Below are 225,581 nucleotides of genomic sequence, written 5' to 3'. Positions count from 1 at the left end.
CGCTTCGGCGGGACGGCCCGGCTTGACGATGTGGGCGACATAGAAGTCGCCCTTCTTCGGGTCGCGGTGGACATGCGCCTGTTCGATCGAAGACAGGCCGGCGCCGCGCAGGAATCCTTCGATCGCCTTCTCGTTGGCGTCGGTGCGCGGGCCCTTGCGCTCCTCGCGGATGTCGGCCGAGCGGGCGTTGAGGCCACGAATGTCGAGCGTCAGCCGGCGCGGCGTCCAGTATTCGCGCGCCCCTTCGTAGGTCAGGCCGGCCTCGACCAGCGCGTCGGTGACGAGCTTTTTCAGGTCGCCGGCCGCCTTGCGCTGCATGCGGGCGGGAATTTCCTCGGAACGGAGCTCAAGCAGAAGATCGGGCATGGGCTGGATGCTTTTCTTGCGGATCGTTGGACTGCGGCGGACTTAGCAAGCCCGGCAGGAAAAGTCATCCGTGCATTGGCGGAAAAGTCGCGGCCCGGCCGTCACCTGCACGGCGATGTGACGGGTAGCACAGGCCGGCACGGACGGCAGGCCTCACCAGCCGCCACCGCCGCCGCCGCCGCCCCCGCCGCCGGAGAAGCCGCCGCCGGAGCCGCCGGAAAAGCCGGACGAGGAGCTTTTCGGCGGGGGCGGCAGCGAAGCGGTGATGGTATCGGCCATGGAGCCGGCGAAGCCGCCCATGCGCTCGCCGAAGCCGCCCGGGCCGCTGCCGCTGTACCAGGCGGGGTGATAGCCGGCAGCGACCGCGGCGCCGGCCGCAGCGGTGGCGAGCCAGCGCTCGAATGTCTGCGACCAGGGCTTTTCGACCCCGAGCGCCACCGCATAGGGCAGCAGCGTCTCGTAGTGGCGCGGCGACATTTCCGGCGCGCCGGCGAGATTCAGGCGCTCCCTCTCGGCCAGCGTCAGGTACTGGCGCAGCCCGTCGATGCCGTCCATCATCCTGCGGCCGATGGGCGTCGGCGCGCCCATGAGGAAAAAGAACAGCAGGTTGAGCAGGACGATGCCGCCGACCGCGGCGAGGATGGGAAGCTGCCCGGTCTCGAGGCCGGCCGCGACCAGCCCGGCCAAGACCGCGCCGAAAATGCTGAGGAAGACGAACCCGAAGAAGGCGATCACCACAGCCGCCATGATGCGCTGGCCCAGGCTCCTGGCGCCGCGCAGCGACTTGCCGAAAGAGACGGCGAAGACCGAGAGGAAGAAGGCGGCCGCGGCCGGGGTCAACACCAGGGCGATGCCGTCCTCGGTGAGGTTGCCGAAGGCGAGCAGCAGCACCAGGCAGAGCGCCGACAGCACGACGCCGGCGACGACGTAACCCCGGTTGGCGCGATAGTACTTGTCGCGGTGCTCCGATTCCATCGCGTTGCGGAAGCGGGTGCCGAGCGACTGCACCTTCGTGCCATTGGCCTTGTCGATGGTGAGGCTGTCGCCGGCCGTGGCGAGGGACTTGAGCAGGGCACGCTCGCCGGTCGGCAGCGTTTCCCCCAACGGCTTTTCGGTACGGGTGACGACGATGGCCTGCCGGAGGTCATCGAGCGTGACGTAGCCCTTGACCGCAAGGTTGAGGAGCGCGGCCGAGAGCGCGGTCCAGCCAGCACCGCCGAAACCCTTGTTGTCGATATAGTTGACCAGCGCCGGCGAGGCCTTCTCCGGCGCGTCCCAGCGCGGGACCAGGACGCCGCGCGGCGGATCGCGCCCGGCGGCGAGCCATGCACGCAGGTAGTACAGCCCGACCAGCACCAGGCCGGCGAGGCCGATCAGCGCGCCGGCGTTGTCCCGCAGGAACCACCGCCAGTCCTGCGCCGCGCTCGGCCGGTCGATGCTGCCCGCCTGCATCTTCACGCCGATCGTCAGCCCCTCATGCGGACCGAGACCGCGCGTGGTCGCAAAGGTCGCCCGGTTGCCGGAGGCCCCGGCGCGGGCGGCCTTGCCGGTATCGCCATGGGCGCCGGTGAAGAAGGTGAGATCCTCAGCGCTGACGCCCTCCGGAAGCGTCACGGTCGCGCTGGCGCGCCCAATCGGGAACGCCCATTCGGTGCCGCTGACGTTCCAGAACAGCTCGTCATGCGTCTCGAAGAAGCGGATCTGGCGGTCGGTGCGGTAGGTCAGTTCGTAGCTGTGCGGCCCGGGCGCGAGCAGCACGTCGGCGGAGCCGAAATAGATGCGGATGGCGCCGCTCTCCCGCTCGGTGTGATAGGGCTCGGCCGCACCGTCGCGCCGGACCGCGACGATCTCAAAGCCGACCTGACGCACCCGGCCGCCAGCGTCGACGAAGGTGAGCGGGATGTCGCGATAGATCCCCCGGCGGATGCGGTTCCCCTCGGCGTTCACCGCGATCGTCTCGGTGACGGTCAGTTCCCCGTCCTTCGCCACGACGATGTCGGCATGGAACGAGGAAATGGTCTCCGCCGCCCGACCGGCGCCGGCCGCAAGCAGCGTGACGAGAAGCAGAAGAAGGGCCGGAACCCGTTCCATCGCCCGCCCCGACCCTAGAATTTCACGCTCGGCACGGCGCGGTCGGCGGGGTTGTCGATCTCGAAATAAGGTGCCTTGTCGAAGGAGAACACCTTCGCGACCAGGTTCGAAGGAAAGCTCTCGACCTTGACATTGAGATCGCGCGTCGCGCCGTTGTAGTAGCGGCGCGCCATCTGGATCTCGCTCTCGATCGTCTCGAGCGACTGCTGCAATTCACTGAAGTTCTCGTTCGCCTTGAGGTCCGGATAGGCCTCGGCCAGCGCCATCAGCTTGCCGAGCGCCTGACCGAGCAAGCCCTCGGCCGCCGCCCGCCCCTCGACGTCGCCGGCCGGGACGGCCTGCGCCCTGTTGCGCAGTTCCACCACCTGTTCCAGCGTCTCGCGCTCGTGCCTGGCATAGCCCTTCACGGTCTCGATCAGGTTGGGAATCAGGTCGGCTCGGCGCTTGAGCTGCACATCGATGCCCGACCAGGCCTCTTCCTTGACCTGGCGGGCCTTCACCAGGCTGTTGTAGAGGATGACCGCGTACAGGGCGACCGCCGCGGTGATTAGGAGACCGATCATCATTTCCTCCGGTTCGCGGGCAGGACGGCCCGTCGGCGGCGACAGTAGCATTGTCGGAGGCGGAGGGAAGCCCCCGCGGCCGTTCGCCGAAGGGTTGCGACAGGCCGAGCGGCGAGCGCCGAGACCGCCGTTCGGTGCCGGGAGGACGAGGCTCTCGCCCGGCCTGTATCCCAGGGAACCGAAAAAAAGCGCGGCCGCGGTCATTAAAGGCTCATCGACACCCGAAAGCGAAAGCCCCGAAAGTGAAACCGCTCGCCACCGCCATCATCGTCACCGGCTTCACCGCCCTGTTCCTTGCCTACGCCATGGGCGTGCCGACGGAACGCCCGACGGGGGTGCGCAGGGCGCTGCAGACCATTGCCGGCGAGTTTTCGACCATCATCCTGATGACGCGGTCGCGCACGAACTTCGTCCGTCGCTGCACGCAGGCCACGCCGTGCTTCGGCCCGGTCGCAGCCTAGCCCGGCCTGTCCGCAGCCGTCACCGCGCGTGCTACGCCGCGCTGCGGTCCCAGTTCACGCCGCCGGCGTCGGTCAGGAGGAAGGCCTCGCCGCAGGCCTTTGCCAGCGCGCGCACCCTGAGGATGTAGCTCTGGCGCTCGGTGACGGAGATCACGCCGCGGGCGTCGAGCAGGTTGAAGACGTGGCTGGCCTTGATGCACTGGTCATAGGCGGGCAGCACGCACTTGTGGTAGCCGCCCGGCTCGCTTGGCGCACCGGCGGCCAGGATCGCCCCGCACTCCTTCTCCGCATCGTCGAAGTGGCGATGCAGCATCGCCGTGTCGGCGATCTCGAAATTGTGGCGCGAATATTCCTGCTCGGCCTGCAGGAAGACGTCACCGTAGCTGATCCTGTCGGCGCCGTCGCGGCCGTTGAAGTTCAGGTCGTAGACGTTGTCGACGCCCTGCACATACATGGCCAGGCGCTCGAGGCCGTAGGTCAGCTCGCCGGAGACCGGCGCGCACTCGATGCCGCAGACCTGCTGGAAGTAGGTGAACTGCGACACTTCCATGCCGTCGCACCAGCACTCCCAGCCGAGCCCCCAGGCGCCGAGCGTCGGGCTTTCCCAGTCATCCTCGGCGAAGCGCACATCGTGCAGCAGCGGGTCCAGCCCGATCGCGGCGAGCGAACCGAGATAGAGTTCCTGCAGGTTCGACGGGTTCGGCTTGAGGATCACCTGATACTGATAATAGTGCTGGAGCCGGTTCGGGTTCTCGCCGTAACGGCCGTCGGACGGACGGCGCGACGGCTGCACATAGGCCGCCCGCCAAGGCCGCGGACCGAGCGCACGCAGTGTGGTCGCCGGGTGGAAGGTGCCGGCGCCGACCTCCATGTCGTAGGGCTGCAGCACCGCGCACCCCTTGTCCGCCCAGTAGTTGTGAAGCGTCAGGATCAGCCCCTGGAAGGAGCGCGTCGGGTGCATGTGGTCAGGCAGGGCAGCGGTCATCGGTCCGGTCCGGATGGGTCTGTGGATCGGGCGGACAGGTGCCACGCCACGCCGGCAGGGTCAAGGGTTGGCGGCCGGTTTTGCCGCCCGCCTTCCGTCAGTGCCGTTCGAGCGAGCGGAACAGCCCGGAGCCGGCCGGCTGGGTGGTGACGGTCGCCCGGCTCGGCGCCAGCTCCGGCACGCGCCGCAACAAGGTGCGCGAGAGCGGTGACAGCCGCGCCCGATACCAGCCGGCAAGCGATTTCAGGTCATCGCGCAGGGACGCCTCCGCCCGCCAGCCGAGCGCGGCGATGGCTTCGGTGGAGACCGAAGGGCGGCTGCGGACGGCGGGACGGCTGCTGCCGAAGTCGATGCCGGCAACCGGGTCGGTGACGGCGTCGAACACCATGCGCGCGACATCCAGCACCGAGTGATTGTCCGGCCCGGCAATGTTGTAGACACCGTTGCTTGCGCCGTGGCTGACGACCGCCCGCAGGGCGGCGCAGAAGTCCGAGATCGCGACAAAGGAGCGGCGCTGGCTGCCGTCGCCGTGGATCGACAGCGGCCTGCCGACCGCGGCCAGCTCGAGAAAGCGCGGCAGCAGCTTCTCGGCGTTCTGGCGGGTGCCGAAGATGTTGACGGGACGCAGCACGCGGACGTCGAGGTCATAGGCCTGGCGCAGGCCCGACAGCAGCATCTCGGCCGCCGCCTTGGAGGCGGCGAGCGGGTTGTCCGGATGCATTGCCGCCGCCTCGGTTGGCGACGTTGCCTCGCCATAGACCTCCGCGGTACTGACATGGACCATCAGCGGCACCCGGCGCCGGGCCATCGCCTCGGCCAGGACCTGGGTCCCGAGCGCGTTGGCGACACTGAAGCGCTCGGGCGCGAGGAAGGAGCGCTCGACATGGCTCTCTCCGGCCGCGTGGACGACCAGATCGGCCCCGCGCAGCATGTCCGTGACGAGGTCGAGATTGCCGACATCGCCCTGGCGCAGCGTCACCCGGCCGGTCCGCATCGCGCCGTCGAGGTTGCCCATGTCGGCCGCATAGGTAAAGGCGTCCAGCACGCGGACCTGCGCCGTCGGGCAGGCGACCAGCAGATCGTCCACGACGTGCGAGCCGACGAAGCCGGCGCCGCCGGTGACAACGATCGTGCGGATATTGGCGAGGTCGAGCGAAGCCATGGTGCAGCCTTCCCTGATCGGTGACACGTTCGGGAGGAGACATCGGGGCTTTCGCCGTGCAAGGCAATGCGCGCAGGCGGCCGGTCCGGCCTTTATGGCGCGTTAACCTTACGCAAGCTGGTTAACGGCCCGGCCCGGGCCAAAGATGTGCCGCGCCGTCCGGAAACGGGACGGGCAAGGCCGGATCACTCGTCGCGGCGCAGGCGGTATTCCCCGGTCTCGGGGTCCTTCACCAGTGTGCCGACCGCGCCGGTCTCGCGCTCCTTCTCGGCGGCGCGACGCTGGCGGGAAAGCCGCTCGGCATCGGCCACGAACTTGCGGTAGCCGAGCCAGGCGACCGCAACGATAATCAGCAGGAATATGAGCTGCGGCATCTTTCCTCCCTGTCGTCAGCGGCCGTAGCGCGCCCACAGTGCCTTTTCTTCCGCGATCTCGACCAGGGTCTCCACTCCGGCCGCGCCCGCTTCGGCCGTGGCGCCCGGCAGGAGCGCAGCGCCCACGCCGGGCACCTTGCGACCGAGGAAGCCGCGGGCCGGCGTGATCAGTTGCAGCCGCGCATCGGGGCCGTAGCGGCGCCGGATCTCGCCGCGCATGTCCGACAAGCCGTCGATCAGGCCGAGAGCAAGACTGCGCTGGCCGGTCCAGAACAGGCCGGAGAACAGATCCGGGTCGCTGGAAAGGCGCGCGCCGCGGCGGTCCTTGACCATGCCGATGAAGATATCATGGATCTCGACCTGCAACGACTTCAGGTACTCGATGTCGGATTCGCGCTCCGGCTTGAACGGGTCGAGGATAACCTTGTTCTCGCCGGCGGTGTAGACGCGGCGCTCGACACCGATCTTCCGCAGCAGTTCCGGAAAGCCGAAGCCGCCGGAAACCACGCCGATGGAACCGACGATCGAGGTCGGATCGGCGAAGATCTCGTCGCCGGCGAGCGCGATCATGTAGCCCCCGGACGCGGCGACATCCTCGACGAAGACGAGCACCTGCTTCTTCTTCTCGGCCGCAAGGTCCCGGATGCGCTGGAAGATCAGCCGCGATTGCACGGGCGAGCCGCCCGGCGAATTGACGGCGACGGCGACGGCGGGGGCGTCCTTTACCGCAAAGGCCTTGTCGAGCACGGGCGCGACGCTGGCGAGGTTGAGAGCCGGGCGGAACGGTCCGCCGCCGGCCATGATCGCCCCCTGCAACCGCACGACCGGGATGGTGACGCCCTCCCTGCGGAACCGCTTCGGCATCAACTTCCCGAAAATACCGGCCATGTTGCTCTTAACACTCCAATCCAGGTTTCAGCGCCAGATGTATGCACGCAGCGGAAAAACGCAATGCTCCGGCGGCAAATTCGGGGCGCGCGACGCCGCCACACGCAAGGGAAGCTGCCTGCCCCCGAGTCAGGGCTTTCCCTGGAGTCAGGCGGACGGGCCGCGACGCGCCCCCAGCCGGGGATAGGCGGCGCGGCCGTTGTTGAGATCGTCGACGCGGGCGGAAAAGCGATGGCTGTCGTCCTCGTGCATGATCAGCGGCGCGCGCAGCGTCAGGCGCGCCCGCGATCCCTTGATCGCGGTCACCAGGATCCGCACTGCGCTCTCGCCCGGCCGCGGGTGCAGGGGCGTGACTTCAAGGCCGCCGAAGCGACGGCCGCAGGCGTCGATGATCAGGGCGATCGATTCCGGCCGCGCGATCAGGGAAAGCTGTCCGCCGGGTCTCATGATGGCACCGGCCGTGCGGGTCCATTGCTCGAACAGCCCGGCGGCCATGGCGTGCGCCTCGGCCTTGAGCGGGTGCGGCGTGCGGCGGTCGCTGGCGTCGTTGAACGGCGGATTCATGATCACGTGGTCCTGCACCTCGTCCGCAAGACCGGCATCGAGGCGGGCCCGGCCGGTCAGGGTGACGTCCGCCTCGATGATCTCGACCCGTCGCGCCAGGTCGCCGTTCTCCGCCAGCGCCAGGCTCTTGCGCGCATAGGCCGCCATGATCGGCGAGCGCTCCACCAGCAGCACCCGCGCGCCCTCGATGCGGGCGGCCACGGCCAGTCCCGCCGCGCCGGCGCCGGCGCCGAGGTCGGCGACCCGCAGCGCCCCCTCGCCGGCCACCAGCGCTGCCAGCAGCATCGCGTCCATGCCGGAGCGATGGCCGCCGCCCTTCGGCTGAACGAGATGGAAGCGGCCGCGATGGAAGGCGTCGACCGTGTCGGTCGCGGCGCTGCCCGGCGCGGTCAAGGCCGCAACTCCGCGCCGAGCCCGGCATCGGTCAGGATGCGCCGCGCCTGGTCCTCGCGATCGGCCTCCACCAGCAGGCGGCGCGGCAGCATGCCGAGCGATCCCTCGAGGATGCTCATGCCCTGGTCGGCGATGAGGCAATGGATGCCGGCATCCTTCATCAGGCTCTCGGCGAAAGAGAGCAGGACGGCGTCGTTGGTGCGGATCAGTTCGATCATTCGTTTTCCAGCTATTATTTGATCAGGCGGGTCAATTCGCCTCTTGCTCCCGCAAGCCCCCCTTTCTATTGTCCCGCGACGGAATTGAACAGGAGTCCAGGCATTTGGGCGTGGTGATATCGCTTGACGAAGGTAAAAACAAACTGGCGTCGGTAAAGCCGCTGGTGGACCTGACAAAGGCCGACATGGAGCGCGTCAACCAGCTGATCCTGTCGAAGGCCGGTTCCGACGTGCAGATGATTCCGGAAGTCGCCAACCACCTGATCTCCTCGGGCGGCAAGCGCCTGCGGCCGATGCTGACGCTCGCTGCCGCCGCAATGTTCGGATACGAGGGCGACCATCACGTCAAGCTCGCAACCAGCGTCGAGTTCATGCACACCGCAACGCTGCTGCATGACGACGTCGTCGACGAGAGCGACCTGCGCCGCGGCAAGTCGACGGCGCGGATGATCTGGGGCAACCAGGCAAGCGTGCTCGTCGGCGACTTCCTGCTCGGCCAGGCCTTCAAGATGATGGTCGAGGTCGGCTCGCTCGAAGCGCTGGACGTGCTCTCCTCCGCGGCGACCGTGATCGCCGAGGGCGAGGTCCTGCAGCTCTCGGTCGCCAAGAACATGGAGACGACCGAGGACGATTACCTCGAAGTCATCCGCGCCAAGACCGCGGCGCTGTTTGCCGCCGCCGCCGAGGTCGGGCCGATCGTCGCCAATGCCGGCCGGTCGGAGCGCAATGCGCTGAGATCCTACGGCATGAACCTCGGGCTCGCCTTCCAGCTGGTCGACGACGCGCTCGACTATGGCGGCAAGGCCGCCGATCTCGGCAAGAACGTCGGCGACGACTTCCGCGAGGGCAAGATCACCCTGCCGGTGATCCTCGCCTGGCGGCGCGGGACGGCCGAGGACCGCGCCTTCTGGCGCCAGGCGATCGAGGGCGGCGAAAGCGGCGATGCCAACCTCGATCGGGCGATGGCGCTGATCACCCGGTACGGCGGCCTGTCGGACACGATTGCGCGGGCGCAGCACTACGGCACGATTGCCCGGGACGCGCTCGCCCCGCTGCCTGAAAGCCCGTGGAAGGCGGCCTTGCTGGAAGTCATCGACTTCTGCATTTCGCGCGTCAGCTGATCTCGCGGCCTATCGGTGAGCGCGCAGGAAATTCTTGCCGCTCCGTGCCAAAAAAGCCATTCTCTCACGTCATGGGTCCGGCTGTTCCGGACCGAACCAGATGGGCCGGCGGCCGCGCCCGTCGCCCAGAAATGAAAGGCATCTGCATGCGGCATTCCCTGATCGCCCGGCTTCTTTCGGGCGCCGCCATCGTCGCCGGACTCGCCTTTGCGGGTCTTCCGGCCGCCTTTGCCGAAGAAGCTCCGGCCACGACGAGCGAGGAGGAAAGCTTCGACCCGCAGAGCGTGGGCAGCTTCTCCGGCGCCTATCTGGCCGCCCGCACCGCCGATGTCGACAAGGACTACGATACCGCCATCGCGCTCTACCGCATCGTGCTGCAATACGACCCGACCAACATCGAGGTCAAAGAGCGGCTGATGATCACGCTTCTGATGAACGGCCAGTTCGACGAGGGCGCCAAGCTGGCCGAGGCGCTGAAGGGCGACGCCGCCGTCGAGCGCATCACGACGGTCGTGCGCGGCGTGGATGCAATCCGCAAGCGCGAATACCGCACCGCGGCGAAGATCCTCGTCTACGACGGCCCCAACGATCTCGACCGGATGATGAACGGGTTGCTGCTCGCCTGGGCGAAGTTCGGCGACGGCAAGACGAAGGAGGCACTCGCCACCATTTCCGACATGAGGGGGCCCGACTGGTTCGGCATCTTCAAGAACTACCACGCCGGCGCGATCGCTGCGGCGGCCGGCGACAAGAGCACCGCACGCCGGCGGCTGAACGACGCCATCCTCGACCGCGACGGCGGAAGCGCGGCCCCCGACACGTTCATGCGCTCGGTGATGGCGCTCGCGCGGCTGGAAGCCCGCGACGGCAACAAGCAGAAGGCGCTGGACGCGATCTCCGTGGGCGAGAACATGATCTCGAACTACGCGCCGCTGAAGGCGCTGCGCGAGAGCATCGAGAACGGCGAGAAGCAGGAACAGCAAGTGCGCACCGCCGCCCAGGGGGCGGCCGCGGTGCTGTTTTCGATCGGCGGCGCGCTGAACCGCGAAGGCGCGGAAGACATTGTTTCGCTCTACCTGCAGATCTCGCGCGCGCTCGATCCGGACAGCGCCGACACGCTGGTGCTGCTCGGCGGCCTTGCCGAGAACCTCGCCAAGCCGGAGCTGGCAATCGAGTTTTACCGCCAGGTTCCGAAAGATTCCCCGATGCGCCGCATTTCCGAGCTGCAGCTCGGCCTGCAGCTGGCCGATCTCGGCAAGGTGGACGAAGCAAAGGCGCACCTGAAAGCGCTGATCGATGCCGACCCGAAGGACCTGCGCAGCTACCTCGCCTATGGCAGCGTCCTCTCCGACGCCAAGGAATACGCGGAAATGGGCGAGGTCTACGACCGCGCCGTGTCGGTGATCGGCAACGTGCCGAACCGGACGCACTGGACGATCTTTTTCCAGCGCGGCATCGCCTACGAGCGCCAGAAGAAATGGGAGCAGGCCGAGCCGAACTTCCGCAAGGCGCTGGAACTCAACCCGGACCAGCCGCAGGTGCTGAACTATCTCGGCTACTCCTGGGTCGACATGAACATCAACCTCGACGAGGGGATGGAGATGATCCGCAAGGCGGTCAGCGTGAAGCCGGACGACGGCTACATCGTCGACTCGCTGGGTTGGGCCTACTATCGCCTCGGACAATACGAGGACGCGGTGGCCGAACTGGAACGCGCCGCCGAGCTGCGCGCCGGCGACCCCACCATCAACGACCACCTCGGCGATGCCTATTGGCGCGTCGGCCGCAAGCTCGAGGCGACGTTCCAGTGGAACCGAGCGCTCGGGCTGAAGCCCGAGGAGGCCGACATCCCGAAGATCATGGAAAAGATCGAGAAGGGATTGCCCGAACTGACCAGCCAGCCGGCCGCCGCCGAGGCCGACGAGGACGGGGAGCCGGCCAAGACCGCGCCGCTGGAGGCCACCGGGCTCGACAAGAAGTCCTGATCGGGCGATGGCGTCGGACCACGGCATCGATGCCTTCGCAGCGAGCGAAGCCGCACCCGCCAAGATCAACCTGGCATTGCATGTCGTCGGTCAGCGCGCCGACGGCTACCATCTGCTCGACATGCTCGTCACCTTCACCCGGTTCGGCGACCGGATCGGCATGGCGTCGGCGTCAGCCGATGCGTTCACGCTGTCGGGCCGGTTTGCCGGGCAGTTGCGTGGCGAAGCGCCCGAGCACAATCTGGTGCTCAGGGCGCGCGACCGCCTTCGCGCAGCGCTCGAGCGCAGCGGCGTCGCAGCGCCGCCCGTCCACCTGCACCTGGAGAAGAACCTGCCGATCGCCTCCGGAATCGGCGGCGGCTCGGCCGATGCGGCTGCGACGCTGCGGGGGCTGCTGCGGCACTGGCGGGCCACGCTCGCGGCGGACGAGCTGGCCAGGCTGGCGCTGCAACTCGGCGCCGACGTGCCGATGTGCCTTACGGCCCGGCCGCTCGTTGCCGGCGGCATCGGCGAACGGATCGCCCCGGTCGACGATCTGCCCTCGTTCGCGATGGTGCTGGTCAATCCGCTCGTCGCCGTTTCGACGCCGGAGATCTTCCGGCGGCTTGCCGACAAGGCCAACCCACCGCTCGACCGGCCAGCGGCCGGCGCCCCCGCACGCAGCTGGCTTGCGGCGATGACGGCGATGCGCAACGATCTCGAAACGCCGGCACGCGCGCTTTGCCCGGAGATCGATGCGGTGATGGCGGCGCTGGCGCAGACGGGCGCCGGGCTGGCGCGGATGTCGGGTTCCGGCGCCACCTGCTTCGGCCTGTTCGCGACCCCAGATGCGGCGCAGCGCGCCGCCGCTGTCCTGCAGGCGGCGCAGCCGGACTGGTTCGTCGTCGCCACCGAGAGCTTCGAAGGAAGGCAGACCCATGGCACGGATTGACGAAAGCCGCCCCTTCATCCCGCTATCGATCGCGGTCCTGACGGTATCGGACACGCGCACCATGGCCGACGACCGCTCGGGCGACACCCTGGTCGAGCGGCTGGAGAAGGCCGGACACCGGCTCGGCGGCCGCGCCATCGTGCCGGACGACAAGGCCGCGATCCGCGCGCAGGTCGAGGCCTGGACCAGGGCACCGGAGATCGACGTCGTGATCACGACCGGCGGGACCGGCTTTACCGGCCGGGACGTGACGCCGGAGGCGCTGGAGCCGCTGTTCGAAAAGAGGATGGACGGGTTTTCCGAGGTGTTCCACCGCCTGTCCTACGACAAGATCGGCACGTCGACGATCCAGTCGCGCGCCACGGGCGGTGTCGCCAACGCGACCTTCATCTTCGTGCTGCCCGGGTCGCCCGGCGCGTGCCGCGACGCCTGGGACGGAATCCTTGCGGCCCAGCTCGACTACCGACACCTGCCCTGCAACTTCGTCGAGATCATGCCGCGCCTGGACGAGCACCTGAAGCGCACGTGACCGGATTGCGGCCGCTCGGGCCGGCACGGGTCGCGATGCAACCGCCGGGACGATCAGGCCCCGACCGCATCGCGCATGGCGCGGATCGCCCAGGCGGGCACGACCTCGGCCGCCAGTTGCCGCGCCGCCGCGCCGGCGGCGATTTCCTCCAGCCCGACGCCGGATCGCGCGAGCGTGCTTGCCTGCTGCCTGGAGAGCAAGAGCCCATGCTCAAGCGGTGCGCGCCGCTTCAGCAGCCGCTGGTGCAAGGGCCGGCGATGGTTGCGCGAGCCGGCGAAACGCGCCGGGCCGCGGTTCGTCGCGACATATTCGGCGACGACCTCGATCCAGCCGCTGAGCGGGCGCGCTCCGGGTTCCAGCAGCAGCAGCCACTCGCCACGCGCCGACATTAGGACGTCCGGCATGTCCCAATTCGGCAGGAACGTGCAGCCGGCGGCGTCGGCGACCGTCGAGGAGCCGTCGTCCGAGCCGTGATCAAGCACGATCACGTCCCGCACCAGCCCCTCGACGGCGCCAGCGACGAGGGCGGACAGGGTCTGCGCCAGTTCGGGCTCGTTGTTTCGGCATTCCATGATGACCGTCAGCATGACGGAGCAATACCGCATTGCAGCACGCAATGCCACTGGCCGCCTGACAAAACCGCGCTTGCAGCAGCGCGCCGCGCCGCCCTACCCGCCCGTTCGGTATCGGCTGGCCCGCCGCCCCCGGTTCGGACAAACGCGGATGGCTTCAATTTTGTTCTTGTATTGTTCTCTTTCGACTGCTAGGAATAAAGTCATTGGAGGGACGAGATTCCCTCGCCGGAGAACCCCGATGACCGAACTGTCCAGTCTCAGGCAGGGTGCACTCGCGCCCGCCAACACGGCCGACATGGCCGATGCCCTGATGGCGCAAACGGGCCTGCGCATCGAGGTGGACCGTCGCCGCGGACGCGGGGCCGGATTGAACTTCTCCGGCCGTTTCGAGCCGCAGGCGCGCGAGAGCTTCGACGACGGGTGGCAGTCGCTGGAGGAGCTTGCGCCGTTCAAGACCGAGGTGCAGGTGGAAAGGCCGCGCAGCGTCATTACCCGCAACGACTCGCCCGACATCCCGTTCGACCGCTCGATCAACCCCTACCGCGGCTGCGAGCACGGCTGCATCTATTGCTTCGCCCGTCCCTCGCACGCCTTCATGGGGCTGTCCGCCGGACTGGACTTCGAGTCGAAGCTCTTCGCCAAGCCGGATGCGCCGAGGCTGCTCGAGCGAGAACTGTCCAAGCCGGGATACCGCCCGCGCCCGATCGCCATCGGCACGAACACCGATCCCTACCAGCCGATCGAGAGGGAATGGGGCATCATGCGCCAGATCCTCGAGGTGCTCGAGGCGGCAAGCCATCCGGTCTCGATCGTCACCAAGTCGGCACTGATCACGCGCGACGTCGACATCCTGTCGCGCATGGCGGCGCGCGGGCTCGCCTGGGTCGGCCTGTCGGTGACGACGCTCGACCGCAAGCTGGCCCGGGCGATGGAGCCGCGGGCGGCGACGCCGGCACGCCGGCTCGAGGCCATGCGCACGCTGTCGGAGGCGGGCGTCCCGGTCAGCGTCATGGCCGCACCTGTCATTCCCGGGCTCAACGATCACGAGATCGAACGGATCCTCGATTCCGGCAAGGCCGCCGGCGCGCAGGAGGCGAGCTACGTGCTGCTGCGCCTGCCGCTCGAGGTCAGCCCACTGTTTCGTGACTGGCTGCTGCGCGAATATCCGGACCGCTACCGCCATGTGATGTCGCTGGTCCGCTCGATGCGCGGCGGCAAGGACTATGACGCCGAGTTCGGCAAGCGGATGAAGGGCGCCGGCCCCTATGCCTGGCAGATCGCCCGGCGCTTCGAACTGGCGGCAAAACGGCTGAAGCTGAACCGCACGCGGCGCAGCCTCTCGACCGACCTGTTCGTCCCGCCGTCCGGCAGCGGCGTGCAGCTGTCGCTGCTTTAGGCGCAGGCGCAACGCCTGGGCCGGAGACGGAAACTGACATGTGGCCGGGAAACACCGGCCCGCCCATTCGACATTGCCCGTCCCCCTCGCAATGTCGTTTTCCCCCGGTGCCGCCTCGCCGGGGGACTTGCAGGGAATCGGTCGGTCGTGCGACGGTCGCCGCATGCCACGCCGCGCGACCACCGATTCCCCCCTTCTCTTCGACCTCCCGGCCGGGCCGGATTTCCTGATGGAACTCGCCGCCCGCAAGGCCGGACAATGGCCGGTCGCCGGCGCGGACGAGGCCGGGCGCGGCCCGCTGGCCGGTCCCGTCGTCGCGGCGGCCGTGATCCTGGACCCGGACCGGATTCCGGACGGCCTGCACGATTCGAAGCAGCTGACCGCCGCAAGGCGGGAGACCTTGTTCGCCCAGATCATCGAAACGGCCATGGTCTCCGTCGCCTCCAGCAGCGCCCGCCGCATCGACCGCACCGACATCCGCAAGGCGAGCCTGGACGCAATGCGCCGCGCCGTCTGCGCCCTGCCGACACGGCCAGGGCTGGTCCTCACCGACGGGCTCGACGTGCCGCCCGGGCTCGCCTGCGAGGGCCGCGCCGTCGTCAAGGGCGACGCCCGCGTGCTGTCGATCGCCGCGGCCTCGATCGTCGCGAAGGTGGTGCGGGACCGGATGATGGCCCGAGCCGAGCACAGCTTCCCCGGTTACGGCTTTTCCACCCACGCCGGCTACGCCACCGAGCGCCATCGCGACGCAATCGGCGAAATCGGCCCTTGCGCCATGCACCGCATGAGTTTCCGGCCGTTCCGGCAGGACACGGCAGGCGAGACGGCCGAAGCCGATTTCGACGGCCTCTGAGCACAGGCACCCGGCCCGGCGATGCCCGGCGCCCCTGAAACCGCGCATGAAAAAGGCCGGATCGCTCCGGCCTTCAACTCTTCTTCCGACGGATGACGGCCCTCAGTTCAGGCGGGCCTTCACTTCCGACAGAGCCTGGTCGAACAGAGACTTGCTGGTGGCCGCGTCGGACTTGGCTTCCACCACGCGCTCGGCGGCGCTGATGGCAAGGTCCACCGCAGCCGAGCGCACCGCGTTGATCGCGTCCGCCTCGGCCTGCTTGATCTTCTGCTCGGACAACGCCGTGCGGCGGGTCACGTATTCTTCCGTCTTCTGCTTGGCCTCGGCCATCAGCGCCTCGGCCTCGCGCTCGGCGACCGCCAGGATCGACGCCGCCTCGGCCTCGGCTTCCTTGCGCTTGCGCTGGTATTCGGCCAGCAGCGCCTGGGCCTCCTCGCGCAGGCGCTTGGCCTCGGTCAATTCGTTGGTAATCTTCTCGGCCCGCTGGTCGAGCGACTTGCCCATGATACCGGGAACCTTGAGATAGACGATCAGCGCCAGGAACAGGACGAGACCGACAAAGGCGTAGAATGTTGCGTCAAATGCCATGGTCCGCTTTCCTTACTTCGCTGCCGCCTTGACCGCGGCGGCAATCTCGGCCTTGGTCGCCTTGCCGCCGATCAGGTGCTCGACAACCGCCGATGCCGTATCCTCGGCGATCGCGCCGACATCGGCGAGCGCCTTCTGCTTGATCTCGGCAATGCGGGTCTCGGCCGCCGCGATCTTGGATGTCAGCGAGTCCTCGATCTTGCGGCGCTCCGCCTCGGCCTTCGCCTTGGCGGCGTCGCGGGCCTCGTTGGCGATGACGTTGCCCTTGGCGCGGGCCTCCGCCAGTTCCTTCTCATAGGTCGCAACCGCCGTGTCGGCCTCGGTCTTGAGGCGTGCGGCCTCGTCGAGGTCCTGGGCGATGCGGTCGTGGCGCGTCTCGAGGATCGAACCGATGCGCGGCACGATGACCTTGGACATCACCAGATAGAACAGGCCGAAGGTGATCGCCAGCCACAGGAGCTGGGAGGGGAAGGTCGAGGCGTCGAACGGCGGAAAGACGCCGCTGCCATGCTCTTCGCCGTGCGGCACACCGGTTTCGGTGTGCATCTCGCCGGCCGGAGCCGCCTGATGCGTGTCACCCGCCGGAGCGGTGCCGTGCGTATCCGTCTCGGCCTGAGCGATCTTGAATGGGATGGACTCGGCCTTGGCCGCGGTCGCAGACATGCTCACCTCCAGGTGCACTCAAATAGTAAGCGGACCACGGCCCGCCAGGGGCCGTGGTCCGGTCTTCGAGCCGTGATTAGACGGCGAAGAGCAGCAGCAGGGCGATGAGCAGCGAGAAGATGCCCAGAGCTTCGGTAACGGCGAAGCCGAAGACGAGGCGGCCGAACTGGCCGTCAGCAGCGGACGGGTTGCGCAGGGCGCCCGACAGGTAGTTGCCGAAGATGTTGCCGAGGCCGAGGGCCGTGCCGGCCATGCCAAAGCACGCGAGACCTGCGCCAATGAACTTTGCTGCTTCCGCTTCCATGATGAACTCCTTCGAATGGGTTGTTGCGGCTTTGACTGGTGCGGATCGCACCAACGACTTTCTCCTCAGTGGCTGCCCGGATGGATGGCGTCGTTGAGGTACATGCACGTCAGTACCGCAAAGACATAGGCCTGCAGGAATGCCACGAGGAACTCGAGACCGGTCAGGGCGACCGTCATGATGAGGGGCAGAACGGCGCCGCCGACACCCAGCGCGCCAAGGGCTCCGAGCGAGGCGACGAAGCCTGCGAACACCTTGAGCGTGATGTGGCCCGCCAGCATGTTGGCGAAGAGACGGACGGAGAGGCTGATCGGCCGCGACAGGAACGAGATGATCTCGATCGCGACGACGAGCGGCAGCAGCGCACCGGGAACGCCATGCGGCACGAAGAGCTTCAGGAAGCCCAGGCCGTGCTTGTAGAAACCGTAGAGGATGACCGTGCCGATCACGAGAACCGCCAGCGCGAAGGTGACGATGATCTGGCTGGTGACGGTGAAGAAGTACGGCATCATGCCGAGCAGGTTCGCCGTCAGGATGAACATGAACAGCGAAAACACCATCGGGAAGAACTTCATGCCGCTGCTGCCGGCGCCCTCGCGCAGCATCGAGGCGATGAACTCGTAGGACATTTCCGAGACCGACTGCATGCGGCTCGGAATGATGCCGCGCTGCGAGGTGGTCATGTAGAGGAACCCGGCGGCGACCGCGGCCGAGGCGACCATGAACAACGACGCATTGGTGAAGGAGAAGTCGATTCCGCCAATCTCGATCGGAACAATCTTGTTGACCAGGAACTGATGGGTCGGATCGTTTGCCACCGCTAATCTCTCTCGTTTACCGCCCGCAGGACGGATATTCCTCTCGTCCGGACGGCAGTCAGGCGCCGTCCTCGTCATTCTTGTCGCCGGCATCCCTGCCGGCCATCCTGTCGACCGGGTGTGGCGATGCCACCAAACCCGCCGACCGCATCACGTTCAGCACGCCGGCGCCGAAGCCGAGCAGCAGGAGCACGATCATGCCCCACGGCGCCGTACCGGCGAACCGGTCCACAAGGTAGCCGAGGATCGCACCGACGATGACCGCGGCGACGAACTCGCTGGAGAGCTTCATCGCCACCGCATAGCCCTTGCGGCTTTCGGCGGCCTTCTCCTCTGCGACGTCGTCCGCCCTGTCGTCCGCCCGCTTCTTCGCCAGCTCGGCGCTGAAGCGCTGCATCCGCTCGTCCAGACTTTCCTTGCGGCTGCCCTTCATGGCACTTTCCTTCCGTTTCCGCCGGCGCTCTCACGCCCAATTGCGGACATATTCACGGCTAGGTTTAAGCCAGCTTGGGACCCGTTTGAAGTCGGGCGCAACATAGTTTTAGGGGCTTGCATAGTCAAGGCGGGGGCAGGCTTTGACCGCAGCGAAATTTTCTTCATAAAAACAATTGGTTATGCCACCCACAGCGATTCAGGTCGCTTGCAGTGGGGGAATCGCCCCGGGGGGCGCGCGCTCTTGCCGCGCCCCTGCGTCCGCGACCGGCGTCAGATCCAGCCGCCACCATAGGTGCGGTAGAAGACATGCTTGCCGATCTTCGCCACCCGCTTCATCGTCGGGCCCCACTTCGGCTTCACATAGGTGGCGTGGTAGTGGGTCGACGACCCGACCTCCGCCTGCCAGATCTTGCCGGCGGTGACCGCCATCGCCACCTCCTTGGCCGTCTTGTAGTGCCACGGCGCCAGGACCAGGTCGGGAATGCCGTCGCAGGTGAAGGAGAACTGGCAGCCCGTACGAAGGTTCTGGCCCTGGTAGACGACGGCGCAGACCGTGTCGGGATAGGCCGGATTGCGGACGCGGTTGAGGATGACCTGGGCGACGGCTGCCTGGCCCTTCAGCGATTCGCCGCGCGCTTCGAAGTAGATGCCGGCAGTCAGGCACTTCTGCTCGGCGGCAGAGAAGACGCCCGACGGCAGCGCGGTCGCGGCCCAGGCGTGGTCTTCCGGCGCGATCTCCGGAACGAACCGGCCGCCATTGGCATCCCGGTTCGTCAGGATCGAATCGAACGGCGAGACGCGGGCGTAGTCCGGTTCAGGCGGGGCATAGGCGGTCGCAAGCACGTCGGCCCGGTCGTTGGTGACCAGGCCCGCCAGCATCGACGGCACGCCGGGATCCGCCTTCATCGGCCTCTTGCGATAGAAGGCGGTCGCGATCTCGATCTCCTTGCCCCTGATCTCGGGCTTCGAGAAGCGCATGCGCTCGGCGCCATCGAAGTGTTGCAGCAAGAGCGACGCCTGCCGGTCGAGCACGGATCCGGCGGAAAAGGCCTTTGGCGGCGTCACCGGCGTCACCGCGACGATGCGTCGCTTCTTCTGCCCGCGGGTCACCCGGTCCTCGTCGGGCACGCCCCCCTGCCCCTTCTCGGCATTGACGACCGAGCCTTCCGACCCGCCGGGCAGTTCGAGGCCGGCGCCGGACGCCAGCGCCCCGGTCGTGATCGGATCGGCGAAGGCGACGTCGACCGCATGGATCGAGCCTGCCGGCGACGGGGTCATCACCACCTGCTGGCTCGCCCCCTTGCGGTTCACACCGGCAATGAAGGTCGCCAGATCGGCGTGGCCGACCGCGGCGGGAAAGGCGGCATAGAGGGCGAGCCCCACCGTTGCGGGAGCCATCCAGTCGCGGCGGGCAAGGGCCGTCTTGACGATACGAACGCAACGCATACGCAAGCACACTCCGAGGGCCGAGCGGCATCGACGTCCGGCGGGCCGGGACGCGGATCCGATCGCGATCACTGTTGCTGAAGCCGGCCCGGGATGCGGGCGCTGTCGGCTTGTTTCTCCGAACGAAGATGAAGAATTAACCTTGATGGACGGTTAACGGCGTCCGCATCCGCCGACGTGTGCCACACTGCGCCTGCTTCGGGCCGGAGCCCCCGCCTAGATGACCACCTGGGAGCCGAGCTCGACGACCCGGTTGGTCGGCAGGCGGAAGTAGTCGGACGGATCGATCGCCGCGTTGGCCATGGCGATGAAAAGCCGGTCCTGCCAGTAGGGCATGCCGGAATGGCGATCGGGCACCAGCTTGCGCCGGCCGAGATAGAACGAGGTCGACATGATGTCGAACTTCACGCCGGACTTGCGGAACTGGCCCAGCGCCTGCGAGACGTTCTGCGTCTCCATGAAGCCGAACCGGATCTGGATGCGGGCGAAGCGGTCCGACAGGCGCTCCAGGCTGCAACGTTCGGACGGCGGCACCTTCGGCGTGTTGGTCGAGGTGATGGTCAGGATGTAGTTCTGTTCGTGCAGCACGTGGTTGTGCTTGATGTTGTGAAGCAGCGCAGCGGGTGCGGACCCGGGATCGCTGGTCAGGAAGATGGCGGTGCCGCCGACGCGTACCGGGGCGTGTTCGCTCTTCTTCTCGATCGACCTGACGAAAGCCTCCAGCGGCACCTCGATGTGTCGCGTCTTTTCGCGCAGCAGCTTCGAGCCGCGCACCCAGGTCCACATCAGCAGCATGCAGACAGCGGCGATGAGGATCGGAACGTAGCCGCCGTCGTGGATCTTCAACAGGTTGGAGCTGAAGAACACCAGTTCGAGCAGGAACAGCGGCAGCAGCACCAGTGCCGCGACCGGCGTCCGCCAGCGCCAGCAGATGCGCAGGAACTCGAAGGCGAGTACGGTCGTCACCAGCATCGCCCCGCTGACGGAGATGCCGTAGGCCGTGGCAAGGCTCTCAGACGTGCCGAAGGTGAGCACCAGCACCATCACGCCGAACAGCAGGATCGCGTTCACCGCCGGCAGATAGATCTGGCCGGTCTGGGTGGCGGAGGTGTGGAAGATCTCCATCCGCGGCAGGAAGCCGAGATGGATCGCCTGCCGCGCGATCGAGAATGCCCCGGTGATGACCGCCTGGCTGGCGATGATGGTGGCCGCAGTCGCCAGGATGATCGCCGGCAGCAGCGCCCACTGCGGGAACAGCAGATAGAATGGATTGGCAACCGCCTCGGGATGCTTCAGCACCAGTGCGCCCTGCCCCAGATAGTTCAGGGTGAGCGCAGGAAAGACGAGGGCAAACCAGGCGAGCTGGATCGGCTTGCGGCCGAAATGACCGAGGTCGGCATAGAGAGCTTCGGCTCCCGTCACCGTCAGGAACACCGCACCGAGGACGATGAAGCCGACATAGCCGTCGGTGTAGAGGAATTCGAGCGCATAAAGCGGGTTGAACGCCATCAGGATGCTGGTGTCGTCGCTGACGTGCGCCGCGCCGGCGACGCCCATGACGACGAACCAGAGCGCCGTGATCGGGCCGAAGAGGTTGGAGACCGCGGCCGTTCCCCAGGACTGCATCGCAAATAGGCAGACGAGAATGACCACCGAGATGGGCACCACATATTCCGAGAGTTCCGGGGTGACGAGCTTCAGCCCCTCCACCGCCGACAGCACCGACAGCGCGGGCGTGATCATGGCATCGCCGATGAAGAGCGCGGCGCCGGCCAGCCCCATGAAGAAGAGGATGGCCGCGTGCCCATTCGCGGTCTTCATCAGCAACGCCAGCAGCGACAGCGTCCCGCCTTCGCCGTCGTTGTCGGCGCGCAACAGAAACAGGACGTATTTGAGCGTGACGATGATGGTCAGGGTCCAGATCATCAACGAGATCAGGCCGACGACCTCCACCCAGGTGACGCCGTCATGCGCGATCGGACGAAGCGCTTCGCGGAAGGCGTAGAGCGGGCTGGTACCGATGTCGCCGTAGACGACGCCGATCGAACCAAGGGTGAGGAGCAGGAGCGCGCGTGCGCGGCTCTGCCCGGCGGGGGCGTCTGCATGCGTTTGTGCCATGGAGTACGAACAGGCCTAGAGCCAGCCTTTCCAGCGGAAAAAGAAGAAGGGAACCACGGCCGAGAGGACCATCACGCCGAGCACCAGCGGATAGGCGTAGGACACGTGCAGTTCGGGCATGAACTGGAAGTTCATCCCGTAGATCGAGGCGATCAGGGTCGGCGGCAGGAGCACGACCGACGCGATGGAAAAGATCTTGATGATCTGGTTCTGCTCGAGGTTGATCAGGCCAAGCGAGGCGTCCAGCAGGAACGAGACGTTGCTCGATATGAAGCCCGCATGCTCGGACAACGACTGGATGTCGCGCGAGATGGTCCGGCACAGTTCCCGGCTTTCCCGGTCCGACTGCAGCACCGGCGCGGCATAGAGGAAGGTGGAGAGCCGCGCCAGCGACATCAGGCTGTCGCGCGTCTTCGCCACCAGGCGGTGCAGGGCCGAAACGGCGACAAGGCGGTCCTCGAGATAGCGCGGCGGCCGTCGGTTGAGGTGGCGCTTGTTGCCGAACACCTCCAGCGACAGCTTGTCCGCCTGCGCGACCGACGTCTCAAGGATCTCGGCGGTCCGGTCGACGATCGTCTCCAGCAGGCGCGTGATCATCGCCGTGCCGGACGGACAACCACCGCTGATGCGGGGCATGGCGGTCTTGAACAGTTCGAACGCGCGCGGCTCGGCGTAACGGATCGTCAACAGGCAATGATCGGTCAGGATGAAGGCAATGTCGGTTAATCCCGGCTCGCTGTCGGCCTTCCAGACCAGCGAGGCCGTCATGTAGACGGTGCCCTTGTCGACGTAGAGGCGGCTGGACGGCTCGATGTCCTTGAGTTCGTCGCGGGTCGGAACGTCGATGCCGAGCAGCTTCTCGACGAAGGCATCCTCGTGATGGGAAGGCGAGACCAGGTCGACCCAGACGATATCCGCCGGCATCGCTGCGGCATCCGCGAGCATCGCGGCCGTCAGCGGCAGCGCTTCCCCGTTGGAACGATAGACCGTTATCACCTGCTGGAGGCTCCGAGGAGGATCAACGCAAACCTTGCCATGCGACGACCGCTTCGCATGCGGGCGGCAGAGCGGAAGCGCATATTGCGCGGCGCCGTGCCGAAATCAAGCCCCGCCTCGGTGCGCGCCGCGGACCGGCTCAGTCGAAGACGATCGCCGGTGCCGCGCGCCCGCCTGCGGCCTGCTGCGCCTTCAGCCCGTCCCAGACGCGGGTGGCGATCTCACGGTAGGTCCTGGCCGCGGCGCCGTCCGGATTGGACACCACCACCGGCGTTCCCGCATCGGAGGTCTCGCGAATGTCCATCGTCAGCGGCACCTCGCCGAGGAACGGCACGCCGATCTTCTCCGCCTCGCGGCGGGCGCCGCCATGGCCAAAGATGTCGTAGCGATGGCCGGTATCGGGGGCGACGAAGTAGCTCATGTTCTCGATCACGCCGAGCACCGGCACTTCGACCTTCCTGAACATGTTGAGGCCCTTGCGGGCGTCGATGAGGGCCAGGTCCTGCGGCGTGGAGACGATCACGGCGCCGGCCAGCGGCACCTGCTGCGCCATCGTCAGCTGGGCGTCGCCGGTGCCGGGCGGCATGTCGACGACGAGCACGTCGAGCTCGCCCCAGGCGACCTCGCGCAGCATCTGCATCAGGGCCGACTGGATCATCGGGCCGCGCCAGATCATCGCCACGTCTTCGTCGACGAGAAAGCCCATCGACATCACCTTGATGCCGTAGTTCTCCATCGGCCGGATGATGCGGTTCTCGATCTGTTGCGGGCGACCGGAAATCTTCAAGAGACGCGGCATCGACGGGCCGTAGATGTCGGCATCGAGAATGCCGACGCGAAGGCCGTTGGCCTTCAGCGCGAGCGCCAGGTTGACCGAGGTGGTCGATTTTCCGACGCCACCCTTGCCCGAGGCGACGGCGATGATGGCGCCGACGCCGGGAACGCCCGTCTTGGTGCGCTGCGCGGGCTGGCCCGGTCCGCCATGGGCATGGCCGTGTCCATGGCCATGGCCATGGCCACCCTGCGGCTGCGGCGCGGGCCGCGTCACCGGCGCCGTCCCGCTACCGGCCTTCTTGTCCGCCGTGAGCGCGACCATTGCGGCCTTGACGCCGGGAATGTCGCGCACGACGCGCTCGGCGGCGGCGCGCATGGGATCAAGCTCCTTGGCCCGGTCCGCCGGAACGGTGATCGAGAAATAGACCTTGCCATCGGAAATGAAGACGTCGGACACGAGACCAAGGTCGACGATGTTGCCTTCCATGTCCGGTCCGCGAACCGCCTTGAGCTTCTCCAGTACCAGGTCTTTCGATACGTCCGTCATGCAGGCCTCGCCACGATCATCTGGCGCGTTGATAGCGCATTCGCGTCCGAAGCGGAATGATGTTCTGCGCCATTGGCGTCGTGGCCGCGTGCCTGCGTCGACGGGACGCGGCAGCGCCCGGCGCCTCAGGAAATCAGGCCGCGGCGAATGGCCTTGACGACGGCCTGGGTGCGGTTCACCGCCTCCAGCTTGCGGGTCACCTGATTGAGGTAGTGGTTGATCGTGTGCTCCGACAGCCCGAGAATATCGGCGATCTCAAGGCTCGTCTTGCCGGCCGCCGTCCAGCTGAGGCACTCGATCTCGCGCTCCGTCAGCACCACCTGGCCGGTCTTCCACACGGCGCCGATCTCGGCCAGCCGGTTGAACACCTGGATCGAGATCATCTGCAGCTGGAGCCGGCTGTCGAAGCTCAGCTCCGGGCTCTCGCCGATCCACACGACGGCGCCGCGATTGCCGACGGCATCGTGCACGGGGAAGAAATGCCCGACCAGCATGCCGTGACGCCGCATGAGGTCGTGCAGTTCCGCCAGCTCCGTCTCGTTTGCAGCCTCGCCGATCCAGCGAGTAAGTTCATAGGAATAGGGGATCGTCGTAGTTCGCAGCTTGCGAATTCCGGCGCTGCGGCGAACCATGCCGAGCGCATCGTACCGGCTCAGCAGTTCGGAGGGCCAGTTGCTGACAATGGAGCTGGCCGCGAGCTTGTCGGATTCGAACCCAGGAAGCGAAAAGGCGATGAAGTAGCCGAGTGAGAACGCCTCACCCGTTCGTCGCATGTAGCGCACGACATCGAACTGGGTCTCGAGGGCCGCGATCTCCGCGCTGGCATCCTGGCCGTAGCGTTCGTGGCGCCCCGTGTCTTCCACCGTCATGTCGTTCCGCATCCATGTACTCCGCAACCCGCAGGCCGCCGTTTGCGCCTGCGGCATTCAGGACCGGCACGCACCCCGCCCCCGGTCAATTCAAGAGCCCCGCCCGCATTGCCTTGGCGACCGCCTGGACGCGATTGACGGCGTCCAGCTTGCGGGTGGCCCGGTTCAGGTAGTGGTTGACGGTGTATTCGGACAGTCCGAGGATCTCCGACATCTCCACGCTGGTCTTGCCGGCCGACGCCCAGGACAGGCACTCGATCTCGCGCCGGGACAGCGCAACGCCGGCCTGGCCGTCCAGGCGAAACTCCAGGACCTTGGTGAAGGCGAGATTGGCGATGGCGTTGAGTTCCGCCATCTCCCGGAAAGCCAAGGGGGGCCGGTCGCCGCCAAACCCCAGCGCGCCGCGGCGGCCATGGGGGTTGTGGGCCGGGAAATACGCCCCACGCGGCAGGCCGTGCCGAGCGAACAGGCTGACGACGATCTGCGCCTTGCCGTCGCGCCTGTTCTTGGTGGCGTTGGCGATGTCGTAGGTAAACGGATTGGTGCTGTCGCGCAGGCGCTGGATCACCGGGCTGCCCAGGATCAGCCCGGCCTGGTCGTATCCCGTCAGCAATTCGGCGGGCCAGGTCGTCAACAGCACATGGGGCGAAATCTCGGTCGACGTGCCGGAGGGCACGTTAATCAGCATGTAACTGGAAAAACCATGCGCCTCGGTCAATTCCGACAGGAGTGCCGACACCTCGGCCTCGGACCTAACCTCGTCAAACCGGCGCGTCCAATATGGTGATGTCCGCGGTGAGGACACGAGAAGCTGTTCGGTCATGCCGCGCTTCTTTGCTGCATACGATGGCGTACCAGGCAAGGCTTGGCACTACTCGACACGACATTCCTCCGCATTCCACTTTCCCGAACATTGCCGGCGCATCATCGGCCAAGGACGAAGCACCCAGAAATGTTCAGCCGAAGCGGAAGCTAAACATCGGCCTCGCCTCCGTCCAGCGCGTTCTTCTAATTTACGGTAAATAATGTCTGTACAAAGGGGCGCTACGCGGTGCCCCGGCTACTTCCGCGGCCCGAGACGGGCAGCAATTTCCTCCATGATCGCGACCGCAGCCTTTCGCACCATGGGCGCCCAGGCGCTCAGCATCGCCTCGTCGACCCGGTAGGCCGGCGCCGTCACGGAGACGCCCCCGACGATCGTGTGCTGCGCATCGGCGATCGCTGCGGCGACGCAGCGAATGCCCGGCTCGTGCTCCTCGCGGTCGAAGGCGTGCCCGGCCGCACGGACGTGCGCCAATTCCGCCCGCAACGCCGCGCAGTCGGTGAGCGTGTACGGCGTGAAGCGCTGGAACGACATCTTGCCGACCAGTTCGTCGAGGCGCGGCTCGGGCAGCACCGACAGCGCCGCCTTGCCGATCCCGGTGCAATAGGCCGGGGAGGCCTTGCCGATCTGCGAGGTCATGCGCACCGCCTGCCGGCTCTCCACCTTGTCGAGATAGATGATCTCCGCACCCCGCAGCACGCCGAGATGGACGGTTTCGCCGGTAAGCTCGTGCAACACCTTCAGATGCGGCTCTGCCAACCGGCGCAGATCGCTGCGCGTCCAGGCACCGGAAGCCAGCTTCAACAGGCGTAGCCCTGGCTCGTAGCAGTGATCGGCGTTGAGCTCGAGCAGGCCCTCCTCGACGAGATGACTGAGTTGCCGGTGCAGCGTGCCACGCGGCTGCCCGGCGCGCTCAAGAATCTCGGTGAAGCGGAGCGGCCGATCGGCCAGCACCACCAGCTCCAGCACCGCAACGGCCTTCCCCAGCGTCCCGGTTGCCGGACCGCTGGCACCCGCATCATTCTTCCTTGCCATGTTCCGCCTCCAGCCGTTTGCTTGACAAGCGCCTCGCGCTGGCCATAATTCCACATAATCAAATTAAGTTCCATATAATGGAATTTTTCACCCTGCAACTCGAAGACTTGGGGAGGCGAGCTTCCATGGCGAGCGACACCGCGTCCTATCCGGATCTGCGCGGCCGCGGCGTGCTGATTTCCGGGGGCGGTTCGGGCATCGGGGCGATGCTCGTGGAGGCCTTCGCGGGCCAGGGCGCACGTGTCGCCTTCTTCGACATTGCCGAGCGGGAGAGCGCCGAACTGGTCGACCGCCTCTCCGCCACCTCGGCTCATGCGCCGCTTTTCTTCAAGGTCGACCTCCGCGACATCGGGGCCTACCGAGCGGCGCTCGATGCCGCCGTCGCAGCGGTCGGGCCTGTCACCGTGCTGGTCAACAACGCCGCCCGCGACGATCGGCACGAGCTTGCCGACATCTCGCCGGAGCACTGGGACGAGAGCCAGTCGGTCAACCTGCGACACTGCTTTTTCGCCGTTCAGGCGGTGGCGCCGTCGATGCGCGCGGCCGGCGGCGGCTCGGTCATCAACTTTTCCTCGATCGCCTTCATGCTCAACATGGGCGACCTTCCGGCCTATGCCACCGCCAAGGCCGGCCTCATCGGCCTGACCAAGTCGCTCGCCGGCAAGCTCGGCCCCGACAACATCCGTGTCAACGCGATCCTGCCAGGGATGGTGCTGACGCCGCGGCAATTGCAGCTGTGGATCGACGACGCCGCGATCGAACGGATGCTGGCGAAGCAATGCCTGAAGCGCGCGCTGACGCCGCAGGACATGGCCGGTCCATGTCTGTATCTGGCTTCGGAAGCCTCGCGCGGAATGACCGCGCAGACCATGATCATCGACGCAGGAGTACTCTGATGATGAAGCCGGCCTATGGCGCCGTCGACTGGGGCACGTCCAGCTTCCGGCTCTGGCTCATCGGCGCCGACGGCAGCGCCCTTGCCGAACGCCGCAGCGGCGAGGGCATGACGACGGCCGCGACGACCGGTTTTGCCCGCGTGCTATCGGGCCATCTCGAGGCCGTTTCGGCGCCGGCGGACCTGCCCGTAGTCGTCTGCGGCATGGCCGGCGCCCGGCAGGGTTGGGTCGAGGCCGGCTACCTCGACGTGCCCGCGGCGCTGGCCGCCATCCCCGCCGCCGCCGTGCGCGTTCCGGAGAGCGACGCCGACATCCGCATCCTGCCGGGACTGGCCCAGCGCGACGTAGCGCGCCCGGACGTGATGCGCGGCGAGGAGACCCAGTTGCTCGGCGCGGTCGCAGCCCTGGGCGACAGGGATTGCCTCGTCTGCATGCCCGGCACCCACAGCAAATGGGTGCATGTCGCCGCCGGAACGGTCAACCGCTTCTCGACCTTCATGACCGGCGAACTGTTCGCAGCGATCGCAACCCATACGGTCCTCAGCCATTCGATCGGCGGCGGCGGCGCGGTCAACGGCCGCAGCGACGCGTTCCGCCATGCGGTCGCCGACGTCCTCCGCGCGCCGGCGATCGCCACCAACCTGCTTTTCGGCGCCCGCTCGGGGATGCTGCTGCACGGCCTTGACCCCACCGACGCGAAGGCACGCCTGTCCGGCATTCTGATCGGCCTCGAGATCGCCGGCGCGCTCGATGCCGTCGGACGGGACACCCCGGTGGCGCTCGTCGCCTCCGGCGGGCTCGGAGCGCTGTACGAGAGCGCGCTGGAAACGGCCGGCGTCACCGCCACGGTCATCGATGCCGACGCGGGCGTCCGCTCGGGCCTTGCCGTTGCCGCCAGGGCCCTCTGGGCTATCTGATCTCCCTGCTTCATATTCGTACCTGCCGTAAGAAAGGCCAGCACATGAGCCGTATTCCCTTTCCCGCGATGAGATATCCGCTGATCGCGATCCTGCGCGGACTGAGGCCCGAGGAGACCGAGGGCGTCGTCGGGGCGCTGATCGAAGCGGGTTTCACCGCAATCGAAATTCCGCTGAACTCGCCCGATCCGTTCCGTTCGATCGAGACCGCGGTGAAGATGGCGCCGGAGGGCTGCCTGATCGGCGCCGGCACGGTGCTGACCACGGACCAGGTCGAGCGGCTCGAGGACGTCGGCGGGCGCCTGATGGTCAGTCCGAACGTCGAGCCGGCGGTGATCTCGCTTGCCGCCTCCTGCGGGATGGTGACGATGCCGGGCGTGTTCACCCCGACCGAGGCGCTGGCCGCCGCCCGCGCCGGCGCGACCGGCCTGAAGTTCTTCCCCGCCAGCGTGCTCGGGCCGTCCGGCATCAACGCGATCCGCGCCGTGCTACCCGCCGACCTCGAGATCGCCGCCGTCGGCGGCGTCTCGGAGGCGAACTTTGCCGACTATGCCCGGATCGGCATCAGGAGCTTCGGCCTCGGATCGAGCCTCTACAAGCCCGGGATGAGCGCTTCCGAGGTTGCAGCGCGGGCACGCGCCACGCTCACAGCCTATGACCGCGCCTATGGAGCCGGACAATGATCGAGACGACCCCCTTTGCCGGCAGGGCGCTCTGCCAGGAGCGATTCGAACTCGGTGAGGGACCGAGCTACGACCCCATCACCGACACCGCCTGGTGGTTCGACATCAAGGGGCGCACGCTGCACGAACTGCAGCTGGGCTCCGAGACCAAGCGCGTGCACGAACTGCCGTTCATGGGCAGCGTGATCGCCGCCATCGATCCGGAGCGGCAGTTGATCGCCGCCGATGCGGGCCTCTTCATCCGCCAGACCGGCACGGGGCGTCTCGAGCCGTTCGTCGCGATCGAAGACAAGCACGGCAACCGCTCCAACGACGGCCGGGTGCACCGGAGCGGCGCCCTGTGGATCGGAACGATGGGCCGCAGCGCCGAAAGCGGCGCCGGCGCCATCTATCACGTCGCCGCAACGACGGTGACGCGCCTTTTCGCCAACGTGTCGATCCCGAACGGCATCTGCTTCTCGCCGGACGGCACCGTTGCCTATTTCGCCGACTCCGCCGTCAACAAGCTCATGCGGGTGGCGGTCGATCCGGGTACCGGGCTGCCGACCGGTGCGCCGGAGATGCTCAGCGACCAGTCCGCGTATGGCGGCGGCATCGACGGATCGGTTTGCGATGCCGACGGGCTGATCTGGAATGCGCGATGGGGGGCGGCGGCGATCGACGTCTATACCCCCGACGGCACCAGGATTCGCCGCCATGAAACGCCCGCGTTGCAGCCGAGCTGCCCTGCCTTCATCGGGCCGGAAGCCGATCGTCTGCTCGTCACCTCCGCCTGGGAAGGAATGGACGAAACGGCTCGCACGGCCGATCCGCACGGCGGCACGACCTTCGAGCTGGGCATTGTCGTCAAGGGGCGGCACGAGCCTCCGTTCCGGCTCTGAGCCTAGACCTGGCTCCTTCCCCGGCTCCGGAAGTCATCGTCCGGAGCCGTCTTCGTTTGAGACGTCGGCGCGTGCGTTTTTCCGGGAACCAATCTTGGTTGCACGAGTTCTGCATGCATCGGCGCGGCCGAAGAACGAGACTGGTTCCGCCGCTCCTAGACGCAACGAGACGAAAGGGTTTCAAGATGACCAACAAGCTTCTCACTTCCGTTGCCGCCGGTGCGATTCTGCTTGGGGCGGCCATGGCGCCCGCCTATGCCCAGGACACCACCCAGCCGCAGGCCGGCCAGACCGAAAGCCCGGCTGTGGTTCCGGACACCCAGACCCCGTCCACGGACACCCAGATGACGACCGAACCGCTCGAGGGTGCCGAGACGGAGACCCAGAAGCCGATGGACGACACCGCCACCGCGCCGGCCGATGATCCGGCCGCCAGCATGGCCGAGGCGGACAACACCTATCTGTCCGAGCAATCGGAAAACCAGATCAGCGCCAACACCTATATCGGACAGCCCGTCTACAACTCGGCCGACGAAAGCATCGGCACGATCAACGACCTGATCATGGAGAAGGACGGCGGGATCACCGCTGCGGTGATCGGCGTCGGCGGCTTCCTCGGCATCGGCGAGAAATGGGTGGCCGTGCCGTTCGAAAACGTCGCCGTCACCCGCATACCCGACAGCGCAGAAGTCAAGCTGACGACGTCCGAAACCTCCGAGAGCCTGCAGGCCGCGCCGGAGTTCAAGACCCTGTCGCAGCAGATGGCCGAACGCAACGCCGTCGACACCACCCCGACCGCTTCGACGACCACCGAGCCGGCTCCTGTTACGGAACCCGCACCGGCTCCGGCTCCGGCCGAATAACAGGCCAGAGCCCGAAAAGCCCGGCAGCGCCAGCTGCCGGGTTTTTCGCGGGATCGATGGTCAAAACAACACACCGTAGCGCAGGGCGTCATAGATACCGGCGTGGATGTTGCGGCTGTGGACCGCATCCCCGATGCGGATCAGATCGAACCGCCCCTCCGGATTGCGCGTCGCAATCGGGTTTTCCTGACGAATCAGCGCCTTGTAGTCGACTGCGCCGAGGTTGCGCGAGAGCGGCTTCAGTTCGAAATAAAGCTCGGCCATCGGCATCGTCCCGTGCTCGACCACGACCTGCGCCACCCGCCGCTCGATCCGCGCTGTCGGCGAGAAGTCCGAGCCCAGCGTCGCCACCAGCCCGTTGCCGTCCCGCCGCACCGCCTTGAGCCGCGTGTTGATCGTCACGCGCACATGGTTGTCCGCAAGCGCCGCCGCATAGGGCACGTGGTTCATGCCGCCGATCTCCGGGGCGAAGAAGCGCTCCGGCGAAACGACTTCAAGCTCGACGCCGGCATTGGCGATCAGTTCCGCCGCCGTCATGCCGGAATGGGCGCCGTTGTCGTCATAGAGCAGCACCGGCCCCTCGGGCCTGACGGTGCCGGCAATGATGTCCCAGCTCGACACCACGAGGTTGTCGCCACTCTCCAGCTCCGGGTTCTGTGCGATGCCCCCGGTCGCGACGACGACCAGATCGGGCCGGCGCTCGAGCACGTCCGCAGCGTCGGCAAAGACGTTGTAGTGGACCACCACGCCGAGGCGCTCGAGTTCGGCCAGCCGCCAGTCGACGATGCCGATCAGTTCCTTGCGGCGCGGATTGCGGGCGGCGAGCAGGATCTGGCCGCCGGCGGCGCCGGTCGCCTCCAGCACCTCCACCGCATGCCCGCGCTCGGCCAGCACGCGCGCGGCCTCGAGGCCCGCCGGCCCGGCCCCGACGACAACCGCCCTGCGCACCGGGCCCACCGTGCGCTGGATCACATGCGGCACGATCGCCTCGCGCCCCGTAGCCGCATTATGGATGCACAGCGCGCCGCCACCCTCGTAAATTCGGTCGAGGCAGTAGGTCGCGCCGACGCAGGGGCGGATCTGCGCCTCCCTGCCCTCCTCGATCTTCCTGACAATGTGCGGGTCGGCGATGTGGGCGCGGGTCATGCCGACCATGTCGAGCTTGCCCTCGGCGATCGCGTGCCGCGCGGTGGCGACATCGGCGATGCGGGCGGCATGGAACACCGGGAACCGCGTCGCCGCGCGCACCTCGCCGGCGAAGTCGAGATGGGGCGAGGCGGCCATGCCCTGGATCGGGATGACCCTGGTCAGGTGCGCGTCATGGTCGATATGGCCCCTGATGATGTTGAGGAAGTCGATCCTGCCGGAACCGGCGAGGCGCCTTGCGATCTCGACCCCCTCCTCCTTTGACAGGCCGATGTCCCAGCCCTCGTCGGCGACCATGCGGACCCCGACGATGAAGTCCGGGCCGACGGCCTTGCGCACGGCGTCGATCACCAGGGTGGAAAAGCGCATGCGGTTGTCGAGCGAGCCGCCGAACGCGTCCTCGCGGCGATTGGTGGCCGGCGACCAGAAGCCGTCCATCAGGTGGCCATAGGCCTCGATCTCGATGCCGTCGAGCCCGGCGGCCTGCATGCGTTCGGCGGCGGCCGCGTAATCGCCGACGATGCGCTCGATGTCCCAGTCCTCGATCTCCTTGGGGAAGGCGCGGTGGGCGGCCTCGCGCACCGGCGAGGCGGACAGCACCGGCAGCCAGTCGCCCTTGTTCCAGCCGGTGCGGCGGCCGAGATGGGTGAGCTGGATCATCACCGCGCAGTCGTGCTCGTGACAATCGTCTGCGACCCTCTTCAGCCAGGGTACGATCTCGTCGGAATAGGCGAAGAGGTTGCCGAAGGCCGGCGGCGAGTCCTGCGAGACGATCGCCGAGCCCGCCGTCATCGTCAGTGCGATGCCGCCCTTCGCCTTTTCCAGGTGGTAGAGGCGGTAGCGATCCTTCGGCATGCCGTCCTCGGAATAGGCCGGCTCGTGCGCCGTCGACATGATCCGGTTCTTCAGCGTCAGATGCTTCAGCCGGTAGGGCTGCAGCAGCGGGTCCTTCGAAAGCGTCATTCCAGTGTCCTTGGCGGGCTGTCAGTACCAGGCGTCGGCCATCGCCGCCTTCTTGCGGCGCACATAGTCACAGAGCGCCTCGTCGACCGCCACGTCCAGCGGCGGCGCCTCGTATTCGGCCAGCGTCTTCTTCCACAGACGGTTCGCGCGGGTGGCGATGTCGGTCGAGCCGCCCTCCTCGCTCCACTTCTCGAACGGCTCGTTGTCCGATAGCGCGGAGTCCCAGAACGCGGTCTGGTAGTTGCGCATGGTGTGGTCGCAGCCAAGGAAGTGGCTGCCCGGCCCCACCTCCAGGAACGCATCCATCGCCAGGCTGTTGTCGTCGACCGTGATGCCGGCGAGGTAGGAGTGCAGCGCGCCGCAAAGGTCGGCATCCATCACGAATTTTTCGTAAGACATCGCCAGCAGACCGTCGAGAAAGCCGGCCGAATGCAGCACGAAGTTGGCGCCGCAGTGAACCGCCGACAGCATCGACATCAGTCCCTCCTGCATCGCCTGGCCGTCGGGCAACTTGGAATTGGAGAAGTTGCCGGCGCAGCGTAGCGGCAGGTTCAGGCGGCGGGCGAGCTGACCGATCACCATCGAGCCGATGGCCGGCTCCGGCGTACCGAAGGTTGGCGAGCCGGAGCGCAGCGACATGGAAGAGAGGAAGTTGCCGAAGATCACCGGTGCGCCCTTGCGCTCCAGCTGCGTCAGCGCGCATCCGGCCAGCGTCTCGGCATAGGCCTGGGCGATGGCCCCGGCATTCGTCACCGGCCCCATGGCGCCGCCGAGAATGAACGGCACGATCACCGCGGCCTGGTTGGCGCGGGCATAGGCCCGCAGCGAGCGCGTCATCGTGCCGTCCCAGACGAGCGGCGAATTGACGTTGACGTTGCCGAGAATGACGCAGTTCCCGTCGACGAAGTCGGCACCGAACAGGATCCTGGCCATGTCGACCGAGTCCTCGGCCCGCTCCTCGGCGGTGATCGAGCCCATGAAGGCGCGGTCGGAGTACTTGATGTGGCTGTAGACCATGTCGAGGTGGCGCTTGTTCACCGGCACGTCGACCGGTTCGCAGATGGTGCCGCCGGAATGATGCAGCCAGGGGCTCGACTGGGCCAGCTTGATGAGGTTGCGAAAGTCTTCGAGCGTGCCGTAGCGGCGCCCGTTGTCGAGGTCCATGACGAAGGGCGAGCCGTAGGCCGGCGCGAAGATGACGTTCCTGCCGCCGATCTCGACATTGTTGGCCGGGTTGCGGGCATGCTGGGTGAATTGCGCCGGCGCGCTCGAAACGATCTCCCGCAGCATGCCCGGCTCGAAGCGCACGCGCAGCCCGTCGACACGGCCACCGGCGCGCCTCCAGTGTTCGATTGCGACGGGATCGTCGCGAAACTCGATGCCGATCTCGGCGAGGATGCGTTCGGCCGTATGCTCGATCCGCTGCAGGTTCTCCTCGGACAGGACGTCGTATGTCGGGATGTTGCGGACGATGTAGGGGACGCCCTTCACCGTCGCCGCGTGATCCCGGCGCTGAGGGCGCACGCCCCGCGCGCGCCGTGTCGTATTTCCAGCTGCAAGCGTCGCAACCATGCCGTCCTCCATAATTGGAGAGGAGGCTAATCTGTAATGACGCCCCTGTGACGCTGGAAAAAACTTGGAGGTGATATAAGGTCTGCTTATGGAAACGCTGCGCCGCCTGCTTCCCTCCGCCGCAAGCCTGATCGTCTTCGAGGCCGCTGGCCGCCATCAGAACTTCACCCACGCCGCCCGGGAGCTCGGCATGACGCAGGCGGCGGTCTCCTATGCCATTCGCGGACTGGAGGAGCAGCTCGGCGTGCCGTTGTTCCATCGCGTCCATCGCGCCGTCGCGCTGACCGATGCCGGCGAGCGGTTTCACACCGAGGTCTCGCTCGGCCTGTGGCGAATCCAGAAGTCGGCGGAGAGCATCCGGGCCAAGGGGCGCGAGGTGAACGTGACACTCGCCGCCTCCACCGCCTTCGCCTCGATGTGGATGCTGCCAAGGCTGGCGAAGCTGCGCGAGGACCTGCCGGAAATCGACCTCCGGATCCAGACCAGCGTACGCGACCTCGACCTCGAGGAGGAACCGATTCCGCTCGGCATCCGCGGCGGCGACCCGGCCAAGTGGCCGCGCTACCATGCCGCCCTGCTCGCGCCCGAGGTGATCGCGCCCGTGGCCAGCTCCGCCTTCATCGAGGCGCATGGCATGCCGATGACACCGCAGGATCTGCTGAAGCTGCCGCTGATCCATCTGGAGGAACCGGTGCGGGAGGCGTGCGACTGGCCGCAATGGTTCGCCAGCGCCGGGCTGCGTTATCCGGCGCAATCGCGGCGGCTTGCCATCAACGACTACGTGCTGGTGATCCAGGCCGTGCTGGCCGGAGAGGGAATCGGGCTCGGCTGGCGGCACCTGACGGCGCCGCAGATGCGTTCCGGCGCGCTCGTGGCCGTCGGCGGGCACGTGCTTGAGACGGGCCTTGCCTTCTACGTCGTCTGGCCGCGCTCGCGCGAGCTCAACAGCCAGGCGCAGCGGGTGCGCGACTGGCTGCTTGCGGAAGGCCGGCGGGGCCTGATGCCGCCGGAACCGCGCGCCGGCGTCAGCGGCGCATGATCGGCTTCACTTCCTCGTGGAAGAAGCGGAAATAGGAGGAGATCTGCGCCAGCGCGTTGGTGCTGAGCTTGTACTGCAGTCCGACACGGCCGTTGTTGTACCAGCGCACCGTGCCGGTGAGCCGCCCCAGTTCCTCGCTCTCGATGGTGACGATCTGACCGGACATGAGCCGGATCGGCTTTTCCATGTCGAGCGCCATGCCGGTGGGCGAGAGGTCGACCACGCGCGCCCGGCTCGATTCGTGCATCACCTTGACCGTCGCAAAGATACGAACCTTGGAGCGGTCGTTGGTCCGTACCGGCATATCCTTGATGTTCTGCATTGCTCTGCCCTGCAATCTGATGGTGTATCCCGTTACGTTAGGCCGGCCAAGTTGATTTCTGCCTAAGGCGTTTGGTCAACGCGCGGTAAACGCGACCGGGGCGGGGTCAGGCCAGGAGCGCCTCGGATTCCACGTGCAGGTAGCGTTCGCTGAGGAAGCGCATGGTCGCGACCGCGTCGGCAGGCTTGCCGTAGAAATAGCCCTGCCCCATGCCGCAGCCCAGCGCCTTCAGTTTCAGCGCCTCCGAAAAATCCTCGATGCCTTCGGCCACGACCTGCAGGTCGAGCCCGTCGCACATGGCGACGATCGCCTTGATGATGTGCTCGGAGACCCGGTCGTCCGAGATCCGCGACACGAAGGCACGGTCGATCTTCACCTTGTCGAAGGTGAAGTCGCGCAGGCGCCCGAGGCTGGACTGACCGGTGCCGAAATCGTCGAGCGAGACGCGAACGCCGGCGGCGCGCAGCTCGGCGACGATCTTCTGGGCCGTCGCGGCGTCGGTCATCACCGCGGTCTCGGTGATCTCCAGCTCAAGCCGGCGGGGATCGAGGCCGACGCGGTTGAGGATCGCCAGCGTCGTCAGGCTGGTCTTCGGGTCCATCAGCTGGGCAGAGGATAGGTTGAAGGACAGGAACAGCTCCTTCGGCCAGCCGAGCGCCGCCTCGGCCGCCTTGCGCAGCAGGGTCTCGGACAAGGCGTCGATGAAGCCGCGCTCCTCGGCCAGCGGCACGAACAGGGCCGGGGACACATAGCCGAGATCGGCATCGCACCAGCGCGCCAGCGCCTCGAAGCCGACGACAGTGTCGTCCTTCAGGCTGACGATCGGCTGGAAATGAACGTCGACCTCGTTGGCCATGATCGCATTGCGCAGCGCCTGCTCAAGATGGGTGGCGCGCTTCATTTCCTGGGCGATCTCCTGCGAGTAGACCGTGATCTGCCCGCGACCGCGACGCTTGGCGCGGTAGAGCGCGGTGTCTGCGCTCTTGATCAGCTCGGCAAAGTCCTCGCCGGCGAAGGGATAGATCGCAAGGCCGAAGGAGGCGGAAAGCCGGACGTTGCGGTCGCCGAGGTCGAACGGCGCAGACAGCACTTCGCGCAGCATGTGCCCCATCTTCTCCGCGCCCTTGCGCTCGAACACGAGCGGGAACAGAAAGGCGAACTCGTCGCCGCCGTGGCGCGTCACCGTCGCCCCGTCGGGGATGCAGGCCCTGAGGCGATGAGCAACCTGGCAAAGAATCTCGTCGCCCGCCTGCGGGCCGAACAGATCGTTGATCGGCTTGAAGCCGTCGAGGTTGGCGATGCCGACGGCGAAAGGGGCCGGATCGTCGGCCCGCTCGAGCACGAGCTGGCGCACCTTGTCGCGCAGGCGGTAGGCATTGCCGAGACCCGTCAACGGGTCCGTGTACGCCATGGCATGCAAATCGCTCTGGGAAACAACCGTATCCGTCAATTCACCCGACTTCATTCTCAACTTCCCGACAAGGATCTGCCTCCGAGAGCGATCGCAGGATGCAGCAGGAGAATTAACAAAGGCATAGCAACCGGTTTCACTGCTCGCGGAAATGCATCCCCAATTGTCGGGAGTTGACAGCGATCGGACCGCCTCAGGCGGCGTCCCTGCCCTGCTTGCCACCCACGTGCTTGTGGTAGATCGCCTCAATCATGTCGGGGCTGACCGGCTTGGTGATGTAGTCGTCCATGCCGGCGTCGAGGCAATTCTGCATGTCGACGTTGAGGGCCTGGGCCGTGACGGCGACGATCGGCGTCCTCGTGCCGAGCGCCTTCTCGGCTTCCCGGATCTCGATGGTGGCGTCGAGGCCGTCCTTGATCGGCATCGAGATGTCCATCAGCACCAGCCGCGGCTGGTGCTTGCGCCACAGCATGACCGCCTCCTCGCCGTTCTCGGCAATCCGGTGCGAGACCCCCATGCCTTCGAGAATCTGGGAAAAGACGAACTGGTTGATCTGGTTGTCCTCGGCGACGAGCACTTCGATGTCGCCGCGGGTGGCGGGGGCCATCTCCTCCAGGTCGGTCGCGATGTGCCAGTCGTCGAAAAGCGTGGTCGGAGCAACGGGGTCGGCAGGTTCCTGCTCGACCAGCACCGGCGCCTGCGGCTCCAGCAGCGCCCGGAACAGATCGGCAGCGATGCGGTCATGTCCGGCTACCCTGGTCGGCAGGCCGGCGCGGCCGACAACCTCGCCCCCATCGAGCGAAGCGTCTGCCAGTACGAGGTCAATCGTGATGCCACTGGTCGTGGCGACGGCAACGAAGGCGTCGAACTCTGCGAGCGAGCGAACCGCACAACAATCGGCCCCGCGCCGCTGCAGCTCGGCCAGCAGTATGTCTTCCAACCTGGCAACGGCCGTTACGACCAGAATGCGCTTTCCGGCCAGATCGGTGCCGTCATCCAGATGCCATTGCTGCAACAGGAGCCGCCGCTCGGCCTCGCGGACCGGATCGAAGCAGTTCTCGGCATCGCGGAAGCGGGTCGACGGCCGCAGCGCAAGACGCCTCGCCGCCACGTCGCCGCGCTGATCGGCAATGTCGGTGACATCGTCCAGCACCGTGGCGACCATGGGGTTTCCAGCCGGGCCGATCCTGTACTTGCGGGTCACCACGTAGAGATGACTGCCGTCAGCCCGCACGATGTGCTCTTCCGCCCGAAACGGCACGCCGGTCTCAAGCACCTTGCGGTCGCTGGCCTCGAGCCGTGCCGCGTTCTCCGCATCGGCGAGGTCCCAGACGGTCCGGCCCAGGATCGCCTCGCCTTCCAGCTCGTAGATGGCCCGGAAGGCCTTGTTGACGGCGACATAGATCAGGTTCTGGTCCTTGATCGCCAAAGGATGCGGCAGCGTGTCGAGGGCCAGCTCGGTGAGCGCCACGCGCTCGAGGTCCGAGCGCCATTGCTCTTCCTGCTTGCGCTGGTCCGTCACGTCGGTCAAGGTCGAGACGTTGTAGCCCGTAGGCAGGCGGCGCTTTCGGAAGCGAACCCAGCGATCCTTGCCGAGCCGTTCAACCGAGTCGAACTGTTCGCGCCAGTGGGCCGAGATGCGGCCGGATATCCATTCCTCACGATTGACCGCGCCGTGGCGGTGATCCGTCGGCAGACCGTAGCGAATGCCGGAATCGAAGATGGCGCCGAGGATGTCGCGCAGGCGCGTGCCTGGCTGCAGGAGCTTGGGGCAGATCGGCAGAAAACGGAGAACCTGACGGCTGGCAAAGACAAGGCAGTCGTTCCTGTCGTAGACGAAAACGCCAACGCCCAGGATGTCGCATGTCGCGTCGAACATTGCCGACTGGATGTTTGCGTCGAGCGACGCATCCCCGTTCATGCTACGCAGACCCCGCCCCCGCACATGCCCCCGAGGAAGGGATCACGCGCTGATCAATTGTGCCACGCGCCCTCGCACCCACTCCGGCGCAGCGCGGCAGCTTCTGTTCTTTCATGCTGATCGGGCTGAAACGCCTCGGACGCGCAAGGATCAGCGGCCAGCGACGCTGATGTGGTCCGCCGGGTCGCCCCGGCCGGCTTGTGCTCATACAAGCGAGGGCCACGTTGGCAGCATTTTATTAAAGGCCGATTAAACGCCCGCGGCGGCTCGACTTTTCGCGCCGCGCCGCCGGCGCGTGAGGCGGGCAAAACCAACATTTGCTCTTCCCACCGCGATGCGAATCCCGGAAAATACGGCATGACGATACGCCAGCTCTCCGAAACCCTGATCAACCAGATCGCCGCGGGCGAAGTCATCGAGCGGCCGGCGAGCGCCGCCAAGGAACTGATCGAGAACGCCATCGATGCCGGCGCCACGCGGATCGAAATCGCCACGGCCGGCGGCGGCAAGACGCTCCTGCGCGTCACCGACAATGGCGGCGGGATGTCGCCAGCCGACCTTGCGATGGCCGTGCGGCGCCACTGCACGTCCAAGATCAGCGACAGCCTCGGCGACGTGCGCACGCTCGGCTTCCGAGGCGAGGCGCTGCCTTCGATCGGCTCGGTGGCGAAACTGACGATCCAGAGCCGCACCGCCGAGGCACCGGAGGGATCGGTGATCGCGGTGACCGGCGGCAAGGTCGATGCGGTGCGGCCGACGCCGGCCAACCGCGGCACCGTGGTCGAGGTGCGCGACCTGTTCTTCGCCACGCCGGCGCGGCTGAAGTTCATGAAAAGCGAAAAGGCCGAGGCGGCGGCGATCACCGAGGTGGTGCGGCGCATGGCGATCGCCTTTCCGGCAATCCGGTTCGCCCTGTCCGGCCCCGACCGCACGACGCTCGAGCTCGCCGCGACCGGGCCGGACCGGCTCGCCCGCATCGCTCAGGTGCTCGGCAAGGACTTCCGCGACAACGCGATCGAACTCGACGCCGAGCGCGAGGGGGTGCGGCTGACGGGCTTCGCCGGAGTTCCGACCTTCAACCGCGGCAACAGCCTGCATCAGTTCGCCTTCGTCAACGGCCGCCCGGTGCAGGACAAGCTGATCTGGTCGGCGCTGCGCGGCGCCTATGCGGAGACAGTGCCGAGCGGCCGCTTTCCGGTCGCCGTGCTGGAGATCGGCATCGATCCCGAACTGGTCGACGTCAACGTCCATCCGGCCAAGTCGGACGTGCGCTTTCGCGATCCGGGCCTTGTGCGCGGCCTGATCATCGGCGCGATCCGGCAGGGCCTCAGCCGCGAGGGCGACCGGGCGGCGACGACCGGCGCCACCGGGCTGATGCGCGCCTTCCGGCCCGAGGCGCCGCGGACGCAGGGCGGCTGGAGCCCGTCCGCCTCGCCGTACCGCCCCTTCGAGCCGCTTCCGAACGGCCTTTCGGACAAGCCCCAGGCGGGGTTCGACATGGGGATCGAGCCGTCGGCGCGGGCGGAGCCCATGACCGCCAGCCCCCCGGCCGAAACGGAGACGGCCCGCCATCCGCTCGGCGCCGCCCGGGCACAGCTGCACGAGAACTACATCGTCGCGCAGACGGAGGACGGCCTCGTCATCGTCGACCAGCACGCCGCGCACGAACGGCTCGTGTTCGAGGCGATGCGCAACGCGCTGCATGCGCGGCCGGTGCCTGCGCAGGCGCTGCTCATTCCCGAGGTCGTCGACCTGCCGGAGGACGACTGCGACCGGCTCGTCGCCCACGCCGACGCCTTCGCCCGGCTGGGGCTCGGGATCGAGCGTTTCGGTCCCGGCGCGGTCGCGGTGCGGGAGACGCCGGCCATGCTCGGCGAGATGGACGCAGCCGGGCTGGTGCGCCAACTGGCCGACGAACTGGCCGAATGGGACACCGCCAGCGGGCTTGCGGCCCGGCTCGACTATCTTGCCGCGACCATGGCCTGCCACGGATCGGTGCGTTCGGGCCGGCGCATGCGCCCCGAGGAAATGAACGCACTGTTGCGACAGATGGAGGCGACGCCTGGCTCCGGCCAGTGCAATCACGGCCGACCGACCTATATCGAACTGAAGCTGGCCGACATCGAACGGCTGTTCGGCCGAAGCTGAAAATGCTGGCAATCGCCGACCTGCCACGTTATGGCACAGGAAGCGCCGGGGCCTTTGGCCGCGTAACCGGCAGCCAGGCCGGAGCGGACAGGTCATGAGCGGCGCGCGACGCCCGCCCCGATGCGGGCCGCGCAGGCGACAGGAGATGCGGACGATGAACCGATTCGAAGGAAGTGCAGGCCGTGAGGCCAAGATCCGTTACCTCGACGGCGACTTCCAGATCCTGATGCCGGGCGCCTTCGTGGTTTGCGCCGTGACCGGCGAGCAAATCCCGCTGGATGAGCTGCGGTACTGGAGCGTCGCCCGCCAGGAGGCCTATGTCGACGCCGCCGCCTCGCTGGAGGCGGAACGGCGCGCGGGCGCCCTTCCCACGCTGCAGGACTGAAGACCGTCTCTCAGGCGCCGATCCGGCGCTTGCGGGCGGACACAAGCGCCGCGTCGATGATCTTGTCCGGGACCTTCGGGTCGTCGAAGCGGATCTCCACCTCGATCACGCGGCTCCTCTGCCGCAGTTCCTCCGATTGCCCGTGTCCGCCGACCAGACGCACGCTGTCCTTCGCCGTCGTCACGATGGTGTAGTCGCGCGCATCGGCATGGTCGATGATGTCGGTCACCTCGTCGTCGGAGAGGTGGTGATGGTCGGGAAAACTGCGGGTGGCGTACAAAGAGGCGCCGGTGCTTTCGACGGTGCGGAAGAACTTGTCATTGTCGGCAAGCCCCGACCAGGCCAGCACCGGCACGCCGCGCAGGGCTTCCACGTCAACGGTCGCAAGCGTGGCCGTATGGACAGCCTTGCCCGCACGCGCCGCGCGCCGGACCAGCGCGTCGGCGGCGTTGCCGTCGCCGACCACCAGCAACGCCGACGCCTGGCGCAGTTGCTCGGCGAGCGGGGCACGCACCGGGCCGCTCGGCACAAGGTAACCGTTGCCGATGCCGCGCCGCGAATCGATGACGACCAGCGCGTAGTCGAACACCATCCGGGCGCTCTGGAAGCCGTCGTCCATGATGATGAGATCGGCCCCCTCCTCCACCAGCCGCAGGGCCCCGCCCACCCGGCGGCGCGAGATTACCGTCAGCGCCTCGCGCGCAAGCAGGAGCGGCTCGTCGCCGACGTCGCGGGCACGGTGCCTTTCCGGATCGACGACGGTGATGACGTCGAGCGAACCGCCATAGCCGCGGCTGAGGAAGCCCGGCCGCAGGCCGCGCGCCGTGGCGGCGCGGGCGAGTGCAATCGCCGTGGGCGTCTTTCCGGCGCCGCCGACGGTGAAGTTGCCGACGCAGACAACCGGGACCGGAACGGTGGCCCGATGCGCGCGCCGCATGCGCGCGCCGGCGATCGCCCCGTAGAGCCGCGAGACCGGCCACAGCGCATAGGCGCGCCAATCCGGCTTCGTCCACCAGAAAGGTGGCGCCTCAGATACCATTTCGTCCCCCGATCCGATCCGCCTTGCGGCGGCAAGCCCCTGACGTCATGTCCGTGCAATCCAGCCGTCGCGGCAGCCCACCCCGACGCCTTCCAAAGAACCGCAAAAGCCGGCGCGATTTCGATCGCAGTCCTGGACGACAGCGACGCCGCCCCGGCCTTCGCGCCTACAATGCCTTGAAAATCAAGGAATGCAACGGCCTCAGGCGGCCGAGCGCCGCGGCGCACCGTCATCGGGCAACAGCGCCGGCAGTTCGGTGATGTCGTTGAGGCAGTAGTCCGAGGCGGACGCCAGCGACTCCTTCGAGCCGGTTCCGGTCAGCACCGCGACCGTCAGCCCCGCCCCGGCGCTGCGGCCCATGTGCAGGTCATGATTGTTGTCGCCGACGACGGCGACCTCGTGCGGCTGCAGCCCGGTGGCGGCACAGAAGCCCAGCACCATGCCCGGCTCGGGCTTGACGCCGTGGCCGCTGTCATAGCCGGCGACGAAATGGAGGTACTGCTCGAATCCGAAACGGCGCGCCGTCTCGCGAATGGATTGCTCATTGTCGCTCGAGGCGACGCCGAGGCGGTAACCCTTGGCGTGCAGCGCGGCGAAGAAGGCGCCGAGGTCCGTGACCGCCACCGCCAGCGCGGCCGACCGGGCGAAGAGGCCGTCGAACACGGACGAAAGCTCGGCCACCGTCATCGGCGCGCCGGCGGCGACCATGCCGGCGGCGATCTCGACGGTGTTGCCGGCCGCCAGCAGCGTGTCGGGCGCCACATGACCGGTATCGGGGTCCATGCCGCCGGCGACGAGCAAACGGCGGGCGAGGTCCTCGTCGCCCATCGCCGCGATGCGGGCTAGCTCGTAGTTCACCGGAACCCAGCTCTTGGCGTAGTCCAGCAGCGTACCGTCCTTGTCGAACAGGATGCCGCAGATCGTGCGTGTCTTGTCCATGGCGTCTCCGATCATCGGGCCTCGCGCGGATGCAGCCGCGCCTTCACCGTCAGCGGGTTCAGGTAGGGCTCCAGGCCGCGCACCGTTTCGGTGAGCGCGCCGCGCATGTCCTCCACCGTGTCCCGGCCGGCGGCGATCATCTTGCGGCGCACGTCGTCGTTGAGCAGAAGATAGCCGACGGCCTTGGCCAGCATCTCCACGTCCCGCACCATCTTGGCGCTGCCGCTCTTGGCCAGCCGCTGGTAGCTCTCGCGGAAATTCTGCACGTTGGGTCCGGACAGGATCGCGCAGCCGAGCATGGCGGGTTCGAGCGGGTTCTGCCCGCCCTCGCCGAACAGCGAGCGACCGACGAAGGACACTTCCGTCAGGCGCAGGTAGAGGCCCATCTCGCCGATGGTGTCCCCCAGGAAGATATCGGTTTCGGCGGTGATCGCGTCATTGCGCGTCCGCCGCGCCACCTTCAGCCCCTTGGCGACAAGCGCCTCTTCGATCGCGTCGGCACGCTCGGGGTGGCGCGGCACGACGATCGTGAGCAGCCCGGTGCGCTCCTTCAGCGCCCGGTGAACGGCGCCGGCGGCCAGTTCCTCGCCCTCGAAGGTGGAGATCGCCGCCCAGGTCCTGCGGCCGGCAATCTGGCCGCGATAGGCAGCGAGTACGGCCGGGTCGTGCGGCGGCGCGTCGGTGTCGACCTTGAGATTGCCCGACACCAGCACCGGCAGCGCGCCGAGCGTGCGGAAGCGTTCGGCGTCCAGTTCGGACTGGGCGACGACGAGGGCGAATTTCTCGAACAGCGCGTCGGCAATGGCCGGACGCTTCTTCCAGCGCGCAAAGGAGCGGTCGGACATCCGCCCGTTTACCAGGACCTGGGCGACATGCCGTGCGCCGAGCTCGACGATGGTCATCGGCCAGATCTCGGACTCCACCATGATCGCCAGGTCGGGGTGCCAGTAATCGAGATAACGGCCGATGACCGGCTTGAGGTCGAGCGGAACGTACTGATGGATCACGGTATCGCCAAGCCGCTCCCGGGCGACGCGGGCGGAGGTGACCGTCCCGGTCGTGAGGACGACGTTGATGCCGCGCCGGCGTATTTCCCGGATCAGCGGCGACACCGCATTGGTCTCGCCCACACTCGCCGCATGCACCCAGACCAGCGGCCCGGCCGGCCGGTCGACGCTGGCCCGTCCAAAGCGCTCGCGCCGCCGCCCCCGCTCCTCCTTGCCCTTCGCGGCACGAATGGCGAGATACGGCTGCATGACCGGATAGAGCCCGAGACCGATCCAGCGATAGGCGGACAGCGCCAGGCGCGCAAGCGGGCTGCTCATCGGCGCTTACCGCCCGCTTTGATCCGTCCGAAAGGGTGCATGCATGTTCCGGTCATTGTGTGCCCGCGGCATCAAGACCAGCCGCAAGGCGAAAAGAAGGCATCACGGGTTCTCGGGATCGAGCAGCTTGTGCATGTGGACGATGAAGTAGCGCATATGGGCGTTGTCGACGGTCTGCTGCGCCTTGGCCTTCCAGGCGGCCAGGGCGCTGGCGTAGTCGGGAAAGATCCCGACGACGTCGAGCTTGTCGAGGTCGCGGAACTGAACGCCCTTCAAGGTCGTCAGCTCGCCGCCGAAAACGAGGTGCAGGCGCTGCCTGGAGTCGATCTCACTCATCTTGCTCTCTATCAATTGTGATATTTTTCAATGCGGATTTGCGGCATCCGGGCGAAAAGGTCAATGGCCGCCAAGTTGCCGTGAGGCGCTTATCAACCTTCCAAGCCAGCCGGTCCCGGCTGCGCAGAGGACGCCATGACTGACCTCGGCGCGGTTGTAGGTCAAGGCCGCGCCCTCCAGCGTCGCGATCCCGCCGCCCGCATTGGCGAGGATCAGGTCGGCGGCGGCGAGGTCCCAGTCGTGCGAATTGACCTTGACCAGCGTGCCGTCGATGCGGCCGTCGGCGGCCATCGCCAGGCGATAGGCCAGCGAGGGCACATGCGGGACCCGCGTCACCTCGCCAAGGCCGGAGCGGTCAAGGCGGGAAACCATGTCCTCGGCTGCCGCCAGCCGCAGCGGACGGTCGGCTCCGGGCTGCGACACGCGCACGGCAACCCCGTTCTTCAGGGTCGGCCCGCCGGCAGCGGTCGCAAACACCTCGCCGAGCGCGGGCGCCACCAGCACGCCGGCGACCGGCCGTCCCCGGTGCACGACCGCGGCGCTGACGCACCACAGGTCCTTGCCGGCGATGAAGGCGCGGGTGCCGTCGATCGGATCGATCACGAACAGCGTCTCGCAAGACAGTCGGGCGGAATCGTCGTCGGTTTCCTCCGACAACCAGCCGTAATTCGGACGGGCTGCCAGCAGGGTCGACTTCAGGACGTCGTTGGCGGCGAGGTCCGCGGCACTGACCGGGGAGCGTCCCTCGTTCTTCCACCAGACATCAGGCGCGTTGCGAAAGTAGCCCATCGCCCGCGCGCCGGCGGCCTGCGCGGCTGCGAGCAGCAGATCGAGATCGTCCCGCCAACGGGACTGGCTGCTTCCGACCAGCATGTCTTCTTCCATTTCTGCCGGACCCGGCACGGTCCGCGGCCTACCTGCCGGCGATCGTCATGCCTTCGATCGCGAGTGTCGGCGCTGCGACGCCGAACTTCCGGTCGATGTCGCTGGCCGGCGTCATCCGCAGGAACATGTCGCCCAGGTTCGAGGCGATCGTCACCTCCGAGACCGGATAGGCGAGTTCGCCATTCTCGATCCAGAAGCCGGAGGCGCCGCGGCTGTACTCACCCGTCACCATGTTGACGCCGTGCCCGATCAACTCGGTCACGTAAAGCCCGGTCCCGACCGAACGGATGAGTTCCTCGGGCGCGATGTCGCCCGGCTCGAGCGCGAGGTTGGTGCTGGCGGGATTGACGGCGGTGCCGCCGCGCACGCCGCGACCGTTGGTTTGGAGACCCAGTTCGCGCGCCGTGGAGGTCGACAGGAACCAGTGCTTGAGCACCCCGTCCTCGATCATGACGAGGCGCTCGCCGGTGACGCCCTCGCCGTCGAATGGCCGCGAGGAGGGCCCGCGGACGATCAGCGGATCGTCGGTGACGCAAAGGCCGGCCTTCAGCACCTGCTTGCCCATCTTGTCGCGCAGGAAGCTCGTCTTGCGCGCGACGGCCGCGCCGTTGATCGCCCCGGCGATGTGGCCGGCGATGCCCCGCGCCATGCGCGGGTCGAAGACGACCGTGACGTTCTTCGCCGTCGGCACCTGGCGCGGATTGACGCGCCTGACCGCGCGCTCGCCGGCCGTGCGACCGATGTCGGAGGCGTCCCGCAACTCGGCGAAGTAGAGGCGGCTGTCATAGTCGTAGTCGCGCTCCATGCCCGTGCCTTCGCCGGCGATTACGCTGACGGAGCGGCCGAAGCGGCTGGCACTGTAGGCGCCGGAAAAACCGTGCGACGTGGCGAGTACCAGTCCGCCCATGCCGGCAGACGCGCCCGCGCCGCTGGAATTGGTCACGCCGGCGACCTCAAGGGCGGCCGCCTCCATCGCCAGCGCCGCCTCGGCCAGGCTGTCGGAAGAGACCTCGGCCGGGTCGAACAGTTCGAGGTCGGGCCAGGACTTGGCGAGGTCGTCCGGCTCGACGAGCGTGGCGAAGGGGTCCTCCGGCGAGGCCTTGGCCATCGCCACGGCGCGCTCCGCCAGCAGCTCCAGATCGAAACCCGGATTGGCCGAAACGCTGGCCACACGCTTGCCGATGAACACACGCAGGGAGAAATCGTCGCTCTCCGAGGCCTCGGTCGCCTCGACCTTGCCGAGCCGCGCCGACACCGACCGGGAGCGGCCACGCACCACCACCGCATCGGCGGCATCCGCACCCGCCCGCCTGGCACGGTCGATGAGCTCCTCGGCTCGGGCAAGAAGGCTTTCGGAATCGATCGTTTCAGACATGATGTAGCCTTTCATTCCTGCCCCATTTATTGTGCAGTGGCTAAGGCATCAAGGGCTGGCAGGCTGATTCTTGCCGCCCCCCGATCTCGCATTTTCAAAGGAACCCGCTCGCATGGCCGACACGCATGCCCTATTCGCCGAAGCGCTGCTTCTCCTCGGGGGGGCGGTTCTGGCTGCGCCGATCTTCAAGAAGCTCGGACTGGGCACCATTTTGGGCTACCTTGCGGCGGGCGTCGTGATCGGACCGATCCTGCACTACATCCACGACGGGGAGGAAATCCTCGGCGTCGCCGAACTCGGCATCGTCTTCCTGCTGTTCATCATCGGGCTCGAGTTGCAGCCGTCGCGGCTGTGGCAGATGCGGCGCGAGATCTTCGGCCTCGGCACGGCCCAGGTCGTCACCACCGGCCTGGCACTGAGCGCGATCGCCCTGGTCGCCGGGGTCGAGAGCTGGCGGGCCTCGCTGATCATCGGCTTCGGCCTCGCCCTGTCCTCCACGGCCTTCGCATTGCAGATCCTCGACGAAAAGGGCGATACCAACACCCGCTACGGCCAGCGCGCGTTCTCGCTGCTGCTGTTCCAGGATCTCGCCATCGTCCCGCTGCTGGCGCTGATCCCGCTTCTTGCCACCCAGGGCCCGGAGGACCCCACGTCCGCGTTCCAGGACTTCGTCGTCGCGGTCGCGGCCATCCTCGGCATGACGGTGTTCGGCCGCTACGTGCTGAACCCGCTGTTCCAGGTGATCGCACGGACCGGCGCGCGTGAGGCGATGATCGCCGCGGCGCTGTTCGTCGTGCTCGGATCGGCCACGCTGCTGCAATTTGCCGGGCTGTCGATGGCCATGGGCGCCTTCCTCGCCGGCGTCCTGCTGTCGGAATCCTCCTACCGCCATGAACTCGAGGCCGATATCGAGCCGTTCCGCGGCATCCTTCTGGCGCTGTTCTTCATGGCGGTCGGGCTGTCGCTCGACATCGACGTGGTGTTCCAGAACTACCAGATCATCCTCGTCGCCGTGCCGGCGCTGATGCTGGTCAAGGCGGTCGTGATCTACCTGATCTGCCGCATGGGACACTCCCCGCACAACGACGCCATCCGGGTCTCGCTGCTGTTGCTGCAGGGCGGGGAGTTCGGGTTCGTGATGTTCACTGCCGCCTCCGCCGCCGGCGTCTTCTCCTCCGGCATCGCCTCGCTGCTGATCGTCGTCGTCACCGTCTCGATGGCCCTGACGCCGATCGCCTCGCTGCTGTCCGGCGTCCTGATCAAGGAGGACACGCGCGAGGAGATGGATGAGGACTTCGAGGGCGCGGGATCGGACGTGCTGATGGTCGGCTTTTCCCGTTTCGGCCAGATCGCCGCGCAGATCCTGCTGGCGAGCGGCCGCGACGTGACGATCATCGACTATTCGGCCGACCGTATCCGCCAGGCCGCGAGCTTCGGCTTCCGCATCTATTTCGGCGATGGCACGCGCAAGGAAGTGCTGCGCGCCGCCGGCATCGAGCGGGCCAAGATCGTCGCCGTCTGCACGCACAAGGCCGAGATCACCGACCGGATCGTCGACCTGGTGCAGTCGGAATATCCGAACGCGCGCGTGTTCGCGCGGTCCTATGACCGCATCCATACGTTGTCGCTGCGGGCGCGCGGGGTCGACCTGGAGGTGCGCGAAACCTTCGAATCCGGCCTGCTGTTCGGCCGGGAGACGCTGGAGGCGCTCGGCGTCAGCGACGAGGAGGCGCTCGCGATCAGCAACGACATCCGCCGCCGTGACGAGGAACGCCTGATCCTGCAGGCGTCGGAGGGGCTGACGGCCGGGCGGCACATGCTGCATTCGCGCCCGATGCGGCCGGAACCGCTGATCAAGCCCAAGCATACCGAAAGGGTGTCGGACGACGACGAGGTCCTCGCCGGCCTGAAGGAAGCGACGGGCGATTGACGGCGGCTACGCTCGGTTTCCGGAAAGGCGCGCGATCTGAACCTCGAGCGCGCGTCGGAGTTCGTCGCGCAAGGGCGTCGATCGATCGAGGATTTCCTTCGCCTTCAGGAAATCGAGGACGCGGAAGCGCCCGACCTCTGGCTGGAGGTAGATGTCGGGCCGGCCCTGCTTCAGCTTGAGCGCGATCATCGACCGCATCGTGAGCTGGCTCGCGCCGTACAGGCTGTCGATCGGGCTGGGGATCGCGCCTTCATCGCCGGTGGGTTTGCCGATCACGTCGATTCCGATGGTGATGTCCGCCGTGCCCTCCAGATGATCGAACGGGACCGGATTGCTCAGGCCGCCGTCGATCAGGACCCGTCCCCCGATCCTGACCGGCAGGAACAGGGCCGGCAGCGCGGCGGACGCGGCAAGCGCCGGGAACAGCGGCCCCGTCTCCTGGACGCGCTCGCGCTGCTCGTAAAAGTCGGAGGTGATGACTTTCAGCGGAATGGCAAGGTCCTCGAACCGTTCGGGCATGCGCGGATGCAGAAAGGCGCGCAGCAGGCGTTCGAGGTCGAATTGGCCGATGCGCAGACCGCGTGACCAGGCGTCCGCCAGCGTCGCGGGGCGCAGGCCCCAGATGCGGCTGAGCGCCTCGGCCGGCCGGCCGACCGCGGCGAGGGTGTGATCGCGGATTTCAAGACCGCTGAGACCGGAGGCCATCGCCGCCCCCATGATCGCGCCGATGGAGGATCCGGCAATCAGTTGCGGGCGGATTCCGAACTCGTCCAGAACCTCGATGACGTGGATATGGGCCAGGCCGCGCGCACCGCCGCCACCGAGCGCCAGGGACACGGTCGGCACCGCCTCTCCCGCGCCGCGCTGGCGTTCCTCCGATTTCGGTGTATCGGCAAGCATCGAACCTCCTTCGTCCGCCTGCTGCTAGGCCGGCGTGTAGCGGTAGAAATGCATCCGCGTCCCGCCGAAGGTGCGAACCTCCAGCAGTTCGTAGCCGTCGACGGGTTCCGGCGTGATGTCGGCACGCTCCTCTAGGATCGCGAGTGCGCCCGGCATGAGCCAGCCGCCCTTGGCCGCCGCCAGCAGCGCCCTTTCGCCGAGGCCACGACCATAGGGCGGGTCGGCAAACAGCAGATCGAACGGCTCCATCGTGCCGACGAGGCCGAGCGCGGTGGCGTCACGGCGAAAGATCTTGGCCTTGCCCTGCAAGCCGAAGGTCTCGATGTTGCTGTGCAACACACCGCGCCCCTCGACGCTCTGCTCGACGAACAGGGCGGCCCGCGCCCCGCGGGAGATGGCCTCGAGGCCGACCGCGCCGGTGCCGGCGAACAGGTCGAGCACGCGGGCGCCTTCCAGATGCGCCGCGTAGCCGTGGCTCAGGATGTTGAACAGGCTCTCGCGCGTGCGGTCCGTGGTCGGGCGGATGTCATCGCCCTTCGGCGTGGCGAGCGCGCGGCCGCGGAAGACGCCCCCGACGATCCGCACGACGCGTCAGTTCCCCCGGCCGCGCGGCTTGCCGCCGGCGGGCTTGCCGCCAGGACGGCCGCCGGAAGGCTTGCCGAAAGCGGGCTTGCCGCCGCCAAAGGACTTTCCGCCGGACTTGCCGCCAAAGGACTTGCCGCCAAAGGACTTGCCGCCGGGCTTGCCGCTCCGGCCGGCCGGCTTTTCGCCGCCGCGATCCCCAAAGGGCCTGTCGCCGAACGGCTTGCCGCGGGGTCGGCGCTCGTCGCGGGCCGGCCGTTCGACGAAATCGCCAGATCCGCGTTCCTCGCCACCAGACCGCTTGCGGCCAAAGCCCTCCCGGTCATCGCGCGATCGGGTTTCCGGCTCGGCGGCACGGATCCAGTCCCCGCCCTCCTCGGCGCCGAGCACGCGTGGCTTGCGAGCGCGTTCCGGACCGGAATCGCGAGCGGCCTTCTTGCGGTCGGGGTCGTACTTGCTGGTCGTGCGCGTCGCCTCGCCATCGCGGGTGCGACCATAGCGCTTGGTCTTGGGCGCGCCGTCCGGCCGGGCGCGCGGCGTCCGCTTCACGGCCTCCTCGGTCTCCTCGGCCTTCTTCTCGGCCACGGGGCGGGCGCCAGGCGCCATCCAGACGTTCGACTTGCGCGCGCGGTTGCCCGGCTCGCGCTTCGGCCGATCGCCGAAGCGGTCGTCGTCGCGGCCGCGACCGCGCCTGTCCTCGCGCTTGTCGTCAAGGCGCTCGTCCCGCCTAGTGTCGAGGCGTGCACGCGCCTTCTCGCGCCGGTCGCCGCCCTTGTCTCGGAAGGGTGTTTCCGCGCGCTCATCGCGGTCGCCCCGTGCCGGCCGCGCCGGTGCCTCGTCGCGCTCTTCGTGCTGGTGCTCGAACAGCGGCGCGTCGAAGTTCGCCTTGGCATCCTCGATCAGGCGCGGGCCAAGCTGGTCGCGCAGCGTGCGCCCGCGGATTTCCTGGGCGTGCCCCTCCGGCAGCTCGCCGAGCTGGAACGGACCATAGGATATGCGGATCAGCCGGTTCACATCCAGGCCGAGCGCGCCGAGCACGTTCTTGATTTCGCGGTTCTTGCCTTCCCGGAGGCCCATGGTGATCCAGACGTTGGAGCCCTGCACCTTGTCGAGGGTGGCGTCGATGCCGCCGTAGAGCACCCCGTCGACGGCGATGCCGTCCTTCAGCTTGTCGAGTGCCTCCTGGTCAACCTTGCCGTGGGCACGCACGCGGTAGCGGCGCAGCCAGCCCGTGGCCGGCAGCTCGAGCACGCGGGCAAGGCCGCCGTCATTGGTCAATAGCAGCAGCCCTTCGGTATTGATGTCGAGGCGTCCGATCGACATGACCCGCGGCAGGTCGTCCGGCAGATGTTCGAACACCGTCGGGCGGCCTTCCGGGTCGGCGTTGGTCGTCACCAGGCCGGCCGGCTTGTGATACAGCCAGAGCCGGGTGCGCTCGATGCCGCGGATCAGCTCGCCGTCGACCTCGATCTGGTCGGCGAAGGTCACGTTGACGACGGGCGTGTCGAGCACTGCGCCGTTCACCTTGACCCGGCCATCCATGATCATGCGCTCGACATCGCGACGCGAGGCGACGCCGGCACGCGCCAGCAGCTTGGAGACGCGCTCCGGCTCCATCGCCGTGCCGTGGCTGGCAGCAGCAGCGGGTCGCGGCTTGGCCGCGGACGCCGGACCCGCGCCCTTCTTGGCGCCGGCCGATCTGGCCGGGCCGCGCTCGCCCTTGGCCGCGGCAGCGGGCTTCGCGCCGGCGAAGGGCTTCTTGCCGCCGGCCTTGCCAGCGCCGTCGGGCTTGCGATCCCGGCCGAAGGGCTTCGCGCCCGGCCGTTTTGGCTTGTCTCTGGATGTCATATGTTGTTTGCCTAGCGTTTTGGCGTGTCGTATCAGGTCAGGCGACCGGGGTTAAGAGGAATTCTGAGCAGCGATGACGAATAGGTTCATGGACCTCGCACTGGCGGAGGCGCGCAAGGCGGCCGAACGCGGCGAGGTGCCGATCGGCGCCGTGCTCGTCCACCACGGCAAGGTCATTGCGCGCGCCGGCAACCGCACCCGCACCGATCGGGACGCCACGGCCCATGCGGAGATCCTGGCAATCCGGAAAGGCGCCGAAATCCTCGGCAACGAGCGCCTCAACGAGGCCGATCTGTACGTGACGCTCGAGCCGTGCACGATGTGCGCCGCCGCCATCTCCTTCGCCCGGCTGCGACGCCTCTACTATGGCGCCGAGGACCCGAAGGGCGGCGGCGTCGACAGCGGCGTGCGGTTCTACGCCCAGCCGACCTGCCATCATGCGCCGGAGGTCTATTCCGGCATCGGCGAGCAGGAGGCCGCGACGATCCTGAAGGAGTTCTTTGCCGAACGGCGCTGAAACGTCAGCTCTCTGCGAAGGCCTTCAGCTTGTCGCCCGCCAGCCGGTAGCGGATCCATTCGGACTTCGGCTCGGCACCGATCGACTCGTAGACCCTGATCGCCGGCGCGTTCCAGTCGAGCACGTTCCATTCGAAACGGCCGTAACCTTCGGCCACGGCAATCTGCGCGAGATGCCGCAACAGCATGCGCCCTACGCCGCCGCCGCGGTGTTCGGGCACGACGTAGAGATCCTCGAGCGACAGGACGTTGCGGGCCTGCCACGTCGAAAAGCTGACGAACCATACCGCAAAACCGACCGGCTCGCCCGCGTCGGTCTCGCAGATCACGGCCTTGGTCACCGATTTCGGGCCAAACATCGTTTCGGCCAGCGTCTCGACCGTCGCCACCACCTTGTGAACCGCCTTCTCGTACTCGGCAAGCTCGGTAATGAAGCGCAGGATCACCGGCGCGTCGGCGACGGACGCGTTGCGAATGCGGTAGCTCATCGGATCAGAACGGCCACCACTTCTTCGTGCCCGTGTTGGCGATCTCCGCCTCCTTCTTGCGGCGGCTCGCCTTCTTCTTCTCCGGCTCGCCAAGATCGTTCATGGCTTCCTCGGGGATCGCGCGATACTCGAGCGGCGGGTCGCTGAGATAGCGCCGCTTGTCGGAGTAGAGGCCCTGCTGCAGCTTGCGTGCCTCACGGTACTGCTCGAGCTGCTCGTTGGTCGAGAGGCTGCGCGCGGTCGTATTCTGGCTGGCGAGCGGCGAGTTGTAGGCGATGTTGCGCTCGTTCTCGGTCGCCTCCTGCTTCAGGCGGGCGCGCATGTCCTCGGGGCTTTCGACCCATTGCGGGTTGTCGGCCGTCGAGGCGAGCGACTTCTGCGGCTCGACGAGCTGCTTGTCCTCCTTCGGCAGCACCAGCCCGCCGCGGGGCTGGTAGGCGATCTTCTTGTCGCCGTTCGGCGGCCGCAGCATGACGGCGTTGCCGAGGTCGTCCATCAACTGCTCGCCGCTGGTCTTGTCGGTTCCATAGGTCGGGCCGCCGATGCATCCCGAAAGAATGGCGCAGGCGCCAAGCAGTGCCGCCACGCTGGCGCCCAGTCGATGTTGTCGCGTCATTCCCATGCAAACCTTTCCAGCAGAGCCGGTGCACACCGTCGAGGACGATCATCAAACCTGTGCGTTGGCCGAAAAATCCGACGATTTTCGGGCAGAAATACCGGATGAACGGCAAAAGTGCAATTCATCCGGTATATCGGCGTGCTTGTGCACAACCTTTCGCCCCCGATCGGCCTCAGGCGGCCGCGCGGAAGCCGATCTCCCGCAGCGCCGCCGCATCACGGGCGGAGACGTCCGGATAGTCCGGATCGGCGCCGACATCGGTGGTGATGCGCCAGGAGCGTGCGCACTTCGTGCCAACGGCGAGCTTCGGCTCGACGGCCACACCGGCGACGTCCGCCAGGCGGAACGCTCCGGCCGGGCCCTCGCCCGCAACCACCGTGATGGCGGAGGTGATGCAGATCTCGGCGAAATCCGTGCCCTCGATCGCGGCGATCAGCGCCGGGTCGTTGACGTGGACGACCGGGGCCGCCTCCAGCGACGAGCCGATCCGCTTCTCCCGGCGCTCGATCTCCAGCGCGCCGGTCACGACCATGCGGAGCTCGCGGATCTTCTCCCACTTCGCCTCGAGCGCGTCGTTGCGCCACTCGGCCGGGATCTGCGGGAACTGCTCGAGATGCACCGAAACGGCCTCGGGCCGGCGCGACAGCCAGGCCTCCTCGGTGGTGAACGGCAGCATCGGCGCAAGCCACAGGACGAGGCAGTCGAACAGCTTGCGGATCACCGCCAGCGCGGCGCGGCGGCGCAGGCTGGAGGGCGCGTCGCAGTAGAGAGCGTCCTTGCGCACGTCGAAGTAGAAGGCCGACAGATCGACATTGGCGAAGTCGATCAGCGCACGCGCGATCTTCTTGAAGTCGAAGGCGTCATAGCCCTGGCGCACCAACTGGTCGAGCTCCGCGAGCCGGTGCAGCATCAGCTTCTCCAGCTCCGGCATGTCGGCAAAGGCGATCTCCTCGCCCTTGTCGTGGGCGAGCGTGCCGAGCATCCAGCGGATGGTGTTGCGCAGCTTGCGATAGGCGTCGATGTTGGTCTGGATGATGGTCTTGCCGAGGCGCTGGTCTTCCCAATAGTCGGTGGTCATCACCCACAGGCGCAGGATATCGGCGCCGGCGTCCTTCATCACGTCCTGCGGGGCGACGACGTTGCCCTTGGACTTGGACATCTTCTCGCCCTTCTCGTCCATCGTGAATCCGTGGGTGACGACGGCGTTGTAGGGCGCGCGGCCGCGGGTCGCGCAGCTTTCGAGCAGCGAGGAATGGAACCAGCCGCGGTGCTGGTCGGAGCCTTCCAGATAGACGTCGGCCGGCCACTTCAGGTCGGGGCGATCCTCCAGCGTAAAGGTGTGGGTCGATCCGGAATCGAACCAGACGTCGAGGATGTCCATGACCTGGTGCCACTTCGCATGGTTATGGTCGCTGCCGAGGAAGCGCTCCTTGGCGCCTTCGGCGAACCAGGCGTCGGCCCCTTCCCGCTCGAACGCCTCGAGGATGCGGGCGTTGACCGCATCGTCCAGCAGCACGTTGCCGTCGTCGTCGGCGAAGATCGCGATCGGCACGCCCCAGGCGCGCTGGCGCGACAGCACCCAGTCCGGACGGCCCTCGATCATGGCACGCAGTCGGTTCTGGCCGGCGGCGGGAACGAAGCGGGTATCGTCGATCGCCGACAGCGCGCGCGCGCGCAGCGTCGTGCCGTCGCCGAAGTCCTTGTCCATGTAGACGAACCACTGCGGCGTGTTGCGGAAGATGACCGGCTTCTTGGAGCGCCAGGAATGCGGGTAGGAGTGCTTCAGGCGGCCGCGTGCGAACAGCGCGTGGCGGGCAATCAGCGCCTTGATGACGCGGTCGTTGGCATCGCCCTTCTTGCCCTTGTCGTCGATGACGCGCCCTGCCCCGCCTTCCGCGTCCGGGCCGAAGCCGGGCGCGTCGGCGGTGAAGTAGCCGGCGTCGTCGACGGTGAAGGGGATCGCCGACGAGATGCCGCGCGCCTCGAGCGCACGTGCCGAATCCATCCAGGCGTCGAAGTCGTCGCGGCCGTGGCCGGGGGCGGTGTGGACGAAGCCCGTGCCGGCGTCGTCGGTGACGTGGTCGCCGTCCAGCAGCGGCACCTTGAAGTCGTAGCCGCCGCCGAGCCCGTGCAGCGGATGGGCGCAGGTGATCGCCGCAAGTTCATCGGCCTCGATGTCGCCGACGAAATTGAAGGTCACCTTGGCCTTGGCTGCGGACTCATCGGCAAGACGCTTGGCGAAGATCAGCCGTTCACCCGGCTGCGGGCCGAAGTCGTTCTCGGCGGTGGCAACCTCGTAGAGCGCGTAGGCGTAGCGCGACGAATAGGCGATCGCGCGGTTGCCCGGAATCGTCCAGGGAGTGGTGGTCCAGATCACGACGTGGGCGCCGGACAGCGCGTCCGGCCCTTCCCGAACCGGGAACTTCACCCAGATCATGTCGCTCTCGACGTCCGCATATTCGACCTCGGCCTCGGCCAGCGCGGTACGCTCGACCACCGACCACATGATCGGCTTGGAGCCGCGGTAGAGCTGGCCGCTCCTGGCGATCTTCATCAATTCGCCGGCGATGCGGGCCTCGGCGTGGAAGGCCATCGTGGTGTAGGGATTATCGAAGTCGCCCTCGATGCCGAGACGCTTGAACTCCTCGGTCTGGACCGCGATCCAGTCGGCGGCGAAGTCGCGGCACTCCTTGCGGAACTCGTTGACCGGCACCTCGTCCTTGTTCTTGCCCTTCTCGCGATACTTCTCCTCGATCTTCCACTCGATCGGCAGACCGTGGCAGTCCCAGCCGGGCACGTAGTTGGCATCGAAGCCGCGCATCTGGAACGAGCGGTTGATGGCGTCCTTCAGGATCTTGTTGAGGGCATGGCCGATATGGATATTGCCGTTGGCATAGGGCGGCCCGTCATGCAGGACGAACTTCTCGCGGCCGGCGGCGGAGGCCCGCAGCTTCTTGTAAAGGCCCATCTTCTGCCAGCGGGCGACCGTCTCCGGCTCCTTCTGCGGCAGGCCGGCGCGCATCGGGAAGTCCGTCTGCGGCAAATAGAGGGTCGAGGAATAGTCGATCTTTTCGGACGTATCGGTCATGGCTATCGCTTCATCGCGCGCATTGTCGCGCCAAAAGAGGGAATCTGTCTGTCGGTGACGGCGGGGCGTGGCTTGAAACGCCCGAAATCCCGGACTTCCGGCCTCGCTCAGAGCGCGCGGAAGGCCGGGCCACTAATTCGCAGATCGATGGTCAGCCGTACGAACATCATGACCGGCGGTATTACGGCGTTTTGACCGGCTTGAAAAGGTGCCGCGCGCATGGTCGGCACGTTTTCTTGACCTGCTAGAAACAGAGTTGGCGGTCGATGGCGCCGATCGGACGCACGCCCGACAGGAGCGCGCGCGCCTCCTCCTCGTCGCGTTTCATCTGCACCACCAGTGCCTCGAGCCCGTCGAAGCGCAGCTCGTCGCGCAGGTGTTCGAAGAAGGAAACCGAGCAGGTCTCGCCGTAGATCGTGTCGGAAAAGTCGAAGATGAAGGTTTCAAGCAGCGGCGCCCCGTTGCTGTCCACGGTCGGGCGCCGGCCGAAGCTTGCGACCCCGTCGAACAGGGCGCCATCAGCGCGGCGGAAGCGGACCGCGTAAATGCCGGTGCTCAGCGCCGCCTCGGGCGGGAGCTGCATGTTGGCGGTCGGAAAGCCGAGCGTGCGGCCGAGCTGCTTGCCGGCGATGATCTCGGTCTCGACGGTGTAATGATAGCCGAGCAGACCGGCGGCCTCGGTGACGGCGCCACCGGCCAATAGATCGCGGATGCGGCTGGACGAGATCACGTCGGCGTTCTCGTCGCGGTAGGCGTCGACGAGCGTCACGCCGAAGCCGTTTTCCTCGCCGGCGGCGATCATGAAGGCGGGACCGCCTTCCCTGCCCTTGCCGAAATGGAAGTCGAAGCCGGTGACGACATGGCCGGCATGGAGCCAGTCGAGCAGCACCTGCTGGACAAACTCCGCCGCCGTCATCTGCGAGAACTGCCGGTTGAAGGGATATTCGATCACCGCCGCAAACCCCATCCCTTCCAGGATGCGGGCCTTCAATGGCGCCGGCGTCAGGCGGAACACGGGTTGGTCGGGTCGGAACACCGTGCGCGGATGCGGCTCGAAGGTCAGCACCAGCGCCGGCACATTCTGCGACCGCGCAATGTCGAGCGCGCGCTGCAGCACGGACTGATGGCCACGGTGGACGCCATCGAAATTGCCGATCGCGACGACGCCGCCGCGGAGATGCTGGGGCAACGGCTCCTTCGTCTCGTTTCGATGGAATACGGTCATGGCCCTTTTTTCCCGTATCGTTACTGCAGGCGCGGCATCCACCACTTCGGCGTGGCACTTTCGCGCTTCAGGAAGGCTTTCAGCTTCGCCTCGTCGGTTACTCCGTTCACCACATATTCCTGCGCATGGATGCCGCCGGAAATGTAGAGCACGTCGAGCCCGTAGCCCTCGGCACCGCGCACATCGGTCGGCATGCCGTCGCCGATGGCGATGACGCGCGCGAGATCGATCGCGCCGCGAACGTCGCGCGCCTCCTCGAGCGTCTTCTCGTAGATCGGCCGGTGCGGCTTGCCGGCGATCAGCGTCGAGCCGCCCATCTCGCCATAAAGCTTGGCAAGCGCGCCCGCGCAGGGGATCAGCCTGTGGCCGCGCTCGACGACGAGGTCGGGATTGGCGCAGATGAAGGGCAGATGCCGCGCAGCCAGCCGCTCCAGTTCCGGGCGGTAGTCCTCCGGCGTCTCCTTCTCGTCATTGCGCAAACCGGCGCAGACGACGATGCCGGCCTGCTCGGCCGAAACGGCCTCGACGCCCAGCCCGTCCAGCAACGGCACGTCCTTGCGCGCGCCGATGAAATAGACCTTCTCCGGTCCCGAGGCGATCAGCGCGCGGGTGACGTCGCCGGACGTAACGATGCGGTCGTAGGCCTCGTCAAGCACGCCCAGGCCCCGGATCTGGACCCTCACGCCGGGATGCGGCCGCGGAGAATTGGTGATCAGGACGACCGTGAGGCCGGCCGCCCGCGCCTGCGCGAGCGCCTCCGAGGCCGCGGCAAAGGCCTCCACGCCATTGTGCAGCACGCCCCAGACGTCGCAAAGGACGACGTCGTACTGGTCGGTGATCTCGCTGAAGGACTGAATGCGCTTGGCCATGCTCGTTTCCCGATCCTGAGGGGCCCGGCTGACATCGCAAAGCCCGACGGAGAAAACAAGAGCCCCCCGGCAATTTTGCCGCGCGGCCCCTAGATCGGCAGGCGCAGCGCGAAACCGACGATCGCACAGGCCAGGAGCGTCTGGACGATCCCGAACCCGAGGCGCAACAGCATGACCGTCGCCGCCGCCGTCAGAAGCACGGCCAACGGGTCGATCGAGGCAAGGGTCGGCATCGCCATCGAGATCGGACCGGCCTCGAGCGTCCCGACCTCGCGGAAGAGCACGTGCAGGCCGAACCAGATCGCGAGGTTGAGGATGACGCCGACGACGGCGGCCGAGATGGCCGAGAGCGCGCCGGAAAGGGCCGCGTGCTGCCGCAACCGCTCGACATGGGGCGCGCCGAGAAAGATCCAGAGGAAGCAGGGAACGAAGGTCACCCAGGTCGTCAGCCCTGCGCCGAGCAGCCCGGCCGTGAGCGGGTCGAGCCCGGCGCCGTCGCGGGCGGCGGCCAGAAAGCCGACGAAGGAGAGCACGAGCACCAGCGGCCCGGGCGTCGTCTCGGCCAGCGCCAGGCCGTCGAGCATCTCGCCGGGCCTCAGCCAGTGATAGGTGTCGACCGCTTGCTGGGCGACATAGGCCAACACCGCGTAGGCCCCGCCGAAGGTCACAACCGCCATCTTCGAAAAGAAGACGCCAATGGCGGCAAAAGCGCCGGGTCCCTCGGGAAGCAGCGGAACGAGGGCAAAGGGCGCCGCCCACAGGGCGATGCCGACAACGGCGATCGCCATCGTCCGGCCGAGGCCGCGGCGCCGATCGGAGACGGTTTCGCCGATGACCGAGGGCTTGTCCGGCGCGTGCGCCCTGTGACCTGGCGGCGGCTGCAGCAGGCCGGGTGCGGTTCGCGCGACAAGATAGCCGGTCATGCCCGCCGCGGCGATGACCAGCGGAAACGGCAGCGCCAGGAAAAACAGGCACGCGAAGGCGAGCGCCGCCAGCAGGCGGGCGAGCGGCGTCTTCAGTGCGCGGCGGGCCACGCGCAGCAGCGCCTCGATCACGATCGCCAGCACCGCCGCCTTGAGGCCGAAGAACAAGGTTTGCAGCCAGTCGGTGCGCTGGAACAGAGCGTAGGCCGCCGAAAGCGCGCAGATGACGACGAAGCCCGGCAGGACGAACAGCGTTCCCGCGACGATGCCACCGCGCGTGCCGTGCAGCAGCCAGCCGACATAGGTGGCGAGCTGCTGCGCTTCCGGTCCGGGCAGCAGCATGCAGTAGTTGAGGGCGTGCAGGAAGCGGCTTTCGGAAATCCATCGGCGGTCTTCGACCAGTTCCTTGTGCATCAGCGCGATCTGGCCGGCCGGGCCGCCAAAGCTCAAGAGCCCGACCCGGGCCCAGACCCTTGCCGCCTCGCCGAAGGACGGATGCGGCGGCGCATCCGCCTCAAGGTCGGCATCGATGGGCTTATCCACGGTCGCGGCCATCCTTCCTGCGGGGGGTATGGGAGACCCAGTCGTGCTTCTCGTCGGCCGCATCGCGCGCCCAGCGGTACAAGGCGTCATAGACGAGCATCCCGGCCTCGAGCTGCTCCAGATCGTCGGCGAACATGCGCGACAGGCCGAGCGAGACGGCCAGAAGGCCCGCGGCCTGCGGCTCCAGATCCGGGCGATTGGTGTCGGCGCCGCGCACGATCCGCGCGAGTTGCTTCAGCGCCGGAAAATCGAGACCGAATTCCTCGACCATGACGTCGAAGCTGCACAGTTCGCCGCGATGGCTCCAGTCCACGCCCTCGATGTCGAAGGGCGTCGCGCCGAAGCGATCGGCGACGGCCTGCACCTCGGATGGCGCGACGAAGAGGAAGCGCGCCTGCGGATCGACGAACCGCCGGATCAGCCACGGACAGGCGATGCGGTCGATCTTGGGCCGCGACCGGGTCACCCAAAGCGTTCCGCCGGTCGCACTTCGCTGCGGCAGGCTTTTGACCGGAACGAGCGGTAGCGCCGCCTCCTGCCATGCGACGAAGCCACCCTCCAGGACCTCTGCCTGCGCGCCCTGGCAGCGCAGCATCGCGGCGACGCCCTCGCTGAGCTTCAGCCCCTTCTGGCAGACGACCACCACCCAACGACCGCGGTAGTCGGACGACCAGGCCGAAACAGCGGCATGGTCCCTGCGGACAGCGGCGGGCAGCAGCAAGGGCGCGGCGGCGAAGTCGTCGTCATCGCGAACGTCGACCAGCACCGGCGCTCGCGGCGTGCCGACCAGACGAGAAAGCTTCTCGGGGGAAATTCCGTTGTAGGAAGCCATGATACGTCCCTCTATGTGACAGTAAAGGACGCGAATTTCGGCATGGCGCCTCGTGGGGTATCGCAAACCCCATGGCATTGTTAAAGCCAATCAGTCCGTCCAAGTCAACAACGATCGGCTTGTTCGATTTTTTTCCCGAACCCATCCTTGACTCGTGCTCGCCCGACGCCTATCTCGGCTCCGCTAGCACTCTCCATTTGCGAGTGCTAACAAAAAAATCCACCGGGTCGGTTCCGATCCGAGACATGTCATTTGATCGAGGGATTAGACAATGGCAACCACCAATTTCCGCCCGCTCCACGATCGCGTCGTCGTCCGTCGCGTCGAGTCCGAGGAAAAGACCAAGGGCGGCATCATCATTCCGGACACCGCCAAGGAAAAGCCGCAGGAAGGCGAAATCGTCGCCGTCGGCTCGGGTGCCCGCGATGAAAGCGGCAAGCTGGTCGCACTCGACGTCAAGGTCGGCGACCGCGTCCTGTTCGGCAAGTGGTCGGGCACCGAGGTCAAGCTCGAGGGCGAAGAGCTTCTGATCATGAAGGAAGCCGACATCATGGGCATCATCGGCTGATCGCCGATCTTCCCACCGCGAACTTCCCCTAACTTCAAGCCGGGCAATCCGGCATTTCGAAACCAGGAGTTTTGAAAATGGCAGCCAAAGAAGTCAAATTCGGCCGCACCGCGCGCGAAAAGATGCTGCGTGGCGTCGACATCCTCGCGGATGCAGTCAAGGTCACCCTCGGCCCGAAGGGCCGCAACGTCGTCATCGACAAGTCCTTCGGCGCGCCGCGCATCACCAAGGACGGCGTGTCGGTCGCCAAGGAAATCGAACTGGAAGACAAGTTCGAGAACATGGGCGCCCAGATGGTCCGCGAAGTCGCTTCGAAGACCAACGACATCGCCGGTGACGGCACCACCACCGCAACCGTGCTCGCCCAGGCGATCGTTCGCGAAGGCGCCAAGGCCGTTGCCGCCGGCATGAACCCGATGGACCTGAAGCGCGGCATCGACCTCGCCGTCACCGAAGTCGTCAAGGATCTCCAGGCCAAGGCCAAGAAGATCAACACCTCGGAAGAAGTTGCCCAGGTCGGCACGATCTCGGCCAACGGCGAGCGCCAGATCGGCCTCGACATTGCCGAAGCCATGCAGAAGGTCGGCAATGAAGGCGTGATCACCGTCGAGGAAGCCAAGACCGCCGAGACCGAGCTCGAGGTCGTCGAAGGCATGCAGTTCGACCGTGGCTACCTGTCGCCCTACTTCGTGACCAACCCGGAAAAGATGGTCGCCGAACTCGAAGACGCATTCATCCTGCTGCACGAGAAGAAGCTCTCCAACCTGCAGGCCATGCTTCCGGTTCTCGAAGCCGTCGTCCAGACCGGCAAGCCGCTCCTCATCATCGCTGAGGACGTCGAGGGCGAAGCCCTGGCAACTCTCGTCGTCAACAAGCTGCGCGGCGGCCTCAAGATCGCTGCCGTCAAGGCTCCGGGCTTCGGCGACCGCCGCAAGGCGATGCTCGAAGACCTCGCCATCCTGACCGGCGGTACCGTGATCTCCGAAGACCTCGGCATCAAGCTCGAAACCGTCACGCTCGACATGCTCGGCCGTGCGAAGAAGGTCTCGATCACGAAGGAAAACACCACGATCGTCGACGGCGCCGGCAAGAAGTCGGAAATCGAAGGTCGCGTTGCCCAGATCAAGGCCCAGATCGAGGAAACCACCTCCGACTACGACCGCGAGAAGCTGCAGGAACGCCTGGCCAAGCTCGCCGGCGGCGTCGCCGTCATCCGCGTCGGCGGTGCGACGGAAGTCGAAGTGAAGGAAAAGAAGGACCGCATCGACGACGCGCTCAACGCCACCCGCGCTGCCGTCCAGGAAGGCATCGTTGCCGGCGGTGGCGTCGCGCTGCTGCGTTCCGGCTCCAAGATCAGCGTCAAGGGCGAGAACGACGACCAGGACGCCGGCATCAACATCGTTCGTCGCGCTCTGCAGGCTCCGGCCCGCCAGATCGTCGAGAACGCTGGTGATGAAGCCTCCATCGTCGTCGGCAAGATCCTCGAGAAGAACGAGGACAACTTCGGCTACAACGCCCAGACCGGCGAATATGGCGACATGATCGGCATGGGCATCGTCGACCCGGTCAAGGTCGTTCGCACGGCTCTGCAGGACGCCGCTTCGGTTGCCGGCCTGCTCGTCACCACCGAAGCCATGATCGCCGAGCTGCCGAAGAAGGACGCACCGGCAATGCCGGGCGGCATGGGCGGCATGGGCATGGACGGCATGATGTAATCAGGCGCCAGCCTGATCCGTCACCCAGCAATACGGGGCGGCCTTCGGGCCGCCCTTTTTCTTTGGCCGGGGCCGGGGAGCTCTACGCGCCGGATGCCAGACAATGGCGAGAACCGCCCCGGACGCGAACACACGCCATGCGCGCACGACGCTGGCGCGGGCCGGATCAGCCAGGGCAGAGCGCCTGGCCGCCTCGCGTTAACTGTTCGTTGAATATGTGCTTCCAAATCACAGAGATAGAATCATAATACAGATGCCGGCCAGGCCATTGTGCGAGGCGGTGGACGACCGTGGGCGCCCCCTTGACCGGAACCCGCGGTTGTCGAAGTAATGACAGCGATCCGCGAAGCCCGCACCTTCGCCGGTCGCAGCGAGTGCATTGGGGAATGCCAGCAGTGCAATGCGTGGCATGAGGGTGGAGTCGGACCTGCCGGCTGGGGATATCGTGTTCAAAATTGCCAAGACTGCATTTGCTTCGCCGTTCGTGCCCGGCTCGGTGTCGTTCGACCCTTCCGACAACGAACTTCTCACCCAGTATTGCGTGACTGAGCGCTGGACCGGCGACCTGTCGAACGGGCTGCTGCGGCTGGGCGAGAAGGCCACCCGGATGCACCGGCTCGACGAGCGCAATTGCGGCCTGCTGAACCTCGTCCGGTGCTACGATCCGCTCGACCGCAACCGCGTGCTCGAGCTCTTCGAGCAGGCGGCCACGGCCTCTTCGTCCTTCTGCTTCTCGACGACCATCGAAATCGAGGGGGCGTCGCGCCAGCCGGTCTTCTGCGTCGGTGAGTCGACCGGTCTGGAGCAACGCTATGCCGGCACGATCCTCGGGGTATTTGTCTTCCCCCGCTTCCAGATCGAGCGCCCCGGCCAGGTGCACGTCCCGCAGTAGTCCGAACGCCCGGCTGCGAGCCGGAGCGGCGCAAGGCCGGCTATGCGGCCTTGACTGCGTCGCCGGCCCGCGGCTGCGGGCGGCCGAGGAAATAGCCCTGCGCCTCGTTGCAGCCCTCGGCGCGCAGGATCGCGAGCTGGTCGCCCGTCTCCACGCCTTCCGCCAGCACCGGCACCTCCAGCGTCTGGCCGAGCGCCACGATCGCGCGCAGGATCGCCTTTGCCTGCGGGCTTTCCTCCACCTCGTTCATGAAGCTGCGGTCGAGCTTGATCTTGTCGAAGGGGAAGGACCGGAGCGTCTCGAGCGAGGAATAACCGGTGCCGAAGTCGTCGATGGCGATGGTGACGCCGAGCGCCTTGATCTGACGCAAGGTCCGCAGGGCGCGCTCCTTGTCGCCGATAATCGTCGACTCGGTGATCTCGAGTTCCAGCCGGCGCGGGGCAAGGCCGGTCTCCGACAGCACCCGGCTGACCAGATCGGCGACGTCGGCATTGCCGAGTTGCACCGGCGAAAGGTTGACGGCGATCTTGTGCGGGACCTCCCAGCTCGCCGCCTCGCGGCAGGCCTCACGCAGGACCCATTCCCCGATGGGAAGAATGGCGCCGCATTCCTCTGCGACCGGAATGAACTCCGATGGCGAGATCATGCCCTTCTCCGGGTGGCTCCAGCGCAGCAGCACCTCATAGCCGGTGACGCGGCCCGAGCCGACGGCCTTCTGCACCTGGTAGTGCAGCAGCAATTCGCCGCGTCCGGGAGCCTGCCACAGGTCCTTCGCCATCAGGCGCCGGTTGCGCGCGACCTCGTCCATCGAGACCTCATAGAAGCAGACCGTCTGGGTCAGCGCCTCCTTGGCCCGGTACATGGCAAGGTCGGCATTGTTGAGAAGCGCCTCCAGATTGTCCGCGTCCTGCGGATAGATGGCCACGCCCAGGCTGGCGCCCGGCTTCAGCTCGTAGTCGTCGATGGTAATGTCCTCCTGGAAGCAGCGCTCCAGGCGACGGATGAAATCGTCGAGTTCGGCCACGTCGTCAAAGCGCTTGAAGGCCGCGAACTCGTCACCGCCGAAGCGCGCCACCGTCTCGCCCGCACCGAGGCAGTCCCTCATCCGCTGCGACAGCGTGGTGAGCACCTGATCGCCCACGGCGTGGCCGCGCGTGTCGTTGATCTCCTTGAACTTGTCGAGATCGATGCCGATCGCGGCCACCTTGCCGGAAGACCGGGCGGCGAGGTCGATCACCGCTCCCAGGCTGTCGTTGAAGCTCGCCCGGTTCGGCAATCCGGTCAGGCCGTCGTGCCGGGCCATGAAGGCAATCTGCTCCTCGTTGCGCAGGCGCTCGGATATGTCGTCGTAGGTCGCAACCCAGCCACCTTCGGGCAAGGTTCGATAGCGGATCTGGAGCGACACACCGCTGGAAAGCTTCTCCACGATCGCGCCGCTCTGCTGGATCGTTGCACGGTGGCGGGCGTAGATATCCGACGCCATCGGCAGCCAGACCTCCGGATTCTGATAGGCCTTGGCCAGCGCCCGGTCGATGAGTTCGCGGAAGCTGAGACCGGGGCGCACACGCTCGCCGGGAAAGTCGAACAGCTCGGCGAAGCGTCTGTTGGAGAGGACGAGCCGCTCATCACGATCGAACAGGCACAGTCCCTGGGACATGTTCTCCAGCGCAAGGTCGAGGTTCTTGCTGACCTCGGCGATGCGCTCGGCGTCGGCCTTTTCCTTCGTCACGTCCTTCGTGATCTTGGTATAGCCGATCAGCGCGCCGGCTTCGTCGTGGATCGGGTCGATGACGACATGCGCCCAGAAATAGGTCCCGTCCTTCCGGTAGCGGCGTCCTTCGGCTTCGTGCTTGCCGTTGTCCCGGGCGAGGCGCAGGGCCTTTTCCGGCAGCCCCGCCTGGCGCTCCTGCGCGCTGTAGAAGCGGGAGAAGTGCTCGCCGACAATCTCTTGCGCCTTGTAGCCCTTGGTGCGCTCGGCGCCCTCGTTCCAGTTGGCGACGATGCCGTTCGGATCGAGCGTGTAGATCGCGTAGTCGGACACGCCCTGGACGAACATGGCGAACTGGCGCATGCCTTCGGCCACCGTCGTCTCTGCCTGCTTGGCGAAGATGGCGGCCGTCAGCCCGGTGAGCAGCAGCGAAAGGGCGACGACGGCGATCAGCGGCGCCATCAGCGCGGCCGACAGCATCGAACCATCGTTGACCTGCATCGGCCCCGGCACGACCGTGACGGCGCCCATGCCTATGAAATGGAGCGAGACCACGCCGAGCGCCATGGCCGCCGTCGCCATCACGCGCGAGGAGCCGCCGTGGCGCGTGCACAGAACCAGAGCAAGTCCGCTGAAGAACACTCCGCTCGCCACCGATATCGCCACCAGCATCGGGTCCCAGGCGATCTCGCCCGGCAGTTCGAGTGCGGCCATGCCGATGTAGTGCATGGTGGCGATGCCTGCGCCGACGATGAGCCCGCCTGCGGCCGCCGCAGCCGATCCCGCCACATAGGTCGCAAGCCCCGCACCGATCGTCGTGACGACGATGGCGACAATCAGCGAGATGAGGGTCAGGTGCATGCCGAAGCCCATGACCACGCCGGGGTCGTAGGCCAGCATCGCGATGAAATGCGTCGCCCAGATGCCGAACCCGCTGGAAGCGCCGGCCGCGCCGAGCCAAAGCGTGCGTGCCCTGCCCGACGCCGCCCGCGCCCGCTGGATCAGCGAAACGGCCACGAAGCAGGACAGGAAGCAGATCAATGCGGCAAGAAGAACCAACCGCAGATCGTGCTCTACGGTGATGCAGGAAAGAACGCGAAGCATGTGAAATCCGGCAGAGTGAGCTTTCGCGAGCACTCAGCGGGACAAAGCTGAAGAATGCATGAACCGCGCTGGCAGGTGGGGCGCCTGATGCAAACAAATTTAAACGTCGTGCCTAACAACTCCTGAACGGCACGTGGGCGCCAGGCGGGCGACCAGCCCGCTGGCATTTCACAGCGTCAGGCTTTTCAGGTCCAGCGCCGGGTCCTCGAGCTGGGACCGTTCGGGATGGCGGCCGAGTTCGAGCAGCTTCTTGCCGACCACATAGGCCTTGGCGTCATTGACCGCGTCGACGGCGATGAACCGGCCGTTCCGGAAGTACCAGACCGAGACGCTGCCCTCGCGCGCGCCCGGCCGCACCAGCGTATCGTCATAGCCCAGGCAGAAGCCGGCGATCTGCAGCTTGACGTCGTACTGGTCCGACCAGAACCACGGCTTCGGCGCGTAGGGCTGGTCGCCGCCGGCGATCACCGCGGCCGCCGCCTCGGCCTGGTCGACGGCGTTCTGGACCGACTCCAGCCGCACGCGGCTGCCCTCGTAGGGCAGATTGGCGCAGTCGCCGACCGCGAAGATCAACGGATCGGAGGTGCGGGCGAATTCGTCGACGACGATGCCGTTGGCAACGTCGAGCCCGGCCTCGCGCGCAAGCCGGTCGTTGGGCGCGACCCCGATGCCGACGATCACGATGTCGGCGGGAAGGACGAGGCCATCGGACAATTCGGCGCCGGTGACGCGGCCGTCCTCGCCGATCAGCCGGACGAGGCCGGTCTTCTCGCGGATGTCGACGCCGCGGGCGAGATGGATGGCCTTGAGGATCGTCGACGTCGCCGGGGCGGCGACGCGCTGCAGGATGCGGTCGGCCACCTCGACGACGGTGACATCGAGTCCCCGGCCCCGCGCGACCGCGGCCGCCTCCAGGCCGATGTAGCCGCCGCCGACGATCAGCGCCTTGCGCCCCTCGGTCATCTCCTCGCCGAGCCGGTCGGCGTCGAGATAGTCGCGAACCGTGTAGACGCCCTTCAGGTCGCCGCCGATCTCCGCCGGCAGGCGGCGCGGCGCAGCGCCGGTCGCCAGCGCCAGGTAGGCGTAGGCGAGCGTGGAGCCGTCATCGAGCGTGACTGTCCTGGCATCGCGGTCGATGGCCGTTACCGCGGTCGACAGCCTGAGGTCGACGTCATTTTCGCCATACCAGGTCTCGGGACGGAAATGCAGGCGGCCAAGATCGGCTTCGCCGAGCAGGTACTTCTTTGACAGAGGCGGGCGCTGGTAGGGCGGGCTTGCTTCCGCGCTGACGATCGTTACCGGGCGCATGTCCTTCAAGGCACGCAGTTTCGCAACCAGGGCGAAGGCGGCCTGGCCGCCTCCCACGACTACCAATCTGTCCGTCACGATGTCCCTTCCCGCTCTATTGTTTTTTCCAGAGGTAGCGCGAGGCGGCGGCCGTCGTCAACGCGCCAGCACGCCGCCGGATCGCGCCTTTGCGTCACTCCTTGGCCGGAACGGTCAGCCCGGCTTGCGACGCCGGCCGGTCGAGGCATCGCTCAAGCCATGCCAGGACGGCGGGAAAGTCGTCATAACCGATGACGTCGCGACCGCCATAGAACACGTCGGCGCCGCGAACCCAGGGAAACAGCGCAATATCGGCAATGGTGTAGGTGTCGCCCATGATCCAGCGCCGTTCCTTCAGCCGACCGTCCAGCACGCCGAGCAGGCGCCTGGCCTCATCGCGGTAGCGCTCCTTCGGATAGGCGTTGTTGGCGACCTTGTCGGCAGCGAACTTGTGGAAATGGCCGAACTGGCCGAACATCGGACCGACGCCGCCCATCTGGAACATCACCCAGCCTAGCGTCTCGTAGCGGCCCGCGGCGTCGGCCGGAACCAGCCTGCCGGTCTTCTCGGCCAGATACCAGAGGATCGCGCCGGACTCGAACAGCCCGATCGGCTTGCCGTCCGGTCCGTCCGGATCAATCAGCGCCGGGATGCGGCCGTTGGGATTGAGCGACACGAATTCCGGCGACTTCTGCTCGTTGGCTCCGAAGTCGATCCGGTGCGCCTCATAGCGAAGCCCCAGTTCCTCGAGCGCGATCGACACCTTCACGCCGTTCGGCGTCGGCAACGAGTAAAGCTGGATGATGTCGGGGTGTGTGGCGGGCCATTTCTGGGTAATCGGGAAGGCGGAAAGATCAGTCACGAACAACTCCTCGTGGTGCGGGACTGCTTAGATAGGAAGGCGGCTGCGTCACCGCCACCCCGACCGCAACAATGCCGGCCTAGACGGCCTGCCGCACGGCCCGGATGATCTCCGCCACCACCGGATCGCCGTCGTGGCTCGCCTTGCGCGCCCGCACCAGACAGGCCTCTGACCTCAGGATCACGCCATCGGAGAGGATCTTCAGGTGATTGGCGCGCAACGTCGAGCCGGTGGAGGTGATGTCGACGATGATGTCGGCCGAGCCCGATGCGGGCGCACCCTCCGTGGCACCGAGGCTCTCGACGATGCGATAGAGCTGGATGCCGTGATTGCCGGAGAAGAACTGCTGCGTCAGCCGCCAGTACTTGGTCGCGATCGTGAGGCGGCGGCCGTGGCGGGCGCGGAAGTCGGCCGCCACGTCGCCGAGGTCGGCCATAGTGTCGACGTCGAGCCAGATCTCCGGCACGGCGACGACGACGTCGGCGTGGCCGAAGCCGAGGCGGGCGCAGAACTCGACGCGCGCGTCGGCCTCCGCCAGCCCTTCGCGCACCAGGTCCTCGCCGGTGACGCCGAAATCCACCGTGCCGTTGCCGATCTCGCGGGAGATCTCGGAGGCGGATAGGAAGGCGATTTCGATGTCGTCGCGCCCCTCGACCCGGCCGCGATAGGAGCGATCGTTGCCGACCGGAACGATCTGGTAGCCGGCACGGAGGAACACCTCGGAGGCATCTTCCTTCATCCGGCCCTTGGAAGGCAGCGCGATGGTGATCGTCATGCGGATGCCCCTTCTGCGATCGCATGCTCGATCCGGTCGAGCCAGAGCGAGAAGCCGACGGCCGGGATGAAGGTCTGCGCCCCGAGAAGCGTCATCAACCGGTCGAAGCGGCCGCCGCCGGCCAGGACCGCCGGGCTCCCGCTGGCGGTGACCTCGAAAACGAGGCCGGTGTAGTAGTCGAGCGGGCGCCCAAAGGCGCTGCGGTAGGCGAGCGCGGCTGCGTCGACGCCGGCGTCGGCAAGCGCCCGGGCGCGGATGTCGAAGCGCTCGAGCGCGTCGTCGATGGCAAGGCCGGCGGTGCGGGCAAAGTCGAACAGGACCGCGGGAGCCTGCGCGAACGGAACCTCGATCGCAAGGAAGGCGCGCAGCGTCTCCAGCGTGCCGGGGTCGAGCCGGGTGCTCGCCAGCGCCATCTTCTCCCGTAGCCGCCGGGCGATCTCGGCCGGGTTGCGGCTCGCATTCGTGGAATAGCCGGTCGCCTGCATGGTCGCGTCGATATGGGCGGTGAGCTTCGCCTCGTCGTCGAGCAGGCCGAGGATCGCCAGCCGCTCGACCTCGGCGCCAAACACGCCCGTTGCGGCCGGCTCGGCCAGTGCCGCCAGGAGGTCGCGCAACTGTTGCTGGTTGCCGAAGGCATGGATCAGCCGCTTCTGCCAGCCGCCGGGCAATCCGCAGGCAGCAATCACCGCCTCGAACACAGCCTGGTCGCCCAGCACCACGCTGAGCGGGCGTCCCGGCAGCCTGCGGCCGAGCACGAACAGCGCGTCATGGACGGCACGCGCGTCGGCGCGAGCCACGTCCCGTTCCCCCAGATCCTCGATGCCGGCCTGGTAGAACTCGCTCGCGCCCTCGCGCCGCTGGCGGAAGACCTCGCCAAGATAGGCGTAGCGCCGCGGCGTGCCGGTCGCGCTTTCGATGTGGCGCAGGCAGACGGGGATGGTGAATTCCGGCCGCAGGCACAGGCTCTGCCCGGTCTCGCTCTCCGTCATGAAAATGCGGCGGCGCAGGTCCTCGCCGGCCATGTCGAGGAACGGCCCGGCCGGCTGGATCACCGGCGTGTCGACGCGCTCGGTGCCGAGGCTCTCGAAGTCGGCCAGCAGGCCGGGCGCAAACGAAGGGAGGTTGATCAACGGCATCGGATGGCTCCCGTCAGCCCCTGGCCGACCGTCTCCGGTCGTCGGCCTGATGCGCCAGGATCTCGCGCACCCGCTGGACCAGGTCCTCCTCGGATACCGTGACCTGCGCCACCCGCGCCTCGCGCCAGGTGACGTTGTCCTCGATCTCGCCGGACAGCCGCTTGCCCTCGATCAGGTCCTTGATCTGCACCACGCCGAGCACGCGCTCGTCGCCGCCCTGGATGATGGCGACCGGGCAGCTACGGCGGTCCGCATATTTCAGCTGGTTGCCGAACTTCTTCCAGTTGCCCTGGTACATCTCGGCACGGATGCCGGCAGCGCGCAGCGCCTGGGTGAAACGCTGGTATCGGCCCATGCTGTCGACGTCGCCGTCCATGACGGTGACGAGCACCGGCGCCACGACCTCGTCCTGGCCGAGCTTGCCGAGGTTCTTCAGCGCCGTCATCAGCCGCGAGACGCCGATGGAGAAGCCGGTCGCCGGAACCGGCTGGCCCATGAAGCGCGAGACGAGCCCGTCATAGCGGCCGCCGCCGCCGACCGAGCCGAACACCACCTTCTCGCCCTTCTCGTTGGTGACGGCGAACTGCAGTTCGGCCTCGAACACGGGGCCGGTGTAATATTCCAGGCCGCGCACGACCGACGGGTCGATTTTGATGCGGTCGCTGTCGTAGCCGGCAGACGCGACCAGGTGGCCGATCTGGTTCAGTTCGTCGACGCCCTCCGGACCCCTGGCGGAGCCGGCCACCAGCGTCGCCAGACGGTCGGCGCTCTCCGCATAGTCCTTGATGCCAACGAAGAAGAGGACCTTCTCGATCTGCTCGGGGTTCAGCCCCGCGCCTTTGGTGAAGTCTCCGGATTCGTCCCTGCGGCCCTCGCCGAGCAGCAGGCGGACGCCCTCGGGGCCGAACTTGTCGAGCTTGTCGATGGCGCGCAGCACGGTCAGGCGGGCATTGACCTTGTCGTCGCCGCCAAGTCCGATGGCCTCGAGCACGCCGTCGAGCACCTTGCGGTTGTTGACGCGGATGACGTAGTCGCCGCGCTTGATCCCGAGCGCCTCCATCGTGTCCGCCATCATCATGCACATCTCGGCGTCCGCCTGGACGCCCGCGGTGCCGACGGTGTCGGCGTCGAACTGCATGAACTGGCGGAACCGCCCCGGGCCCGGCTTCTCGTTTCGGAAGACGTAGCCGGCGCGATAGGTGCGATAGGGAAGCTGGATCTCCTGGAAGTTCTCGGCGACGTGGCGGGCGAGCGGGGCCGTCAGGTCGTAGCGCAGGCTCATCCACTGGTCGTCGTCGTCCTGCAGCGAGAACACGCCCTCGTTCGGCCGGTCGCTGTCGGGCAGGAACTTGCCGAGCGCATCGGTGTATTCGAACAGGGGCGTCTCGACCGGATCGAAGCCGTAGCGCTCGTAGACTTCCCTGATCTTCGCGGTCATCTCCTCCACGGCCCGGATATCGGCGGCGGACCGGTCCACGAAGCCGCGCGGCAGGCGGGCCTTGAGTTTCTGTGGCTTCTTCTGTTTTTCGCTCATGGGGACGCCCGGACTGCTGATGTCGCTCGTGCCGGCTTCCCTAGCGGATTGAACCCGGTGCGGCAAGGGCGACGGCCGAGGCCGGGCCGCGGCCCTGCCGTTCTGCCGCACCAAAAATTAGCGCCGGCGCTGACGGGAGGGCTTTTCCGCCGCCGGCAGGCCACCTACATCGCTCGGCATGAGAGCGTTGTTCCTGATCCTGGCCGTGATCGCCGCCCCATTCGCAGGCTGGGCGCCCGTGATGGCGGCCTCGCTTCATACCGCGGCCAGTGCGCCATCGTACATCGAACACGCGACCGGCAACGACCGGGCGGCTCACCACGGGCCGGACGGGGCTACCGTCCATCCGCCGCCGTGCCCGCCGAAATCCCGCGGTCGAGAGCGCCGTCCAGCGTCGCCGTCCGGCACCTGCGGGCCGCCGCCACGCTCGACGGCGGGTGCGTAACGCCGCCAGACCCCCCGCCCAGGGATGAAGCGTCCTGAAGCCAGCCAACAACGCGGAGCGCCGCTCCGCCGAACCACTTCAGACAGGACACGACATGAACACCAGGACCTTCATTGCAGGCGCCACCCTCGCGCTCGTCCTCGCCCTGCCGGCCGCCGCCGAGAACCACGCGGCCCATGGGCCGGCCTCCCACTCCTCCACACAGACCGTCGCGCCGAAGGGCGACCAGGGCGCGTCGAGCAAGGCCTTTGCCGACGCCAATGCGAAGATGCATGCCGACATGGACATTCCGTTCACCGGCAATGCCGACGTCGATTTTGCCCGTGGCATGATCGCCCATCACCAGGGTGCGATCGACATGGCCCGGATCGAGCTCGAATTCGGCACCGACCCCGCCATGCGAGAACTGGCAGAAGCGGTAATCGCCGCGCAGGAAAGCGAGAGCGCCTTCATGAAGGCCTGGCTGGAGAAAAACGCCAAGTAAAGAACGGATCCCGGTGGCATCCCACCGGGATCCGCTCGCTGTGGTCCGCCGTTATTTACTTGGCCGCACGCATGGGTGCTGCACCGGCCGCAGTAGAGGCCTCAACCAGGGACGCAGCGATGACCTTCGCCAGCGTCAGGCTTTGCTGCCGGATTTCGATATTGTTGCCCGTCTTGACCGACCGGATCAGGTCGAACCCCTCGCGCAAGACGATTTCCTGCGCCTTGCTGCAGGCCCAGGCTTCGAGCATTTCCCCGTTATGCGTCATTTCTTCCCCGTAGGCTAAGACACTCAGCACTAAACGGTGCACCCTGGCAAAAACGCCGCACGCCCCAAGTTGAATCAGTCATCTGATTGCCCCGCAACCAAAACGATACATGATTCGCGAAAATTTACACCAGAAATCGACGGCGTGGCGGCGACAAAGACATTACCGCACAAGGTTATGCGCATGCTTCTTCCTGCCGGCTGGCCATTCGTCCTCACGTTGCGGCAACGGCGCGGAACGAGCGGTCCAGGCCACGCCGCAGCCGGTCCACCTCCGGCTGGCAGAAGCATCCGGCGAGATGGTCATTGACCAGACCCATCGCCTGCATGAAGGCATAGACGGTGGTCGGGCCGACGAATGTCCAGCCGCGCTTCTTCAGGTCCTTGGAGATGCGCGTGGAGGTCGGTGTGCTCGGATTGGCCATCAACGTCGCGAAATCCATCACCTCGGGCCGCTCGCCGGGCGCCGGTTCCTGGCTCCAGAAATAGCGCGCCAGCGACCCGAACTCCTGGCGCAACTCCTGTGCGCGGCGGGCATTGTTGATGGTGGAGACGATCTTGCCGCGATGGCGCACGATGCCGGGATCGGCAAGGCAGCGGATGATGTCCTCGTCGCCGAACGTCGCCACCCTGTCGAAATCGAAGCCGGCGAAGGCGGCGCGAAAGTTCTCGCGCTTGCGCAGTATCGTCAGCCACGACAGGCCGGACTGGAATCCCTCGAGGCAGATCTTCTCGAACAGGCGAACGTCGTCGGTGACGGGTCGCCCCCACTCCGCGTCGTGGTAACGGCGATAATCCTCGAGATTGCCGTGCCAGGCGCAGCGGCGCAGGCCGTCCTCGCCGATGATGATCCCCTTCTCCGTCATTCCGAGCCTCCGCGTTTCCTTTTTGTTCGCTTTACCATTCATCAACCAGATTCGGAAAGGCGGCAATAACCCTACCCGAAGCTTTCGCCGTTCGCTCGCCCTTTAATGAACGGCAATTTACCATTCGCTTTCCGTGCGGTGCGAGCATTGCCGCCGAGTGCGCCCCTCGGGTGCGCGCGAACCGTGTGTCAGCCGCCGCCCCGCCGGGGCGACGGATCCGTGTTGTCCGGCGAGAGGTAAAGAGTACGCCCGATGTTGAGAAAAACCCTGCTAGTTGCCGCGAGCCTGCTGGTCGCGGTTCCGGCCGCCCAGGCCAATGACCGCTACGGCTCCCGCCCGCCGGTCGTCGTCAGCCCCGACCTGACGGCCCCCTGGCTGATGCAACTGACCGGCCGCGACGTTCGCCCGGCGGTATCCGCACAGAAGAGCACCGCCCGCCGGTGGCAACCCTTGTTCGGCCGGAAGCCGCCGGCTTCCGGGGTGCAACAGGCCGCCGTGACCGGTGCCAGGCCAGCCCGGACCGCGATCGACCCGATGTTCCTGCCACAGGTCGTCGCCTACGAGACGGCCCACAAGGCCGGCACGGTCGTGATCGACACCGACAACCGCTTCCTCTACCTCGTGCTGGGCGACGGCAAGGCACGGCGCTACGGCGTCGGCGTCGGCAAGCCCGGGTTCGAGTGGGCCGGCACGCACAGGGTCACGGCCAAGCGCGAGTGGCCAAGCTGGACGCCGCCGAAGGAGATGATCCAGCGCGAGGCGGCCAAAGGCCACTACCTTCCATCCTTCATGGAAGGCGGGCCGGAGAACCCGCTCGGTTCGCGCGCACTCTATCTCGGTTCGACCCTCTATCGCATCCACGGCACCAATGCCCCCTGGACGATCGGCTACGGCGTTTCCTCCGGCTGCATCCGCATGCGCAACGAGGACGTCGTCGACCTCTACGAGCGCGTCGGCCTCGGCACGAAGGTGATCGTGATCTGATCGCTCCACCAGGGGCGAAAGCCTCCGAACGGCGGCCTTGCGCCGCCGTTCCTGTGCGCCATCGGCAACACCGGTCCGCCATTGCATTACCATTTCCTTAATCACCCGCCGGACGGCGCTTGAATTGCGGCCAGACTTCGCTAGCGTCGCCCGCGAAGTGGGACCGACAAGGAAATACGACATGAGAAGATCCGTTCACGCGCTGCTGGCGGCGGGCATCGCGCTTGCTTCCGTACTGCCGGCAGCCACCGCGAACGCTTTCACGACCGGCGCACCGGACACCCGGTCCGGCGATACCGTTCGCATCGCGCAGCAGAAGTCGGTGGCGCCGAAATACCATCGCCGCATGGTGCGACTGGTGACGGACGAAAAGCCAGGCACGATCATCGTCGACACCAACAACAAGTACCTCTATCTCGTCGAAGACAAGAAGCGGGCGGTCCGCTACGGCATCGGCGTCGGGCGCGAGGGCTTCGGCTGGTCGGGCGTCGTCAAGGTCGGCCGCAAGGCCGAGTGGCCGGGCTGGACGCCGCCGCCGGAAATGATCGCCCGCGAACGCAAGAAGGGCCGGATCCTGCCCGCCTATCAGGAAGGCGGCATCGACAATCCGCTCGGCGCGCGCGCGCTCTACCTCTATTCCAAGGCCGGCCACGACACCGCCTTTCGCATCCACGGCACCAACGAGCCCTGGTCGATCGGCCTGAACATGTCGTCCGGCTGCATCCGCATGATGAACAAGGACGTGGAGCACCTCTACGAGCGCGCCTCGATCGGCGCCAAGGTGATCGTCGTCGGCCCCGGCGACCGCCAGGGCAAGGTCAGCTACGACGACCGCGGCGTCGACGTGCTGCGCACGCTGTTCGGCAACTTCGGCGGCTGAACAGCCGCGGCTTGAACCGATCGGCGCGCGGCCGGGAACCGTCTGCGCGCCATATTTTTTTCGGCCGAAGCGACGGCCAGAGCTAGTCGTCGGCCAGCGCCGCCGGCTTTTTTCCGCCATAGGCCCAGTCCAGCAGTTCGACCGTGTGCAGGATCGGCACGTCCGTACCGGTAGCGATCTGGGTGATGCAACCAATGTTGCCGGTGGCGATCACATCGGGCTTCGTCGCCTCGAGGTTGCGGACCTTGCGCGCCTTCAGCGTGGCGGAAATCTCCGGCTGCAGGATGTTGTAGGTTCCGGCCGAGCCGCAGCACAAATGCCCCTCGGCCGGATCGCGCACGGTGAATCCGGCATTCTTCAGCAGCGTCTTCGGCAGCGCGGTGATCTTCTGCCCGTGCTGCATCGAGCAGGCCGAATGGTAGGTGACGTTGACGCGCTTGATCTCCTGTCGCGGCAGGTCGAGCGTGGCGAGATACTCCGTCACGTCCTTGGCGAGCGCCGAGACGCGCGCCGCCCGTTCCGCATAGGCCGGGTCCAGCCGCAGCATGAAGCCGTAGTCCTTGATCGTCGTGCCGCAGCCGGAGGCGGTGATGATGATGGCGTCGAGGCCGCCGCGCTCAACCTCGCCCAGCCATACGTCGACGTTGCGGCGGGCCGCCTCCAGCGCCTGCTCCTCGCGACCCATGTGGTGGACGAGCGCGCCGCAGCAGACCTCGCCGGCCGGCGCCACCACCTCGACCCCGAGGCGGGTGAGGAGGCCGATGGTCGCCGCGTTGATCTCCGGCTTCAGCACCGGCTGGGCGCAACCGGACAGGATCGCGACCCGGCCGCGCCGGGCTCCCGCCGCCGCATGGACGCCCGGGGCCGCGCTCGCCGAGGGCTTCGGCACGCGGCGCGGCGCCAGTTCGAGCATGGCGGCGAAGGGCTCCAGCCCCTTCATCCGCTTCAGCAGACCGGCGAAGGGACGGCCGAGCGCCGCTGCGCGCAGCGCCAGCCGGAAGCGCTGCGGATGCGGCAGCACGGCGGCGAGCAGGCTGCGCGTCATCCGGTTCCAGAACGGGCGGCGATAGGTGTTTTCGATGTGCACCCTGGCATGGTCGACCAGGTGCATGTAGTCGACGCCGGAGGGGCAGGTCGTCGTGCAGGCAAGGCACGAGAGGCAGCGGTCGATATGGGTGACCACCTGCTCGTCCGCGGGCCGGCCGTTTTCCAGCATGTCCTTGATCAGGTAGATGCGCCCGCGCGGGCTGTCGAGCTCGTTACCGAGCGTCACGTAGGTCGGGCAGGTGGCGGTACAGAAGCCGCAATGGACGCATTTGCGCAGGATCTTTTCGGAGGCTGCGACATGCGGATCGGCGAGCTGTTCGGCGGTAAAGTTCGTTTGCATCAGCTGGCGGCCCCGACCCCGACATTCCCCGCGAAGATCCCGGCCGGATCGAAGCTTGCCCGGATCCGCGCGCTCAGCGCCTCGACCGCCTCGGCCTGCGGCTGCAGGACCGGCGTCGCGGCCATCTTGGCATGCGAAGCCCGCATCAGCGTCGCATGGCCGCCGCCGAGCGCCTTGATGTAGCGGCGGACCAGTTCGGCCTCGGGATCCGCTTCCATCCGCAACCAGACGAGACCGCCCTGCCAGTCGTATAAGGCATCGACCCCGGTCTCGAGCCGGAGCGCGGCGACCAGTTGATGGCCGACCGTGGGGGCGACGGAGACGCGCCAGAGCGGCCGCGCGGTGCCGTCGGCATAGGGATGGACGTCGCGTATCTCGCGCCAGAGCTGCTGGCTGGCCTCCTCGTCCAACGCCGACACCGCACCGAACCGGGCCATCGCCGCCGCCAGCTTTTCGGCGCGGACCGCGACGGACGCGGCCAGGCCCTCGAGGCGCAGCACGGTTGCCGCGCCCACGGGCAGCCGCCCGGAGAGAAAGCGGCCGCCCACGCTCTCGGGCAAATGCGCCGCACCGGAGACCTCCACCGACAGCGACATCGCCGTCGCCATGGCCGCCGCCGCCTCCGCGTCGTTCAAGCCGGAGACGACGATCGTTGCGGCCGTTTCGGGCAGCGGCAGCAGCCGGAACGTCACCTCTGTCAGCAAGGCCAGCGTGCCGCGCGAGCCGGCGAGAAGCTTGGTCAGGTCGAGCCCGGTGACGTTCTTCATCACGCGCCCGCCCGCCTTGACGATTTCGCCCGCGCCATTGACGAAGCGGACGCCGAGCAGGCTATCGCGGGCGGCGCCGGCGACGAAGCGGCGCGGGCCTGAGGCATTGGTGGCAAAGGCGCCGCCGATGGTCGGCACGCCGCCGGTGCCGAGCGCCGGCCGGAGGTCGAGCGGCTCGAAGGACAGCATCTGGCGCCGTTCGGCCAGCGCCGCGGCGATTTCCTCCAGCGGCGTGCCGGCCCTGGCCGTCATCGTCATCTCGGCCGGGTTGTAGGTGACGATGCCGGACAATCCGGCCGACGACAGGACGTCGCGCCCGGGGGCCGCAGCCGCCAGCGTGCGGGTGCCGCCGCCGCGGATCTCAAGCGGGCTGGCGGCGGCCACGGCGGCGCGGACGATCCGGGAGGCGGCCTCCTCGGACAAGGGGTCGTGAATGACGCTCATGCGGCCGGTCGCCCTTCCAGCGGGAATACTTTCGAGGGATTGAGGATCCACTGCGGATCGAAGGCAGCCCGTACCGCCATCTGCTGGGCAAGGTCGGCCTCGGCGTACTGGTGCCGCATCAGGTCGCGCTTCTCGATGCCGACGCCGTGCTCGCCGGTCAGGCAGCCGCCGGCATCAACGCAGAGTCTCAGGATCTCGTTGCCGGCCTCTTCGGCGCGCGCGGCATCGTCCGGATCGTTGGCGTTGAACAGGATCAGCGGATGCATGTTGCCGTCGCCGGCGTGGAACACGTTCGCAACCCGCAAGCCGTGGCGGGCGACGATCTCCGCCGTCCCGCGCAGCACGTTCGACAATTGGCTGAGCGGCACGGTGCCGTCCATGCAGATGTAGTCGGCGATGCGGCCGGTGGCGCCGAAGGCGGACTTGCGGCCCTTCCAGATCAGCGCCGCCTGGGTGGCGGACTGGCTTTCCTGGACCACCCTGACGCCGTGGCGCCCGGCGATCTCGATGATCCGCTGCAGCATGTCGTCCATCTCGGCCTCGGAACCCTCGACCTCGACGATCAGCAGCGCCTCGACGTCCATCGGATAGCCGGCCTGCGCGAAGGCTTCGCAGATGGTGATCGCCGGCTTGTCCATGAACTCGATCGCGACCGGGATGATGCCGGCGCCGATGACGTCGGCGACGCAGGCACCCGCCTCTTCCGAACTGTCGAAGCCGAACAGCACCGGCCGTGCGCCTTCCGGTCTGGCGATCAGCCGCACGGTCGCCTCGGTGACGACGCCGAGCTGCCCTTCGGAGCCGCAGACGAGGCCGAGCAGGTCGAGGCCCGGCGCGTCTAGCGCCTTGCCGCCCAGTTCGATCACCGTTCCGTCGACGAGGACCAGCTTCACCCCGAGCAGGTTGTTGGTCGTCACCCCGTATTTCAGGCAGTGGGCGCCACCGGAGTTCATGCCGATGTTGCCGCCGATCGTGCAGGCGAGCTGGGAACTGGGATCGGGCGCATAAAAGTAGCCGTCGCCGGAAACGGCATCGGAAATCGCAAGATTGGTGACGCCGGCCTGGACGGTGGCGGTGCGGTTGGCCAGGTCGACCTCGAGGATGCGCGACATCTTCGACAGCCCCAGTACGACCGCGTCCTCCTGCGGGATCGCGCCGCCAGAGAGCGAGGTGCCGGCGCCGCGCGGCACGACCGGGATGCCGTAGCGGTGACAGTATTTCATCACCGCCGCGACCTGGGCCGTGGTCTCCGGCAGCGCCACCGCGAGCGGAACGCGGCGATAGGAGACGAAGGCGTCGGTCTCGAAGGGTACCAGTTCACGCGGCTCGTGCACCAGGCAACCTTCCGGCAGCAGATCCTTCAGATCGCCGACGATCTCGCGCCGCCGCGACAGCACCGCCGCCTTCGGCGGCAGGAAGCCGATCTGCTCCATGAAACGCCCTCCCGTCCAATTGGTATTTTTTGTTTACCACTTTGCGGGGAGGCAGGCAAATGCTAAGCACTTTTTCCACTAGGGCGAGAATGGAACGCATTTGTGACGAATCTGGGCGACCTCGAAATCTTCTCGCGCGTGGTGACGACCGGAAGCATGTCGGCGGCGGGACGTACGCTCGGGCTCGCGCCCGCCGCGGTGTCCAAGCGGATCAAGCGGCTGGAGGAACGGCTCGGCACGCGTCTCTTGCAGCGCACGACGCGGCAGGTCTCGCTGACCGAGGCCGGACACGGCTTTCACGAGCGCATCCTAGGGATTCTCGCCGGCATCGAGGAGGCCGAAGCGTTCGTCTCCGGTCGCGCCGGCGCAATGAAGGGGACGTTGCGCATCTCCGCCCCGACCTCGTTCGGCCGCATGCACATCGCGCCGCACCTCAAGGCGTTCATGGACGGCAATCCGGACCTGCTGGTCAACCTGGTGCTGACGGACGAATTTTCCGACATCGTCGGCGAGGGCTTCGACCTGGCGATCCGGATCGGCGAGCTGCCGGACTCCTCGATGGTCGCCCGCCGGCTTGCTCCAGTGCGCCGCGTGCTGGCCGCCGCGCCCACCTATATCGAACGCCACGGCCGGCCGCGCTCGCTGGCCGACCTTGCCGACCATGTCTGCATCCCGCCGCACAGCCAGGACATCTGGCGGCTGGAGGGACCGGAGGGCGCCGTGGCCTACCGGCCACAGGGACGGCTGATCACCAACTCGAGCGAAGTGGTGCGCGAGGCGGTGATCTCCGGCATGGGGATCGCGCTGCGCTCGACCTGGGACATCGGCCCGGAACTGCGCGACGGGCGGCTGGTCCAGGTGCTGCCGCAATACGAGGGATCGCGCAACGTCGTGCTCTCGGCAATCTACGCCAGCCGGCAATACCTGCCGGCCAAGGTGCGCGTCTTCATCGACTACCTGGCCACGCTCTACGGCCCGACGCCCTACTGGGAACACGGTCAGGCGCCGGGCTGACCGCCCCCGCCCGACAGGTATTTGCCCGGCGCTATTGCGCATCCTCGCCGGCGTGCCTGCGCCGGATCGCCCGCACCAGCAGCCACATGCCGAGCACGACCACCGGCACCGACAGACCCGTCAGCGTCTCCGGCTTGACCGGCAGGCCAAGGCTGTTCGCGGACTTGGCCAGGTAGCCGAACAGGCCGACGACATAGTAGGAGATCGCCGCGACCGAGAGGCCCTCGACGGTCTGCTGCAGCCGGAGTTGCAACCTTGCGCGACGGTCCATCGAATTGAGCAGCGTCGAGTTCAGTTGCTCCAGCTCGACGTCGATCCAGCTGCGCAGAAGCGCGGTAGCGCGGGCGAGCTTGCGTGACAGGTTCGCCTGCCGCTCCTCGATCGACTGGCAGGTCCGCATCGCAGGAGCCAGCCGGCGCTCGAGGAAGAAGCCGAGCGTCTCGTAGCCGGAGATGGCTGTCTCGGCGAGCGTTCGGATGCGCTCCTGCACGATGCCGTAATAGGCACGGCTGGCGCCGAAGCGGTAAAGGCTAAGCGCGGCATTGGCCTCCAGTTCGGCGGCCAGGCGGGTGATCTCGGACAGCATCGAGTCCGCCTCGGCGCGCGCGTGCAATTTCATACGCTGGGTGACGGCGGTGAGGCCGTCCTCGATCCGCCGGATCTCGGGCGAAAGCGACTGGGCGAGCGGCAGCCCGATCATCGCCAGCGTCCGGTAGGTCTCGATGTCGAGCAGGCGCTGCACCAGCGCCCCGCGCCCGGCCTCGGTCAGGCCGCGGTCGATAACCAGGATCGGCGTCAGGCCGTCGCCGTTCTGGCGAAAGTCGGTGACGATGATCGCCTGCCGGTCCTTGACCTCGCTGTAGCAGAGGCTGGTCGGGTCGAAGGTGCGGATCGCCTCCTGCGTCTGTTCGGTGTCCGGCCGCAGCTCAAGGCGGATTCCGGAAATGAGCGTGCCTGGCGGGGAGAAGCTGTCGCCGAACGGATGCACCGGCACGACGTCGCCGAAACGTTCCGGCACCGGACAGTCCCAGAAATAGGTGGAGAATTCGGTGTGTCGCTCCCAGCGCAGCGTCCCCTGCCCCCAACTCATGGCGTGATGGCTGGCATCGCGCGCTGGCGGTGAAATGCCGCGCGAGCGCGACAGCTCGGACAGAACGGCGTGGTCGACCGCCGAACCGCCCTCGGTCAGGAAGGCAAGCTGAAAGATGACCCGCGGCGACGGCACCAGCGCGTATGGTCGGGCGTGAATCTCCCCCAACGCCTGCGCGCGCTGCGTCGCCGGCGGGAAAGCAAAGCTTCCATTGCTCATGCCTGCATCGTCCCCTCTAGATGCACTCACTGGTCCTTCTTAGCAAAACACAACTGCCGAGCAAAAATGACGCATTGACGCAGCCCGGCCGTCGCTGGACAAGTTTATTGACCAGTGGCGGGGCGCTGCTATCCTTCGCGTCATGGAAAGCACGCCCGCCCATCCCCCCTTCGACCTGTTTGCCCGGGTCAGCCACAGCCGCACGGCGGACGAGGTGGTGCGCCAGATCGAATTGCTGCTGCTTGAAGGCATCCTGCGCGACGGCGACCGGCTGCCGGGAGAACGGGAACTGTCGAAGCGGCTGGACGTGTCGCGGCCGATCCTGCGCGAGGCGCTCAAGGAGCTGGAGGCGCGCGGACTGCTCGTCAGCCATCACGGCGGCGGCACCTACGTTGCCGACATCATCGGCCAGGTGTTCTCGAAGCCGGTCGTCGATCTGATCGCCCGCCACCAGCGCGCGACGATCGACTACCTCGAATACCGCCGGGCCCTCGAAGGCATCACGGCCGAACTCGCCGCCGAACGCGCGACGGACTACGACCGGCAGGTGCTGGCCGGCATCCTTCAGGAAATGCGCAGGGCCCACCAGAGCGGTCGCTTCGAGGACGAGCTTGCCGCCGACGTCGACCTGCACAACGCCATCGGCGAGGCGGCGCACAACATCATCCTGCTGCACACCCTCCGGGCCTGTTACCGGTTGCTGGAACAGGGAATCTTCTTCCACCGCCATCTGGTGTTTGCCTCCGACCGCGCGCGCGGCCAGCTGCTGGAACAGCACGAGGCGATCGGCGCGGCGATCATCGGCGGAGAGCCCGGCGTTGCAAAGGCCGCGGCCCAGGCCCATATAGACTATATCTTCGAGGCCATCCGGGAGGCGGAGCGCACCGGCGAATGGCAGCGGATATCACAGTTGCGGATGCAGCAGCGCAACGCCCTGGGCAAAAGCGAATAGCGCCGCCGCCCTTTTACCCAATTTATCCTTCATTGCCGGGCTCCGCGGCGGTACTGACGTTTACAGAGAACCAAATGCGCTCATACTGACGGGATCAGGCGCTCGCGAATCAGCACGAAAGCTCGCAAGGCGACGCGGAAAGGACATGAGAACCAAATTGAACATATTCAATCGCATCGCCCATGATGTGCAATTGATGTTCCGTCGCCCTGCGCGCATCCAGTATGCCGCCCTGTGCTATCGATTCCGGAAGAAAAATGGCGGCCTGCAGGTTCTGGTCGCGACCAGCCGCGACACCGGGCGGTGGATCATCCCCAAGGGCTGGCCGATGGAGGGCAAGGCGGCCCACGCCGTTGCCGAACGCGAAGCCTACGAGGAGGCCGGCGTCAGGGGCAAGGTGCACAAGGAACCGGTCGGTTACTACATGTACGACAAGGGACTGTCCCAGGGCCTGTCGGTGCCGTGCAAGGTGCAGGTCTATTCGCTCCAAACCGACGAACTGTGCAAGAACTACCCGGAGAAAGGCCAACGGCGGACGGAATGGGTGTCCTGCAGCGAGGCCGCCGCCCGCGTGGACGAACCCATGCTGAAGCAGTTGATCCTCGACTTCGAACGGGACTGGGCCGCGGCGAACCGGCCTGCCCCGGCGAAGCACCATGTTCCCACGGTAAAAAATGCTCGCGCCTGACCGTGTGGCCGTATTGCTCTCGTCGCACTGAGCCAGTAGTGCCACGGTGACGCTGGAGCACCCGATGGACAATACCCCCGCACGGCTGGGAAAACCGACCCTCGACAAGGATCTCGACAAGCTGACGCGCATCGAGCAGGCGTCGACTTTTGTCTCGAGGGGGCTGGTGGCGCCGGGCGTCGGCTTCATTTTCCTCGCGCTGGCCACGATCGCCGCCGGCGCCATCGTCATCGACCGACCCGGTGCGGCCGTCATCATCGCAGCAGCCGCCCTTGCCGCCTACATGGCGATGAACATCGGTGCGAACGACGTGGCCAACAACGTCAGCGCCGCCGTCGGCTCGCGCACCCTGACCATGGGGGTCGCACTCGTCATCGCGGCGAGCTTCGAGACGCTGGGCGCCCTGCTCGCCGGTGGCGACGTCGTGTCCACGATCTCCAAGGGGATCGTCGTGCCGACCTCGATGCCGCCGGACACGCTGATCTGGGCCATGCTGGCCGCCCTGCTCTCGGCAGCGGCTTGGCTCAACGCCGCGACCTGGCTCGGCGCGCCGATCTCGACGACCCATGCCATCGTCGGCGCTGTGATGGGCGCTGGCGTCGCCGCCGCCGGCGCCTCATCCGTGAACTGGGCCCTGATGTCGGGCATTGCCATCAGCTGGGTGGCCTCGCCGCTGCTCGGCGGGCTGATCGCTGCGCTGTTCTCGTTCTTCATCAAGGAAGCGATCGTCTACCGCCACGACAAGATCGAGGCCGCCTGCCGCTGGGTTCCGGTCCTGATCGCGGCGATGATGGGCAGCTTTGCCGCCTACTTGGTCATCAGCCCGCTCGACCATATCGTCCGGCTGGGGCTCGGGACCGGGCTGCTGATCGGGCTCGCCGCCGGCCTCCTGGCCTATGCGGCCAGCGTCCCGATCATCGCGCGGCAATCGGCCGGGCTCGAGAACCGCAACCAGTCCCTGCGCAAGCTGTTCCGGCTTCCGCTGATCTTTTCCGCGGCCCTGCTCTCCTTCGCGCACGGCGCCAACGACGTCGCCAACGCCATCGGCCCGCTGGCCGCGATCGTTCACACCGCCCAGACGGCGGAGTCGGGTTTCGACGCCGCCGTGCCCCTATGGGTGATGCTGATCGGCGCGCTCGGCATCTCGCTCGGCCTGCTGTTGTTCGGTCCGAAGCTGATCCAGCTGGTCGGCAAGGACATCACCAAGCTGAATCCGATGCGGGCCTACTGCGTGGCACTGTCCGCGGCCGTGACCGTGCTCGTCGCGTCCGCCTTGGGCATGCCGGTGAGCTCCACCCACGTCGCCGTCGGCTCGGTGTTCGGCGTCGGGTTCTTCCGGGAGTGGTATACGCGCAATTCGAAGCGCCGGCTGAACTACATCCGCACGCGCGGCGGCTTCGTCGCCCCGGACGAGTTCGACGACCACAACCCGGACGAACTCCGCCGGCGCCGCCTGGTGCGGCGATCGCATTTCATGACCATCGTCGCCGCCTGGATCGTCACCGTCCCGCTGACCGCGATTGCGGCGGCGTTGCTGTTCGCCCTCCTCCATGCCCTGTTCGGCTGAAGGGAAGACCATGCGCGCCAACTACCGCATGCAGCGCCTTTTCGTCGAGCCGGATCTCGCCGCGGGCGCCGTGTTCGAGGCCTCGAAGGACCAGTTCCACTACCTCGCCAACGTTCTTCGGGCCGAGGAGGGAACCGGGGTTCTCGTGTTCAACGGTCGCGACGGGGAATGGCGGGCGCAACTCTCCTACCCCACCCGCAAACGCCTGCTCATGACCGTCTCCGAACAGACGCGGCCGCAGCCGGCGCCCAGCGACCTGCACTATCTGTTCGCGCCGCTGAAGGTCGGCCGGCTCGATTATATCGTGCAGAAGGCGGTCGAGATGGGCGCCGGCCTGTTGCAGCCGGTGATGACGCAACACGTGCAGGGCAAGATCACCAGCCTGGAACGGATCGAGGCGAACGTGATCGAGGCGGCCGAGCAGTGCGGCATCCTCGGCATTCCGAAGGTCGAGGCGCCGCGACGGCTCGATGACCTGCTGCGGGACTGGCCGGGGGACCGGCGCATCGTCTTTTGCGACGAGGGGCATGACAGCCAGAACCCGCTGCCCGCGCTCCAAACCCTTCAGGGAAGCAGGCTGGCGCTGCTGGTCGGCCCGGAAGGCGGTTTTTCTGACGCGGAACGGGAACTGCTGCGCGGCCTCCCGTTCGTCACCGCCATCCCGCTCGGCCCGCGCATCCTCAGGGCCGACACCGCCGCCGTCGCCGCGATGGCGGTGATCCAGGCTACGATCGGCGACTGGCGATAGCCGGCGCTCAGGCAACCAAGACGCGCAGGCGCCGGTCACCGGCCGCCAACATTCCGTTTTTTTGATGGAACCTTGAAAGAAATTTGCTTGCGCCTCACATGATTACGGTCCAAGCACCCTTCACCGCCTGGCCCTTCGGCCGGGTTCCATCTGCACAAGAAGACGCCCATGGCCCGTGACACCACCGACCAGACGCCGGTTCGCTCGATAGCGGATATGACCGACTACCTCGCCGCCGGCTGCAAGCCGAAGGAGGCGTTCCGCATCGGGACCGAACACGAGAAGTTCGTCTTCTACACGGCCGACAACAGCCCGGTGCCCTATTTCGGCGAACGCAGCATATCGGCACTGCTGAACGGCATGCAGGCCAGGTCCGCGTGGGAGCCGATCATGGACGGCGACAATATCATCGGGCTTTCGGGGCCGGGTGGCGCCGGCGCCATCTCGCTCGAACCGGGCGGGCAGTTCGAACTTTCCGGCGCCCCGCTGGAGGACCTCCACCAGACCTGCAAGGAATCGAACCAGCACCTGGCGACGCTCCGCAGCGTCGCAGAGCCGCTCGGCATCCGCTTCCTCGGCATGGGCGGCAGCCCGAAATGGACGCTCGGCGAGACGCCGAAGATGCCGAAGTCGCGCTACGAGATCATGACCCGGTACATGCCCAAGGTCGGCAGCCAAGGCCTGGACATGATGTATCGTACCTGCACCATCCAGGTGAATCTCGACTTCGGCTCCGAGACCGACATGCGCCGCAAGATGCAGGTGTCGCTCAAGCTGCAGGCGCTCGCCACTGCCTTCTTCGCCTCCTCCCCGTTCACCGAGGGCAAGCCGAACGGGCTGGTCTCCTGGCGCGGCGATATCTGGCGCGACACCGACAACAACCGGGCCGGCCTCATCCCCTTCGCCTTTGCGCCCGATTTCGGCTTCGAGCACTACGTCCAGTGGGCGCTCGACGTGCCGATGTACTTCGTCGTGCGCGACGGCAAGTATCACGACTGTACGCACATCACCTTCCGCCAGTTCATGGCCGGGGCGCTGCGGGGCGAGGTCGCCGACTGGCAGCCCAACATGGGCGACTGGACCAACCATCTCTCGACGCTCTTCCCCGACGTGCGGCTGAAGCGCTTCCTGGAGATGCGCGGCGCCGACGGGGGCCCGTGGCGCCGCATCTGCGCGCTGCCGGCCTTCTGGGTCGGCCTGCTCTACGACGACACCGCGCTTGCGGCCGCCGAGGACCTGACCCGCGACTGGACCGTCGAGGAGGTCAGCACCCTGCGCGACGCGGTCCCGGCCCTCGGCCTGAACGCGACACATCGCGGCCGGTCGCTGTGGGAGATCGGCCGGGAGGTGCTCGCCATCTCCCGTTCCGGGCTTACCGCGCGCGACCGCCGCAATGGCGACGACGTCGACGAGACCGTGTTCCTCTCGCCGCTGGAAGAGGCGCTGGCCAAGAAATCGACGCTGGCCGAGGACATGCTGGCGCTCTACCACGGCCGCTGGAACCAGTCCGTCGAGCCGGTCTTCACCGAGTACCAGTACTGACCGCGCCGCGCCGCACGCGCAAGAAAAGCAGTTTCCGTCCCGGATATTCCCGTTATAGTGCAAGCACATGCTTGCGCTTGGGCCACGGCCGCGCGACGTGACGATGCACTGGCATTCGGCTGCCCGCAGGACGACGAAAGGACCGGCGATGATCCCGCTTTACGATTTGATGCTGCAGGCCCAGAACGGCAATGCGATGGACGTGATGGCGAAGCAGTTCGGCCTGGCGCAGAAGCAGGCCAGCGAGGCCGTGTCCGCCCTGATGCCGGCCTTTTCCGAGGGCCTGAAGCGCAGCGCCACCAATCCCTATGACTTCGGCGCCTTCCTCAAGGCGCTCTACTCCGGTGACTACGCCAAATATTTCGACGACATGACCAAGGCCTTCACGCCGAAGGGCATCGAGCAGGGCAACGACCTGCTCGGCCAGTTCTTCGGCTCCAAGGAGGTTTCGCGCGCGATCGCGGCGCAAGCGGCGCAGATGACCGGCATCGGCCAGGAAATCTACAAGCAGATGATGCCGGTGGTCGCCAGTACCCTGATGGGCGGGCTGTTCAAGCAATCGGTCGCGCCTTACTTCGGCGCCACGCAGCAGGGGATGGAAAACCCGTTCGTTGCGGCCATGCAGCAATGGTTGCAGGCAACGGGCATGGCGAAGAAGCCGGAGCCGGACTCCAGCCCGCTCGCCAACCCGTTCAACAATCCCTTCACCCAGGCCTTTTTCGGCACGGCCGGCGGCAAGAAGGAAGAGACCAACATTTTCGCCGACAACCCCTTCGCCAAGGCCTTTGCCGACATGATGACGGCGATGGGCGGCGGCAAGCCGGAAACCCCGCAGCCGGAAAAAGCCGACACGCCGGCAGACTCGCTGACGAAGTTCGTCAACACCATGTTCGATACCGGGCTGGAGATGCAGAAGGACTACCAGAAGAGCATCGAGGGCATCTTCGACGCGATGAGCAAGTCCGCCGGTTCGGAAGGCAAGGCCGCGAGCGCGTCGAAAGCGCAGGACGCCCCCGATACCCCTACGGAACCGCGTCCAAACAAGAAGAAGTAGTCTTCCCCGACATGACCAAGAAAAAGCCCGGCGGGACCAGGGAGGGTCGCACGCCGGGCAAGTGGCAGGGCTATTGGCTCTCACCCTGCGGGGAGGCTGGGAGCGACCTCAATCGAGGTAGCCGCTCCGCAAATGTCTGCGGGCCCGCTCGCGCGCGGCAAGCGTGAGATGCAGGCCGGGATCGGCGAAGTAGGCGGACGTCATCGCCTCGCGGATATCGTCCCGGCGCAGCCCGATATCGAGCAACTGATAATCGTCCAGATCCTGCAGCCGGTTCACGGCGGAGCGATTGAGCCATGTGCGAAAGAGGCGAATCGCGGACTTTTGCAGGCGGGCGGCGAGGGTCGGACGGGGCGGCTGCGAAGCAGCGAGGTCGAGGTCGATGTGGCGGTCAATCATGCGCATGGCGTTTTCTCCTTTCCGGCGCGACGCACTCCGCGACTTGCGGACAGTTTGCGCGCACTCGTGATCGTTTCGCCGGTCGACAACCGACCGGCGTTTGCAAAAGATACAGGTATTTCAATATGTTCCCGTCCCGTCGCAGATCTGCGCAGGCCGGGTAGTCGGCTGGTGCAAGGGGCCGGCTGAACGTCCCTTCACCTTGCATCCCGCTTTTCGCAAATTGACATTGATCAGTCCAACGAATGTTTCTAATAGTATTGATCAAACCCTCTTATGGAATATCGCCATGTCTGCTCCACTCGACATTGACCAGCTGCAAACCTTCGTCGCCATCGCCGATACCGGCAGTTTCACCAAGGCCGCGGATCGGGTGTTCAAGACCCAGTCAGCCGTATCGATGCAGATGCGCCGGCTCGAGGAGAGGATCGGCAAGCAGCTGTTCATGAAGGACGGGCGCGGCAATCGGCTGACGGCGGAGGGTGACCGGCTGCTGAACTTCGCGCGTCGCATGCTCCGCCTGAACAACGAAGCCATCGCTGCCTTCGACGACAACCGGCTCGAAGGCACGTTGCGCATCGGTACGCCGGACGACTATGCCGACCGCTACATGCCGGAGATCATCAGCCGCTTCGCCAAGACGCACCCGAACGTCGAACTCTACATCGTGTGTGAGCCGTCGGTGGACCTGGCCGAGAAGATGGGCAAGGGCGAGCTCGACATCGCGCTCGTTACCCACAACCCGCGCCAGCGCCAGTCAGACGTGGTGCGGACCGAGCCGCTGTGCTGGGTGATGTCGGCCAACCATCCGCTGCCGGAGAACGCACCGGTGCCGCTGGCCGTCGGCCGGCGCGACTGCCAGTGGCGGCAGGTCGCCTGCGCCGCGCTCGATTCAGTCGGCCGCGACTACCAGGTGCTGTTCACGAGCTGGTCGTCGACGGTCGTGGCCGCCGCGGTCATGGCCGGCATGGCGGTCTCGGTGCTGCCGGAATCGGCGCTGCGGCCCGGCATGAAGGTGCTGACGCAGGCGGATGGCTTCCCGCCGCTCGCGCCGGTGCAGATCGGCATCATGAAGCGGCCCGGGCTGTCGCCGTCACTGATGAACGCGATCACCAGCCATATCACAGCCTGCCTCGACAACATCTCGCCGCTGGCCGTCAACGACGACCTGCCGGAGGCGGACATCAAGCAGTTTCCGCGGCTGCCGCGCCTGCGACCCGGGCATGTGCTGCCGGGGTGGTGAGCCGGATCAGGCCGAACGGCCGGCGCGCGCAAGACCATGGGCGACGAGCCGGTCGATGAGCTCGGCGTAGCTGACGCCGCTGGCCGCCATCGCCTTCGGGTACATGCTGATATCGGTGAAGCCGGGGATGGTGTTGAGTTCGTTGACGACGAAGCCGGTGCCCGCCGTGACGAAGAAGTCGACGCGGGCCATGCCGTCGCAACCAAGCGCCCGGAAGGCCGCTGCGGCGGTGTCTCGGATCCGCGCCTCGACGTCCGCCGGCAGGTCGGCCGGAACCCGCAACGTCGCCCCGTCCGCGTCGATGTATTTGGCATCGTAGCTGTAGAAGCCGTGGCTTTCGGCCGGCACGATCTCGCCCGGACGGGACACGAAGAGGCTTCCGTCGGCATCTTCGAGCACGCTGCATTCGATCTCGCGACCCCGGACGAACTCCTCGACCAGCAGCTTGCGGTCGTGGGCAAAGCCAGCGGCGAGCGCTGCCACATATTCCTCCTCGCTCGAGACCTTGCTCACGCCGACGGAGGAGCCCTGCCGGGCCGGCTTGATGAAGAGCGGCGCGCCGAGCGCGCCCACGAGGTCCGAAAACGTCGGCGCGGCCCCTTGGTGAACCGTCCGGGACCGGGCGGTCGGCAGGCCGGCCTCGTTCAGCAGCCGCTTGGCGACGTCCTTGTCGAGGGCCGCCGCCGAACCGAGGATGCCGCAACCGACAAGCGGGACGCCGGCAACCTCGGCAAGCCCCTGCACCGCACCGTCCTCGCCGGGAAAGCCATGCAGCACGGGAAAGAGGATATCGACCTTCGCCAGTTCCCGCGGCGCCCCGTCGGTCGGAATCGCCAGCGCCCGGCCGCATCCGCCCGGCACCAGGCACAACTCCGTGCCGTGCGCGGGCTGCTCGAGCACGCCGTTGTCGAAGCGGCTCAGCAGCCAGCGCCCGTCCCGGGTGACGAAGACCGGAATAGCCTCGTATTTCGCCGCCGCCAGCGCGCGCAGAACATTGGTCGCCGACAGCACCGAAACCTGGTGCTCGGCAGAGCGCCCGCCAAAGAGGACGGCAATGCGCAATCGGTTCGATGAGTCGGCCATGAACGTCTCCTATCCGGTGTCGGACAGGCATGGCAGACGGTGGTTCGGCTGACAAGGCCGGAGCGCGGGCCGCGGTGTGCTCGCCTGCCCGGTTTCGTCCAAGGTGGCTGTAGCGGAGACCGGAGCCGACGAGGGGTCGCCCCTCCCTTGCCGGCAATCGTGCGACCGGCTCCGTCCGCAGCCCTGCAAGCCCGTTCGGCGTTATGCCAGATGCTGCTTCAGGAACACCACGGTACGCTGCCAGGCGAGTTCGGCGGCCGCCTTGTCGTAGCGGGCGGCGGAACTGTCGTTGTTGAAGGCATGGTTGACGCCGTCGTAGACGAACAGTTCATAGGTCTTTCCGTGGTCGTCGAGTGCCTCCTTGAAGGCATCGATGCCGGCGTTGATGCGCTCATCCAGCCCGGCATAGTGCAGCATCATGGCCGCGTTGATATCGCCGACCGCCTCGGCCGGCGGCTGCGCCCCGTAATAGGCGACCGCGGCCTTCAGGTTCGGGTCGACCACCGCAAGGCGGTTGACCAGCCCGCCGCCCCAGCAAAAGCCGATGGCGCCGACCTTGCCGTTCACCCAGTCGAGCTCGGACAGATAGGCGACCGTTGCCACCGCATCGTCGGCGGTGGCGGCGCGATCGAGGCCGCGGATCATGTCGCGCGCCTGATCCTCGTCGGCCGGCGTGCCTCCGGCGGGCGACAGGAAGTCCGGCGCCAGGGCGACAAAGCCCTCCAGCGCCATCCGGCGGGCGACATCGCGGATGTGCGGGTTGAGGCCGCGGTTCTCGTGGATGACGATGACGCCGCCGAGCGGCCCCTGGGCGTCCTTCGGGCGGGCTATGTATCCCGTCATGCGGCCCTTCGGCGCGGCCCAGCTGACCTCCTCGGCCGTCAGGCGCGCGTCGTCCTCGGCGACCATCTCGGCGCTGGCGCTGTCGGCAGCCAGCAGCGGGGCGATCGCCGCGGCGGTGGCCGCGGATCCGGCAAGCGCCGTCAGCCGCTCCATGAAACGGCGACGGTCGAGCGTCAGATGGGTATATTCGCCATAGGCGTCGATCATCGCCTGCGTGATCTTCGGCAGCTTTTCCATGTTGGCTTCTCCTGTGATCGCCGCGCCGGGAACGTGCGCTTCGCGTGAGAGAATAAGCCACGACGGACAGCCATGCCGAACAACAGATCGTCACGGTCGCGTGATCGCGGCGAAGACAAGACGGTCGGCTCCGACAGGGATCCCGCAGGCGCGATGACAAGGCCCGCTTCGCCAAATGAAACAGGCGGCACCACCGGCGCCGCCTGTCGTCAGCCATCTGTCGATCCGCGCCTCGCCTTACGAGCTCGCGCCCGGGTAGTTGGGGCTCTCGCGCGTGATCGTGACGTCATGGGCATGGCTCTCGCGCAGGCCCGCGCCGGAGATGCGAACGAACGTCGCCTTCTCCTGGAAGTCCCTGAGGTCGCGGCCGCCGACATAACCCATCGAGGCCTTGAGACCGCCGGCGAGCTGGTGCAGCACGCCCGATACCGGCCCCTTGTACGGCACCTGCCCCTCGATGCCTTCCGGCACCAGCTTGAGCGTGTCGCGCACCTCGGCCTGGAAGTAGCGGTCGGCCGAGCCGCGCGCCATCGCGCCGACCGAGCCCATGCCGCGATAGGCCTTGAAGGAGCGCCCCTGGTAGAGGAACACCTCGCCCGGGCTTTCGTCGGTGCCGGCGAGCAGCGAGCCGACCATGCAGGCGGACGCGCCGGCGGCGATCGCCTTGGCGAGGTCGCCCGAGAACTTGATGCCGCCGTCGGCGATCACCGGAATGCCGGCCCCGTGGGCAGCCTCGACCGCCGACATGATGGCGGCCAGTTGCGGCACGCCGACGCCGGCGACGATACGCGTGGTGCAGATCGAACCGGGGCCGATGCCGACCTTGACGGCGTCCGCGCCCGCATCGATCAGCGCCTTCGTGCCGCCAGCGGTGGCGACGTTGCCGGCCATCACGCGGACCGAGTTCGACAGCTTCTTCACCCGCGTCACGGCGTCGAGCACGCGCTGCGAATGGCCGTGGGCGGTGTCGACCACGAGCAGGTCCACACCGGCCTCGATCAAGCGCTCGGCGCGCTCGAAACCGTCGTCACCGACCGAGATCGCCGCGGCGGCCCGCAGGCGGCCCTGCGCGTCCTTGGATGCATTGGGGTTGAGTTGCGACTTCTCGATGTCCTTGACGGTGATCAGGCCGACACAGCGACCGCCGGGATCGACCACCAGCAGCTTCTCGATGCGGTGCTTGTGCAGCAGCCGCTTGGCTTCCTGCTGGTCGACGCTCTCCTTCACCGTGATCAGGTTTTCCCGGGTCATCAGTTCGTGGATCTTCTGCTTCGGATCCGAGGCGAAGCGCACGTCGCGGTTAGTCAGAATGCCGACGAGGCGGCCGGCGACGACGCCTTCGCTCTTCTCCACCACCGGGATGCCGGAAATGCCGTGCGCCTTCATCAGCGCCAGCGCGTCGGCGAGCGTCGCCTCGGGGCCGATTGTCACCGGATTGACGACCATCCCGCTTTCGAATTTCTTGACCTGGCGCACCTCTTCCGCCTGCTCTGCGGGCGTCAGGTTGCGATGGATGACGCCGAGGCCGCCGGCCTGCGCCATGGCGATTGCGAGCCTAGCCTCAGTGACGGTGTCCATCGCGGAGGACAGAATCGGCAGGTTGAGATCGAAGTCGTGGGCGATGCGGGTGGCGATGTTCGTCTGGCCCGGCATGACCTCGGAATGACCGGGCTGAAGCAGCACGTCGTCGAAGGTGAGTGCTTCCAGTCCGGTTGCGGTTTCTATGATGCGTGCCATGGCCAAATTCCCTTCGATGTAACAGGCTACGGTCCAAGGGGCCTGGGAGGCGTCCACCTGGTCGCTTGCAAGATAAGTCTTGGAAGTTGGCGAGGGCTCGTAACACGTTCATGACGGATTGGAAATAGCAAAAAGCCCGGGATTGCTCCCGGGCAGCTTGCGTTGCCTTCATGCACTTTCAGAGATCGAACTGATAGCTGAGCGGCACGAGCCGTATTCCTCGTCAGCCTGCGCGTCATCACCCTCGGCAGGCCAGGGCGCATGATAGCCTATTGCGACGGCCTTGTCTGTGGTGATCATGTGGAAAACCGGCTTCGGCGTCACAACCGTGCTCTCGCGGGAGTCATCACGCCGCCAGAATTCGGGTTGCAGACCTATTCCGGCCGCTCGCAGACGATCGAGAGCTTGTTGCCGTCGAGGTCGCGCACGAAGGCGGCGTAAAAGTTCGGATGGAACGGGCGGATGCCCGGCGCGCCCTCGTCGGTTCCCCCGCTTGCCAGCGCCGCAGCATGAAAGTCGTTTACCGCCGCCCGGCTCGGCGCGTCGAAGGCGACGGTCGCACCGTTGCCGAAGGTTGCCGGCTCACGGTTGAACGGTTCGACCACCCAGAAGCGGCAGCGCACGTCCCCGTCTGCGCCATAGCCGATTTCGCCCTCCGCCTGCTTCTGCCGGCGATAGCCGAGCAGCGGCAGGACTGCGTCGTAGAAGGCGCCGGCGCGCTGCAGGTGATTGGTGCCGACGGTGACGTATAGCAGCATCTCAGGCGTCCTCCTGCGCCGTGGCGTCACTGGATTTTGGCCGCCCCTTGAAGCCCTTGGCGAGCAGGAACATCTCCACCGATTCGGCGCGCGAGGCGGCCGGCTTGACATGAATGACCTGCCGGAAATTCTGCTTCAGCATGTTCAGCAGCTCGCGCTCTGTGCCGCCCTGGAAGGTCTTGGCCAGGAAGTGCCCGCCCTCGCCCAGAACCTCCACGGCGAAATGCGCGGCAACCTCGCACAGGTGCATGGTCCGCAGGTGGTCGGTCTGGCGATGGCCGGTGGTGGGCGCGGCCATGTCGGAGATCACCAGATCGGGCGTACCGCCGATCGCCTCCTTCAGCTTGTCCGGCGCTTCGGGATCGAGGAAGTCCATCTGCAGGATCGTCACGCCCGGCAGCGGATCCATCTCGAGGAAGTCGATCGCGGCCACGCGCGGGTCCGCGTCGGTCGAGCTCGTCACCTTGGCGGCGATCTGCGACCAGCTGCCGGGGGCCGCGCCGAGATCGATGATGCGCCGGGCGCCGTCGAGGATCTTGTGCTTCTCGTCGATCTCCAGCAGCTTGAAGGCGGCGCGGGCGCGATAACCCTCGAGCCGGGCACGCTGCACGTAGGGGTCGTTGATGTGGCGTTCGATCCAGCGCCGGGACGACGCCTTGAGCTTGCCCTTCTTCACCTTCTGGCCGAGCTTGCGCCCGGTGCGGTTGCCCGCCACAGGGGGCTTGGTCATTTCTGCTGTCCTTCCGGTCGGCCGGGGTGGCGGAAGCCGCTGCGGTTCTGTCGCCGGCCGCGGCCGCGGCGCCATACCCCGTCATCAGCCATCATGTCGGTGAGCAGCCCCTCGCGCAGGCCGCGATCGGCGACGCGCATGCGGGTCGCCGGCCAGCGGTTGCGGATCGCCTCGAGGATGGCGCAGCCGGCAAGCACGAGGTCGGCCCGGTCGGGGCCGATGCAGGGATTGGCAGCACGGGCGGAGAAGTCCCAGGACAGCAGCCGCGCCTGCATCGCGCTGACTTCGGTATCCGAAAGCCAGACACCGTCGACCTGGCGCCGGTCGTAGCGCGGCAGGTCGAGATGCACGCCGGCCAGCGTCGTCACGGTCCCGGAGGTGCCGATCAGGTGGAAGTCCTCCGGGGCGACGCGTTCGCCGTGCCGCGGGCAATCGAACTCGGCCAGCATGCCCTCGACCTCGCTGACCATTGCGGCGAAGCTTTCCGGCGTCACATCGCGGCCGCCGTGGCGCTCCGACAGCGTCACCACGCCCACCGGCAGCGAGGTCCAGTGGGTGATGTGGTTGGCGAGCCGGCTCGAGCGGTTGTCGCCGATGCGGATGACGGCGATCTCCGAGGAGCCGCCGCCAATGTCGAACAGGACGACCGACTTCGCCTCCCGGCCGACCAGCGACGAGCAGCCGGACACGGCGAGCCGCGCCTCGGTCTCGCGGTTGATGATCTCCAGCTCCAGCCCCGTTTCCGCCCGGACCCGCGCCAGGAAGGCCTCGCCGTTCTGCGCGCGCCGGCACGCCTCGGTGGCGATCAGCCGGCTGCGGCGGATGTCGCGGTTGCGCAGCTTGGCGGCGCAGACCTTCAGCGCTTCGATCGAGCGCTCCATCGCCTCGTCCGAGAGCCGGCCGCTGGCGGCCAGGCCCTCGCCGAGGCGGACGATGCGCGAGAACGCGTCGACGACGCGGAACTGGCCGGGGCGCGTCGGCTGGGCAACCAGCAGGCGGCAATTGTTGGTGCCGAGGTCAAGGGCGGCGTAAAGCGGCGCCTCCCGGGCTTCGCCGCGCGCACCATGCGCCGCCGACCCCTCGGCGCGGTCGCGGCCGCTCGCCTGCGGCGGTACCGGGGCACCGGCGGGCACGATCGACGGCTTCGGCGCGACGACTTCGGCCGGGCGCTCAGGGCTTCTCAGCGGACGCCCCTGCAGGCCGCGCTGGTGCTGCGGCCGTTTCTTGCCCGGTCGGCCGTGGGCCGCGGGGCCGGCTTCGTCCTGCGCTGGTCGCTCGGCTTGGGATGGATGCTGTTGCGGCACGCCCTCGCCGCCACCCTTGCCGCGGCGGCGACGCTTGCGCTTGCGGACGGCTTCGCCGTCCTTCGCGACGTGATGGGGGCGTGCCTCCAGCGCCTGGTGGCGGGGTTCGCTGCCCGGGGAAAGGGAGGCGGAGGACGGACCTTGGGCCCGCTTTGCTTTTCCCTTGCGGCGGCGCGACCGCTTCGGCCTCGCCTGCCCACCCGTGGCCTGCCCCCCGGAAACGGACGGCCTGAGGCCGTGGTCGGGGTCGTTCACGTGTCTGCCTATCGCGCCGCGCAAAGCCTGGACGGGCTGCAGCTGACGCTCTCTCGATTTTCGTTGGCGCGACCTTACCAGCGTGTTCGCTTTTCCACAATTGCTTTGTTTCGCGGCCGATTGGTTGGCGGGCGATGCCGCCGCCGGCAACCGGTCCGGGCCCGACCGCCCTGCGGCGCCGGCGGCCGCGTCCGCACAATGTCGGGTCGCCACGGCTGCTAGACGTGCCGCCCCGATCCCGCGCCCGGTTGCCACCAAAAAAAATTTCGAAGCCTATTTGCATCCGCCGACCTTTTGGTTATAAGCCCGGCACACCGACGGGGCGCCGACTTCGCCGCCGCTCGTTGGGGAATAGTTCAATGGTAGAACAGCGGACTCTGACTCCGTTAATCTTGGTTCGAATCCAGGTTCCCCAGCCAACTTTCTTCAGCAAATGAAATCAACGACTTAGGAAACGGTGCATACCCCTGCCCGTACCCGGTTATTTATCTCGCATTCGGCTTGTCGCTCTGGCCGCATGATTGGCGACAGAACCCGTGTGCCAACCGTTCCAACTGCAGCGTCAACCCTAACGCCATCATGTTTCTCGAAGCTTCACCCGACTGATGGAAGGGCCGAGCGGGCACCATTGATCCGGTCTGTCGCTCGGGTCTCTGGGCGCCCCGCAAAGGTGCACCGGCCAGAAGGCGACGGGCGTAGCGCTGCCACTTCGGCAACAGGAACGAGCCCGGAATACTGGTGAACCTTGATCGGCTACTGCGCATTTTACGGATCCCTGGCGCCATCAAGGAAGCGATTGCGGGCGCAGCGGCAAGAGCAGGATGGGAGTAGCCGAGGTTGTCGCGAGGCCGTTAGCTACTCCCCTTCAAGCTGCGAGCGCCCTGCGCCACGATAACGTCGAATTCTTCCTTTGAGACAGTCGTCTTTACAGTTCCGACAAATGACATCGTCACGACAAAACGTTCAGTGGCTCTACGATTCGTCTGTTTCGACCGCTTAGCGGACCACTTAATGCCCGCTGAAGCTGACCACGTCTTTGGGCCAACCGGCATTAGCAGTTTTCCACGAGTTGCACTGGGCTCGACCCACTCCGCGCGACATGAACCAGGGTCTAGATAGATTTAGCTAATCGCCCGCCGAGCGCCCGAGGCGTACATTGGCGTTCGTGGCTTGTGCCCAAGCCACGCTCACGCGACCCGGCAGTTCCTAACCCTTAGTCGCCGGGTCGCGACCAACACTCTTGGCACAATCGCACGTCCTGAGGGCGATCCCCCGAAAAGCGGAGATAGCGATGAAGTACGTGCTCAGCCAGGAAGAGATGGGCATCTTCACTCCGGAGGATCTGGTCGAGGTCCAGCGGGTCTTTCAGGGCCTCTGCGACGAGCACGGCTTCACCCAGGGCAGCGTCGGCGCCAGCGGTCTCGCTCGTTCGATTCTGGTTCACTACAGCCAGGGCATTCGAGACGCGAGCACCCTGGAAACAATGTTGCGTGCGCGTGCCGGAGAACAAACGCCGATCACGCTGCCTCGCAGCGAGGCTGCGAACAGGAGCGATACCGAATATCTAGGTATCGCCATCGCGATTGCCATCGAAAGCCGAGCCAGTGGCAACCATCCCTTTGGGGCGCTCTTGGTCGGGCCGGCGGGCGACGTGCTCCTGTCGTCGGGCAACACCTACTCCCGTGATCGCGGTGTTGGCCATGCCGAGACAAACGTTGCCAGGGCGGCCGCGCAACGATACGCGCCGACGTTTCTCGAACGATGCACACTTGTCACCTCGGTTGAACCTTGCTGCATGTGCGCCGGGGCGTGTTACTGGGCCGGCATCGGGACCGTCGTGTACGGCCTCAGTGAAAGTCGGCTGGCCGCGCTGACCGGAGACAACCCGAAGAATCTCACCCTCAACCTGAGCTGTCACGAAGTGTTCGCCTCAGGACGGCGCCATGTGGAGGTCCGTGGCCCTTTTCCTGAGCTTGAAGACGTGATCGTTAGCGGCCACAAAGGTTTCTGGTGACCGTTCCAGCAAAGGCCGTCTCTCAATCGTAAGCTCTGCCTTTCACTTTCGGCAGTTGCGATCGGCGCTGGGACACCGTCAACCCCGAAGCGAACCGGAAGTGCCAAATTTCGGCCTCCGCAATCCATCGCACCCGCATCCCGACCAAGTCTGCGTGCCGCCCGCTCTTGGCCTTGGATCGCCGCTGGTCTATCATCTTTCGGTTGCCGGAGAGGCACCCGCACTCCGGCTATGGAGGAGCACCCCCTATGATTACCAGGATCTCGATTGCCCTTCTTTTGGCACTCTCGCCTGTGACTGCCTTCGCCAGTCAGTGCCCCACCATGATGGCGGCGATTGACGCGGCCCTGCCGAACGCCTCCCTCTCGGAAGCCGATATGGCTAAGGTCAAAGAGTTGCGCCAACAGGGCGAGCAGTTGCACCAGTCCGGCGATCACGCAGGCTCGGAGGCAGCACTCGGCGAGGCGAAGGAAATGCTCGGGATCTGACTGTGGAAAGCATGGATCGGATCATCCGAGACGCACCCCCGGCTATGCCAGGCCTTGCCTCCCGCGTCCTGATAGCACCGAAGAGGCACTTGCAGACCGACCGTCCGCTTCTGTCGTCCGCTGTCGATCTTGGGATCGAGGTGTCGGCTACACCTACCGCCAGCGTGGGCTGCAGGGCCATCATCCGATCGTGGAATGGTCGGGGCCAAGGCAATGCCTAAGTGCATCTTGCCGCTGCCACAAACGGGGATTACATTGCTTGAAGATCGTCCCTCGTGCCTCTGACCACGGATGTACTGGCAGGGCATGGGGTGACGACAAGAAAGGCCGGCTTTGCCCGGCCTTTTTTGTCGCCTGGACGGATGCCGGGCCAGACGGCGGGCGGTAGGCGGCCGGCCTGCTCGGCAATGTCAGGGTGGCAGTTCGCCGCGGGCTTGCCGCTTGTGCGGCAGGCGTGATCGGCAGGCGGGAACAACCAAGCCCTGTCCACCGCGGCGCCATGAGGCTTTCTTGCCCGAACCTACGGCGGGGGGTAGAGTCGCGTGCTGACCTCGTCCCGGCGAGACGCCGCGCGCCGGGGGCCGCCGGCCATGTCGGCGCGGCGACGTGGGGACCATCAGCAGGATCGTCGCCGGCATGGCGGTTTCCGCCGTGCACACGCTGGCGCGCGGGCAGCCGGTGCGCAGGATGCGACCGTGGGATAACACCACGGCAGGGTTGAGGGACGGCCGGCCGTGGGCGGCGGGACGAAGTGGGGCAAGGGTCGAGGATGGCAACTACTACCAAGGACGTGGCGGCAGTTCCGGCAAGGCGCGCTTGGCACGGATCGTTGCGCACGCTGCTCGCCGCCGTGATGGTGGCGCTGCTCCTGGCGGTGTCGGGCTCGCTGGTGCTGCTCGACTACTATCGTGCCCGTAACGCCGCGATCGAAGCGGCGGAAATCCACATGAACGCCTTCGAGGACCGGCTGGTCTCGCGCATGCAGACGCTGTCCGGCGAAACCACCGCGATGGTCAACCTGATCGTCTCGGTCGCCAATTCCTTCCTCGCGCCGCCGACGCAGCGCGTCGACGACAAGGTGACGATCCTGCGGGCCGCCCTCACCCGCTCGCCGCAGATCGACGGCGTCTATGCCGGCTATCCGGACGGCGGCTTCTTCCACGCCGTCAACCTGTCCTCGCGCGATTGGCGAAGCGTGCTCGACGCCCCGCCCAGGGCCACCATGGCCGTACGGATCCTGAGCCAGAACGACGGCGCGCCGATCACGCGCGTGCTCTTCTATGACGGTGGCGGCAAGGAACTGCTGCGACGAACGCTCACCGGCTGGATATACGATCCCCGCCAGCGCCCCTGGTACCGGGCCGCCGTCAACGGGACCGGCCCGATCGCGACCGGCCCCTACACCATGGCGACGACGAGGACATTGGGCATGACGGTGTCCCAGGCGCACAAGGGCAATCCCGAGATCGTCGTCGGCGCCGATGTCGTGCTCGACAAGGTCACGCGTTTCATCGCCAGTGAGCGGCTGACGCCGAGCGCCGTCGCCTTCGTCGTCGACGCCGGCCGCAAGCCGCTGATGCACTCCGATCAGAGGATCATGTACGCGATCACCGCCTCCAAGGTCGAGCGGGATTTCGATCCGGCAATTCTCGAGGAACCGCTGATGGCGGCCATCAAGGCGAACCCGCTCTCGCTGGACACGATGGCGCTGGTCGAGGCGGACGGCCGACGCTGGGTGGTGATGGGGACGGAGGTAGTCTCCGCGCTCTTGTTTGCCGGTCACGTCGCGGTGATCGCGGCCCCGGTCGATGAACTGATGGCCCCGGCCCGGGCCGGACTCTACCAGGGCCTGATGATATCGGCCGGCATCGTCAGCCTTGCCGTGCTCGGCGCGCTGCTTCTCGCCCACCTCATCACCAAGTCGCTGCACCAGCTGACCGACAGTGCCCACCGGCTGCAGGACCTGGACTTCACCACGCCGATCGAGGTGCCGACGCGGGTCAGCGAGATCGCCACCCTCGGCGGCGCGATGAACAGGGCGCGGGACGCGATCTTCACCTTCGGGCTCTACGTGCCGAAAGAGGTGGTGCGCAAGGGCATGGCCTCGGGCGAATTCTCGGGACGGACCGCGCGACGCCAGGAGGTGACCGCGCTCTTCACCGACATCTACGACTTCACCACCATCAGCGAGCAACACTCGCCGGAAGAGGTGGTCGGCATGCTGTCGGAGTATTTCGACATTCTCAACGAGACCGTGAACGACCATAGCGGCACGATCATCCAGTTCCTCGGCGATTCCATCTTCGCCATGTGGAACGCGCCGGCGCCGGATCCGGACCACGCCGAGCACGCTTGCCGTTGCGCGCTGGCGATCAAGGATCGGCTCGACGCATTCAACGACAGGCAGCGCGGTCTCGGTCTGCCGGAATTCCGCACCCGGGTCGGGATCCATTCCGGCGCGGCCGTCGTCGGCAGCGTCGGCGCACGCGACCGCCTCCAATACACCGCGATGGGCGACAGCATCAACGTTGCCTCGCGGATCGAGGGCATGAACAAGACCTATCACACGACCATTCTGGCGAGCAGCGAAGTCGTCGACCAATGCGCAGACCAGATCGCTTTCCGCCCGCTCGGCCAGGCCCAGGCCAAGGGCCGCGCCACCGCGCTCGAGCTCTACGAGGTGGTCGGCATCCGGGCGGCGGCGGAAGAACAGGACAGGGGGCAGATGGACGCCGAAACCGTGACCGTCCGAAACTGAGCGGACGGGCGCTCAGAAGGTCGGCGGCGTGCAGGCGCTGATCAGTTCGCACGGCACCGGGCCGACGCAGCGGAAGCGGTGTGGCCGGCGGCTCTCGAAATAATAGGCGTCGCCAGGTCCGAGGATGCGGCGCTCGTCGTCCACCGTCACCTCCAGCCGGCCGGACAGGACAATGCCGCCTTCCTCGCCGTCGTGCACCAACGGCACCTTCCCGGTATCGGCGCCGGGCTGATAGCACTCCTTCAGGATCTGCAGGCTGCGGCCAAACAAGGTCTCGCCGATCTGGCGATAGGAGATCGGCCCCTTGCCGATCTCGACAAGCTCGTCGGCGCGGTAGAACGCCTTGCGCGAGCGCTCCGGCTCGAAGGCAAAGAATTCGGCAAGCCCGATCGGGATGCCGTCGAGAATGCGCTTGAGCGCGCCGACCGAAGGGTTGGAGGCATTGGACTCAATCAGCGAGATGGTGGAATTGGTGACGCCGGCGCGCTTGGCCAGTTCACGCTGGGACAACTTGTGGGCGATGCGCAGGGAACGCAGCCTGCCTCCGATATCGACCGACATTCCACCCTCACCCTGCTGCCGTAGCCTTTGCCTGTTTCGATTGTTTGAAATAGCGAAACATCGATGGCGTCGGCTCAAAGATTTCAATGCCTTCATAGCAAGCAGAAAAGGACTTGTTCAAGCTGGCAAATCATGGCGTCAATCGCGCGGCCAGAGGAGAGACCCATGAACGTTCACAACAAGCCGAATGCGCCCGTGCTCGACAGCTACTGGATGCCGTTTACCGCCAACCGCCAGTTCAAGGCCGCGCCGCGGCTGCTCGCCGCGGCCGAGGGCATGCACTACACCAGCCAGGACGGCCGCACGATCCTCGACGGCACCGCCGGGCTGTGGTGCGTCAATGCCGGCCACGGCCGCCGCCAGATCGCCGCGGCTGTCGAGCGCCAGCTGTCGACGATGGATTTCGCCCCGTCCTTCCAGATGGGTCACCCGATCGCCTTCGACTTCGCCGAGCGGCTCGCCGAGATCGCGCCCGGGCCGGAAGGAGCCAAGCTCGACCGCATCTTCTACACCGGCTCCGGGTCGGAATCGGTCGATACCGCGCTGAAGATCGCGCTGGCCTACCAGCGCTCGATCGGCCAGGGCACGCGCACGCGCCTGATCGGCCGCGAGCGCGGTTACCACGGCGTCGGCTTCGGCGGCATCTCGGTCGGCGGCATCGTCAACAACCGTCGCGTCTTCCCGCAGTTGCCGGGCACCGACCATCTGCGCCATACCCACGACCTGTCGAAGAACGCCTTCGCCAAGGGCCAGCCGGAACACGGCGCCGAACTCGCCGACGATCTCGAGCGGCTGGTCGCCCTGCACGGCGCCGAAACGATCGCAGCCTGCATCGTGGAGCCGGTCGCAGGCTCCACCGGCGTGCTGATCCCGCCGAAGGGCTATCTCGAGCGCCTGCGCGCGATCTGCGACAAGCACGGCATCCTGCTGATCTTCGACGAGGTGATCACCGGATTCGGTCGCCTCGGCGCAGCGTTCGCCACGGACTATTTCGGCGTCACGCCCGACCTCGTCACCACCGCCAAGGGCCTGACCAACGGCGCCATCCCGATGGGCGCTGTCTTCGCCAGCCGCAAGGTCCACGACGCGCTGATGCACGGTCCGGAGGGACAGATCGAGCTGTTCCACGGCTACACCTATTCCGGCCACCCGGCCGCCTGCGCCGCGGGCATCGCCACGCTCGACATCTACCGCGACGAGGGGCTGCTGACGCGGGCGCGCGAACTGCAGGACGACTGGCACGAGGCGATGCACTCGCTGAACGACCTGCCGCACGTGATCGACATCCGCACGATCGGGCTGATCGCCGGCATCGAGCTGGCGCCGCGCGACGGCGCGGTCGGCGCCCGCGCCTACGATGTCTTCGTCGACTGCTTCGAGAAGGGGCTGCTGATCCGCGTCACCGGCGACATCATCGCCTTCTCGCCCCCGCTGATCGCCGACAAGACGCACTTCGCGGAAATCGTGTCGATCCTCGGCGATGCGCTGAAGCGCGCCCGATAGGAAGGCCAAGTGACGGCAAAGGGCCGGTCCGCGCGGACCGGCCCTTTTCGTTGTGCCAGATGGCGCCTCGGATGCCTAGAAATTGACGACGAGGCCGACGATCGGTCCCTGCTCGACGACATCGAACACGAAGCCGTCGTTGCTGTAGTCGACCCCAAGCGCCCGGTAGCCGACGACCGAGGAGAAGGTGTCGTTGAACTTGTAGCCGACGGTCGCCGCGACGTCCCAGTCGAGGTCCGCGCCACCACCGCCCACGAGCCCCCAGCCGGTGAGGAAGAAATTGGGCGTCAGGAAATAGCTCCCCTTCACGCCACCGACGGCATCGACCCAGGTCGCGCTGTCACTTTCCGACCGGCCGTCGAGGAGCCCGCCGCTGATCGAGATCGTCGTATCGGCGGACCAGACCCGCGCACCGGCGACGATGTCGAGGCGCCCGGAACCGCTTTCCAGCACCGAGTAGCCGACGCCGAGAAGACCGGCAAAGGTCTCGGCATCGACGTTCACCCGGTCGGCGACGACTCCCCTGGGCGTACCCTTGCTGCCGGACAGCTTGGTGTAGAGGACGTCGGCGAAGATGCTGTAGCGCTGATAGCGCGCCTCGCCGATCGCCATTGCCGCGAAGTCGAGGTGGTCCCAGACATCGCCAAACGACATGTCCACGTCGACGGTGGGCAGGCCAAAACTGCCCACGTCGCCGGACAGGCCGGCCGCCCAGAAATAGGGTGCAAAGGTGAAGGTCCAGCCGCTTTCCGTCTCGATCTGCTGCGCGTCCGGGGCCACCGCGACCGGGGCAAGATCGGCCGCACCGGCACCGTGGGCCATCAACCCCAGCGCGGCGCAAAGAAGAGTGGATGCGATGCGATGCTTCATGGGGCCCTCCAAGGCACAACCGTGATTGTTTCGACTGCTGCTCCGACGCACGTTACGCGGGCCCCAGGGCTAAGTCTCGACCTAGTGACGAATCGTCAGCGACCGACCATCCGCCCATAACATCAAGAGTTCGTCGCTTTGACAAGCGAAGGCTCCGTGACGGCCGGCGGCCCAAGCCGGATCCCGTCCCGTCTGAGCCTCCGCCGCGGTTCGCGAGCGGGCCCACCGAAGTGGTGACAGCTCATTCAACAGACGCTGATTGCAATATGCAACCAGATCTGTATCATCGGCGACCTCGGAAAACGTCACGGGAGGCGACGATGAAGCCGATCCTCTATGCGCATCCGTTCTCGTCCTACTGCCAGAAGGCGCTCGTCGCCCTCTACGAAAGCGGGACGCCGTTCGAGTTCCGGATCTTGAGCGCGGAGCATCCGGAGATCTATGCGGAGTTTGAAACGCTGTGGCCGCTCAAGCGCTTTCCCGTGCTGGTCGATGACGGCAGGACGGTGCTGGAGGCGACCGTCATCATCGAATATCTGGCAATTGCCTATCCGGGTCGGTTCAGGCCGATCCCGGCGGACCCAGCGACGGCCCTCGACGTGCGCATGCTCGACCGGATCTTCGACAATTACATCAACACGCCGCAGCAGCGGATCATCTACAATGCGATCCGGCCGGAAGCGGACCGAGACCCCTATGGCGTCACCGAAGCGAAGACGATGCTGGAGCGGGCCTACCAGTGGCTCGACCGGCACATGGCAGGCCGGACCTGGGCCGCGGGCGACGACTTCAGCCTCGCCGACTGCGCCGCCGCTCCCGCCTTGTTCTACGCCGACTGGACCTTTCCGATCGATACGGCGCTGGCAAACCTCAAGGCCTATCGAGACCGCCTGCTTGCCCGTCCGTCCTTTGCCCGTGCGGTCGACGAGGCGAGGCCCTACCGCAAGCTCTTTCCACTCGGGGCGCCGGACCGGGACTGAACGCGGCCGGTCACTGTTCAGAGCAGGCCGCGGCCGGCGAGGTTGCGCATCAGGTCGGCGATGCCAAAGACCCAGGGCGGGCAGTCCGTCGAGAGCCTCACGGTGTTCGACAGGGATCCAAGCTCGGCGTTGGAGATGGTCACGCGGTCGCCGATCTTGTGGGTGAAGCCCTCGCCGGCGACGTCGCGGTCCTCGACCGGCGCGAACAGCGTCCCCATGAACAGCATGAAGCCGTCCGGATACTGGTGGTGCCGGCCGATCGTCTGGGCCACGAGATCGAGCGGGTCGCGGCTGATCTCGCGCATGGTGCTCGAGCCGTTGAGGACAAAGCCGTCCTCGCCCTCGATCCGCAGGTCGAGGTCGGCCCTGCGCACGTCGTCGATCGCATAGGTGTCGTCGAACAAGCGGATGAACGGGCCGATCGCGGCCGAGGCATTGTTGTCCTTCGCCTTGCCCAGCAGCAGCGCCGACCGGCCCTCGACGTCGCGCAGGTTGACGTCGTTGCCGAGCGTGGCGCCCCTGACCTCGCCGCGGCTGTTGACCGCAAGAACCACCTCCGGCTCCGGATTGTTCCACCTCGAGATCGGGTGCAGCCCGACCGAAGCGCCCCAACCGACGGCCGACAGCACCGGCGCCTTGGTGAAGACCTCCGCGTCCGGGCCGATGCCGACCTCGAGATATTGCGACCAGACCCCCTCCTCGATCAGCGCCGCCTTGACCTTCGCCGCGGCTTCCGAGCCGGCCTTCAGGTCGCGCAGGCTGTCGCCGATGATGGCGGTGACGCGCTCGCGGATCTTCTGTGCCAGCGCAGGATTGCCCGCCGCCTTCTCCTCGATCACGCGCTCGATCATCGAGCGGGCGAAGGTGACGCCGCAGGCCTTGACTGCCTGGAGATCGCAAGGCGCGAGAAGATGAACGCGCGACAGGTCGCCGGCCGCCTCGACGGCATGGGCAAACACCTCGGCGAGCGGGGCCACGACCTCTCCGGGCTGGGCGCGCACGAGGCCGACCGGGTCTTCCGCCTCGAGCAGGTCACGCATGGTCGGGGCGCCCTTGCCAGTGATGTCGACCAGGTTGCCCTCGCGCACGTTCACCAGCGAAGGGCCGCTGCGGTCCGGGCGCCAGACGCGTCCGACAAAGGTACCCCGATCGAATGCGTCCGCCTGCGATGCCATGCCGTGCTCCTCCGATGATGCGGCCACCTTCATGCCCGAAAACGAAGACGCGGGACAGGGGCAAAAATGGGAACGGCCTGCGCTGGTCGGCACGCAGGACAGGAGACAGGACCCGGTCAGTCCGCCCGGCTGCCCTCCTCGTCGAAGACGTGCAGGTGCTTCTGCGGAAAATCGACCCGCACCTTCGGCCCGGCCGACAGGGCGTCGCGATCCAGCGTGAAGATCTTGAACGGCAGGCCGTGCAGCGACAGGTGCAGGATGATGCCGAAGCCGGTCGGCTCGATCAGATCGACGCTCGCCTCGAGCGCACCGCCGTCGGCAATGACGACATGCTCAGGGCGGATCCCGAGGGTGGCTGCGGCGTCCGGGTTGAGGCCGCGACGCCTGGAAACCGGCACGATCGTGCCATCGGCAAGCCGGATGCCGGCCTGCTCTCCCGAGACAACATAGCGGCCCTCGAGGAAGTTCATGCCCGGCGAGCCGATGAAGCCGGCGACGAAGAGGTTGGCCGGCGTGTCGTAGAGTTCCAACGGCGTTCCGACCTGCTGGACGACCCCGCCGTGCATGGCGACGATCCGGTCGGCGAGCGTCATCGCCTCGATCTGGTCGTGGGTGACGTAGATCGAGGTGGCCTTGAGGCCGGCGTGCAGCTTCTTGATCTCCGCGCGCATCTGCTCGCGCAGGCGGGCGTCGAGGTTGGAGAGCGGCTCGTCGAACAGAAACGCCTTCGGTTGGCGGACGATGGCGCGGCCCATGGCGACGCGCTGGCGCTGGCCGCCGGACAGCGCCTTCGGCCGGCGCTGCAGGAACGGCTCGAGGCCGAGCTTGGACGCGGCGCCGCCGACGGCGCTCTTGATCTTTTCCTTGGCCGTCTTCCGGAGCCGCAGGCTGTAGCTCATGTTGTCGGCGACGCTCATATGCGGGTAGAGCGCATAGGACTGGAACACCATGGCGATGTCGCGGTCCTTGGGCGCCAGGTCGTTGACGCGCTTGCCCGAGATGCGGATCTCGCCGGCGGTCACCTCCTCCAGCCCGGCGATCATGCGCAGCAGCGTGGACTTGCCGCAGCCGGACGGGCCGACCAGGACAATGAACTCGCCGTCCCTGATCGTCAGATCGACGCCGTGCAGGACCGGGAAATGACCGTAGCTCTTGCGGACGCTGGCAATGTCGATGGAAGCCATGGGTATTATCCTTTGACGGCGCCGGCCGTGAGGCCCTGCACGAGGTAGCGCTGGATGAGGAGGAAGAACAGGCAGGCCGGGATGAGCGCCAGCACGCCCGCCGCCATCATCTGCCCGAAGTCGACGGAGAACTTCGACACGAAGGTCAGGAGCCCGACCGGGAAGGTCGCCGCGTCGTTGCCGGAAATCAGCATCAACGCAAACAGCAACTCGCTCCAGGCGGCGGTGAAGACGAAGCCGAGCGTCGCGGCGATGCCCGGCAGCGTCAGCGGCAGGATGATCTGGCGGAAGGCGACGAACTGGGTGGCGCCGTCGATCATCGCCGCCTCTTCCAGGTCCTTCGGGATGCCATCGAAGAAGGATTGCATGAGGAAGGTGGCAAAGGGCACGTTGAAGGCGGAATAGACGATGACGAGACCGGTGAGGGAGTTGGTCAGGCCGAGCGGCGACAGCATCTTGAAGATCGGCGCGACCAGCATCACCAGCGGGAACATCTGCGTGATCAGCATCAAGGCGACGATCCAGTACTTCGCCCGGAAGGAAAAGCGCGACAGCGCATAGCCGGAGAGCGAGGCCAGCACGGTGACGACCACGGCGGTGGCGCCGGAAACGATCAGGCTGTTCCTGAAGAAGGTCGGAAAGGCGCTGTGCGCGATGACGAAGTTGAAGTGCTCGAAGGTCGTGCGCGACGGCCACATGCGCACGCCCTCGCTATAGAGCAGGTCGTTCGGCGTGACCGACACCTTCAACAGCCAGAACAGCGGAAACAGCGCGAAGACGATGTAGGCGAGGATTGCCCCGCGATGGGCGACGGTGAGGAGAAGACGGCCGGAACTCATGGTTTCATCCCCTGTTCAGCATGGACTGGCGCAGCAGCACGATCAGCATCGAATAGATGAGCAGCAGCACGAGCAGCACGAGCGCGATCGCCGAGGCATAGCCGAAGTCGAGCCGCCTGAAGGCCTGGGTGAAGATGTAACTGGCGACGATCTGGGTGCGGTCGGCCGGGCCGCCATTGGTCATCACCACGATCAGGTCGGCGAAGTTGGAGATCCAGACGGTGCGCAACAGCACGGTGATCGCGATCGTCGGCGCCAGGAACGGCAGCGTGATCGACAGGAAGCGCTGGACCGGGCCGGCGCCATCGATCGCCGCGGCCTCGTAGAGGTCGCGCGGGATCGCCTGCAGGGCGGCGAGCAGGGTGATGGCAAAGAACGGGATGCCCCACCAGACATTCGCCGCGATCGGCCCCCACATGGCAAGGTTGGGATCGGACAGGATATTGTTCGGTGCATCGAGGATGCCGAGCGCATGAAGCCAGTGCGGCAACGGCCCGATGACCGGATTGAACAGCCAGGCCCAGTTGAGGCCGGCAAGGAAGCTCGGCACCGCCCAGGGCAGAAAGACCAGCGCCTGAACCAGCCCGCGGCCGGCGAACGGCTTGTCGAGCAGCAGCGCGAGGATCAGACCGAAGGTAAACTGCAGGACGACCGATGCACCGGTCCACCACAGCGTGTTCCTGAGTGCGCCGAAGAAGGCCGTGTCCTGCCCCAGCGCGCGGAAATGATCGAGCCCGACGAAGCCGCCGGAAAAAGGGTTCAGAAGCTGGATGTCGCGGAAGGCATAGGAAATGCCCACGACAAGTGGCACCAGCATGACCGCAATGATAAGGATCAGCGCCGGGGCACTGTAGAGATAGGGCTCCGAGGCGTGCGCGAACCGCTGCAGCAGCGGTCGCCGGTCCTGCTTAATCGCTTGATGCATCATCGGCGGTCGTTCCATTGACGTCGTTGCCGGCGCGCCGCCGCGGGCGCGCCGGGATGGATGCCTCCAGGGCCTGCCCCCGTCCCCCGACGGGGACGAAGGCTGCAAGGCCGCTATCGGCTACTGCTTGGCAAGGAACTTCTGCTGTGCCTTGGTCAGGTAGTCGGCCCACTGATTGGCGAGTTCCTCCGGGGTGATCTCGCCGAGCAGCGCCTTCTGCGAGCTCTGGATCACCAGCGAGTCCTTGAAGAAGGCAAACTCCTCCAGATGGGTCGGCATGACGGTCGGGATCGCGTCCTTGTCCTCAAGCTCGGCGAACCAGCCCTTGAACTGCTCGCTCGCATAGAACGGGTCCATCTCCGCCGAACGGTGGACCGGCAGGGCGCCGGTGCGCTTGTTCCACTCGACGTTGCCCTCCGGCCCCTCGAGCGCCTCGATCAGCTTCCAGGCGAGGTCCTTGTTCTCGCTTGCCGCCATCATCGACCAGCCGGCATAGCCGATCGTCGGGAAAGTCTTGCCGTCCGGCCCCTTCGGCATGGTGGTGATGCCGTAGTCTTCGGGCTTCATGCGCTCGGCAATGGCGATGAGCGCGTCCGGGTCCTGGTCGAGGAAGGCGCAGGTGCCGCTGTAGAAGCCGGCGACGATCTCGTTGAAGCCCCAGTTGACGCTGTCCTTCGGCGCGTAGCCGTTCTTGTAGAGATCGACCAGCCAGGTCAGGCCCTTGACCCATCCCTCGCTGTTCATCGTCGAGGTGCCGTCCTCGTTGAAGAACTTGTTGGAGCCGGCCATCGAGGCGCCGAACATCACCCAGCCATTGAGGCCACCCGGGCCGCCACGCAGGCAGTAGCCGGACTTGCCGGGCAGCGCCGAGACCTTCTTGGCGGCGTCCGCGAACTCGTCCATCGTCTTCGGCGGCTCGGCGACGCCGGCCTCTTCCAGCAGTTTCTTGTTGTAGAACATCGCCCGGAGATAGAAGCCGTAGGGCAGCATGTAGGCGGTGTCGTCGATGTCGCGGCCGAGTTCGAGCGCGCGATCGGTCAGACCGGAGGTGTGCTCCCACTTGGCGAGGTAGGGCTCGAGGCTCTCCAGCATGTTGTTGTTGGCATAGAGCGAGAGCCAGGTGTCGGGCATTTCCATGACGTCCGGGATCTCGCCGGCGGACACCATGGTGGCGAACTTCTGGAACGCCTCGCCCCAGGGCAGCGAGATGATCTCGACCTTCGTGCCCGGGTTGGCGGCCTCGAACGTGCCGACGATCGACTTCAATGTCTCGGTCCGCTCGGGGCTGGTAATCACTTCCACCAGCTTCAACGTCGTGTCAGCAAGTGCGGTGCCGGACATCATCGCGGCGAAGACGGCGGCAGTCAGTAGTCTCTTCATGGTCGTTCCCCCTCTTTGGGCTCTGGCTTGTTGCTTTCAGACTTGGGAGGCGGCGGCGATGGCCGCCTCCAGATCACTCCACAGGGCCTCGGTTCCTTCCAGGCCGACATGGAGACGAACGGACCGCGGATGGATGCCGAAGGCATGCGCGGAATTGGGTTGGGCCTTCTGCTGCAGCACCACCTGGCCCGGCACGATCAGGCTCTCGTGGCCGCCCCAGCTGACGCCGAGCTTGAACAGGTCGAGGCGATCGGCGAAGACACGGATGTCGATACCCTCGCGGAACACGAAGGAGAACAGGCCCGAGGTGCCGGTCAGTCCGGGCGGCAGGCGGTTCGCCAGCGCCGGATGCTGGACGCTCTCGACGAGCTCCAGCGCCTGCAGGCGGCGGGCGATGTCCAGCGCCGACGCCTCGTGCGCCTTCATGCGGATCGGCAGCGTGCGCAGGCCGCGCACGAGCAGCCAGGCGTCGAAGGGCGAAAGCTTGCCGCCGAGATAGGGATAGGCCTCGGCGCGGATGCGGTCGACCATCGCCTTCGAGCCGGTGACGACGCCGGCGACCACGTCGCTGTGGCCGCCGAGATATTTCGAGGCCGAATGCAGGACCAGGTCGGCGCCGAGCGACAGCGGCTTCTGGAACACCGGGCTGGCCCAGCTGTTGTCGATGACGGAGACGATGCCATGGCGCCGCGCCAGCGCGGCCAGCGCTCCGACGTCGTGAGCGTCCATTACCCAGCTGGTCGGGCTCTCCATGTAGAACAGCTTCGCGCCCGGCAGCGCGCGGGCGACCTCTTCCTCGTCCCGGCCGTCGACATAGGTGACCTCGACCCGCATCCGCTTCAGCACGGTGCCGAACAGGCGGAAGGCATCGGGATAGCAGTGGCGCACGGCAACGATGCGGTCGCCCGGCTCGACGAAAGACAGCACGGTCGAGGAGATCGCGGCCATGCCGCTGGCAAAGCCCATCGCGTCCTCGCCGCCTTCGAGCTTTGCCAGCATTTCCTCGAACGCGCGAACGGTCGGGTTGAGCCCGCGCGTGTAGATCGGGCGGACGATTTCGCCGCGATAGGCCGCCAGCATCTCGTCATAGCTGGAAAAGGTGAAGAGCGAGGTCTGCACGATCGGTGGCACCACCGCCTCGAAGGCGTTCTCCTCGTCATGCGCCACGATGAGCGAGGCGTGCTCGAACGGATCAGAGCCGTTGATCATTGGGACATTTCCTTGATGTCTTCCTCGACGACGTCGAGGATCTTGACGGTTTCGCGGCGCGCGGCCTCGGTGTCCTGAGCGACGATCGCCTCGAAGAGCGTACGGTGGAAAGGAAAGGAGCGGCGGGCGAAGTCGGGGCGGTCGAACGGCTCGTCCCAGAAGCGCTCGAAGGCCTCGCGCATCTGCTCCAGCAGCTGACGGAACAGCGGATTGTGGGTGGCATCGTAGATGGCGAGGTGGAAGGCCAGGTCTTCCGGCCCCGAGGTGCCCTTGGAGAGATGGACGCGCTCCATCTCGTTCAGCTTCTCCTCGATCACCACGAGATCGCCAGCGCTGCGCCGGCGGGCCGCCACCATGTTGGCCTCGCACTCGATGCCGCGCCGCACCTCCAGCGTCTGCAACAGCGCATCACGCAGGTGCGCGGCATCGAAGGACAGCGGCATGTGGATCGTCGCGGTGGTGACGGGCTTGAGCAGATAGGTGCCACTGCCCTTGCGGGTCTCCATCACGCCTAGCGCCTGGAAGTGGCGGATCACCTCGCGGATCGTCGAGCGGCCGACCGCAAGGGCCGCCATCAGCTCACGCTCGGCCGGCAGCCGGTCTCCGGCCTTGAGGTTGGACTGGCCGATATAGGTCGCCAGCGCCTCGGTGACCTGGCGCGCCCGGTCCATCCGCGGCAGCGGCGCCATCACTGTCCTGGTGTCGATCCGTGCCGTCATCCGGCAGTCCCCGCCGTTCCGTCAGCTTCTCAAAATTGGTCTGACATCTGAGCATTATGTATGAGCCGCGAGGGGAGTCAATAGCGCCTGCGCAAACCTGGCGCGGCGAGGCAAAACCTGAATTAATACAACAAACGCTGATACTTAACCCACAATAGGCGCGATACGTCTCGATTACGGCAACGAAGATTGCATTCCGCTTGTGGCGCGGATACTCGTAGGCCAACAGCACCACGATACCGGCGGGGACAGCATGACGATCATCGAAGACCTGAAGCACGCGCTCGGCCCCGAGGCGGTGGTCTGCGGGCCCGACATCGGCGGGCGCCACCGCGGCGATGCCAGCCTGACCGGCGAGGCGTTGCCGCTCGCCGTCATCCGCCCGCGCAGCGTGGAACAGGTTTCCACGGCCTTGCGGATCTGCAACGCGCACGGTCAGCCGGTGGTGCCGCAGGGCGGCTTGACCGGTCTTGCCGGCGGCGCCAACGCCAGCGGCGACGCGATCGCGATCTCGCTCGAACATCTGGCCGGCATCGAGGAAATCGACGCCTCCGCCGGCACGATCACGGCGAAGGCGGGGACGGTGCTGGAAACGGCGCAGCGCGCCGCCGCGGAGGCGGGCTTCCTGCTGCCGATCGACCTCGGCGCGCGCGGCAGTTGCCAGGTCGGCGGCAACATTTCCACCAATGCCGGCGGCATCCGCGTCATCCGTCACGGCATGACCCGCGACAATGTGCTGGGGCTCGAGGTCGTGCTCGCCGACGGCACGGTACTGTCGATGCTGAACAAGATGACCAAGAACAACACCGGCTACGACCTTCGCCAGTTCTTCATCGGCGCGGAGGGCACGCTCGGCATCATCACCCGCGCCGTGCTGCGGCTGAAGCCGCTTCCGACCGGACGCAGCACGGCACTCGTGGCGCTGGAGAGCTACGAGGCGGTGGTGGCCCTGCTGAAGACGGCGCAGCGCGAGCTTGTCGCGCTGTCCGCCTTCGAGGTGATGTGGCAGGCATACGTCCGCTTCAACAGAGAGGCGGACGGCATCCGGCTGTTCGACGCCGATTACCCCTTCCTCGTCATCGTCGAGGAAGACGGCGACGGATCGGCGGCCGCGCGCGAGCGCTTCGAGGCGTTCCTCGGCAATGCGCTCGAAGGCGGGCTGATCGTCGACGCGCTGATCGCCCAGTCGGAAAAGGACGCGCTCGCCTTCTGGACCGTGCGCGAAGGCCATGCGATGGACCGTCTGCTGCCCTCGCTGGTCAACCTCGACGTCAGCCTGCCGATCGGCGAGATCGGCACCTTCGCCGGGGCCTGCGAGGCCGCCGTTCTGGCGCGCTTCCCCGGCGCCCACGTCTCCTTCTACGGCCATATCGGCGACAGCAACCTGCATCTTGCGATATCGATCGGCCCCGCATCCGAGGACGACCTGCACGTGCTGGACGAGATCGTCTACGATCTGGTGCAGCACTACCGCGGCTCCATCTCCGCAGAGCACGGCATCGGCACGCTGAAGCGCCCCTATCTCGGCCGCTCCCGCAGCGCCGCGGAACTGGAGACCATGCGCCGGATCAAGCAGGCACTGGACCCGAAAGGGATAATGAACCCCGATAAGGTGCTGTAACGGAGGACCTGGAGATGACGGTCGACAAACGCCGCGTGCTGGTTACCGGCGCCACCCGCGGGTTGGGTTTCGAGATTGCCGTGGCCTTCGCCCGCGACGGGGCCAGCGTCGTCTTCAACGGGCGGGACGCGTCGACGCTGGAGGCCCGCTGCGCGCCGCTGCGGCGGGACGGCCTGGTCGCGGAGGTTCTGGCCGCAGACCTTGCCGAGGACCCGGAAGGAATCGCATGCGCGGCCGCAGACCGGCTCGGCGGACTCGACGTCGTCGTCCACGCCGCCGGCATTCGCGACCGGCGCCGGACCGAGGATCTCGACGGACCCGACTTCGCCGCGCTGCTCGACGTCAACCTGACCGCGTCCTACCGACTGGCCCGCGCCGCGCTCCCCCACCTGCAAAAGTCCCTCGCCGGCCGGCTGGTGTTCGTTACCTCGATCGCGGCCCGGATCGCGCGCGCGCCCGATCCCGCCTATACCGCCGCGAAAGGCGGACTGGAGGCGCTGACGCGCTCGCTCGCGGTCGAGTTCGGCGCCGACAACCTGACCGTCAACGCGATCGCCCCCGGCTGGTTCGTCACCGACCCGAACCGGGCGCTGTCGGAGGATCCGCAGGTGCAGGCCTTCGTCGACGTCCGCATTCCGCTGAAGCGCTGGGGCCGGCCGGAGGAACTGGCGCCGGCCGCACTGTTCCTCGCCTCGCCGGCCGCGAGCTTCGTCAACGGCATCACCCTGACGGTCGACGGCGGGATGTCGGCGCAGATGTAATCGCGACGGGCCTCAGGCCTTCTGGCAGTATTTCGCCGTCCCCTCCGGCGCCGTCTCGCCTGCCTCCGGGTGCGGTGACGCGATGGGTCTGAACTGCGAACGCTCCGGCTTCAGGTCGAGCAGGGGCGTGCCGTCGAGACAGTCGAGGCCGCGCACGAACAGCACATTGCCCTCCAGCCGGTCCAGCCGGACGATCGCGCTGCCGATCGGGTTCGGCCGCACCGGCGAGCGCAACGAGAACGTACCGTGCGCCTTTCCGTTGCTGCCCGGGCTCTGAAGCACAAGGTCGCGCCGTGCGCGATCCAGCCAGTAGAGCACCTCCAGCCGCTCGAACGCGACCACGCCCTGCAATGCCGGACCCCAGGGGTCGAACACCTCGATCCGGCAGACCGGCCCGTCCATCCGCCCCTGTCTCGGGCACAGCGCCCTCTTGTCCCACGGCGTGTGGATGCGGCCGATGAACAACAGTCCGGCGTCGGTCGGCGCAGGCGGCGACACGGCGATCTCGTTTTCGCGAATTTCGTTGTCCGGCACCATGCACCCCTCCTCCCCGGCGGCTCATTGTCTCGCCGGTCGCCCACGGCATCGTTGCACGGCGACGCGCCCCCTGCTACCCGCAGCGCTATATTTCCAGGAATATAGCACTGGTCTTTACCCGTGCATCGCGATATTCAATGGAATGTCGCGGATGATGCGGGGGCTCATGAACTTCGATCGACGTCACTGGTTCCGGATGGCAGCCGCCGCCCTCGCTGCGGTCTGGCTCGGCGTCGCCCCCTTGCCTGCGGCTGCCGAGGACGGGCTGACCGTGTTCGCCGCGGCCAGCCTGAAAAACGCGCTCGACGCGGCGAATGCCGCCTGGGAGAAGGCCACGGCGAGAACCGTCACCGTCTCCTACGCGTCGAGCTCTGCCCTCGCACGGCAGATCGAGGCGGGTGCCCCGGCCGACCTCTTCATTTCCGCCGACCTTGGCTGGATGGACTACGTCGCCGACCGGAAGCTGATCCGGGACGACACGCGGACCGACCTGCTCGGCAACCGGCTTGTACTTATCGCGCCGAGGGACACGGCCGCGCCGGTCGTGATCGGACCGGGCTTCGACCTTGCCGGGCGCCTCGGCGACGGCCGGCTTGCAATGGGAGCGCCGGACTCGGTGCCGGCCGGGAGATACGGCAAGGCGGCGCTGGCGGCGCTCGGCGTGTGGCCGGCAGTCGAGGGCAAGGTGGCGGGCGCCGAGAGCGTGCGCGCCGCCCTTGCGCTCGTCTCGCGCGGCGAGGCGCCGCTCGGCATCGTCTACCGGACGGATGCCGCCGCCGATCCGGGCGTGGCCGTGGTCGGCACCTTTCCGGAGGCCACCCACCCGCCGATCGTCTACCCGGTCGCGATCCTGTCGGACTCGACGCACGCCGACGCCGCCGCCTATCTCGACTATCTTCGGTCGGAGACGGCGGCTCGTTTCTTTACCGACCAGGGCTTCACGGTCCTGAAATGAGCGACCACGCGTGGAAAGCGGCGGCCGTCGTTCCAGTCCCTTGCTACGGTGCACCCATGGCGTCGATAGACTCTGGTTCCCGATCGACCGGTCCGCGGCCCCTAGCCCGATGCCGGCCCCCTGCGGCACGTCGCCAGAACCGTCGGTGCTGAGGTGGAGTGGTGGACGCTCAGCGATGACGAATGGACGGCGATCCGCCTGAGCCTGCTCGTCTCGACCGTCGCGGTCGCCGCCAGCCTGCCGTTCGGCATGCTCGTGGCGCTCGCGCTCTCGCGCGGGCGCTTCTGGGGCAAGTCGGTGCTCAACGGCATCGTTCATCTGCCGCTAATCCTGCCGCCGGTCGTCACCGGCTTCCTGCTGCTGGTCCTGTTCGGTCGCAAGGGCCCGGTCGGCGCGTTCCTGGACGCGCATTTCGGCATCGTCTTCTCCTTCCGCTGGACCGGCGCGGCGCTCGCCTGCGCCGTCATGGGCTTCCCGCTGCTGGTGCGCTCGATCCGGCTGTCGCTCGACGCGGTCGATCGCAGGCTGGAGGATGCGGCCGGCACCCTCGGCGCCAGCCCGGTCTGGGTGTTCTTCACCGTGACCCTGCCGCTGATCCTGCCCGGCGTCATCGCCGGCATGATCCTGTCCTTCGCCAAGGCAATGGGCGAGTTCGGCGCGACCATCACCTTCGTCTCCAACATTCCGGGCGAGACGCAGACGATCGCCTCGGCGATCTACACGCTGACACAGGTGCCCGGCGGCGATGCCGGGGCCATGCGGCTGACGATCGTCGCGATCGCGATCTCCATGGCCGCGCTGCTGGCCTCGGAGTTCATGGCGCAGGCCATCGGCAAGCGGGTGCACTTCGAATGACGCTCTCGGTCGACGTCCAGCATCGGCTCGGCGCCTTCCGCCTCGACGCGGGCTTCACCTCCGAGGGCGGCGTGACCGCGCTGTTCGGCAGATCAGGATCGGGCAAGACGTCGCTGGTGCGTGCCATCGCCGGCCTGATCCGGCCGGACCAAGGCCACATCTCGCTCGACGGCGAGGTGCTGGTCGACACGCAGCGCAAGGTGTTCGTGCCGACGCACAAGCGGCGTTTCGGCTACGTATTCCAGGAGGCCCGGCTGTTCCCGCACATGAGCGTGCGCGCGAACCTTTGCTATGGCCGCTGGTTCGCACCGCGCGGCGCGGACGAAGGTGGCTTCGCCCACGTCGTCGACCTGCTCGGCCTCGGCGCCCTGCTGGACCGGCGGCCGGCCAATCTCTCGGGCGGGGAGAAGCAGAGGGTGGCGATCGGGCGCGCCCTGCTCGCCGCGCCGCGGATGCTGCTGATGGACGAGCCGCTCGCCGCGCTCGACGAGGAGCGCAAGGCCGAGATCCTGCCCTATCTCGAGCGGCTGCGCGACGACACGAACGTGCCGATCGTCTATGTCAGCCATGCCGTGCACGAGGTCGCGCGTCTGGCCGACCGCGTCGTGCTGATGAAGGACGGCAGGGTGGAGGCCACGGGGTCCGTGTCTGAAATCCTGAGCGGCCCCTCGCTGGCCACCGCCGCCGACCGCCGCGAGGCCGGAAGCGTGCTGACCGGTGCCGTCCACGCCTTCGATCCGGCGCACCGGCTCGCCACGGTTCGCCTGCGCGGCAGCGAACTGCACGTGCCGGGCACCGACATCCCGGCGGGAAAGGCCGTTCGCGTCCATATTCCCGCCCGCGATGTCATTCTGGCGATCGTCCGGCCGCAGGGCTTGAGCGCCCTCAACGTCCTTGAGGGGGTGATCGAATCGATCGCCGAGGAGAGCGACGGCATGCTGGCCGTGCGGGTCGATTGCGGCGGCGACCGGATCAACGCCCGCGTCACCGCGCTTTCGGGCGAACGGCTGCAGTTGCAACCTGGCAAGACCGTCTTCGCCATCATCAAGACGGTGGCGCTCGACATCCACTGAGCCGATCAGCCCTTGCCTGGCCCGTCCGGCGGCCGGTGCGTCTCCAGCCATGCGAGGTCGGCGGCAAGCGCGGCCCTGGCGCGCGCCTCCATGCCGCGAAACCGCGCCAGAACCTGCTCGCCAAACGCGGTGACGGCCGCCCCGCCGCCCCGCCTGCCGCCGCGCTGCGCCTCCACCACCGGCGTCGAGAACATCCGGTTCAGCGCGTCGGCCAGTTGCCAGGCGCGGCGATAGGACATGTCCATCGCCCGGCCGGCGGCCGAGATCGAGCCGGTTTCGCGGATCTTCTCCAGCAGCAGCATCTTGCCGCGCCCGAGCCGCTCGGCATTCGGAAAATCGACCCGGAGGATCACCCGCAAATCACCCGACACGTCTTCTTCCATTGCCCTCGCCCCCGACACCTTGCGGGAGCCAACGTAGCCGCTCGACCGTCCGGCGCCAACGGGTGGAACGCGCGTCCACAGGCGCGCTTCGGCTGAGAAGAGCGGTGCACCGCCGTGCCATTGCGGACGGTTTTCCTTGCGTGCGCTCGACGCACGGGCGAAGAGTGCGGCAAGAATTCTCAAGACCTGGGGGCGGGATGGAACGGGACGAGGTCGCGATCATTGGGGGAGGACCGGCCGGGCTGATGGCGGCCGAGATGTTGTCCGGCACCGGCCGGGCGGTGACGGTATACGAGGCGATGCCCACGGTGGCGCGCAAGTTCCTGCTGGCCGGCAAGTCCGGGCTCAACATCACTCACGCCGAGCCCTACGCCAACTTCGCCGCGCGTTTCGGGACCGCCTCGGACAGGCTCCGCCCCGCACTCGACCGCTTCACCCCAGCCGACGTGCGGGCCTGGGCCGACGGGCTTGGCGCTGAGACCTTCGTCGGCAGTTCGGGCCGCGTGTTTCCCGTCGCGATGAAGGCCTCGCCGCTCTTGCGCGCCTGGCTGCGCCGGCTGCAGCAACAGGGCGTGACGATCAGGACCCGCCATCGCTTCAGCGGATTTGCCGGCAACGACCTTGTCTTCGAGACGCCGGCAGGCCGGACGACGGTTTCCTGCCGCGCCGCCCTGCTGGCGCTCGGCGGAGCGAGCTGGCCACGGCTCGGCTCGGACGCGACCTGGGTCGGCCCGCTGCGCGAGCGCGGCGTGGACGTGGCGCGCTTCCGCCCGGCGAACTGCGGTTTCGACGTCGGCTGGAGCGCGAGCTTCGCGGATCGGTTCGCCGGCGAGCCGATCAAGTCGGTGACGGCGACGTCGGAGGCGGGCACCCTTCCCGGCGAGTTCGTCGTGTCGCGCCATGGCATCGAGGGAAGCCTTGTCTATGCCCACGCGGCCAACCTGCGCGACCGGCTGGAGCGCAACGGCACCGCTGCGCTCATCCTCGATCTGGCGCCGGGACGCACGGCCGAGCGGCTGGCGCGCGATCTCGGCCGCCAGGGCGGCAAGGCGAGCCTTTCCAACCGGCTGCGCAAGGGCGCCGGCCTGTCCGGCGTCAAGGCGGCGCTGCTGCGCGAACTTGTCCCGGACATCGCCCGGCATGAGCCGGCCAGCCTCGTCGGCGCGATCAAGGCTCTGCCGGTGCCGGTCCTGCGGCCCCGGCCGATTGCCGAGGCGATCTCCTCGGCCGGCGGCATCGGCTGGAACGGCGTCGGCGCGGACTACATGCTGAAGGCGATCCCCGGACTGTTCGCCGCCGGGGAGATGCTCGACTGGGAAGCGCCGACCGGCGGCTATCTCTTGACCGCGTGCCTTGCCACCGGCCGCACTGCCGCCGAAGGGATCGACGCCTGGCTGCGCCGGTGACAGCCGGACCGGTCAATAGCCGCTGATCAGCTCGATCTTCGATCCGTCCGTGAAGCGCGACAGGCGGAAGTCCCGCGGGTCGACGACGGGGTCGCTGCCCGTGACGATGTCCGCCATCAACCGGCCCGCGCCCGGGCCGATGCCGAAGCCATGACCGGAGAAGCCGGTGGCGATGTGGAAGCCGGGAATGCGGTCGACGGCGGAGATCACGGGGATCGCGTCCGGCGTCACGTCCATGTAGCCGCCCCAGCGCTGGGCGACGCTGGCCTGCGCGAAGACCGGAAAGGCCCGCCGCAGATTGGCGAGCGCATTGTCCGCCATCCGCTTCGACGGCGCGGGGTCGAGCACGCGGCAGTACTCGAACGGGCTCGGCTCGTCCAGCGACCAGCGCTCGGGGATGCGGGCCTCGTCGAAGAAGCGCCAGCCGGCGCGCAGCCTGAGGGCGCGCCACTCCTTGCGCAGCGCCGGGACGAAGTCGAGCGCGAAGCGGAAGGATTTCGGCACGATGTCGACGATGTTCTCGTGGCCGGAGGCGATGGTGTAGCCGCCGTCCTGGCGCTTGCGAAAGGCGAAGTCGCTGGCCCACATCGTCTGCTCGGGCGCGCCTGCGAGCGGCAGCGTGCGCAGCACCGAGTTGAGTACCTTCAGTTGCGGCAGGTGAATCCCGAGCGTGCCGGCAAACAGGCTGGACCAGGCGCCGCCGGCAAGCACCACCGCCCTGCAGGCGATCGACCCGCGTTCGGTGACCACGCCGGACACCGCGCCCGCGGCGGTCTCGATGCCGCGCACGGCGCACTCGGTCAGGATCGCCGCCCCATTCGCGCGGGCGGCCTCGACGATCGCGGGCGCGGCCTTCTGCGGCTCGGCGCGCGCATCCGTCGGGGTGAACAGCGCTCCCTTGAGTTCCATCGTCGTGCCCGGATACAGGCGGCGAAACTCTCCGCCGCTGAGCATTCGTGCCTCGATGTCGTAGCCTTCGAGGTTCTTGATCCAGCGGCTGTGGTCGGAAAACTCCCGTTCGGTCGAGGACGTGAAGATGATGCCGGCGCGCCTGAAACCGGTGTCGCGGCCGGTGCGCCGGTCGAGCGTGTCCCAGATGCGCAGCGACTGCGCCATCAGCGGCACCTCGCGCGGATCCCGGCAGGCGATGCGCACCCAGCCCCAGTTGCGGCTGGACTGTTCCTGGGCGATGCCACCCTTTTCGCACAAAGCGACGCGCAGACCGCGCTCGCTCAGTTCGAGCGCGGTCGCTGCCCCGATGATGCCGCCACCGATGACGACGACATCCACCACCTTCGGCAAGTCGAGGTCGCCGGAAACGGGAACGACATAGGGACCGGGCATGCGCGCTTATCCTCCAGCGGCTGGGTGTGACGTATCCCGCTCGTCCGGCACCGCGGCGCAGATGTCAAGCCAGAAGACCGCCCGGCGGCTCGCCCGCCTGACGCCTTGGGTCAGTGCGGCCATTTCCAGTTCTGGATTTCCGGCATGTCCTGACCGTACTCGCGCACATAGTGATAATGCGCGTCGAGCTTGCCCTCCAGTTCGGCCACGACCTCGGCCGCCCGCTGCCTCAGCCCCGGCACCCGCTCGATCGCGGCGAGCGCGAGATGGAACCGGTCGAGCTCGTTCAGCACCGTCATGTCGAAGGGCGTGGTCGTCGTCCCCTCCTCCTTGAAGCCATGGACATGGAAGTTGCCGTGATTGGCGCGCTTGTAGGTGAGCCGGTGGATCAGATACGGATAGCCGTGATAGGCGAAGATCACCGGCCGGTCCTTCGTGAACAGGTCGTCGAAGGTCGCATCGTCCAGCCCGTGCGGGTGGCGGTCCTGCGGCTGCAGCGCCAGCAGGTCGACCACGTTGACGACGCGGATCCGCAGGTCCGGGATTCTGTTCCGGAGGAAGGCGACGGCGGCCAGCGTTTCCATCGTCGGCACGTCGCCGGCGCAGGCCATGACGAGGTCCGGGCCGTCCCCGCCCTCGGTGCCGGCCCAGTCCCAGGCACCGATGCCAGCCTCGCAATGGCGGACCGCCTCCTTCATCGGCAGCCACTGCGGGCCCGGCTGCTTGCCGGCGACGATGACGTTGATGCGGTCGTAGGATTTCAGACAGTGGTCGCCAACCCACAAGAGCGTGTTGGCGTCCGGCGGCATGTAGACGCGCACAATATCGGCGTTCTTGTTGGCGACGAGGTCGACGAAGCCCGGGTCCTGGTGGCTGAAGCCGTTGTGGTCCTGGCGCCAGACATGCGAGGTCAGCAGATAGGTGAGCGAGGACACCGGCTTGCGCCACGGCAACTCCCGCGACACCTGCAGCCATTTCGCATGCTGGCTGAACATCGAATCGACGATGTGGATGAAGGCTTCGTAGCAGGAAAAGAAGCCGTGGCGCCCGGTCAGTAGATAGCCCTCCAGCCACCCCTGGCACAGATGCTCGCTGAGCACCTCCATCACCCGGCCGTCGCGGCCGAGATGGACGTCGTAGGGACGGATCTCCTCCATCCAGACCCGGTCCGTCGCCTCGAACACATCGCCGAGCCGGTTCGACTCAGTCTCATCGGGACCGAAGACGCGAAAATTGGAATGCGTCTCGTTCAGCCGCAGCACGTCGCGCAGATAGGCGCCGAGCGCCTTCGTCGCCTGGCCCGCTGTCTGGCCCCGGCCCTCAACCCCAAGCGCGTGCTCGTGAAAATCCGGCAGCTCCAGTTCGCGGCGCAGCAGCCCGCCATTGGCATGGGGATTGGCCCCCATGCGGCGGGCGCCTTGCGGCGCCAGCGCCCGCAGTTCGGGCTTCAGGCGGCCGGCGGCGTCGAACAGGTCGTCCGGATCATAGGCTCTCATCCACGCCTCGAGAATGCGGCGATGGCCCTCGTCGCCGCGGCAATTGGAAACCGGTACCTGGTGGGAGCGCCAGAAGTCCTCGACCTTGAGTCCGTCCACCTCGGCAGGTCCGGTCCAGCCCTTGGGGCTGCGGAGCACGATCATCGGCCAGCGTGGGCAGCCTCGCGTTGCCGCGCCGGAACGGGCCTCCGCCTTTATCTCGACAATGACGTCGAACACCTCGTCGAGCACCTCGGCCATCCGCACGTGCATCTTTTCCGGCTCGTGCCCTTCGACGAAATACGGCTGGTAGCCATAGCCGGAAAAGAGGCTGCGCAGGTCCTCGTCGCTCATCCGGGCGAGCACGGTGGGATTGGCGATCTTGTAGCCGTTGAGGTGCAGGATCGGCAGCACGGCGCCGTCGCGCGCGGCATTGAGGAATTTGTGCGACTGCCAGCTTGCCGAAAGCGGACCTGTCTCGGCCTCGCCGTCGCCGACGACGCAGGCGACGACGAGATCGGGATTGTCGAAGGCGGCGCCAAAGGCATGCACGAGCGCGTAGCCGAGTTCGCCGCCCTCGTGGATCGATCCCGGCGTTTCCGGCGCCACGTGGCTGGGAACGCCGCCGGGAAAGGAAAACTGCTTGAACAGCCGCTGCATCCCGCGGGCATCCTCGCTCACTTCCGGATAGACCTCGCTGTAGGTCCCTTCAAGGTAGGTGTTGGCAACCATGCCGGGTCCGCCGTGACCCGGCCCGCAGACATAGATCATGTCGACGTCGCGGGCCCGGATGATGCGGTTCAGGTGCGCGTAGACGAAATTCAGCCCGGGCGTCGTGCCCCAGTGGCCGAGCAGGCGCGGCTTGATGTGTTCGGGCGCAAGCGGTTCGCGCAACAACGGATTGTCGAGCAGGTAGATCTGCCCGACCGAAAGGTAGTTTGCCGCGCGCCAGTAGCGGTCGATCAGGGCGAGGCCCTTGGAATCGAGCCCACGGTCACGGGATGCGCTCGTCTTCGGTGTCATCGGACGTCTCCTCTCTCACGATCCCGGTTGTCGCGGCTGCGCCGCCGATCCGGAGCCGGCGCCACGCGCGAATGCGTAGCCGGTGCCCGGGCTGCTGGCGTTGATCCCGGTCAAGACGCTCGCGTGGAACCGAGCCGCCACTCCGTCGTTTATGATTGCAGGGATCATGAAAGGAGCAAGAGCATGGAAGTGATCGGCACGCAGGTTCATCCCGAAATGGGTGGCAAGGCGGGCTTCACCGTCGAATTCGTTGGCAAGGCTGGAGAAGTGGTCAGCGTGCAGTTGCGCGGGGAAAACGATGGCGACCTCAACCGGCTCAACGCCGTGGACAGGGCCAAGGCCGTTCTGCTGGAGGTCGCATCGACGACGGCCGATCTGCCGGAACTGGACGAGTCCGCCTTGAAGGCCGTGCGCAGCGCCCGCCTGCAGGGCGATGCGGACACGCTGGAAGAAGAGCTGGACGAAGGGCTCGAAGCCTCGTTCCCGGCCAGCGATCCGGTCTCGGTCACGGTCAGCACCATCCCGACGGGCCGCAGCGACCTTGCCGAGGACAAGGATCGGAGGGGCTGACGCCGACAGGGCTTTATCGGCCGGGGCGGAGCGGTCGCGACTCGCCAGCGACCGCTCGGCGCGGAATGATACAGAAAGCGGCGCGTTCACGCCATTCTCCGTTTATGCCAATTATGTGAAGCGAACTTTGCCGCACAGAATCCGTTTTCCTGTATAATGATAGTGCAGTCAGTGATTCCTTCCGACCTCAACGGCTTGTCGTGGGAGACGAATATGCAAAGGAGTGAGTCCGACGTCTTCAACCTTTTCTCGGAGATCTACTCCAGCACCGCGCGTGAGGAGATGAGTCTTCAAGAATATCTGCTAGCGTGCCGTGACGACAAAAGTATGTACGCCACCGCGCAGGAGCGGATGGTTGACGCGATCGGCGAGCCGACGCTCGTCGATACAAGCGCAGACGAAAGACTGGGACGCATCTACTCCAACCGCACGATCAAGATCTATCCGACCTTTTCCGATTTCTACGGGATGGAAGACACGATCGAACGCATAGTCGGCTATTTCCGCTATGCCGCCCAGGGTCTCGAAGAACGCAAGCAGATCCTCTATCTCCTCGGCCCCGTCGGCGGCGGCAAGTCATCGCTGGCCGAGCGCCTGAAGAAGCTGATGGAACTCCGGCCGATCTACACGCTGATGGTCGACGGCAAGATCAGCCCGATCTTCGAATCGCCGCTCGGCCTGTTCCATCCCGACCGCATGGCCGACCTGCTCGAGGACAAGTACGGCATCGCAAGGCGACGCCTGACCGGGCTGATCTCGCCCTGGGCCGCCAAGCGGCTCGACGAGGTCGGCGGCGACATCTCCAAGTTCAGCGTCGTCAAGCTGATGCCGTCGCGGCTGCGCCAGATCGCGATCGCCAAGACCGAGCCGGGCGACGAGAACAACCAGGACGTCTCCTCGCTGGTCGGCAAGGTGGACATACGCCAGCTCGAGAACTACAGCCAGGCCGACCCGGATGCCTATTCCTACAGCGGCGGCCTCAACCGGACGACGCAGGGCCTGCTCGAATTCGTCGAAATGTTCAAAGCGCCGATCAAGGTGCTGCATCCGCTGCTGACGGCGACCCAGGAGGGCAACTACAACGGCACCGAAAACTTCGGCGCCTTCCCCTACCAGGGCATCGTGCTCGCCCATTCGAACGAGTCCGAATGGCTGCAGTTCAAGAACAACAAGAACAACGAAGCCTTCCTCGACCGCATTCTCGTGGTCAAGGTACCCTATTGCCTGCGCGTCAGCGAGGAACGCCAGATCTACGAGAAGCTGCTGCGCGAAAGCGAGTTGGCGAAGAACCCCTGCGCCCCGGAGGTGCTGGAGAACCTGAGCCGGTTCACGGTAGCGACGCGGCTCGCCCCGCACGAGAACTCCCCGCTCTACACGAAGATGCGGGTCTATGACGGCGAGAACCTGAAGGACGTGGACCCCAAGGCGAAATCGGTCCAGGAGTACCGCGACGCCGCCGGCGTCGACGAGGGCATGACCGGCGTCAGCACCCGCTTCGCCTTCAAGGTGCTGTCGGAGACCTTCAATTACGACACCAAGGAAGTCGCCGCCGATCCGGTTCACCTGATGTACATCCTGGAACAGGCGATCAAGCGCGAGCAGTTCGCGAAGGAGACCGAAGCCGCCTATCTCGACTTCATCCGTTCGGAACTGGCAACCCGCTACGCCGAGTTCATCGGCCACGAGATCCAGAAGGCCTACCTGGAATCCTACAGCGAGTACGGCCAGAACCTGTTCGACCGCTACATCGCCTATGCCGATGCCTGGCTCGAGGACCAGGACTTCAAGGATCCCGACACCGGCCAGATCCTCAACCGGCAGATCCTCGACAGCGAGTTGTCGCAGATCGAGAAACCCGCCGGCATCGCCAACCCGAAGGACTTCCGCAACGAAGTGGTGAAGTTCACCCTGCGTGCCCGCGCGAAGAACAACGGGCGCAACCCGGCCTGGACCAGCTATGAAAAGCTGCGCGAGGTGATCGAAAAGCGGATGTTCGGCCAGGTCGAGGATCTTCTCCCCGTCATCAGCTTCGGCTCGAAGAAGGACAGCGCCACCGAAAAGCAGCATGTCGAGTTCATCCAGCGAATGACCGAACGCGGCTACACCAAGCGACAGGTCCGACGCCTGGTCGACTGGTACATGCGGGTCAACAAAGCGGGCTGACATGCCACGATGAGAGGGGTGCATGCCGAATTTCATCGACCGGCGTCTGAACCCGAAGGACAAGAGCATCGGGAACCGGCAGCGCTTCCTGCGGCGCGCGCGGGAGGAGTTGAAACGCGCCGTCAAGGAGCAGGTCAAGTCGATCGGGATCGCCGATGTCGGCGCAGGGCAGAGCGTGTCGATGCCGACGCGCGGGGTCGGCGAGCCGACCTTCCAGCCGGCCGGCGACACCGGCGACCACGAACGCGTGCTGCCCGGCAACAAGGAGTTCTCCCCGGGTGACCGGCTGCGCAAGCCGCAGGGCGGCGGCGGCGGCAAGGGCGGGGCCGGCACCGGCGAGGACGAGGACGACTTCCAGTTCGTGTTGTCGCGCGACGAGGTGCTCGACCTGTTCTTCGAGGACCTCGAACTGCCCGACATGGTCAAGCTGTCGCTGAAGGAAACCCTCACCTTCAAGGCGCGGCGTGCCGGTTTCGCCCGAAGCGGTCCTCCCACCAACATCAACGTCGGCCGCACGATGCGCAACAGCTTCGGCAGGCGCATCGCGCTGAGGCGGCCCAAACAGGCCGAGGTCGATGCGCTCGCGGCCGAGATCGCCACGCTGCAGAAGAAGCCCGGCCAACAGAACCAGGAACGCCTCGAGATGCTGCAGGCAGAACTGGAATGGCTGGAACGCCGTCGCCGCCGCGTCCCCTTCATCGACACCGTCGATATCCGCTTCAACCGCTTCGAGCAGCAGCCGCTACCCAATGCCAGCGCGGTGATGTTCTGCCTGATGGACGTATCGGCCTCGATGGGCGAGCGGGAGAAGGATCTCGCCAAGCGGTTCTTCGTGCTGCTCCACCTCTTCCTCAAGCGCCGCTACGAGCGCATCGACATCGTCTTCATCCGCCATACGGACGAGGCACGGGAAGTGGACGAGGAGACGTTCTTCTACAGCACCCAGAGCGGCGGCACCATGGTCTCCACCGCACTGGAGGAGATGCTGCGCGTGATCGAGGCGCGCTACCCCGCCAGCGAGTGGAACATCTACGCCGCCCAGGCTTCGGACGGCGACAACATCTCCGGCGATTCCGAGCGCTGCATCTCGCTGCTCAGCACGGTCATGCGCTATTGCCAGTACTACGCCTATGTCGAAATCATCGACGAGCGTGAAAGCGAGATCTTCGCCCGCACCGACAACGGCACCTCGCTCTGGCGCGCCTACCGCACGATCGACGGCGAGTTCCCCAATTTCCAGATGACGCGGATCGCCAAGCCGGCCGACATCTATCCAGTCTTCCGAAAGCTGTTCGCCAGGCAGCCTGCCACCCGCAAGCCTCGCAAGTAAGGAGGCATCGCCATGAAGCCACGGGCCGACAAGCTCCTGTTTCACAGTTCTGACTGGAATTTCGCCACCCTCTCGCGCACCTACGACGCGATCGAGACGGTGGCGCTCGACGAACTGCACCTCGACGTCTACCCGAACCAGATGGAAATCATCTCGTCGGAACAGATGCTCGACGCCTATTCCTCGGTCGGCATGCCGCTGATGTACCAGCACTGGTCGTTCGGCAAGCGGTTCGTGTTCGAGGACCACCTCTACCGCAAGGGGCGACGCGGCCTCGCCTACGAGCTGGTGATCAACTCCAACCCCTGCATCGTCTACCTGATGGAAGAAAACACCATGGCGATGCAGGCGCTGGTCACCGCCCATGCCGCCTTCGGCCACAACCATTTCTTCAAGAATAACTACCTGTTCCGCCAATGGACCGATGCGAGCGCGATCCTGAGCTATATGGAGTTCGCCAAGAAATACATCGCCAAGTGCGAGGAGCGGCACGGCACCCAGGCCGTCGAGGTCATCCTCGACTCGGCGCACGCGATCATGGACCAGGGCGTCTTCCGCTATCGCCGCCCGCCGCGGCTGTCGTCGGAGAAGGAACGCGAGCGGGCGCGCGAGCGGCTGGAATACGAGGAGCAGACCTTTAACGACCTGTGGCGGACGCTGCCGCCCTCCGCCAGTCCCGGCGACCGGGCCGAGGCCGAGCGCGACGCCTCGGAGCGCAAGAAGGCGCTGAACCTGCCGGAAGAGAACCTGCTCTACTTCCTCGAGAAGACCAGCCTGATCCTGGAGCCGTGGCAGAGGGAGCTGCTCCGGATCGTGCGGGTGATCGCCCAGTACTTCTATCCGCAGCGCCAGACGAAGGTGATGAACGAGGGCTGCGCAACCTTCGTGCACTACACGATCATGAACCGGCTGTTCGAGAAGGACCAGATCAGCGAAGGCGCCATGCTGGAAATCCTGCAGAGCCATTCCAACGTCGTGTTCCAGCCCGGCTTCGACGATCCGCGCTTTTCCGGCATCAATCCCTATGCGCTCGGCTTCGCCATGATGCAGGACATCCAGCGAATCAGCACGGATCCGACCGAGGAGGACCGGGACTGGTTTCCCGAGATCGCGGGCAATGGCAACTGGCTGGAAACGCTGCTCGACGCCTGGGCAAACCATCGCGACGAGTCCTTCATCCTGCAATATCTGAGCCCGGCGCTGATCCGGAAGTTCCGGCTGTTTCGCCTGACCGACCGGTCCGGAGACAACTTTTACGAAGTGGCCTCGATCCACAACGAGCGCGGATACCAGTCCATCCGCACCGGGCTCGCCCGCAGCTACGACATCGGCGCCAACCAGCAGGACATCCAGGTGGTCGACGTGGACCTTCTGGGCGACCGGCAACTCAGGCTGCGGCACAATGTCAAGAACCGCGTGCTGCTGGACGAAGGCAACCGGGACGCGACCCTGCGCCACATTCGGCATCTCTGGGGCTACGACGTCAGCCTGGTCGGGGTGGACGCCAAGACCGGCGAGGAACTCTATGAAGTCTCGACGGACGAACTGTAGCGTCCGGCAAGGGTGATTGTCGCCGCCGCGCCTACTCCGCTGCGTTTCGGGCTTCGATTTCCACTTCGACCTCGTAGGAATAACCGTCGAGCATGCCATAGGCCTGCTCGATGTCCTTGATCTGGGCCTCGGCCTTGCCGATCGCCTCGGCAATGGCCTCGCTGCGGGCACGCAGCATGCTGCCGAAGACGTCGGTGCTGGGACGCTTGCCGACCCGGTCCATGTGGTTGCGGATGCGGGCGCGATGGCGCTCCATTTCCATGATGTGGAATCGGGCGTTGACGATCTCGTTCGTCAATTTGCGGCGGATTGTGGCGATCGGGTCGAAGCTGCCGGGCTCGCGCTCGTCGAGGATCACCTCGTTGATGAGCTTCTCCAGCACCATGAGGCCCTTGAGATCCTTGGTGTCGGCAAGCTGCGGGTCGTAGCCGGTGTCGTCATAGACCTTGCGCCGGACGGGATCGAGAAGCAGTTCATAGGCCAGTTTCAGCCGGCCGAAGGTATCGACATCGCCGCCGGAATCGGGGTGGGCGGTTTTCGCGCGGCGGCGGTAGGCGGCCTTGATCGAGGCCGTGTTGGCGTCGCGCGCGACACCGATAATGTCATAGGGATCGATCACAGTACCACCCGTCTCCGGCAAGTTCGACGTTTGCCTCGCACTCTCCTAAAGGCTGCTGCCGTCCGCCTCAACCCCGGAGCACGCGCCGTGCCCAGTTCCTTGCCATGCCACATGCTGGACGCGAGAATCATCGCCGAAATCCGGCATTCCTATGTTCTCATGACGGTCGGTCGGCGACAATGAGGAGTCATCCCCGATTTTCGGACTCGGGCGATCGCCCCGTGGTCCGAGCGCCGGGCCGGATGCAGGCAAACGTGCGCCTCGCACCGGAACTCTCTGGGGCTACTGAACGAGGATCGCTCGGAAGTCGTTGACGTTGGTGCCGGTCGGGCCGGGCACGAACAGGTCGCCCAGGGCCGAGAAGGCCGACCAGCTGTCGTTGCTCCGCAGCAGGGCGGCAGCGTCGAGGCGACGATCGCGCAGGCGGGCGATCGTTTCGCCGTCGGCAAACGCCCCGGCATTGTCCTCCGAGCCGTCGATGCCGTCGGTGTCGGCCGCCAGCGCGGCGATGCCCGGCGCACCTTCGATGCCGAGCGCAAGCGCGAGCAGGAACTCGCTGTTGCGCCCGCCCCTGCCCCGACCCCGGATCGTGACGGTCGTCTCGCCGCCCGACAGGATCACCACCGGCTTGGCGAAGGGCCGGTTCCGGCCTGCCACCTCGCGGGCGATGGCGGCGTGGACGCGCCCGACGTCGCTCGCCTCGCCCTCGATCGCGTCGGACAGGATCACCGCGTCGACGCCGGCGGCCCGCGCGGCGGCGGCGGCGGCGTCGAGCGAGACCGCCGCGGAGGCGACAAGACGCACCGCGTTGCGGGAGAATCTCGGATCGTCCGGCAGCGGCGCCGACGCTCGCTCGGTCTGCATGTGGGCGATCACCCGGGCCGGCAGGTCGAGGCCGTAGCGCTCGACGATCCGCAACGCGTCGGCGCGGGTGCCGGCATCGGGGATGGTCGGACCCGACGCAACCAGCGCCGGGTCGTCACCGGGAATGTCCGACACCACCAGCGAGACCACCCTGGCGGGCCAGGCGGCGGCGGCGAGCCGGCCGCCCTTGATACCGGAGACGTGCTTCCGGATGGTGTTCATGGCGCTGATCGGAGCACCGGAGGCGAGCAGGGCCCGGTTGACGGCGATCTCGTCTTCCAGCGCCAGCCCGTTCGGCGGCAGCGGCAAGAGTGACGAACCGCCGCCGCAGACCAGCGCGACGACAAGGTCGTCCTTGCTGAGGCCCGCGACCGCGCCGAGCAGGCGGCGCGAGGCAACCAGCCCGTTCTCGTCGGGAAGCGGATGCGCGGCCTCGATGACCTCGATCCGCTCGCACGGCGTGCCATAGCCGTAGCGGGTGACGACGACGCCGGAGAGCGGCGCCTGCCACAGTTGCTCGAAGGCGCGCGCCATCTGGGCCGCGCCCTTGCCGGCGCCGACGACGACCGTCCGGCCTTTCGGCGGCTCGGGCAGGCTGGCCGCGAGCACCCTCTCCGGATCGGCGGCGGCAACGGCCGCGTCGAACAGCGATTCCAGAAACGCCCTCGGCTTGGCGATTGCCGGCATGTCTTCCTCCCTTTGCCGCTCAAGTGGACCGGGCGGCCTCTCCCCGAGCCGCCCGGCCGGTTCGTCAGGCGACCGCGTGGTTGGCCATGCGTTCCAGAGCCTTGACGAGACCCGAGTGATCGAGGCCGCTGTCGCCGTTGGCCGCGCAGTTGTTGAACAGCTCCTGCGTCGCGGCCGTGTTGGGCAGGGAAATGCCCAGCGACTTCGCCCCCTGCAGCGCTAGGTTCAGGTCCTTCTGGTGCAGCGAGATGCGGAAGCCCGGGTCGAAGGTGCGCTTGATCATGCGCTCGCCGTGCACCTCGAGGATGCGCGAGGAGGCGAAGCCGCCCATCAGCGCCTCACGCACCCGCGCCGGGTCGGCGCCGGCCTTGGAGGCGAAGACCAGCGCCTCGGAAACGGCCTCGATCGTCAACGCGACGATGATCTGGTTTGCGACCTTGGTAACCTGCCCGTCGCCACAGTCGCCGACGAGGGTGATGTTCTTGCCCATCAGCTGGAACAGCGGCAACGCCCGCTCGAAGCTCTCCGGTGTGCCGCCGGCCATGATCGACAGCGAGGCATTCTTCGCGCCGACCTCGCCGCCGGAGACGGGCGCATCGACATACTCGGCGCCGGTCTCGCGCACCCTCCGTGCAAACTCCTTTGTCTCGATCGGCGAGATCGAGCTCATGTCGATGACGAGCTTGCCGCCCGACAGGCCGAAGGCGACGCCGTTCTCGCCGAAGAGGACGTCCTGGACCTCGGGCGTGTCGGGCAGCATCAGGATGATCGTGTCGACCGCCTCGGCCAACGCCTTCGGCGTCTCGACGAACTGCAGGCCGTTGTCGACGAGTTCCTGGCGCGGCGGAATAACGAACCGCGAGGTGACGACGGTGTGGCCGGCGTCCTGCAGGTGGCGCGCCATCGGCGTGCCCATGATCCCCAGCCCGATGAAACCGATTCTTGCCATATGCTTAGCTCCTGATCCTGATGATGTCTGCGCCGGGCTGCGCCGCGGTCGCGGCCAGCCATCCGAGCCCTTCCGACGTGGTCGTGCGCGGCTTGTATTCGCAGCCGACCCAGCCGTCGTATCCGGCCGCATCGAGCGCGTCGAAGACGAAGGGATAGTTGATCTCGCCGGTGCCCGGTTCGTTGCGCCCGGGGTTGTCGGCGAGCTGGACATGGGCGATCTGACGCTGCAGCCGCCGGAAGGTGGCGACCAGTTCGCCCTCGGTGCGCTGCTGGTGATAGAGGTCGTACTGGATGAACAGGTTGTCGCTGCCGACGGCGGCGATGATCTCGGCCGCCTGGTCGGGGGTGTTGAGGTAGAATCCCGGAATGTCGAAGCGGTTGATCGGTTCGATCAGCAGCCGGATGCCGTTCTTTCCGAGCTCCGCCGCCGCGAAAGCGAGGTTCGAGATGAAGGTGCCGCGCAGGACCGCGTCCTCGACACCGGCCGGCGCGATGCCGGCAAGGCAGTTGACCTGCCGGCAGCCGAGCGCGGTGGCGTAGTCGACCGCTGCCGCGACGCCGCGCCGGAACTCGTCGACCCGGGCGGGCAGGATGGCGATCCCCCGCTCACCGCCGGCCCAGTCCCCCGCCGGCAGGTTGTGCAGGACCTGCACCAGACCGTTGGCGTCGAGCGCCGCGCGCAGATGCTCCTTCCGGAACTCGTAGGGAAAGAGGAATTCCACCCCCTCGAACCCTGCCCTGGCGGCAAGGGCGAAGCGCTCCAGGAACGGCGCCTCGTTGAACAGCATGGTCAGGTTTGCCGCGAATTTCGGCATCGTCACTCCTCCTGTTTCCTTGATCAGTCCAGCAGCGCCAGCGTTGCCGTCGGGGCGTCCTCGCCGCGTTCCGCCAGATCCTCGAACTCCACCACGGCGTTGATGTCCGGCCCCATGGCGATGTTGGTGACGCGTTCGAGAATGAACTCGATGACGACCGGGACCTGGTGCTCCGCCATCAGCGTCTTTGCCCTGGCGAAGGCCTCCTGGAACTCGTTGGCGCTACGCACCCGGATTGCCTTGCAGCCGAGCCCCTCGGCGACGGCGACGTGGTCGACGCCGTAGCCCTTCTCGGCATCGCCACTGGCGTTGATGTTCTCGAAGGCGAGGCTGACCTCGAAGTCCATGTCGAAGCCGCGCTGCGCCTGGCGGATCAGGCCGAGATAGGAGTTGTTCACGACCACGTGCAGATAGGGCAGCTTGTGCTGGGCGCCGACGGCCAGTTCCTCGATCATGAACTGGAAGTCGTAGTCGCCCGACAGCGCCACGATCGGTCGCTCGGGATCGGCGGCGCGGACCCCGAGCGCGGCCGGCAGCGTCCAGCCGAGCGGGCCGGCCTGGCCGCAGTTGATCCAGTTGCGCGGCTTGTAGACGTGCAGGAACTGGGCGCCGGCGATCTGGCTCAGCCCGATCGTGGTGACGTAGCAGGTGTCGCGGTCGAAGGCCTTGTTCATCTCCTCGTAGACGCGCTGCGGCTTGAGCGGCGTCTGGTCGAAATGGGTCTTGCGCAGCATGGTGCGCTTGCGGCCGCGGCACTCCTCGGCCCAGCCGCTCCAGTCGCGCAGCCTGCCTGCGGTTTTCCACTCCGTCGCCACGTCGAGAAACTGCTTCAAGGCGGCGCCGGCATCGGAGACGATGCCGAAGTCCGGCGGGAAGACGCGGCCGATCTGGGTCGGCTCGATGTCGACGTGGATGAACTTGCGGCCTTCGGTATAGGTTGGAACGTTACCGGTGTGGCGGTTGGCCCAGCGGTTGCCGATGCCGAAGACGAAATCCGACGCCAGCAGGCTGGCATTGCCGTAGCGGTGCGAGGTCTGCAGGCCGCACATGCCCGCCATCAGCGGATGATCGTCGGGGATCGTTCCCCAGCCCATCAGCGTCGGGATGACCGGCACGCCGGTGATCTCGGCGAACTCGATCAGAAGGTCGGAGGCGTCCGCATTGATGATGCCGCCGCCGGCGACGATGAGCGGGCGCTCGGCCGCATTGAGCATGGCGATCGCCTTCTCCGCCTGGGCGCGGGTCGCCGCCGGCCGGTAGGGCTCGAGCGGCTGGTAGGTGTCGGCATCGAACTCGATCTCGGCGAGCTGGACGTCGACCGGCAGATCGATCAGCACCGGCCCCGGCCGCCCGGAGCGCATCAGATGGAACGCCTTCTGGAACACGAAGGGCACAAGCGCCGGCTCCATGACGGTGACCGCCCACTTGGTCACGGGCGCCGCGATCTTGGCGATGTCGACCGCTTGGAAGTCCTCCTTGTCGAGACGGGCGCGCGGCGCCTGGCCGGTAATGCAGAGGATCGGGATGGAGTCCGCCGAGGCCGAGTAGAGGCCGGTGATCATGTCGGTTCCGGCCGGGCCGGACGTGCCGATGCAGACCCCGATGTTGCCGTGCCTGGCGCGGGTATAGCCCTCGGCCATGTGCGAGGCGCCCTCGACATGGCGCGCCAGCACGTGGCGCACACTGCCGCGGGCCTTCAGCGCCGAGTAGAACGGATTGATCGCCGCTCCGGGAACGCCGAAGGCACAGTCGATGCCTTCCTTCTCCAGCACCAGAACCGCCGCATCGACCGCACGCATCTTGACCATGGGATCTCCTCCTGTTTGTCGAGACGATAACGCAACCGGACCGGCAGGCAATTATAAAATGGAAATCATTCCCATCATGTGGAAATAAAGATTTTCAAGAAATCGAAGATAATCGCGACGGCGGCTGCTAGAGGATGATGCGGCGGCGGGTCAGTTGGAGGGCGGCATGGAATCGACGGGCAAGGGCAAGCGCGGGCGCAAGGCAGGGGAAAACGCGGCCCCCACCTCGGTCCAGGTGCTGGACCGCAGCCTGGCGCTGCTCGCCCTTGTCGCCGAGCACGACGGCTCCACCCTGACCGCCCTGTCGGACCGGACGGGCATGGCGCCCTCGACCGTGCACCGGTTGCTGACATCGCTCGCCAATCACGGCATGGTGGCACACGATGCGGAGACGGGTGCCTGGACGATCGGCTTGAAAGCCTTCGAGATCGGCAACGCCTTCCTGCGCTTCCGCAAACTCGGAACGATCAGCCGCCCGTTCCTGAAGCACCTGATGGAAAGCTGTGGCGAGACCGCCAATATCGGTGTGGAGGACGAAGGAGACGTCGTCTTCATTTCCCAGGTCGAAAGCCACGCGCCCATGCGTGCCTTCTTCCGCCCGGGCCGGCGCGGACCGATCCACGCCTCCGGGATCGGCAAGGCGATCCTGTCGGCATGGCCGGCGGCCGAGGTCGAACGCTTGCTGGCCAAGCGGCCGCTGGCACGCTTCACCGCGACGACGCGCGACAGCCTGCCGCTGCTGCTGCAGGACCTGTCGGCCGCGCGCAGCCGAGGCTGGGCCGTCGACGACGAGGAGCACACGCTCGGCATGCGCTGCATCGCCGCGCCAATCTTCAACGAGTACGGCGAGGCCATTGCCGGGATATCGGTGTCGGGGCCGGCGGTGCGGCTTCCGGACGACAAGCTCGCGGCGTTCGGCCCGGTCGTCGGGGAGGCCGCCGACGCGCTGACGCGAGCGATGGGCGGCCAGCCGCCACCGCGATGACCGTGTGCGGAGGCGGCGACGATCACCGCCTCGGCAGTCTTTCTTAGGGGGCGACCCTGACGCTGGCGACGCCAACGGCATCCGCCGGCTCAGACCGGTACGGCAGACGTCCTGCTCAGGCGGTCACGAGGGGTCGGGCGGCGCGGCTCGACCCTTCGCCGGCGGGCGTGCCCTTCTTCGCCTTCATCGGCACGCCGGCAACATAGACCTCCGCCACGCAGCGATCGTCGCCCATGGTCTGCAGGATGAACAACTCGTCCTGCAGGGACCTTGCCGTACGCATGCGCAACTCCATGGCGGACTTGGCGCTGCTGTCGAGCACGACGATGTCGGCCTCGGCGCCGGCGTGCAGCGAGCCGATGCGATGGTCGAGGTCGAGCGCCCGGGCATTGCCGAGCGTCATCATGTAGAACGACTGGAGCGGCGACAGGCGCTGGCCCTGCAGATGCAGGACCTTGTATGCCTCGTCCATCGTTTCCAGCATCGAGAAGCTGGTGCCGGCGCCGACATCGGTCGCGACCGACCAGCGCGCGCCCAGCCGGTCGAAGCGGTCGCGGTCGAACAGCCCCGACCCCAGGAACAGGTTCGAGGTCGGGCAGAACGTGCCGACCGCGCCGGTCTCCGCCAGCACCGCGATTTCGCGGTCGCTGAGGTAGATGCAATGGCCGAGCAGCGTCTTGCGCGTCAGGAGGCCGTAGCGCGCATAGATGTCGGTGTAGTCCTTCGCCTCCGGGTAGAGCGACATGGCAAAGGCGATCTCATCCCTGTTTTCGGACAGGTGAGTCTGCACGTAACATTCGGGATGCTCTCGCACGAGCGCCTGAGTAGCCTCCATCTGCTCGGGCGTGGAGGTGATGGCGAAACGCGGGCTGATCGCATAGTGCGCCCGGCCGCGCCCGTGCCAGCGGGCGATCAGCGCCCTCGTTTCGTCGTACCCCCGCTGCGGCGAGTCGCGCAGCGCCTCCGGCGCATTGCGGTCCATCATCACCTTGCCGCCGACCATCAGCATGCCGCGCTGCTCGGCGGCGGCGAAATAGGCGTCGACGCTTTCGGGATGGACGGAACAATAGGCCACCGCCGTGGTCGTGCCGTTCGCCAGCAGTTCGTCCATGAAGCGACCGGCGATGAAGGCGGCGTGGTCGGCGCGGGCGAACTTCTGTTCCTCGACGAAGATGTAGGTGTTCAGCCATTCCAGCAATTGCGCGCCGTAGGAGGCGATCGCCTGCGTCTGCGGGAAGTGCAGGTGGGTGTCGATCAGGCCCGGCAGCACGAGGTTCGGCCGATGGTCGACGACCCGCACCGTGGGCGCGGCGAGACGGGCGACTTCGGCATGCGCGCCGGCGAGCACGACCTTGCCGTCCCGCACCAGCACCGCGCCGTCCTCGATGTAGCGATAGGCCGCGCCGTCGTCGATCCCCTTCGGCTGGTCGACGAAAGTGAGCACGCGGCCGCGGATCAAAAGCTCGGTCATTCGGTCTTTCCTCCGTTGATGGCCTGCTCGTACCAGGCGACGAGCAGGCGGCGCTCGTCGTCCGAGATCGCCGTGACGTTGGCGGGCGGCATCGCATGGGACCGCCCCGCCTGCAGGTAGATTTCGCGCGCGTGTTCGGCGATCTGGCTGTCGGTCTCGAGCATCACACCCTTCGGCGGGATGACGATCCCCTCCCAGCCCGGCTCCCGGGCGTGGCACATGGCGCAGCGCCCGAGCACGGTGTCGCGCACCATCGGAAACTCCGAAGCCGCCAGGAGGGGCTGCTCCGCGGCCGGGATGGTTGCCTGCGTCGTCTCGCCGGTGAGCACCTTCGGCACGGTCGACAGCCACATGATCGCGACGAACAGCAGCGCGGTCGCGAGCCACGTCCAGGTCGGATTGCCGGCATCGGCGTGGCGGGTGTTGAAGTAGTGGCGGATGGTGACGCCCATCAGGAACACGAGCGAGGCGATGATCCAGTTGAACTCGGTGCCGAAGGCCAGCGGGTAGTGGTTCGACAGCATCAGGAACAGCACCGGCAGCGTCAGGTAGTTGTTGTGCGTGGAGCGCTGCTTGGCCTGCTTGCCGAGGCGCGGATCGGGCACCTTGCCGGCGATCAGGTCGGCGACGACCTTCTTCTGGTTCGGGATGATGATGAAGAACACGTTGGCCGACATGATCGTCGCGGTGAAGGCGCCGAGATGCAGGAAGGCGGCGCGGCCGGTGAAGAGCTGGGTGTAGCCCCAGGCCATGGCCACCAGGATGAAGTAGAGGATCACCATCAGCCGGGTGTTGTTCCTGCCGAGCGGCGACTTGCAGATCAGGTCGTAGGCGATCCAGCCGAAGCCGATCGAGGCGAGCGAGATCGCGATTGCCATCGGCTTGGAGACGTCGAGCACGGCCGGGTCGATCAGGTAGAGATCGGCACCGGCATAATAGACGAGACAGAGCATGCCGAAGCCGGACAGCCAGGTGACGTAGCTCTCCCACTTGAACCAGACGAGGTGGTCGGGCATGTGCTCCGGCGCCACCAGGTACTTCTGGATGTGGTAGAAGCCGCCGCCATGGACCTGCCATTCCTCGCCGAAGGCGCCGACCGGCAGGTCGGGCCGCTGCTTCAGGCCGAGATCCAGCGCCACGAAGTAGAAGGACGAGCCGATCCAGGCGATCGCGGTGATCACGTGCAGCCAGCGGACGGCGAAGGCCAGCCAGTCCCAGGCGATGGCGAATTCGTACATGCAACTCTCCCTGTTTCGGGGATTAATGCCATCGGCCGATTGCCGCGAAAACGTGCGACAATCCTCAACACTTTCAAAAAAATCTATAATATCACCGTGCCGCTTCGGCATTTCGCCGTGATATGAGGGTGTTATGTCCTATCTCGACAACGTGCGCGTCTTCGTCCGGGTGGTCGAACTCGGAACCCTGTCGGCAGCCGGCCGCGACCAGCGGGTGACCCCGGCGGTCGCCAGCAACCGCATCAAGGAACTGGAGCGGCACCTCGGCGTGCGGCTGTTCAACCGCACCACCCGCAAGCTGTCGCCGACCGAGCACGGGCGGGTGTTCTACCAGGGCGCGGTGAAGATCATCGAGGCGGTGAACGAGGCCGAGAGCGCGATCGCCGATCTGTCGCGCAACCCCAAGGGTTCGCTCCGGATCACCGCGCCCCTCGGCCTCGGGCGGCGGCTAATCGCGCCGGGCATCCCCGAGTTCCACGACAAGTACCCCGACATCGAGGTGCGGCTGCGGCTGTCGGACCACAACGTCGACATCCTCAACGAGGGCGTCGACGTCGCCTTCAAGCTCGGCGTGCTCGAGGATTCGAACCTGCGCATGCGCGGCATCCTCAACTGCGAGCGCGTCATCTGCGCCGCGCCGGCCTACCTCGACAAGCGCGGCATTCCGGCCACCCCGGACGCGCTCGTCGAGGACCGTCACGACTGCCTGCTGCTGCGCTATCCCGGGTCGAAGGAGTACTTCTGGACGCTGCAGACGCCGGACGGCCCCCGCAAGCTGGAGATCGCCGGCCCCTACGATTCCGACGACGGCGACGTGCTGACGCAATGGGCGCTCGAGGGCCGCGGCATCATCAACAAGCCGTTGTTCGAGGTCAAGCCGCACCTGAACGACGGGCGGCTCGTGGAGTTGCTGAAGGACACGCCGCCTGCCAGCGTCCAGCTCGCCGCGATCTATCCGCACAAGCGCTTCCAGGACCCGAAAGTCCGGCTGATGATCGACTTCATGGCGGAGCGCTGCCAGCGGCTGATCGGCAAAATGCTGGAGTAAGGCGGACCGCCGGGTCGCCGACCCCTATGGACGGTCGACCGGCGCAGCCGGAGCCATGCCCGCTTCCGCGTCCGACGCCGCGCGGGTCAGCACGGCCGTCAGGACCTCCGCGGCCGCCAGCGTGGCGATCACGCTCGGCCGCTTGTCCTTTACCGCCGCGCCGCCGATCGGGCAGACGAGGCGCTGGAACAGCTCCGGGGTGCCGGTCTCGCGCGCCAGCCATTTCCGGAAGGTCACCCGCTTCGTCTTCGAGCCGATCATGCCGACATAGGCGGCATCGTCGCGCTTCAGCGCCTCGGCCGCGATCAGAAAATCCAGCGCATGGTCGTGGGTGAGGATGACGAAGGCGCTGCCGGCGGGCGCAGCGCGCACCACCGCCTCCGGCATCGCCGTCAGACAGGTCTCGACCCCGTGCGCGCGGGAAGCGGCCAGTTCGTCCTCGCGCGTGTCGACCAGAACGGTGCGCACGGGCGCAAGCGACAGCGCCATGGCGAGGCAGTCGCCGACATGGCCGGCGCCGAAGACGTAGACGTGGGGGCGGGCGGCGATCTCGGCGTCGCCACGGGCGACCAGTTCCGCCATCAGCGCGGCGGTCATGCCCCTGAAGACGAGGCCGACGCGGCCGCCGCAGCATTGCCCGATCTCGGGGCCGAGCGGGACCGTCATCGGCTCCGCCGGTCGACCCTGACGCAGGGCACGGCGCGCATGGTCGATCGCCATGTATTCGAGCTGGCCGCCGCCGATGGTCGCAAAGATGCGGCTGCGGGCGACCAGCATCCAGGCATCGGTGTCGCGCGGGGTCGAACCGTCGGCGCCCGTCACCTCGACGAGCACGCAGTCCGGCTCCTCGCGCAGGAACTCGCGCAACGTGTCACGGACGGCCGTCATGGTCCTGCTCCTTGCCCGCCTTTCGCATCCGCTCGACCGCCATCAGCACGCGCTCCGGCGTCGCCGGCGCATCGATGCGCGGGCAGGTACGATAATCCGCAACACTCGCCGCCGCCATAGAGATCGCCTCCAGCACCGATATGCCGAGCATGAAGGGCGGTTCGCCGACGGCCTTGGACCGGCGGATGGTCTCCTCGCGGTTGACCGACCACTCAGCCAGGCGGACGTTGAAGACGCGCGGCCGGTCGGAGGCGAGCGGGATCTTGTAGGTCGAGGGCGCATGGGTGCGCAGACGGCCCTTGTCGTCCCACCACAGCTCTTCCGTCGTCAGCCAGCCCATGCCCTGGACGAAGGCGCCCTCGACCTGGCCGATGTCGAGCGCCGGGTTCAGCGAGCGGCCGACATCGTGGAGAATGTCGGTGCGATCGACCTGGTACTCGCCGGTCAGGGTATCGACGCTGACCTCCGAGCACGAGGCGCCGTAGGCATAGTAGAAGAACGGTCGGCCACGGCCCTCGGCGCGGTTCCAGTGGATCTTGGGCGTCTTGTAGTGGCCGGCGGCCGACAGTTGCACGCGCGCGCCATAGGCCGCCCTGACGAAATCTGAAAAGGCGAAACGCTCCGCACCGACCCGGACGACGTTCGGCTCGAACACGACTTCGGCCTCGGGGACGCCGTGGCGCTCTGCCGCGAACGTCACCAGCCTCGCCTTGATCTGCCGGGCGGCGTCGGCCGCCGCCATGCCGTTGAGGTCGGACCCGGAGGATGCCGCGGTGGCCGAGGTGTTCGGCACCTTGCCGGTCGAGGTGGCGGTGACGCGGATGCGGTCGAGGTCGACCTGGAACTCGTCGGCGACGACCTGGGCCACCTTGGTGTAGAGCCCCTGCCCCATCTCGGTGCCGCCATGGTTCAGCTGGATCGAGCCGTCGGAATAGACATGCACCAGCGCACCGGCCTGGTTGTACTCGGTCTTGGTGAACGAGATGCCGAACTTCACCGGCGTCAGCGCGATGCCGCGCTTGATGATGCGGCTTTGCCGGTTGAAGGCGAGGATCTCCCGGCGCCGCTCGGCATAGCCGGCCGAGCCTTCCAGCTCCTCGATGATCCGGGCGATGATGTTGTCCTCGACCGTCTGGTGGTAGGGGGTCAGATTGCGCCCCTCGCCGCCGTAGAAATTCGCCTTGCGAATTTCCAGCGGGTCCTTGCCGAGGGCGTAGGCCACCTCCTCGATCATCCGCTCGCAGCCGACCATGCCCTGCGGCCCGCCGAAGCCGCGGAAGGCGGTGTTGGACACCGTATTGGTCTTGAGCGGCCGCGAGCGCAGCCGCACATGCGGGTAGAAATAGCAGTTGTCGGCGTGGAACAGCGCCCGGTCCGTCACCGGGCCGGATAGGTCGGCGGAGAAGCCGCAGCGCGCCGCATAGGTGGCGTCCACCGCTTCGATCCGGCCCTCATTATCGAAGCCGACCCGATAGCCGACATGAAAGTCGTGCCGCTTGCCGGTCGCCGTCATGTCGTCGTCGCGGTCGGGGCGGATCTTGACCGCCCGGCCGAACTTCTTCGCGGCCAGCGCGGCAACCGCGGCAAACAGGTTCGCCTGGGTTTCCTTGCCGCCGAAGGCACCGCCCATGCGGCGGACATTGACGGTCACCGCGTGCGATGCGATCCCAAGGACCTGCCCGACCATGTGCTGGGTCTCGCTCGGGTGCTGGGTCGAGGAATGCACGAGGATCTCGTCGTCCTCGCCGGGAACGGCGAGCGCGACGTGGCCTTCGAGATAGAAGTGATCCTGCCCGCCGATGCGCATTTCGCCCGCGACGACATGCTTCGCCCTGGCAAAGCCGGCCTCGATGTCGCCGCGCTCGAGCTTGAGCGGATCGATCACCAGCGGATAGCCGGCCTCCGCCGCCTCGATGACATCGGTCACGTGCGGCAGGGCGCGATAGTCGATCTTCACCATCGAAGCGGCGCGCCGCGCCTGCTCGCGCGTCGCGGCGATCACGGCGAAGATCGGCTGGCCGTAAAACTCGACCGTGCCGGTCGCAAAGACCGGATCATCGTGCTTGTGCGCCGGGCTGAGATCGTTGTCGCCGGGGATGTCGCTGGCCGTCAGAATGCCGACCACGCCGGGGCTGGCGGCGACCTCGGCGAAGTCGACCGCGCCGATCTCGGCATGGGCCCGCTCGGCCAGTCCGAGATAGGCGTGGAGCGTGCCGGCCGGCTCCGGCATGTCGTCGATGTATTCCGCCGCGCCGGTCACGTGCTTGTGGCCGGATTCGTGGCGTTCCTGCTCGTGCACGCCGCCGCGGATACGGTCGATGGGCTGCATCACGTTCATGGCCTTGTCTCCCTCAACCCGCGATCCGGGCCTTGCGGTCGAGCCGTAGCGCGGCCGTGCCCTGCGTTTCCAGATGAAAGCGGCGCAGCAGGTTCTGAGCCACCAGCAAGCGGTACTCCGCCGAGGCGCGCCAGTCGGTCAGCGGGGTGTAGTCCGATGCCAGCGCCGCGACCGCTGCCTCGACCGCCGTCTCGTCCCACGCCCTGCCGCGCAGCACAGCTTCCGCATGGGTCGCCCGCTTCGGCGTGCCGGCCATTCCGCCGAAGGCGATGATGGCGTCCCGGACCCGGCCGTCGCTGCCCAGCGCGAGGCGGAAGGCGCCGCAGACCGCGGAAATGTCCTCGTCGAGCCGCTTGGTGATCTTGTAGACGGCAAGATGGTCGGCCGCGTCGGGGAACGGGACCCGAACGCACTCGACGAATTCACCCGGCTGACGGTCCTGCCTGCCGTACTCGATGAAGAAATCCTCGAGCGGAACGGATCGCCGGGCCTCGCCCTTGCGCAGGGTCACCGAGGCGCCGAGTGCGATCAGCGCTGGCGGCGTGTCGCCGATCGGCGAGCCGTTGGCGATGTTGCCGCCGACCGTGCCCATGTTGCGCACCTGCGCGCCACCGATGCGGTCCCACAGCTCGGTCAGCTGGGGAAAATGCTGCCGGATCAGCGGATAGGCTTCACTGTAGCTGACACCGGCGCCGAACGTGACGCCCTCGGCGTCGACCGCGATGCGGCGCAGCTCGTCGAGGTGGCTGAGGTGGATCACCGGAGCGATATCGCGCATGAACTTCGTCACCCACAGGCCGACATCGGTGGAGCCGGCGACGATGCGGGCCTGCGGCTCGGCCGCATAGAGGTCGGCCAGGTCGTCGACCGAGGCCGGCAGGACGAAGCGGTCCTTGCCCTCCCCGACGACCACCCTTCGTCCGTCCTTCAACGCCCGAAGCCTGCGACCGATCGCGTCGCGCTCGGCGACCAGGGGATCCTTGCCGACCGCGCCGATCGACGAGATCGCCTCGGCGGCGCGGATGATCGCGGCGTAGCCGGTGCAGCGACAGAGATTGCCCTGCAACGCCTTTTCGATCTGCTCGACCGAAGGACCGGGGGTCTCCATCCACAGCCCGTAGAGCGACATGACGAAGCCCGGGGTGCAGAAACCGCATTGGGAGGCGTGGGTGTCGACCATCGCCTGCTGCACCGGGTGAAGCGGCCCGCCGGGCGTCGCCAGCGATTCCACCGTCACCACATGGCAGCCGTCGAGCGAGCCGACGAAACGGATGCAGGCGTTGACGGTCTCGTATTTGAGCGTCCCGTCGCGCAGCCGGCCGACGAGCACGGTGCAGGCGCCGCAGTCACCCTCGGCGCAACCTTCCTTGGTGCCGCGCAGGCTCCGGTCAAGTCGCAGGAAATCCAGCAGCGTCTGGACGGGAGACACCTGCGACAGCTCGACGAGCTGGTGGTTCAGCAGGAAGCGGATTTTGTTGCGGATCTCGACGGCCATGGTTCAGCTCCCGCGATAGGTCGAATAGCCGAAGGGCGAGAGCAGGAGCGGCACGTGGTAGTGTGCCGACACGTCGGCAATGCCGAAGCGGATCGGGATGACGTCGAGGAACGGCACCGCCTCGCCGCGGCCGAGATAGTCGCCGGCGTGGAAGCGCAGTTCGTAGGTGCCCGGCCGCATCGCCTCGCCCGACAGCAGCGGCGCGTCGCAGCGGCCGTCGTCATTGGTGCGGGCGGTCCCGATCCGTTCGGCGCGCTCGCCGTCGATACGCAACAGTTCGATGCGCAGGCCCTCCGCCGGCTTTCCTCGCGCGGTGTCGAGCACATGGGTCGTCAGCCGACCGGCGCCTCCTGCCTGAGATTGCATGCGAAAGTCCTCCCGATCCGATGCCTTTTCCGCCCACTATCGGCGAGGCCACTCCCCTTGGGAAGCCGACTGGTCCTTCGAGACTTTCAAATTTTTCGAGGGGAATGGCGCGCGCGTTTTGCGCGTAGAGATCGCTCACTCGCAAACGTCTGGAGGAGCGTTCCATGAGATATCCGCGCGATCTTCACGGTTACGGTGCGGTCCCGCCCGATGCCGCCTGGCCCGACGGCGCCCGCATCGCCGTGCAGTTCGTCGTCAACTACGAGGAAGGCGGCGAGAACTGCGTGCTGCACGGCGACGCCGCTTCCGAGGCCTTCCTGTCCGAGATCGTCGGCGCCCAGCCCTTTGCCGGCCAGCGCCACTGGAACATGGAATCGATCTACGAATACGGCGCGCGAGCCGGCTTCTGGCGCATGCACCGGCTGCTGACCGAACGGGCGGTGCCGGTCACGGTCTATGGCGTGGCGACGGCGTTGCAGCGCTCGCCGGCACAGGTCGCAGCCATGCAGGACGCCGGCTGGGAAATCGCCTCGCACGGGCTGAAATGGATCGAGCACAAGGACATGGGCATCGCGGAGGAGAAGGCGCAGATCGCCGAGGCCATCCGGCTGCACGAGATCGTCACCGGCCAGCGGCCGCGCGGCTGGTACACCGGGCGTTGCTCGGCCCAGACCGTAGACCTGATCAGCGAGGACGGCGGCTTTGCCTATGTCTCGGACTCCTACGCCGACGATCTGCCCTACTGGCACGAGCACGGCGGCCGTCATCAACTGGTGATCCCCTACACGCTCGACGCCAACGACATGCGCTTTGCCACCGCGCAGGGCTTCAATAGCGGGCACCAGTTCTTCAGCTACCTGAAGGATTCCTTCGACGTGCTGTATGCGGAAGGAGCCGCGGGCCGGCCGAAAATGCTGAGCATCGGCCTTCACTGCCGCCTGGCCGGGCGGCCCGGCCGGGCGCTGGCGCTCGCCCGCTTCATCGACTACGTCAAGGGCCACGACAAGGTCTGGCTCGCCCGTCGCATCGACATCGCCGAGCACTGGGCGAAGGTCCATCCCTTCCGGCCGCGCGACGACCGCCCCTCGCGCCTTTCCGAGGAGGCCTTCGTCGAGCGCTTCGGCGGGGTGTTCGAACATTCCGACTGGATCGCGCGGCGGGCCTTCCGCGCCGAACTGGCGCCGGCGAACGACAGCGCAGGCGGGCTGCATGCGGCGCTAGCGGCAGTCTTCCGCAGCGCCTCCGAGAAGGAGCGGCTCGGCGTCCTGAACGCCCATCCGGATCTCGCCGGCAAGCTGGCACAGGCACGGCGGCTGACCGAAAGCTCGTCCGAGGAGCAGGCGTCGGCCGGGCTCGACGCCCTGACGGACCTCGAGCGGGAACGTTTCACGCGGTTGAACAACCGCTATGTCGACACCTTCGGCTTTCCCTTCATCGTGGCGGTGAAGGGCAAGACCAAGGAGGACATCCTGGAAGCGTTCGAGGCCCGCATCGGCAACGACCGCACAACCGAGTTCGAAACCGCCTGCCGCCAGGTGGAGCGCATCGCCTATCTCCGCCTCGCCGCCCTGCTGCCGGCGTGACGGCGTAGGTCCAGTCCAGCACCACATCCGGGCTGTCCGGCGGCGTCCAGGCGACGGCGCCGCGACGGCTCGATCACCTTCGGAGACACGATCATGCGATCGATCGAAATCCAACCGCTGACGCGCGCGGCATTCGCCCCCTTCGGCGACGTCATCGAGACGGAGGGCGCCCACAGCTTTCCGATCAATGCGGGCAAATGCCTGCGCTATCACGATCTGGCGAAGATCGAGACCACGGGCGAAGGGGCGCGGCCGTTGATCAGCCTGCTGCGCGGGGAGCCCTATCGCCTGCCGCTCAAGCTGACGATGGTCGAACGCCACCCGCTCGGCAGCCAGGCCTTCATCCCGTTGTCGGGCCGGCCCTTCCTGGTGGTCGTCGCCCCGGAGACCGCAAGCGGGCCCGGCACGCCGCGCGCCTTTCGCACCCGGCCCGGCCAAGGCGTCAATATCGGCCGCAATGTCTGGCACGGCGTCCTGACACCGCTCGAGGCCGTCTGCGACTTCGTCGTGGTCGACCGCGGCGGGGACGGCACGAACCTGGAAGAGCACGTCTTCGACGCGCCCTATCTCATCGGCTGAGCCGGCGCACTGTAGCAGGTGGGGCGAGGCGCGTCACAGCTGCCCCCAACTCCGTGGTTCTGATGCTGACCCCGAACTGGTTCGAACCGGTTGCGGGGTCCTTTCTTCTTGGGAAGAAGGCGCCGGGCCGGGACGGTCTTGGCAAGGCGGACGACGCAGAAACAGGACGGCCGGGCCACGATGGCCCGGCCGTCCTGTTTCCCTCAAGGGCGGAGGGCTTGATCAGCCGCCGGAGAAAAAGGCGAAGCGGATCACGAACAGCGCTGCGACGATCTGGGTCGCCGGGTGAACGATGCTCCACTTTCCGGTGAAGACCTTCAGCACGACATAGGAGACGAAGCCGAAGGCAAGACCGTTGGCGATCGAGTAGGTGAACGGCATCGCCAGCGCCGTCAGCGCCGCAGGCGCCGCCTCGGTGACGTCCTCCCAGTCAACCTCGGTCATCTCGCGCATCATCAGGCCGGCGACGTAGAGGAGCGCCGGTGCGGTGGCGTAGGTCGGCACCGAGGCTGCCAGCGGCGAGATGAACAGCGCCGACATGAACAGCACGGCAATGACGAGCGCGGTCAGGCCGGTGCGGCCGCCCGCCTGCACGCCCGAAGCGCTCTCGACATAGGCGGTGGTGCTGCTGGTGCCGAGCATCGAGCCGGCGACGATCGCCGTGCTGTCGGCCAAAAGGGCGCGGCCGAGACGGTTCGGCTTGCCGGGCTCGACCAGCCGGGCGCGCTTGGCGACGCCGATCAGCGTGCCGGTCGCATCGAAGACCTCGACCAGCACGAAGACCAGAATGACCTGCAGCAGGCCGCCATGCAGCGCGCCGAGAATGTCGAGCTGCATGAAGGTCGGCGCGATCGACGGCGGCGCCGATACGATGCCGCGGAACTCGCTGACGCCGAAGATCCAGGAGAGCACCGTGACGGCGAGAATGCCGATCAGGATCGCGCCCTTGACGCGCAGCGCATCCAGCACCGCGATGGTGAAGAAGCCGAAGATCGCGAGCAGCGGACCGGTCTGCTTGAGATCGCCCAGGCCGATCAGCGTTGCCGGGTTGTCGACGACGATGCCGGCGTTCTTCAGCGCGATGATGCCGAGAAACAGGCCGATACCGGCGGCGATCGCGCTGCGCAGCGAGTGCGGAATGCCGGCAATCAACCAGCTGCGGACGCCGGTGACCGTCAGGACCAGGAAGATCAGGCCCGAAATGAACACGGCGCCCAGCGCCTGCTGCCAGGTGAAGCCGAGGGCCGCGACCACGGTGAAGGCGAAGAAGGCATTGAGGCCCATCCCGGGCGCCAGGCCGATCGGCCAATTGGCGACCAGCGCCATCACCACCGAGCCGAGGGCTGCGGCGAGACAGGTGGCGACAAAGATCGCGTCGCGGTCCATGCCGGTGGTCGACAGGATGTCCGGGTTGACGAAGATGATGTAGGACATGGTGAGGAACGTGGTCACGCCGGCAACCACTTCCGTGCGGACGGACGTGCCGTGCGCGCTCAATTTGAACAGTCGTTCTAACATTTTCCCTCCCTGGGCGAGCGTCTCCGACGCTGCCGAACGACAGGCCCGTTTGCATCTCCTCCGGCAAGCAGGCCCGCGAGACGACGGCGGCCGTCTCATACGGTCGGGGATTGTGCGTGCAAGTGGTCGCCTCCGCTAGTACGGGATTTCCAAGCGTCAGACGAAAGACTTTCAAATTTTTGCCGCTGTTTCGGCGCGGCACGATCTGCTTTCTGAGGCCTCGGGGCGTTTCCGATCCAGCGCGCTCCGGCGGGCGCTTCAGGCCCGCCCGCGCAACTAACCGCTGTCATTTGCCACGGTTTGCGCTAACGATCTGCAGAAGAAATGCGGGCTCCGCCAAGACCGGGAGAGACGACGTGAGTGAACGGACCTATTTCGCACCGAAGGGCGGCTCTCCGGAGCAGACGCAGCTTCTGACCGGACGGGCGGTGTTCACCGATGCCTATGCGGTCATTCCCAGGGGCGTGATGATGGACATCGTCACCAGCTACCTGCCCTTCTGGGACGACACAAGGCTGTGGGTGCTGTCGCGCCCGCTGTCCGGCTTCGCCGAGACCTTCTCGCAATACATCATGGAGGTCGCCCCCGGCGGCGGCAGCGACCGGCCCGAGCTCGATCCCGCGGCCGAGGGCGCGCTGTTCGTGATGGAAGGCGAGGTAACGGTGGAACTCGACGGCCTGCTGCATGGGCTGCGGCCCGGAGGCTTCGCCTACCTGCCGCCGGACAGCCGCTGGCGCTTGCGCAACCACGGCCCCAAGCCCGCCCGCTTCCACTGGATCCGCAAGGCCTATGACCGCGTCGAGGGCCTGGACGTGCCGGCGCCGATCTTCACGAACGAGCAGGACATCGTCCCGACGCCGATGGCGCATACCGAAGGCAAGTGGGCCACGACCCGCTTCGTCGATCCGTCCGACCTGCGCCACGACATGCACGTGACGATCGTCACCTTCGAGCCGGGCGCGGTCATTCCGTTCGCCGAGACCCACGTGATGGAGCACGGGCTCTACGTGCTGGAAGGAAAGGCGGTCTACCGGCTGAACCAGGACTGGGTAGAAGTCGAGGCCGGCGACTTCATGTGGCTGCGCGCCTTCTGCCCGCAGGCCTGCTATGCCGGCGGCCCCGGCCGGTTCCGCTACCTGCTCTACAAGGACGTCAACCGCCACATGAAGCTGTCGCGGTAGGACAAGGCATCGCCACGCCGCCACCTTCCGGGCCCGCGACCGATGCGCCGCGCCTGGACAGCCGCCCCGTGGCATCGCCGAGCCGCGATCCGACCGGGGGGCGCCGCGCTGTTGGCGCGGCAGCCGCTGCCAAATGCCGCCACGACGATTGCAACCGACACCTTGATCGGTAACAATAATTTCATGACGCCCCCGCGCGCAGGCGCGGCTGGTCTGCGCTAGAGATGTTTCCATGTGACAACGAGGTTCCGATTCGCGCGCCATGATCGCCGATGCCTGAAAAGTTCCTGCTCCTTCTGCTCGTTCTTCCCTTCGCCGGCAGCATCGCAACCGGACTTCTACTGCGCACGGCATCCCGAAGCCTGCCCGCCTGGCTGGCGGGAGCCGTGGCACTGCTGGCCACGATCGTCACCGCCGCCTGCTACCCCTCGGTGACCGGCGGCGGGCTCCTCCGCCACGACATCGAATGGCTGCCCGAATACGGCCTGAACCTCACCTTGCGGATGGACGGGCTGGCCTGGCTGTTCTCGATGCTGGTGACAGGGATCGGCTTCCTCGTCGTCGTCTACGCCCGCTACTACATCTCGGCGGAAGACCCGATCCCGCGCTTCTTCTCGTTCCTGCTCGCATTCATGGGGTCGATGCTCGGCATCGTCCTTTCCGGCAATGTCATCCTGCTTGCGGTCTTCTGGGAACTGACCAGCATCTTCTCGTTCCTGCTGATCGGCTACTGGTACCACAACGCCAATGCCCGCGACGGCGCGCGCATGGCGCTGACGATCACCGGCATCGGCGGCTTCTGCCTGCTGGTCGGGCTGCTGCTGCTCGGCCACATCGTCGGCAGCTACGACCTCGACCGCATCCTTGCCGCCGGCGACATCGTGCGGGCGCACCGGCTCTATCTCCCGGCGCTGGTGCTGATCCTCATCGGCGCCCTGACCAAGAGCGCGCAATTCCCGTTCCATTTCTGGCTGCCGCACGCGATGGCCGCGCCGACGCCGGTTTCGGCCTACCTGCATTCCGCCACGATGGTTAAGGCCGGGGTGTTCCTGCTCGCCCGGCTCTGGCCGGTGCTGTCGGGGACGTTCGAATGGTTCTGGCTGGTCGGGGCCGCCGGCATCAGCACGCTGGTGCTCGGGGCCTACTTCGCCATCTTCCAGCGCGACCTGAAGGGACTGCTGGCCTATTCGACCATCAGCCATCTCGGCCTGATCACCACGCTCCTGAGCCTCGGCAGCCCGCTCGCCGCGGTCGCGGCGATCTTTCACATGGTCAATCATGCCACCTTCAAGGCCTCGCTGTTCATGGCGGCCGGCATCATCGACCACGAGACCGGCACCCGCGACATGCAGAAGCTCAGCGGCCTCTACCGTTACCTTCCCTACACCGGGACGCTGGCGATGGTGGCCTGCGCGGCGATGGCCGGCGTGCCGCTGCTCAACGGCTTCCTGTCGAAGGAGATGTTCTTCGCCGAGGCGGTCGAGACGCATGCGGACTCGGTCCTCGACCGGATCCTGCCCTATGTCGCCACACTCGCCGGCGGCTTCAGCGTCGCCTACTCGATCCGCTTCATCCACAACGTCTTCTTCGGCCCGGCGCCGACGCAACTGCCCAACCCGCATCCCCATGAGCCGCCGCGCTGGATGCGTTTTCCGGTGGAATTCCTCGTGCTCGCCTGCCTTATCGTCGGCACCATTCCGGGGCTGTCGATCGGCCCGTTCCTGCACACCGCCGTCGTTTCGGTGCTGGGAGACCGGACCCCGTACTACAGCCTCGCGCTCTGGCACGGCCTGAGCCTGCCGCTTCTGATGAGCCTGGTCGCGATGATCACCGGCTCGGCCCTCTATTTCGCCCTGCGCAAATACCTGGCGCACAGCGAGGACGGTCCGCCCCTGATCCGCCACCTGCAGGGGCAACGCATCTTCGAGCGGCTCCTCGTTACCGTATCGTGGAAATGGGCGCGGTGGGCGGAAGCCCATCTCGGCACCCGACACCTGCAGCCGCAACTGCGGATCGTCGTCGCCCTCGCCTTCCTGGCGGCATTCGTGCCGCTCTACCGCGCCGGCTTCGAACCCAAGCTGCCGCCGTTCGCCGGGCTCGACCCGGCCTTCGCCATGATCTGGGCCACCGGCATGATTGCGGCCGTCGGTGCGGCGGTGCTGGCCAAGTATCACCGCGTGGCCGCGCTCATCCTGGTCGGCGGCGCCGGGGTCGTCACCTGCGTCACCTTCGTCTGGCTGTCGGCGCCCGACCTCGCCATCACCCAGCTGCTGGTGGAAATCGTCACGACGGTGCTGCTGCTGCTCGGGCTGCGCTGGCTGCCGAAGCGCGTGGGCAAGGTCGACGACAACACCACGCTTTCGGCCCGGATCCGGCGCCTGCGCGACTTCGCGCTCGCTGTCGCCTGCGGCGTCGGCATGACGATCCTGTCCTATGCGGTGATGACCCTGCCGGTGCCGGACACAATCGCCAACTACTTCCTCGCCCGCGCCTATACCGAAGGCGGCGGCAGGAACGTCGTCAACGTGATCCTGGTGGACTTCCGCGGCTTCGATACGCTTGGCGAGATCGCCGTTCTCGGCATCGTGGCGCTGACCGTCTTTGCGCTCTTGCGCCGGTTTCGGCCGGCCCCGGAAAGCATCGGCGTGACCGAGCAGCAGCGCATCCAGAACGCGTTCGACGACGAGCGGCCGGAACGGGCGGCCGGCGACACGGCGAGGGACTACCTGCTCGTCTCGTCCGTCGTCATGCAATGGATGTTCCCGGTCGTCATCACCTTCGCCGTCTTCCTGTTCGTCCGCGGCCACGACCTGCCCGGCGGCGGATTTGCCGCCGGCATCACGATGGCAATCGCCTTCCTGCTGCAATATCTGGCGAACGGCACGCGCTGGACGGAGGACCGGCTCAGGATCCTGCCGCTGCGCTGGATCGCGACCGGCCTGCTCGCGGCCGTCGCGACCGGCGTCGGGTCGTGGCTTTTCGGCTATCCCTTCCTGACCTCCCATTCGCAATACGTGAACCTGCCGCTGGTCGGGAAGGTGCCCGCGGCCTCGGCGCTTCTGTTCGACCTCGGCGTGTTCGGACTCGTCGTCGGCGCCACCGTGCTGATCCTGATCGCGCTGGCGCACCAGTCGATCCGCACCTATCGCGTCAGGACCGTGCCGACACCGGAGGACGGCTAATGGAACTCGTGCTCTCGCTCGGCATCGGGATCATGGCCGGATCCGGAGTCTGGCTGATCCTGCGACCGCGGACCTATCAGGTCATCATCGGGCTGTCGCTGCTGTCCTATGCCGTCAACCTGTTCATCTTCGGCGTCGGCGGCCTGACGGTGAACGCGCCGGCGATCCTGGAGGACGGTGTGGACATCGTGCCCCTTGCCGACCCTGTGCCGCAGGCGCTGGTGCTGACGGCGATCGTCATCGGCTTCGCCACCACCGCCCTGTTCCTCGTCGTGCTCCTCGCGTCGCGCGGCCTCACCGGCACGGACCACGTCGACGGCCGGGAGCCGCCGCAGTGATGACCTTCTGGCACCATCTCATCATCGCGCCGATCCTGGTCCCGCTCGCCACGGGCGCCCTGCTGCTGCTGCTCGACGAGCGGCGGCGCGTGCTCAAGGCCATGATCGGGCTGGCCTCCACCGTCGCGCTGTTCGCGATCGCGCTGGCGCTCCTTCGCCTTGCCGACGGCATCGACGGGCCGGACGCGGCGCGGCGCGGCGTCTATCTGCTCGGCAACTGGTCGGCGCCCTTCGGCATCGTGCTCGTCGTCGACCGCCTGTCGGCGCTCATGCTCGTGCTGACCGCGACGCTCGCCATTCCAGCGCTGGTGTACGCGCTGGCCCGCTGGCACCAGGCGGGCGCGCATTTCCACAGCCTCTACCAGTTCCTGCTGATGGGGCTGAACGGCGCCTTCCTGACCGGCGACCTGTTCAATCTCTTCGTCTTCTTCGAGGTGATGCTGGCCGCGTCCTACGGCCTGCTGCTGCACGGGTCGGGGCTGCTGCGCGTCAAGGCGGGCCTGCACTACATCGCCGTCAACCTCCTTGCCGCACTCCTGTTCCTGATCGGCGTCAGCCTCATTTACGGTGTGACCGGCACGCTGAACATGGCCGACCTCGCCGTGCGCGTCGCAACGGTCGGAGCGGAGCAACGCACGCTGCTGGAGGCGGGGGCCGGCATTCTCGGCGTCGCTTTCCTGATCAAGGCGGGCATGTGGCCGCTGAACTTCTGGCTGCCGCCGGCCTATGCGGCCGCCTCCGCGCCGGTGGCCGGCATCTTCGCGATCATGAGCAAGGTCGGCATCTATGTCGTGCTGCGGCTGTCGCTCCTGGTGTTCGGCGAAGGGAGCTCGCCGTCGGCCGGTTTCGGCCTGCCGGTGCTGCTGGTCGGCGGCATGGCCACCATCACCTTCGGAGCCATCGGCGTGCTCGCCTCGCAGGCGCTCGGCCGCCTCGCGAGTTTCTCCGTCCTCGTTTCTTCCGGAACGCTGCTGACGGCGATTGCGCTCGGCAGCGGCGAGATCACCACCGGGGCGCTGTTCTACCTTGTCAGTTCAACGCTGACGATCGGCGCCTTCTTCATGTTGATCGAGCTGGTCGAGCGCGGCCAGGACGCCGGTGCCAACGTTCTCGCCGTGACCATGGAAGCCTACGGCGATGCCGAGGAGGAGGAGCCCGAGGAAGGCGAAAGCGGCGTCGCCCTGCCGGGGACCATGGCGGCGCTCGGCATCTGCTTTGCCGCCTGCGGAATCCTGCTGGCCGGCCTGCCGCCGCTCTCCGGCTTCGTCGCCAAGTTCGCCATGCTGTCGGCCATGCTCAATCCGGCCGGCGGTGACAGCGCCGCGGCCGTGCCGGTGGTGATGTGGCCGGTGGTGGTCCTGATGATCCTGTCGGGCCTGTCGGCGCTGATCGCGATGACGCGATCCGGCATCCGCACCTTCTGGGCCTCGATCGAGGGCACGAAGCCGCGCGTGCTCGTCATCGAAGCGGTGCCGGTGCTGCTTCTGCTTGTCGCCACCCTGTTTCTCACGCTCCAGGCGGGGCCGGTGATGCGCTACATGGTCGACACCACGCGGGCGCTCGCCCTGCCGCAGCAATATGTCGATGCGGTGGTCGAGGCGCGCCGGGCCGGGGAACCGACGGAGGTCCAGCCATGAGCGTGCTTCCCTATCCGCTGCTGTCGCTGTCGCTGCTGCTGATGTGGTTGATGCTCAACGGCTTTTCGATCGGCCACCTGATCCTGGGCAGCCTGATCGCGGTGTTCGCGTCGTGGGCGATGGCCGCCCTGCGCCCGCAGAAGCCGGCGATCCGGCGCTGGCACCTGCTGCCGCGGCTGCTCGGCATCGTGCTCTACGACATCGTCCGCTCGAACCTCGCCGTCGCCTCGATCGTCCTTGCCGGTCGCGCGCGCCAGCGCCGCTCCGGCTTCATGACGATTCACCTCGAACTGAAGGACCCGACCGCCCTCGCCATCCTCGCGGTGGTGCTGACGAGCACGCCCGGCACCGCCTGGGTGGAATATGATTCGGCCACCGGAACGCTGCTGATGCACATCCTCGACCTGGTCGAGGAGAGCGCATGGACCGATCTGGTCAAGAACCGCTACGAGCGCATGCTCATGGAGATCTTCGAATGAGCGCAACCATCCTTTCCTGGGCTGTGGTGGCCGCGCACGTCATGCTGGCCGCAGCGATGGCGCTCGCGATGCTGCGGATGATCCGAGGCCCGCGGGCGCAGGACCGCGTGCTGGCGCTCGACGCGCTCTACGTCAACTCGATGCTGCTGCTTCTGACCTTCGGCATCGGCAGCGGCCGGACCATCTACTTCGAGGCGGCGCTGATCATCGGCCTGCTCGGCTGCGTCGCCACGGTGGCGCTGGCAAAGTTCCTCATGCGCGGCGAGGTGATCGAATGAACGCTGCCGGAGACCTGCCGCTCTGGGCGGCGATCGTCGTGTCCGCCTTCCTTGTCCTCGGTGCGGGCCTCGCGCTCGTGGGGACGGTCGGCCTCGCGCGCCTGCCAACCTTCTACGAGCGCCTGCACGCGCCGACGCTTGGGACGAGCTGGGGCACGGGCGGAGTGGTGATGGCGTCGATGATCTATTTCACCGTGCTCGGAGGCCGGCCGGCCTTCCACGAGATCCTGGTCGGCATCTTCATCACCGTCACCACGCCGGTCACGCTCATGCTGCTCGCCCGAGCCGCTCTCCATCGCGACCGGTCGGAGGGCGATCCTGCGGTCCCCCCTCCGGTCGACCGCCCGGCGTCGGATGAAGACGATCCTTAAGGCGCCGGACGGCCGCCGATCCCGTCCGGCAACGGCTCCCGCTTCACGACGCTTTAAATCTTTTTGTATTTCAACCCGAAACAAAGGGTTATAACCATGCTCCCGCGTAAAAGGCGCCTCGAACTCAAGACCATGCGTTCAGAATGGCGAGGATGCGCCTTTCATCGTCAAGTAATGTCTCATTGGCTCTTCGACGTTGTATGGGTCCGCGTCGAAGAGCTCTTTTTCTGGCACGCTCCTTTTCACGCGAATTCCACTCGTCTCCGACGACATTCTTGCGCGCCACTGCATTGCCGCTACTTCTCGTCTTTTCGGAACCGACTTTTCGGCAAAGCCGGCGACGCCGCCGCCCGGGCCTCTCCCCATGGCGCGCCGACGAAATTCAATCTGCAAGCGAGTGCGCTTCCGCGAGATATTCCGCCATGATACATTGCGACCGCCGAACAGCCCGTGGCAGCATGCCGATGTTGCCGTTGCGCCAAGCCCAGACCGACACACTCTCCTGCTGACCAAGACACCGGGTCAGTTGCACGTTGCGCAGATGACGAAAGGAGGACCGAAAGGTCGCACGAACCAGCCTTTCCAGAAAAATCCAAAGCAGGGCGAGACTGACGACCGCGGTCGCGAACATCGCACGTCCGAAGTCGTGCTCCCTGGCTTCATGAGGGAGAAAACGTATGAAGCGGAAAATTGGCATTGGCAGTCTGTTTGCTTTCACTCTCGCCTCGGCGCTGTGGGCGTCCGGCGAGGCCCAGGCACAGCAATCGCGAAAACCCAATATTCTTCTGATCGTCTCCGACGACACCGGCTATGGTGACCTCGGCCCCTATGGCGGCGGCGCCGGGCGTGGCATGCCCACACCCAACATCGACAAGCTGGCCGCGGACGGGATGACGTTCTTCTCCTTCTACGCCCAGCCAAGTTGCACGCCGGGGCGCGCGGCAATGCAGACCGGCCGCATCCCCAACCGCAGCGGCATGACGACCGTGGCGTTCCAGGGCCAGGGCGGCGGCCTGCCGGCGGCGGAATGGACGCTTGCCTCCGTCTTGAAACGTGGCGGCTACCACACCTACTTCACCGGCAAATGGCATCTGGGCGAGGCCGACTTCGCGCTGCCGAACGCGCAGGGCTATGACATGATGAAATATGTCGGGCTCTACCATCTCAATGCCTACACCTACGGCGATCCGACCTGGTTCCCCGACATGGACCCGGCCTTGCGGGCGATGTTCCAGAAGGTGACGAAGGGCGCCCTGTCCGGCGTGGCCGGAGGACCGGTCACCGAGGATTTCAAGATCAACGGCCAGTATGTCGATACCCCGGTGATCGACGGCAAGGAAGGCGTCGTCGGCATCCCCTTCTTCGATGGATATGTCGAAAAGGCGGCGCTCGAGTTCCTGGATGAGGCGGCGAAGACCCCGGACGAGCCGTTCTTCATCAACGTGAACTTCATGAAGGTCCACCAGCCGAACCTGCCGGCGCCGGAGTTCGAGCACAAGTCGCTGTCGAAGTCGAAATATGCCGATTCGGTCGTCGAGCTCGATACCCGCATCGGCCGGATCATGGACAAGCTTAGGGAAACCGGCATGGACCGGAACACCCTGGTGTTCTACACGACCGACAATGGCGCCTGGCAGGACGTCTATCCGGACGCCGGCTACACGCCCCTCCGCGGCACCAAGGGCACGGTGCGCGAGGGCGGCAACCGGGTGCCGGCCATCGCCGTCTGGCCGGGCAAGATCGAGCCCAACACCAAAAACCACGAACTGATCGGCGGCCTCGACCTGATGGCGACCTTCGCCTCCGTCGGCGGCGTGCCGCTGCCGGACAAGGACCGCGAGGACAAGCCGATCATCTTCGACAGCTACGACATGACGCCGGTGCTGACCGGTTCGGGCCCGTCCCCACGCAAGGAGTGGTTCTACTTCACCGAGGACGAGCTCTCGCCGGGCGCAGCGCGCGTTGGCCATCTCAAGGCGGTTTTCAACCTTCGCGGAGATGATGGCGCGCAGACCGGCGGCCTCGCGGTCGACTCCAACCTCGGCTGGAAGGGCCCCGAATCCTATGTCGCCACCGCGCCCCAGATTTTCGATCTGTGGGCCGACCCGCAGGAACGCTACGACATCTTCATGAACAACTTCACCGAGCGCACCTGGTCCATGGTGACGATCAGCGAAGCCATCAAGAACCTCATGAAGACCTATGTCGACTATCCGCCGCGGAAACTGCAGAGCCTGACCTATACCGGTCCGATCACCATCTCGAACTACCAGCGCTTCCAGTGGGTGCGCGACCAACTCGCCAAGGACGGCATCGACATTTCCGTGCCGACAGGAAACTGACCGACGGTTGGCAGCCGCGACCAGCGTCGCGGCTGCCGCCACTTCCACTTGACAAGGGGGGACCGATGCGCGCTTTCCGAAAACTGATCAGGGTGACCGGCGGCGCCGTGCTGGGCCTGGCCATCGGCCTGCTCGTCGCGACCGCGGTGCTGGCCCAGTCCGATCCGCTGCCGTCGTGGAACGACACCGATCCGAAGAAGGCCATCATCGCCTTCGTCGAGAAGGTCACGACCGAGAATACGCCCGACTTCGTCCCCGAGGCCGACCGCATCGCCGTCTTCGACAATGACGGCACACTCTGGGTCGAGCATCCGATGTACACTCAGCTCGCCTTCGCGCTCGAACGGGTGAAGGCACTGGCCCCGCAACATCCGGAATGGAAGAACCAGCAGCCCTTCAAGGCGGCGCTTGAGGGCGACGTCAAGGCGCTTGGGGCGTCCGGGGAGAAGGGGCTGCTCGAACTCGTCATGACGACCCATGCCGGCATGACCGTGGACGAGTTCCAGGCGATCGTGACCGACTGGCTCGCCGCCGCCCGAGCCCCGCGCTTTGATCGTCCCTATACCGACCTTGTGTACCAGCCAATGCTGGAGTTGCTGGACTACCTGCGGGCGAACGGCTTCAAGACCTTCATTGTCTCAGGCGGCGGCGTGGAGTTCATGCGCCCCTGGACCGAAACGGTCTATGGCGTGCCGCCGGAACAGGTGGTCGGTTCGTCCATCAAGACCGAGTTCATCACGCGGGACGGCATACCGGTGCTGCTCCGCCTGCCCGAGATCAACTTCATCGACGACAAGGCGGGCAAGCCAGTCGGCATCAACACCGCCATCGGTCGCCGACCGATCGCCGCCTTCGGCAATTCGGACGGCGATCTCCAGATGCTGCAGTGGACGACGCTCGGCGGCGCGACACCCCGTTTCGGGATGATCATTCATCACACCGACGCGGAGCGGGAATATGCCTACGATCGCGACACCGAGTTCGGCCGGCTGGACGAGGCGCTCGATGTTGCCCCGATCAACGGATGGATGGTCGTCGACATGAAGTCCGACTGGAAGCAGATATTTCCCCAGAAATGACGGCTTGGCACATGCGCGGCGGACGGAGGGCGGCGATTGGTGAAGACATTGCTGGCGGGCTTGAAAAGTGCGGTCGTCACCGGGTTGGCGCTGGCCATCCTGACATGGTCCGCCAGCGCCGAGGACCGTCCGGTCGATCCGCTGATCGCGCCGCATAAGGGGTTCGTGGACGAGGCGGTCTGCGCCTCCTGCCACGACGATCAGTCGACCGCCTTCGGAAAATCCCATCACGCCAGGGCGATGGCCGTTGCGGACGACACGACGGTTCTGGCGGATTTCGATGACACACGCTTCGAACACAATGGCGTCGTGACGCGATTTTTCCGCCGCGACGGACGTTACTTCGTCAGCACCGAAGGGGCGGACGGCGCGGGCGCCGAGTTCGAGGTGAAGTACACCTTCGGCTACGAACCGCTGCAGCAATATCTTGCCGATCTCGGCGACGGAAAACTGCAGGCGCTCGACATCGCCTGGGACACGAACAGGCGCGTGTGGTTCTGGCTCGGTGAGGGTTCCCCGGCGCGGCCGGGCTCGACCTACCACTGGACCGGTCCGTTCTATCGCTGGAACCGCACCTGCATCGACTGCCACTCCACTGATCCCCGCGCCAACTTCGAGGCTGACAGCGGCGGCTATCGCTCTTCCTACGTGGCGACCAGCATCGGATGCCAGTCCTGTCACGGCGGTGGCGCCCGCCACGTCGAACTGGCAACGGGCCGGGCCAAGGGCGCCGCGCCACAGTCGGACTGGGCCATGCCGAGCGTGGACATGGACGCCTGCCTTGGTTGCCATTCGAGGCGGATCAAGCTTGTCGACGGCTACGGCCCCGGCCAGGACTATCTCGACCATTTCTCGCCGGACCTGATGCGTCAGGAGCTGTATTTTTCGGACGGTCAGATCCTCGACGAGGTCTTCGAGTTCGGCTCCTTCATGCAGAGCCGGATGGCCCGGGCCGGCGTCGTCTGCATGGACTGCCATCTGCCACACGAGGGGGTCGTGCGCGTCGCCGGCAACGGGCTGTGCACGCAATGTCATTCCGAGGCGGGGTCCGACCGGTTCGAGGGCTTCGACCCCAAAGGCGCCTTCGACACCGTCGACCACACGCGGCACGCAGCGGGATCGGCGGGCGCGCAATGCGTCAACTGCCACATGCCCGCGCGCACCTACATGAAGGTCGATCCGCGTCGCGACCACGCCTTCGTCATCCCGCGTCCCGACCTCTCCGAAATCCACGGTACGCCGAACGCTTGCACGTCCTGCCATCAGGACCGGACGAACGCCTGGGCCGCGGCACAGATGGACGCCTGGTACGGCACCGCGTGGCGACAGCGCGAAACCATCGCCCACGCTTTTGCGGCGGCAGCCACAAGCGCGCCGGGCGCGGTTGAAGCGCTCCGCGCCTTCGTCGCGAACCGGGACCAGGCGCCCTTCGCCCGGGCGAGCGCGGTGACCGAGATCGCGAGACTGGGTGGCCCGGCCGCGGCAGCCGATATCAAGGCCGCCGCCGAAGACCCCGAACCCCTCGTCCGGCTGGGGGCCGCACAGGCCGCTGCCAACCTGCCTCCCGATCAGAGACCGGCCGCAATGGCCGAACTGCTTGGCGACGAACGGCGGGCGGTGCGGGTGGCCGCGGCCGATGCGCTGGCCGGCGTCCAGGGCGAACTGCTGGGACATGCCCGCGCCGCCTTCGCCGCAGCCGCCGTAGACGTGTCCACCTACGCCGAGGCAAACGCCGACTTCGCCGAGGCGCGCGGACGGTACGGCCTGTTCCTTGCGGGCGGCGGCGACAAGGCAAAGGCCGAGCAAGTCCTGCAGCAGGCCGTCGCGCTCGACCCGACCCTGGCAGGAGCGCACGGCAACCTCGCCGAGTTCTACCGCATGGCCGGCGACAATACAAAATCCGAGCTCGCCTACCGGTCCGGCATCGCACAGGCGCCGAACAGCGCCGAGTTGCGCTACGGTCACGCGCTCGCGCTGGTGCGACTGAAGAACATGCCGGACGCCATGCAGGAGCTGGAAACCGCCGTCAGGCTCGATCCCGGCAACGCGCGCTACCGGATGACGTTCGCGATCGGCCTCGATTCGACGGGCCGGACGGCGGAGGCCTTTTCGCTGCTCGAGGGAAGCATCAGCGACCAGACGCACGATCCCGAACTGCTCGGCACGGCGATCGGCCTCGGCCTGAAGCTGGGCCGCTACGCCGAGACGCTGAAATACACGGAGCAAATGGCGCGGCTGCAGCCCGACAATGCGGAGGTCGCGGCCCTGTTGCAGAAGCTGCGAAGCGTGGCGGGACAAAACAGGTAGGGCAAGGCCGGCCCTGTCCCTTCACGCATCGCAGACGGCGGCGGCCGCAAGCGCCGGCGCATTGTGGTCCCTCGCCGACATGCGCAGGCGATCGATGCCGATCGGCCACTCGATGCCGATCTGCGGATCGTCGAAGCGGATGGCGCAATCATGGTCAGGCGAATAGAAGTCGCTCACCTTGTAGAGAACCTCGGTGTCCGGCTCCAACGTGACGAAGCCGTGCGCGAAGCCGGCGGGCACCAGCAGCTGGTTGCCTCTGGCGGCGGAAAGTTCGATACCGACCCATTTCGCAAATGTCGGCGAGTTCCTGCGAAGATCGACCGCCACATCAAAGATGCGCCCCCGCACGACCCTCACGAGCTTGGCCTGCGCCCGCGGAGGGAGCTGAAAATGCAATCCGCGCAGGGTCCCGGCGCTTGCGGAGGAAGAGTGGTTGTCCTGCACGAAGGCGAGGTCGATGCCGTGATCGGCCAGTCGGGCGGCGTTGTAGGCCTCGACAAAGAAGCCGCGATCGTCCGCGAACCGTCGCGGCGTCAGTTCGAGGACGCCCTCAAGGGCGAGCGGTCGGATTTCAAGCATGGGCGAGTTCCCGGATTCTCCGCTGCAGGTAGGCGGCATAGTCGGTCTGCCCGAGGAGCCGGGCCCGCGCCAGAACCTGATCCGCCGACACGTATCCGAGTTCGAAGGCGATTTCCTCCGGGCACATGATCTTCACGCCCTGGCGATGCTCGATGGTGCGCACGAAGGAGGCGGCATCGTGCAGGCTGTCATGCGTTCCCGTGTCGAGCCACGCATAGCCGCGGCCAAGCCGGCGGACGTGCAGATCGCCGCGCTCGAGGTAGGCCCTGTTGACGTCGGTGATCTCCAGTTCCCCGCGCCCGGATGGCCGGACGGCCGCCGCTATTTCGAGGACGTCGTTGTCGTAGAAGTAGAGGCCGGTCACCGCCCAGTTCGAACGGGGCCTGGCGGGCTTTTCCTCGATCGCCTCGGCCCTGCCGGTGAGGGCATTGAAGCTGACGACGCCGTAGCGGCTCGGCTGGTCGACGTGATAGGCGAAGATCGTGGCGCCCGACGTCCGCGCGGCAGCATCGCGGCAGATGTCTGCCAGGCCAGCGCCATAGAAGACATTGTCTCCCAGTATCAGCGCGACGGAGTCGTTTCCGACGAATTCGCGGCCGATGACGAAGGCCTCCGCCAGTCCGTTCGGGCGGGGCTGTTCCGCATAGGTGATCGAGAGGCCGAACTCGCTGCCGTCGCCGAGCAGCGTCTCGAACAAGGGCCGGTCCCTTGGCAAGGTGATCACCAGGATGTCGCGGATTCCCGCCAGCATAAGGGTACCGAGCGGATAATAGATCATCGGCTTGTCGTGCACCGGCAGCAGCTGTTTCGACACCGATATCGTCACGGGGTAGAGTCTGGTCCCGCTCCCGCCTGCCAAGATGATGCCTTTCATGCCACCTCTCCGGTTGCTGCGTTCCAGTCGGGCACAAGGCCGCCGCGCGCGGCCCGCAGCCCGGCGGAGAGCGAAACTCCGAGGATCATCGTGACGGCTCCTGGTCAAGGTCCGGGTCGGTCGCCGCCGCGCCGGCAGGACTGAGCGCGCCGCAACGCCAGATGCTGTACGCCGGCTGGGTATCCCAGTCGTAGTAGAAGGCCGCGGCCAGCCTGTTGGCCGCCATCATCTCCTCGAACACGCCGCGCACGGCTCGGATCGCCCCTTCCCGGTCGCGATCGTCGATCGGGCAGGACCTGGCAGTGTTAGCGATGCCCCACTCGGTGACCCAGCATGCCCTGCCCTCATCCGCCGGCCGACAGAAGTCGAGCACGGAGGCAATGTGGCGCTTGAGCTTTGGCCCGCTCTTCTGGCCGGGATAGAGATGTATGCCATAGCCGTCGACCAACTCGTCGATCCCGCGCTCGCGCAGGAGCGAAATGACCTCGCCGGGCTCGAGCCGCTCCATGCCGCGCCGGTCTGCCTCGCCGGTGCTCACATCGGACAGCCCCGCTGAAACGATGGCCGCGCCGCTGCTGTGCCTCGTCGCCTGCACCTCCTCGCGGGTGATCCGTACGACCTCGACATAGGTGTCGAGCCCGCGCGCGAACGCCGCGCCGTTGGCGATTTCGGCGGCCGCGCGCGGCGTGCGCCGGCCCGGTTCGGGATAGACCTCAAGGTCGCCGTTATAGGCGCTGTAGTTGATCTCGTTGCCGGGCTCGACGGCGTCGAGGCGAATACCCATGCCGTCCACGCGCCGCAGCGCTGCGCGCAGGTTCGCACGGTAGAGATCCGGATCCAGATCCGAAAGGCGTTCAACATCCCAGATGCGGCCATGGCCGCTGCGTCGCCTGTTGCCGTCCGGATAGTAGTCCTTGTTGGTGAGCTGGATCTCGAGCAGGATCCGCAGGCCAAGCCGGTCGGCGATCGCCAGCGCCTCGATGCTCCTGTCCACCGGCCGCGACAGCGAGAGCCTGACATGGGTGACGCCGCTCGCGGCAATCGCCTTCAGCACCCGTTCCTGCTCGGCGCGGGAAAGCCAGCCAAGGTTCACCCGGTTTACGCCGATCCGCTCCGGCGATGCCGCGACCGAAGGCGGGGCGAGCGGCGCGAACGCCAGCAGCGCGCACAGCAACAGCCCGCGCGCGCCACCCCGACCCTCGCGGCGGCTATAGCCCGATCTGCCCCAGGACATTGCGGAAGTTCGCCTCGCAAGCAGAGTAGCGGTCGATCACGGCCTGCGTGTCGATCTTGGCCAGGAAATTTTTGAGGTAGGCGCGCTTGTCGGCCTCCCGGTTCCAGGTCGCCGCCTCGATGTAGGGGAAGCCGATGAATTCCAGCATCTCGCGCATGCGGTCGTCGACCGCAATCATGAGCGCCGGCACGCCGGCCTGCATGCCGATGATGCAGCCGTGGAAGCGGCGGCCGAAGCACAGGTCCCGCGTCGACATCGAACCGCGCCACTGGTGCGTGTCGAAATAGACCAGCAATTCGTACTTCCTCTGCCACTTTTCCGAATGCTTGTATTCGGTGGGCCCGATGATGCGGCCGCTTGCCGGATCGTAGACGGGCTGGTTGTCGTCGCCGACCAGATCGAGGTTGTAGGCGACCACCTCATCCTGGATGACATAGGTCGCGACGCTGTCCGGCTTCAGCAGCGCGTGCGCATCGACGATCGTGTCGGCGACGCTGCCCAGATACCCGCCGAAGGCGATCTTCTGGGCGTCGGCAAGGTCCGGGTTGGCCAGTCCGGAGAGCGAGCGCCTCATCTCCCCGGCGGCGAAGTAGAGCGACGGGCAACCGGTCGGCTTGACGAACTTCATCCCTTGCTCGCGCAGGAACTCGGCGGTGAAGTAGCCGCGGGTCAGAAAGAAACTCTCCTTCTTCCGCAGCACGTCCAGGAACTTCAACGTGCCCGCCGGCAACTGCTCCTTCAACCCTTCCTTGCGCTGGATGCCGATGCCCATCACAACGACCGGCATGTCCAGCCTGGCGAAGATCTCAGCCTCCAGGTCGGCGGAGTAACCGGGCCGCAGGAGGTTGGCCGAGGCAAACACGCAGAGGTCGAACTCGCGGTTGACCTGGGCAAAGAGTTCGTCCGAACCCTGGTTGTTGGCAAGGTGCCAGAAGGGCAGATAGGTGACGTCATGACCGCGAAGGCTCTGCGCTGCGCCCTCGCCGATCAGGTAGTTGCCGGTGTTGGCAATCCGCCTGACCTGCGACAGCAAGTCCTTCTTGGTGCGGGTCTCGTCGAACGACGGTCGGTGCATGACGGTCGTGCCGGACACGCCGGCAATCGTCCGCTGCAGATATGACGGAATTCCTGTAAGCAAGATACGCATTACTAACCCCTGCTAGAGCCCGATGCCGATTTCGCGAAGCGTCACGCGGAAGGCGCGTTCGCGATCTGAGTAGCGGTCGACAAGCTCGGTCGTGTTGAGCGTTGCCAGATGGTCGGCGACGAAGGCGGCCCGATCCTCGGCCTTGTCGATATCGTTGATGTCAACGGCCGGAAGGCCGGTAAAGCCGAGCATCTCGCGCATCCGATCGTCGACGGCCACCATCAGGCTCGGAACCGCGGCCTGCATGGCGATGATCGAGCCGTGGAACCGGCGTCCGAGATTGAAGTCCATCGACGAGGCCCAGGCGCGCCACTGGTTGGTGTCGAAGAACGTGCGCACCTCGAACGGGCGCTTCAGCCGATCGGCGCCCGGATAGGCCAGCTCGCCGATCATCAGGCCCGAGGCCGAATCGTAGACACGACCTTCGTCGTTGGGCTCCACGCTCATATCGAAATGCAGGAACTCGTCCTGCACCACGTATTGCGGCACGGTTTCCTTCGGCGCCAGCGCATTGGCGTCGAGGATGGCGTCCTGATTGCCGCCGAGATAGCCGGAAAAAATCGTCCGCGCCTTGCCGATCTCCACGCTCGGCAGCCTTTTCAGCGACCGGCGCATGTTGTCGGGCATGAAATAGACCGAGGGGCAGCCGGTGGGGCGCACGAAGGAAAAGCCCTGGTCCTTCAGGAAGCCCGCGGTCTCGTAGCCGCGCGTCAGGAAGTAGTGCTCGCGCTCCTTCAGCACGGCCAGCAGACGCTTGGTGCCTTCCGGCAGCACGTTTTCGAGATCCTTGCGGCTTTGCAGGCCGATGCCGAGCATGACGATCGGCATGTTGAGGCGGCTCAGGACTTCTGCCTCGGCATCGGCCGAGAGCCCCTTGCGCAACAGGTTGGCGCAGGTGAAGACGCAGATGTCGAAATTGGCGTTGAACTCCTCCAGGCCGGCCCCGCTCTTGCTCAGATTGTAGAGGTGCCAGAACGGGACCTGCCTTGCATGCGGCGCAAGCGCCCGCAGGGCGCCTTCGCCGATGAGATAGTTCCCGGTGTTGCTGATGTTGCGAAGTTCCTGCAGGAAGTCTTCCTTCGACTCAGGCTGCTTCTGCCGCTCCGCATAGGAAACCGACAACCCGTGCGCGCCGTTGGCAAGGCGGGTGTAGTGACCAGGAATGCCCGTTACGAGAATCCTTGGACGCATTCGACTAGACCTTTCTGTTTCGCACGAGCGGCATGGCTTCAGCCCAACGCCGCCGTGACGGGACCTGCCGTCGCCTGCTCGCGAAAGATCGCGGCGCGCGACAGCGACGAATTGTTGACGGACTGATCACACCACGTCAGGAACTCGGAGAAGGATGAGGTCCAGGAGCGGCGCGCCGCCGTGCGGATGCATCCCTCCATCAGCGGCGCGAGCCTGCCGCGATTGTGCGCGATCTCCGCGATCACCCGCGCCATCTCCCGCACCACTTGGGGATCGGACGCAGCGTCGATGAGAATGCCGTCTTCGCCATCGACGATCAGTTCGTCGACGGCCCCGACCGCCGTGGCGATCGGCACGCAGCCGAGTTGCTGCGCCTCCGCGATCATCAGCGGCGCACCCTCCCAGCGCGACGGCATGACGAGCACATCGGCCCAACCCAATGCCTTGATCAGGTCCTTGCTGGCGAAGACGGGAGGGCGGACATCGACCCCGAGATCCTTCAGCCGCTCGGTCCAGGACACGGTCGAGTCGGCGAGGATCTCGCCGCCGATTGCGAGCGCGTCGAAGGGCACATCGGCGGCGCGCAGGTCGACGAGCGCGGCGGCCAACCGGTCGATACCCTTCTGCTGGTCGAGGCGGCCCATGTAAAGCAGCCGAAGCTGGTCGTCCTTGCGCTCGATTCGCCGGACAGCCAGAACGTCCGCCAGCGTCTTGGGCGGCACCGAGAAGCTCGCGCCGTTGGCCACGGCGAAGACCTTCTCGTGCGGGACGCCGAAGGAGTGAAGGTAGACCTTGAGCTGTTCGGAGCAGGTCAGGAAGGCATCGTAGCAATGCTCGTGGGCGATCGCGGCGAAGGGCTGCCCAGCCGGTCGCTTGAAGGCCGTGTTGTCGACGACGTGGAGGTAGCAGGCGGTGCGGGTTCCCTCCGAGCGCAGGCGCGCGATCAGCGGATGGACGGCCATCACGTGGTTGTTGATGACCAGGTCAAAGCCGGACAGCTGTCCCTTCAATGCCTCCCAGTCGACCGGATGACCCTCGGTGATGAAATCCTGTCCCAGGAAGGAACCGGTCGCCCCCCAGGCCGGAATGCCCGCGTCCCAGAAATGGATGAAGTCAAAGCTCGCGTCGAATTCGTCGATCACGTCCATCCGGGCCGTGCCGAGCACGAACAGGTGCGTCTCGTAGCCCGCCGCCTGCAATTCGCGTGCGGCGGCATAGATCACCTTCTCGGCCCCTCCGAACGAGGCGTTCGGCACAAGCAGTGCCGCCGTTCGCTTTCCCGCGCTGTGGCCGAGCGGGAGGACCGGCGAGCCGCCGATTTCCTTCCGCAGCGCCTTGTGCAACTCGGCGTAAGGCACGAGCCGTGCCGGGCGCCAGGTCCAGCGGCGGCCCGCCGTCCGGCGCAAGGGGCTGGACGCGATCGCATTGACGCAGTTGATCATCACCTGCTGCGGCGTAACGAGCGAGCGCCGTGGCAAGGTCCGTGGAAAGGGGAACCGCACCCTGAGAACCGTCGATGTCGGCCATACCTGTTGGCCGCCGATCGAAGCGAACCAGTCGAGCGCGTTGTTTTGGATCACGTCCTGGACGAGCGTGCTCGGCAGGAAGATCAGGTCGGCAGGGCCGATGTTCTGTGCGCCAGCCCCGTATGCGATCGGCTCGACCTTGCGTTGGGCGGCATCGTTGGCCAGCTGGACGAACACGACGTTGGCATTCTCGCTCAGCCGCTCTAGGTGGGCGAGCACGTTCGGAAGCATCCGCGAGCGCCGCAGCAAGTCGAGCGCCGCGCCGCTGCCGGCAATCATGAACGGCGGGAAGTGCACGTTGTCCGGCTCGCCGATATTGGCCCAGTAGGCCGGGATGATGTCGTCGAGACGCAGCATCGCCGGCGGCTTGGTCGGGTCGGTGAAGAACGAGAGTGCCGCATCCTCCGTCCGCGCGAACAGGTAGCGCGGGCACTCCTCGTGTTCGAAGTCTACCAGCATCGGCCGCTGGAACAGCGCCTTGTGACGCTTCCGCAGAAAGCTGACCGAGGTGGCGCGATCGCGATTGGCTTCTTTGAAGCGGCTTTCGGCGCGCAGCCGATACTCGAAGATGGTGTCGTGGCACGGGGCGCCGACGAAACCGTGATCGATGCAGGACAGCCAGAATTCCCAGTCCTCGAAGCCGTTCTGCCTGTCGTCGTTGAAGCGGACGCCGGCCTCGAAGACGTCGATCGAGATCATCGATCCGGTGTCGCAGATGTTGTCGGTGATGCAGTGGACCAGCCGTGAATAGCGGTTGCCGTAATGGGCGCGCCAGCTCACCGAGAAGGTGTCGATGTTGGTGTAGACCCAGCCGCAGCCACTGGAGCGCAGCTGACGGTACAGGGTCTCGATGGTACCGGGCAGGACCCGGTTGTCGGCATCGAGGAAATAGACGGCGCGGGCCTCGGGCAGATGCTCGAGCACATAGTCGATGGCGCGGTTGCGCGCCCCGCCCGGGCCGGCATTCCGCCCGAACACGACATGGATCGAGGGATGGGCGGCGGCAAACAGCAACAGCTGGTCGAAGGTCTCGTGTCGCGGATCGCCGTCGACCGAGACGACAATGGCAATCCGGCAGCTGCCCGTGTTCGCGGCGAGCACGGATTCGATGGCCTCCAGCGCGAGGGCGGCATGGCCGTAGAGCGGCATCGCCACCGCAACGAGATCCGGCAGGTCCCTATCGGCGGGCATCGGCGGCCTCCGCTGATTGCTTGACCAGCCTGAAACCCGACACCTTTAGCCAGGAGAAATCGACCGATTCCGTCACCGCCCGGCTGAGGATCAAGAGATCCATCGGGCCTCGCAGCGGCTCCTCAAGCTGGATGTTGACGTTGACGGATTGCTTGGCGCTGACTTCGCGCCATCCGCTGAAGAACGCCGACGGCCTGGCCGCGCCCTTGCGCGCCAGCTCGGCCACCTCGGAGCGCGCGTTCGAGTTGGCCGGGGCGAGAAGGAAGCTGACCGCGGCCGGCGCTCCCTGGGGATGGTCGATGATGGCGCTGGCCGAGAACGAGATCGTGCCGGGCTCCACGGCGCGACTGATGGCACCGGCGGAAATGCCGCTCGGAAGCGGGTGGCAGACGACCGCATGCTCATGCTCCAGGTACCGTACGGTCTGGAACTCCGGCACGATCGGCGTGACCGATACGTCGGCGATCTGGCTCATCGCATCGACCGCCAGCCGGTAGTCGACGATGAATTGGCCCTCGAGCAGATTGCTTGGGGCGATCATGTTGGGCACGGCGGCGGGTTTGACCCCGGGCAGACCGGTAAACACGCGGAAGGCCAGCGGGCGGAGGTCAAGGTCGGGATGCGGTTGCTCCGACCGCGCCGAGTAGCGCTCGCCGGCGATCGGGTAGCCGAGCGACAGGCCAACCGTCTCGGGGCCGGTCGCGGAAACTCTCAGACGCAGGGTTCGCGCTGCTCCTCCGCAGGCCCGCGGCAGCGAGAAGAAGTTCCAGTTCGGGACGAGCTGGGCGTAGGGCACGGTCCACTCGGCCACCCCCTCGCCGCTTTCAAGATAGCTCAACGCCACGACCATTTCGCCGCTCGCCTTCGGCACCGAATGCAGGTGCAGCGCGAAGCCGGCCACGCCGAGGCTGGAGATCGGCAGAAGCTGCTCGATGTAGGCGTTCGCGAGCAGTTGCCCGATGCCCTCGTCCTTGGGGTCCGAGTAGGGATCGTGGGCGAACGCCTCTGCGACCGGCTCCCAGCTGCGCGCCTGAAAGGCATCCTCGAGGGCGCGGTAGTTTTCCAACAACGTTTCGCGCTCGCGCCGCAGGAGGGCAAGCTCGGAGGTGAGCGAGGCACTGTAGCGCGCCAGCCTCCCGAGCCCGCCCTCGATCAGGCCGCGCAGCAGCGCAAGACTCTCCGCCATGTTCGCGGGGTCAAGCCGCTGGATCGGGGGCTCGGGAACGCTTCCCATCGACCGAACCGCGGCCAGGCTTTCACGCAGGCCCGCCTCGCCCTCGTCGGAAAACGCTACGGCAATCAAGGGAAACGCGTTCTTCAGCAGGACCGGAGCCCGCCCGTCCTCTTCCAGACGGACGACCAGATGCTCGATCTCGCTTCCCACGATCCTTGGCCAGTCCCGTTCCGAGACCGCCACCAGCCTCCTCGTTCCCAACCGCTGGCCCACACCAGGAGACATCAGATCTTGCACGCACCGCCTCAAAAATAAAATTGACGCCTGAACAGAAATCTAACAGTTAAATTCGGAACTGATCCGGATTGAACCATCATCATCCAAATACGTAACAACTATTTTTGCAACGCACAATAAGAAAATACGAAGCGAATCACACAAACAACTTCATATATACTTCAAAAATAGAAGCAATTGCTTCATTTCGGGAAAGTGCACCCCTAGAGCTTCATGACCTGCGCCAGCGCATTCATCTGGCGGTCGAGGCAGTCCTGCAGCCGGAAGCGCCGCTCAACCGTCTGCCGCGCGGCGATCCGCAAGGAGGCCATGGCAGCGGGGTTCGCCACCGCATCGATGACGGCGTCCGCCAGCGCATCTGTGTCGAAAAAGGGCACCAGCAGGCCGTTGGCACCGGACTGGATCACCTCCTGGACGGGGGCGGTGTCCGAACCGATGACGAGACTGCCGCAGGCCATCGCCTCGAGCACCGACCAGGACAGCACGAAGGGATAGGTCAGGTAGAGGTGGGCGGCCGAGATCTGATAGAGCTGCCGCAGCACCGAATGCGGCACCACACCAGGGAAGATGGCGTTCCCGCGCGGCAGGTCGAGCGAGGCAAGCAGATGATCCTTCCACGACCCCCCGCCGGGCGGCGGCGCGCCATAGCTGACACCATCCCCGCCGACAAAGACGAACAGTGTGTCGGGGCGCTTCCGCACCACCTTGGCGGCAGCCTGCAGGGCCTGGGGAAATCCGCGATACGGTTCGAGATCGCGTGCGACATAGGTGACGATGGGCGGGCCGCCGGCGGTGAGCACGCGACCGTCAGCAAGGGTAACGGAGGCCGCGGGATCGGGCCGAAAGCGATTCGTGTCGACTCCCTCGTGCCCGACCGAGATGCGCGCCTGGGCGTCGAGCGGATAGAGGCTTCGCTGCCATTCCGTCGGGCTGATGCCGCCGTCCATCGCCTCCAGCGTCAGGAGCTGGGCGGCGTTGCGCAACCGTAGCCTCTTGCGCGTGTCCGCGTCGGGCCGGTCGCCCGGGGCGAAGCCGACGTCCGCCCCTTCGGCCCGATAGAAGAACTCGCAATATCCGAGCATGGGCACGGCAGGCATCACGTCCTTCACGAACATCATGCTGCCCCAGCCGATATGTCCAAAGACGACATCCGGCGCCAGTCCCTGCCGCACCATCGCATCAACCGTTTCGGCGACACGATGCCCGATCCGCGCGTGATGGTCGGGAACGCCCATATGGCGGGCCATGGTTCCGTTGGCGGCCGGAACCGGCTCCGCCCGATGCCGGATGACTCGGACGGCGGGAATCCTCTGGTCGATGGTCTCGGTTACGAGACTGACCTCATTGCCCGCCTGCGCCAGATGGCCGGCCAGGGCGGCGAACTGGCCGAAGCCGCGCCGGTGAACAAATGCCACATGCATCGCGTCTAGCTCGCAACAGACCGCCGTAGCCGCGCGCTCAAACCCGGTAGCGCGAGGCACTGCCCCAGACCAACTCGACCTGGTGCAGCGTGTGGAACGCTGTCTCGAGGATGCGCTGGTCGTCGTCGCCGCGATTGAGGGTACGCTCATAGGCCATCGAAGCGTCCCGGAGATCGGCCCTGAGCCGTTGCCCCTTTTCAGTCAGCCGGATGCGGGCGGAACGCTTGTCGCGCCGGGAGGCAACGCGATCGATATAGTCACCGTCGGCCAACTGCTTCAGGTAGTAGGAAACATTGGAGCCGACATAGTGTCCGCGGTCCAGAAGTTCGGCAACCGAAAGTTCAGCATCGCCGATGGCGAGCAGAACCATCGCCTGGGCCGGTCCGATATCGTCCACGCGAAGCTTTGTCAGCTCCGCCCGAACTAGACCCGAGAACCGCCGGCTTGCCCGCTCCATGAGGCGACCGAGTTCAAAATAGGTAATCTGCGGGCAATCCGACGGGTCAGATTCCGGCCCGGTGGCATTCTGAGCCGACTGATCGCCGTCTTCAGATCTCGAAACATCATTAAGTTCCACGGACGGGTAGAGCACAACTTCATCCTTCATCCCACACTCCATTTCAGAAAATTACTTCAAATTTCGAAGTAATCTTCAAATATGCCCCATTCCCCCCGAATAACCTGAGCTTGCACAAACACTGATTCTTGTGCCACATTGACAGCAACAATACTATGTACCTGTTCAAAAATAAGCCAAACTTCCTTCGTCAGATGGCCGTAACGTTAACTTCAGGCAAATCGCACATGCGTGATACTGTTCAAAATGAGACAAGAAGCAAGCGGCAAAATTTGGGAGGACTGCCACAGAATGGCCCGATCAATCCCGGGTTGTTAATACTGCAAGCAAAGCGGGTATTTTTGGCCGCATTGCTGTATGCCGCCGCACTCAGCGTCTGCATCAACCTGCTGCAGCTGACTATGCCGCTGTTCATGCTGCAGGTTCATGACAGGGTTCTCAACAGCCAGAGCGTCGACACGCTGACGATGCTGACGGTCCTGGCGATCGGCGCACTGGTGGTATTCGGCATCCTGGAGTTCATCCGCGCGCTGTCGTTCCAGGCGATGGGCGGCGTCGTCGTGCGCTGGCTGAACATGCCGGTGCTCACTGCCGCGGTGCAGGCCTCGGTCGACCAGGGCCTCGCCCGCGCCACGCAGTCGCTGCGCGACCTGGCGGAGTTGCGAAGCTTCCTGACCTCCTCGGCCGTGGGCGCGCCGCTCGATGCCGCATGGTCGCCGATCTTTCTGGGCGCACTCTTCCTGCTGCACCCGCTGTTCGGCCTCGTCGGCGCGATTTCGGTGGCGCTGCTGCTTTGCTGCGGCCTGATCACCGACATGCTGACACGACAACTGACCCGGGAAGCCAACCAGACCAACATAGAGGCCCTGTCGAAGATCGGGGCCTCGTTGCGGCATGCCGAGGCGATCGAGGCGATGGGCATGCTGCCGGCGCTGGCGCAGCGCTGGCGCGCCCTGCAGTTGCAGGCCCTTAGCGCCTTCGAGGCGAGCGGCGGCAGAAGCAAGGCGATGACGTCGATCACCCGCAGCCTGCGCTATTCGATCCAGATCGCCACGCTGGCGGTCGGAGCCTTGCTGGTGCTGGAGCAGGAAATCACGCCCGGCGCGATGATGGCGGCGAGCATCCTCGTCGGGCGCCTCCTGATCCCGTTCGATTCGATTATCGACAACTGGCGGCAGTGGGTCCTGGCAATCGCCGGCTGGCGCCGGCTGGAGGCTGCGCTGAAGGAGGACCTGGCGGTGCGCCAGACCATGCCGACCCCGCATACCGGCGGCGACCTCGTGGTCGACAGGCTGGTCTACGCGCCTCCCGGCATGGATGTTCCGATCATCAAGGGCATCTCGTTTTCGCTCTCGCCAGGCGAGGTGCTGGGCGTGATCGGTCCCTCGGCGGCCGGCAAGTCAACGCTCGCGCGGCTGCTGGTGGGCATCCTGCGCCCCACCGCGGGCGGCGTCTTCCTCGACGGACACAACGCCTATCTTTGGGAGCGTGGCTCGTTCGGCCAGGTGGTCGGCTACCTGCCACAGTCGGTCTCGCTGCTCGAGGGCACGATCCGGGAAAACATCGCCCGGATGGAGGAAAGCGATCCGCACAAGGTGCTGGAGGCGGCGCGGCTGGCCGATGTCCACGACATGATCGGGCGGCTGCCGCTGGGCTACGACACCCCGGTCGGCGACGGCCACCTGACCCTTTCCGGCGGGCAGCGGCAGCGCATCGCGCTGGCGCGCTGCCTCTACAACCGACCCCGCCTGATCGTGCTCGACGAGCCCAACGCCAATCTCGATTCGCTCGGCGAGCGGGCGCTGATCCGCGCCATCGAGCAGGCGCGCAACGACGGCGCCATCGTGATCATGATTGCGCACCGGCCGACCATCATGCAGGCCGCCGACAAGCTGTTGGTCCTGGAAAACGGTCGCATCACCCAATACGGACCGAGGACGGACGTGGTGGCCGCCACGACGCCCGGCGAAACCCGCCGCGAGGTGACCGCGCGATGACAAGCAAGCCTCCCGTACCAGCGCCCTCCGCCGCGCCCGAAAGCCGGCTGCAACTGCACGGACGGGTTCCGCCGGGCACAAATCCGCCGGTCCTTTCCCTCGACGACAGCGAAGTGCGATCGCCGCTGCGTCGCCTCGTCGTTGCCGGGCTCGCGACAGTCCTGGTGTCGTTCGGCGGCTTCTTCGGGTGGGCGTTCTCGACCGAACTCAGCAGCGCCACGGTTGCCAATGGCACCGTCATCGTCGACTCCAAGCGGAAGACCATCAGCCATTTCGAAGGCGGCGTGATGAGCCGGCTGCTGGTGCAGGAGGGCGACCAGGTGTCTGCGGGCCAGCCGCTGATCGAGATGGAGGACACCCGGGCCCGCTCCAACCTGCAGGCGCTGCGAAGCCGGCGCATCGGCCTGATCGCGAAGCTGGCCCGGCTGAAGGCCGAACAGGCGGGCGCGCCGGAGATCGGGTTCCCCGAGGAGTTCAACGAACCCCGCGACGCCGTGGTCGACGATGCCGTCAAGGCGGAGAACGTGTTCTTCGAGAAGCGGCGCGAGGCCAAGCGCGACCGCGCCGAGGTCCAGGGAAAGACCATCGAAGAGCATCTGGAGCAAGCCAAGTCGCTCGCGACCCAGGTCCAGGCCACCGACCGGCAGATCGAACTCGTCAGCGAGCACCGCGCGGCGATCGCGACCCTCGTGGAAAAGGGGGTCTCCCCACGCACGCAACTGATCGAAGTCGACACCAAGCTCAGCGAACTCGCCAGGACGCGGGGCGAACTTGCCGGCGACAAGGCGCGGGCGGAGAAGGCAAAGGCGGGCGCCCAGCTGGCGCTGACCGGCATCGAAAGCGAGTTCCAGTCGACGATCGCCGGGGAGATCACGACGGCACGGGTCGAGCTTGCGGATGTCGAGGAACAGATCAAGTCGGCCGAGGATGTGTTGCGGCGCCTGGAGATCCGCTCGCCGCAGGCCGGCATTGTCAGCAATATCTGGCTGCGCACGCCCGGCAGCGCCATCACGCCGGGTCAGCCGCTGCTCGAAATCGTGCCGGAAAACGAGCCGCTGCTGGTCGAGGTGCGCGTGAACCCGCGCGACATCGACAGCGTCGCGGTCGGCTCGCCGACGCAGGTTCGCCTGACGGCCTACAATCAGCGGTCCCGGTTGCCGCTCGAGGGAACCATCACCTATGTCGCCGCGGACCAGTCCGTCGACGAAAGCTCGAACACCGCCTTCTTCGTCGCACGCGCAAAGATCGAGGCGACGTCGCTCGCCGGCAACAGCGACGTGCGGCTCTATCCCGGAATGCCCGCCGAGGTGCTGATCATTCACAAATCGCGCCGCGCCATCGACTACCTCACCTCGCCCGTGGTCGACAGCTTCAATCGCGCGTTCAGGGAAGACTGACCCCGCACCCTTGAAACCGAGCATTCGCGGTAATTTGCTTCAATTTTTGAAGCAAATTACCGCGACAATGGTTATTCATTATAAGCATTCACGAATTATTACTTCCTCAATATCTTAAAATGGGTCATTTTCTACAGTAAATGACACAAAGAATCCTTATTTATTCTCGGAATTAGACTTGCACCGCATTATTTTGCAGTGCACACTCCCCCCCGCGCAGACCTCGGCCAACGCCGAAAGCGCATGCACATAAACCTGAAGAGGAGAGGCAAATGGCCACGTTGGAAGGCGGCGCATATGACGACGCACTATTCGGCTCTCGCTTCAACGATTTCATCCGTGCCCATGGCGGCGATGACTTCGTGAGCGGGGACGACGGGGATGACATCATCCTCGGTGAAGAAGGTGACGACCTGCTGTTCGGCGGGAAGGGAAATGACGCCCTGTTCGGCGGCGAGGGTGACGACCTGCTGAACGGCGAGAAGGGCGATGACATGCTGGTCGGCGGCTGGGGCGACGACCTGTTGTACGGCGACAAGGGCAACGACGTCCTGCTCGGCGGACAGGGCAACGACCTTCTGTCTGGCGGCAAGGGCAATGACGTGCTCATTGGCGGCGACGGTGCCGACATTATCGACGGCGGCGCCGGCAACGACATCATGACCGGCGGCGCCGGCCATGACATCTTCGTGTTCGACGGTGGCGGTGGCAATGACGTCATCCTCGACTTCACGCCCGGCGAAGATCTGCTGCAGATCTCCAAGGGCATCAACGGACTCGACGTGTCTTCGCCCGAAGACCTGGCCTCGCGCATCACGCAGGTTGGCGGCAACGTCATCGTGGACCTCGGCCATGGCGACACGCTGACCCTCGTCAACGTCGATGCCGACGACATCCAGGCCAACCCCGAAAACTATTTCACGGTTCACTAAGCGTGACCTCGGCGCGCCCTGCATCCTCCCGTGGGGCGCGCGCATCCCAACCCAGAGGACAGCGCGTGACGTTCGACGATACGACGACCGCCGACGGCGACTTCAGCAAGGCAAGGACCTTCCGGATCGGCACAGACCTGGCCATGCTGGTCTGGGATCGCCCAGCAGACCTGCCCGCCACCACGCGGTACACGCTGTCCCTGCCGCAGAAGCCGGTACCGCTCGTCAGCACCACGCTTCCAATGGGCGACGGCCGGCAGCGCATCTGCTGGGCCCTGCGACCGGGCAAGGCGCCGGTCAGCCTCCACATCTGCACGCCGGAGGGCAAGGTCATTCAGGCCACCGTGATGCCGCCGGCGCCGGCGCTCCCGCCGCTCGATATGGAAGCCCTGTTTGCGGAACTCGCGCAGGAGGTTCGCACCAAGTTTCTCGGCACTCTGCTGACGGTATGGCGAAGCGCCTTCCGGGTCACCCATGACCCGTTCTTCAGCATGATCGTCGAAGATGCACTGCACACGCTCGTGCCTGCCCCGCGGCCGGCGACCATGGTGTGCCAGATCGCGCCGGGGCGCCATCTGATCGAGACGGCCATCAGCCCCGATCTGGGCGACGTCACGGCGATCTATTCCATCGGCCTTGCCTCGGTCTCGCCCTTGCCGCTGCGCTTCGTCGTCGGCCGGCCGGCAAGGCAGGGCTCGAGGACCTGTCACATCGTCGCCGAGACCGCGGCGCGCCCGGTGATGATCGTGCTGTTGAGCAGGCATGGCGCCGCCGTGCGCGCCCTTGTCGACGGCGGCCCGCGCTTTCCCGGTCTTCGGGCCTGGTGGGCCGAAAGCCTGGATGCACCGGAACTGCGAGAACTGGTCGTGCGCAGCCTCTCCGCCTATCCCGAGGGTGGCGCAACCACGGCGATCGACCTGCAGTTGCGGTCCCCCTTGCCGGCGCGCCGGGTCGCAAAGTCGGCGATGCGCCCGTCCGGCGAGATCGACCTCGCGCTGGCGCTGCCGGATGGCCTGCTCGCCGGCGGCTGGTATGCGGCCTCGTCGATGCTTGCCGGAATCGACTACCTGAAGGAGGACGGCACCGCGGTGCCGCTCGACGGCAACACATACCAGTTCCCGGCCTGGGCGCGCGGCCGGAACGAGGACGACAAGACCCACGTCACCGGCTTCGTCGCCCGGGTTCCGTTGACGGAGCCGCCCGGGCCCCTGCTGCAGCCGCGTTTCCAGATGCGCCTTGTCTCGGGGGCGGTGCAGCCGCTGGTGCCGAAGCCGCAGCCGTACGAACCCGTCACCCAACGAAACCACATCTTGCGCGCGGTACCGCCGCAGCACGCGATCGACGGCGCGTTCCGGACCATCCTGGCCCCCGCCCTGCAGGACGTCGAACGACGGCTTGGCCGGACAATCGAGGTCGATCACACCAAGGACTACGGGCTGCCGCTCGACGCACCGCTCGTTTCCATCGTGGTTCCGCTCTACCGCGTGCTGGATTTCCTGAAGTTCCAACTCTCCGGCATGGCGACCGATGCCTGGCTGGCGGGCAATGCCGAGATCATCTACGTGCTGGATTCGCCCGAGATCCAGGACGAGACCGAACATATGCTCGGCGGCCTGCATCTCCTGCACGGCCTGCCGATGAAGCTGGTGGTGATGAACCGCAATGGCGGCTACGCCCGGGCCTGCAATGCCGGCGCCCGCTTCGCCCGCGGCTCCATCCTGGTGATGCTCAATTCGGATGTCGTGCCCTGCGCGCCCGGCTGGCTCGAGGTGCTGGCGCGGCGGCTGCTGGAGGAGGGCAAGCTCGGGGCAATCGGCCCGAAACTGATCTTCGAGGACGGATCGCTGCAGCATGCCGGGCTCTATTTTGGCCGCGACCGGCATGGCACCTGGCTGAACCATCACTACCACAAGGGCATGCCCGGCGACTATGCCCCGGCACAACGGGCCCGCCTCGTTCCCGGCGTGACCGGAGCCTGCCTCGTGAGCCGAAGGGACGTCTACGAACTCGTCAACGGCTATACCGAGGACTACGTGATCGGCGACTACGAAGACAGCGACCTCTGCCTCAAGATCCGGCGACTGGGGCTGCAGATCGCCTATGAGCCGGCCGCGTCCCTGTACCATTTCGAGCGCCGGTCGATCCGCCGCAGCCAGGACTACATGCGCGGCGTGGCGAGCCAGTACAATTCGTGGCTGCACACGCAGCGCTGGGATGAGGACATCACCGAACTGATGACGACCCAATTCGGCACAGACCTGATTCCCACCCCGCTGCAGACGGTTGCCGAAAGGAGCGCGGCATGATGGAAGCGACGCTCCTGCACAGCGCCCGCCCCAGGCGTCTGGTCGACGAGGACCGCATCCGCTGGCTCGCCGAAGCGGTGTTGCGGAACCGCTTCCTGCCGCAACCCGAGCCCGACAACGTCTTCGTCGGAGACGGCGACTTTCGCGCCATCGGCGCCGAGTTCATCGGCCATTTCATACGCGTCGGGGGCCTGCGCGAAGACAGCCGCGTGCTCGACATCGGTTGCGGCATCGGCCGGATGGCCGTCCCCCTCACCCAGTATCTGGATCCGGAAAGGGGCCGCTACTGCGGGATCGACCCGGTCGAGGGCGGGATCGGCTGGTGCCAGCGCACGATCACGCCGCACTATCCCAACTTTGCCTTCCGCCGGCTCGACATCGCCCATGAGCTTTACAACCCCAAGGGCAGGCTCAGCGGCGCCGCGCTGAAGCTGCCCTTCGCCGACCGGCATTTCGACTTCGTCATCATGACCTCGGTCGTCACCCACCTGCCGCCGGACGAGGTTCTCGTCTACCTCCGCGAGGTAAGCCGGGTACTGGTGCCGGGCGGCCGCCTGTTCATGACGGCTTTCGTGGTCGACCGGATCGCGGCCGCCAACGAGACCGGGCGGCGCGATCCGCGGCTCGCCTTCACGCGCGACGGCGAGGGACCGTGCTGGTTCGTCCCCGACCTGCCGCGCCTCGCCGCGGTCGGCTTCGACGACGGGTTCCTGGACGGTGCGGTACGGCAGGCCGGGCTCTCGCTGGCACTGAAATCCCTGGGCCACTGGCGCGGCACGAACGCGAGCCACTACCAGGACTTCCTCGTGGCCAAGCGCCGGGGAGCGGAGCGATGAGCAAGCGCATTCTGGTGGCTGCCCACAACCATCCCTCGCTCCATCCCGGCGGCACCGAAATATTCGCCCACGACCTCTTCCGTGCCTATCAGCGGGCCGGTCACGAGGCGCTGTTTCTCGGCGCCACCAACCAGATCCACCGCGAGGCGCGGCCAGGCACCAGCTTCCAGGGGGTCGGGCCCGCGGGCGACGAACTGCTGCTGTGGTCGGGGCACTTCGACCGCTTCTTCATGAGCCAGATCGACCTCTATGGCGTGGTGCCGGACCTGGTGGAACTGCTGCGCGATTTCAGGCCGGACATCGTCCACCTCCATCACCTGCTCCTGCTCGGGGCCGAGTTCCCGCACATCGTCCGCCGCACCCTGCCCCATTGCCGGATCGTCATGACGTTGCATGACTACTATCCGATCTGCCACCACGACGGCCTAATGGTCCGCACCGGCAGCCGGGAGTTGTGCCACACGGCCAGCCCAGACCGCTGCCATGCCTGCTTCAAGGACATACCGCTCGACCGCTTCGCCTTGCGAGAGCAGCATCTGAAGGCGCTGTTGAGCGCAGTCGACCATTTCGTCGCCCCGAGCGAGTTCCTGCGGCAGCGATATCTCCAATGGGGACTTTCGGCGGATTCGATCAGCGTCGTTCCGAACGGCATTCCGGTGCGCGCGCCCGTCGCGGACCGCGGTCCTGCGGCGGACGGGCGAGTGGTGTTCGGATATTTCGGCAATCTCAACCCCTGGAAGGGCGTGACGGTGCTGCTTGCGGCCGCGCGTCAGCTGATCGCCGACGGCCTCGACTTCGAACTGCGCGTGCATGGCGGCGCCCCGTTCCAGAGCCGGGACTTCGTCGAGGAGATCGAGCGCCTGTTCGCCGAGACCGCTCCAGCCGTGCAGCAGCGCGGCCCGTACCGGCGCGAGGACATTGCCGAACTGGTGGCCGCGGTCGACTGCACCATCGTCCCGTCAATATGGTGGGAGAACGCGCCCCTCGTCATCCAGGAGGCACAAGCGTTGGGTCGACCGGTGATCGCCAGCGCCATCGGCGGCATGGCCGAGATGGTCGAGAACGGCGTCAACGGCCTGACCGTCGCGCCCAACGACGCACGGGCCCTCGCGGCCGCGATGCGCCAGGCCATCGAGACGGCGGGCCTGCTTCGCACCCTCTCCGCCAATGCCCGCCGCCCCGACGACATCGACACCACCGCGCGCCGCTACCTCGAACTGATCGAGACGGCGCGGGCCCAGGCAGCATAGGAGAGATCCGTGGCCAACACCGCTGAAAAGCCCGACGCCGCCCCCGAGCAGGACAACACGAAGCCGATGAACGGGCGTGTCGATGCCATCGACACGGGCCGCATATTCGGCTGGGCATTCGACCCGATGGCACCCGACAAGCGGCTGGCCATCCGCGTCCTCCTCGACGGCAAGGTGATCGCCGAGGCGGTTGCCGACCGCGAGCGCCCGGACCTGCGCCGCAACGGCATCGGCGACGGCAGGCACGCCTTCGAAATCGCCTTGCCGGAACCGGCGCACGCACGCACGAGCGAACTCGTCGTCGTTGCGCTGAACGCACACGGCGCCGAGCAGGCCTTGCGCGTGCCCCGACCCGACGAGCAGGCGGCAGAAGCCCTCATTGCGGCCCCGCTGGCGAAGGTGCTCGACAAGCTCGACCTGCTGATGGCGGCGCAACGCCAGCTTCAGGTGTCGCAGCGCTCGCTGCAGCGCACGCCGCAGATCGACGATTCCGAGCCCGCGACCGCCGGCCGCGCGGATATCAGCCAGCGGCTGAACGAGCTCGACGCCCAATTGATGCGCCTGGACGGCGTGGTGGCCGGCATGGAGAAGAACCTCCACGCCCTGCAGAAGCGCAAGCACGGCGAACTGAAGCCACTGCTTTTGCTGCTGTTCGTTCTCATCGGCTTTGCCGCGGGCGGGGCCCTCGGCCTGCTGGCCCGGATCTGACGCAGGAGACTGCCGTTGTTCGTTGCAGACCATTCACCTCCGCCGCCCCCGCGTCACAGGACCGCCATGTCCGGCGCCAGCAGGCCGCTTCGCCCCGGCCGGGTCGTTGCGTGCGTGCTGGACGAGACTGCCGTACTCGTTCTCGGCATCGGCAGATCCATGGCCGGCGCGGTGACGGTAGAGATCGACGACGAACCCGGCGGCCAGCACACCGCCCACGTGACGGGCTGGAAACTGTCCACGCCCACGCCTGTGGCAACGCACGGCTTTGCGGCACTGGTTCCGGCAACCGGCACCGGTCGACCCTTGACGGCGCTCAGGTTCGGGGGACCCGACGGCGTGCGCTGCATGCTGGCGCCCCGGCCGGTGCCGCCCGGCGAGGTCGCCGCCCTCGTCGCAGACCTCGGCGGCAGCCAGGCCGGCCCCGTGATCGACCGCCTCGTCGACCTTCTCATGGACGGCACGACCAACCACCGCCGGCTCGCCGCCGTCGCCGCGCTGCTGCACGCGGCCCGGGGTAGCGACGGATACATCGAGCTGATCGGTGCCTGCCACGAGGGCGCGCTGCTGCTGCAGGGCTGGTGCCACAACCTGGCACCGGGGCGCTGCCAGATGGCGTTGGTCGGCGACGGAGAGGCGGTGCGCGCCGAGTTCGGGATGGCGGCCTTCTCCCGTTCCGACATTCCCGAGGGCGGCTCGGGCATGGTCGGTCTGATCCCCGCCCCAAAAGCGATCAGGCCCCACGGCATCGAGGGCATGGTGTTTCAGGGGCGCGAGGGCTGGCGCTATGTCGCCGTCCATCCCAAGAGACGCATCAGCGGACCGCTGGAAACACCCGAGCACATCCGTTCCGTGCTGCTGAGGACGCAAAGCACGCCCGACATTCTGCTGTCGCTGCGGTCCGCTGCGAACAGCTTCGAGGGAAAGGAAACGGTGTCCGGATTGCCGGTGCCGGTTCGCATGGGAATGGACAGCGTCTATGAGACCGACGGCGGCAGCCTGCTGCTGTCGGGCTGGCTGCTCGATCCCGACAGCCACGTCGCGGTGGTGAAGTTGTGCCGGGGCAGCGCCTCGGTCAGGCTCGACGAGCGCTGGACAAGGCTCGATCGCCGCGACGTCTCGGACAGCTTTCAAGACCAGCCGCCATTCGCGCGCGCGCTTCGAAGCGCGGACCATGCACACGGCTTTGTCGTCCAGGCCCATGTTCCCGGCGAGGATGCCGATGCGCCGCTCTATCTCGAACTGACCCTGCAGGACTCGCGGCGAGCGTTCCTGCCGCTGACGACCACACGGGTGCCGCCCCGCGTGGCGGCGCTGCGCCAGATCGATGCGATCGATCCGACGGACTGGGCGATGCCGGCGATCGTCGCCGCACAGATCGTCCCGTTCCTGAGCACGGCCGGGCGCGCGGCGCCATCGGTTCGCACGGTGCTGGACGCCGGCTCGTTCGACCCGGAGTCCGGCCCGCCGATCGTCATCGGCTTCGCCGACAGCGAGGCTGACATCAATCCGCTGCTGGCGCTGCTCGCTCTCGACCCCGAGACACGAAAGGCTCCCCTCGTCGTGGCTATGCCCAGCGAACGATGCCAGCAGCAGGCCTCCCGTCTGGAGGAGCTTGCGAAGTTCTATCGCCTGTCGCTCCGGCTGGTCGCGGCACGGGGCGCCAGCGATCTCTACGATCTGCTCGAAGCCGGCATGAGGGCCGTGCGTTGCGAGACCGTCGTGTTGCTGTCCGGCTCGCTGCTGCCGCGTGGCAAGGGGTGGTACGGCAGGCTGGTGGCGGCCGAGGCGGCGCTGAAAGGCAGCATCGTCTCGCCGGTTCTTTCCTACGAGGACCTGTCGGTTCGATGGGCGGGAAGCTGGATCGCCCCCGACGACGGCGACCATCCACTGACGGGCCGCTATGCCGGCTACCCGCTCAAGGCGGTGACCGAGTTGGACCTGACGCGGATCGCGGCTGCCTCGCTCGAATGCTGCATCCTGCCCCGCCGCGCGGCCCTGAGTGCGGGCGGCTTTTCCGGGGCCTACCTCGGCTCGCACGACAAGGGGCTCGATCTGGGCCTGCGCCTCGGCCGGTCCGGCATCGACTGCTACCTGTTGCCGACGGTCCAGATGTGGAGTTGCGACGATGCGGCGCTTTCGCGAACCCCGGCCATGGCGGCGCTGGTGACCGAGATCGATGCCAGGCTTTTCAAGGACCATTGGTCGGCCGCTCTCGCCGCCGACAGGCTCCTGCAGGAGAAGAACGCATGAGCGAGCAGCTTCGTGTCCTCATCGTGTCGCATGGGCATCCGTCGGTCTCGCTGGGCGGCGCGGAGCTCGCCTCCTACAACCTGCATCGCGGCCTCAACGCGCTGCCGAACGCAGAATCGGTGTATCTCGCCCGCGTCGGCCATCCTGTTCCGCGGCACGGCAGTTCGGCGCTGATGAGCCTGCGCCAGGGCGAGAACGAGGTCCTGTTTCACACCGCCGACTACGATCCGTTCCTGTTGTCCAACGGCGATACGCAGGCCATCCGTCGCGACCTGCTGCGCTTTGCCCGCGATCTGAGACCGCACATCGTCCATTTCCACCACGTGCTGGGTATCGGGCTCGAGGCGCTGTACGCCTTTCGCGACGCGCTGCCGCATGCGGCGATGCTCGTGACCTTCCATGAATATCTGTCGATCTGCCACAACCACGGGCAAATGGTGAAGAAGCCGTCCGGCCAGCTTTGCGACCAGGCCTCGCCGATCGCCTGCAACGGGTGTTTTCCGGATATCCCGGTCTCTCGCTTCCTGAAGCGGGAACGCTTCGTTCACGGGATGCTGGACCTTGCCGATGCCTTCGTCTCCCCCAGCGCGTTCCTGGCCGACCGCTACGCCGGCTGGGGCGTCGATCCTGCCAAGCTCCGCGTCATCGAGAACGGGATCGTCGTTCAGGACGCCGTGCCGGCGCGCGAGCTGGCGGCGCGGAACCCGCGCCGCAATCGGTTCGCCTATTTCGGCCAGATGACGCCGTTCAAGGGCGTCGATGTGCTGGTCGACGCCGTGGCGCGGGTGCCGGAGGACATCTGGGGCGAAGACTCCTGCCTGATGATCTTCGGCGGCAATCTCGAACGTCAGCCGATCGAGTTCCAGGAGCGCATGAAGAAGCTCATCGCCGATGCCGGTCGCCGCGTGCGCTTCTACGGAGCCTACCAGAACGCCGACATGCCGCGGCTGATGCGCTCCGTCGACTGGGTGGTCCTGCCATCGATCTGGTGGGAGAACTCTCCGGTCGTGATCCAGGAGGCACTGCTGCACCGCCGGCCAATGCTCTGCTCCGACATCGGCGGGATGGCCGAGAAGGTGCGCGATGGCAAGGACGGGCTTCATTTCCGCGCGGGCAGCAGCCAGGATCTGGCCGACCGCATTGTCGAGGTCCTGGTCGATGCACAGGCCTGGAACCGGCTGCGGGCGACGATCAGGCCGCCCTACGACCACGTCGCCTGCGCGCGAGAGCACGCCGACCTCTATCACGACCTGCTGCGCCAGAAGCTCGAGGCCGCAATGGCGGACCGCCCCGAACTTCTGGCGCAGGCGCTGTAGGACCGGGGAGGAAGCGTTGGCACGCGTCTTGGTCATGATCCCGTCCGGCGAGGTCTACGCCCACGACAATGTGCGCTGGTACCAGCATCAGGACGTCCAGCGGCATATCGACCGCTACCACAACATCGGCGATGCCTTCGTGTTCGACTCGTCTCTGAAATTGCTGCGCTACGAGGCGCTGGGGGTCCTGGAGATCTCCGAGTTCAATCCGGATGCAGTCGATCGCCTGCGCGAGGAGTACGACTACGTCTTCCTGCGCGGCTCCAACTACATCCATGAATCGATGGACTGGGAGCAGGCCGTGCCGATCCTGAAGCGGCTCGGCCTGCCGGTCATCGGCTTCGGCATCGGCGCCCAGGCACCGGTCGCGGGCAAGCTCCAGCTCTCCGATGCGACGCGGGCGCTGCTGCACCTGATGGCGGACTCGACCGTTTCGATCGGCGTGCGCGGCGGCTATTCGGCCCAGGTCCTCTGGGACATGGGCATCCGCAACGTCCGCATCGTCGGTTGCCCGACCGCCTTCCGGCGCAACGACCCCGAACTGCGGATCACGCTGCCGGCGCTGGAGAGCGTCGGCAGGGTCGGCGTGACGATCCGCCGGGAGGTCTCGCCGACCTATGCCCGTGACATCGAGCGCTATCTGACCCTTCATCGAGACCTCGCCAAGGCGATGGCGGGCCGTTTCGACGTGGTGCTGATGGCCCAGGGCGAGGTCGAGGAAAAGAAGCTCGTGCTGGGGACCGCAGCCCAGCGGGAAGAAGCGATCACGGCGCTGAGAACCGATCCCTGGACGGGCTCGTGGTATCTCGATGTGGCAATGGAACGGCTCTACCGTGAGCGGCTGTTCTATTCCGATGTCGTGGCGGACTACGAGAGACTTGCCTGCTCGCTCGAACTCGTCCTCGGCTATCGGCTGCACGGCAACCTGATGGCGCTCGCCAACGGGGTGCCGTCCATCTACTTCACCTATGACAGCAGGACGGTAGAATTCGCCGAGACGTTCCGGATCCCGAGCTTCGATGTCTTTGGGAACGATACGTTTGATCTTGACGAATACTGGGACCAGGCCCGGTTCGACCAGTATAACCGCGCATGGTTCCACACCTATGGCGAGATGCACCGCTTCCTGACGGAAAACGGCGTCGATCACAAGATGATCGATACCACAAAACCCCTGAGAAACACCCTTCGCAGGGTCGCATGAACTGGAGGTCTACCAACATGCAGACGAAAATTCGCAAGGCGATCATCCCGGCTGCCGGCTTCGGAACGCGAATGCTGCCTGCCACCAAGAGCATTCCGAAGGAGCTCCTGCCGGTCGTCGACCGGCCGATCCTCGACTACATCGTCGCCGAGGCGATCGCCTCGGGAATCGAACACGTCATCATCGTCACCGGCCGGATGAAGGGGGCGATCGAGGACTACTTCGACCACGCCTTCGAGCTCGACGTCTGCCTTCGCAATGCCGGCAAGCACGTGCTGGCCGACAAGGTTGCGCAGAACACGCCGGGCGCCGGCAGCATCTCCTTTGTCCGGCAGCAGCAGCCGCGCGGTCTCGGGCATGCCGTCTGGACCGCGCGTCAGATCGTCGGCGACGAGCCCTTCGCCGTTCTTCTGCCCGACATGCTGATGGTCGACGAGCAACCCTGCCTGAAAGCGATGACGGATCTCCATGCGCGCCACGGCGGCAATGTCATCGCCGTTGAAAAGTGCCTGCCCGAGGAGGCCCACAAGTTCGGAATCGTCTCGCTCCGGCCGACCGCCGACGGTCCGCTCGTCACCGGGCTGGTGGAGAAGCCGGCGCCGGGGACGGCCCCGAGCAACCTGTTCATATCCGGGCGCTACATCCTGCAGCCGGAGATTTTCGACCTGCTGGAGAACCAGACGCCCGGCGCCGGCGGGGAGATCCAGCTGACCGACGCCATGATCGCGCTGATGCAGAGCCAGGATATCCGGCCGTTCGAGTTCTGCGGTCGCACCTTCGACTGCGGCACGCCGGCCGGCTTCGTCAGCGCCAACCTGCACATGGCCCTGGCCCGCGCCGATCTCGCCGGTTACGTCGACCTCGAGATCGAGGCGCTCCGCACGGCCCGGCGGGTCGCCTGATCGGGCAGGCCCGGCGCATCATGCGCCGCTGACCGGAAGGTGGCCTCCGCCCCGGCGCGGGCCACCTGCAACTGCCGTTGGACCTTCCCGGAAAACCTAGCCGCTCACCGCCGTCCCGCCGTCGCGGGCGAGCCGGAGCTCGAGCTCGTGGCGCCGGCGGAGGAAACCCGCATTGGACGGCTGGCCGGCCACGGCCTCGGCCAGCGTGTCGCGCGCCCGGGCAAGCTCGCCATCGCGAATATGGCGGTTGGCCCGATGGTAGAGAAAGTTGGCGCGCTCGATTGCCGAGAACCCCTCACCAAAAGATGCATACAGCCGGTCGGCCAGGGCGCGATGGCGGGCGATCGCCGTGACGGCGAGCTGATAAGGCCGCATCGGCGCTCCGACGCGCGCGGTGCGCGCCAGGGCGCGCAGACCGGCTCGGTCGTCCGCGCGGCAGGCCTCGATCAGCGACAGGCCGCGCGCCGTTCCCGCAAAGGCGCGGACGGTCCCGTGCCCGGTCATGTGCACAGGAACAAGATGGGTCTCGGCCTGGAGCGCCGCGATCCGTTCGGCGTGCCGCCGGTCGGCGGCGTGGAACGGGTCGTAGAAGAGATAGGCGCGGCCGCTCGCATGGTCGGGCGCGACAGCCATCCCGGCGTGAAGCTCAGGCGAGAAGTGGCGCGCAAACCTGCCGTCGAAAGGGACCGCAGTCGGATCGATCGAGGCTTGCGGGCAGAAGGCGACGGCAACCGTCGCATCGAGACGCCGGCGATACCTGAGCGCTGCGTAGCCACCTTGGGAATGCCCGTAGAGAATGCGCTCCGGCGCGGCGCGCAGGATCGGAGCGGCCGCATGCACCGCCTTGACCATGCTGGCCGCGGGGAACCAGTTCGGCCGGCGGCTGATGAAGCCCAGCGCGGCGATGTCAGCCTTGTCGCAGAAACGCTGCGCCCAGAAGCGGCTGCCGTTGGCCTGCATTTCCATCTCGTTGAAGGTGACAAGCAGATAGGGTGAGGAGCCGGGACGGTGGATCACCTCCAGATTCTCGTCCGAGAATACGATCATGCCGCCCCCTTTTTATTTCATAATTTGAACTATTATTCTGCAATATTTCAATATTTTTGCTCATTTCTGCAGACTATTACTCAATTCCCAAGCGACATCAACTTCAACCCATCAATTGCAAAGGGAATTACAAGGTATACTTCACCACCCTAAACGCAACCAACCCGCCGGCCTGCGCCGACGGGTCACGGTGGGCCGACGCCTTTTCCTCAGCCGGCGACCGGCAGCGGCGCGGCCGGATCGACCAGTCCGGCCGCGCGCAGGTCGCGCCAGAAGGCGGCGGGGACCTTCTCCTCCAGAGCGGCGCGATCCTCGGCGATCCGGCTCGGTTGGCTGGCCCCCGGAATGACGGCGGCGACCGCCGGATTGGCCAGCGAGAACTGCAGCCCCGCCGCCTTCATGCTGATGCCGTGTTGATCGGCGAGGGCCTTGATCCGCGCGACTTTTTCGAGGATTGCCGGGGTTGCCGGCGCATATTCGAAGTTCGGGCCGCCGACGAGCGCGCCCGAGCTGTAGGGCCCGCCGACGACGATGCCGAGCCCGCGCTCTGCCACCTTCGGCATCACGCGCTGCAGGGCACGCTGGTGGTCGAGCAGGGTATAGCGGCCCGCGAGCAGAAAGCCGTCCGGCCGCGGTCCCTCGAGTTCGAGCAGAAGCTCGATCGGCTCGACCCGGTTGACGCCGAGCCCCCACGCCTTGATCACCCCCTCGTCGCGCAGGCGGTCAAGCACCTTGAACGCCCCCTTGCGCGCGCTCTCGAACATCGAGAGCCATTCGTCGCCGTAGAAGTCCTGGGCAATGTCATGGACCCAGGCGATCTCGATGCGGTCGGTCTGCAGCCGCTTCAGGCTGTCCTCGATCGAACGCAGCGTCGCCTCTTCAGAGTAGTCGTTGACGATCCGGTTCGGCCGGCCGTGCTTGAAGACATCGCCCTTCTCGCCGAGATCCCGGGCGCTGACGTCCTCGATCTCGTCCAGGATGACGCGGCCAACCTTGGTGCTGATCACGTACTGGTCGCGCGGCTTGCCCGCAAGCGCCTCGCCCATGCGGATTTCGGCAAGGCCCGCACCGTAGAAGGGGGCATTGTCGAAGAAGCGGATACCATCGTTCCAGGCCGCCTCCACGGTTGCCAGCGCTTCCTGTTCGGGAATGTCGCGGAACATGTTGCCGAGCGGGGCAGCGCCGAAGCCGAGCCGTCCCGGAAGAATGTCCTTGAGTGCCATTTTCCTGTTCTCCATCCAGATGTCCGGTGTGGTCACGATGCCGAGGTCTCAGGCGACCTGGGCGGGCTCGAGCACCAACGCCGTGCGCTCGGCGAGGTCGTTGATGCGCGAGAGGTAGGTATTGAAGTGCGGCGTCGCGCGGTGGGCGGCAACGGCGTCATTGTCCGTGTAGAGTTCGTCGAGGACGAAGCGTGTCGGCACGGACTGGTCGCGCCAGATGTCCCAGCGCAGGTTGCCCGGCTCGGCCCGGCAGGCCGGAACCATGCCGCGCAGCAGCGCCTCCAGTTCGGCGGCCTTGCCCGGCCGGGCGGCGAGGATTGCCGTGATCTTCACGGGAGGGGACATTGCGAGCGTTCCTTTCTCCATCCAGTGCCGTCGCCAGGCGACGGCGGGCCGCCGGCGACGATGCCTTTGCGGTCATTCGGCCGCCACGTAGCGATCGAGCGCGGCAACCAGCCTTGCGGCGAGCGGACGGTCCGAGCGCGGATTCTGGCCGGTGATGAGTTCGCGGTCCTCGACAACATTCGGCTCGAAGTCGGTCTCGGTGGTGACGACATCGCCGCCGGCGGCCTGCAGCGCGTCGACCATGTTGAAGTAGAGCCTGGCGTGCAGGACATGGTCCTCGACGACCTTTTCCTCGCTGTTGGAGAACACCGTCATGCGGTATCCGGCGTATTGCCAGCCCCTGGCCCACTCTGCCGCGCTGTCGACGGCGCCGGCGACCAGCGCGGCGCGAAATTCGCGGGCGTGCGGCATGGCCGAGACGACGGCCATCGGGCCGTGGCAGAGAAGAGCAGTGGGCTTGGCGCGCTCATGGAAGTGGCGCAGGATCTCGCCCGTGTCAGGGTCCTGCATCAGGTCGACCACCGGGGCCTGGCCGCCAGGCACGAACACGCCGACGTAGTTGTCCAGCCCCTCCTCGATCACCGAGCGCAGCGTGCGTACCCGGGTCATCGCCGGATCGTCGGCAAAGAAGGCCTTCGCCGCGTCATAGGCGGCCTGATCGCCGCCGAAATGCTCGACGCTGTCCGACGCCTCATCGATGTGCGGCTTGGCACCGCTCGGCGTGGCGAGGACCACCTCATAGCCCGCCGCAATCACCGCCAATGCCGGCACGACCGTTTCATTGAGATACTGGCCGGTTGCTGCGGTCCGTCCGCCCTGGATCTCGATCCGCGTGGCGTTGGAACCGATCACAAGCACTTTACCCTTGCTCATTGAAGCCTCCATCGGGTTCAGGTGGTATCCTGTCTGGATGGCTTCATCATGCTCTCGCGTCATATATTTAAGAAATTTATTTCTTCTATTTGAGATATTCATCCATGATAATAACTCATGCGTTACGATCTCAACCTCCTGCCCGTCTTCATCGCCCTGATCGAGGAGCGCAGCGTCACCCGCGCGGCGGAACGGCTGGGGATCACGCAGCCCGCGTTATCGAACGCGTTGAACCGGCTGCGCGAAATGATGCGTGATCCGCTGTTCATCCGTGAGCGCTACGGCATCCAGCCGACGCAGATGGCCGAAGAACTGGCGCCCGTGATCGCCGCGGCGCTTTCAAAGATCGATGACGTGGTGATCGGCCAGCAACAGTTCGACCCGGCAAGCGCCGAGCGGCTGGTGACCATCGCGCCGAACGGCTACGTGGAATTCGTACTGTTGCCGTCGATCGTGGCCCGGCTTGGCGAGACGGCGCCCGGCATCAGACTCCGGCTGACGCCCTATGGCAGCGACCTCGGCGAGACCGGCGTCGTCTCGGGTACGACGTCGATGGTGCTCGGCCGCATCGTCGACCCGCCGGACAGCCTCGTCGTCCAGCACCTGTTCGACGACGGCCTCGCCTGCGTCGTTCGCGCCGACCATCCGGAAATCGGCGACAGCCTGTCGCGGGCGCAGTACGAGCGTCTCCGCCACGTGAACATGCTGCCGACCGGGCGCCTGCGCGCCGGTCTCTTCCAGGCCCTGGAGCAACAGGGCCTGCGCCGCGAGGTGGCGGTTTCGGTCACGCACTTCCTCGCAATCCCGGAACTGATCGCCGTGTCCGACTATTGCAGCACCCTGCCCGCCCTGATCTGCCGCCGCCTGGCACAGGACACGCGCCTGAAAGTGCTGCCGCCCCCCGTCGACCTCGGCACCTTCCCGGTGCAGATGGCCTGGCACGTCCGCTACCGCCATGATCCTGCCCACCGCTGGCTGCGCTCGCTGATCGCGGACGTCGCAAGAGGGGTGGCAGGATCATAAGCCCTGAGGGAAGGGACAGCCGGCAGCACCGCAGCGAAGGCGCCCCTCCCCGGCAACGCCCGTCCGGTCCGGCGAGCCGGCCATTCGCCTTCTCTGCGGCCGATGGCCCTTGTCGGGCGCCAAGCCGCCGGCGCCTACTCCTCGAGCGTCTCGCCCGATCCCCCGGCATGGGCCGGGAAGTCCCTCAGCTTCGGAAGGCCGTCGCGGACGGGGAACACGGCCTCGGCATAGTTGAGGTGCAGTTCCGGCCGGAAGGCGAGTTGCGGCAGCGTCCAGGCATGGATGTCGGTGAAGCCCATGCCCGGGTGCTCGGTCATGACATGGCCGCCGCACTCGCTGCAAAAGCGCCGGGCGCTCATGCCGGTCTTGTTGACGCAGCCGAGCACGTCTCCGCCCCGTGTGACGGCGACCTGATCGGCGCCGAAGAGCGCAAAGGCCACAAACGGCGCGCCGGAATAGGAACGGCAGGAACCGCAATGGCAGTAGCCCATTTCCACCGGCGCGCCGGACGCCCGGATTTCGACGGCCCCACAGAAGCAGGTCCCGGTCAGGATGTGGCCGTCCGCGCCATGGTCATCCGGCTTGGCGGCCGGCAGATCGAATTTCGTCATTCTCGTCTCCACTATCGCGAATGCGAATGGCGCCGCCACTCGGCTGCCGAAGCAGGTCCGCGCGGCGGCGTCACGCTCAGTTGGCCGGTGCCGACGGCGGCAGCGGTTCGGACACCTTGTTGCGGATGGCCGGGATCTGACGCAGATAGGCGTAGATCGCGCCGAGGTCTGCGTCGGTCATCTGGCTGTAGACCGGCCACGGCATGGGCGGCAGGATCGGCCGCCCCTGGCCGAGGTGACGACCGGTGCGCATCATCTGGATGAACTGCGCCTCGCTGTAATCGCGGAGCACGCCGGTTTCCGGGTCCGGCGTCAGGTTTGCGGTGAAACTCACGCCCCAGGGGCCGGACCACGCCGTGTTGGTGGCGGAGACCGCCGCCGCCCAGGGACCGGACAGCGCCGCCCCTCCGGTAATGGCCTCGCTCTCCGGGTGTCCCGACAACATGCGTTCCATGTCCCATTCCGGGCCGTTCTCGCCCATCTTGAAGGGCGTGTGACAGTCGTGACAGGCCGACGTTGTGACCAGATACTCGCCACGCGCGACCTTGTCCTTGGCCGGGATCTCCCCGGCAAACGCCATTGCCGGCACGGCGCCCGTGAGCACCGTGATCGCCAGGATGCGTGTCCTCATTCCTCATCTCCTTCATCTTGCCGGACCTTGGTGGAGACCGCCTCCATTTCGGATATCCAGCGGGTGATCAATTCGACACCGTCGGCATCAACCATGGCGGTGCCGAGCGGTGGCATCTGCAGGGCCGGCCAGCGCGAGGCCATGCGCTGGGGGACGGCGCTCAGTTCCGGATACCCGGCCAGGATGCGGTGCTCGGTGCCGCGCGCGAGACCTGGCGGCGGCGACTTCAGGGGCTGCCCGAGCACGCTTGCGAGCGCGCCGGCGCCAGCCCCTGCCGCCGGTTGGCGCAGGTTGAGCCCAAGCTTCGCCAGCGGTCCTTCCGCATTGTGACAATGGCCGCAGTTGCCGTGCAGGTAGCCGAGGGCCCGGCGTTCGAGCCTGGTGACGGCCGGCGGCCCCGCCTCAAGCTTCGGGTCATATCCAGAGAGAACGCCCCTTTCGACCAGCGCCCGGAGCCCTTCCGTGACGGCCGGACCGATCTCCCCGTCGCGCGCGAGTTGCCGCGCCGTGAAGCCGAGGACCGGAGCCGCCCCGGACAGGTGGCAGGCCCGGCAGTCGGCCGCGCTCGGGATCGTGTGGGCCGCGCCACCGGTGAGCGAATAGGCGTTCCTGCGTCCCTTTTCGGAGACACGCCGCGCCGCCCGCCGATCGTCGTCCCAAGCGTATGCGGCGAACAGCCAGCTGCCGTCGGACAGGCGTTCCATGTAGCGGGTCTCCACCCTCTCGCCTGCGAAAGCGAACTCCTTCCACATCCGGGTTCCGATCGGGAACTCCCAGGCATCCGCGTCGGTGGCGTCGACAGCGGTGCCGGGCGGCAGCGCGATCCAGCGCCGCTTCTCCGCGCCATCGGTCCACAGGGGGTATTGCGGCTCGAAGCCGATGTGGGCCGGATCGACGATCAAGCTGTCCGGATCCGAATAGAGACCGGTTTCGAACAGCGTGGCGGGGGCCTCGCGCTTGGCGCCGGCGCCCCCCTCATCCGCGTTCAAGGCCTGCGACTGGGCGGCCAGGAGCAGCGCCGCGAGGCCGGCGGCAACCGCCGCAGGCCACCCGGGCGCCCGGGCTTTGTCGTGAAGGGGCCACATGACACTGCTCCTGAACGCAATCCTGGAACCATCGCCGACACGCAACCCGGCCAGAAAGGCCGCGATGGCACGGTAAGGTTCGGTGGGGCAAACAGCCGCTCGACACGATTTGCCGGGGCGACGTCAGCGCGTGCCGTTGGCGAGCCAGTGGGCCGCCTCCGGGCCAAGCTGCTCTTCGGCCAAGCGTTCGTACTTGGCGCTTTCCTCGGCCGTCAGAAGATCGCGCCAGCGGCCGTTCGTCCCCTTGTGGATGAAGGTCTTCGCTCCGCCGTCCCAGAATATCCCGCCAAGCGGCGCGCTCTTCGACGCATGGCGCTTCATGTAGTCGAAGCTGCAATGCTTCAGGATGGCGGGCCAGCGCTCCGGAGGCACCTCGATGCCCAGAAACGCGGCGATCCGCCCGATCTCGGCCTGCATGTCGCGCTTGAGGTCGGCGAAATGGACCAGGAGCACGTTCGGCAGGTCGCGGACATTCCACCAGGTCCGGACGTTTTCCCAGAACGGCCAGAACGGGTGTCCATCACAGTCAAGCCAGTCGTGGTAGTACTGGCGGATCGTGTCCGGCGGCGGACCGATCGGCGGCCCGACACGGCCGGGCGTGTCGTTCAGGGCGCTGTACCAGGCAGCATTGGCCCGCCCGTGGTGATTGTACATGCTCCACACCACGTCGCGGCCGTCGCGGCCGATGTAGATGTATTTCGCCTTGTGCGAGAAAACCAGCGCGTCGACCGGCAGGTGGGTCTTGAGGAACCGCCTGTGGGTCTGCGCCTCGACGGCCGGCAGCTTCACCTCCTTCGGCGGCACGCGAAGGTCCAGCCAGGGCGATATCTCCGGGACGTTCACGTCTTCCGCACCGGCGAAGATCAACTGGCCGACGATCTGTTGCATCCAGGTGGTGCCGGACTTGGCATAGGTGCCGATGACGATATCGTCGGACCGGAAGCGGAAGTCGTTCCAGATCGACGAGTCGAAGTGATGATTGTGAATCTCGCGCGTCTTCTGCGGCCAGATAACCGATTTCGTGTCCATTTTCCGCTCTCCGGGAAGCTCTTCTTGGTCAGTACAGCACCGACGGGATCCAAGGACCGCGCGGCGCCTCAAACTCGCCGCGGGTCATCAGCGTCATCGGCTTTTCGATCGTGAACCCCTGGGCCAGACACCAGCGGAACAGCTCCGCCTGGCGGATCGGCAGCAGAAAGCCGATCGGCCCGGCCTGACCCGCGCCATGGATCAGCGCCATCATGTCCGCGGGCGTCTCGGCGACGGCATGATTCAGCAGCCAGAGGCCCGGCGTCGTCATGTAGCCTACCAGCCGGCCAGCACGCTCCAGCACGACCGGCGTGCCACGCGCCAGCGCGCCGCGCAGTTCCGTCCCGCGGGCATATCCGTGGACCTGGTGGGCGAGCGCGTCGGCGGCGGCGAGGTCCGTCGGCGCCATCGGCCGGACCGTTGCGCCGTCGGGCGCTATCCCGCGCGGCCGGCCGGTCATGACCGCGACCGGCTCGCGCACCTCGAACCCCAGCGCGGCGTAAAGGGCCATGGATTTCGTGTTGAAGGCGTCCTGCAGGAGCCGGACGCCGCGCGCGTCGGCACCGCGCCGGATGACGGCCTCCATCAGGAGCCGGCCGACGCCGGCGTCCTGGAAGTCCGGATCGACCGAGATGGGCCCGACGCCGCGGATCGGGTCGCCCTCGGTAAGGAAGTTCGAGCCGACGATCCGGCCGCCCGCCGTCGCCACGACGCCGTAGCAGGTGGGGTCCTCGATCTGGCCGGTCGCGATCCGAACCGCCGTTTCGAGGTCGGGGAAATCCGGGGCAAAGCCGCGGCTCTCGTGGAAACGGCGGAATGCCTCGTAGATGATCCGCGCGACGGCGCTGATATCGGCCGGCACCGCCTCGCGGATCGCGATGGCGTGCCGAAGGGGAACGGATGCGGCAGGAGATTGGTGGACCACGGTCATTGGCAGCACTCGATTTGAACAGGGACATCGACACCGGCGATCCGGTCTCGCGGCCCGACGCAATAAATCAAGGCAGACGGCAACGCTCGGTAAGAGACCCGGCACGAAACGCTAAAATTTTGGTAAGCGGTCAGCCCTCGGCGGTGACGGACACGTCCTCGAGGGTCAGCTTGGCGGGCACGCAGAGCTTCAGCCGGCCACGACCGGCCTTCTCGATCCGAATCGGGCAGTCGCGCTCCGCCAGCCGTCGCTGCAACAACACGAGCCGCGCCCCGAGGTTCTCGGAATATTCCGGCAGGCGAAGGGCGGGATCGAGCCGCAGTTCACGGCTGGTGAATTCGGTGCGCCCGGTGCGTTCGTGCTCGACGACAAGCTTCCAGAAGATCGCGCCGGCCACGCCCTTGATCAGGTAGTCGTGGTCGATGAAGACACTGTTATCGGCCTCGTAGTAGCGCACGTGGATGGGCCGCGCGGCCACGGGCTCGGCATGGGGGCCCTCGTCGGTGGCGACGGCATCGAGCCCGGACGCCATCATTTCGCCGAGCCGCGCGGCGACCAGAACGAGCGCGTCCTCGTCGTCGAAGCGAAACCGCATCGGCTCGATGCTCTCGGAGAAAAGGACGCCGACGGTCCGCCCGGCTGCCGCGATCGGAATTGCGATCTGGCTTTCGGGCGCGGGCAGGCCCGGATAGGGAATCTCGGTCGCCTCGCCGGCGCCAAGGCCATGATCGCGGGCCTGATCGCGCAACACAACGCCGTAACTGTAGTCGGACGTCATGTGGCCGATCCGGATCGGCACGCCTTCGCGCGCGGCGACACCGATCACGCCCTGACCAAGGGCGATCTCCGAGCCGATGCCGGACCTGGCATAGCCCGTCGAGGCGACAGTGTAGAGCCGGTCGGTTGTCTTGTCCTGGATCAGGATCATGCCGTGCTCGATGTTGAACAACTCCCGAAGGCAATCCAGCGCCCGGTCGAAAAGCGAGCCGAGGTCGCGGGCCTCGCCAAGCACGGTCCAGCTCCGCCGGACGGCCGACAAAAGATTGCGCGGCGCGCCGGGCGGCGCGGCCAGTGGCCCCGAAGCCACTTCTATCGACAGGACCCGGAATATGTCGGCGCCGAGCAGCTTGAACACCCCTTCCATGCCGCTATGGGAGGCAATCCCGGCGAGCTTGGCCTTCATGCTTTCGAACAGCGGCCCCTCGGACCTGGTCTCTTCGTAGGCAAGATCGAGCCGGTAGTCGGTGACGGTTTCGGGATCGACCACCGAGATGGCGGCCTGGCGCGTCTCCAGCAGGTTGCGGCGGGTCTTGTTGAAAAACTGATAGCTGAGCGCGACGCGGTCGCAGTCGACGTAGTGGACCTGCGAGACAAGAGAGGCGTTCGGAACGCCGTTTCCGTCGCAGGTTGCAAGGACGGCCGGCACCACGCCCTCGAAGCAGTTGCGAAGCATGTCGAGCGAAGGGGCGGTCACGGCGTCAGCGCGCTCCCCGCGCTCGGGCCGGGCGTCTGCACGAAGGCGCTCTCCGGCAGAAACTCGAGCGTGGCAAGCTCGTGCGGCTCGAACCGCGTGTAGTCGGTGGCGAAGCGCTCGCTATAGCCGACCGCGACAAGCTCCTCGCAGAATGCGCGCGCCTGGGCGTAGGCCGCCGGGCCGTCCGAGGTGTCGGGACGAACGATGTCGCCGCGCATGGCCTTCAGCTGGATCGAGCGGTGCGAATACGGCTTGGTAAATGTCGCGGCGATGGCCGCCCCGGTCTCGATCGCCCGCCGAAGACCCCGATTCGGCGTTTCCCGGTAGATGACCCGGACCCGGCCGCCGTCATCGATGCGACACGCGACGCCGCGCCCGACGACCGGTCGCCCGGCGGTGTCGAGGCTGGCCAGGACGATGCTGATGCCGCCCTGGCAGAAGGCCACAAGCTCGGCGGTCAAGATGCCGTTGGCGAGGGTCGGACCCGTCCAGCCGCGGCGATCCGCGAGCTCCTGTGCAGGACTTGAAGGTTGTTCGGCCCGGGGCAATGGTCGGCAATCCCTGTTCTCCGAGCGGGCTCGGCAGCTTTCTGTGACGATCACGCTACCATTGTGGCGCGGCCGGCGGAAGATGGATGGTCCCGGGGGAACAGAGCCCGCTGGCACTTTTGGTCGGACGAGGCGTTCGCGATCCCGATCTCGGCCGCCGCGGGAGGGCAGCTCGCGTTTGCGATTGCCCGGCTCATGGGGCGGACATGATCGCCGCCGTCATGGTCCGCGCCGCAGCAGCCGATGCCAGCGCACCTTCCCGCACCAATGTCCGCCAGGTCTGGAAGCTCAGGGCCAGGTCGATCATAGCGGCCCGTTCGGCAGATACCGTTTCAACGCCGAGGGACCGGCGCCAGGCCACCAGGTGCGGCGCGATTCTCAGGCGCACGACTTCCTGCGTTGTCGGGTGATGCTCGGCGTCCCGCAAGACCGATGCGATCAGATCGGGGTTGACCGAATACCAGGCGTAAATCTCGGAAAGGGCGGTCTCGATGCGCTCCGGAAGCGTCGCCAGCCCGCTCCAGCGCGCCGGCTCGGGCGGCGGATGGTTGTCGAGATGCATGCCCGAGCAGGCAAGGTAGAGGCTCATCTCATCCGGAAAGTGCGCATAGAGGGTGTGGCGCTGAACGCCGGCCTCGTCGGCAACCATCTTGAAGGTGGTGGCCGCCGGCCCGTGGCGGCCGTGCAGATCGATCGCCGCCTCGACGATCCGGCGCCGGGTGTCGGCCTTCTGCTCGGCACGCTTCTTCAGTGTGTACGTTCGGGTCATTTTATTTCGCTGCACATTAGTGTGTATTGATATTGACGGTCATTTTGATTTTCGCTACACATACATGTACACCCAATTCGGTGCAATGTCCAAGGGACCGAATGCACTTCGGTCCCGTCGGAGCAGTCAGTAAATCAAATGCAATGTCCCTACACGCGGCGGCGTCTGCCCCTGCGTCGACGGCGTTTGCCTGGCTCGCCTGCGGGTGCGCCCGGATCGGTGGGCCCAGGCTGTTATGGAGAAGAGGATGAATACCAGAGTTGACGAAATCGCAGACGGCATCTTCAGGCTGTCGACCTATGTCCCCGATATCGCCCCGCCAGCGGGGTTCACCTTCAACCAGTTCCTCATCCTCGGTGACGAGCCGCTGATGTTTCACACTGGCCTGCGACGGATGTTTGCGCTGAACAGCGCGGCGCTGCGGCGAATCATCCCGATCGAGCAGCTGCGCTGGATCGCCTACGGCCATTTCGAGGCCGACGAATGCGGCGCGATGAACGAGTGGCTGTCGGCCGCCCCGCATGCGACGCCGGCGCAGGGACAGACCGGGGTGATGGTGTCCCTGAATGATTTTGCCGACCGTCCCGCCCGTGCCCTTGCCGACGGCGAGGCGATCGATCTCGGCCGGGGCAAGCGCGTGCGCTATATCGACACGCCGCAAACGCCCCACGGGTGGGATGCCGGTGTCCTCTACGAGGAGTCGACCGGAACCCTGCTGTGCGGCGACCTCTTCAGCCAGCTCGGCGACGGACCTGCGCTCACCGAGCGAGACGTCGTCGGTCCGGCAATCGCCGGCGAGGATCTGTTCGGCTACGCCAGCCTCAACCCGGGGATGGGCGCGACCTTGCGTCGGCTCGCGGACCTGTCGCCGCGCACGCTGGCGCTGATGCACGGCCCGTCCTTCGCCGGCGACGGGGCTGCCGCGCTCCGCGCGCTCGCGGACGACTACGACCGACGCGTCACGGGGGCGATGCGGGACCTGTTGCAGGCCCGGGCGGCGGAGTAAGCCGCTCGCCCTGGCGCGCCGGGCGTGGGCGCCCTGGCTCCTTGAGCGCCGTGCGCGCAAGGAGGCTCCGCTCGCACCCGGCGCCCATCGGTTGTTCCCCGATGCCGACGCGCGGCGCGCTCACGACCGGGAACCCGTCTCCGGCCGCGGGAACAGTCCACCGTCATCGGTGCCGATTTCAATCGTCAGGGACACATGGCGCGGTCGCGTCAGCGCGAAGAGCACGGCCTCGACCACATCCCGGCTGCTCCCGCGCCGCCCCTTCTCGCGCCGAGCGGCCTCCTCCCATTCGGGCTGATCGGGGCGGGCATCGTCAAGATAGGGCGGATTGACCAGGATCGAGCGCACCGGCGTGCCGGCAAACTCCTGCCGAAGCCCCTCCGCAAGCGCCACCTGCCCCCGCTTGGCCGCGTAAAACGGAACGGATACGCTCTGCAACGCCGCGTTGGGAAGGCCGCTGATGGATCCGATGGTGACGACATCAGGGGTCTGCGACTGCGCGAACAACGGCCGAAGCCCCTGGGTGAGCAGGAATGTCCCTGTCACCGCGGCATTGACGACGCCCAAAACGGCGGCCTCGCCATAGGGGGCACCGCTCGCCTCCAGCCACATGGCGCCGTTGTTGATCAATATGTCGACGTGCGCCGCCTGGCGCGCGATCTCCTCGACCGCCCGTCGGACGCTGCCCGGCTCGGCCAGATCCAGAAGCACCAGTTCGGGGCTGTGGCCGGTGCGGGCCGCCACCACCGCGCCGACCTCCTCAAGTTCAGGCATCCGCCGCCCGCACAGCACCAGCCGGCAGCCCTCGTCCGCGAGCGCCAAGGCCAAGGCGGCGCCCAGTCCGCGCGCCGCACCGGTGATGACGGCGATCCTTCCGGCCAAAGTGTGCAAGACGACCTCCCAGAAGCCTCCGAGGCCGGCAGTATGGACGCAAACGTGGTGCGGCGCGAGCGCCGGGGCGTTCGCGCGCCGCACCAAGACAGGATGCGGGACCGGACCGCAAAGGCGGAAGCGGCGGCGCGGCCATTGCGGCGAGCCGCCTGAAGCATCTGGCTGCCGCCGTTCGCCAAGTCGACCCTTGGGAAACACCCTGACGGCACCGTCCCGAATGGTGCCGCCCCCACGATCACTGTCGACCGCCGGGCCACAGCCGACCCGGCCGGGGCCGGGTCGCTTTGGGCCGGCCTCAGGCGGCCATCGCCTTCTTCAGGTTCTCGTCGATCTTGTCGAGGAAGCCGGTGGTGGACAGCCAGGGCTGGTCGGGGCCGATCAGCAGCGCCAGGTCCTTGGTCATGTAGCCGCTCTCGACGGTGTCGACGCAGACCTTCTCCAGCGTCGCGGCGAACTTCGCCAGATCGGCATTGTCGTCGAGCTTGGCGCGATGGGCGAGACCCCGGGTCCAGGCGAAGATCGAGGCGATCGAGTTGGTCGAGGTCTCCTCGCCCTTCTGGTGCTGGCGGTAGTGGCGGGTGACGGTGCCGTGCGCGGCCTCCGCCTCGACCGTCTTGCCGTCCGGCGTCATCAGCACCGAGGTCATCAGGCCGAGCGAGCCGAAGCCCTGGGCGACGATGTCGGACTGCACGTCGCCGTCGTAGTTCTTGCAGGCCCAGACATAGCCGCCGGACCACTTCAGCGCCGAGGCGACCATGTCGTCGATCAGGCGATGCTCGTACCAGATCTTGGCTTCCTTGAAGCGGTCGGCGAACTCGGCGTCGAACACCTGCTGGAAGATGTCCTTGAAGCGGCCGTCATAGACCTTGAGAATGGTGTTCTTGGTCGACAGGTAGACCGGCAGCTGGCGCTGCAGGCCGTAGTTGAACGAGGCGCGGGCGAACTCGGTGATCGACTCGTCGAGATTGTACATGCCCATGGCGACACCGGCCGACGGCGCGTCGAACACGTCGTACTCGATCTCCTTGCCGTCCTCGCCGACGAACTTCATCGTCAGCTTGCCCTTGCCGGGGAACTTGAAGTCGGTGGCGCGGTACTGGTCGCCGAAGGCGTGGCGGCCGACGATGATCGGCTTGGTCCAGCCCGGCACCAGGCGCGGCACGTTCTTGCAGATGATCGGCTCGCGGAAGATGACGCCGCCGAGGATGTTGCGGATCGTGCCGTTCGGCGACTTCCACATCTTCTTCAGCTTGAACTCCTCCACCCGCCCCTCGTCGGGGGTGATGGTGGCGCACTTGACGCCGACGCCGTGCTTCTTGATCGCATTGGCCGCGTCGACGGTGACCTGGTCGTCGGTGGCGTCGCGGTTCTCGACGCTGAGGTCGTAATACTGAAGGTCGATGTCCAGGTACGGGTGGATCAGCTTGTCCTTGATGAACTGCCAGATGATGCGCGTCATCTCGTCGCCGTCGAGCTCGACGACCGGATTGGCGACCTTGATCTTTTTCATGCTTGTTCTCCCATCGGGCGCCGAGATGCCGCCCTTGCTCGGATTGCAGGTGTAAGAATCATTTCAGCGCAGATCCCGCATGTGGATCTCGACACTGCGCAGGTGACGTCGCATCGCGTCGGCCGCGCCCGAGCCGTCCCGGTTGGCGATCGCCTCGACGATCTTCGCATGTTCCTCGAAGGAATGGTGGTCCGGCGGCGGCCGCACCGGCGTGTCGCGGAGCCGTCCCCAGGTGACGGCGCGACGGACGGCGTTCAGCGTGTCGAGCAGGCCAAGCAGCAGCGAGTTCTGCGACGCCTCCCCGATCGCGCGGTGCAACCTGTTGTCCCATTGCTCGTAGAGCCGCCAGGTCGGCGCCTGCTGCGCCTTGAGCATGCAAGTTCTGAGGTCGGCGATCTGGCTCGGCGTCGCATTGAGGGCCGCGCAACGCGCCACTTCCGGCTCAAAGGCGATGCGCGCCCCCATCACTTCGAGCGGATTGGTTCGCTGCACCATCGCATTGATGTCGGCGACCGTATCCATCGGCCGCTCGCCGACGAACGTGCCCTTGCCGACATGGCGCCAGACCACGCCTTCGGCCTGCAAGGTCGCCAGCGCCTTGCGCAAGGCCCCGCGCCCGACATCCAGCGACAGCGCCAGATCCCGCTCCGGCGGCAGGCGCCCGTCGTCAGCCAGTTCCGCCGTCGCCAGAAAGTCGCGCAAGCGCGCAAGGACCGTGGCATCCGTGTTCTCAATCATGCAAATTGTCCGGACCAATTCAACATTGGTTTCGTTATAGTGAAGCCACATCCTCCTGTCAATGCGTCGCCTGCCATATCGACTCTGCAAATTTAATGCATTAGAAACAATATATTATGAGGCACAGGTCGAATCCTCGCCCACTCTTGCCGTCGGTCATTGCAAATTTTTGATTGACTCAATTTCGTTTTAATGAAGAATTGGTTCTTGATTGGGTCGAGGAAGATCCAGTTTTGGGAGGAAGAAATGAACGCATTCCTGAGACGAATAAGGACGTCGGCCCTCGCCGCCGCCATCTGCATACCCGCCGCCATTCCCAGCCTGGCCCTGGCAGAGCCGATGCGCATCGCATTCGGCGACATCGCCACCGTCGAGTCGCTCCACCTTCTCGCCGCCCTCGAGCGGGCCAAGGAAAAGGGCGTCGACGTGCAGGTCACGTTCCTGAAGAGCGAAGACATTGCGGCCCAGGCCGTCGTCAGCGGCCAGGCCGACATCGGCATCGGCGGTCCGTACGCCCTGCTTCAGAAGGTGAAGGCGCCGATCCGCATCTTCCTGCAACTGTCGAAGCTGCAGTTCTACCCCGTGGTCAACAGCGAGTACTACAAGGAGTGGAAGGATCTCGACGGCCAGGAAATCGCCGTGCACTCGCGCGGGTCGGGAACCGAGGCCATCATGAAGCTGATGGCCGACAAGGCCGGCATCACCTATTCCAACATTTCCTATGTTCCGGGCGCCGAGGTGCGCACCGGCGCGCTGCTGCAGGGCAACGTCAAGGCGACCATCGTCGATTCCTCCGGCAAGCGTGTGCTGGAGAAGGAAGCGCCCGGCAAGTTCGCCTTCCTGCCGCTTGGCGAGGTGAGCGCGACGGACGAGGCCCTGTTCGCCAATACCGACTATCTGTCGAACAACCAGAAGGACGTCGAAATCCTGGTCGAGAGCATCCTCACCACCTGGCGCGAGGTCGCGGCGGACCCGAAGGCGGCAATCGCGTTGCGGGAAAAGTACGAACTGCTGCCCGATGCGACGCCGGAGATGATCGCCGACATCGACCCTTATTTCGCGGATGCCGCCGGCAACCTGCCGCTCAACGGCGGCGGTGCGGCTGCCGCGAAGGACGACTTCGACTTCTACACGATCTCCGGCGCGCTGGAAGGCAAGGCCGCCGATCTCAAGGTCGAGGACTTCTGGGATCTCACCGCCCTCGACGCCGTACTTGCCAAAATCGGTACAAAGTAGATGCACATGACCGCTTCACCGCAGAAGGTGGGCGCGACGGGAGGGGCCGGCACCGGCTCCTCCGGCATCGTCGAAGCGCTCGCCGAATTCGCCCGACGCCGGAAATCATTCTGGGTCGCCGTTTCACTCGCGACGCTGTTCACCGCCTGGGAAATCGCCGGGCGCGTTCCGATCAGCTTCGCCTTCCCGACATTCTTCGAGACGGTCTCGGCCCTGGTCGAGATGGCGCTCGACGGCACGCTGCTGCCGGCCTACGCCATCACCTTCCAGCCGCTGCTGCTCGGTATTGCCGTATCGGCGCTTCTCGGGCTTGGGCTCGGCATCGTCATGGGCCTGTCCGACAAGGCGGAATGGCTGCTCGCCCCGGTGTTCATCGTCCTGCAGGCCGCACCGATGGCGGCACTGGTGCCGCTCGTCACCTTCGTCTACGGAATCGGCCTTGTGGCCAAGACGCTGGCCGTCATCATGCTGGCGCTGCCGGTGATCGTGCTGAACTCCTACAAGGCGGTCCGGCACGTCAACCCCTCGCTCGTCGACATGTGCCGCTCCTTCCAGGGCAGCCGCGCGCAGCAGATCTTCAAGATCGTCATCCCCGACGCGACGCCGGTCCTCTTCGCCGGTCTGCGCCTCGGCATCGCCGCGGGCTTCATCGGCGTCATGCTCGCCGAACTGCTGATCACCCCCACCGGAATCGGCGATCTCATTACCTATCACCGCTCGGTCGCAAACTACGCGCACATGTATGCCGCCGTCGCATCCATCATTGCCGTGTCGACGCTGACACTCGCCGCCCTGCAATACGTCGAGCTGCGCTTCCTGCGTCCCGAAAAAAGGAGAAAGTGACATGGCCACGCCCCTGCCGGCCCCGGCAACCGACCATCCCGCACCGGCCACATCCGACGCCATCGTCGAAGTGCGTGACATCTGCAAGCGCTATTCGGACCTCGAGGCGCTTCGCAACATCAATCTCGACTTCGAGCGCGGCAAACTGACGACCCTGCTCGGACCCTCGGGCTGCGGCAAGACCACGCTGCTGAAGATCATCGCAGGCCTCGTGCCCGCGACATCCGGGCAGATCCGCATCAACGGCAGGGTCGTGACCGGCCCCGGCCCGGAGCGCGCCTTCGTCTTCCAGGACTTTGCGCTGATGCCCTGGGCGACGGTGCTGCGCAACGTCGCCTTCGGCCTCGAGCTCAAGGGCGTCTCCCAGGCCGAGCGGCACCGCATTGCCAGGCACTATATCGCCGAGGTCGGTCTCGCCGGCTTTGAAGAGAAATACCCGCACGAACTGTCTGGCGGCATGCGTCAGCGGGTGGGCATCGCCCGGGCGTTCTCGGTGAACGCCGACGTGCTCCTGCTCGACGAGCCGTTTTCCGCGGTCGACGAGCAGAACCGCCGCAAATTCCAGGAAGACCTCCTGCAGCTGGTGGAAAAGGAACGCAAGACCTTCCTGTTCGTCACCCACTCCATCGAAGAGGCGGTCTATGTCTCAGACCGCATCGTCCTGCTGTCGCCGCGTCCGGGTCGCATCTCCCAGATCATCGAACCCAACATCGACCGCTCCGTCGCTCCGGATGTCATCCGTCGCGACAAGGGCTACCTCGATGTGGTCGAGGAGATCTGGCAGGGCCTCCGGCAGTATGCGGAGTGAGGCGCTATGAAACTCTTTGGCATCAAGATCCCGATGATGGCCTCCCTGCTCTTCTGGGCGCTCGTCTGGGAAATCGTCGGCAGGACGGACGTGATCTTCCTGATCCCGCCAATGAGCGCGATCGTCTCGGCCGGCGCGGAACTGGTGGCGACCAATTCCTGGCAGAGCGCCTCGCTGGTGACGATCCGGTCCTTCGTGCTCGGCATGGCGCTGGCAATCGGCATCGGCGTGCCGCTCGGCATCGCCATGGGGCGCTTCAAGGTGGTCGACAACATCTTCGGCCTCTGGGTGAACATCTTCGTCAGCGCGCCGCTTTCCGCCCTCGTGCCAATTCTGATGATCCTGTTCGGGCTCGGCGAGACGACGGTGTTCGTGACCGTGTTCCTGTTCGCGGTCTGGATCATCGTGCTCGATGCGCGAGCCGGCGTCATGCAGGTCCCGACCTCGCTGATCGAGATGGGCCGAAGCTACGGCGCCTCGCGCTTTGCGATCTTCACCAAGATCATCCTGCTCTCCGCCCTTCCGGAGATCCTCGCGGGCATCCGTATCGGGCTTATCCGCGGCGTGAAGGGCGTGGTCATCGGCCAGATCCTGGTGTCCATCATCGGCTACGGAGAACTTTTCGAGCTCTATTCCCGCAGCTTCGACATGGAGCGGTTCTGGGCTCTGACAATCATCCTCTTCGCGGTGGCGATGCTGCTGTCCGCGACGGTGGAACTCTTTGAAAAACGTATCGAATACTACGCTGGAGCGCGATAATGAACGACATGACCTCCCTCAATGCCGCCTATGTGTTCAAGCCGGCCCCCGTCCCGACCCTGCCGGTCGTCGGCAGCCAGGCGGCCTTTCCGGTGCACCGCATCTATTGCGTGGGGCGCAATTTCGCCGATCACGCCATCGAGATGGGACACGACCCGAACAAGGAGCCGCCGTTCTTCTTCCAGAAGAACCCCGATACCCTCGTCCTGCCGGGCATTGATTTCCCCTATCCGTCCGAGACCAAGGACGTCCATCACGAGGTCGAACTGGTCGTGGCGCTGAAGAGCGGCGGCGACAACATCCCGCTCGAACAGGCCCTCGACTGCGTCTACGGCTACGCCGTCGGGCTCGACATGACCCGTCGCGACCTGCAGGGCGAGGCCAAGAAACTCGGCCGCCCCTGGGAGACCGGCAAGGCCTTCGAAAACTCCGCCCCCTGCGGCCCGCTGCACCCCGTCGCAACGGTCGGCCATCCGAGCGAAGGGGCGATCTGGCTGAAGGTCAACGGTGAGGTTCGCCAGAGCGGCGACCTCAACCAGATGATCTGGAAGGTGCCGGAAATGATCTCCTACCTGTCGCGCCTCTTCACCCTGAAGGCGGGCGACCTGATCTTCGCGGGCACCCCTGCCGGCGTCGGCGCGATCGTCAAGGGCGACGTGATGGTCGCCCATGTCGACGGCGTCGACGAGGTGGCCTTCAAGGTCGCCTGATCCACGAGGGCGCGCTGCGGCGCGCCCTATCTTTCCTGCCTTCTCTGATCGGAATACGACGATGCCGGTTTCATTGACCGTTATGACGACCTTTGCCCTCGTGCTCGGCCTCGTGGGCTGCGTGTCCGGCTTCCTGGCGGGCCTGCTTGGCGTCGGCGGCGGGATCGTCGTCGTGCCGGTGCTCTACCATGTGCTGGCCTTCTTCGACGTCGATCCGTCCCTCCGGGCCCATATCGCCGTCGGCACCTCGCTCGCAACGATCATTCCCACGTCATTTCAGTCCATCCGGGCCCACAACGCCAAGGGCGCCGTCGACCGCGACCTGCTGCGGCTGTGGGCGCCGTTCGTCGCGCTCGGCGTGGTGATCGGCGTCTTCGTCGCCGCCTATGCATCGGGTGAGGTGCTGACGGCGATCTTCGGTTTTGTCGCTGCGCTCGTCGCGGCCTACATGCTCTTCACCCGCGAGGGATGGCATCCGGTCAAGGCGTTGCCGGCCAAGCCGGGACAGGCGGCGATGGCAAGCGCCATCGGCACGATCTCGACCCTCATGGGCATCGGCGGCGGCACGCTGACGGTTCCAACCCTCAGCATCTGCAGCTATCCCGTCCGCCGCGCGGTCGGCACCGCCTCGGTGATCGGACTGATCATCGCGCTTCCCGGCGCGCTCGGCTACGTTCTCAACGGCTGGGGCAAGGAAGGGCTGCCGATCTATTCGCTCGGCTACGTCAACCTCGCGGGCATGGTCGCGATCGTCCTGACCAGCATGTGGTTTGCGCCGCTCGGCGCGCGCACGGCGCATACGATCGAACCCGGAACTCTGCGCAAGCTGTTCGGCCTCTTCCTGGCGATCACCTCGGCCAAGATGATCGCGGACCTGTTCTGATCCACACCCGCAGCCGGCCCGTCGCACCCTCCAGAGCCGCGCCGCGCGCCGATGGCAAGAAGCACCATCAGCGCAGGCGAAAGGCTATTGCCGCAGGCCTTCAACCGGGTGAGCGAGCGCTGTCATGATGCCGCGTAGTTCGGCCAGTCCCTTCAGGCGACCGATCGAGGGATAGCCCGGCTGGGCCTGGCGCCGGAGATCGTCAAGAATGTCCTGGCCATGATCGGGACGCATCGGGATCGACGCATCCGCCCGCCCGGCCGCCCGCCGTTTGCGCTCCTGACGCAGGACCGCGGCGATGAGAGCGACCATGTCGGTCTCGCCGCCCAGGTGCTCCGCCTCGTAGAAGCTGCCCATGACGGCGTCGCTTTCCCGCCTGACATTGCGCAGGTGCAGGAAATGCACACGCTCGCCGAGCCGGTCCATCATGCCCGGCAGGTCGTTGTCCGGCCGTGCGCCGAGCGATCCGGAACAGAGCGTAATGCCGTTGGCCGGCAGGTCGACGGCCTCCATCACGGCGCGGTAGTCCGCCTCCGTCGACATGACCCGCGGCAGGCCCAGCAGGGCGAACGGCGGGTCGTCCGGGTGGCAGCACATCCGCATGCCGAGATCCTGCGCGAACGGCACCACCTCGCTCAGGAAGTCGATCAGGTGGGCCCGCAGGGACTGGCGGGAAATGCTGGCATATTCGGCGAGATGACGGCGCACGTCGTCCAGCGAAAAGTTCTCGGCCGCCCCCGGCAGGCCGAACACGACGTTCCGGGCAAGGGCGGCACGGCGGGCCTCCGACATTTCTGCGGTTCGGCGCTCGGCTTCGCCGACCACATCCTCGGGGAAGTCTTCGGCCGCGCCCGGGCGGGCGAGGATGTGGATATCGAAGGCGGCAAAGTCGATCAGGTCGAAGCGCATGCAGGTCGCGCCGTTGGCGAGCCGATAGGCAAGATCAGTACGCGTCCAGTCGAGGACGGGCATGAAGTTGTAGCAGACCACCTCGATGCCGGCCTGCCGCAGGTTGGCCAGCGACTGCTTGTAGGCGGCGACATGGGCCTTCCAGTCCCCCGTCTGCTTCTTGATATCTTCCGACACCGGCAGGCTTTCCACGACCTCCCATTGCAGCCCGGACGGTGTTCCGTCGCTCATGCGCCCGATCTCCGCCTGGCGGCGGGCGATCTCATCCGCGCTCCAGACAGCGCCGGTGCGGAGGTGATGGAGGGCGGAGACGACGCCCTCCACGCCCGCCTGCATCATGTCATCGATTGAAACCAGGTCTTTCGGCCCGAACCAGCGCCACGTCTGCCGCACGCCTTCCTCCCTACGTCTATTTCACTGGTCAACTCGATAGCACGCAGGAGTTATGTTGACTAGTATGGAAGTATGGAGCTATACCAGTCGCCGGGAGGAAACGACATGATGGCGACCTTGCCGTTGCAGGGACTGGAGCTGAATACGGCCGTCGGGCCGCAGTTGCACCGGCTTCTGCGCGAACGCATCATCCGCGGCGAACTGCCGCCGGGGACCCGGGTTTCGGAAACCGAATTTGCCGCCGCCTACCAGGTTTCGCGCCAGCCGGTGCGGGAGGCCTTCATCAAGCTGGCGGAGGAAAACCTGGTGATGGTCCGGCCGCAGCGCGGGACCTTCGTCACCCGGATCTCGGTTCCCGCCGTCATGACCGCCCGGTTCATTCGCGAGGCCGTGGAGGCGGACATCGTACGTCGGGTCGCCGAGACGGCCGACGCCGCAACGCTCGCCGCCCTTGATGCGCAGATCGCGGACCAGCGTGCCGTCAGCGAGAGCGCCGAGCCTTCGGTGTTCATGCGGCTCGACGAGGAATTCCACCGCATGCTTGCCGAGTTCGCCGGCGAGCATGCGGCCTGGGACTATCTGGAAGGCCTGAAGACCCAGATGAACCGCGTCCGGCACATCAGCGCCCGGCAGTTCGCACTCGACAAGCTAGTCACCCAGCACTCCGCCGTCGTCGAAGCGATCCGCACGGGCGACGCGGCAGGGGCGGAACGCGGAATGCGCCTGCATCTTCGCGAGATCATCCTCGACCTTCCCGACATCGTCACAGCCATGCCGGACTACTTCCAGAACGCGGAGGCGGTCCGATGACCGGTGGACCGGAAGCTGTCGCAACGGCCTTGCAACCGCCCGCCGGCGCCGCGGCTGGCGAATGGGTCGACTGGTTCTGGAACCGCTTCCTGCCGGGCTGGCTGGCGCGCGCCAGCGACACCGTCGCCGGCGGCTTCTTCGACACGCTCGACGGCCAGGGCGAGCCTGCCCGCGACGCGCCCAAGACCGTGCTGGCGCAGGCGCGTCTGCTCTTCACCTTCTCGCATCTGGCGCTGCTGTCCGGCGATCCCGTCCACCACACGGCCGCCCGTGCGGCGTACGACTTCCTGCCGCATTTCCGCAAGGCTCCAGGCCTTTACCGCCGCGCCGTCACGCGCGACGGGCGCCCGACCGGCGAAGCCGCCGATGCCGCCGCCCGCAGCTACGACCAGAGCTTCGTCATCCTTGCGCTCGCAACCTATGGACGGCTTGCGCCGCGCGAATGCGACGACCGGGAGCTGGAAGCCTGTTGGAGAGCGATCGAAACCACGCTCACCGACCCCGCGACCGGGCTGCTGCTGGAGGACGACAGCGTCCGCGAGCCGGCTCGCCCGACGGCACCGTTGCGGGCGCAGAACCCGCACATGCATCTCTACGAGGCGGCGCTGCAGGCCTTCGAGATGGGCGGCGACCGGCGCTGGCTGGAGCGGGCGGCCACCGTCCGCCGGACAGCCCTCGCCCATTTCCTCGACCCGCAAAGCGCAACCATCACCGAGTTTCTCCAGCCCGACCTGTCGCTCTTGCCGGGGCGGGAGGGGCTACGGCGAGAGGTCGGCCACCAATGCGAATGGGGCTGGCTACTTGACCGTGAGGCGAACCTCGGCGGCGAGGCGGGCATGCGCAGGATCGCGACACGCCTTTTCGACTTTGCCGACAAGCATGGCTTTGCATCGGCCGGCGCGATGGAGGGCGCCGCCGTCGATGCAGTCGCGGCCGATGCGGCCTGGCGGGAAGAATCGTTTCTGCTGTGGCCGCAGACCGAAGCCATCAAGGCCCATGCCGCGCGCTACCGCGCCGGGGAACGCGCCCTTGCGGCGAGAGCCCGGAGCCTGACCGCCTTGGTCTTTTCCCGCTACTTCGCGGGGCGGGCCGCCTTTGCCAACCAGCTTGACGCGAGCGGCGCGGATCTGTGGCCGGATGCCCTCAGCCGCCTGCTCTACCATCTCGTGCTTGCGCTGACCGAGGGCGCAGGCGCAGGCCTTTGGCCTGGACCCACCCGGCACAACAACGGAGGAGAATACGCATGCTCAATCTCAAGACGATGAGCCTGGCCGCTGCCTTGCTCGCCGCCACCGCCACCGGCGCGATCGCCGAGGTGAAATTTGCCCTCTCGACGTCCCAGAACGCCCAGGATCCGCTGGCGATGGCGATGGAAGAGGCTGCCAAGCGCATCGAGGAGCGCAGCAACGGCGAGATCGACGTGACGGTCTATCCGTCCTCGCAGCTCGGTTCGGACAATGACGTGCTCGAGCAGATCCGCAATGGCGCCGCCGTCGCGGCCCTCGTCGATGCCGGTCGCCTCGCCCCGTTCAAGAAGGAACTCGGCATTCTCGCGGCGCCCTATCTGGTCGACGACTACACCCAATACGCTGCGATCACGGGCTCGCCGATCTACAAGACCTGGGTGGAGGAACTGGCCGCCTCGTCCGGCATCCGCCTTCTGAACTACAACTGGTTCCAGGGAACGCGCCAGATGTTCACCAAGAATGCGGTGACCAAGCCGGCCGATCTCAAGGGCGTGCGCGTCCGTACCATCGATGCGCCCGGTTGGCTGGCGACCGTCAACGCGCTCGGCGCGACCGCGGTGCCGCTGCCATGGTCGGAGGTCTACTCGGCCCTTCAGCTCGGCGCGATCGACGGGGCAGAGGCCCAGCTTACCGGCGCCTACGGCATCAAGCTGCACGAGGTGACGAAGAACCTCGCCTTCACCGGTCACGTCCAGCTGCTGACCGGCATGGCGACTTCGGAAGCCTGGTTCAAGTCCTTGTCGCCCGAACATCAGGCGATCATCGACGAGGAACTGCAGAAGGCCGGCGAGGAAGCCTCGGCCGGCACGGTCGCCAAGATCGACACCGTGCTGAAGGACATGCAGGCCGCCGGCGTCGTCGTCAACGAGATCAAGGTCGCGGACTTCGAAGAACTGGTGCCCGGCGTCTACAAGGAACTCGGCCTGGAGGAGGCCCGGGACGCCCTGAAACCCTTCATCGACGCAGCCACGCCCTGATCGGCGCGGGGGCGCCTTGGGCGCCCCCATCATTGGGCAAAGGGAGGTTGGAATGTGGAAAGTCCTTGACCGGACGGAAGAAGTCGTTGCGGTCGTTCTGCTGGCCGGAACGGTGCTTGCGGTGCTGCTCGGCGCCATCGGCCGGGCGATCGGGTCACCGATTCCCTCGGGCGCCGAGATTGCCCAGCTCCTGCTGATCTGGAGCTGCATGCTCGGTGCCGACCTCATCATGAAACGCGGTGATCACATCCGTATTTCCGCCCTCCCCGATGCCTTGCCGGCGGCCGGCCGGCGGGCACTGAACCTGGTCTGCCTGGTCTGCATGCTGCTTTTCCTTGGCTACGCTGCCTGGCTCGGCTGGCAGCTCGCACTGTCGAACTGGGCCCGCGAGATGGGGGCTTCCGGCCTGTCATACGGCTGGGTGACCCTGGCCTTGCCGGTGGGATGCGTGCTGATGATCCTGTCCCTGCTGCGCCGCACACTGGCCCACGGCCTGCTCTTTTCCATCGAACCTGAATATCACGACCGGGAGCAGCTGCTGTGATTTCCTTTCTCCTGCTTTGCCTTGCCCTTGGCTTCATGGTGATCGGCATGCCCGTCGCGTTCGCAATCGGCGTCGCCAGCATCGTGTACTTCCTCCTGCCCTCCACCTTTATGCCTGACATCACCGCGGTGCAGCGCATCGTCGCCGCGAGCCAGTCCTTTCCGCTGCTGGCCGTTCCGCTCTTCATTCTCGTCGGCCACCTGATGAACGGATCCGGCATCACCCCGCGCATGCTCACGCTCGCCAAGACGCTCGCGGGATGGATGCGCGGCGGCCTGGCCCAGACGAGCCTCCTGCTCTCGGCGCTGATGGGCGGCATCTCGGGCTCGGCCGTGGCCGATGCGGCGATGCAGTCGCGCGTGCTCGGCAGCCCGATGATCAAGGAGGGGTATTCCCCGGGCTTCACCGGCGCCCTGCTCTCCGTCGGCGGGCTGATCACCGCAACGATCCCGCCGAGCCTCGGCCTGATCCTCTACGGCTTTCTCGGCGAGGTCTCGATCGGTCGCCTGTTCATCGCGGGCATCGTACCCGGTGTCTTGCTCACCATCGCCCTGATGGTCGCCACGACCTGGATCGCGCGGCGGCGGGACTACCAGCCGATCACCGAACGGCTGCCGACGTTCCGCGAGGTGGTCGCGGCGGTGCGCGAAAGCTTCTGGGCCATCCTGTTTCCGGTGTGGCTCATCGTCGGCATCCGCTTCGGCATCTTCACGCCCTCGGAGGCCGGCGCCTTCGCCGTCGCCTATGCCGTGGTCGTCGGCGCCTTGATCTATCGCGAACTCAGCTGGAAGGCGATTGTCGAGGCGATGCTGCTCAGCGTGCGCGACATCGGCATGATCATGCTGATCATCCTGTTCTCCGGCGCCTTCGGCTACGTCATCACCTTCGAGCGGGTGCCGCAGACCCTCGCGGAACTGACCCTCGGCCTCTTTTCGAACCAGGCGACGCTCCTGTTCGTCATTTCCGCCTTCCTGCTCGGCTTCGGCATGCTGGTCGAGGCCACCGTCATCGTCATGCTGCTGACGCCGATCCTTGTTCCGGTGGTCGTGGCGGCGGGTATCGACCCCGTCCATTTCGGCCTGATCATGATGACGCTCGTCACCTTCGGCGGCATGACCCCGCCGGTCGGCGTGTCGATGTTCACGGTCTGCGGCATTCTCAGGTGTTCCTACAAGGAGTACACGGTCGAGATGATCCCGCTGGCCGCGGCCGTTCTCGTGGTGGTTGCGGTCATGATCCTCTTTCCGGAGGTCGTCATGTTCCTCCCACGCGCCATGATGGGCTAGTGTTCGTTCGCTCCGCGGATGGCAGGTTGTCTCGAGCCGGCCCAGCGACTGGCGGCCGAGGGCCGGCCAGACCGCGTGGTGATCGACATGGACGGCCGCGCGATTGCGGGCGTTCTCCGTGATCGCTACAGTGCCGCGATGCTGAAAGATCTCAACCTCAATCTCCTGCGGTCATTCTTCATGGTCGCCGAGGAACGCGGCCTGACGCGGGCCGCTGCCCGCCTGAACATGAGCCAGCCGTCCGTCAGCCAGGCGCTGCAACGGCTGGAAGAGCAACTCGGCTGCCAGCTCGTGCTGCGCGGCAGCCGCAGGTTCGAGCTCACGGCGCCGGGCCAGAAGGTGTACGAGGAGTGCAGCGAGATTTTCCAGGCCGTCGAGCGCATCGCCCAGCGCACGCAGGAAAAGGCGATCGGCGAATTCGGCGAGATCCGGATCCAGATCATCTCCAACCTCGAATCGCCGCTCATCAACGAGGCGCTCCGGCTCTATCACCAGCGCTATCCGTCGGTGACGTGGGTGGTCGAAGTGCAGAACAGCCAGGACACGATCAAACGCATCCAGACGGAGAAGGGCGGAATCGGCTTCTGCCTGCTGTCGCGTCCGGTCTTCAGCCTGAGCTGCGAACTGATGTTTCGCGAGGAATTCAGCGTCTATTGCGGTGCCGAGCATCCGTTTTTCGGCCGCAAGGAGGTGGAGAAGCGGGAGTTGCGGCAGGAGTCGTTCGTCTCCTTCACCTGCGCCAGCGAAGGCATGGGCCTCGAGCCCATGGCCGTGCTCAGCCAGAGCCTGGGGCTCGGCGAGCGGATCAGCGGACAAAGCGCCAATCTCGAGGAGGTGCGGCGGATGATCGTGGCGGGTCTCGGCATCGGCATCCTGCCCCTGACCGCGGTGCATGACGAGGTCGCCAACGGCCTGCTCTGGCCCCTGGAGATCAAGGGATACCCGCTCGGCGCCGACGTCTTTCTCGTCACGCACCCGGAAGGCGACTATTGCCGCGCCGAGCGGCACTTCCTCGCCCTCGTTCAGGAGTTGCGGACGCTCTATCCCGACCTGCATTGAGGGCGCCGGCCGGCGCCCTCGGCGGCGAGAAGGGTCAGCGATCGGCGCGGGCGACGACTGCGTGCAAAAGCACGTTGACACCCGGCGCGAGGTCGTCCCGGTCGCAGTTCTCTTCGTTGTTGTGGGTGATGCCGCCCTTGCAGGGCGTAAAGATCATCGCTGTCGGGCAGTGCCGGGCAAGGAAGTAGGCGTCATGTCCGGCCTGGGAGCGGATGTCGCGCCAGTCGTAGCCCATGCGGTCGGCCTCGGCCCGAACGCCGTCGACCATGTCGCGATCGAAGATGTCGCCGCCCCAGAACCATTCGTCCTCGATCACCGCGTTGCAGCCGGCGCGCGCGGCGCTTTCGAAGACGGCGCGGCGCATTTTCTCCCCCATCACCCGTGCCGTCGCAGGGTCGGGATGGCGCACGTCGCAGATCGCCTGGGCCGTGTCGGAGAGGATGCCCGGCTTGTTCGGCCATGCGGCCAGCCGCGCACCGGTCGCCTTGCCGTCACCGACGGCAAAATCCCAGCCGATGTCGTCCACCGCCGTCAGCCATCGCGCGCCGGCGACCAACGCGTTGCGCCGCAGGTCCATCGGCGTCGGTCCGGTATGGGCCGTCCTTCCCTCGAACCGGACGCGCATGCCGTAGCTCGGATAGCCCCCCGTTACGACGCCGACATCGCGACCTTCCAGGTCGAGGATCGGCCCCTGCTCAATATGCAGTTCGTAGTAGGCGTCGATCTCGCCGGCCCGGCAGGGCTTGTTGCCGTTGTAGCCAATGCGCTCGAGTTCGTCGCCGAAGCGGGCGCCGTCGTCGGCAATCAGACCGCGGACCCAATCCGCATCATAGGCCCCGACGAAACAGCCGGAAGCGACCATGGGCGGAGAAAACCGCGCGCCCTCCTCGTTCGTCCAGTCGACGATGACGATCGGCCTGCGCGTGATATGGCCGGCATCGTTCAGCGTGCGCACCACCTCCAGTCCGGCGAGCACGCCGGCAATGCCGTCAAAGCGGCCGCCGTTGATCTGGGTGTCGAGATGGCTTCCGATCAGCACCGGCGGCAGCGACGGATCGCTTCCCTCGCGGCGTGCAAAGATGTTTCCGAGTTCGTCGATTTCGACGCTCAGCCCCGCGTCGCGGCACCAGTTGACGAAGAGGTCGCGCATCTGGCGATCCTCGTCGGTCAACGTAAGCCGGGCAAGGCCGCCCGGCCGTCCCTGACCGATTTCGGCTGAGCTTTCGATCGTCGACCAGAAGCGATCGAGATCGACATGGGTGTTCGGTGCGAACGACATGGTTCACCTCAGATTGCGGGATTGGAGAAAGCGCTCACAGACCGAGCGACATCACGGTCATCAGGCCCGGGAAGAGCACGAGCAACAGCATGACGAGAGTCATGACGCCGATGAACGGCAGCAGGTAGCGGAAGGAGGCCGACATCGGTATGCCGCCGGTTCGGCAGGCTGCCAACAGGTCGATACCGAGCGGCGGCGTGTTCGCGCCGATCGCAAGGTTGATGGTCAGCAGCACGCCAAAATAAACCGGATCGATCTCGAAGGCCCTGAGGACCGGCAGAAACACCGGCGCCAGAATGAGAATGATGGCGATCGACTCCATGAAGGTGCCGAGCACGAGAACGGCCAGCATCATCATCGCGAGCGCGACCGTGGCGTTTTCCGTCGCACCGGTGATGGCATTGACGACGAGTTGCGGCACCTGCTCGACCGTCAGGATCCAGCCGAACACCGAAGCCGCCGCGATAACGATCAGGATCGATCCGGTCATTTCCGTGGTATCGCGCAGCAGCGCGAAGACCTTGGCGAGCGGAAGGCGTCGATAGACGAGCGTCCCGACCAGCAGCGCATAGGCAACGCCGATGCCCGCCGCCTCCGTCGGCGTAAAGACGCCGAACCGGATGCCGCCGACGATGATGATCGGCGCCAGAAGAGCGAGTACGGATTCGCGAAGAGCGCCCCCCAGCCGGCGCCAGCTGAAGGGCTCGCCGCCTTTCCAGCCGTGCTTGCGCGAGATCCACCATGCCACGAGCATCAGACCGAGGCCGAGCAGGATGCCGGGACCGATGGAATGGACGAACAGCTGGCCGATCGACGTTCCGGTCGCCGTTCCGTAGACGATCAGCACGATGGAGGGCGGAATGACCGTGCCGAGCGATCCGGCACAACCGAGGCCGGCAGCGGAGAAGCCGGGGTCGTAGCCGCGCTCCTTCATCGCCGGCAGCAGCATCGAGCCGATCGCAACCACGTCGGCAACGCCCGAGCCGGAGAGCGACCCGAACATCATGCACGCCGCGATCATCACGATGGCGAGGCCGCCGGTGCGCTGCCCGACGATGGCCGCGCAGAGATTGACGATCCGCGGCGCGAGACCGCCATGGACCATGAGCAGGCCGGCCAACAGGAAGAGCGGAATCGCGAGCAACGTGAAGCTGTCGATGCCTGCGACCATACGCTGCGCAACCACCATCACCGGCAACGCGTCGCCGACCAGAAGATAGGCGACCGAGGACAGTGCAAGGGCTATGACGATCGGCGCATCGATCAGGAGCAGCAGCACGAAGACGGCGAAGAGGACGAGAAGCGCCAGGCTCATTTGCGCAATTCCATGGCCAGGAGGGCGACGAAGGCGAGGCCGGCGGTCACCGGCAGGGCGAGATAGACGAGGCCGGCGGGCCAGCTCATCACCGTCGTCTGGTGCGACCACGTCAGCGCCGTGATCTGCCAACCGGCCCAGAAGACGACGGCCAGGAACAGGAAGGCGGCGAGCCGTGCGACAAGATCGAGCAGCTTTCGGAAGGCTCCGGGGGCGACGAACAGGTCCGTCAGGCCGGCACACAGGTGCGTCCCGCGGACGAAGGCAGAGATCGCGCCGATGAACGTCACCCACACCAGCAGAAGGCGCGGAACCTCCTCCGACCAGCGAGGCGTGAAGGCAAAGGCGTAGCGGCAGATGACGACGTAGACGATGATGGCGGCAAAGGCGGCAATGGCTACGCCGCCGACAGCGCCGGCCGCGCGGTCAATTGCCGCGGCAATCCGCGAGGGCGGCAGCGGAGCGTCTTGCATGGAAACCTCCCAGACAGGATGGGCACGGGGCCGCTTGCGCGACAGGTCCTGCCCGCGGAACGCGGGCAGGACCTATCGGATTACTTGCGGTAGCCGTCCATGATGGCGAGCAGTTCGGGACCGAAGACGTCCTTTTCGCTTTCCCAGATCGGCATCAGTGCCTCGACGAACGCGGCCTTGTCGACCTCGTTGAATTGCATGCCCTTCGACTTCAAGCCTTCGATCAGTGCTGCCTCGTTCTCGGCAACCATCTGCCGCTGGGCCTCGCCCCACTTGACGGCCGCGTCTCTTACGACGGCCTGGTCCTCGGGAGAGACCTGCGCCCAGGTCATGCTCGACACAGTCAGGCAGGCTGCGCCCCAGATATGCCCGGTCATCGAGACGTATTTCTGCACCTCGTAGAACGAGGCGGAGTCGATGATCGACAGCGGGTTCTCCTGCGCATCGAACACACCCTGCTGGAGAGCCGAATAGAGTTCGCCGAAGGAGAGCGGCGCCGGCTGAGCGCCGAGCAGCTCGAACGTGGCAAGGCGAACCTTGTCCGGCGTCACGCGGATCTTGATTCCGGCAAGATCGGCCGGCGTCGTGATCGGAAGCTTGTTGTTGGTGATGTTGCGGAAGCCGTTCTCCCACCAGGCGAGCACCTCGATGCCCTTCGGCCGCAACAGGTCGGCGAGCGTCGTGCCGAGTTCACCGTCGAGCGCGGCAAAGGCCTGCTCGCGGCTGGTCCAGGCGTAGGGCATTTCGATGATGCCAAACTTCGGCTCGACGAACTGGAAGGAGCCGCTGCCGATGAGGCCACCCTGGATGGTGCCGATCTGCATGCCCTCGATCACTTCCTTTTCCGTGCCAAGCTGGCCGGAGGGGAATACCTCGATCTTGACACGGCCTTCCGTCTTCTCGGCGACCTCCCTTGCGAACTCGCTCGATGCCTTGTGCCAGCTGTGGGTGTCGGCGAGCACATGGCCGAGGCGGATCGTCGTCTCGGCCATGGCGCCGGAATGAGCGGAAAGACCGATGATGCCGGCCACCACCGTGGCGGCCAGCTGGCGGGAGAATTGCGAAATGCCCAGTTTCATAGCACCCTCGTTTGTTGCGCTTGTTCTGGGCACATTAGGCAATCAGGAACGCCAGCAGGCAAATAGCCGGCTCCAATGGCAAGCATTGTATCCGCCTATGTCACAAATGACGATCCTGACTGCCGTTGGCGGTGCTAGCCGAGCGTGGCGATGCACTCGATCTCGATGTCGAAGTGGGCCCAGGGCTTGATCGCGACGCAACTGCGCGCCGGGAAATTGGCGGGAAAGTACTCCCGGTATACGGCGTTCATGTCTTCAGCGAACGCGTTGTCGGTAATGAAGACGAGCGATTTGAAGACGTTACCGAGCCCTGAGCCGGCGTGACGCAGAGCAAAGTCCAAGGCCTCCAGCGACGCCCGCGTCTGGACCCCGATGTCGCCCTTCACGATCTCGCCGGTCTTCAGGTCGATCGGCGGCATCCCGCAGGTGTAGAGCAGTTCTCCCACTCGCGTCAGTGCGGAGGTCGGCGCGCCCAGCCGCCGGATTGCTTCGGAAATTACAGGAATTTCAATTACTTCATGCGCCATTCTGTGCAGCCTCTTGTTCGTTGCGGCGATAGGACCAGCCGAATGAGGCTCTTATAGTGCCTGCACGGGCAAGGCGAAACGGCCGTAGGTCTACCGGTAGCCGCCTGGCCAGACGCTTCGCCGCCGGTCTTCTCGCCCGCCGGGCAATCATCGCTGGACTTTATGGCGCATATTCCGGATGAAAGGTCGGTCCGAAGCTATCGCCAAGATCAAGGCAGGCGGCCGTTCGCGCGGACGCGGCGTCAGGCAGGACAACACTGAAACGTCGTGGAGGCGGGATGGAGTCGATGCCTTTCAGTTGTCGACGGTAGGCGTGCTGGGCATCGGTGCGCAATGGATCGCCTGGCGCACGCAGATACCCGCGATCGTGCTTTTGCTCTTTGCCGGGCTCGTGGCCGGCCCCCTGACCGGGATTCTCGACCCCGAGGCGCTGTTCGGCGACCTGCTCCGGCCGCTTATCGGGCTTTCCGTCGCCATCATCCTGTTCGAAGGCGGCCTGACGCTCAATTTCGCGGAACTGAAAGGCACCTCCGTCGCCGTGAGACGCCTCGTTCTGCTCGGCGCGCCCGTCACCTGGGGCGTCACGTACCTGGCGGCGCACTATGTCGCCGGCCTGCAAGTGGCGACGGCGGCGATCTTCTCCGGCATTCTGGTGGTCACCGGCCCGACGGTCATCATGCCGCTGCTGCGCCAGGCCCGGCTGCCGTCGCGGGTTTCGTCGCTGCTGCGCTGGGAGGCGATCCTGGCCGATCCGCTGGGTGCGCTGTTTGCCGTCATGGCCTTCGAAACCGTGCTCATCACGCACGGCCATCACGGAAGCCCGGGCCAGACGATCCTGCGGGTGGCGCTGGCGATCGTGCTGGCCTTTGCGGTCGGCATTGGTCTCGGACGCGTCCTGATCGGTCTGTTCACCAAGGGCCTGGTGCCCGAATTCCTGAAGGCGGCCGTCCTCCTCGTGTCGGTCCTGACGGCCTTCGAG

204 protein-coding genes and 1 tRNA gene (2 of these 205 cut by a window edge) are annotated in these 225,581 nt (G+C 66.5%); 87 read left to right on the top strand and 118 right to left on the bottom strand.

What is annotated here, in order from left to right; genetic code table 11:
- The 3 genes from glyS to ACXAGF_RS04505 all read right to left on the bottom strand — a co-directional run.
- Positions 1-366, bottom strand: the start of a protein-coding gene (gene glyS, locus ACXAGF_RS04515) for a glycine--tRNA ligase subunit beta (RefSeq protein ID WP_475014805.1). The gene continues 1,749 nt to the left of window position 1, outside the view; 366 of the gene's 2,115 nt are visible here — the first part of the coding sequence; it begins with the start codon at positions 364-366; its stop codon lies beyond the left edge, outside the window.
- A 153-nt stretch (positions 367-519) separates the two neighbouring features.
- Complete coding sequence (locus ACXAGF_RS04510; RefSeq protein WP_475014801.1) at positions 520-2,457, bottom strand: DUF2207 domain-containing protein; 1,938 nt, start codon at positions 2,455-2,457, stop codon at positions 520-522.
- 14 nt (positions 2,458-2,471) lie between these two features.
- Positions 2,472-3,020 (bottom strand): LemA family protein, encoded by a 549-nt coding sequence (locus tag ACXAGF_RS04505; RefSeq protein WP_475014799.1) that lies wholly within the window; start codon positions 3,018-3,020, stop codon positions 2,472-2,474.
- 242 nt (positions 3,021-3,262) lie between these two features.
- Here ACXAGF_RS04505 and ACXAGF_RS04500 point away from each other — a divergent pair, with 242 nt between their 5' ends.
- Entirely contained in the window at positions 3,263-3,481 is a 219-nt protein-coding gene (locus tag ACXAGF_RS04500) for a hypothetical protein (RefSeq protein ID WP_475014798.1), read from the top strand.
- Positions 3,482-3,512: 31 nt separating this feature from the next.
- On the opposite strand, the gene ACXAGF_RS04495 is transcribed toward ACXAGF_RS04500, so the two are convergent.
- The 6 genes from ACXAGF_RS04495 to ACXAGF_RS04470 all read right to left on the bottom strand — a co-directional run bounded on the left by ACXAGF_RS04495 (position 3,513) and on the right by ACXAGF_RS04470 (position 8,065).
- Positions 3,513-4,466 (bottom strand): glycine--tRNA ligase subunit alpha, encoded by a 954-nt coding sequence (locus ACXAGF_RS04495; protein WP_475014797.1) that lies wholly within the window; start codon positions 4,464-4,466, stop codon positions 3,513-3,515.
- Between the two features lie 97 nt (positions 4,467-4,563).
- Entirely contained in the window at positions 4,564-5,628 is a 1,065-nt protein-coding gene (locus ACXAGF_RS04490) for a dTDP-glucose 4,6-dehydratase (protein ID WP_475014794.1), read from the bottom strand.
- Positions 5,629-5,813: 185 nt separating this feature from the next.
- Complete coding sequence (locus ACXAGF_RS04485; protein WP_475014792.1) at positions 5,814-6,002, bottom strand: hypothetical protein; 189 nt, start codon at positions 6,000-6,002, stop codon at positions 5,814-5,816.
- A gap of 15 nt (positions 6,003-6,017) precedes the next feature.
- Complete coding sequence (locus ACXAGF_RS04480; RefSeq protein WP_475014790.1) at positions 6,018-6,890, bottom strand: S49 family peptidase; 873 nt, start codon at positions 6,888-6,890, stop codon at positions 6,018-6,020.
- Between the two features lie 147 nt (positions 6,891-7,037).
- On the bottom strand, positions 7,038-7,847 hold the full coding sequence (locus tag ACXAGF_RS04475) for a tRNA1(Val) (adenine(37)-N6)-methyltransferase (RefSeq protein WP_475014789.1): 810 nt from the start codon (positions 7,845-7,847) through the stop codon (positions 7,038-7,040).
- A complete protein-coding gene (locus ACXAGF_RS04470; RefSeq protein WP_475014788.1) occupies positions 7,844-8,065 on the bottom strand; it encodes a putative signal transducing protein in 222 nt (73 codons plus the stop codon). The genes ACXAGF_RS04475 and ACXAGF_RS04470 overlap by 4 nt, the downstream gene beginning before the upstream one ends.
- 104 nt (positions 8,066-8,169) lie before the next feature.
- On the opposite strand from ACXAGF_RS04470, the gene ACXAGF_RS04465 reads away from it, so the two are divergent.
- The 4 genes from ACXAGF_RS04465 to moaB all read left to right on the top strand — a co-directional run bounded on the left by ACXAGF_RS04465 (position 8,170) and on the right by moaB (position 12,631).
- Positions 8,170-9,186, top strand: coding sequence for a polyprenyl synthetase family protein (locus ACXAGF_RS04465; RefSeq protein ID WP_475014787.1), 1,017 nt, complete (start codon positions 8,170-8,172; stop codon positions 9,184-9,186).
- A 146-nt stretch (positions 9,187-9,332) separates the two neighbouring features.
- A complete protein-coding gene (locus tag ACXAGF_RS04460; RefSeq protein WP_475014786.1) occupies positions 9,333-11,171 on the top strand; it encodes a tetratricopeptide repeat protein in 1,839 nt (612 codons plus the stop codon).
- Positions 11,172-11,178: 7 nt separating this feature from the next.
- Positions 11,179-12,102, top strand: a complete 924-nt coding sequence (locus tag ACXAGF_RS04455; RefSeq protein ID WP_475014785.1) for a 4-(cytidine 5'-diphospho)-2-C-methyl-D-erythritol kinase — start codon at positions 11,179-11,181, stop codon at positions 12,100-12,102.
- Complete coding sequence (moaB, locus tag ACXAGF_RS04450; protein WP_475014783.1) at positions 12,089-12,631, top strand: molybdenum cofactor biosynthesis protein B; 543 nt, start codon at positions 12,089-12,091, stop codon at positions 12,629-12,631. The genes ACXAGF_RS04455 and moaB overlap by 14 nt, the downstream gene beginning before the upstream one ends.
- A 53-nt stretch (positions 12,632-12,684) precedes the next feature.
- Here the strand turns inward: moaB and ACXAGF_RS04445 are convergent, their stop codons facing one another.
- A complete protein-coding gene (locus tag ACXAGF_RS04445; protein WP_475014782.1) occupies positions 12,685-13,218 on the bottom strand; it encodes a glycosyltransferase family protein in 534 nt (177 codons plus the stop codon).
- Between the two features lie 226 nt (positions 13,219-13,444).
- Between ACXAGF_RS04445 and ACXAGF_RS04440 the strand changes: the two genes are divergently transcribed.
- The gene (locus ACXAGF_RS04440) at positions 13,445-14,602 is read left to right on the top strand and encodes a PA0069 family radical SAM protein (RefSeq protein WP_475014781.1); all 1,158 of its coding nucleotides are present in this window, start codon (positions 13,445-13,447) and stop codon (positions 14,600-14,602) included.
- Positions 14,603-14,765: 163 nt separating this feature from the next.
- Positions 14,766-15,455 (top strand): ribonuclease HII, encoded by a 690-nt coding sequence (locus tag ACXAGF_RS04435; protein ID WP_475014779.1) that lies wholly within the window; start codon positions 14,766-14,768, stop codon positions 15,453-15,455.
- 102 nt (positions 15,456-15,557) lie between these two features.
- Here ACXAGF_RS04435 and ACXAGF_RS04430 read toward each other — a convergent pair whose 3' ends face one another.
- From ACXAGF_RS04430 to ACXAGF_RS04375, 12 genes are all read right to left on the bottom strand, one after another.
- Complete coding sequence (locus ACXAGF_RS04430) at positions 15,558-16,043, bottom strand: F0F1 ATP synthase subunit B (RefSeq protein WP_475014777.1); 486 nt, start codon at positions 16,041-16,043, stop codon at positions 15,558-15,560.
- Positions 16,044-16,055: 12 nt separating this feature from the next.
- Positions 16,056-16,706 carry a F0F1 ATP synthase subunit B gene (locus ACXAGF_RS04425; protein ID WP_475014776.1) on the bottom strand — a complete coding sequence of 217 codons (651 nt, stop codon included), beginning with the start codon at positions 16,704-16,706 and terminating at the stop codon, positions 16,056-16,058.
- Positions 16,707-16,782: 76 nt separating this feature from the next.
- Positions 16,783-17,010: a F0F1 ATP synthase subunit C gene (locus tag ACXAGF_RS04420; RefSeq protein WP_475014774.1), complete on the bottom strand. Its 228-nt coding sequence runs from the start codon at positions 17,008-17,010 to the stop codon at positions 16,783-16,785.
- 65 nt (positions 17,011-17,075) lie between these two features.
- Positions 17,076-17,828: a F0F1 ATP synthase subunit A gene (locus ACXAGF_RS04415; RefSeq protein WP_475014772.1), complete on the bottom strand. Its 753-nt coding sequence runs from the start codon at positions 17,826-17,828 to the stop codon at positions 17,076-17,078.
- Positions 17,829-17,886: 58 nt separating this feature from the next.
- On the bottom strand, positions 17,887-18,261 hold the full coding sequence (locus ACXAGF_RS04410; RefSeq protein ID WP_475014770.1) for an AtpZ/AtpI family protein: 375 nt from the start codon (positions 18,259-18,261) through the stop codon (positions 17,887-17,889).
- Between the two features lie 272 nt (positions 18,262-18,533).
- On the bottom strand, positions 18,534-19,709 hold the full coding sequence (locus ACXAGF_RS04405; protein WP_475019207.1) for a cell wall hydrolase: 1,176 nt from the start codon (positions 19,707-19,709) through the stop codon (positions 18,534-18,536).
- A gap of 216 nt (positions 19,710-19,925) precedes the next feature.
- A complete protein-coding gene (locus ACXAGF_RS04400) occupies positions 19,926-21,827 on the bottom strand; it encodes a potassium transporter Kup (protein ID WP_475014768.1) in 1,902 nt (633 codons plus the stop codon).
- 15 nt (positions 21,828-21,842) lie between these two features.
- Positions 21,843-22,823, bottom strand: a complete 981-nt coding sequence (locus ACXAGF_RS04395) for a magnesium transporter CorA family protein (protein WP_475014766.1) — start codon at positions 22,821-22,823, stop codon at positions 21,843-21,845.
- 139 nt (positions 22,824-22,962) lie between these two features.
- Positions 22,963-24,144: an iron-sulfur cluster carrier protein ApbC gene (apbC, locus tag ACXAGF_RS04390; protein ID WP_475014764.1), complete on the bottom strand. Its 1,182-nt coding sequence runs from the start codon at positions 24,142-24,144 to the stop codon at positions 22,963-22,965.
- A 125-nt stretch (positions 24,145-24,269) separates the two neighbouring features.
- A complete protein-coding gene (locus tag ACXAGF_RS04385) occupies positions 24,270-25,025 on the bottom strand; it encodes a helix-turn-helix transcriptional regulator (protein WP_475014762.1) in 756 nt (251 codons plus the stop codon).
- A 73-nt stretch (positions 25,026-25,098) separates the two neighbouring features.
- Complete coding sequence (locus tag ACXAGF_RS04380; protein WP_475014761.1) at positions 25,099-25,836, bottom strand: helix-turn-helix transcriptional regulator; 738 nt, start codon at positions 25,834-25,836, stop codon at positions 25,099-25,101.
- A 237-nt stretch (positions 25,837-26,073) separates the two neighbouring features.
- Entirely contained in the window at positions 26,074-26,871 is a 798-nt protein-coding gene (locus tag ACXAGF_RS04375; protein WP_475014760.1) for an IclR family transcriptional regulator, read from the bottom strand.
- Positions 26,872-26,996: 125 nt separating this feature from the next.
- On the opposite strand from ACXAGF_RS04375, the gene ACXAGF_RS04370 reads away from it, so the two are divergent.
- The 5 genes from ACXAGF_RS04370 (at position 26,997) to ACXAGF_RS04350 (ending at position 31,111) form a co-directional block, all read left to right on the top strand.
- The gene (locus ACXAGF_RS04370) at positions 26,997-27,767 is read left to right on the top strand and encodes an SDR family NAD(P)-dependent oxidoreductase (protein ID WP_475014759.1); all 771 of its coding nucleotides are present in this window, start codon (positions 26,997-26,999) and stop codon (positions 27,765-27,767) included.
- A complete protein-coding gene (locus ACXAGF_RS04365) occupies positions 27,767-28,684 on the top strand; it encodes a 2-dehydro-3-deoxygalactonokinase (protein WP_475014757.1) in 918 nt (305 codons plus the stop codon). The genes ACXAGF_RS04370 and ACXAGF_RS04365 overlap by 1 nt, the downstream gene beginning before the upstream one ends.
- Positions 28,685-28,728: 44 nt before the next feature.
- Positions 28,729-29,367, top strand: coding sequence for a 2-dehydro-3-deoxy-6-phosphogalactonate aldolase (locus ACXAGF_RS04360; RefSeq protein ID WP_475014755.1), 639 nt, complete (start codon positions 28,729-28,731; stop codon positions 29,365-29,367).
- Positions 29,364-30,248, top strand: a complete 885-nt coding sequence (locus tag ACXAGF_RS04355) for an SMP-30/gluconolactonase/LRE family protein (protein WP_475014754.1) — start codon at positions 29,364-29,366, stop codon at positions 30,246-30,248. Before ACXAGF_RS04360 ends, ACXAGF_RS04355 begins: the two co-directional genes overlap by 4 nt.
- Positions 30,249-30,433: 185 nt before the next feature.
- Positions 30,434-31,111 carry a PRC-barrel domain-containing protein gene (locus tag ACXAGF_RS04350; RefSeq protein WP_475014752.1) on the top strand — a complete coding sequence of 226 codons (678 nt, stop codon included), beginning with the start codon at positions 30,434-30,436 and terminating at the stop codon, positions 31,109-31,111.
- Positions 31,112-31,171: 60 nt separating this feature from the next.
- Here the strand turns inward: ACXAGF_RS04350 and ACXAGF_RS04345 are convergent, their stop codons facing one another.
- Both ACXAGF_RS04345 and ACXAGF_RS04340 read right to left on the bottom strand, forming a co-directional pair.
- Positions 31,172-33,220, bottom strand: a complete 2,049-nt coding sequence (locus tag ACXAGF_RS04345; protein ID WP_475014751.1) for an oxidoreductase — start codon at positions 33,218-33,220, stop codon at positions 31,172-31,174.
- A gap of 21 nt (positions 33,221-33,241) precedes the next feature.
- On the bottom strand, positions 33,242-34,792 hold the full coding sequence (locus tag ACXAGF_RS04340) for a trimethylamine methyltransferase family protein (RefSeq protein WP_475014750.1): 1,551 nt from the start codon (positions 34,790-34,792) through the stop codon (positions 33,242-33,244).
- An 88-nt stretch (positions 34,793-34,880) separates the two neighbouring features.
- On the opposite strand from ACXAGF_RS04340, the gene ACXAGF_RS04335 reads away from it, so the two are divergent.
- Positions 34,881-35,831, top strand: a complete 951-nt coding sequence (locus ACXAGF_RS04335) for a LysR substrate-binding domain-containing protein (RefSeq protein ID WP_475014748.1) — start codon at positions 34,881-34,883, stop codon at positions 35,829-35,831.
- On the opposite strand, the gene ACXAGF_RS04330 is transcribed toward ACXAGF_RS04335, so the two are convergent.
- The 3 genes from ACXAGF_RS04330 to ACXAGF_RS04320 form a co-directional block, all read right to left on the bottom strand.
- A complete protein-coding gene (locus ACXAGF_RS04330) occupies positions 35,818-36,153 on the bottom strand; it encodes a PilZ domain-containing protein (RefSeq protein ID WP_475014746.1) in 336 nt (111 codons plus the stop codon). The two genes, ACXAGF_RS04335 and ACXAGF_RS04330, sit on opposite strands and share 14 nt — an antisense overlap.
- 106 nt (positions 36,154-36,259) lie before the next feature.
- Positions 36,260-37,618 (bottom strand): putative bifunctional diguanylate cyclase/phosphodiesterase, encoded by a 1,359-nt coding sequence (locus ACXAGF_RS04325; RefSeq protein WP_475014743.1) that lies wholly within the window; start codon positions 37,616-37,618, stop codon positions 36,260-36,262.
- 139 nt (positions 37,619-37,757) lie between these two features.
- Positions 37,758-39,485 carry a response regulator gene (locus ACXAGF_RS04320; RefSeq protein ID WP_475014741.1) on the bottom strand — a complete coding sequence of 576 codons (1,728 nt, stop codon included), beginning with the start codon at positions 39,483-39,485 and terminating at the stop codon, positions 37,758-37,760.
- A 357-nt stretch (positions 39,486-39,842) separates the two neighbouring features.
- Between ACXAGF_RS04320 and mutL the strand changes: the two genes are divergently transcribed.
- Both mutL and ACXAGF_RS04310 read left to right on the top strand, forming a co-directional pair.
- Positions 39,843-41,633 (top strand): DNA mismatch repair endonuclease MutL, encoded by a 1,791-nt coding sequence (gene mutL, locus ACXAGF_RS04315; RefSeq protein WP_475014740.1) that lies wholly within the window; start codon positions 39,843-39,845, stop codon positions 41,631-41,633.
- 154 nt (positions 41,634-41,787) lie between these two features.
- Positions 41,788-42,018: a DUF2093 domain-containing protein gene (locus ACXAGF_RS04310; RefSeq protein ID WP_475014738.1), complete on the top strand. Its 231-nt coding sequence runs from the start codon at positions 41,788-41,790 to the stop codon at positions 42,016-42,018.
- A gap of 10 nt (positions 42,019-42,028) precedes the next feature.
- On the opposite strand, the gene lpxK is transcribed toward ACXAGF_RS04310, so the two are convergent.
- From lpxK to ACXAGF_RS04280, 6 genes are all read right to left on the bottom strand, one after another.
- Entirely contained in the window at positions 42,029-43,057 is a 1,029-nt protein-coding gene (lpxK, locus tag ACXAGF_RS04305; protein ID WP_475014737.1) for a tetraacyldisaccharide 4'-kinase, read from the bottom strand.
- Positions 43,058-43,258: 201 nt separating this feature from the next.
- Positions 43,259-43,996, bottom strand: a complete 738-nt coding sequence (locus tag ACXAGF_RS04300) for an HAD family hydrolase (protein ID WP_475014735.1) — start codon at positions 43,994-43,996, stop codon at positions 43,259-43,261.
- An 11-nt stretch (positions 43,997-44,007) separates the two neighbouring features.
- Entirely contained in the window at positions 44,008-45,321 is a 1,314-nt protein-coding gene (waaA, locus tag ACXAGF_RS04295) for a lipid IV(A) 3-deoxy-D-manno-octulosonic acid transferase (RefSeq protein WP_475014733.1), read from the bottom strand.
- A gap of 102 nt (positions 45,322-45,423) precedes the next feature.
- A complete protein-coding gene (locus tag ACXAGF_RS04290) occupies positions 45,424-45,657 on the bottom strand; it encodes a DUF4170 domain-containing protein (RefSeq protein WP_475014731.1) in 234 nt (77 codons plus the stop codon).
- Positions 45,658-45,717: 60 nt separating this feature from the next.
- Positions 45,718-46,530, bottom strand: a complete 813-nt coding sequence (locus tag ACXAGF_RS04285; RefSeq protein ID WP_475014730.1) for a 3'(2'),5'-bisphosphate nucleotidase CysQ — start codon at positions 46,528-46,530, stop codon at positions 45,718-45,720.
- Between the two features lie 40 nt (positions 46,531-46,570).
- A complete protein-coding gene (locus ACXAGF_RS04280) occupies positions 46,571-47,917 on the bottom strand; it encodes a TldD/PmbA family protein (protein ID WP_475014728.1) in 1,347 nt (448 codons plus the stop codon).
- 112 nt (positions 47,918-48,029) lie between these two features.
- On the opposite strand from ACXAGF_RS04280, the gene ACXAGF_RS04275 reads away from it, so the two are divergent.
- Positions 48,030-49,847 carry a monovalent cation:proton antiporter-2 (CPA2) family protein gene (locus tag ACXAGF_RS04275; RefSeq protein WP_475014726.1) on the top strand — a complete coding sequence of 606 codons (1,818 nt, stop codon included), beginning with the start codon at positions 48,030-48,032 and terminating at the stop codon, positions 49,845-49,847.
- A 6-nt stretch (positions 49,848-49,853) separates the two neighbouring features.
- Here the strand turns inward: ACXAGF_RS04275 and ACXAGF_RS04270 are convergent, their stop codons facing one another.
- Genes ACXAGF_RS04270 through ACXAGF_RS04260 form a run of 3 tightly spaced genes read right to left on the bottom strand, consistent with a single transcriptional unit; the run spans position 49,854 to position 53,177 of the window.
- Positions 49,854-50,747 carry a patatin-like phospholipase family protein gene (locus ACXAGF_RS04270; RefSeq protein ID WP_475014725.1) on the bottom strand — a complete coding sequence of 298 codons (894 nt, stop codon included), beginning with the start codon at positions 50,745-50,747 and terminating at the stop codon, positions 49,854-49,856.
- A gap of 24 nt (positions 50,748-50,771) precedes the next feature.
- Positions 50,772-51,332 (bottom strand): 16S rRNA (guanine(966)-N(2))-methyltransferase RsmD, encoded by a 561-nt coding sequence (rsmD, locus tag ACXAGF_RS04265; RefSeq protein ID WP_475014724.1) that lies wholly within the window; start codon positions 51,330-51,332, stop codon positions 50,772-50,774.
- Positions 51,333-51,338: 6 nt separating this feature from the next.
- Positions 51,339-53,177 (bottom strand): pseudouridine synthase, encoded by a 1,839-nt coding sequence (locus ACXAGF_RS04260; RefSeq protein WP_475014723.1) that lies wholly within the window; start codon positions 53,175-53,177, stop codon positions 51,339-51,341.
- A gap of 73 nt (positions 53,178-53,250) precedes the next feature.
- Here ACXAGF_RS04260 and ACXAGF_RS04255 point away from each other — a divergent pair, with 73 nt between their 5' ends.
- Positions 53,251-53,694 (top strand): nucleoside deaminase, encoded by a 444-nt coding sequence (locus ACXAGF_RS04255; protein WP_475014722.1) that lies wholly within the window; start codon positions 53,251-53,253, stop codon positions 53,692-53,694.
- Positions 53,695-53,698: 4 nt separating this feature from the next.
- Here the strand turns inward: ACXAGF_RS04255 and ACXAGF_RS04250 are convergent, their stop codons facing one another.
- The 7 genes from ACXAGF_RS04250 to ACXAGF_RS04220 form a co-directional block, all read right to left on the bottom strand.
- On the bottom strand, positions 53,699-54,181 hold the full coding sequence (locus tag ACXAGF_RS04250; protein WP_475014721.1) for an N-acetyltransferase family protein: 483 nt from the start codon (positions 54,179-54,181) through the stop codon (positions 53,699-53,701).
- Between the two features lie 4 nt (positions 54,182-54,185).
- On the bottom strand, positions 54,186-54,803 hold the full coding sequence (locus tag ACXAGF_RS04245) for a hypothetical protein (RefSeq protein ID WP_475014719.1): 618 nt from the start codon (positions 54,801-54,803) through the stop codon (positions 54,186-54,188).
- Between the two features lie 169 nt (positions 54,804-54,972).
- On the bottom strand, positions 54,973-57,888 hold the full coding sequence (gene ileS / locus ACXAGF_RS04240; RefSeq protein WP_475014717.1) for an isoleucine--tRNA ligase: 2,916 nt from the start codon (positions 57,886-57,888) through the stop codon (positions 54,973-54,975).
- Between the two features lie 244 nt (positions 57,889-58,132).
- Positions 58,133-59,113 (bottom strand): bifunctional riboflavin kinase/FAD synthetase, encoded by a 981-nt coding sequence (locus ACXAGF_RS04235; RefSeq protein WP_475014715.1) that lies wholly within the window; start codon positions 59,111-59,113, stop codon positions 58,133-58,135.
- Positions 59,114-59,133: 20 nt separating this feature from the next.
- Entirely contained in the window at positions 59,134-59,982 is an 849-nt protein-coding gene (locus ACXAGF_RS04230; RefSeq protein WP_475014713.1) for a TIGR01459 family HAD-type hydrolase, read from the bottom strand.
- 89 nt (positions 59,983-60,071) lie between these two features.
- Positions 60,072-61,460 (bottom strand): chromate efflux transporter, encoded by a 1,389-nt coding sequence (chrA, locus tag ACXAGF_RS04225; RefSeq protein WP_475014712.1) that lies wholly within the window; start codon positions 61,458-61,460, stop codon positions 60,072-60,074.
- Positions 61,441-62,280, bottom strand: a complete 840-nt coding sequence (locus ACXAGF_RS04220) for a chromate resistance protein ChrB domain-containing protein (protein ID WP_475014709.1) — start codon at positions 62,278-62,280, stop codon at positions 61,441-61,443. The genes chrA and ACXAGF_RS04220 overlap by 20 nt, the downstream gene beginning before the upstream one ends.
- A 271-nt stretch (positions 62,281-62,551) precedes the next feature.
- Between ACXAGF_RS04220 and groES the strand changes: the two genes are divergently transcribed.
- From groES to ACXAGF_RS04205, 3 genes are all read left to right on the top strand, one after another.
- Positions 62,552-62,848, top strand: a complete 297-nt coding sequence (gene groES / locus ACXAGF_RS04215; RefSeq protein ID WP_475014708.1) for a co-chaperone GroES — start codon at positions 62,552-62,554, stop codon at positions 62,846-62,848.
- Between the two features lie 77 nt (positions 62,849-62,925).
- Positions 62,926-64,563, top strand: coding sequence for a chaperonin GroEL (groL, locus tag ACXAGF_RS04210; RefSeq protein ID WP_475014707.1), 1,638 nt, complete (start codon positions 62,926-62,928; stop codon positions 64,561-64,563).
- 445 nt (positions 64,564-65,008) lie between these two features.
- Positions 65,009-65,455 (top strand): hypothetical protein, encoded by a 447-nt coding sequence (locus ACXAGF_RS04205; RefSeq protein ID WP_475014706.1) that lies wholly within the window; start codon positions 65,009-65,011, stop codon positions 65,453-65,455.
- A 40-nt stretch (positions 65,456-65,495) separates the two neighbouring features.
- Here the strand turns inward: ACXAGF_RS04205 and ACXAGF_RS04200 are convergent, their stop codons facing one another.
- The 6 genes from ACXAGF_RS04200 to hisS form a co-directional block, all read right to left on the bottom strand.
- Positions 65,496-68,267 (bottom strand): bifunctional diguanylate cyclase/phosphodiesterase, encoded by a 2,772-nt coding sequence (locus ACXAGF_RS04200; RefSeq protein ID WP_475014705.1) that lies wholly within the window; start codon positions 68,265-68,267, stop codon positions 65,496-65,498.
- A 168-nt stretch (positions 68,268-68,435) separates the two neighbouring features.
- Entirely contained in the window at positions 68,436-69,653 is a 1,218-nt protein-coding gene (locus ACXAGF_RS04195; RefSeq protein ID WP_475014703.1) for an NAD(P)/FAD-dependent oxidoreductase, read from the bottom strand.
- A gap of 94 nt (positions 69,654-69,747) precedes the next feature.
- A complete protein-coding gene (locus ACXAGF_RS04190) occupies positions 69,748-70,455 on the bottom strand; it encodes a glutathione S-transferase C-terminal domain-containing protein (RefSeq protein WP_475014701.1) in 708 nt (235 codons plus the stop codon).
- 79 nt (positions 70,456-70,534) lie between these two features.
- Positions 70,535-71,230: an ATP phosphoribosyltransferase gene (hisG, locus tag ACXAGF_RS04185; RefSeq protein ID WP_475014699.1), complete on the bottom strand. Its 696-nt coding sequence runs from the start codon at positions 71,228-71,230 to the stop codon at positions 70,535-70,537.
- Positions 71,227-72,366, bottom strand: coding sequence for an ATP phosphoribosyltransferase regulatory subunit (locus tag ACXAGF_RS04180; protein WP_475014698.1), 1,140 nt, complete (start codon positions 72,364-72,366; stop codon positions 71,227-71,229). Before ACXAGF_RS04180 ends, hisG begins: the two co-directional genes overlap by 4 nt.
- Positions 72,367-72,379: 13 nt before the next feature.
- Positions 72,380-73,900 carry a histidine--tRNA ligase gene (gene hisS, locus ACXAGF_RS04175; RefSeq protein ID WP_475014696.1) on the bottom strand — a complete coding sequence of 507 codons (1,521 nt, stop codon included), beginning with the start codon at positions 73,898-73,900 and terminating at the stop codon, positions 72,380-72,382.
- A gap of 539 nt (positions 73,901-74,439) precedes the next feature.
- On the opposite strand from hisS, the gene copM reads away from it, so the two are divergent.
- Complete coding sequence (copM, locus tag ACXAGF_RS04170; RefSeq protein WP_475014695.1) at positions 74,440-74,829, top strand: CopM family metallochaperone; 390 nt, start codon at positions 74,440-74,442, stop codon at positions 74,827-74,829.
- Between the two features lie 55 nt (positions 74,830-74,884).
- Here the strand turns inward: copM and ACXAGF_RS04165 are convergent, their stop codons facing one another.
- Positions 74,885-75,079: a hypothetical protein gene (locus ACXAGF_RS04165; RefSeq protein WP_475014693.1), complete on the bottom strand. Its 195-nt coding sequence runs from the start codon at positions 75,077-75,079 to the stop codon at positions 74,885-74,887.
- A gap of 232 nt (positions 75,080-75,311) precedes the next feature.
- Positions 75,312-75,962, bottom strand: coding sequence for a DNA-3-methyladenine glycosylase I (locus ACXAGF_RS04160; protein ID WP_475014691.1), 651 nt, complete (start codon positions 75,960-75,962; stop codon positions 75,312-75,314).
- Positions 75,963-76,214: 252 nt separating this feature from the next.
- On the opposite strand from ACXAGF_RS04160, the gene ACXAGF_RS04155 reads away from it, so the two are divergent.
- Both ACXAGF_RS04155 and ACXAGF_RS04150 read left to right on the top strand, forming a co-directional pair.
- Positions 76,215-76,946 (top strand): L,D-transpeptidase, encoded by a 732-nt coding sequence (locus ACXAGF_RS04155; RefSeq protein ID WP_475014690.1) that lies wholly within the window; start codon positions 76,215-76,217, stop codon positions 76,944-76,946.
- 181 nt (positions 76,947-77,127) lie between these two features.
- A complete protein-coding gene (locus ACXAGF_RS04150; RefSeq protein ID WP_475014689.1) occupies positions 77,128-77,826 on the top strand; it encodes a L,D-transpeptidase in 699 nt (232 codons plus the stop codon).
- 82 nt (positions 77,827-77,908) lie between these two features.
- Here the strand turns inward: ACXAGF_RS04150 and glcF are convergent, their stop codons facing one another.
- Genes glcF through ACXAGF_RS04135 form a run of 3 tightly spaced genes read right to left on the bottom strand, consistent with a single transcriptional unit; the run spans position 77,909 to position 81,857 of the window.
- Positions 77,909-79,213, bottom strand: coding sequence for a glycolate oxidase subunit GlcF (gene glcF / locus ACXAGF_RS04145; RefSeq protein ID WP_475014688.1), 1,305 nt, complete (start codon positions 79,211-79,213; stop codon positions 77,909-77,911).
- Positions 79,213-80,424, bottom strand: coding sequence for an FAD-binding protein (locus ACXAGF_RS04140; protein ID WP_475014687.1), 1,212 nt, complete (start codon positions 80,422-80,424; stop codon positions 79,213-79,215). Before ACXAGF_RS04140 ends, glcF begins: the two co-directional genes overlap by 1 nt.
- Positions 80,421-81,857, bottom strand: a complete 1,437-nt coding sequence (locus tag ACXAGF_RS04135; RefSeq protein ID WP_475014686.1) for an FAD-linked oxidase C-terminal domain-containing protein — start codon at positions 81,855-81,857, stop codon at positions 80,421-80,423. The genes ACXAGF_RS04140 and ACXAGF_RS04135 overlap by 4 nt, the downstream gene beginning before the upstream one ends.
- 102 nt (positions 81,858-81,959) lie before the next feature.
- Here ACXAGF_RS04135 and ACXAGF_RS04130 point away from each other — a divergent pair, with 102 nt between their 5' ends.
- Entirely contained in the window at positions 81,960-82,871 is a 912-nt protein-coding gene (locus ACXAGF_RS04130) for a LysR family transcriptional regulator (RefSeq protein WP_475014684.1), read from the top strand.
- Positions 82,872-82,902: 31 nt separating this feature from the next.
- Here ACXAGF_RS04130 and ACXAGF_RS04125 read toward each other — a convergent pair whose 3' ends face one another.
- Complete coding sequence (locus ACXAGF_RS04125) at positions 82,903-84,180, bottom strand: DUF3422 family protein (protein WP_475014682.1); 1,278 nt, start codon at positions 84,178-84,180, stop codon at positions 82,903-82,905.
- Positions 84,181-84,322: 142 nt separating this feature from the next.
- On the opposite strand from ACXAGF_RS04125, the gene ACXAGF_RS04120 reads away from it, so the two are divergent.
- The 6 genes from ACXAGF_RS04120 to ACXAGF_RS04095 all read left to right on the top strand — a co-directional run bounded on the left by ACXAGF_RS04120 (position 84,323) and on the right by ACXAGF_RS04095 (position 90,731).
- Positions 84,323-85,132 carry a FadR/GntR family transcriptional regulator gene (locus ACXAGF_RS04120; protein ID WP_475014681.1) on the top strand — a complete coding sequence of 270 codons (810 nt, stop codon included), beginning with the start codon at positions 84,323-84,325 and terminating at the stop codon, positions 85,130-85,132.
- 157 nt (positions 85,133-85,289) lie between these two features.
- Positions 85,290-85,820, top strand: a complete 531-nt coding sequence (locus ACXAGF_RS04115) for an NUDIX hydrolase (protein ID WP_475019206.1) — start codon at positions 85,290-85,292, stop codon at positions 85,818-85,820.
- Between the two features lie 64 nt (positions 85,821-85,884).
- The gene (locus ACXAGF_RS04110; protein ID WP_475014679.1) at positions 85,885-87,387 is read left to right on the top strand and encodes an inorganic phosphate transporter; all 1,503 of its coding nucleotides are present in this window, start codon (positions 85,885-85,887) and stop codon (positions 87,385-87,387) included.
- Between the two features lie 10 nt (positions 87,388-87,397).
- Positions 87,398-88,135, top strand: a complete 738-nt coding sequence (locus tag ACXAGF_RS04105) for a 16S rRNA (uracil(1498)-N(3))-methyltransferase (protein ID WP_475014677.1) — start codon at positions 87,398-87,400, stop codon at positions 88,133-88,135.
- A gap of 168 nt (positions 88,136-88,303) precedes the next feature.
- A complete protein-coding gene (locus tag ACXAGF_RS04100) occupies positions 88,304-89,677 on the top strand; it encodes a glutamate--cysteine ligase (RefSeq protein ID WP_475014674.1) in 1,374 nt (457 codons plus the stop codon).
- Between the two features lie 148 nt (positions 89,678-89,825).
- Complete coding sequence (locus ACXAGF_RS04095; RefSeq protein ID WP_475014672.1) at positions 89,826-90,731, top strand: DUF937 domain-containing protein; 906 nt, start codon at positions 89,826-89,828, stop codon at positions 90,729-90,731.
- A 108-nt stretch (positions 90,732-90,839) separates the two neighbouring features.
- Here ACXAGF_RS04095 and ACXAGF_RS04090 read toward each other — a convergent pair whose 3' ends face one another.
- Positions 90,840-91,136, bottom strand: coding sequence for a YjiS-like domain-containing protein (locus ACXAGF_RS04090; protein WP_475014671.1), 297 nt, complete (start codon positions 91,134-91,136; stop codon positions 90,840-90,842).
- 283 nt (positions 91,137-91,419) lie between these two features.
- Here ACXAGF_RS04090 and ACXAGF_RS04085 point away from each other — a divergent pair, with 283 nt between their 5' ends.
- A complete protein-coding gene (locus tag ACXAGF_RS04085) occupies positions 91,420-92,373 on the top strand; it encodes a LysR substrate-binding domain-containing protein (protein ID WP_475014669.1) in 954 nt (317 codons plus the stop codon).
- A gap of 6 nt (positions 92,374-92,379) precedes the next feature.
- Here the strand turns inward: ACXAGF_RS04085 and ACXAGF_RS04080 are convergent, their stop codons facing one another.
- The 6 genes from ACXAGF_RS04080 to ACXAGF_RS04055 all read right to left on the bottom strand — a co-directional run bounded on the left by ACXAGF_RS04080 (position 92,380) and on the right by ACXAGF_RS04055 (position 99,320).
- Positions 92,380-93,456, bottom strand: coding sequence for a D-alanine--D-alanine ligase family protein (locus tag ACXAGF_RS04080; protein WP_475014667.1), 1,077 nt, complete (start codon positions 93,454-93,456; stop codon positions 92,380-92,382).
- 201 nt (positions 93,457-93,657) lie between these two features.
- Positions 93,658-94,536, bottom strand: a complete 879-nt coding sequence (locus tag ACXAGF_RS04075; RefSeq protein WP_475014666.1) for a dienelactone hydrolase family protein — start codon at positions 94,534-94,536, stop codon at positions 93,658-93,660.
- 237 nt (positions 94,537-94,773) lie between these two features.
- Entirely contained in the window at positions 94,774-96,273 is a 1,500-nt protein-coding gene (gene guaB / locus ACXAGF_RS04070; protein ID WP_475014664.1) for an IMP dehydrogenase, read from the bottom strand.
- 374 nt (positions 96,274-96,647) lie between these two features.
- On the bottom strand, positions 96,648-97,031 hold the full coding sequence (locus ACXAGF_RS04065; RefSeq protein WP_475014662.1) for a VOC family protein: 384 nt from the start codon (positions 97,029-97,031) through the stop codon (positions 96,648-96,650).
- Position 97,032: 1 nt separating this feature from the next.
- On the bottom strand, positions 97,033-97,761 hold the full coding sequence (locus tag ACXAGF_RS04060) for an RlmE family RNA methyltransferase (protein ID WP_475014660.1): 729 nt from the start codon (positions 97,759-97,761) through the stop codon (positions 97,033-97,035).
- On the bottom strand, positions 97,758-99,320 hold the full coding sequence (locus ACXAGF_RS04055; protein WP_475014658.1) for a Ppx/GppA phosphatase family protein: 1,563 nt from the start codon (positions 99,318-99,320) through the stop codon (positions 97,758-97,760). Before ACXAGF_RS04055 ends, ACXAGF_RS04060 begins: the two co-directional genes overlap by 4 nt.
- Before the next feature lie 345 nt (positions 99,321-99,665).
- Here ACXAGF_RS04055 and ACXAGF_RS04050 point away from each other — a divergent pair.
- The 4 genes from ACXAGF_RS04050 (at position 99,666) to ACXAGF_RS04035 (ending at position 104,580) form a co-directional block, all read left to right on the top strand.
- Positions 99,666-99,739 (top strand) — tRNA-Gln (locus ACXAGF_RS04050).
- A gap of 872 nt (positions 99,740-100,611) precedes the next feature.
- Complete coding sequence (locus ACXAGF_RS04045) at positions 100,612-101,334, top strand: nucleoside deaminase (RefSeq protein WP_475014656.1); 723 nt, start codon at positions 100,612-100,614, stop codon at positions 101,332-101,334.
- A gap of 248 nt (positions 101,335-101,582) precedes the next feature.
- Positions 101,583-101,822: a hypothetical protein gene (locus ACXAGF_RS04040; protein WP_475014655.1), complete on the top strand. Its 240-nt coding sequence runs from the start codon at positions 101,583-101,585 to the stop codon at positions 101,820-101,822.
- A gap of 769 nt (positions 101,823-102,591) precedes the next feature.
- The gene (locus tag ACXAGF_RS04035) at positions 102,592-104,580 is read left to right on the top strand and encodes an adenylate/guanylate cyclase domain-containing protein (RefSeq protein ID WP_475014654.1); all 1,989 of its coding nucleotides are present in this window, start codon (positions 102,592-102,594) and stop codon (positions 104,578-104,580) included.
- Positions 104,581-104,592: 12 nt separating this feature from the next.
- Here ACXAGF_RS04035 and ACXAGF_RS04030 read toward each other — a convergent pair whose 3' ends face one another.
- Complete coding sequence (locus ACXAGF_RS04030; RefSeq protein WP_475014653.1) at positions 104,593-105,141, bottom strand: cupin domain-containing protein; 549 nt, start codon at positions 105,139-105,141, stop codon at positions 104,593-104,595.
- Positions 105,142-105,306: 165 nt separating this feature from the next.
- Between ACXAGF_RS04030 and aptA the strand changes: the two genes are divergently transcribed.
- On the top strand, positions 105,307-106,644 hold the full coding sequence (aptA, locus tag ACXAGF_RS04025; protein ID WP_475014651.1) for an omega-aminotransferase AptA: 1,338 nt from the start codon (positions 105,307-105,309) through the stop codon (positions 106,642-106,644).
- Positions 106,645-106,719: 75 nt separating this feature from the next.
- On the opposite strand, the gene ACXAGF_RS04020 is transcribed toward aptA, so the two are convergent.
- Positions 106,720-107,514, bottom strand: coding sequence for a hypothetical protein (locus ACXAGF_RS04020; protein ID WP_475014649.1), 795 nt, complete (start codon positions 107,512-107,514; stop codon positions 106,720-106,722).
- Between the two features lie 320 nt (positions 107,515-107,834).
- Here ACXAGF_RS04020 and ACXAGF_RS04015 point away from each other — a divergent pair, with 320 nt between their 5' ends.
- Positions 107,835-108,494: a glutathione S-transferase family protein gene (locus ACXAGF_RS04015; protein ID WP_475014647.1), complete on the top strand. Its 660-nt coding sequence runs from the start codon at positions 107,835-107,837 to the stop codon at positions 108,492-108,494.
- A gap of 17 nt (positions 108,495-108,511) precedes the next feature.
- Here ACXAGF_RS04015 and ACXAGF_RS04010 read toward each other — a convergent pair whose 3' ends face one another.
- The 7 genes from ACXAGF_RS04010 to ACXAGF_RS03980 form a co-directional block, all read right to left on the bottom strand.
- On the bottom strand, positions 108,512-109,669 hold the full coding sequence (locus ACXAGF_RS04010) for a fumarylacetoacetate hydrolase family protein (protein ID WP_475014645.1): 1,158 nt from the start codon (positions 109,667-109,669) through the stop codon (positions 108,512-108,514).
- Positions 109,670-109,785: 116 nt separating this feature from the next.
- On the bottom strand, positions 109,786-110,853 hold the full coding sequence (locus tag ACXAGF_RS04005) for an ABC transporter ATP-binding protein (protein WP_475014643.1): 1,068 nt from the start codon (positions 110,851-110,853) through the stop codon (positions 109,786-109,788).
- Between the two features lie 5 nt (positions 110,854-110,858).
- Complete coding sequence (locus ACXAGF_RS04000) at positions 110,859-111,692, bottom strand: carbohydrate ABC transporter permease (RefSeq protein WP_475014641.1); 834 nt, start codon at positions 111,690-111,692, stop codon at positions 110,859-110,861.
- A gap of 4 nt (positions 111,693-111,696) precedes the next feature.
- Complete coding sequence (locus tag ACXAGF_RS03995; RefSeq protein ID WP_475014640.1) at positions 111,697-112,620, bottom strand: carbohydrate ABC transporter permease; 924 nt, start codon at positions 112,618-112,620, stop codon at positions 111,697-111,699.
- A 117-nt stretch (positions 112,621-112,737) separates the two neighbouring features.
- Positions 112,738-113,997 carry an ABC transporter substrate-binding protein gene (locus ACXAGF_RS03990; protein WP_475014639.1) on the bottom strand — a complete coding sequence of 420 codons (1,260 nt, stop codon included), beginning with the start codon at positions 113,995-113,997 and terminating at the stop codon, positions 112,738-112,740.
- A 36-nt stretch (positions 113,998-114,033) separates the two neighbouring features.
- On the bottom strand, positions 114,034-115,206 hold the full coding sequence (locus ACXAGF_RS03985; protein ID WP_475014637.1) for a PLP-dependent transferase: 1,173 nt from the start codon (positions 115,204-115,206) through the stop codon (positions 114,034-114,036).
- Positions 115,203-115,925, bottom strand: a complete 723-nt coding sequence (locus ACXAGF_RS03980; protein ID WP_475014636.1) for a FadR/GntR family transcriptional regulator — start codon at positions 115,923-115,925, stop codon at positions 115,203-115,205. The genes ACXAGF_RS03985 and ACXAGF_RS03980 overlap by 4 nt, the downstream gene beginning before the upstream one ends.
- 253 nt (positions 115,926-116,178) lie before the next feature.
- Between ACXAGF_RS03980 and ACXAGF_RS03975 the strand changes: the two genes are divergently transcribed.
- Positions 116,179-117,546 (top strand): FAD-binding oxidoreductase, encoded by a 1,368-nt coding sequence (locus tag ACXAGF_RS03975; RefSeq protein ID WP_475014635.1) that lies wholly within the window; start codon positions 116,179-116,181, stop codon positions 117,544-117,546.
- Positions 117,547-117,560: 14 nt separating this feature from the next.
- Positions 117,561-118,307 (top strand): SDR family oxidoreductase, encoded by a 747-nt coding sequence (locus ACXAGF_RS03970; protein ID WP_475014633.1) that lies wholly within the window; start codon positions 117,561-117,563, stop codon positions 118,305-118,307.
- A 12-nt stretch (positions 118,308-118,319) separates the two neighbouring features.
- On the opposite strand, the gene tsaA is transcribed toward ACXAGF_RS03970, so the two are convergent.
- Complete coding sequence (tsaA, locus tag ACXAGF_RS03965) at positions 118,320-118,844, bottom strand: tRNA (N6-threonylcarbamoyladenosine(37)-N6)-methyltransferase TrmO (RefSeq protein ID WP_475014631.1); 525 nt, start codon at positions 118,842-118,844, stop codon at positions 118,320-118,322.
- A gap of 154 nt (positions 118,845-118,998) precedes the next feature.
- On the opposite strand from tsaA, the gene modA reads away from it, so the two are divergent.
- From modA to modC, 3 genes are all read left to right on the top strand, one after another.
- The gene (gene modA / locus ACXAGF_RS03960; protein ID WP_475019205.1) at positions 118,999-119,799 is read left to right on the top strand and encodes a molybdate ABC transporter substrate-binding protein; all 801 of its coding nucleotides are present in this window, start codon (positions 118,999-119,001) and stop codon (positions 119,797-119,799) included.
- Between the two features lie 153 nt (positions 119,800-119,952).
- Positions 119,953-120,654, top strand: coding sequence for a molybdate ABC transporter permease subunit (gene modB / locus ACXAGF_RS03955; RefSeq protein WP_475014630.1), 702 nt, complete (start codon positions 119,953-119,955; stop codon positions 120,652-120,654).
- Positions 120,651-121,727, top strand: a complete 1,077-nt coding sequence (modC, locus tag ACXAGF_RS03950) for a molybdenum ABC transporter ATP-binding protein (protein ID WP_475014628.1) — start codon at positions 120,651-120,653, stop codon at positions 121,725-121,727. The genes modB and modC overlap by 4 nt, the downstream gene beginning before the upstream one ends.
- Before the next feature lie 5 nt (positions 121,728-121,732).
- On the opposite strand, the gene ACXAGF_RS03945 is transcribed toward modC, so the two are convergent.
- Complete coding sequence (locus ACXAGF_RS03945; RefSeq protein ID WP_475014625.1) at positions 121,733-122,110, bottom strand: winged helix-turn-helix domain-containing protein; 378 nt, start codon at positions 122,108-122,110, stop codon at positions 121,733-121,735.
- A gap of 197 nt (positions 122,111-122,307) precedes the next feature.
- Between ACXAGF_RS03945 and ACXAGF_RS03940 the strand changes: the two genes are divergently transcribed.
- Positions 122,308-123,516 (top strand): TIGR03862 family flavoprotein, encoded by a 1,209-nt coding sequence (locus ACXAGF_RS03940; protein ID WP_475014624.1) that lies wholly within the window; start codon positions 122,308-122,310, stop codon positions 123,514-123,516.
- 12 nt (positions 123,517-123,528) lie between these two features.
- On the opposite strand, the gene ACXAGF_RS03935 is transcribed toward ACXAGF_RS03940, so the two are convergent.
- Entirely contained in the window at positions 123,529-124,860 is a 1,332-nt protein-coding gene (locus tag ACXAGF_RS03935; RefSeq protein WP_475014622.1) for an NAD(P)/FAD-dependent oxidoreductase, read from the bottom strand.
- Between the two features lie 110 nt (positions 124,861-124,970).
- Positions 124,971-127,358 carry a phosphoketolase family protein gene (locus ACXAGF_RS03930; RefSeq protein WP_475014621.1) on the bottom strand — a complete coding sequence of 796 codons (2,388 nt, stop codon included), beginning with the start codon at positions 127,356-127,358 and terminating at the stop codon, positions 124,971-124,973.
- A gap of 183 nt (positions 127,359-127,541) precedes the next feature.
- Here ACXAGF_RS03930 and ACXAGF_RS03925 point away from each other — a divergent pair, with 183 nt between their 5' ends.
- The 4 genes from ACXAGF_RS03925 to ACXAGF_RS03910 all read left to right on the top strand — a co-directional run bounded on the left by ACXAGF_RS03925 (position 127,542) and on the right by ACXAGF_RS03910 (position 132,972).
- Positions 127,542-127,928, top strand: a complete 387-nt coding sequence (locus tag ACXAGF_RS03925) for a hypothetical protein (protein ID WP_475014620.1) — start codon at positions 127,542-127,544, stop codon at positions 127,926-127,928.
- Positions 127,929-128,141: 213 nt separating this feature from the next.
- Positions 128,142-130,091: a PrkA family serine protein kinase gene (locus tag ACXAGF_RS03920; RefSeq protein ID WP_475014619.1), complete on the top strand. Its 1,950-nt coding sequence runs from the start codon at positions 128,142-128,144 to the stop codon at positions 130,089-130,091.
- Between the two features lie 22 nt (positions 130,092-130,113).
- Entirely contained in the window at positions 130,114-131,421 is a 1,308-nt protein-coding gene (locus ACXAGF_RS03915; protein ID WP_475014618.1) for a YeaH/YhbH family protein, read from the top strand.
- Positions 131,422-131,433: 12 nt separating this feature from the next.
- Complete coding sequence (locus tag ACXAGF_RS03910; RefSeq protein WP_475014617.1) at positions 131,434-132,972, top strand: SpoVR family protein; 1,539 nt, start codon at positions 131,434-131,436, stop codon at positions 132,970-132,972.
- Positions 132,973-133,003: 31 nt separating this feature from the next.
- Here the strand turns inward: ACXAGF_RS03910 and ACXAGF_RS03905 are convergent, their stop codons facing one another.
- From ACXAGF_RS03905 to gcl, 5 genes are all read right to left on the bottom strand, one after another.
- Positions 133,004-133,591 carry a J domain-containing protein gene (locus ACXAGF_RS03905; RefSeq protein ID WP_475014615.1) on the bottom strand — a complete coding sequence of 196 codons (588 nt, stop codon included), beginning with the start codon at positions 133,589-133,591 and terminating at the stop codon, positions 133,004-133,006.
- A 282-nt stretch (positions 133,592-133,873) separates the two neighbouring features.
- Positions 133,874-135,142 carry a glycerate kinase type-2 family protein gene (locus ACXAGF_RS03900; RefSeq protein WP_475014614.1) on the bottom strand — a complete coding sequence of 423 codons (1,269 nt, stop codon included), beginning with the start codon at positions 135,140-135,142 and terminating at the stop codon, positions 133,874-133,876.
- Between the two features lie 64 nt (positions 135,143-135,206).
- On the bottom strand, positions 135,207-136,091 hold the full coding sequence (locus tag ACXAGF_RS03895; RefSeq protein WP_475014612.1) for a 2-hydroxy-3-oxopropionate reductase: 885 nt from the start codon (positions 136,089-136,091) through the stop codon (positions 135,207-135,209).
- A gap of 4 nt (positions 136,092-136,095) precedes the next feature.
- Entirely contained in the window at positions 136,096-136,908 is an 813-nt protein-coding gene (gene hyi, locus ACXAGF_RS03890) for a hydroxypyruvate isomerase (RefSeq protein WP_475014611.1), read from the bottom strand.
- Between the two features lie 23 nt (positions 136,909-136,931).
- A complete protein-coding gene (gene gcl / locus ACXAGF_RS03885) occupies positions 136,932-138,716 on the bottom strand; it encodes a glyoxylate carboligase (RefSeq protein WP_475014609.1) in 1,785 nt (594 codons plus the stop codon).
- A 166-nt stretch (positions 138,717-138,882) separates the two neighbouring features.
- Here gcl and ACXAGF_RS03880 point away from each other — a divergent pair, with 166 nt between their 5' ends.
- A complete protein-coding gene (locus ACXAGF_RS03880; protein WP_475014608.1) occupies positions 138,883-139,701 on the top strand; it encodes an IclR family transcriptional regulator in 819 nt (272 codons plus the stop codon).
- Between the two features lie 115 nt (positions 139,702-139,816).
- Here the strand turns inward: ACXAGF_RS03880 and guaD are convergent, their stop codons facing one another.
- The gene (gene guaD / locus ACXAGF_RS03875; RefSeq protein WP_475014607.1) at positions 139,817-141,172 is read right to left on the bottom strand and encodes a guanine deaminase; all 1,356 of its coding nucleotides are present in this window, start codon (positions 141,170-141,172) and stop codon (positions 139,817-139,819) included.
- Positions 141,169-142,410, bottom strand: coding sequence for a urate hydroxylase PuuD (locus ACXAGF_RS03870; protein ID WP_475014606.1), 1,242 nt, complete (start codon positions 142,408-142,410; stop codon positions 141,169-141,171). The genes guaD and ACXAGF_RS03870 overlap by 4 nt, the downstream gene beginning before the upstream one ends.
- Before the next feature lie 133 nt (positions 142,411-142,543).
- Between ACXAGF_RS03870 and ACXAGF_RS03865 the strand changes: the two genes are divergently transcribed.
- On the top strand, positions 142,544-143,458 hold the full coding sequence (locus ACXAGF_RS03865; RefSeq protein WP_475014605.1) for a LysR family transcriptional regulator: 915 nt from the start codon (positions 142,544-142,546) through the stop codon (positions 143,456-143,458).
- A gap of 24 nt (positions 143,459-143,482) precedes the next feature.
- On the opposite strand, the gene xdhC is transcribed toward ACXAGF_RS03865, so the two are convergent.
- Genes xdhC through uraH form a run of 4 tightly spaced genes read right to left on the bottom strand, consistent with a single transcriptional unit; the run spans position 143,483 to position 148,545 of the window.
- Entirely contained in the window at positions 143,483-144,346 is an 864-nt protein-coding gene (gene xdhC, locus ACXAGF_RS03860; protein ID WP_475014603.1) for a xanthine dehydrogenase accessory protein XdhC, read from the bottom strand.
- A complete protein-coding gene (gene xdhB / locus ACXAGF_RS03855) occupies positions 144,330-146,684 on the bottom strand; it encodes a xanthine dehydrogenase molybdopterin binding subunit (RefSeq protein ID WP_475014602.1) in 2,355 nt (784 codons plus the stop codon). The genes xdhC and xdhB overlap by 17 nt, the downstream gene beginning before the upstream one ends.
- Before the next feature lie 13 nt (positions 146,685-146,697).
- Positions 146,698-148,179 carry a xanthine dehydrogenase small subunit gene (xdhA, locus tag ACXAGF_RS03850; RefSeq protein WP_475014600.1) on the bottom strand — a complete coding sequence of 494 codons (1,482 nt, stop codon included), beginning with the start codon at positions 148,177-148,179 and terminating at the stop codon, positions 146,698-146,700.
- Between the two features lie 3 nt (positions 148,180-148,182).
- Positions 148,183-148,545 carry a hydroxyisourate hydrolase gene (gene uraH / locus ACXAGF_RS03845; protein WP_475014599.1) on the bottom strand — a complete coding sequence of 121 codons (363 nt, stop codon included), beginning with the start codon at positions 148,543-148,545 and terminating at the stop codon, positions 148,183-148,185.
- A gap of 164 nt (positions 148,546-148,709) precedes the next feature.
- Here uraH and puuE point away from each other — a divergent pair, with 164 nt between their 5' ends.
- Both puuE and ACXAGF_RS03835 read left to right on the top strand, forming a co-directional pair.
- Entirely contained in the window at positions 148,710-150,128 is a 1,419-nt protein-coding gene (gene puuE, locus ACXAGF_RS03840) for an allantoinase PuuE (protein WP_475014598.1), read from the top strand.
- A gap of 93 nt (positions 150,129-150,221) precedes the next feature.
- The gene (locus ACXAGF_RS03835) at positions 150,222-150,707 is read left to right on the top strand and encodes an ureidoglycolate lyase (protein WP_475014597.1); all 486 of its coding nucleotides are present in this window, start codon (positions 150,222-150,224) and stop codon (positions 150,705-150,707) included.
- Between the two features lie 222 nt (positions 150,708-150,929).
- On the opposite strand, the gene ACXAGF_RS03830 is transcribed toward ACXAGF_RS03835, so the two are convergent.
- Positions 150,930-152,225, bottom strand: coding sequence for an NCS2 family permease (locus ACXAGF_RS03830; protein ID WP_475014595.1), 1,296 nt, complete (start codon positions 152,223-152,225; stop codon positions 150,930-150,932).
- Positions 152,226-152,581: 356 nt separating this feature from the next.
- Between ACXAGF_RS03830 and ACXAGF_RS03825 the strand changes: the two genes are divergently transcribed.
- The 7 genes from ACXAGF_RS03825 to mnhG all read left to right on the top strand — a co-directional run bounded on the left by ACXAGF_RS03825 (position 152,582) and on the right by mnhG (position 159,691).
- Positions 152,582-153,406, top strand: a complete 825-nt coding sequence (locus ACXAGF_RS03825) for a bifunctional allantoicase/(S)-ureidoglycine aminohydrolase (protein WP_475014594.1) — start codon at positions 152,582-152,584, stop codon at positions 153,404-153,406.
- A 272-nt stretch (positions 153,407-153,678) separates the two neighbouring features.
- The gene (locus tag ACXAGF_RS03820; protein WP_475014593.1) at positions 153,679-156,588 is read left to right on the top strand and encodes a monovalent cation/H+ antiporter subunit A; all 2,910 of its coding nucleotides are present in this window, start codon (positions 153,679-153,681) and stop codon (positions 156,586-156,588) included.
- A complete protein-coding gene (locus tag ACXAGF_RS03815; RefSeq protein WP_475014592.1) occupies positions 156,588-156,926 on the top strand; it encodes a Na+/H+ antiporter subunit C in 339 nt (112 codons plus the stop codon). Before ACXAGF_RS03820 ends, ACXAGF_RS03815 begins: the two co-directional genes overlap by 1 nt.
- Positions 156,926-158,563 carry a monovalent cation/H+ antiporter subunit D gene (locus ACXAGF_RS03810; RefSeq protein WP_475014590.1) on the top strand — a complete coding sequence of 546 codons (1,638 nt, stop codon included), beginning with the start codon at positions 156,926-156,928 and terminating at the stop codon, positions 158,561-158,563. The genes ACXAGF_RS03815 and ACXAGF_RS03810 overlap by 1 nt, the downstream gene beginning before the upstream one ends.
- Positions 158,560-159,042: a Na+/H+ antiporter subunit E gene (locus ACXAGF_RS03805; protein WP_475014588.1), complete on the top strand. Its 483-nt coding sequence runs from the start codon at positions 158,560-158,562 to the stop codon at positions 159,040-159,042. Before ACXAGF_RS03810 ends, ACXAGF_RS03805 begins: the two co-directional genes overlap by 4 nt.
- Positions 159,039-159,320, top strand: coding sequence for a K+/H+ antiporter subunit F (locus ACXAGF_RS03800; RefSeq protein ID WP_475014587.1), 282 nt, complete (start codon positions 159,039-159,041; stop codon positions 159,318-159,320). The genes ACXAGF_RS03805 and ACXAGF_RS03800 overlap by 4 nt, the downstream gene beginning before the upstream one ends.
- Entirely contained in the window at positions 159,317-159,691 is a 375-nt protein-coding gene (gene mnhG / locus ACXAGF_RS03795; RefSeq protein WP_475014585.1) for a monovalent cation/H(+) antiporter subunit G, read from the top strand. The genes ACXAGF_RS03800 and mnhG overlap by 4 nt, the downstream gene beginning before the upstream one ends.
- A 382-nt stretch (positions 159,692-160,073) precedes the next feature.
- Here mnhG and ACXAGF_RS03790 read toward each other — a convergent pair whose 3' ends face one another.
- A complete protein-coding gene (locus tag ACXAGF_RS03790) occupies positions 160,074-160,322 on the bottom strand; it encodes a hypothetical protein (protein ID WP_475014584.1) in 249 nt (82 codons plus the stop codon).
- Between the two features lie 46 nt (positions 160,323-160,368).
- Between ACXAGF_RS03790 and ACXAGF_RS03785 the strand changes: the two genes are divergently transcribed.
- The 3 genes from ACXAGF_RS03785 to ACXAGF_RS03775 all read left to right on the top strand — a co-directional run bounded on the left by ACXAGF_RS03785 (position 160,369) and on the right by ACXAGF_RS03775 (position 165,419).
- A complete protein-coding gene (locus tag ACXAGF_RS03785) occupies positions 160,369-162,033 on the top strand; it encodes an arylsulfatase (RefSeq protein WP_475014583.1) in 1,665 nt (554 codons plus the stop codon).
- 65 nt (positions 162,034-162,098) lie between these two features.
- Positions 162,099-163,112: an HAD family hydrolase gene (locus tag ACXAGF_RS03780; protein ID WP_475014582.1), complete on the top strand. Its 1,014-nt coding sequence runs from the start codon at positions 162,099-162,101 to the stop codon at positions 163,110-163,112.
- Between the two features lie 39 nt (positions 163,113-163,151).
- Positions 163,152-165,419 carry a multiheme c-type cytochrome gene (locus ACXAGF_RS03775; protein ID WP_475019204.1) on the top strand — a complete coding sequence of 756 codons (2,268 nt, stop codon included), beginning with the start codon at positions 163,152-163,154 and terminating at the stop codon, positions 165,417-165,419.
- 21 nt (positions 165,420-165,440) lie between these two features.
- Here the strand turns inward: ACXAGF_RS03775 and rfbC are convergent, their stop codons facing one another.
- The 9 genes from rfbC to ACXAGF_RS03730 form a co-directional block, all read right to left on the bottom strand.
- Positions 165,441-165,998 carry a dTDP-4-dehydrorhamnose 3,5-epimerase gene (gene rfbC / locus ACXAGF_RS03770; protein ID WP_475014580.1) on the bottom strand — a complete coding sequence of 186 codons (558 nt, stop codon included), beginning with the start codon at positions 165,996-165,998 and terminating at the stop codon, positions 165,441-165,443.
- Positions 165,991-166,872: a glucose-1-phosphate thymidylyltransferase RfbA gene (gene rfbA / locus ACXAGF_RS03765; protein WP_475014579.1), complete on the bottom strand. Its 882-nt coding sequence runs from the start codon at positions 166,870-166,872 to the stop codon at positions 165,991-165,993. Before rfbA ends, rfbC begins: the two co-directional genes overlap by 8 nt.
- 85 nt (positions 166,873-166,957) lie before the next feature.
- A complete protein-coding gene (locus tag ACXAGF_RS03760) occupies positions 166,958-168,106 on the bottom strand; it encodes a glycoside hydrolase (protein WP_475014577.1) in 1,149 nt (382 codons plus the stop codon).
- Positions 168,081-169,253 (bottom strand): polysaccharide pyruvyl transferase family protein, encoded by a 1,173-nt coding sequence (locus ACXAGF_RS03755; protein WP_475014576.1) that lies wholly within the window; start codon positions 169,251-169,253, stop codon positions 168,081-168,083. Before ACXAGF_RS03755 ends, ACXAGF_RS03760 begins: the two co-directional genes overlap by 26 nt.
- Positions 169,254-169,265: 12 nt before the next feature.
- Complete coding sequence (locus ACXAGF_RS03750; RefSeq protein WP_475014575.1) at positions 169,266-170,444, bottom strand: polysaccharide pyruvyl transferase family protein; 1,179 nt, start codon at positions 170,442-170,444, stop codon at positions 169,266-169,268.
- Between the two features lie 38 nt (positions 170,445-170,482).
- Complete coding sequence (locus tag ACXAGF_RS03745; protein WP_475014574.1) at positions 170,483-173,161, bottom strand: glycosyltransferase; 2,679 nt, start codon at positions 173,159-173,161, stop codon at positions 170,483-170,485.
- Positions 173,148-174,620, bottom strand: a complete 1,473-nt coding sequence (locus ACXAGF_RS03740) for a DUF6212 domain-containing protein (RefSeq protein ID WP_475014573.1) — start codon at positions 174,618-174,620, stop codon at positions 173,148-173,150. Before ACXAGF_RS03740 ends, ACXAGF_RS03745 begins: the two co-directional genes overlap by 14 nt.
- Positions 174,621-174,835: 215 nt before the next feature.
- Positions 174,836-176,053 (bottom strand): glycosyltransferase family 4 protein, encoded by a 1,218-nt coding sequence (locus ACXAGF_RS03735; protein WP_475014572.1) that lies wholly within the window; start codon positions 176,051-176,053, stop codon positions 174,836-174,838.
- Positions 176,054-176,090: 37 nt separating this feature from the next.
- Positions 176,091-176,660 carry a MarR family winged helix-turn-helix transcriptional regulator gene (locus ACXAGF_RS03730; RefSeq protein WP_475014571.1) on the bottom strand — a complete coding sequence of 190 codons (570 nt, stop codon included), beginning with the start codon at positions 176,658-176,660 and terminating at the stop codon, positions 176,091-176,093.
- A 197-nt stretch (positions 176,661-176,857) separates the two neighbouring features.
- On the opposite strand from ACXAGF_RS03730, the gene ACXAGF_RS03725 reads away from it, so the two are divergent.
- The 11 genes from ACXAGF_RS03725 to ACXAGF_RS03675 all read left to right on the top strand — a co-directional run bounded on the left by ACXAGF_RS03725 (position 176,858) and on the right by ACXAGF_RS03675 (position 191,731).
- A complete protein-coding gene (locus ACXAGF_RS03725; RefSeq protein ID WP_475014569.1) occupies positions 176,858-178,627 on the top strand; it encodes a type I secretion system permease/ATPase in 1,770 nt (589 codons plus the stop codon).
- Positions 178,624-180,024 carry an HlyD family type I secretion periplasmic adaptor subunit gene (locus ACXAGF_RS03720; protein WP_475014568.1) on the top strand — a complete coding sequence of 467 codons (1,401 nt, stop codon included), beginning with the start codon at positions 178,624-178,626 and terminating at the stop codon, positions 180,022-180,024. The genes ACXAGF_RS03725 and ACXAGF_RS03720 overlap by 4 nt, the downstream gene beginning before the upstream one ends.
- 272 nt (positions 180,025-180,296) lie before the next feature.
- Complete coding sequence (locus ACXAGF_RS03715) at positions 180,297-180,956, top strand: calcium-binding protein (protein WP_475014567.1); 660 nt, start codon at positions 180,297-180,299, stop codon at positions 180,954-180,956.
- Between the two features lie 65 nt (positions 180,957-181,021).
- Complete coding sequence (locus ACXAGF_RS03710; protein ID WP_475014566.1) at positions 181,022-183,262, top strand: glycosyltransferase family 2 protein; 2,241 nt, start codon at positions 181,022-181,024, stop codon at positions 183,260-183,262.
- Positions 183,259-184,098, top strand: a complete 840-nt coding sequence (locus tag ACXAGF_RS03705; protein WP_475014564.1) for a class I SAM-dependent methyltransferase — start codon at positions 183,259-183,261, stop codon at positions 184,096-184,098. The genes ACXAGF_RS03710 and ACXAGF_RS03705 overlap by 4 nt, the downstream gene beginning before the upstream one ends.
- Positions 184,095-185,348 carry a glycosyltransferase family 4 protein gene (locus tag ACXAGF_RS03700; protein ID WP_475014563.1) on the top strand — a complete coding sequence of 418 codons (1,254 nt, stop codon included), beginning with the start codon at positions 184,095-184,097 and terminating at the stop codon, positions 185,346-185,348. The genes ACXAGF_RS03705 and ACXAGF_RS03700 overlap by 4 nt, the downstream gene beginning before the upstream one ends.
- Positions 185,349-185,414: 66 nt before the next feature.
- Positions 185,415-186,056, top strand: a complete 642-nt coding sequence (locus tag ACXAGF_RS03695) for a hypothetical protein (RefSeq protein WP_475019203.1) — start codon at positions 185,415-185,417, stop codon at positions 186,054-186,056.
- Between the two features lie 66 nt (positions 186,057-186,122).
- Entirely contained in the window at positions 186,123-188,309 is a 2,187-nt protein-coding gene (locus tag ACXAGF_RS03690) for a hypothetical protein (protein ID WP_475014562.1), read from the top strand.
- A complete protein-coding gene (locus ACXAGF_RS03685; protein WP_475014561.1) occupies positions 188,306-189,625 on the top strand; it encodes a glycosyltransferase family 4 protein in 1,320 nt (439 codons plus the stop codon). Before ACXAGF_RS03690 ends, ACXAGF_RS03685 begins: the two co-directional genes overlap by 4 nt.
- Positions 189,626-189,641: 16 nt before the next feature.
- Positions 189,642-190,829 (top strand): polysaccharide pyruvyl transferase family protein, encoded by a 1,188-nt coding sequence (locus ACXAGF_RS03680; RefSeq protein WP_475014559.1) that lies wholly within the window; start codon positions 189,642-189,644, stop codon positions 190,827-190,829.
- Between the two features lie 17 nt (positions 190,830-190,846).
- Positions 190,847-191,731: a UTP--glucose-1-phosphate uridylyltransferase gene (locus ACXAGF_RS03675; RefSeq protein ID WP_475014558.1), complete on the top strand. Its 885-nt coding sequence runs from the start codon at positions 190,847-190,849 to the stop codon at positions 191,729-191,731.
- A gap of 96 nt (positions 191,732-191,827) precedes the next feature.
- On the opposite strand, the gene ACXAGF_RS03670 is transcribed toward ACXAGF_RS03675, so the two are convergent.
- The 4 genes from ACXAGF_RS03670 to ACXAGF_RS03655 form a co-directional block, all read right to left on the bottom strand.
- Positions 191,828-192,778 (bottom strand): hypothetical protein, encoded by a 951-nt coding sequence (locus ACXAGF_RS03670; RefSeq protein WP_475014557.1) that lies wholly within the window; start codon positions 192,776-192,778, stop codon positions 191,828-191,830.
- A gap of 209 nt (positions 192,779-192,987) precedes the next feature.
- Entirely contained in the window at positions 192,988-194,001 is a 1,014-nt protein-coding gene (locus ACXAGF_RS03665) for an aldo/keto reductase (RefSeq protein ID WP_475014555.1), read from the bottom strand.
- 48 nt (positions 194,002-194,049) lie between these two features.
- Positions 194,050-194,346, bottom strand: coding sequence for a putative quinol monooxygenase (locus ACXAGF_RS03660; protein ID WP_475014554.1), 297 nt, complete (start codon positions 194,344-194,346; stop codon positions 194,050-194,052).
- 72 nt (positions 194,347-194,418) lie between these two features.
- Positions 194,419-195,219 carry a type 1 glutamine amidotransferase domain-containing protein gene (locus tag ACXAGF_RS03655; protein WP_475014553.1) on the bottom strand — a complete coding sequence of 267 codons (801 nt, stop codon included), beginning with the start codon at positions 195,217-195,219 and terminating at the stop codon, positions 194,419-194,421.
- A gap of 117 nt (positions 195,220-195,336) precedes the next feature.
- On the opposite strand from ACXAGF_RS03655, the gene ACXAGF_RS03650 reads away from it, so the two are divergent.
- Complete coding sequence (locus ACXAGF_RS03650; RefSeq protein WP_475014551.1) at positions 195,337-196,242, top strand: LysR family transcriptional regulator; 906 nt, start codon at positions 195,337-195,339, stop codon at positions 196,240-196,242.
- A gap of 134 nt (positions 196,243-196,376) precedes the next feature.
- Here ACXAGF_RS03650 and ACXAGF_RS03645 read toward each other — a convergent pair whose 3' ends face one another.
- From ACXAGF_RS03645 to ACXAGF_RS03610, 8 genes are all read right to left on the bottom strand, one after another.
- Entirely contained in the window at positions 196,377-196,853 is a 477-nt protein-coding gene (locus ACXAGF_RS03645; protein WP_475014550.1) for a GFA family protein, read from the bottom strand.
- Positions 196,854-196,929: 76 nt separating this feature from the next.
- Complete coding sequence (locus ACXAGF_RS03640; RefSeq protein WP_475014549.1) at positions 196,930-197,484, bottom strand: c-type cytochrome; 555 nt, start codon at positions 197,482-197,484, stop codon at positions 196,930-196,932.
- Positions 197,481-198,569, bottom strand: a complete 1,089-nt coding sequence (locus tag ACXAGF_RS03635; protein WP_475014547.1) for a hypothetical protein — start codon at positions 198,567-198,569, stop codon at positions 197,481-197,483. Before ACXAGF_RS03635 ends, ACXAGF_RS03640 begins: the two co-directional genes overlap by 4 nt.
- 123 nt (positions 198,570-198,692) lie before the next feature.
- Positions 198,693-199,598 carry a sulfotransferase domain-containing protein gene (locus ACXAGF_RS03630; protein WP_475014546.1) on the bottom strand — a complete coding sequence of 302 codons (906 nt, stop codon included), beginning with the start codon at positions 199,596-199,598 and terminating at the stop codon, positions 198,693-198,695.
- A 28-nt stretch (positions 199,599-199,626) separates the two neighbouring features.
- On the bottom strand, positions 199,627-200,529 hold the full coding sequence (locus ACXAGF_RS03625; protein ID WP_475014545.1) for an N-acetyltransferase family protein: 903 nt from the start codon (positions 200,527-200,529) through the stop codon (positions 199,627-199,629).
- A 130-nt stretch (positions 200,530-200,659) separates the two neighbouring features.
- The gene (locus ACXAGF_RS03620) at positions 200,660-202,003 is read right to left on the bottom strand and encodes a GAF domain-containing protein (protein WP_475014544.1); all 1,344 of its coding nucleotides are present in this window, start codon (positions 202,001-202,003) and stop codon (positions 200,660-200,662) included.
- Positions 202,000-202,464, bottom strand: a complete 465-nt coding sequence (locus tag ACXAGF_RS03615) for a hypothetical protein (RefSeq protein WP_475014542.1) — start codon at positions 202,462-202,464, stop codon at positions 202,000-202,002. Before ACXAGF_RS03615 ends, ACXAGF_RS03620 begins: the two co-directional genes overlap by 4 nt.
- Before the next feature lie 280 nt (positions 202,465-202,744).
- Positions 202,745-203,320 carry a TetR/AcrR family transcriptional regulator gene (locus tag ACXAGF_RS03610; RefSeq protein ID WP_475014541.1) on the bottom strand — a complete coding sequence of 192 codons (576 nt, stop codon included), beginning with the start codon at positions 203,318-203,320 and terminating at the stop codon, positions 202,745-202,747.
- 247 nt (positions 203,321-203,567) lie between these two features.
- Here ACXAGF_RS03610 and ACXAGF_RS03605 point away from each other — a divergent pair, with 247 nt between their 5' ends.
- The gene (locus tag ACXAGF_RS03605) at positions 203,568-204,326 is read left to right on the top strand and encodes an oxygen-binding di-iron domain-containing protein (protein WP_475014540.1); all 759 of its coding nucleotides are present in this window, start codon (positions 203,568-203,570) and stop codon (positions 204,324-204,326) included.
- Positions 204,327-204,446: 120 nt separating this feature from the next.
- Here ACXAGF_RS03605 and ACXAGF_RS03600 read toward each other — a convergent pair whose 3' ends face one another.
- From ACXAGF_RS03600 to ACXAGF_RS03590, 3 genes are all read right to left on the bottom strand, one after another.
- Positions 204,447-205,301: an SDR family oxidoreductase gene (locus tag ACXAGF_RS03600; RefSeq protein ID WP_475019202.1), complete on the bottom strand. Its 855-nt coding sequence runs from the start codon at positions 205,299-205,301 to the stop codon at positions 204,447-204,449.
- Between the two features lie 211 nt (positions 205,302-205,512).
- Positions 205,513-206,727, bottom strand: coding sequence for an NADP-dependent isocitrate dehydrogenase (locus ACXAGF_RS03595; protein ID WP_475014539.1), 1,215 nt, complete (start codon positions 206,725-206,727; stop codon positions 205,513-205,515).
- 63 nt (positions 206,728-206,790) lie between these two features.
- A complete protein-coding gene (locus ACXAGF_RS03590; protein ID WP_475014538.1) occupies positions 206,791-207,465 on the bottom strand; it encodes a FadR/GntR family transcriptional regulator in 675 nt (224 codons plus the stop codon).
- A 246-nt stretch (positions 207,466-207,711) separates the two neighbouring features.
- On the opposite strand from ACXAGF_RS03590, the gene ACXAGF_RS03585 reads away from it, so the two are divergent.
- The 6 genes from ACXAGF_RS03585 to ACXAGF_RS03560 all read left to right on the top strand — a co-directional run bounded on the left by ACXAGF_RS03585 (position 207,712) and on the right by ACXAGF_RS03560 (position 212,704).
- Positions 207,712-208,701, top strand: coding sequence for an ABC transporter substrate-binding protein (locus tag ACXAGF_RS03585; protein WP_475014536.1), 990 nt, complete (start codon positions 207,712-207,714; stop codon positions 208,699-208,701).
- On the top strand, positions 208,702-209,544 hold the full coding sequence (locus ACXAGF_RS03580; protein ID WP_475014535.1) for an ABC transporter permease: 843 nt from the start codon (positions 208,702-208,704) through the stop codon (positions 209,542-209,544). It begins immediately after the preceding gene.
- A 1-nt stretch (position 209,545) separates the two neighbouring features.
- Complete coding sequence (locus ACXAGF_RS03575; RefSeq protein ID WP_475014533.1) at positions 209,546-210,352, top strand: ABC transporter ATP-binding protein; 807 nt, start codon at positions 209,546-209,548, stop codon at positions 210,350-210,352.
- A gap of 6 nt (positions 210,353-210,358) precedes the next feature.
- The gene (locus ACXAGF_RS03570; RefSeq protein WP_475014532.1) at positions 210,359-211,111 is read left to right on the top strand and encodes an ABC transporter permease; all 753 of its coding nucleotides are present in this window, start codon (positions 210,359-210,361) and stop codon (positions 211,109-211,111) included.
- Complete coding sequence (locus tag ACXAGF_RS03565) at positions 211,111-211,821, top strand: fumarylacetoacetate hydrolase family protein (RefSeq protein ID WP_475014530.1); 711 nt, start codon at positions 211,111-211,113, stop codon at positions 211,819-211,821. Before ACXAGF_RS03570 ends, ACXAGF_RS03565 begins: the two co-directional genes overlap by 1 nt.
- 61 nt (positions 211,822-211,882) lie before the next feature.
- Positions 211,883-212,704, top strand: a complete 822-nt coding sequence (locus tag ACXAGF_RS03560) for a sulfite exporter TauE/SafE family protein (protein WP_475014528.1) — start codon at positions 211,883-211,885, stop codon at positions 212,702-212,704.
- Positions 212,705-212,788: 84 nt separating this feature from the next.
- Here ACXAGF_RS03560 and uxuA read toward each other — a convergent pair whose 3' ends face one another.
- Positions 212,789-214,006, bottom strand: coding sequence for a mannonate dehydratase (gene uxuA, locus ACXAGF_RS03555; RefSeq protein ID WP_475014527.1), 1,218 nt, complete (start codon positions 214,004-214,006; stop codon positions 212,789-212,791).
- 105 nt (positions 214,007-214,111) lie between these two features.
- Here uxuA and ACXAGF_RS03550 point away from each other — a divergent pair, with 105 nt between their 5' ends.
- From ACXAGF_RS03550 to ACXAGF_RS03525, 6 genes are read left to right on the top strand one after another with little or no spacing between them, the layout of a single operon-like run.
- Positions 214,112-214,816, top strand: coding sequence for a GntR family transcriptional regulator (locus ACXAGF_RS03550; RefSeq protein WP_475014526.1), 705 nt, complete (start codon positions 214,112-214,114; stop codon positions 214,814-214,816).
- On the top strand, positions 214,813-216,081 hold the full coding sequence (locus ACXAGF_RS03545; RefSeq protein WP_475014524.1) for an AGE family epimerase/isomerase: 1,269 nt from the start codon (positions 214,813-214,815) through the stop codon (positions 216,079-216,081). The genes ACXAGF_RS03550 and ACXAGF_RS03545 overlap by 4 nt, the downstream gene beginning before the upstream one ends.
- On the top strand, positions 216,060-217,040 hold the full coding sequence (locus ACXAGF_RS03540) for a C4-dicarboxylate TRAP transporter substrate-binding protein (protein WP_475014523.1): 981 nt from the start codon (positions 216,060-216,062) through the stop codon (positions 217,038-217,040). Before ACXAGF_RS03545 ends, ACXAGF_RS03540 begins: the two co-directional genes overlap by 22 nt.
- Positions 217,041-217,092: 52 nt before the next feature.
- Entirely contained in the window at positions 217,093-217,584 is a 492-nt protein-coding gene (locus tag ACXAGF_RS03535) for a TRAP transporter small permease (protein WP_475014522.1), read from the top strand.
- Positions 217,581-218,870, top strand: coding sequence for a TRAP transporter large permease (locus ACXAGF_RS03530; RefSeq protein ID WP_475014521.1), 1,290 nt, complete (start codon positions 217,581-217,583; stop codon positions 218,868-218,870). Before ACXAGF_RS03535 ends, ACXAGF_RS03530 begins: the two co-directional genes overlap by 4 nt.
- 18 nt (positions 218,871-218,888) lie before the next feature.
- Positions 218,889-219,929, top strand: coding sequence for a LysR family transcriptional regulator (locus ACXAGF_RS03525; RefSeq protein WP_475014519.1), 1,041 nt, complete (start codon positions 218,889-218,891; stop codon positions 219,927-219,929).
- A 34-nt stretch (positions 219,930-219,963) separates the two neighbouring features.
- On the opposite strand, the gene ACXAGF_RS03520 is transcribed toward ACXAGF_RS03525, so the two are convergent.
- The 5 genes from ACXAGF_RS03520 to ACXAGF_RS03500 all read right to left on the bottom strand — a co-directional run bounded on the left by ACXAGF_RS03520 (position 219,964) and on the right by ACXAGF_RS03500 (position 224,602).
- Entirely contained in the window at positions 219,964-221,208 is a 1,245-nt protein-coding gene (locus tag ACXAGF_RS03520; RefSeq protein WP_475014517.1) for a Zn-dependent hydrolase, read from the bottom strand.
- A gap of 34 nt (positions 221,209-221,242) precedes the next feature.
- A complete protein-coding gene (locus tag ACXAGF_RS03515) occupies positions 221,243-222,523 on the bottom strand; it encodes a TRAP transporter large permease (protein WP_475014516.1) in 1,281 nt (426 codons plus the stop codon).
- Positions 222,520-222,996 (bottom strand): TRAP transporter small permease, encoded by a 477-nt coding sequence (locus ACXAGF_RS03510; RefSeq protein ID WP_475014515.1) that lies wholly within the window; start codon positions 222,994-222,996, stop codon positions 222,520-222,522. The genes ACXAGF_RS03515 and ACXAGF_RS03510 overlap by 4 nt, the downstream gene beginning before the upstream one ends.
- A gap of 80 nt (positions 222,997-223,076) precedes the next feature.
- Positions 223,077-224,075: a TRAP transporter substrate-binding protein gene (locus ACXAGF_RS03505; RefSeq protein WP_475014514.1), complete on the bottom strand. Its 999-nt coding sequence runs from the start codon at positions 224,073-224,075 to the stop codon at positions 223,077-223,079.
- A gap of 134 nt (positions 224,076-224,209) precedes the next feature.
- Positions 224,210-224,602 (bottom strand): RidA family protein, encoded by a 393-nt coding sequence (locus ACXAGF_RS03500; RefSeq protein ID WP_475014513.1) that lies wholly within the window; start codon positions 224,600-224,602, stop codon positions 224,210-224,212.
- Positions 224,603-224,900: 298 nt separating this feature from the next.
- Here ACXAGF_RS03500 and ACXAGF_RS03495 point away from each other — a divergent pair, with 298 nt between their 5' ends.
- On the top strand, positions 224,901-225,581 hold the start of the coding sequence (locus tag ACXAGF_RS03495; RefSeq protein WP_475014511.1) for a cation:proton antiporter. The gene runs 1,086 nt beyond the window's last position; only the first 681 of its 1,767 coding nucleotides appear in the window; it begins with the start codon at positions 224,901-224,903; the stop codon falls past the right edge of the window.

The organism is Mycoplana sp. ABR4_002 (assembly GCF_056159645.1).
This window is presented reverse-complemented; position numbering and strand designations above follow the sequence as displayed.

Excerpts from the sequence above, each read along its gene's own strand:
- ACXAGF_RS04510 (WP_475014801.1), bottom strand. The coding sequence starts at position 2,457 with ATGGAACGGGTTCCGGCCCTTCTTCTGCTTCTCGTCACGCTGCTTGCG.
- ACXAGF_RS04505 (WP_475014799.1), bottom strand. The coding sequence starts at position 3,020 with ATGATCGGTCTCCTAATCACCGCGGCGGTCGCCCTGTACGCGGTCATC.
- ACXAGF_RS04495 (WP_475014797.1), bottom strand. The coding sequence starts at position 4,466 with ATGACCGCTGCCCTGCCTGACCACATGCACCCGACGCGCTCCTTCCAG.
- ACXAGF_RS04490 (WP_475014794.1), bottom strand. The coding sequence starts at position 5,628 with ATGGCTTCGCTCGACCTCGCCAATATCCGCACGATCGTTGTCACCGGC.
- ACXAGF_RS04485 (WP_475014792.1), bottom strand. The coding sequence starts at position 6,002 with ATGCCGCAGCTCATATTCCTGCTGATTATCGTTGCGGTCGCCTGGCTC.
- ACXAGF_RS04480 (WP_475014790.1), bottom strand. The coding sequence starts at position 6,890 with ATGGCCGGTATTTTCGGGAAGTTGATGCCGAAGCGGTTCCGCAGGGAG.
- ACXAGF_RS04470 (WP_475014788.1), bottom strand. The coding sequence starts at position 8,065 with ATGATCGAACTGATCCGCACCAACGACGCCGTCCTGCTCTCTTTCGCC.
- ACXAGF_RS04460 (WP_475014786.1), top strand. The coding sequence starts at position 9,333 with ATGCGGCATTCCCTGATCGCCCGGCTTCTTTCGGGCGCCGCCATCGTC.
- ACXAGF_RS04455 (WP_475014785.1), top strand. The coding sequence starts at position 11,179 with ATGGCGTCGGACCACGGCATCGATGCCTTCGCAGCGAGCGAAGCCGCA.
- moaB (WP_475014783.1), top strand. The coding sequence starts at position 12,089 with ATGGCACGGATTGACGAAAGCCGCCCCTTCATCCCGCTATCGATCGCG.
- ACXAGF_RS04445 (WP_475014782.1), bottom strand. The coding sequence starts at position 13,218 with ATGCTGACGGTCATCATGGAATGCCGAAACAACGAGCCCGAACTGGCG.
- ACXAGF_RS04440 (WP_475014781.1), top strand. The coding sequence starts at position 13,445 with ATGACCGAACTGTCCAGTCTCAGGCAGGGTGCACTCGCGCCCGCCAAC.
- ACXAGF_RS04435 (WP_475014779.1), top strand. The coding sequence starts at position 14,766 with ATGCCACGCCGCGCGACCACCGATTCCCCCCTTCTCTTCGACCTCCCG.
- ACXAGF_RS04430 (WP_475014777.1), bottom strand. The coding sequence starts at position 16,043 with ATGGCATTTGACGCAACATTCTACGCCTTTGTCGGTCTCGTCCTGTTC.
- ACXAGF_RS04425 (WP_475014776.1), bottom strand. The coding sequence starts at position 16,706 with ATGTCTGCGACCGCGGCCAAGGCCGAGTCCATCCCATTCAAGATCGCT.
- ACXAGF_RS04420 (WP_475014774.1), bottom strand. The coding sequence starts at position 17,010 with ATGGAAGCGGAAGCAGCAAAGTTCATTGGCGCAGGTCTCGCGTGCTTT.
- ACXAGF_RS04410 (WP_475014770.1), bottom strand. The coding sequence starts at position 18,261 with ATGAAGGGCAGCCGCAAGGAAAGTCTGGACGAGCGGATGCAGCGCTTC.
- ACXAGF_RS04405 (WP_475019207.1), bottom strand. The coding sequence starts at position 19,709 with ATGCGTTGCGTTCGTATCGTCAAGACGGCCCTTGCCCGCCGCGACTGG.
- ACXAGF_RS04400 (WP_475014768.1), bottom strand. The coding sequence starts at position 21,827 with ATGGCACAAACGCATGCAGACGCCCCCGCCGGGCAGAGCCGCGCACGC.
- apbC (WP_475014764.1), bottom strand. The coding sequence starts at position 24,144 with ATGACGGACGTATCGAAAGACCTGGTACTGGAGAAGCTCAAGGCGGTT.
- ACXAGF_RS04385 (WP_475014762.1), bottom strand. The coding sequence starts at position 25,025 with ATGCGGAACGACATGACGGTGGAAGACACGGGGCGCCACGAACGCTAC.
- ACXAGF_RS04380 (WP_475014761.1), bottom strand. The coding sequence starts at position 25,836 with ATGACCGAACAGCTTCTCGTGTCCTCACCGCGGACATCACCATATTGG.
- ACXAGF_RS04375 (WP_475014760.1), bottom strand. The coding sequence starts at position 26,871 with ATGGCAAGGAAGAATGATGCGGGTGCCAGCGGTCCGGCAACCGGGACG.
- ACXAGF_RS04370 (WP_475014759.1), top strand. The coding sequence starts at position 26,997 with ATGGCGAGCGACACCGCGTCCTATCCGGATCTGCGCGGCCGCGGCGTG.
- ACXAGF_RS04365 (WP_475014757.1), top strand. The coding sequence starts at position 27,767 with ATGATGAAGCCGGCCTATGGCGCCGTCGACTGGGGCACGTCCAGCTTC.
- ACXAGF_RS04360 (WP_475014755.1), top strand. The coding sequence starts at position 28,729 with ATGAGCCGTATTCCCTTTCCCGCGATGAGATATCCGCTGATCGCGATC.
- ACXAGF_RS04355 (WP_475014754.1), top strand. The coding sequence starts at position 29,364 with ATGATCGAGACGACCCCCTTTGCCGGCAGGGCGCTCTGCCAGGAGCGA.
- ACXAGF_RS04350 (WP_475014752.1), top strand. The coding sequence starts at position 30,434 with ATGACCAACAAGCTTCTCACTTCCGTTGCCGCCGGTGCGATTCTGCTT.
- ACXAGF_RS04345 (WP_475014751.1), bottom strand. The coding sequence starts at position 33,220 with ATGACGCTTTCGAAGGACCCGCTGCTGCAGCCCTACCGGCTGAAGCAT.
- ACXAGF_RS04340 (WP_475014750.1), bottom strand. The coding sequence starts at position 34,792 with ATGGTTGCGACGCTTGCAGCTGGAAATACGACACGGCGCGCGCGGGGC.
- ACXAGF_RS04335 (WP_475014748.1), top strand. The coding sequence starts at position 34,881 with ATGGAAACGCTGCGCCGCCTGCTTCCCTCCGCCGCAAGCCTGATCGTC.
- ACXAGF_RS04330 (WP_475014746.1), bottom strand. The coding sequence starts at position 36,153 with ATGCAGAACATCAAGGATATGCCGGTACGGACCAACGACCGCTCCAAG.
- ACXAGF_RS04325 (WP_475014743.1), bottom strand. The coding sequence starts at position 37,618 with ATGAAGTCGGGTGAATTGACGGATACGGTTGTTTCCCAGAGCGATTTG.
- ACXAGF_RS04320 (WP_475014741.1), bottom strand. The coding sequence starts at position 39,485 with ATGAACGGGGATGCGTCGCTCGACGCAAACATCCAGTCGGCAATGTTC.
- mutL (WP_475014740.1), top strand. The coding sequence starts at position 39,843 with ATGACGATACGCCAGCTCTCCGAAACCCTGATCAACCAGATCGCCGCG.
- ACXAGF_RS04310 (WP_475014738.1), top strand. The coding sequence starts at position 41,788 with ATGAACCGATTCGAAGGAAGTGCAGGCCGTGAGGCCAAGATCCGTTAC.
- lpxK (WP_475014737.1), bottom strand. The coding sequence starts at position 43,057 with ATGGTATCTGAGGCGCCACCTTTCTGGTGGACGAAGCCGGATTGGCGC.
- ACXAGF_RS04300 (WP_475014735.1), bottom strand. The coding sequence starts at position 43,996 with ATGGACAAGACACGCACGATCTGCGGCATCCTGTTCGACAAGGACGGT.
- waaA (WP_475014733.1), bottom strand. The coding sequence starts at position 45,321 with ATGAGCAGCCCGCTTGCGCGCCTGGCGCTGTCCGCCTATCGCTGGATC.
- ACXAGF_RS04290 (WP_475014731.1), bottom strand. The coding sequence starts at position 45,657 with ATGAGTGAGATCGACTCCAGGCAGCGCCTGCACCTCGTTTTCGGCGGC.
- ACXAGF_RS04285 (WP_475014730.1), bottom strand. The coding sequence starts at position 46,530 with ATGCTGGTCGGAAGCAGCCAGTCCCGTTGGCGGGACGATCTCGATCTG.
- ACXAGF_RS04280 (WP_475014728.1), bottom strand. The coding sequence starts at position 47,917 with ATGTCTGAAACGATCGATTCCGAAAGCCTTCTTGCCCGAGCCGAGGAG.
- ACXAGF_RS04275 (WP_475014726.1), top strand. The coding sequence starts at position 48,030 with ATGGCCGACACGCATGCCCTATTCGCCGAAGCGCTGCTTCTCCTCGGG.
- ACXAGF_RS04270 (WP_475014725.1), bottom strand. The coding sequence starts at position 50,747 with ATGCTTGCCGATACACCGAAATCGGAGGAACGCCAGCGCGGCGCGGGA.
- ACXAGF_RS04260 (WP_475014723.1), bottom strand. The coding sequence starts at position 53,177 with ATGACATCCAGAGACAAGCCAAAACGGCCGGGCGCGAAGCCCTTCGGC.
- ACXAGF_RS04255 (WP_475014722.1), top strand. The coding sequence starts at position 53,251 with ATGACGAATAGGTTCATGGACCTCGCACTGGCGGAGGCGCGCAAGGCG.
- ACXAGF_RS04250 (WP_475014721.1), bottom strand. The coding sequence starts at position 54,181 with ATGAGCTACCGCATTCGCAACGCGTCCGTCGCCGACGCGCCGGTGATC.
- ACXAGF_RS04245 (WP_475014719.1), bottom strand. The coding sequence starts at position 54,803 with ATGGGAATGACGCGACAACATCGACTGGGCGCCAGCGTGGCGGCACTG.
- ileS (WP_475014717.1), bottom strand. The coding sequence starts at position 57,888 with ATGACCGATACGTCCGAAAAGATCGACTATTCCTCGACCCTCTATTTG.
- ACXAGF_RS04235 (WP_475014715.1), bottom strand. The coding sequence starts at position 59,113 with ATGACCGTATTCCATCGAAACGAGACGAAGGAGCCGTTGCCCCAGCAT.
- ACXAGF_RS04230 (WP_475014713.1), bottom strand. The coding sequence starts at position 59,982 with ATGGCCAAGCGCATTCAGTCCTTCAGCGAGATCACCGACCAGTACGAC.
- chrA (WP_475014712.1), bottom strand. The coding sequence starts at position 61,460 with ATGGCCGCGACCGTGGATAAGCCCATCGATGCCGACCTTGAGGCGGAT.
- ACXAGF_RS04220 (WP_475014709.1), bottom strand. The coding sequence starts at position 62,280 with ATGGCTTCCTACAACGGAATTTCCCCCGAGAAGCTTTCTCGTCTGGTC.
- groES (WP_475014708.1), top strand. The coding sequence starts at position 62,552 with ATGGCAACCACCAATTTCCGCCCGCTCCACGATCGCGTCGTCGTCCGT.
- groL (WP_475014707.1), top strand. The coding sequence starts at position 62,926 with ATGGCAGCCAAAGAAGTCAAATTCGGCCGCACCGCGCGCGAAAAGATG.
- ACXAGF_RS04200 (WP_475014705.1), bottom strand. The coding sequence starts at position 68,267 with ATGCTTCGCGTTCTTTCCTGCATCACCGTAGAGCACGATCTGCGGTTG.
- hisG (WP_475014699.1), bottom strand. The coding sequence starts at position 71,230 with ATGACGATCACCATCGCGCTGCCTTCCAAGGGCCGGATGAAGGAAGAT.
- ACXAGF_RS04180 (WP_475014698.1), bottom strand. The coding sequence starts at position 72,366 with ATGCCGTTGATCAACCTCCCTTCGTTTGCGCCCGGCCTGCTGGCCGAC.
- hisS (WP_475014696.1), bottom strand. The coding sequence starts at position 73,900 with ATGAGCGAAAAACAGAAGAAGCCACAGAAACTCAAGGCCCGCCTGCCG.
- copM (WP_475014695.1), top strand. The coding sequence starts at position 74,440 with ATGAACACCAGGACCTTCATTGCAGGCGCCACCCTCGCGCTCGTCCTC.
- ACXAGF_RS04165 (WP_475014693.1), bottom strand. The coding sequence starts at position 75,079 with ATGCTCGAAGCCTGGGCCTGCAGCAAGGCGCAGGAAATCGTCTTGCGC.
- ACXAGF_RS04160 (WP_475014691.1), bottom strand. The coding sequence starts at position 75,962 with ATGACGGAGAAGGGGATCATCATCGGCGAGGACGGCCTGCGCCGCTGC.
- ACXAGF_RS04155 (WP_475014690.1), top strand. The coding sequence starts at position 76,215 with ATGTTGAGAAAAACCCTGCTAGTTGCCGCGAGCCTGCTGGTCGCGGTT.
- ACXAGF_RS04150 (WP_475014689.1), top strand. The coding sequence starts at position 77,128 with ATGAGAAGATCCGTTCACGCGCTGCTGGCGGCGGGCATCGCGCTTGCT.
- glcF (WP_475014688.1), bottom strand. The coding sequence starts at position 79,213 with ATGCAAACGAACTTTACCGCCGAACAGCTCGCCGATCCGCATGTCGCA.
- ACXAGF_RS04140 (WP_475014687.1), bottom strand. The coding sequence starts at position 80,424 with ATGAGCGTCATTCACGACCCCTTGTCCGAGGAGGCCGCCTCCCGGATC.
- ACXAGF_RS04135 (WP_475014686.1), bottom strand. The coding sequence starts at position 81,857 with ATGGAGCAGATCGGCTTCCTGCCGCCGAAGGCGGCGGTGCTGTCGCGG.
- ACXAGF_RS04125 (WP_475014682.1), bottom strand. The coding sequence starts at position 84,180 with ATGAGCAATGGAAGCTTTGCTTTCCCGCCGGCGACGCAGCGCGCGCAG.
- ACXAGF_RS04120 (WP_475014681.1), top strand. The coding sequence starts at position 84,323 with ATGGAAAGCACGCCCGCCCATCCCCCCTTCGACCTGTTTGCCCGGGTC.
- ACXAGF_RS04110 (WP_475014679.1), top strand. The coding sequence starts at position 85,885 with ATGGACAATACCCCCGCACGGCTGGGAAAACCGACCCTCGACAAGGAT.
- ACXAGF_RS04105 (WP_475014677.1), top strand. The coding sequence starts at position 87,398 with ATGCGCGCCAACTACCGCATGCAGCGCCTTTTCGTCGAGCCGGATCTC.
- ACXAGF_RS04100 (WP_475014674.1), top strand. The coding sequence starts at position 88,304 with ATGGCCCGTGACACCACCGACCAGACGCCGGTTCGCTCGATAGCGGAT.
- ACXAGF_RS04095 (WP_475014672.1), top strand. The coding sequence starts at position 89,826 with ATGATCCCGCTTTACGATTTGATGCTGCAGGCCCAGAACGGCAATGCG.
- ACXAGF_RS04090 (WP_475014671.1), bottom strand. The coding sequence starts at position 91,136 with ATGCGCATGATTGACCGCCACATCGACCTCGACCTCGCTGCTTCGCAG.
- ACXAGF_RS04085 (WP_475014669.1), top strand. The coding sequence starts at position 91,420 with ATGTCTGCTCCACTCGACATTGACCAGCTGCAAACCTTCGTCGCCATC.
- ACXAGF_RS04080 (WP_475014667.1), bottom strand. The coding sequence starts at position 93,456 with ATGGCCGACTCATCGAACCGATTGCGCATTGCCGTCCTCTTTGGCGGG.
- ACXAGF_RS04075 (WP_475014666.1), bottom strand. The coding sequence starts at position 94,536 with ATGGAAAAGCTGCCGAAGATCACGCAGGCGATGATCGACGCCTATGGC.
- guaB (WP_475014664.1), bottom strand. The coding sequence starts at position 96,273 with ATGGCACGCATCATAGAAACCGCAACCGGACTGGAAGCACTCACCTTC.
- ACXAGF_RS04065 (WP_475014662.1), bottom strand. The coding sequence starts at position 97,031 with ATGCTGCTATACGTCACCGTCGGCACCAATCACCTGCAGCGCGCCGGC.
- ACXAGF_RS04060 (WP_475014660.1), bottom strand. The coding sequence starts at position 97,761 with ATGACCAAGCCCCCTGTGGCGGGCAACCGCACCGGGCGCAAGCTCGGC.
- ACXAGF_RS04045 (WP_475014656.1), top strand. The coding sequence starts at position 100,612 with ATGAAGTACGTGCTCAGCCAGGAAGAGATGGGCATCTTCACTCCGGAG.
- ACXAGF_RS04040 (WP_475014655.1), top strand. The coding sequence starts at position 101,583 with ATGATTACCAGGATCTCGATTGCCCTTCTTTTGGCACTCTCGCCTGTG.
- ACXAGF_RS04035 (WP_475014654.1), top strand. The coding sequence starts at position 102,592 with ATGGCAACTACTACCAAGGACGTGGCGGCAGTTCCGGCAAGGCGCGCT.
- ACXAGF_RS04030 (WP_475014653.1), bottom strand. The coding sequence starts at position 105,141 with ATGTCGGTCGATATCGGAGGCAGGCTGCGTTCCCTGCGCATCGCCCAC.
- aptA (WP_475014651.1), top strand. The coding sequence starts at position 105,307 with ATGAACGTTCACAACAAGCCGAATGCGCCCGTGCTCGACAGCTACTGG.
- ACXAGF_RS04020 (WP_475014649.1), bottom strand. The coding sequence starts at position 107,514 with ATGAAGCATCGCATCGCATCCACTCTTCTTTGCGCCGCGCTGGGGTTG.
- ACXAGF_RS04015 (WP_475014647.1), top strand. The coding sequence starts at position 107,835 with ATGAAGCCGATCCTCTATGCGCATCCGTTCTCGTCCTACTGCCAGAAG.
- ACXAGF_RS04010 (WP_475014645.1), bottom strand. The coding sequence starts at position 109,669 with ATGGCATCGCAGGCGGACGCATTCGATCGGGGTACCTTTGTCGGACGC.
- ACXAGF_RS04005 (WP_475014643.1), bottom strand. The coding sequence starts at position 110,853 with ATGGCTTCCATCGACATTGCCAGCGTCCGCAAGAGCTACGGTCATTTC.
- ACXAGF_RS04000 (WP_475014641.1), bottom strand. The coding sequence starts at position 111,692 with ATGAGTTCCGGCCGTCTTCTCCTCACCGTCGCCCATCGCGGGGCAATC.
- ACXAGF_RS03995 (WP_475014640.1), bottom strand. The coding sequence starts at position 112,620 with ATGATGCATCAAGCGATTAAGCAGGACCGGCGACCGCTGCTGCAGCGG.
- ACXAGF_RS03990 (WP_475014639.1), bottom strand. The coding sequence starts at position 113,997 with ATGAAGAGACTACTGACTGCCGCCGTCTTCGCCGCGATGATGTCCGGC.
- ACXAGF_RS03985 (WP_475014637.1), bottom strand. The coding sequence starts at position 115,206 with ATGATCAACGGCTCTGATCCGTTCGAGCACGCCTCGCTCATCGTGGCG.
- ACXAGF_RS03980 (WP_475014636.1), bottom strand. The coding sequence starts at position 115,925 with ATGACGGCACGGATCGACACCAGGACAGTGATGGCGCCGCTGCCGCGG.
- ACXAGF_RS03975 (WP_475014635.1), top strand. The coding sequence starts at position 116,179 with ATGACGATCATCGAAGACCTGAAGCACGCGCTCGGCCCCGAGGCGGTG.
- ACXAGF_RS03970 (WP_475014633.1), top strand. The coding sequence starts at position 117,561 with ATGACGGTCGACAAACGCCGCGTGCTGGTTACCGGCGCCACCCGCGGG.
- tsaA (WP_475014631.1), bottom strand. The coding sequence starts at position 118,844 with ATGGTGCCGGACAACGAAATTCGCGAAAACGAGATCGCCGTGTCGCCG.
- modA (WP_475019205.1), top strand. The coding sequence starts at position 118,999 with ATGCGGGGGCTCATGAACTTCGATCGACGTCACTGGTTCCGGATGGCA.
- modC (WP_475014628.1), top strand. The coding sequence starts at position 120,651 with ATGACGCTCTCGGTCGACGTCCAGCATCGGCTCGGCGCCTTCCGCCTC.
- ACXAGF_RS03945 (WP_475014625.1), bottom strand. The coding sequence starts at position 122,110 with ATGGAAGAAGACGTGTCGGGTGATTTGCGGGTGATCCTCCGGGTCGAT.
- ACXAGF_RS03940 (WP_475014624.1), top strand. The coding sequence starts at position 122,308 with ATGGAACGGGACGAGGTCGCGATCATTGGGGGAGGACCGGCCGGGCTG.
- ACXAGF_RS03935 (WP_475014622.1), bottom strand. The coding sequence starts at position 124,860 with ATGCCCGGTCCCTATGTCGTTCCCGTTTCCGGCGACCTCGACTTGCCG.
- ACXAGF_RS03930 (WP_475014621.1), bottom strand. The coding sequence starts at position 127,358 with ATGACACCGAAGACGAGCGCATCCCGTGACCGTGGGCTCGATTCCAAG.
- ACXAGF_RS03925 (WP_475014620.1), top strand. The coding sequence starts at position 127,542 with ATGGAAGTGATCGGCACGCAGGTTCATCCCGAAATGGGTGGCAAGGCG.
- ACXAGF_RS03920 (WP_475014619.1), top strand. The coding sequence starts at position 128,142 with ATGCAAAGGAGTGAGTCCGACGTCTTCAACCTTTTCTCGGAGATCTAC.
- ACXAGF_RS03915 (WP_475014618.1), top strand. The coding sequence starts at position 130,114 with ATGCCGAATTTCATCGACCGGCGTCTGAACCCGAAGGACAAGAGCATC.
- ACXAGF_RS03910 (WP_475014617.1), top strand. The coding sequence starts at position 131,434 with ATGAAGCCACGGGCCGACAAGCTCCTGTTTCACAGTTCTGACTGGAAT.
- ACXAGF_RS03900 (WP_475014614.1), bottom strand. The coding sequence starts at position 135,142 with ATGCCGGCAATCGCCAAGCCGAGGGCGTTTCTGGAATCGCTGTTCGAC.
- ACXAGF_RS03895 (WP_475014612.1), bottom strand. The coding sequence starts at position 136,091 with ATGGCAAGAATCGGTTTCATCGGGCTGGGGATCATGGGCACGCCGATG.
- hyi (WP_475014611.1), bottom strand. The coding sequence starts at position 136,908 with ATGCCGAAATTCGCGGCAAACCTGACCATGCTGTTCAACGAGGCGCCG.
- gcl (WP_475014609.1), bottom strand. The coding sequence starts at position 138,716 with ATGGTCAAGATGCGTGCGGTCGATGCGGCGGTTCTGGTGCTGGAGAAG.
- ACXAGF_RS03880 (WP_475014608.1), top strand. The coding sequence starts at position 138,883 with ATGGAATCGACGGGCAAGGGCAAGCGCGGGCGCAAGGCAGGGGAAAAC.
- guaD (WP_475014607.1), bottom strand. The coding sequence starts at position 141,172 with ATGACCGAGCTTTTGATCCGCGGCCGCGTGCTCACTTTCGTCGACCAG.
- ACXAGF_RS03870 (WP_475014606.1), bottom strand. The coding sequence starts at position 142,410 with ATGTACGAATTCGCCATCGCCTGGGACTGGCTGGCCTTCGCCGTCCGC.
- ACXAGF_RS03865 (WP_475014605.1), top strand. The coding sequence starts at position 142,544 with ATGTCCTATCTCGACAACGTGCGCGTCTTCGTCCGGGTGGTCGAACTC.
- xdhC (WP_475014603.1), bottom strand. The coding sequence starts at position 144,346 with ATGACGGCCGTCCGTGACACGTTGCGCGAGTTCCTGCGCGAGGAGCCG.
- xdhB (WP_475014602.1), bottom strand. The coding sequence starts at position 146,684 with ATGAACGTGATGCAGCCCATCGACCGTATCCGCGGCGGCGTGCACGAG.
- xdhA (WP_475014600.1), bottom strand. The coding sequence starts at position 148,179 with ATGGCCGTCGAGATCCGCAACAAAATCCGCTTCCTGCTGAACCACCAG.
- uraH (WP_475014599.1), bottom strand. The coding sequence starts at position 148,545 with ATGCAATCTCAGGCAGGAGGCGCCGGTCGGCTGACGACCCATGTGCTC.
- puuE (WP_475014598.1), top strand. The coding sequence starts at position 148,710 with ATGAGATATCCGCGCGATCTTCACGGTTACGGTGCGGTCCCGCCCGAT.
- ACXAGF_RS03835 (WP_475014597.1), top strand. The coding sequence starts at position 150,222 with ATGCGATCGATCGAAATCCAACCGCTGACGCGCGCGGCATTCGCCCCC.
- ACXAGF_RS03830 (WP_475014595.1), bottom strand. The coding sequence starts at position 152,225 with ATGTTAGAACGACTGTTCAAATTGAGCGCGCACGGCACGTCCGTCCGC.
- ACXAGF_RS03820 (WP_475014593.1), top strand. The coding sequence starts at position 153,679 with ATGCCTGAAAAGTTCCTGCTCCTTCTGCTCGTTCTTCCCTTCGCCGGC.
- ACXAGF_RS03815 (WP_475014592.1), top strand. The coding sequence starts at position 156,588 with ATGGAACTCGTGCTCTCGCTCGGCATCGGGATCATGGCCGGATCCGGA.
- ACXAGF_RS03810 (WP_475014590.1), top strand. The coding sequence starts at position 156,926 with ATGACCTTCTGGCACCATCTCATCATCGCGCCGATCCTGGTCCCGCTC.
- ACXAGF_RS03805 (WP_475014588.1), top strand. The coding sequence starts at position 158,560 with ATGAGCGTGCTTCCCTATCCGCTGCTGTCGCTGTCGCTGCTGCTGATG.
- ACXAGF_RS03800 (WP_475014587.1), top strand. The coding sequence starts at position 159,039 with ATGAGCGCAACCATCCTTTCCTGGGCTGTGGTGGCCGCGCACGTCATG.
- mnhG (WP_475014585.1), top strand. The coding sequence starts at position 159,317 with ATGAACGCTGCCGGAGACCTGCCGCTCTGGGCGGCGATCGTCGTGTCC.
- ACXAGF_RS03790 (WP_475014584.1), bottom strand. The coding sequence starts at position 160,322 with ATGTTCGCGACCGCGGTCGTCAGTCTCGCCCTGCTTTGGATTTTTCTG.
- ACXAGF_RS03785 (WP_475014583.1), top strand. The coding sequence starts at position 160,369 with ATGAAGCGGAAAATTGGCATTGGCAGTCTGTTTGCTTTCACTCTCGCC.
- ACXAGF_RS03780 (WP_475014582.1), top strand. The coding sequence starts at position 162,099 with ATGCGCGCTTTCCGAAAACTGATCAGGGTGACCGGCGGCGCCGTGCTG.
- rfbC (WP_475014580.1), bottom strand. The coding sequence starts at position 165,998 with ATGCTTGAAATCCGACCGCTCGCCCTTGAGGGCGTCCTCGAACTGACG.
- rfbA (WP_475014579.1), bottom strand. The coding sequence starts at position 166,872 with ATGAAAGGCATCATCTTGGCAGGCGGGAGCGGGACCAGACTCTACCCC.
- ACXAGF_RS03760 (WP_475014577.1), bottom strand. The coding sequence starts at position 168,106 with ATGTCCTGGGGCAGATCGGGCTATAGCCGCCGCGAGGGTCGGGGTGGC.
- ACXAGF_RS03755 (WP_475014576.1), bottom strand. The coding sequence starts at position 169,253 with ATGCGTATCTTGCTTACAGGAATTCCGTCATATCTGCAGCGGACGATT.
- ACXAGF_RS03750 (WP_475014575.1), bottom strand. The coding sequence starts at position 170,444 with ATGCGTCCAAGGATTCTCGTAACGGGCATTCCTGGTCACTACACCCGC.
- ACXAGF_RS03745 (WP_475014574.1), bottom strand. The coding sequence starts at position 173,161 with ATGCCCGCCGATAGGGACCTGCCGGATCTCGTTGCGGTGGCGATGCCG.
- ACXAGF_RS03740 (WP_475014573.1), bottom strand. The coding sequence starts at position 174,620 with ATGTCTCCTGGTGTGGGCCAGCGGTTGGGAACGAGGAGGCTGGTGGCG.
- ACXAGF_RS03735 (WP_475014572.1), bottom strand. The coding sequence starts at position 176,053 with ATGCATGTGGCATTTGTTCACCGGCGCGGCTTCGGCCAGTTCGCCGCC.
- ACXAGF_RS03730 (WP_475014571.1), bottom strand. The coding sequence starts at position 176,660 with ATGAAGGATGAAGTTGTGCTCTACCCGTCCGTGGAACTTAATGATGTT.
- ACXAGF_RS03725 (WP_475014569.1), top strand. The coding sequence starts at position 176,858 with ATGCGTGATACTGTTCAAAATGAGACAAGAAGCAAGCGGCAAAATTTG.
- ACXAGF_RS03720 (WP_475014568.1), top strand. The coding sequence starts at position 178,624 with ATGACAAGCAAGCCTCCCGTACCAGCGCCCTCCGCCGCGCCCGAAAGC.
- ACXAGF_RS03715 (WP_475014567.1), top strand. The coding sequence starts at position 180,297 with ATGGCCACGTTGGAAGGCGGCGCATATGACGACGCACTATTCGGCTCT.
- ACXAGF_RS03705 (WP_475014564.1), top strand. The coding sequence starts at position 183,259 with ATGATGGAAGCGACGCTCCTGCACAGCGCCCGCCCCAGGCGTCTGGTC.
- ACXAGF_RS03700 (WP_475014563.1), top strand. The coding sequence starts at position 184,095 with ATGAGCAAGCGCATTCTGGTGGCTGCCCACAACCATCCCTCGCTCCAT.
- ACXAGF_RS03695 (WP_475019203.1), top strand. The coding sequence starts at position 185,415 with ATGAACGGGCGTGTCGATGCCATCGACACGGGCCGCATATTCGGCTGG.
- ACXAGF_RS03690 (WP_475014562.1), top strand. The coding sequence starts at position 186,123 with ATGTCCGGCGCCAGCAGGCCGCTTCGCCCCGGCCGGGTCGTTGCGTGC.
- ACXAGF_RS03685 (WP_475014561.1), top strand. The coding sequence starts at position 188,306 with ATGAGCGAGCAGCTTCGTGTCCTCATCGTGTCGCATGGGCATCCGTCG.
- ACXAGF_RS03675 (WP_475014558.1), top strand. The coding sequence starts at position 190,847 with ATGCAGACGAAAATTCGCAAGGCGATCATCCCGGCTGCCGGCTTCGGA.
- ACXAGF_RS03670 (WP_475014557.1), bottom strand. The coding sequence starts at position 192,778 with ATGATCGTATTCTCGGACGAGAATCTGGAGGTGATCCACCGTCCCGGC.
- ACXAGF_RS03665 (WP_475014555.1), bottom strand. The coding sequence starts at position 194,001 with ATGGCACTCAAGGACATTCTTCCGGGACGGCTCGGCTTCGGCGCTGCC.
- ACXAGF_RS03660 (WP_475014554.1), bottom strand. The coding sequence starts at position 194,346 with ATGTCCCCTCCCGTGAAGATCACGGCAATCCTCGCCGCCCGGCCGGGC.
- ACXAGF_RS03655 (WP_475014553.1), bottom strand. The coding sequence starts at position 195,219 with ATGAGCAAGGGTAAAGTGCTTGTGATCGGTTCCAACGCCACGCGGATC.
- ACXAGF_RS03650 (WP_475014551.1), top strand. The coding sequence starts at position 195,337 with ATGCGTTACGATCTCAACCTCCTGCCCGTCTTCATCGCCCTGATCGAG.
- ACXAGF_RS03645 (WP_475014550.1), bottom strand. The coding sequence starts at position 196,853 with ATGACGAAATTCGATCTGCCGGCCGCCAAGCCGGATGACCATGGCGCG.
- ACXAGF_RS03640 (WP_475014549.1), bottom strand. The coding sequence starts at position 197,484 with ATGAGGACACGCATCCTGGCGATCACGGTGCTCACGGGCGCCGTGCCG.
- ACXAGF_RS03635 (WP_475014547.1), bottom strand. The coding sequence starts at position 198,569 with ATGTGGCCCCTTCACGACAAAGCCCGGGCGCCCGGGTGGCCTGCGGCG.
- ACXAGF_RS03630 (WP_475014546.1), bottom strand. The coding sequence starts at position 199,598 with ATGGACACGAAATCGGTTATCTGGCCGCAGAAGACGCGCGAGATTCAC.
- ACXAGF_RS03625 (WP_475014545.1), bottom strand. The coding sequence starts at position 200,529 with ATGACCGTGGTCCACCAATCTCCTGCCGCATCCGTTCCCCTTCGGCAC.
- ACXAGF_RS03610 (WP_475014541.1), bottom strand. The coding sequence starts at position 203,320 with ATGACCCGAACGTACACACTGAAGAAGCGTGCCGAGCAGAAGGCCGAC.
- ACXAGF_RS03605 (WP_475014540.1), top strand. The coding sequence starts at position 203,568 with ATGAATACCAGAGTTGACGAAATCGCAGACGGCATCTTCAGGCTGTCG.
- ACXAGF_RS03595 (WP_475014539.1), bottom strand. The coding sequence starts at position 206,727 with ATGAAAAAGATCAAGGTCGCCAATCCGGTCGTCGAGCTCGACGGCGAC.
- ACXAGF_RS03590 (WP_475014538.1), bottom strand. The coding sequence starts at position 207,465 with ATGATTGAGAACACGGATGCCACGGTCCTTGCGCGCTTGCGCGACTTT.
- ACXAGF_RS03585 (WP_475014536.1), top strand. The coding sequence starts at position 207,712 with ATGAACGCATTCCTGAGACGAATAAGGACGTCGGCCCTCGCCGCCGCC.
- ACXAGF_RS03580 (WP_475014535.1), top strand. The coding sequence starts at position 208,702 with ATGCACATGACCGCTTCACCGCAGAAGGTGGGCGCGACGGGAGGGGCC.
- ACXAGF_RS03575 (WP_475014533.1), top strand. The coding sequence starts at position 209,546 with ATGGCCACGCCCCTGCCGGCCCCGGCAACCGACCATCCCGCACCGGCC.
- ACXAGF_RS03570 (WP_475014532.1), top strand. The coding sequence starts at position 210,359 with ATGAAACTCTTTGGCATCAAGATCCCGATGATGGCCTCCCTGCTCTTC.
- ACXAGF_RS03565 (WP_475014530.1), top strand. The coding sequence starts at position 211,111 with ATGAACGACATGACCTCCCTCAATGCCGCCTATGTGTTCAAGCCGGCC.
- ACXAGF_RS03560 (WP_475014528.1), top strand. The coding sequence starts at position 211,883 with ATGCCGGTTTCATTGACCGTTATGACGACCTTTGCCCTCGTGCTCGGC.
- ACXAGF_RS03550 (WP_475014526.1), top strand. The coding sequence starts at position 214,112 with ATGATGGCGACCTTGCCGTTGCAGGGACTGGAGCTGAATACGGCCGTC.
- ACXAGF_RS03545 (WP_475014524.1), top strand. The coding sequence starts at position 214,813 with ATGACCGGTGGACCGGAAGCTGTCGCAACGGCCTTGCAACCGCCCGCC.
- ACXAGF_RS03540 (WP_475014523.1), top strand. The coding sequence starts at position 216,060 with ATGCTCAATCTCAAGACGATGAGCCTGGCCGCTGCCTTGCTCGCCGCC.
- ACXAGF_RS03535 (WP_475014522.1), top strand. The coding sequence starts at position 217,093 with ATGTGGAAAGTCCTTGACCGGACGGAAGAAGTCGTTGCGGTCGTTCTG.
- ACXAGF_RS03525 (WP_475014519.1), top strand. The coding sequence starts at position 218,889 with ATGGCAGGTTGTCTCGAGCCGGCCCAGCGACTGGCGGCCGAGGGCCGG.
- ACXAGF_RS03520 (WP_475014517.1), bottom strand. The coding sequence starts at position 221,208 with ATGTCGTTCGCACCGAACACCCATGTCGATCTCGATCGCTTCTGGTCG.
- ACXAGF_RS03515 (WP_475014516.1), bottom strand. The coding sequence starts at position 222,523 with ATGAGCCTGGCGCTTCTCGTCCTCTTCGCCGTCTTCGTGCTGCTGCTC.
- ACXAGF_RS03510 (WP_475014515.1), bottom strand. The coding sequence starts at position 222,996 with ATGCAAGACGCTCCGCTGCCGCCCTCGCGGATTGCCGCGGCAATTGAC.
- ACXAGF_RS03505 (WP_475014514.1), bottom strand. The coding sequence starts at position 224,075 with ATGAAACTGGGCATTTCGCAATTCTCCCGCCAGCTGGCCGCCACGGTG.
- ACXAGF_RS03500 (WP_475014513.1), bottom strand. The coding sequence starts at position 224,602 with ATGGCGCATGAAGTAATTGAAATTCCTGTAATTTCCGAAGCAATCCGG.